The sequence below is a fragment of the Jannaschia sp. 2305UL9-9 genome, assembly GCF_041403465.1.
Classification (GTDB): Bacteria; Pseudomonadota; Alphaproteobacteria; order Rhodobacterales; family Rhodobacteraceae; genus Jannaschia.
In genome coordinates this window covers 616,165-819,135 of sequence record NZ_JBGEHM010000002.1, presented here as the reverse complement: position 1 = coordinate 819,135, position 202,971 = coordinate 616,165, and the positions used below count along the sequence as shown (strand labels likewise).

The following is a 202,971-nucleotide window of genomic DNA, read 5'->3' as shown; positions in this document are numbered from 1 at the left end:
CCCCTCTTCCCCCCCCAGGGCCCGGACAGCGATGTCATCCTCGGCGCGGACGCGCAGATCCTGATAGACAGTCCGAAATGCATGAACCTCGTCGGATCGCGCCACGCCTTCGCGCCGATTGCCGCGTTCGAAGACGGCATGTCCGTTACCGCGATCCAACCCCAGGGCGAAGTGACCGTCTACGGCCTCGCCTGCGCTGGACAGGAAGCCGTGACGGTTTCGGGCCTGTCCGTCGAAACCTATCACCCGTCCCGCACCATCACGCGCAGCCTGACGCGGGTCGTCCTGTCCGATATGGCGCGGTTGTTTCCGCATGTGACCGGTGGCGCAGGTTTCGGCCCCCCGCGCATCCCCTACCTCAGCCTGTCGGAGGCGCAGGGCCTGTCGCTGAACGGGGGCTGACGCGCCGGTCGGAAATTGGGCAATGGACCCTGCCGCCCCGTGCTGTAGCTAGGGCCCTGTCCCAGTCCCAGCCAGAAGGCCCGCCTCATGCAGATCATCACGGCGCTGTCCGATGTCTCCGCCTGCTACGACGCCCTGTTCGTCGATTTGTGGGGATGTGTTCACGATGGTGTTCGGGTCTATCCCGGCGCGAACGAGGCCTTGTCGGCCTATCGCGCGCAGGGCGGCAAGGTCATCTTCGTCACCAATTCGCCCCGCCCCCGCGCGGGCGTGGTTCAGCAGCTGGAAATCTTCGGCGTATCGCCCGACGCCTATGACGACATCGCCACCTCGGGCGATTCGGCACGGGTCGCGATGTTCCGCGGCGCCGTCGGAACGAAGGTCTGGCATCTCGGGCCGGAGCATGACGCCGGTTTCTTCGAGACCCCGGCCGTTCTGGACGATCCGGTCGCGATCGAACGCGTCCCGCTGGAAGAAGCAGAGGGCATCGCCTGCACGGGGCCCGTCGACCCGCAAGCGGATCCCTCGGTCCTGCGCCCGCAATTCCTTGCCGCCAAGACGCGGGGGCTGAAACTGCTGTGTGCGAACCCCGACATCGTGGTCGACCGGGGCAACGTGCGCGAATGGTGCGCGGGCGCTTTGGCCGAGCTCTATACCGAGATGGGCGGTGAAAGCCTGTATTTCGGCAAACCGCATGCCCCGATCTACGATCTGGCACGGCGGCGGCTGTCGCAGATTGCCGATATCCCGGACAGCGCGATCCTTGCCATCGGGGACGGTCCCGCGACGGATGCGGCGGGCGCGATGGGCGAAGATCTGGACCTGCTTTTCATCACGGGCGGGCTTGGCGCCGAAGAGACGGGAACCCCTTTGCTGGGCAATCCGGATGCGGCCCTGCTGCAGACCTATCTGGCGCGGCACGGCGTCGTTCCGACCTATGCGATCGGATCCTTGCGGTAATTTTGCCACCTCAGGCGCAATCTGACGGCAATTTTATTACCATGACACTTGCCGCAGCGCCGCATCGGAGTTATGTATCCTCCAGCACCCGCTGGAGGCCCGACCATGCTCGACAACATGCCACGCGGCACGATCTGCATCGAAGATATCGAGATCGGCATGAGCCGATCGCTGCGCAAGGTCGTGACCGATCGCGACATCGAACTGTTTGCCGAGGTGTCGACGGATCATAATCCCGTCCACCTCGACGACGAATACGCGCAGGACACCATCTTCGAAGGTCGGATCGCCCACGGCATGCTGACCGCAGGTCTGATCTCGGCTGTCATCGGCGAACAACTGCCCGGTCATGGCACCGTGTATCTGGGCCAGACGCTGAAGTTCCTCGCCCCTGTGCGCCCCGGCGATCTGGTCGAGGCGGTCGTGACCGTGACGGAGATGGATTTCGCCAAACGGCGTGTCACGATGGACACCCATTGCGCCATCGACGGCAGGAAGGTCCTCAGGGGGGAGGCCGTGGTTCTGGCCCCGTCGCGCAAGTTCGACTGACGCCTTACCCGGCGGGTCAATTCGACACCGCAGGACGGGCCCGTGCTTGCGCCGCTCCGGCCTGCGGGGTAGCCGAGGCGCATGCGGATATTCCGGGATCATAAGGCCATTCCTGACAATGCGCGCGGCGCCTGCTCCGCGATCGGGAATTTCGATGGCGTCCATCTGGGCCACCAGCACGTGCTGGACCTTGCCCGGGGCCCGGCGCGGGAACGGGGCCGACCGCTTGGCATCGTCACGTTCACCCCCCATCCGCGCGAATTCTTTGCCCCGGACGCGCCCGCCTTCAGGTTGATGTCGCCCGAAGCGCGGGCCAACCGGCTGGCGAAATTGGGGGTCGACCTGCTGTTCGACCTGCCCTTCCCGCAGATTGCACCGATGACCGCCGAAACCTTCATGAAGGATGTCCTGGCCGATGGCCTTGGCCTGTCCCACGTGGTGGTCGGCGCCAACTTCCGCTTCGGCAAGGGCCGGGCGGGCACCGTCCGGACGTTGCAGGACGCCGGCGCCGACCTCGGGTTCGATGTCACGGCGGCCGAGCTGATGGGGGCGGATGCGCCCGTGTCCTCGACCGCGATCCGGGCCGCGCTCTCGCGCGGGGAACCCGGCGCGGCGGCGGCCATGCTGGGCCATTGGCACCGGATCGAAGGCCCGGTCGTGCATGGCGAAAAACGTGGCCGGACACTGGGCTATCCCACGGCGAACATGTCGCTCGACGGTCTGCACCTGCCGCGCCTCGGCGTATACGCCGTCCTTGTGGATATCGCCGACGGTGTCCACGCGGGGACGTATCATGGGGTCGCCTCGCTGGGGGTGCGGCCCATGTTCGGGGTAAACACACCGAACCTCGAGACATTCGTCTTCGATTTCAGCGGCGACCTGTACGGCACGCACCTGTCGGTCGCACTGGTCGAATTCCTGCGGCCCGAACTGACGTTCGACGGTCTGGACGCCCTGATCGGCCAGATGGATGGCGACAGCGCGCAGGCGCGCCATATCCTGGCCGCCCTCGATGGCTGAGGATCCCATCGACCGCAGCGGTCTGCGCCACCGGTTCTGGGAACGCCCCTTGGCCAAGCTGACGGCCCCCGAATGGGAGGCGCTGTGCGACGGCTGCGGAAAATGCTGTCTCAACAAGCTGGAGGACGAGGACACGGGCGCCGTCGAACTGACCCGCGTGGCCTGTCGCCTGTTCGACGATTCGACATGTCGTTGCGCCAATTATGCCGACCGGCTGTCTTTCGTGCCCGAATGCGTGGTCCTGTCGCCCAGAACCCTGCCGGACGTCGTCTACTTCTTTCCCGACACCTGCGCCTACCGCCGCCTCTACGAAGGGCGCGCCCTGCCACACTGGCACCCTCTGCTGACCGGGGATCCGATGTCCCCTCATATCGCGGGCGCATCCCTGATGGATGAAACGGTGTCGGAACACGACGTCTCCGAAGAGGACTGGGAAGATTTCATCATCGAGGAGCCGACGGGCGGGGCATGACCCCGCGTGGCCCGACAAGATGACACCGACGAAGGACGCCAAGACATGAACCTGAACTTTGCCTCCGACAACACGGGCCCCGTCGCGGCCCCGGTCATGGCCGCCATTCAGGCCGCCAACACGGGCGCCGCAATGCCCTACGGCGCCGACCCGTGGATGCCACAGGTGCGCGACCGGCTGCGCGACCTGTTCGACTGGCCCGAGGCCGAGGTCTTGCTGGTCACGACCGGCACGGCGGCAAATGCCATCGCGCTTGCGGCCCTCGTCCAGCCCTGGCAGACGATCTTCGCCCACCGCACCGCCCATATCGAAGCCGACGAATGCGGCGCGCCGGAGTTCTTTACGGCTGGCGCCAAGCTGACCCTTCTGGACGGGCCGGATGGGCAGATCACGCCCGCGGCCTTCGAAGCCGCCCTGTCGCGTCTCGGCGGGCAGGACGTCCACAGCGTGCAGCCCGGCGCGCTCAGCCTGACCAATGTCACGGAAACCGGCAGCGTCTATTCCCTCGAAACGCTTGGCACGCTGACGGACATGGCACGGGCCGCCGGCATCCCCACCCACCTCGACGGGGCCCGGTTCGCCAATGCCTGCGCCGCGCTCGACTGTTCGGCCGCGGCGATGGTGCGCGGGTTCGATGCGGTCAGCTTCGGGGGAACCAAGAACGGCTGCATGGGGGTCGAGGCGATCGTCATCCGCAACCCGGCCAAGGCCTGGGAACTTGCGTTGCGACGCAAACGCGCAGGGCACCTGTGGTCCAAGAACCGCTTCCTGTCTGCGCAGATGCTTGCCTATCTGACGGATGACCTGTGGCGCGCAAACGCAAACGCCGCCAATGCGGCTGGCCAGCGCCTGCGCTCCGGTCTGGCCGCGTCGGGGGCAGAGGTCACAGGCGCCCCCGCCGCCAACATGGTATTCGCGCGTCTGTCCAAGGACGTGATCGCGCGGGCGCAGAAGTCGTCGCAGTTCTACACGATGGACACGGCGGACCATCCCCTGTGCCGGTTTGTCTGCGACTTCACCAAGACAGCGGACGAGGTGGACGCCCTGCTGGACCTGATCGCCGGCTGACGCGAGGGGTGGGCGTGCCCTTCCTCTGGTCCGCAATACCTCGGGGAGTGTGAGGGACAGAGCCCCTCACACAATCGACCTGGCGACAATCGACCTGGCGCCGGTGGCGATCACTTAGCGTCCATCGCGTCCAGACGCGCCTTCAGCGCCTCGTTTTCCTCGCGCGCTTTCTGGGCCATCGCGCGCACCGCGTCGAACTCCTCGCGCGTGACGAAATCGCGGTCTGCCATCCAGCGGTCGAGGACCGATTTCATGGCGGTCTCCGCCTCGGTCCGGGCGCCCTGCGCCACGCCCATCGCGTTGGTCATCAATTGGCCAAGGTCATCCATGATGCGATTGCGGGTCTGCATGTTGTCTCTCCTGAAAGGCTTTCCTTCCATATGGGTTGCGCGTCCGGTCGCGGCAAGCCGCGTCGGCCCGCGATCACGATCCGCGCCGGACCCCGCCGCAGGCATGCATCGCGGTTGACCGGCCCGCGGCGCACGGGCAAAGCGGGGCCATGCTGTTTGCGATCCCCTTTCCCGATGTCTCGCCAGACATCTTCAGCCTCGATCTCGGCGTCTTCGTCTTCACGCTGCGGTGGTATGCGCTGGCCTATATCGCCGGCATCGTCGGCGGATGGTGGATGTCCCGTTGGGTCGTCGGCCAGCCTCACCTGTGGCTGCGCAACACGCCACCGATGTCGCGCGCCCAGGTCGAGGATGTGATGACCTGGATCGTTCTGGGCATCATCCTCGGCGGGCGGCTGGGGTATGTCTTGTTCTATCAACCCGGCTATTACCTTGAAAACCCCGGCCAGATCCTTGCCGTGTGGCAGGGGGGCATGTCATTTCATGGCGGGGCGATGGGCACGGCCATCGCCGTTACCGTCTATGCGTGGCGCCAGAATATCCCGATCCTGTCGATCCTCGATATCGCGTCTCTGGTGGCCCCGCTGGGCCTTGGCCTCGGGCGGGTGGCGAACTTCATCAATGCGGAGCTGTGGGGCCGTCCGACCGACATGCCTTGGGGTGTGGTCTTTCCCGGACAGGCCGCGCAGGCCTGTACCAACATCGGACAGTTCTGCGCCCGTCACCCCAGTCAGCTTTACGAAGCCCTGCTGGAAGGCGCGCTGCTGCTTGCCATCCTCTGGGGGGTCGCGCTACGCGGCGGGTTCAAGCGGCGCGGCCTGCTGTTCGGCCTATTCCTGTCCGGCTACGGTGCCGCCCGCACCTTCGTCGAGGCATTCCGACAGGCCGACGCACAATACATCACGCCCGACAATCCGCTCGGGCATGTCGTGCGGATGGGCGATTGGGGCCTGACGATGGGACAGGTCCTGTCCCTGCCGATGCTGGCCGTCGGCCTGCTGGTCGTCGCCTTCGCGATGCGTCCCAAGGTGGGCAAGGCACGGGCATGAGCCTTCGGGACCTGCTGCTTGGCCGGATCGCCACGACCGGGCCGCTGACGGTTGCCGATTACATGGCGGACTGCCTGCTGCACCCGACGCTCGGTTATTACACGACGCGTGACCCGCTGGGGGCCAAGGGCGATTTCGTCACCGCCCCCGAGATCAGCCAAATGTTCGGCGAGATGCTGGGCCTGTGCCTTGCGCAGTCCTGGATGGATCAGGGCCGTCCGGATCCATTCGCCCTTGTCGAACTGGGACCGGGGCGCGGCACCCTGATGGCGGACATGTTGCGCGTGGGGCGGGCCGTTCCCGGCTTTGTCGAGGCCGCGCGCATCCATCTGGTCGAGGCGTCGCCCGCCCTGCGCGCCGTTCAGGGCCGCACCCTGACGGGCCACAGCCCGACATGGCATCAAACGGTCGACGACCTGCCGGACCTGCCGACATTCCTTGTGGCGAACGAGTTTCTGGACGCGCTGCCAATCCGTCAATACGTCCGCGATGGTGCCGCCTGGCGCGAACGGCTCGTGACCGTGCAGGATGGCGCCCTGACCTTCGCGTTGGCCCCGCCGATGCCGGTGCCCGAGCTTGCGCATCATGACGTCCCGGACGGCACCATGGTCGAGAGGTGTCCGGCCCTGCCCGGTGTTGTGCAATCCATCGCAGGCCGCATTGAACAGGGCGGCGTGGCCCTGATCATCGATTACGGGCACTGGAGGTCACAGGGCGATACCCTGCAGGCCCTGCGCGATCACACGCCCGAAGATCCGCTGACCACACCGGGCGGTGCCGACCTGACCGCGCATGTGGATTTCGAGGCCGTGGCCCGGGCATCCGGCCCGGCGCAGGCCTCCGCCATGACGCGGCAAGGCGTCTTTCTGGAACGTCTGGGCATCACCGCGCGGGCACAAGCCTTGGCAAGGGGGCTGACGGGCGATGCGTTGGCGGCACATGTGGCGGCACATCGCCGCTTGACCCATCCGGCCGAGATGGGCGACCTTTTCAAGGTGATCGCACTGGCCCCGCCCGGTGCGCCGCTGCCGCCGGGGGTGGATGCGATGGGTGACCTGACATGACACTTGAAATTCTGCGCGCCGAGCTGCTGGGCGGGGTGACGCACGGGTTCTTTACCCGCAAGGGCGGTGCGTCGTCGGGCATCTTTGCCGGCCTCAATTGCGGTTCCGGGTCCAGCGACCTGTCCGACGTCGTCGCCGTGAATCGCGACCGCGTGGCCGAGGCGATGGGCGGCCCGCTGCGCGGGGTGCACCAGGTCCATTCATCCGACGTTGTCACCGTCGACGGCCCGATGCCCCAACCTCAGCCCCGTGCGGATGCGTTGGTGACGGCGCGTGCGGGTGAGGTGCTGACCATCCTTACCGCCGATTGCCAGCCTGTCCTGTTCCACGACCCCGACAACGGGGTGATCGGTGCGGCACATGCCGGGTGGAAAGGCGCGCTGGGCGGTGTGCTCGAGGCGACGGTGGACGCGATGATCGATCAGGGCGCAGCCCGCGACAGCATCCGCGCCGCCATCGGCCCGTCGATCAGTCAGGCCGCCTATGAAGTCGGGGAAGAGTTTCTGGATACCTTCATGGCCGAGGATCCCGATACGCTGCGCTTTTTCGCCAACGGGCGCGACGGGCGGTATCAGTTCGACCTGATCGGCTATGGCCTGCACCGGCTGCGCAGCGCGGGGGTCACGGCGGAATGGACCGGTCATTGCACCTATTCCGACCCCGAACGTTTCTATTCCTATCGCCGCACGACCCACGCCAAGGAGGCCGACTACGGCCGCCTGATCGCCGCCATCCGCCTGTAAACACGGCCCTTTCAGCCGGTCCAACCCCGCGGCTTGAATGGCGATATGGCACGGGCGCGCATGATGGGCCCCGCGCGATCGACGCCCGATTGCACGCCGCCCTGATTGCGCCACAATTACGCACCACCTTCGCCGCGAACAGACCGCGCAAAGACCGCATGGCCGCCCCGTCTCCGCCCGACGCCTCCGTCAGAACGTGCTTAACGCACACGCAGGAGAGCCCCATGTCGCGCAAGATCTGGTTGGACCGCACCATCGAAGCCGCCCGCACCGAAACGTATCAGATGCCCTGGTCCCGTTCGGTCAAGAACAAGCCCGCGCCCGCCCCGGTCAAGACCGCCGCGCGCGCCTCCTGAGACGTCTGCCGCAGGGCAAGGGCGTTCCGCGCCCTGCCCTAGCCCCGCGCCAGATCGGACAGCGACGCATTCGTCGTCAGCATGTCGGGATCCAGCCGCACCTCGATCACCGAAAAGACGGATGCCGCCCGTGCCGCCGTGAGGGCAGGGGCAAAATCGGCCTGTTCGGTGACCACGACCCCCTGCCCGCCATAGGCCCGTGCCAAAGCCGCGAAATCGGGGTTGGCCAGATCCGTTCCGGAGACCCGGCCAGGATAGTGTTTCTCCTGATGCATTCGAATCGTGCCATATCGCCCGTTGTTCGCGACGATCACGATGGGGCGGGCGCCATGCTGCGCGGCTGTCGACAGCTCGTTGCAGGTCATCTGGAAACAGCCGTCCCCGGCAAGGCAGATGACATCGCGCTCCGGTGACGCGATCGAGGCCGCGATGGCCGCCGGAAAGCCATAGCCCATCGACCCGGAGGTCGGCGCAAGCTGTGTGCCAAAGCGGCGCCAGCGATAATAGCGATGCAGGAACGCCGCGTAGTTGCCCGCGCCGTTCGTCAGAACCGCATCTTCGGGCAGGACCGCGTCGAGATGGGCGATCACCTGTTCCATCTTGACGGCCCCCGGCGTCGTCTTCGGTGTGATCCAGGCCTCAAAGTCCGCCCGCGCCTCGGCCTGCGCGCCATGCCAGCCGGGCAGCGTATCGTTGCGCGCGGCCAGGGCCGTGATGACATCCGCGGCACGCGCGACCACGGGGACGGCCGCGGTCCAGACGCGGTTCACCTCATCCGCGTCGGGGTGGACATGGATCAGCCGCGGGGCGTCCCGTGTCGGGTCCAGCACCTCGTATCCGCCGGTCGCGATGTCGCCCAGCCGCGTGCCAAGCGCGAAGATGACATCGGCGTCCTTCAACCGCTGCATCAGGCGCGGATTCGGACCGACGTTCAGGTCACCCACGTAGGCAGGCGACCGGTTGTCGATGTGATCCTGCCGCCGGAACGCAGCCGCCACCGGCAAGCCGTGCCGTTCGGCCCAAGTGCGCAGGGCATCGGCTGCACCCTGCGACCAGCCGCCGCCCCCGGCGACGACCAGTGGACGTTGCGCCTGTCGCAGGGTGTCGATGATCCCGGACAGGTCGGCGGGCACGGCGGGCACGGGAACGGTGACCGCCGGACGATCCGACACATCCGCCTGTGCCGACAGCATGTCCTCGGGCAGGGCCAGAACGACCGGGCCCGGGCGGCCCGATTGCGCGACCGAAAAGGCACGCGCGATATATTCCGGCAGGCGATCCGTCTGATCGACCTCGGCCACCCATTTCACGAGGCCCCCGAACAACCCGCGATAGTCGACCTCCTGAAAGGCTTCGCGGTCGCGGTGGCCGCGCGCGATCTGGCCGACGAAACACACCAGAGGCGTCGAATCCTGCATCGCGATGTGCAGGCCCGCGCTGGCATTCGTGGCGCCGGGTCCGCGTGTCACGAAGACGACGCCGGGGGTGCCGGACAGCTTGGCGCTGGCCTCGGCCATCATCGCGGCGCCCCCTTCCTGCCGGCAGACGACGTTCTGAATGTCGTGATCATGCAGCCCATCGAGCGCGGCGAGGAAGCTCTCCCCCGGCACCGAAAAGACGCGGGTCACGCCCTGGATCGCAAGCTGATCCGCCAAAATGCGTCCACCGTGCCTGTCCATCCCGTTTTCTCCCACTAGGTCCTTGCGCGACCTCAACCGGAAAGGCTGTCCCATGTCCACACTCCTCGGTCTCTGCGGCTCTCTCCGGGCCGGATCGTTCAACCGCAAGCTGATGCACGAAGCCGCGCGCCTTTATGGTACCCCCCTGACGGAGGCTGATCTGCGCCTGCCGCTCTATGACGGCGATCTGGAACAGCGGGAGGGCATTCCCGCAGCCGTCACGCGACTGGCCGAACAGATCGCGGCGGCGGATGCGGTGCTCGTGGCGACACCGGAATACAACAAGGCCCTGTCAGGCGTGATGAAGAACGCGCTCGACTGGATCAGCCGGACGCCGGGGACGCCGTGGTTGGGCAAGCCTGTCGCCGTGATGTCGGCCACGGGCGGCCGCACCGGGGGTGAACGCGCCCAGAGCAGCCTGCGCGCCTGCATGTTGCCCTTTCGCGCCGATATCGTGCCCGGCCCCGAAATCCTCGTCGCCGCCGCCGCAAAGCAGTTCGACGAAGAAGGCCGCCTGATGAACGAGATGAACCTCAAGGCCCTGACCGAAGTGATGGATCAGCTTCGGTCGCGCGCCGGGGCCGCCGGTTAGGCCGGGTTCGACACCTCGATCAGGTTTCCGTCCGGGTCACGCAGATAGATCGACAGGATCGGCCCTGTCGCCCCCGTGCGGGGCACCGGCCCTTCCTCGATCGTGACGCCCTCGTCGGCCAAGTGCGCGATCCAGTCGGACAGGGGATCGTCGGACAGGAAACACAGGTCGGCCGTCCCGCTGCCGGGCTGGCGCGCGTGGGGCCGAAACTCTGCCCCGGCCTGGTGAAGGTTGATCTTCTGCCGACCGAAGGTCACCGCCAGACGGGTGCTTCCGTCGGCGGGATGAAAGGTTTCGGCCACGCACCCGAGGATGCGGGCGTACCACGCGGCGGTGGCCTGCGGGTCGGCCACGGTCAGGACCAGATGGTCGAGAGCTGTTATATGCATCTTGCGCCCCCCGCACCGCCGGTCGAAACTGCTGTCATGTCACAACCCCACGCGCAGACCGTCAAGGATGTCATGGATCCGGCCCGTGCCGAGGCCTGTGCCGCCGTTCTGGACCGCCCCGCCCCGACAGATACGTTGCCGCCCTTCTGGCATCACCTGCATTTCTGGGATGTGCAAAGCGGAACGCGCCTCGGACGGGACGGGCACGTGGCGCGCGGGGTGGGGATGATCCCGGACCTTGGCCTGCCACGACGCATGTGGGCCGGCGGACATGTGGAATTCATGTCCCCCCTTTCATTCGGTCAGGTGGCGACGCGGCGCACCACCCTGCGCGACATTCACCGCAAGACCGGGCGCAGCGGACCGCTGGCGCTCGTGACGCTGGTTCATGAGATCGGACAGGGTGACATCCTTCGCCTGCGCGAACGGCAGACGCTGGTCTACCGCGAGGATCCGTCACCGGACGCCCTCGAGCTCATCGTCCCCCCCGCGCCTGAGGCCGATGTAGAGGAAACCCGCATCTTCGACGCGCTGACCCTCATGCGCTATTCCGCACTGACGATGAACGCGCACCGTATCCACTGGGATGAAAGCTACGCCACCGGGGTCGAGGGGCACGCCGGGCTGGTCGTGCACGGCCCGCTGCTGGTCGAGGGGCTGATCGATCTTGCGACGCGGTACGTCGGGCCACTGGCGACGATCGACTATCGCGCCACGAGCCCCGCAATCGCAAACGAGACGTTGACCTTCTGCCTGCGCCACGGCGGTCCGACATCCCTGGCGACGGCGTTCGTGCGGGGTGCGGACGGGGGCCTGCGAATGACGGCAGAGGTGCGCCCCGCCTGACGGCGCGCACAACCGCCGGAAAACCCGCCGACGTCAGACGCCCGCCGCGACGATCGCATCGGCGAGCATCGGGACCGTCCGTTCGTTCAGGCCGGCAATGTTCATGCGGCTGTCGCCGACCATGTAGACACCGTGATCCCGCCGCATCGCCTCGACCTGTTCCGGGCTGGCCCCGAGGCGCGAGAACATGCCCCGATGCGCGGCCAGAAACCCGAACCGATCCGATCCGACCCGGTCGCGCAGGGCTGCGGCCAAGGCCTCGCGCAGGGTCAGCATGCCAAGGCGCACGTCCTCGAGCTCGGCCAGCCAATCGGCGCGCAGGGCATCGTCGGTCAGGATCATCGTGACGACGCGCGCCCCGTGATCTGGCGGAAAACTGAAGTTCAGGCGGTTCAGCGTCGCCATTGCCCCTTGCGTGACGGCCAATCGCTCTGCCGATGGTGCGGCCGCCATCAACAGGCCGGTGCGTTCGCGGTAGATGCCGAAGTTCTTGGAACAGGACGCGGCGATGATCGCCTCCGGCACGGCGGCAATCATTGCCCGTGTGCCCGCCGCATCCGCCTCGACCCCGTCACCGAAGCCCTGGTAGGCGATATCGATGAAGGGCACGGCGCCCCGCCGTTCCAGCAGGGCCGCGACCTCGCCCCATTGGTCCAGCGTCAGGTTCGCGCCGGTCGGGTTGTGACAGCAGCCATGCAGGATCACCGCATCACCGGGCGCCACCCCTTCGAGGTCGGACATCATGCCGTCGAAATCCACACCGCCCGTCGCCGTGTCGAAGTAGCGATAGCTGCTGGAAGGCATCCCGAGGTAGTCGATGATCGCGGGATGGTTCGGCCAGGTCGGGTTCGACAGCCAGACCGTCGCCTCCGGCGCGGCCATGCGGATCAATTCCAACCCCTGCCGGATCGCGCCGGTGCCGCCGGGCGTGGCGACGGCGGCCAGACGGTCCCTTGGCCGGTCCTCGCCCAGAACGAGGGTCGAGAGGGCATCGGCAAAGGCCGGATCACCCGCAAGGCCGGTATAAACCTTGGTGTCCTGCGTCTCCACCAGCTGCCGCTCCGCCGCCTTGACGGCGCGCATCACGGGCGTCAGCCCCGTCGCATCCTTGTAGACGCCGACGCCGAGGTCGATCTTGTCCGCGCGTGTATCCTGCTTGAACGCTGCCATCAGGGCGAGGATCTTGTCGGGGGCTTGCGGGGTCAGGGCGGTCAGCATCAGGCGTCTCCGGTGGCGACCTTGAGGTCGGGATACATGCCCCATTCAGCCCAGGAGCCGTCATAGAGCGCATGATCGCCCTGCCCCATGCGGGTCAGGGCGAGGTTCAGGATCGCGGCCGTCACGCCCGATCCGCAGGTGGTGATGACAGGGCGATCGGGGTCGACACCGGCGGCGGCAAAGGCGGCGCGCAGGCCATCGGCATCCTTCATCGTGCCATCCGGGTTCAGAACCTCGCCGAACGGCAGGTTGCGCGACCCCGGGATGTGCCCGGCGCGCAGGCCGGGGCGCGGTTCCGCCACCTCGCCGCGAAACCGCGGCGCGGCGCGGGCATCGACGATCTGCGTCCGGCCCAGCTTGGACGTCTGCGCGACCTGCGTGACATCCCGCATCAGCTGCGGCTGTGGCGACACGGTCATGTGGCGGTCCTTGATCTGCGGCGGGGCATCGGTGACCGGGTGCCCCTCGGCCTGCCACTTGGGCAGACCACCGTCCAGCACCGCCGCCCTTTGTCCGAACAGCCTGAACAACCACCACAGCCGCGCCGCCGAGAACAGGCCCACACTGTCGTAGATGACGACCGTGTGCCCGTCGCCCACGCCGATCCGGCGCATCCGGGACATGAATTTCTCGACCGGGGGCGCCATGTGCGGCAGGGCGGATCTCCCGTCGCTGACATCGTCCAGTGCCACGAAGCGGGCACCGGGGATATGCGCCTTCTGGTATTCCTCGAAAGGATCGCGGCCCGTGTCCGGCATGTGCCAGGATGCGTCGAGGACGCGCAGATCGGGCGAGGTCAGGCGTGCCGCCAACCAGTCGGTCGACACCAGAATCGCGGGATCGTCCTGCACCTTGGGTGGGGTCTTCGGGCTCATGCCTGGGCCTCCTGTCTGGATAGTCTCTCGGCGAAGACGCCACGCCACGTCGGGTCCAGCGCGGACATGCCCGCCAGTGGCGCGATCTTTTCGATCGGGGCGTGGGGGTCGAACAGGGCCGCGGCCACCCGGCGCACCGTCCAATCGGGCAAGGGACGTTCCAGCAGGGTGATCGTACCGCCCGCCGCAACCGCGCCGGCTTCGACGACGCGCAGGTACCATCCCGTGCGCAGTGTCCTGCGCACCTGCCATGCAAGCCTGTCATCGCCCGCATGTGCCGACAGCTTCCAGCAGGGTTGCCGCCCCTGACTGACCACGACCCGCGCGCTGCCCATCCGCAGCACGTCCCCGATACAGACGTCCGCCTCCGTCCAGTTCGGCAACGAGATGTTCTCGCCGAAACCGCCGGGTGCAAAGACGGGGTTGTCGCCCAGGTCGCGACGCCACTCGGGGTAATGGGCGGCGGGATAGACATGTATGGCCTTTGCCACACCGCCATGGACCGACAGATCGGCCTGCGCATCGCCCACGAGGCCGGTCGCGCCGACGGCGACCGCGCCATCGCGGCGCGTCTTGGCAATTGCCGACGGCGGTTTGCCGGGCCAACGGTCACGGACCTGTCCGGTGAAAACGGCGGTGATACGATCCGAATCGGTCATGGCATCATCTCGCGGCGGGGCCCCGCGCCTTGGGCGGGGCGGCATCCCAAAGGGCTTAGACCCGCTGTCCGGCTTGTGCAACGGACGCGATAGGCCGTCGGGCGGTATCGGGGCGCAGGAACAGGGTTGCCTCGGCCCCGGTCGCGCCCTAAGACGCGGCCTTCACCGCGGGCGGACACCCTTGGAGGCCGCCCCACAATTCTGATTGGAGATATGACATGGCTAATGAGATTCCGGATCTCGTTGCGCATGCACGGACGGGGACAGGCAAGGGGGCCGCTCGTCAAGCACGCCGTGATGGCATGGTGCCGGGTGTGGTTTACGGTGGCGGTGCAGACCCGCTGGCGATCCAGATCCCGTTCAACGACCTGCTGAAGAAGCTGAAGGCCGGCCGCTTCCGCGCCACGCTCTGGAACCTGAAGGTCGAAGGCCAGGAAGACGTGCGCGTCATCTGCCGCGACGTTCAGCGTGACGTCGTCAAGGACCTGCCGACCCACCTGGACCTGATGCGCCTGCGCCGCACGTCCAAGGTCAACCTGTTCATCCCCGTGGTGTTCGAAGGTGTCGACGGTTCGCCCGGCGACAAGAAGGGCGGCGTCCTGACGACGGTCCGCACCGAGGTCGAACTGCGCGTGACCGCCGGCGACATTCCCGAGAGCATCACGGTCGATTGCTCGAAGATGGAAATCGGCGACACCGTCACCATTTCCGACGTCACCCTGCCCGAGGGCGCCAAGGCGGTGATCGAGCGTGACTTCGTTCTGGCCAACATGCAGGCCCCTTCGGGCCTCGCCTCGCAGGCGGACGATGACGAGGTCGAAGAGACCGTCGTGACCGAACAGAAGGCCGATACGGCCGAAGGCTGATCGCAATCGGCCGACAGGCCAACAGGAAAGGGCGCCGGACCATTGGTCCGGCGCCCTTTTTCGTTCGGGATGGGTCAAGGCACCCTGGCGGTCAGTTCACCGCCGCTCCGACGCCCCGCACAACCAGCTTTCCCGCCCCGACGCCCGTTTTCACAACGGTCTTCGTCGCGAAAAGGCCGGTGTCGACCGTGTTGTCGACGATCCGTTCAGCCGAACAGGCGGACAGCGTGATCATGGCCGCCGTCAACAGCAGCGCGGTTTTCTTCAAGGTCATGGCAGCATTCCTCAAACTTGGAACAGGACGTCCCGGCGGGGCGTGGGCGCAGCGGAAAGCCGCGCTTCGCCCGCTTTTTACCACTCCCTCATAAACAAGAAAAACGAATAGGAATTGTGTCTGAAACAACTATTCCTCATATTCGGCGGATGGACATCACCCTGATCCGCACCTTCGTGGCCGTCTCGGATACCGGCAGCTTTGTCGCCGCCTCTGCCCGGCTGTTCGTGACGCAATCGGCCGTCAGCCTGCGCATCCAGCGGTTGGAGGACACGCTGGGCCGGCCTTTGTTCACCCGCTCGAAGGCCGGGGTCGCATTGACGCCGGCTGGCCAATCCTTCGAGCGCTATGCCCTGAGCCTTCTGAAACTGTGGGAGGAGGCGCGTCAGCACGTCGCACTGCCCGACGGGTTCACCCGCGCGCTGAGCATCGGGGCGCAGTATTCGCTGTGGCCAAGGCTCGGCTATCGCTGGCTGGACAGGTTGCGCGCGGCGGATCCGGGTCTTGCCCTGCGCGCGGAGGTCGGGATGCCCGATCGCCTGACACGGTTCCTGATCGAGAGCGTCGTGCAGGCGGCCCTGACCTACATGCCGCAATCCCGGCCGGGCCTGACCGTCACGCCGGTGATGGAGGACGAGCTGATCCTCGTCGCCTCGTTCCCCGCGCAGGACCCCGAGGAGATCACCGACAGCTACGTCTACATGGACTGGGGGCCGGAGTTCAGCCAGGCCCACGCCACGGGCCTGCCGCATCTTTCGGGGCGGGGCCTGACCCTCGGCCTCGGCGCATTGGGGGCCGACTACGTGGCCAACCGCCGGGCCGCGGCCTATCTGCCCGCACGCGCGGCGCAAACGCATCTGGATGCGGGGCGTCTGCACCTCGTGCCGGACGCGCCGCGGTTCGCCTATCCGATCTGGTTGGTGATGCGCGACGACGTCGAGCCGGACCTGGCCGGACTGGCACGGGACAGCCTGTCGTTCGTGGCCGACCGCGCGGAAGCGGCGCAGGACGACGTGATCGCGGAACTCGCGCGGTTGAGCCACCAGGACGCGGTCGCCGTTCTGGGCGACCTGCCAGCCGTCGGCCCGAAGGACGACGACCGGGGCGCCCGCTGAGGGGGATGCGAGGGGACCAGTCCCCTCGCGCTCCCCAGCGCAAGGGGGCCGTGAGCCCCCTTGCGGAACCCCGGCGCCCCCCTCCCCGTCACCGCTCAGGTCTTCGGGCGGCCACCGGCAGCGGCGTAGGCCATGTCGATCACACGTTGCGTCCCCGCCGCATCCTCGAGCGTCCATGGGAACGCCGCCTCGCCGCGGATGGCCGCGCCGAACGCCTCCACCTGCGTGACGTATTGATTGAGGCCCGGCCAGCTGCGCCTGTGGGTGATCCCGTCACGTCCGCGCCATTCCACGACGGCTTCACCGAACTTGGCGGCGTTGAAGGGGGTCAGCAGCCGGATCAGGCCGGCATCCCCGTGGAACAGCATGAACTGTTCCGGCAGCAGCCGCATGGAGTTGACCCAATGCGCCGTGAAGCCGGGGAAGCGCGCCGATACGCGGGCAAGCACGTCGCAGCCTTCCTCCCACTCGATATCCGCGTGGGTGATCGCCTCCGGCTCCGCTCCGGTGGCCCAGCGGGTGCAGCCGTAGGTATAGACCCCGATGTCCGGCAACGCCCCGCCCCCCGTCGCCGCGGCGTTCCGGATGTTGCCCGGATCGCCGGAATTGTCGTAGGTGAACACCCCCTCGACATGACGAAGGGTTCCGACCGCTCCCTCGGCGAGAAGCTGCCGCACGAAGGCCCATTGGGGATGGTGGACGATCATGTAGGCCTCGGCGGCCTGCAATCCGGTCGCATCGCGGGCGGCGATCAGGGGCGCGATATCCGCTTCGGTCATGGCAAGCGGTTTTTCCACCAGAACGTGCTTGCCAGCCTCCAGCGCCTTGACGCCCCAAGGGACATGCATCGTATGCGGCAAGGGCACGTAGACGGCGTCGATCTCGGGATCGGCAAGCAGCGCCTCATAGCTGTCGTGCACGGTCAGGCCCGGCGCGAAGGCGGCAAAGGGCGCCGCCTTTTCCGGCGACCGCGTGGCCAGCGCCGCCAGACTGTGACCCGAGGCCGCGTGGATCGCGGGGGCCATCGAGTTGCGTGCAAAGTTGGAGGCGCCGAGCACGCCCCACCGGATTGCCTTGGTCATGCCGTCTCTCCTCCTGGTGGTCGATTTCGCCGCACCTTCCGGTGAGGGGGGCAAGGCGTCAAGCCGGAACCCCGCGCGGGATCGCCCTTGCCCCACACGCAAGGTCGGCTAGGCTCCTGCGCATGTCCGATCCACGCCCGACGCGCATCCTGTTCAGACGACTGGCAATTCTTGCCGGGTTCGTCGCTGTGCTCTGGCTTGTGCAGACGGTCAACTGGGCCACGGGCTACAGCCTGAACCCGGCGTTCGGCCTGATCCCGCGCCATGCGGCAGGTCTCGATGGAATTGCGGGGATGCCGCTGTTGCACGGGGGCTTCGCGCATCTTGCGTCGAACACACCGCCACTACTTATAATGGGCGCGCTGCTTGCCCTGACGGCGACCCGAGCCCTGTTCACCGTCAATGCAATCATCATCCTGCTGGGCGGGGCGTTGGTCTGGCTTTTCGGCAGCTCCGCGATCCACGTCGGCGCCTCGGGCCTCGTGTTCGGATGGTTCGGGTTCCTTGTCACGCGCGGATTGGTGGACCGGTCGCCCGTGACGCTGGCCGCGGCGCTGGTGGTGGGGGTGCTTTACGGCGCGATGATCTGGGGCGTGTTGCCGGGGCAACCGGGCGTCTCGTGGGAGGCGCATCTGTTCGGCGCGGTGGCCGGAGCGGCAGCGGCGATCGCGATCCGCACCCATGTCCATGCCCCGCGCACGCGCGCGGTGGACCGGCGGTAGACGGCCACAGACCACCGTCTCCGCCCCTGCCTGCCCGCAGGCTGCCTGACAGCGCGATGGCGCCCGCGACGCCTGCCGGATCGACGACCACAACCACCTTTACGACCGAGCCGGAGGGCATCCTGCCCGTGTCACCCGTGGCCGCGGCGATCAGGTATCGTCCTCGTCCTGTCGCGTCCGGGCATGGCGCCTGAGCTGGATATGGAAGGCGAGCCAGACCGCGACCGACAGGACAGCGATGCCGCCCCATATCCACGGGGCAAGCGCGGTCTCGAACCCGCGTCCGGTGGTCGCGCCGTCGAACACGACGCGGCCCTCAGATCCCGTCGATGCAAACGTATTTCGTCTCGAGGTAGTCCTCCAGGCCCTGCGACCCGCCTTCCTTGCCCAGACCGCTTTCCTTGACGCCCCCGAAAGGCGCCTCGACCGTGGTGATCAGGCCCGAATTGATGCCGATCATCCCGTATTGCAGCCCCTCGTTCAGGCGGAAGGCCCGGCCGAGGTCGCGCGTATAGGCATAGCAGGCGAGGCCATAGACGGTATCGTTGGCCATCTCGATCGCCTCTTCCTCGGTGTCGAACCTGAAGACCGGGGCAAGGGGGCCGAAGATTTCCTCGGTCGCGAACTTCATGTCCTGCGTGGCGCCCGTGATGACGGTCGGCTGGAAGAACGTGCCGCCGTTGCCGTGCCGCGCGCCGCCCGTCGCGATCTGACCGCCCTTGTCGGTCGCGTCGGCGACGAACTCCTCGACCTTCTCGACGGCGGCCATCTCGATCATCGGGCCCTGTTCCACGCCGTCCGCGCGCCCGTCCCCGACCTTCAGGGCCTCGGTCTTCTCGACCAGCTTGGCGACGAAGGCGTCGTGGATGCCCGACTGGACATAGATCCGGTTGGCGCAGACGCAGGTCTGCCCGGCGTTGCGGAACTTGGACACCATCGCCCCCTCGACCGCCGCGTCCAGATCGGCGTCGTCGAACACCACGAAGGGCGCGTTGCCGCCCAGCTCCATCGAGACTTTCTTGACCGTGTCGGCCGCCCCGCGCATCAGCTCCTTCCCGACTTCGGTAGAGCCGGTGAAGGTGATCTTGCGCACCTCGAAGGCGTCCATCATCGCGCCCGCGATCTCGCTTGCGGAACCGGTCACGACGTTCATGACGCCCTTGGGATAGCCGACCTCCTCGCACAGCGCGCCCCAGGCGAGGCCCGAATAGGGCGTCATCGTCGCGGGCTTGGCCACCACGGTGCAACCGACGGCCAGTGCGGGCGCGACCTTGCGCGCCAGCATGGACGACGGGAAGTTCCATGGCGTGATCATGCCCACCACGCCGATGGCGTGCTTGGTTACAAGGATGCGGCGGCCGTTCACCCCGGCGGGCACGATCTCGCCCTTGGCGCGGCGCGCCTCCTCGGCGAACCAGCGGACGTATTGCGCGCCGATGGCGATCTCGCCCATGGACTCGGCCATCGGCTTGCCCATCTCGACGGTCAGCAGTTCGGCAAGGTCGCGCTGATTGTCCATCAGGGCATCGTGCAGCTTCCACAGCAGATTGCACCGCTCCATCAGGGGCATGTCGCGAAAGCCGGGGAAGGCCGCGCTGGCGGCGGCGATCGCGCGCTCCGTCTCGGCCCGTCCGCCCTTGGGGACGGTGCCGATGACCGACCCGTCCACCGGGTTCGTCACGTCGATGGTGGCGCCGCCGTCGGCGCCGACCCAATCACCGCCAATCAGGTTCGCCTGCTTCATCCAGTCCTGGAACGCCATGGTCTATCCTTTCGAAAATCGGAACGTGCTGACCTGCTCATAGGTCTGGCCGGGGCGCAGCACGGTGTCGGGGAAGTCATCGTGGTTCGGCCCGTCGGGCCAGGCCTGCGGCTCCAGCGCGACGCCGGAATGGGCGCCATAGCGCCGCCCGTCGAGGCCGGGCACCTCGGTCGCGAGCTTGGAGGCATCGTAGACCTGCAACCCGGCTTCGGTGGTTGCGATCGTCATCGTCACCCCGGAGGTGCGCGAGGTCAACGTCGCCACGTCGCGCAGGGGCACCTGTCCGTCGGACAGGCACAGGTTGTGGTCCAGCAGACCGGGCTGTGCCAGCGCGCGGCCGCGACGGAAATCGAAGGCGGTGCCGTCGACGGGCACGACGCCCGTGGGGATCATCCCGTCGTCGACGGGCGTGTAGCGGTCGGCGCCCGGCACCGTCAGGACGTGATCCGCAACGGTCCCGCTGTCGTCGAGGATCCAGTAGGAGTGATGCGCGATGTTGCAGATCGTCGGGGCATCCGTCGTGGCCACATACCGCACCTGCAACGTCGCTTCGGGCGCGCAGGTAAAGATCGCCGTCAGGCGCATCCTGCCGGGATAGCCCATCTCCCCGTCTGGCAACGTGATCTCGAACCGGATCGTGTCGGGGGTGACGTCGACGACATCCCAGACCCGTTTGCCCGTCCCCCCCGACCCGCCGTGCAGGTGATGACGGGCCTGAAAGTTGCGGTCGAGTTGATGCCTTTGCCCATCCAGCGTGAACTGCCCCTCGCCAATGCGGTTGGCATAGCGCCCGGCGGTGGCACCCATGTAATTCGAATGCTGCGGGTAGTGATCCAGATCCGCAAGGCCAAGAACCAGCGGCGCGTCGTGCCCGTCGAGGCGCAGGTCGTGCAGGATCGCCCCCATGTCGGTGAAGGTCGCGGTCAGGCCGTGGCCCTGAATGGTGTATGTCGGTCGCATGATCTTGTCCTACTCCAGCCCCAGATGCGCCGCCACCCGGCGGGCGGTCATCTCGGAGACGCGGGTATTGGCCTCGGCGGTCACGCCACCGATATGCGGCGTCAGGATCAGGTTCGGCACATCGGCGAAAGGGTGATCCGGGGTCAGCGGCTCCTGCGCGAACGTATCCAGCGCCGCGCCCCCCAGATGACCGGTTCGCAGGGCATCGCAGACCGCGCCCTCGTCGACGACCCCGCCCCGCGCGGCGTTGACGAGGATGGCACCGGGCCCCATGGCGGAAAGGGCCGCGGCATCGATCAGGTTCCGGGTCTCGTCCGTCAGGGGAACATGCAGGGACAGGACATCGGCCGCCGCCAGCACCTCGGGGATGGTGGCGGACCGCGCGCCGTCGAAATCGCGCGCATAGGGATCGGCGGCCACGACCTCCATCCCGAGGGCACGTCCAAGCCGACCGGTCGCGCGCGCGATCTCTCCGTAGCCGATGAGGCCAAGGGTCTTGCCCGCGATTTCCCGCCCCTGCCCGGCCCTGGCGCGCGGCCAGTTGCCCGCCTCCATCTCAGGGCGCAGCATGTAGGCCCCGCGCAGCAGGACGGCCGCCGTGGTGATCACGTATTCGGCCACCGACAGGGTGTTCGCGCCGGTCGCTGGATAGACCTCGATCCCGCGCGTGGCACATCCCTCCATGTCGATGTTGTCGAGGCCGACGCCCAGCCGCCCCACGCAGGTAAACCCCGCATCCAGAAGGTCACCACGCACCTGCGTGCGGTTGCGCACGATCAAGGCGCGCGCCCCCCGCACCGCCGCCATCAAATCGTCGGGCCGGTCCGGCAGGTCGGGGGCATAGGTCACATCAGCACGTGCGCGCAGCCAATCGACCCACGCCTCGTCCATGAATTCAGTAATCACGATCATAGCGATATTCCATGTGTTGCGAGGTGCCGGACCGATGCCCGGGACGTATCAGGATCGACATGCAGATCGGTCACGGACCCCGCCCCACCAGCGATATGGCCTGACCGGATCGCGCGGATTCCTCGGCCGCTTCGCCCACGAGGACGGACCAGTAGCCGTCGGCAAGCGAAACCTCGGGCGTGCCCTTGCCCCGGCGAACAAGGTCGAGGAAGCGTTCGTGTTGGTAGAAGGTGGAGCCGTGGTGGTCGCCGGCGATCAGCAGCTCGGCAGGCGTATGCACGACCTCCCGCACCTCCTGCTTGAGGGCACGGACGGAGGTGACGAATTCCGCCTCTCGCGGGGCGCCGTCGGGGGCGAAGCGCGCCGGTCCGGGGATCAGCGCATCGCAGCGGGCGCGCGGTCCGGTAACGGCCACGAACTCCTGCCAATGCGATCCTTCGGCGAACATGCACAGGTCCAGCATACCGCGCGTGCCATTCTCGAAATCGACGATGACATAGGCGTTGTCCACGATGTCGGGAATGCCGCCCGCATAGCGTTCGTCGCGGTGGTTCACGTCGACGCCCGCACTGGCGTAGACGCGCACGGGATCGGATTTCAGCACAAGGCGCATCAGATCCCAGAAATGACAGCACTTCTCGACCAGCGTGCCGCCTGTGCGTGCGTTGAAACGGTTCCAGTCATCGACCTTGGGCAGAAACGGAAAGCGGTGCTCGCGGATCGAGACCATGCGCGGGTCGCCCACCGCCCCCTGATCGATTGCCTGCAACAACCGCTGGATCGGCGGCATGTAGCGGTATTCCATCGCGACCCAGATCGGCGCCGCCCGCCCCCGGGCGATCGACAGAAGATCCCGGCAGGCCGCCGTCGTGGTCGCCAGCGGCTTTTCCACGAGGATCGGCTTGTCCGTGGCCATCAACCGCTGGAGGAGTTCGGCATGCAAGTCGTTCGGCGCGGCGATCAGGTAGACGTCGCAGAGGTCGTCGCCGATCATCTCATCAGGGTCTGCATAGCCCTTCGCTTCAGTGGCGGTCGCCAGCGACAGCTGCCGCATCGTGTCATCGGGGTCGGCTACCGCGCTGACGGTCGCGCCCTGCAACAGATTGATGTTGCGGATATGCTCCTGCCCCATCATCCCCGCACCGATCAGGCCATAACGGATCATGCCGCCACCTCCGACGGGGACCCCAATTCCAGCACCGGAATGCCAAGGGTGGTGGCGACGCCGCGCAGCGCTTCGGCATGGTTGCCGTAGGCCAGCGCCATGTGATGCTCCAACCCGGTGGCCATGACGTCGGCGCAGACGGCCCCCGCTCCATGGTCGAAGCGCACGACGCCCGAGGTGCCGGTAAACGCCATCGGACGGTCCAGCACCTCGCCCGTGGCGATGACGATCTGCGGCCTGCCATAGGCTTGGCTGAGGCGGAACAGGGTGATGCGACCGGGTTTGAGCGGGAATTCCAGCAACAGCGCCTGTTTGCGGTTGGTGTGGACGGTGGCGTCAGGGGCTTTGGCCGCCATCGACGCGGGCGCCTGCCCGCAGTGCCAGACGACGCCGGTGTCGTCGTCCATATCCACGAGGTCGGCCAGGAACACGGGCGCATCCGCGACGTCCTGCAGGATGGCCTGCGTGACGGCGCCGTAGACATCCGCCTCGCAGGCGCAGGGCGTCCGCGCCTCGCCCAGCATCGACACGGGCCCGCAGACCGCGCCACCGTATTCCGTGAAGGTTTCGGGCCAGCAGCGGATTGCCATCGCGTCGAACCGGTGTTCGGCCCGCAACTGGTCTAGCGCGCCGGCCAGGCGGAGGGAGCGATCGAGCTCCCCCTCATCCAACGTATCGATCCCGCCCAATTGCGCGGCCTTTGCGGCGTAGGGGATGACATCCGCCGATGGCAGGTCGCGGGCCCGGTCGAACAGGTCCGGCAACTCCAGCTCGGTCACCTTTGCGCCGATCAGATCCTTCAGGGCGGCGCGGTCATAATCGCAGGTATCGAACCCGTCAGGCCGCGCACCGATGCGGGCGATGGACAGGTCCCGGCGGATGGGCGTGGCCGCAGCCGTCGACGGTGCGCCACGGCGGGGCGCGACAGGATCGCCCGACAGCAGGGCCTCCAGATCGATGGCGTCCCCATAGGCCCAGGTAAAGGGGCGGTCGTTCAGCCCAAGCGCATGGGACAGCAGGTTCAATCCGCAGAATGCGTTGAGGCGCAGGCGTCCACCGGTTCGCGGCTCTGGCACGGCCCAGACGGCGACGGGGCCGCCGAAACCCACGGCGGCGCGGGTCGCGAAGGCGGCATCGGTGAAGGTGACTTGAAGGATCAGCAGGACATCGGCCGGGGCGACCGCGGCCAGCGCCTCCTCGTCGGCCTGCATCAACAGGGCGCGCGGCCCGATCACCTCGTGACCGCTGGCATCCAGTTGGGCCAGCATCGCGGCCAGCTTCTCCTCGGCGAACGCCACGTCGAAGGTGGGCCGGGCGAGGGGCAGGATCCCGACGCGCATCACATGTCCCCGTAGGTGTGCCGGAAATCGGCGGTCGGATCGAGGAAGGCAAGGCCATCGCCACCATAGACCTCATGGGCGTGCCACGGCGTCGCGCGCGCGTCGGTCAGGGCGTTCAACTCCTGCATGTAGGGGACCGAATCCTCGACCAGCCCTGCGCGCATCGCGTCCATGTCGGGCCACCGCCCGAAAGCATCCAGCCAGATCGCCCGCCCGGCCAGATACCCGGACGCCCCGGCCCCGTAGGCATATTCCAGAACCGATCTGAAATCGGCCTTGCCGGCCCCGGCAGACAGCATCACCCAAGGCCGCCCGGCGAGGCGCCCCATCTCGTCGAACAGGGCCTGGATGTCGCCGTCGCCCGCCGTGATCCCCTTGGCGGGCACCGGGCTTTCGAGCTTGAAGACATCGACGCCGTAGTCGGCGCCCGCGAAGGCCTCGACCGAGGCCAGGACGTGGTCGGCGTGCTTGGTCGCCATCTCGGTATATTCGGAGGTCTGCTCGGTGTCGGATTCGATCGGATGCACCAGAAGTTCGAACAGGAACGGAATGTCGTGGCGGGCGCAAAGGTCGCCCGTGCGCTTGACGAAATCCTCCTGCGCGCGGCGCACCTCCTCCGAGATGTCGGGCCGATACCATGCCAGCACCTTGACCGCATCGCCGCCCATCCGCTTGATCTTGCCGACACTCCAATCGTCGATCTCGGATGAAAACCGACCCTGCCCCGTCTCGCGGAACAGGCTGTCCTCCAGCGTCACGATAAGGCCCTTGCGCACGTCGAACCCGCGCCAGCCGTGGGGGATGGCGTAATGCGGGTCCAGCAGCATCGCGGTGGAGGTCGGTTGCAACGCCTCCATCAGCGCCGTCTTGACCTCGGCCACCTTGTCCCACGGGGCCTCGCCGCCATGGGCCTCCGCGATCGGCCCCTTGATCGGCGGGCGCTGGTCCACGGCCGTCATCTTGAACAGGCCCGCGTCGTCGGACATGCGCCGGAAGCCAAGCTGCTTGCCGGGGGTGAGGGGCCCCGATGTGGGTGTAGCGGTCATGTCGTCTCCAGTTCGGATATCTCGGGATAGGCGGACCACCCGCCCGCGCGCGTGCATTTCAATGCGGCGGCCCGGTTGGCGAAGGTCGATGCGGTGATCAGATCGGCGCCCCGTCCCAGCGCCAGCGTGAAGGCCCCGTGCCACAGGTCACCGGCGCCCAGCGTGTCGACGGGCGTGACGGCGGGTGCCTCGATATGCGGGCCGTCGGCCCAGAACACACCGTGCGGGCCGTCGGTATAGGCGACCTGCCCCGGCAGGCGCGCGGCGGCATCGGCAAGGGCCGCGGGCAAGGCGTCGATCCCGGTGAAATCGCGCAGGCCGGGGGCGCTGAACACGACGTGGCTGGCCAGCGCGGCCAGCGGTTCGGGCGTATATTTCTCACCATCCAGCACACCGGGTCGCCCGGCATCGCGCGCGGCACTCAAGACGGCGCACGTCGCCTCGGGCCAGCGGCAATCGGCCAGCGTGGCGTCAGCCTCCGGCACGGGCGGCGGATCGGTGGGCAGGTCGGCACCGGGGAAATTGACGATCATCCGCTCTCCGGTCCGGTCGACCATGATCGACGACAGGGGCGTGCGCCCGCCGCGCGCGAAGGCCGGGCGGATCGCCTGCGCGGTCAGCATCGCGGTCAGCTCATCACCCGCCGCATCCGCCCCGATCCGCGTCATCAGGGTGACATCGGCACCCAGTCGCGCGGCACCGACGGCGGCATTGGCCGCACATCCGCCGCCGATCCGTTCGAACGCGGTCGACCGATGCTTGCCCTCGCCGACGGGGATCGCCTCGACCCGGTGGACGTAATCCATCACCGCGATGCCACAGACCAGAAGACGCGTCATCGCTCCACCTCCAGCCCGCTGGGCACCGCGTCGGGCACGCCGAGGCGGCCATAGCGGCTCTCTCCCCCCTCCAGCGCCTGCAGGAAGGCTACGAGATCCGCGACATCCCCGTCGGACAGGGCAACCGGCCGAATATCGACCGCCTGTCGCACCCGCGCCATCTCGCGCGTGTCGCTCTGGATGACGAAATCGATGGAGCCGAGCCAATCGGCGGCTGGCAGGCGCGCAAGGTCCGGCGTCCAACTGTCCAGCGCGGCGACAGGGTCCGCATGATGACGGATGATCCCCGACAGCGTCGGATAGGCCCCGTTATGCCCCCACGGTCCCGTCAACGTGACATTGCGCAGGGACGGGGTGCGAAAGCGGTAGGCATCCTCCAGATCGTCCGTCTCGGCCATGCGGCCCACGTCGCGGGGGATCGGGTCGAACCGCCGCGTGCGACCGGGGCCGAATGGCGGCAGGGCCAGCGCATGAAACCCGTGATCCGTGAACAGGGGCCCGCCGTGACAGCTGGCACAATTGCCGCGTCCGAAGAACAGGGCGCGCCCCCGGTCCTGCGCAGGTGTCAGCGTGCCCTGCCCCGCCTGCCACAGGTCATACGGGCTGTCGAAGGAGCGCCATTCGCTGTTCATGAAATCGGCCAGCGCGATGGCTATATGGCCGATCTCCACATCCTCGGGCGAGCGCAGATCGAAGGCTTCGGCCAAGGCCGTGCCATAGGCCGGGATCGTGCGCACCCGCTTGGCAAGGATCGGCCAGCCGAGGTCGATGCGGTCCTGCACGGCGCCGATCACCTCGTTCTCGCCGGTGTTGCCCGCCATCTCGAACTGCGCGGTCAGGGGGAACAGCGCCTGCACCGCCAGAAGGTTCGGCAATCCCCGCGGCAGCCATTCCTCGGCGGGCGTGACATAGCCGGTGCCATAGTCGCCCCCGACGCTGACGCGCCCGTCGTGAAAGAAGGTCTCGAACTCCACCGCGCCGATGTTCCACAGCCCCGGCGCATTGCGCGGCACCCGCTTGCGGATGGCGTCCGCCCCCGCGCCCGCCGTGCGCCGCGTGCCGATCCCGCGCCCGCCCTCCCCGATCCCGAGGCTCAGGCCATCGGCCGAGAACGTGTCGTGGTGGTGGCAGGTGGCGCAGCTGATGTTGCGGTTGCCCGACAGGATCGGATCGTAGAACAGCAGTTGCCCGATCGCGGCCCGCGCCTCGTCGAACGGATGAAAGTCGGGCTGTTCCGCCTTGGCAGCCACGGGCGCAACCGCCATGCTCACGGCCAGGAGGAGATGATGAAATACCTTGCGATCCTGGCACTTGCCGCCACCCCCGCGCTGGCCGACATCGAAGACGGCCGCGACCTGATGGAAGCGGGGCGCTTCGCGGAAGCCCTGGAGGCGTTCTGGCCCGCCGCCCGTTCCGGCAACGCGGACGCGGAGGAGTTGATCGGCGTGATGTATGCCCTGGGCCTCGGCGTCGAGCGTGACCCCATCCGCGCCTTCGACTGGTATCTGCGGTCCGCGATGAAGGGGCATCCGGGCGCGCAATCCGGCGTCGGCTGGTATTACGAGGTCGGTATCGGGATGCCCGCCCCCGACCTGATCCGCGCCTACATGTGGTATGCCCTGTCCGCCATCGGCGGCGACCCCGACGCGGCGATCAGTCAGGAGGAGGTCATCAAGAAGATGACGGAGGAGGAGATCGCCAAGGCGCACGAGATGATCGCGGACTACCGCGTGTGGATGTACCCATTCCGGTGATGCGGGCATTAACATGCCCTTCAGACGTTGGCGGTAGGTCGGACGTGTCCTGATGTCGCCCGAGGCACGAACATGCCGCCGAACCACCCGTTCAAGAAGTCCAAGCAGCCCGAAACGCTTGCCGAGGTTTATCGAATCTGCCTGTTCGACCTCGAAGGACATGTGGTGACCGTCCTGTCGGAGGCTTTGGGTGTCGAACGTGCCGACGTCCCCGCCAATCTGATCGAGATGAGCCTTTCGCGGATCGAGGAATGCTTCCGCGACCCCGAATCCGACGCCTGCCTTGCGGCGCGGCGCCAAGTTGCGCACGACATGTCGGCGCGCGGCCTGACGTTCGATGTCTTCGCGCAGGATCATCAACGGCTCCAGACGCTCATGCTGGGATCGCTGCTGCAACGGACATCGTGGTTTCTGGGGCTGGGGGCCACGGGCGCGCATTCGTTCCTGCGAGCGATGAACGCGGATCTGATGGGCGTTCTGCGCGCCTTCGACGAGTTGGAGGCCGAAGCGGCGGCGCGCAAGCGGTCAGCCCTCGAATCGCAACTGAGCGGATCGTTGAACGCGGTTCTGCGCGGCGCACGCGAAGGCGACCTGTCCCACAGGGTCGAAACCGATTTCGACGACCCGGCCCTTGCCGCCATCGGGGCCGAACTCAACAGCCTCATGGAAACCCTCGGCACGGGCCTGAAGTCCGCGATGGTGGCGCTCGACGATCTGGCGCAGGGACGTCTCGGGGCACGGATGCATGGGACATTTGCGGGCGACTTCGCGGCCCTGCAGACGAACATCGCCATTTCCGTGGATGCCATGGCCGACCTGCTGACCCGCATCAGCAAGGCGGCGCAGGACATCTCGACGATGGCCGAAGCCGTGGACGGCGAGGCAACGCACCTGGCCGAGCGTGCCACGGTATCACGCGAGAACATTGCCGTCCTGACGGATCGTGCCGGTGGGATGCGGGATGCGCTGGATGGCAATCGCGCCGCCGCCGGCGAGGCGCAGACCGCCCTCGACGGCATCAGCGCCGAGGTCCGGGAGGCCGTCGAGGGCATTGCACGTATCGCCGCCACCATGTCCGAGATCGAAGAGGGAAGCACGGCCGTCCAGCGGATCGCGGAACTGATCGATACGATAGCGCACCAGACCCATCTTCTGTCGCTGAACGCCGCCGTCGAAGCCGCGCGCGCAGGCGAGGCGGGGCGCGGCTTTGCCGTCGTCGCGACCGAGGTGCGGGCCCTTGCGACCAAGGTCACGGCAGGCGCGGCCGATATCCGCCAACTGGCCGCCGACAATGCCAGCCGCGTCGCCGCGGGCCAAAGCAGCACCGCCACGACCCATGACATCCTGACCCGGCTGACCACGGGCATGGACGGCATGCGACGGGTATTCGACACGATCATCGACGCCAACGAAACACAGGCCCGCAGGTTCGATCTGGTCGAGACGACGGTCGCCGCGTTGTCAGGAATGGTGGAGCGCAATGTCGAGGCTTCCAAAACGGGGGTCAGGGTTTCACGCGATCTGGCCGGGGCAACACTCAGCCTGACAGACCTTGTCGCGAGTTTCGAAATCCCGGCGGCGGACGAAGACGCGGCATCCGCGCCGTCGACGGGGACGCAGGGCGTGCGGGTCGCGTGACCCCGCCGGGAAAGGCGCGCAAAAGATCTGCGCGCCCGGTTCGGTTCAGTTCAGCTCGGCATCCCGACGCGCGTTGACTGCCTCTTCGGCGGTGGCAATCGCGGCACGGAAGTTTTCCAGCATCTCCTCGCCACCATCCACGTTCGCCGCGAACCAGTCATAGACGGGCGCCGCCGCATCCTGGAACGCCTGCTTCTGCTCGGGGGTCGGCACATAGAGGTTGCCGCCACCGGCCACGAACTCCTCGTAGGCGCTGATCGACTTGCGCTTGGGGCTGGCGAAGGTCGCCTGTTGCAACGCACTGAACCCGTCGACGATGACGCGCTTCATGTCGTCGTCCATCTCCTGGAACTTCTGGTTGTTCATGACCCAGACGGCCGCCATGTAGGCATGCCCGTCCAGCGTGACATATTGCAGGCCCGCATCCGGGAACTTCATGCCCATGATGTCGGTGATGCCGTTCTTCGACCCTTCGACCACGCCCGTCTGGAACGAGGTGAACAGCTCCGGCCACGGGATCGGCGTCGGCGAGGCGCCGAGCGCACGCACCAGTTCCTGAGGCAGGTCGGCCACCACGGTGCGGATCTTCAGACCCTCCATGTCGGACGGCTCCTTGATCGGGCGGACGGTGTTGGCGAAGTTGCGCCAGCCGCCGGTGTTGCCGATGGTCATGATGCGGATCGTGTCGCCCGAATCCTCCAGCGCGGCTGCGCGCAGCTGCGACACCAGCGGCGTGGCGGTCAGCACCTCTTCCGCGATGCGGTCGTCGGCCATCAGGTAGGGCAGGTCGAAGATCTGCACATAGGGGAAGATGCCTGCGGCCCCGCCCGACGTGGTCACGAAGACGTCGATCGACCCGTCGGCCACGCCCTGCAGACATTCGGCGCCGTTGCCGCACAACTGCGTGCCGATGAACAGCTCGACCGTGATCGCCCCGTTCGACGCGTTCTCGACGTAGTTCTTGAAGACCACGAGGCCGTCATAATCCTCGTCATTCTCGTTGGAATTGGCGGTTGCGCGGATGTTGATCGCATGCCCGTCGGCGGCTGCGACGCTGGGCAGCGCGACAGCCGCGGCCAGCGCGGCGGAGGTCAGCAGTGACTTGAGTTTCATTTGGTCTCTCTCCCTATTGGACCGGTGTTTCAAAGGAACCCGAAGAACCGCGGCAGGGCCAGCGATATCGCGGGCACGTAGGTGATCAGGAAGATCACCGCGATCTCGACCGCTAGGAACGGCAGGATCGCACGGGCGATGGTCTCGACCCGTTCCCCCGACACGCTGGAGGCGACGAACAGCACCAGCCCCATGGGCGGCGTGGCCAGGCCCACGGTCAGGTTCACGGACATGATGATGGCGAAATGCACCGGGTCCACGCCCAGCGAAGTGAAGATCGGCCCGAGGATCGGCCCGAGGATGATGATCGCCGGCCCCGCGTCGAGGAACATGCCCACGATGAACAGCAAGAGGTTGATCAACAGCAGCAGGACCAGCGGATTGGACGACAGCGACAGGATCAGCTCGGCCAAAGCCTCCGGCGCATGGGACAGGGCCACCACCGTCTTGAACGCCAGCGCCGCCCCCACCAGCAACAGCACGACGGCCGAGATCAGCGCCGCCTTGCCCAGCACGTCCGGCAGGTCGCGCCACGACATCTCCCGCAGGATGAACAGCGACACGACCGCCGCGTAGGCCACGGCCACCGCCGAGGCTTCGGTCGGGGTGAAGATACCGCCGAGGATGCCGCCCAGAATGATCACCGGCGTCAGCAGCGGAAAGAACGCCTTGAGCGACGCGCGCCCCTTCTCGGGCCATGTCGCGCGGCGCTTCAGCTCCGGAAAGCCACCGGGGTTGCGGCGGGCCATCACGTTGGTCACCGTCATCAGGCCCGCGCCCACCAGCACGCCGGGCAGGATCCCCGCAAGGAACAGCGCGGCGACCGACTGCTCCATCACGTAGGCGTAGATGATCATGATCCCCGAAGGCGGAATGATCGGCCCGATGACCGAGGACGCGGCCGTCACGGCGGCGGCGAAGCGGCGGGTATAGCCCTCCTTCTCCATCGCCGGGATCAACATGGAGCCGAGCGCCGAGGTGTCGGCCACCGCAGACCCCGAAAGCCCCGCGAACAGCATCGACGACAGGATGTTCACCTGCGCCAGCCCGGCGCGGAAATGCCCGACCAGCGCCTGGCTGAACTCGACCAGCCGCATGGTGATGCCGCCCCGGTTCATCATCTCTCCGGCCAGCATGAAGAACGGGATCGCCATCAGCGGAAAGCTGTCCATCCCGTTGTAGGTATTGCGATACAGCAGCACGAAATCAGAGGCATCGCCATTCAGCCACAGGATGACCCCCGGCGCCGCCAACAGCGCGAAGAACACCGGCAGGCCGACCATCAGCAACAACAGGAACAGGGGCAGGAACCAGACCAGCATCCTATTCGGCCCCGACGGTCGCGGTATACGGGATCACCGGCAGGTCATCGCCCCGCCCGGCCAGCACCGCCAACTGGCGCAGGATCAGCTCGACCATGACCGAGGTCATCATGATCACCCCCACCAGAAGGGACGCCATCATCCAGCTGCGCGGCATCTTCACCCAGCCGTCGCCCGTCGGATAATAGAGCGAGGACGACTTGAACCGGCCCGAAAAGCCGGTGACCTCGGACCAGCCGATCTGCACCGCGACGACGAGGACGGACAAGGACAGCACCATCAGGATCAGGGTCAGCACCCCGCCGATCTGCCGCGGCAGGGCCAGCTGGATCATGTCGATCGCCACGAACCCCCCGCGCCGCAACGCGGTCGGCGCCACCACCATCAGCCACAGCATCAGGAACCGCGCCGCCTCCTCGGGCCAGGGCAACGGGTTCGACAGGACATAGCGCCAGAACACCTGCACGAGGATGAAGACGACCATCAACGCCATGCACAGGATGCCAATGCCGCGCCCAAGGGTCAGCACGGGTGCATTGATCCGTCCGAGCAGCGTCGCTGCCGTCACAAGCCAGGCCATGGTCCCCTCCCTCGCGCGCGCAATGTCAGGTCAAAAGCATGACTTTCGGAATGCGAGCGCGCTGGTTTCGATCTGGTCGCAACCAAAATGACCTGTCAAGGCTGATTTACCCCTTGTTCATGACGGTGCGATGACCAATTCAACCCCGCAGGAGGAGCAGAGCGGCGCGACCCAAGCGGGCGCAGAGGCGTCTGTCACAAGGGTATGAACATCCGAAAGGGTGCCGAAACACACGGGGGCGTTGCGGCTGAACTTGCTGCCGTCCACCGCCAGGATGACGTGGCGCGCATGGGCGATCATTGCGCGGCACACCTGCACCTCGGCCATGTCGTAGTCCAGAAGGACCCCGTCCTCCGACACGGCGGCGGCCCCGATCACCGCATGATCGGGACGGAACTGCCGGATGTAGTCGACGGCCTCGCCCCCGAGGATCGCGCCATCGCCGGGGCGCACGGGCCCGCCAGGGACGATCACCTCAAGACCCTGAAAAGACCGTAATTCAGCAGCGACATCGACGTTGTCCACGATCACCCGCAGGTTATGTGCGGCCGCAAGCATGCGCGCCGCGCGCAATGTCGTCGTGCCCGCGTTCAGGAACATGGCCCCACGCTGCGGCAGGCGGGCGGCGACGGCCGCCCCGATCGCGCGCTTGGCCGCCACGGCCTCCGTCTCCCGCTCGGCCGGGGTGGAATAGGCGCTGTCCCCGACAAGGGTCGCGCCGCCGTGAAACCGCACGACATGGTGCAGGGCGGACAGGACCTGCAGATCCTTGCGGATGGTCTGGGGCGACGTGGCGAACCGATCCGCCAGGTCGTCGACGCGCACGCGCGACGTCGCCTCGATCAGCGTCAGTATCTTTTGCTGGCGCTGCGTCAGCATGCCGGCCCTCCCCCTCCGGGGGCAGGCTGTCAGCATTTCGAAAGAAACGAAAGTGTTTCGTTCGCCGTGGTTCGTTTCAGGCGTCACGCAATCGGGGGGTGCGGCCCCCTCCTTTGGCCTGAAATGCCTCGGCGGGGTCAGCTGCGTGCCGGAAACGCGACGGGCGGGGGCAGTGCCCCGTCCGTCGTCAGCGCAGGCGCGCTTCGGTCCGGGGATCGAACAACATCACGCGCCTGTCCTCGATCGTCAGGCCAACGCGATCGCCTTCCGAGGACCGCAAATCGCCACGCTCCTCGACGATCAGCTTTTCACCCGTCGCCGACGACAGGTAGGCATAGGACACACCGCCCAGCGCTTCGGTCAGATCCACGGTCAGCGCATCGCCCGCCCCGACGACAAGATGCTCGGGGCGCAAGCCCACGATGACGTCGGAACCTTCGGAGGGCAACGTGACAGCGGGTGCCACCGTCAACCCCAGCGCGGGCACCTCGACCGCCCCGCCGCGGACGACCCCGGTCAGGAAGTTCATGGACGGCGATCCGATGAAACCCGCGACGAACCGGTTGTCCGGATCACGATACAGATCGAGCGGCGCGCCGACCTGTTCGATACGCCCGTCGCGCAGGACGACGATCTTGTCGGCCATGGTCATCGCCTCGACCTGATCGTGGGTGACGTAGATCATGGTCGCGCCGATTTCCTTGTGCAGGCGCGCGATCTCCACCCGCATCTCGACGCGCAGTTCCGCGTCGAGGTTCGACAACGGCTCATCGAACAGGAAGACCTCCGGCCCGCGCACGATGGCCCGCCCGATGGCGACCCGCTGCCGCTGACCGCCCGACAGGGCGGCTGGCTTGCGTTTGAGATAGGTGTCGAGCTTGAGGATGCGCGACGCCTCGGCGACCTTTTCCGTGATTTCCGCCTTGGGGTGGCCGTTCATCTTCAGGCCGAACCCCATGTTTTCCGCCACCGTCATGTGCGGGTAGAGCGCGTAGGTCTGAAACACCATTGCCACGCCGCGCTGTGACGGGTCCTCGCGCGTCACGTCCCGGTCGCCGATTGTGATCTGCCCGCCGGTCGTCTCCTCCAGCCCTGCGATCATGCGCAACAGGGTGGACTTGCCGCAGCCCGAGGGGCCGACGAAGACACAGAATTCGCCCTCTTCGATCCCAAGGTCGATGCCATGGATCACCTGCACGTCGCCATACCGCTTGATGACGTTCGAAAGCTCTACGCCTGCCATGTTCTGTCCTTCTACCCCGGGGTGTGCTGTTTATCCGGAAAGCGCCAGTCGCGCAGATCTCCGGCGATCTTGGTGACCGCATCCTGCAGATGCGGCAGATGTCGCATCATCTCGTCCAGCGACCCGCGTGCGGTGGAGGACGTGACCGAAACGGCGCCTTGAACGCGGCCGCCCTGCGACAGGATCGGCATGGCGATGCAATGGATGCCGGGTTCATGTTCCTGCCGGTCGAGGGCATGGCCGGTGCGACGGATGTCCTCCAGCTCCGCGCGCATCGCCTCGGGCGAGGTCAGCGTCGTGTCGGTGAACCGGTGCCAGCTTTGCTGGGCAAGGATGGGGTCGAGGTCCGCTTCCGGCAGCCATGCCAGCATCGCCTTGCCGACGCCGGTGCAATAGGCCGGGCCGACCTTTCCGGCATCCGAATACATCGGCAACGGCGCCTCGGCATTGCGCTTGTCGACATACAGCACCTGCGCGCCGTCGAGCTGAGCCAGGTGGACCGTCTCGCCCACCGCCCGGCTGAGCGCATCGAGGTGATCACGCGCGATTGGCGCAAGGCTGGATTGCGCCCATGCCGCATGGGCCATCCGGACGAGGCGCATGCCGGGCGCATAGGTTCCGCGGTCCGGCTCGAAGATCAGCATGCCCTGATTGGTCAGCGTCTGCAGCAGGCGATACAGGGTCGCCTTGGGAAAGGGCGCGGCCTCCAGCAGTTCCGCAAAGCGGACCGGCCGACCATGGGCGGCGACCCTGTCGAGCACGTCCAACGCCTTGCCGACGGTCCCGTCGCTTCCTTCCCGCTGCATGTTCAAATGAGCCTCCCCGTCTCAAATGCCTTGTTGACAGGATAGGCGGAAAAAGAGACAGTTTTCAATATAAGAAACTCGGTTTCATTATTTGGAACTTTAGGGCCACAGAGTCCGAGTTTCCCTGGACGCAACTGGGAGGTAATCATGCGATCCATTCTGACGGCTCTTGCCGCCACCACCATCATGACGGGCGCGGCGTTCGCCGACGGTCACGCCCTGTCCGGCGATCTGAAGATCGTGTCCGACATGTCCAATCCTGCCCCCCGCGCGGTGATGGAGGGTCTTGTCGCCGATTTCGGCGCGATGCACCCGGACCTGTCGATCGAACTTGAGGTCGTGGACCGTGAGGCCTGGAAGACCCAGATCCGCAACTCCCTGACGGCGAACCCGCCCGACGTCATCAACTGGTACGCGGCCAACCGCATGGGGCCCTATGTCAACGCGGGCCTGCTGGAAGACGTGTCCGACGTCTGGGCCGAGATCGAGGGCCTCGACGCCGTCAAGGGCGCGCTGACCATCGACGACAAGCAGTGGGGCGTGCCCTATACCTACTACCAGTGGGGCATCTACTACCGCGAGGACATCTTCGCCGAATACGGTCTGACCGAGCCGACGACCTGGGAAGAGGAAAAGGCCAACTGCCAGGTCCTGCTCGACAACGGCGTCAAGTGCTACACCATCGGCACCAAGTTCCTTTGGACCGCGGGCGGCTGGTTCGACTACATGAACATGCGCACCAACGGCTTCGACTTCCACATGGCATTGGCCCAGGGCGAAGTGGAATGGACGGACGAGCGTGTGCGTCAGACCTTCGCCAACTGGCGCGAGCTGATCGACATGGGCGCCTTCATCGACGACCATCAGAACTATAGCTGGCAGGAGGCGCTGCCCTTCATGCTCAACGGCGAAGCGGCGGCCTACCTGATGGGCAACTTCGCCGTGGCCCCGCTGCGCGAAGGTGGCCTGTCCGACGATCAGCTGGACTTCTACCAGTTCCCCGTCATCAACCCGGACGTCGAAATGGGCGAAGACGCCCCGACCGACACCTTCCACATCCCGGCGGGTGCCACCAACAAGGACGCCGCACGCGAGTTCCTCAAGTTCGTCGTCTCGGCGGACGTGCAGACCAAGATCAACGCGGGCGACGCCCTCGGCCAGCTTCCGGTCAACGCCAACTCCTCGGTGGATGACGACGAGTTCCTGAACCAGGGCTTCGAGATGCTGTCCGAGAATGCGACCGGCGGCATCGCGCAGTTCTTCGACCGGGATTTCCCGGCCGAGATGGCCGCCGCCGGCATGGAAGGCCTGCAGGAATTCATGGTCTTCCCCGACAACCTCGAGGACATCCTGCAGCGTCTGGAACAGACCCGGCAGCGCGTCTACGCCAACTGATCGGGACGGCGGGGTTAACCCCGCCCTACCATCTACCGACCCCCGCCCTTCCGTCGGGCGGGGGTCACCCCGCCGCCGCCCTCACCCCGACCCATCCGCATGGCCCCGCCATCCGCATGTGCCGGATCAGGAGACCCCGACATGACCCGCCTTTTCGCCGCCCTCTGCGCCCTTTTGCTGGCCACGCCCCTCCTGGCACAGGACGTGCGCGGCACCTGCGTCGACGGCTCCCTTTGGTGGGGCAGCGGCACAGAGGCCGCGCTCGGCCCCTGCGACGCACCGCAGGAGGGGTTCTTCCGCCTCATCTGCACGGCGGCCGGTCCCGAACTGCGCGTCATCAGCGCCTATCCCATCGCCGCCGATCAACGCGGCACAGTCGATCTGTCCGTCGACGGCCGCACCTGGCGGCTGGAGGGGCGGGGCGCCCCCGACGCCCGCACCGGGGTGATGGCCCTGCACGGCGTCACCGTCCCGGCGGAGGTCATCTCCGCACTGGCCGGGGGCAACACCGCGCGCTTCGACATGCCGACCGAGACACGCCCCATTCATCTGACCGGGTCGGGCGCAGCGCTCGCCGCCCTGACCTGCTAACCGAAAAACAGACGAATCCATTTTTTATGCCGCGGAAACGCTTGGGGAGAACGCAAATGATTGAGGCAGGTCCGCCCACAAACATCCGAAACATGCGTTTGATATGTGAGACGGAGATTGCCCCCATGACCGGCTCCGAAATGTCTGATTCAGCCCGCGAAAGTTTTCTTGAAAGCGTTCAAATGGGGATTGCCATAGCTGAAAAGGCATTGAACCTTTTTGAGCGCTACACAGATCTACCCGCCGAAAATGATGGCGCCGATGATCTACTCCACGAGGCTCATTTGCATCGCGATTACTTTGAAAGCCTTCAACAACATTTGAAGTTTGGCCTACCAATGCCGGAGGCATCCGCATGACCGCATCCCCCGCCCTGCCGCAAAGCAGCATCCGGCCCGACACCCGCAGCTGGTATCGCCGCAACGAGATCCGGGTCACGCCGTGGCTGTTCCTTGCACCGGGCCTGCTGTTCTTTGCGGTCTATGTCATCATCCCGATCTTCCAGTCGTTCAACATCTCGCTCTACCGCTGGGACGGGCTGGGCGAGGCGACCTATATCGGCCTTGGCAACTACCGCGAGCTGGCCACGGACCGCGCGTTCGAGATCAGCTTCTGGAACAACGCCAAATGGCTGCTGCTGTATCTGCTGGCCATTCCCCTCGGGCTGGCCATCGCGCTGTTCCTCAACCAGACGGTCACGGGCATCCGCCTGTATAAATCGCTGTTCTTCTTTCCCTTCGTCATCAGCCAAGTCGTCGTCGGCCTCGTGTTCTCGTGGTTCTACCTGCCGCGCGAGGGCCTGCTGAACGCCTTTCTGGCCCTTTTCGGCGCGGGTCCGATCAATATCCTCGGCGACCCGGACATGGCGACCTATGGCATCATCGCCGCGGGCCTCTGGCCGCAGACGGCCTATTGCATGATCCTCTACCTCACCGGCCTGAACGCGGTGGATCCCGAACAGGTAGAGGCCGCGCGCCTCGATGGCGCCAAGGGCCACAAGATGCTGTGGTACGTCATCATCCCGCAGCTGAAACCGGCCACCTTCATCGCCTTCGTGGTCACCATCATCGGCGCCCTGCGCTCCTTCGACCTGATCTCGATCATGACGAACGGCGGGCCCTTCGGCTCCACCCGCGTGCTGTCTTTCTACATGTTCGAGAAGGCGTTGGCCGAATTCGGCTTCCGCATGGGGTATGGTGCTGCCATCGCGGTGGTCCTGTTCCTGATCATGCTGTGCTTCATCGCCTACTTCCTGTGGTCGATGTACCGCGAAGAACGGGTGGGCCGATGACCCGCGCCGAGTTCGACAGCCTTTGCGCACCCCACCCCGGCGCCGTCCTGTCCGGCCCGGGCGAGCTGGATGCGTGGAAGATTGGCGGCAAGATGTTCGCCTGTTTCGGGCACGTCGACACCCGCGCCGACAACACCGACCACGTCGTCGTGCGGGTCACCGACACGGAAACCGCCCGGATGCTGATCGAGACAGCCGCCGCCGGCAAACCCGCCTATTTCCGCGGCGCCTGGGTCCGGCTTGACCTGGCCAACCTTGACACGGACGAGGCGGCCCACCGCATCGCCGTCAGCTATGACACCATCCGCAAGGGCCTGACGAAGAAGGTCCAGGCCACCCTTCCCCGGACCACGCGAGAGGCGCTCTGAGATGTTCCCGACCCCGATCGCCAAGACCTCCCGCCAGTGGCAGCTGACCTATCAGGCCATCCTGCCCATCGCGCTGATCCTGTGGCTGCTGCCGCTGATCGCCGTGATGGTGTTCTCGATCAGGCCCGACAGCGATTTCACCAACGGCAACTACTGGGGCATGCCATCGTCGTTCAACCTGCTGGAAAACTACGGCAAGGTGTTTTTCGAAAGCGACATGCCACGCTATCTGCTGAACTCGCTGTTCATCACCATCCCGACGGTGATCGGCACGGTGGCCCTGTCCTGCATGACCGGCTTTGCCCTCGGCATCTACAAGTTCAAGGGCAACCTTCTGATCTTCTTCATGTTCATCGCGGGCAACTTCGTGCCCTTCCAGATCCTGATGGTGCCGGTGCGCGACCTGACGATCTCCATGAACCTCTATGACACGAAGACCGGCCTGATCCTGTTCCACATCGCGTTCCAGACGGGGTTCTGCACCCTGTTCATGCGCAACTTCATCCGCGCCCTGCCCTATCCCCTGATCGAGGCGGCGCGGGTCGAGGGCGTTGCCGAATGGCGCATCTTCTGGTTCGTGGTCCTGCCCCTGATGAAGCCCGCCATCGCCGCATTGGCCGTGCTGATCTTCACCTTCATCTGGAACGATTACTTCTGGGCCATCGTCCTGACCCAGGGCCCCGACAGCCAGCCGGTCACGGCAGGCATCACGGCCTTCAACTCGCAATACCGTGCTGCTTATCACCTGATGAGCGCGGGCAGCATCGTCGCCGCCCTGCCGCCCGTCGCCATGTTCTTCCTGATGCAGAAACACTTCATCGCGGGCCTGACCCTCGGCGCCGTGAAGTAACCCGAACCGCAAGACCCGGAACGCCCGCCATGCCCCACGACCGAATTTCCGACACGCCCGCCGCGTCGGCCCTGCCCCTTGGCAAAACCACCGCCCCCGTCGCCGCCGCGTCGCGCACCTGGCGGCTGGACGACGCCCACCCCGACACCGGCGCGCGTCAGACGATGGTGCTGGCCGCGACCGGCGACCGGCTGCCGCAGGTCGTCTATTGGGGCGCGCCCCTGCCGATGGGCGCCGACCTCGACACACTGCACGCGGCCCATGCCATCGACGTGACGGGCGGGATGCTCGACGCCAACCCGGACCTCAGCCTCTGCCCCGAGGCGGTCCGCTCCTTCCCCGGCCAGCCGGGCCTGATCCTGCGCGACGGGGATGGCACGCCGCTGCTGCCCAAATTCTGCTATGCGGGTGAAGACACCTCCGACGGCCTGTCGCTGACCTATGCGGATGACGCGGCGGGCCTGACGCTGACGTTCCTGCTGCGGCCCGATCCCTCGACGCGCATCATCACCGCCAAGACGGTGCTGACCGCGACGCGCCCCGTGCACCTGCACTGGCTGGCCGCCCCGGTCCTGCCCGCACCGCAGCAATCGGCCGAGATGATCGACGTCTCGGGCCGCTGGTGCGGCGAATTCCAGCTCAACCGCACCGCATGGTCCCCCGGAATCCGCACGCGCGAAAACCGCACGGGCCGCACGGGCCACGAACATTTTCCCGGCCTGCTGATCCCCTGCTTCGGCGCTACCAATACCCAAGGCGAGGCCTATGGCTTCCACTACGGCTGGTCCGGCGGTCACCGCATGGTCGCCGAGGAATTGCCCGACGGACGGCGACAGGTGCAATGGGGCCACGTCGGCCGGTCTGAACAATCGCCGGGCACCCGCTTCGAATCCGCCACGCTTTATGCGACCTATTCCCAGACGGGCCTGAACGGCTGCGCGACGTCGTTCCAACGCCACGTCCGCGACCGCATCGTCACATGGCCGAAACCGGACACGCCGCGCCCCGTCCACTACAATTGTTGGGAGGCGGTCTATTTCGACCACAAGTTGCCTGTCCTGACCGACATTGCCACCCGCGCCGCCGAACTGGGCGCCGAACGCTTCGTCCTCGACGACGGCTGGTTCGGTATGCGCGACGACGACACGCGCTCCCTGTCGGACTGGACGGTGGATGCGCGCAAGTATCCAGACGGCCTCGGCCCCCTGATCGACCATGTCCATGCACAGGGCATGACCTTCGGCATCTGGTTCGAGCCGGAGATGATCAACCCCGACAGCGATATCCACCGCGCCCACCCCGACTGGGCCCTCGGGTCCGAAGATCAGACATTGGGCCGACAGCAGAAGGCCCTGAACATGGCCCTGCCCGAGGTGCGCGATTTCATCTACGACCGCATGGCCGCGATCCTGTCGGCCCATGACGTCGATTACATCAAGTGGGATCACAACCGCGTCCTGCCGATGCCCGACGCGGATCAGACCCGCGGCTCCTACGCGCTGATCGACCGGCTGCGCGCCGACTTTCCGGGGGTGGAAATCGAAAGCTGCGCCTCCGGCGGGGGGCGCATCGATTTCGGCATCCTGGGGCGCACACAACGCGTCTGGCTGTCCGACAGCAACGACGCGCTGGAACGGCTGCGCATCCAGCACGACGCCGCGCTGTTCCTGCCCCTCGCCGTCACCGGCAGCCACGTCGGCCCCCGCCGCTGCCACACGTCGGGGCGCACCATCGACATCTCCATGCGCGCCTGGGTCGCCGCCCAGCGCCACATGGGGTTCGAGATGGACCCCCGCGAACTGACGGATCATGAGGCGGCGGTCCTGACCGAAGTGACCGCCTGGTGGAAGCGGAACCGCGACTGGATGCACCACGCCGACATTCACCTGCTGGACAGCCCGGACCCCGCCGTCCTCGCCGAGCAGCAACAGGCGCGCGACGGCTCCCGCTTCGTGGTCTTCGCCGGCAAAGCGGCGACCTCCGCCCAGATCAGCCCCCGCACCTTGCGCTTCACCTCGCTGGAGCCGGACGCAACCTACCGCGTGGAGTTGATCAACCGCGACACCGCACCGGGTCTGAGCCGTGGCACCCCGATCCTCAAGACCGGGCCGATCGAGGTTTCGGGCGCATGGCTGATGCATCAGGGCGTCACGCTGCCGTGGCACTTCCCGGAAACGATGTGGGTGCTGGAAGGGACGCGCCTGTGATCCCGCCCGCGCACATATCGACAGGCGCGGTCGCCCCTTCCTCTGGCCGAAAATACATCGGGGGGCGCCGTCAGGCGCGGGGGCAGCGCCCCCTCCCCGCCCCCACACGGGCGCACCGATCATCGGCATTTCGCCCCCGACCATGCATGGATCGCGTATGACGCAGATCACCCCCCCGTCACCCCTCGATCACCCCTCAAATATGCAGGGCCTGCCCATGACCTCTCCCACCTATCCCGACCTTGAAAACGCATCCGTCTTCATCACCGGCGGCGGCTCCGGCATCGGCGCCGCGCTGACCGAAGGGTTTCTGCGTCAGGGCGCCAAAGTCGCCTTCATCGGCCGCTCCGACGCCACCGCCTTCGTCGACCGGATGGAGGCCGAAACCGGCAACCGCCCCCTGTTCATCCAGGGCGACATCACCGACATCTCCGCCCTGCGCGCCGCCATGGACCGCGCCGAACAGGCGCACGGCCCGATCACCCGCCTCGTCAACAACGCGGCCAACGATCAGCGGCACAAGACATTGGACGTAGACGAAAAATTCTGGGACTGGTCCCAGTCGATCAACCTCAAGGCCTACTTCTTCGCCTGCCAGCACGCGATCCGTCAGATGCAACAGGCGGGCGAGGGCCACATCGTCAACTTCTCCTCGATCAGCTACATGATGGGGAACGCAGGCTACCCGGCCTACACTGCCGCGAACGGCGCGATCACCGCCATGACGCGCAGCCTTGCGCGCGAATTCGGCCCCGACCGCATCCGCGTCAACGCGCTGGCCCCCGGCTGGGTGCTGACGGCCAAGCAACTGGAGCAATGGGCCGATCCCGACAGCCTGGCCGCGCATCTGGATCGTGCCTGCCTCAAGGATCACCTCGCCCCACAAGACATTGTCAATCCTACGCTTTTCCTGTCCTCGACCGCGTCGAAAATGATGACCGGACAGGCCATGGTGGTGGATGGCGGTGTCGTGGTAACAGGCTGACATGAGCACTTGGATCGCCGTCGATTGGGGCACCACAGCCCTGCGGGTCACCCTCATGGATGGGGCGCACCCGCTTGATACCCGCAGCAGCGGTGATGGCATGAACACCCTTGCCCGCGACGGGTTCGAACCGGCCCTGCTTGCCCTCGTCGAGGATTGGCTGGATGGGCCCATGCCTGTCGTCGCCTGCGGAATGGTCGGTGCGCGCCAGGGCTGGGCCGAAGCGCCCTATGCCACCACGCCCTGCCCGCCTGTCACCGGGCGGATGATCCCCGTGCTGACGCATGATCGCCGTCTGGAGGTGCGCATCGTGCCGGGTGTTCGCCAGTTGTCGCCCCATGCGGATGTCATGCGCGGGGAGGAGACTCAGATCGCGGGAATCCTGCTGACCGAAAAGGACTTCGACGGTGTGGCCTGCCTGCCGGGCACGCATACGAAATGGGCGCATATCAGCGCCGGGGAAATCGTCAGCTTTCGCACCGTCATGACAGGAGAGCTTTTCGCCACCATCGCAGGCCAGACCGTCCTGCGGCATTCCCTGTCCGGTGACGGCTGGGACGAGGGACCGTTTCTGGAGGCCGTGTCGGATGCCCTGTCGCGTCCGGAAACCCTGACCGCCCGGCTGTTCGAACTGCGCGCCGCCGACCTGTTGCACGGGCAATCCGCGACGCAGGCACGATCGGTGCTGTCCGGCCTGTTGATCGGCGCCGAACTCGCGGCAACGCGGCCCTGGTGGCTGGGCCGGGATGTGGTGATCACGGGGGCCGACAAGACGACGCGGGCCTATGCCTCTGCACTTCGCGCGCAAGGCGTGCGCCCACGCATCCATCCGGCCGCCGACATGACGCTGGCCGGGCTCCGTTCCGCAAAGGACAAGATATGACCGCACGTCCCCTGATCGCCATCCTGCGCGGGATCACCCCCGCAGAGGCCGTTCCCGCCTGTGCCGCACTGATCGAAGCCGGCATCACCACGATCGAGGTGCCGCTGAACTCGCCGGAGCCATTGCGGTCCATCGCGGCGATGGTCGATGCCCACGGCGACGAGGCCTTGATCGGGGCGGGCACCGTCCTGACCGTGTCCGAGGTCACCGCCGTGGCCGAGGCCGGAGGCCGCATCGTCGTCTCGCCCAATGCGGACGCTAAGGTGATCGCCGCCACCCGCGACCTTGGCCTTGAAAGCTGGCCGGGGGTTTTCACCCCGACCGAGGCTTTCGCGGCGCTGAAGGCCGGGGCCACGGGCCTAAAGCTTTTCCCCGGATCGATGGCCGGCCCGTCCGGCCTCAAGGCGATGCGGGCGATCCTTCCCCCGACGGCGCAGGTCTATGCGGTCGGCGGCGCGGGTCCGGACAATTTCGCGGACTGGCTGGCCGCGGGGGCCAGCGGTTTTGGCCTTGGCACCGCCTGCTACACCCCCGGCCTGTCGGTCGACGACATCGGTGGACGCGCCCGCGCCATCGTCGCCGCATATGATGCCGCAACGGGTGCGGCGCCGGGCGCATGATCGCGCAGATCCACGACACGCGCGCCTGCGCCCTGGGCGAAGGCGCGTTGTGGCACCCGACACGCAAGCAGTTGTTCTGGTTCGACATCACCGGTCGTCAGCTGCACAGCCGCCAGGGCGCGGAACAGATGTCTTGGGCCTGGGACGAAGCCGTCAGCGCGGCAGGCTGGGTCGACGATGATACGCTGTTGGTCGCGGGCGAGACGGGATTCTGGAAGTTCGACATTCCAACTGGCACACGCATCCGCATTTGCCCGCTCGAAGCGGACACGCCGGGCACCCGGTCCAACGACGGCCGAGCGGACCCGGTCGGCGGCTTCTGGATCGGCACGATGGGGTGGCAGGCCGAACCGGGGGCGGGCGCGATCTATCGCTATTTCCGGGGTGAAGTCCGCAAGCTTTTCCAGGACATCACCATCCCCAACGCGATCTGTTTTTCCCCCGACGGGATGTGGGCCTATTTCGCCGACACGCCCACCGGCATCATCTGGAAACAGCACATCGACCGCGCCGGCTGGCCCTCGGGCAAGCCCGAGGTTCTGATCGATTATTCCGGCGTCGGCATAAACCCGGATGGGGCGGTTTGCGACGCTGAAGGCAACCTCTGGATCGCGCAATGGGGCGTGTGGCGCGTCGCCTGTCATGCGCCCGATGGTCAATTCCTCGGCGCGGTGACCTGCGGGGCGTCACAGGTGACCTGTCCCGCGTTCGGCGGCGACGACCTGAGACAGATGTTCATCACCTCGGCCATCGGCGATCTTGGTCCCGACGCGTTGCGGCATCAGCCCGGCGCAGGCCAGACATGGATCGCCGATGCCGGGATTGCCGGTCAGGCGGAAAGAAAGGTCGTGCTGTGAAGCGAACGCTGGGAACCTGTTACTATCCCGAACACTGGCCCGAGGATATCTGGGCCGAAGACGCACGCCGCATGGTCGATCTGGGCCTGACGTGGGTGCGGATCGGCGAGTTCGCCTGGTCACGTCTGGAACCGACGCCCGGACACTACGACTGGGGCTGGCTGGACCGGGCGGTCGATGTGTTGACCGGTGCGGGTCTGCGCATCGTGATGGGCACGCCGTCGGCCACGCCCCCGCGCTGGATGCTGGACCGTCATCCCGACATGCTTGCGGTGGATGCCGAAGGACGCGAACGCGGTTTCGGATCGCGGCGGCACTATTGCTTCAGCCATGCGGGATACCGCGCCGACGCCGCGCATATGGCGGGGCTGATGGCCGCTAGGTATGGCGACAGGGTCGCCGCGTGGCAGACCGACAACGAATACGGCTGCCATGACACCATCGTCAGCTATTCCGACAATGCGCGCCGCGCTTTCCGTGACTGGCTGCGCCACAGGTATCAGACACCCGAAGCCCTGAATGCCGCCTGGTCCAACGTGTTCTGGTCCATGGAATACGACGCCTTCGATCAGGTCGATCTGCCCAACCTCACGGTGACGGAGCCGAACCCGGCCCATGTCCTCGCCTTCCGCCGCTTCGCCAGCGAGGAAGTGCAGCGGTGGAACCGCGACCAGATCGCCGCGATCCGCGCCCATTCGGATGCGCCGATTTCTCACAACTACATGGGCCGCGTGCTGGAGTTCGATCATTTCGCCCTTGGGGCGGACATGGAGATCGCGACATGGGACAGCTATCCCATGGGGTTTCTGCTGGACCGCGTGCCGGACGGGGACAAGACCGCCTATCTGCGTCAGGGGGACCCCGATTTTCAGGCCTTCCACCATGATCTGTACCGCGCGGTTGCCGCCTGTGGTGCAGGTGGGGGCGACGCCCGCTGGTGGGTGATGGAGCAGCAGCCGGGCCCCGTGAACTGGGCCCCGTGGAACCCGGCCCCCCTGCCCGGCATGGTTCGCCTGTGGTCATGGGAGGCCTTCGCACATGGTGCGGAGACGGTTGCCTGGTTCCGCTGGCGACAGGCGCCCTTTGCGCAGGAACAGCAACACGCCGGCCTGTTACGACCCGATTCCCAGCCTGCGCGCGGCTTTGTCGAAGCCGCCGAAGTTGCCGCAGAACTGGCAGACGCACCCGATGTCGCCCCGGTGCAGGCCCCCGTGGCCCTTGTGTTCGACTATGTCTCGCAATGGGCGTGGGAGGTTCAACCCCAAGGCGCCGATTTCGACTATTTCGCGCTGTGCTTCGATCTGTATCGCGCCCTGCGGTCGCTTGGCCTGTCAGTTGATATCCTGCCGCCGGATACCGCCACGCTGAGCGGCTACAGGATGACGCTCGTCCCGGGGTTGCTGACGCTGACCGATCCGCTGCGCGGCGGAATCGCGGCGGCCGACGGGATGGTCGTGACGGGCCCCCGCACCGACCTCAAGACCGATCAGATCGCGTTCAAATCGCCTATGGGCCCGGATATTCCGGGCCTGGACCTGACTTCGGTGATGGAGGAGAGCCTGCCGCCGCAGGGGGCCCGCCCCCTTGCCAAGGGCGGCGCGATCGGCAAATGGCTGGAACACATCGACAGCCCCGAGGACAGCGGTGAGATGACCACCGACGGAACCCCGACGCTGTTTCGCCGGGGCAACCGCGTCCATCTGGCCGGTTGGCCGGACACCACCGCCGCACGCCGGATCCTGCGCGATCTGGCAATCGAGGCGGGCATCGCCATCACGGATCTGCCCGATGGCCTGCGCATTCGGGATACGGGGGCTGAACGGTTCGTGTTCAACTATGCCGCCGAGCCACGGACCTATGAGGGCCAAACCGTGCCCGCAGCCGGTGTTCTGCGCCTCAGCCTGCCATCCTGAGGCCAAGATCGATCATCCGGTTGGCAAACCCCCATTCGTTGTCATACCAGCCGAAAACCCGGATCAGCCCCCCTGTCGCCGCGCGGGTTTCCGCGGGCATCTGGATAAGGCTTTCGCTGCGCCCGCGCAGGTCGGACGACACGACAGGCGCCATCTCGACACCGATCACCCCGCCGGCGGCGGCCAGGACGGCGTTGACCTCCTCCGGTGTGGTGGGTCGGCCGGGCTGAAAGACAAGATCCACCGCCGAAACGCTGGCCACCGGCACGCGCACCGACTGACACGGGATGCGACCCGCAAGGTGCGGCAGGACCTGATCCACAAGGCGTCCGGCGCTGGTCGTGGTGGGCACCATCGACAGGGCGGCGGCGCGGCTGCGCTGTGGCGCGCCGCCCATCGGCATGTCGACCGTCGGTTGGCTGCCGGTGTAGCAATGGATGGTCGTCATGCTGCCCGACGCCACCCCGAACGCGCGGTCCAGCACCGCGAGGAGTGGCGCAACCGCGTTCGTCGTGCAGGACGCGTTGGAAACGACCCGATGGCGCGCGTCCAGCATCGCGTCGTTGGCGCCCAGTACGATCGTTGCATCCGCCACGCCTGACGGGCCGGACATCAGAACCTTGCCTGCGCCGGCCAACAGGCCACGCTCTGCCTCGGGGCGGTTTTCCGTTCTGCCCGTGCATTCCATGACCAGATCGATGCCGCCGAGCGACAGGCTGCGCAGGTCCGGGGTCCGATGGATCGGAATGTGCCGTGATCCGATGGACAGCGTGCCGTCGCTTGCCGAAACGGGATCGGGCCAAGGTCCGAAGACGCTGTCATACTTGAACAGGTAGGCGCAGGTTTCCGGGGGGGCTATGTCGTTGATCCCCACCACCTCCATCTGTGGCCCCGCCCCCGCGAGATGCGCCCGCAGGATGGACCGTCCGATGCGCCCGAACCCGTTGATCAGAACCTTCATGGCAATGCCCCCTCGCGCGGCATAAGCCGGGGGTGCGGGCCAAATGTCAAAGCGGAAGACGTATCAATACAAGTCCCACTGGTCCTCGCTGGCGACCTCACCGATGGCGGTCCAGTCGGCCCTTATACGGGCAATCCGGCTGTCCCCCCAGGTTCGGAACACCAATTCGAACCCACCTCCCGAGACATGCGCATGGCTCAGATCCCCGCGCTGATTGGAACTGGCGTCGATGTCGAACATGGCAAGCCCGGTGATGACCGTCGGGATCGAGTGGAAGGCTTCGGGAAAATCGATCCAGAGACGCACCTCGCGTGGGCCCTGTCCGGTCCACATCTCGCCGCCGTTCTCGAAGTCGGAGAACATGACATGCGACCCCTGCTGAATACCGATCAGATGATTTCGCAGCGTCCGCATGGTCGGTCCGTTCCTTCGCCGGTGTGATCCCGGTGCCTTCCAACTCACCCTCTCTGACCAAGGAAATCAAGGCTCAACGCGAAACGGCCCCCGGTTTCCCGGGGGCCGCTCGATTCCAGAATGGCGCTGGATCAGAGGTTCGGCTGATTCGGGTTCAACCCGATGTGACCACCGATGGCGACCATGTCGGCCAGCAACTTGGCCGCGGCGTCGGCCGCGTCTTCCGGGGCTTCCGTCTTGGCCTTGTGCGCTTCGGCAACCCAGTCGTCGATGATTGCCTGGGTCATGTCACCGACATGCAGGGCGCGTTCGGCCAGAACCGTCACGCCCGCGCCGATCTCGGCGAAACCGCCCGTCACGGCATAGCTTTCCTCGCCGGACGCCGTTTCGACCGTCAGGATGCCAGGGCGCAGCGACGTGATCGTCGGAGCGTGGTCGGCCATGGCGGTCAAGTCCCCGTCCGCGCCGGGGATGCGGACGGCACGGGCATCGTCAAGCGATGCCAGCCGCCGCTCTGGTGAGACGAGTTCAAACTGCATCAGGCTGCCTCGGCTGCCATGCGCTCGGCCTTGGCCTTCACCTCGTCGATGCCGCCGACCATGTAGAAGGCGCCCTCGGGCAGGTGATCGTATTCACCGGCAACGACGGCCTTGAACGACGCGATCGTGTCTTCCAGCGGAACCTGCTTGCCGTCGGCGCCGGTGAAGACCTTTGCCACGTCGAAGGGCTGTGACAGGAAACGCTCGATCTTGCGGGCGCGGGCCACGGCCAGTTTGTCGTCCTCGGACAGTTCGTCCATGCCGAGAATGGCAATGATGTCCTGAAGCGACTTGTAGCGCTGAAGCACGCCCTGCACGTCGCGGGCGACGTTGTAATGCTCCTCGCCAACGATGGCCGGGTCCATCAGGCGCGAAGTGGAGCCGAGCGGATCCACGGCCGGGTAGATACCCTTTTCCGAGATCGCACGGTCCAGAACGGTCGTCGCGTCGAGGTGGGCGAAGGACGTGGCCGGCGCGGGGTCGGTCAAGTCATCCGCAGGCACGTAGACGGCCTGCACGGAGGTGATCGAACCGGCCTTGGTCGAGGCGATCCGCTCCTGCATGGCGCCCATGTCGGTGGCCAGCGTCGGCTGATAGCCCACGGCGGAGGGGATACGACCCAGAAGGGCCGACACCTCGGAGCCCGCCTGCGTGAAGCGGAAGATGTTGTCGACGAAGAACAGAACGTCCGAACCGGATTCGTCGCGGAACTGCTCGGCCAGCGTCAGGCCGGTCAGGGCCACACGCATACGGGCACCGGGAGGCTCGTTCATCTGACCGTAGACGAGGGCGATCTTGGACTTCTCGAGGTCATCGGGAACGATGACGCCGGATTCGATCATCTCGTGATACAGGTCGTTGCCCTCACGCGTCCGCTCACCCACGCCGGCGAACACGGACAGACCCGAGTGCACCTTTGCGATGTTGTTGATCAGTTCCATGATCAGAACGGTCTTGCCGACGCCGGCACCGCCGAACAGGCCGATCTTGCCGCCCTTGGTATAGGGCGCCATCAGGTCGATGACCTTGATGCCGGTCACGAGGATCTCGGTCGCTGTCGACTGCTGTGCGAATGTGGGGGCCTCGCCGTGGATGGCGCGGGTTTCGGTGGCCTTCACATCGCCCTTTTCGTCAACGGGGTCGCCGGTGACGTTCATGATGCGGCCCAGGGTGGCGTTGCCGACGGGCACGCTGATCTGTGCGCCGGTGTCGGTGACTTCCTGACCACGGACCAGACCTTCGGTCGCGTCCATGGCGATGGTGCGGACCGTGTTCTCGCCGAGGTGCTGCGCCACTTCGAGGACAAGGCGGCTGCCGTTGTTGTCCACCGTCAGCGCGTTGAGGATCTGCGGCAGGTCATCGGGGAACTGAACGTCCACGACGGCGCCGATGACCTGGGTGATTTTTCCGACTGCGTTTGCCATGTCGATTTCTCCGGGGTTTCTCAGAGCGCCTCGGCGCCCGAAATGATTTCAATCAGCTCGCTGGTGATGACGGCCTGGCGGGAGCGGTTGTACTCGATCGTCAGCTTGTCGATCATCTCGCCCGCGTTGCGCGTCGCGTTGTCCATGGCGGACATGCGCGCGCCTTGCTCGGACGCCGCGTTCTCCAGCAGGGCCGCGAAGATCTGCGTTGCGACGCCGCGCGGCAGCAGGTCGGCCAGAATGGCCTCTTCGCTGGGCTCGTAGTCGTAAAGCTGCGTCTCGGGTTCCCCCTCGAAGCTGGCGGGAATGATCTGCTGCGCCGTGGGTGTCTGGCTGATCACCGACTGGAACTTGGCATAGAAGATCGTCGCCACATCGAAGTCGCCATCGTCGAACTGCTTGAGCACCTTGGCCGCGATATCGGCCGCGTCGCCGTAGCCCAGCCGCTTGACCGCGGACAAGTCCACGTGACCCACGTGATACTGACCGTACTCGCGCTTCAGGGACTCGCGCCCCTTCTTGCCGACGGTCAGGATTTTCACGGTCTTGCCCGCCGCGATCAGCTTGTCGGCATGGCTTTTTGCCAGCTTCGCGATGTTGGCGTTGAAACCACCGCACAGGCCACGCTCGCTGGTCATGACGACCAGAAGCTGCACCTGATCGGAACCGGTCCCCGACAGAAGCCGGGGTGCCGTTTCGCTGTCGCCTGCCGAAGCGGCCAGCCCACCCAGAACGGACAGGAACCGTTCCGTGTAGGGGCGCGACGCCTCGGCCGCATCCTGTGCCCGCCGCAGTTTCGCGGCGGCCACCATCTGCATGGCCTTCGTGATCTTGCGCGTCGACTTGACGCTCGCGATCCGGTTTTTGAGGTCCTTGAGATTGGGCATGGGCCGACCTTACGCGAACGTCTTGGCGTAGGTGTCGATCTCGGCCTTCAGCTTGTCCTCGGCGTCCCCTTTGATCTTCGGGTCCTCGTTGGTGATCATGTCGAGCACTGCCTTGCCCGCACCGCGCATGTGCGCCAGCAGACCGGCTTCCCAGCGACCGACGTCGCTGACGGCGACCTTGTCGAGGTAACCCTTGGTGCCCGCGTAGATGACCGTCACGATTTCCGCGTTGGTCAGCGGCGAATACTGCGGCTGCTTCATCAGTTCGGTCAGGCGCGCACCCCGGTTCAGCAGCTGCTGGGTGGAGGCGTCGAGGTCGGAGCCGAACTGAGCGAAGGCCGCCATCTCGCGGTACTGCGCAAGCGACAGCTTGACCGGACCGGCGACCGACTTCATCGCGTTCGTCTGGGCCGAGGAGCCAACGCGCGACACCGACAGACCGGTGTTCACGGCGGGACGGATGCCCTGGTAGAACAGCTCGGTCTCGAGGAAGATCTGACCATCGGTGATCGAGATCACGTTGGTCGGAATGAACGCCGACACGTCGCCACCCTGGGTTTCGATGATCGGCAGCGCGGTCAGAGAGCCGTTGCCAGCCTCGTCGCCCAGCTTGCACGACCGCTCCAGCAGGCGCGAGTGGAGGTAGAAGACGTCACCCGGATAGGCTTCGCGGCCGGGCGGACGGCGCAGCAGCAGCGACATCTGGCGGTAGGAGACGGCCTGCTTGGAGAGGTCATCGTACACGATCAGGGCGTGACGGCCGTTGTCGCGGAAGAACTCGGCCATGGCGGTCGCGGCATAGGGTGCCAGGAACTGCATGGGGGCCGGGTCGGACGCGGTGGCCGCAACGACGATGGAGTAGTCGATGGCGCCCGTCTCTTCGAGACGCTTCACCAGCTGCGCCACGGTCGACCGCTTCTGACCGACGGCGACGTAGATGCAGTAAAGCTTCTTCGACTCGTCGTCACCGGCGGCGTCGTTGTAGGACTGCTGGTTCAGGATCGCGTCGAGGGCCACGGCGGTCTTGCCGGTCTGACGGTCGCCGATGATCAGCTCGCGCTGGCCACGGCCGATCGGGATCATGGCGTCGACCGACTTCAGGCCGGTCGCCATCGGCTCGTGCACCGATTTGCGCGGAATGATGCCCGGCGCCTTGACGTCGGCGACCCGACGCTCGGAGGCGTTGATCGGGCCCTTGCCGTCCAGCGGGTTGCCCAGACCGTCGACGACGCGCCCCAGCAGCTCGTTACCGGCGGGCACGTCGACGATGGAATTGGTGCGCTTGACGGTGTCACCTTCGGTGATGTCGCGGTCGGAGCCGAAGATCACGACGCCGACGTTGTCGGATTCGAGGTTCAGCGCCATGCCCTGAATGCCACCGGGGAATTCGACCATCTCACCGGCCTGGACGTTGTCCAGCCCGTAGACGCGGGCGATGCCGTCACCGACGGACAGCACGCGGCCGACCTCGGCCACTTCGGCATCCTGGCCGAAGTTCTTGATCTGGTCCTTGAGGATCGCGGAAATTTCCGCTGCCTGGATCGCCATTACCGAACCTCTTTCATCGTATTCTGGAGTGCGTTGAGCTTCGCGCGGATCGACGTGTCGATCATCTGCGAGCCTATCTTGACCACGAGGCCGCCGATCAGGGCGTCATCGACGGTGACATCTAGCTTCACGTCCTTGCCGGTGGACGCCTTGAGCGCCTTCGACAGGGCCGCCGATTGTGCGTCGGACAGGGCCTTGGCGGCGCGGACATCGGCCGTGACCTCGCCACGTTCCTCGGACAGCATGCCCTTGAGCGCCGCGACCATTTGCGGGACGACGAACAGGCGGCGCTTGGACGCCATCAACGACAGCGTATTCGCCAGAACCGTCGACAGGCCCATCTTTTCGGCCACGGCAGAAATGGCGCGACCCTGATCTTCGCGGCTGATCACCGGCGAAGTCAGGACATCGCGCAGCTCGGGCGAGGCTTTCAACGCCTCGTCCAGCGCGGTCACGTCGCTTTCAAGTTTACCAAGATCACCGCTCTCGCGGCTCAGATCGAAGACGGCCTGCGCATATCGCGCGGCAATCCCCATCGAAATCGAAGCTGGTTCGGACACGTCCACCCTTTCGACAGTCTCGCAAGCGGCAGGGTCACCCCTGCACCCGCCTAAATAGACCACGCCCGATCGGACCTGATCACGAAATCGCGCTCCCCCTACCAGAGCGTTTCCCACCCTGCAATATGCGCGGCGGGGGGCATTTGCCGCACCGCCGGTCGCGTTGCTGCAATGCAGCATGCGATTGGTGCGGCGACGCGCGAACCCCGTCACGGATTTGCATACGTGTTCAAAATCGCATCACGGACCGACTTGCCGGAAACCCTGTTGCCGCTCAGATTAATCATGATTCCGCGCATCCGGAAAGATCGCAGTGCGCATCGGCCTTACTTCTCGCCGTCGCGAACGGCTCAGCGCCGCGCCGCGTGCATGAATGTCCGACCGCTCAAGCGTTTGCGTTCTGCAAAGCTTGCCGCCCGGATCGGTTCAGTGGTGCATCCGGCCTGCCGCCGTCGGCTCGGGCACGCCTTCCAGCACGCGCAACGGGCGACGGACCCGTTCCGCCAACCCCGTGCGCGGGCGCGCGGGAACCTGTTTCGAGACCTCCAGCAACATGACCCCGCCCCCGCCGGAACGTGACAAACGTTGGCCCAACCGTTCGATCAACCCACCGAAGCGTAGCCAGAACTTGCTGTCACTGGGCGGGGCGAAAAGCGCGGCAGCATGGCGTTCCGGGATCAGTCCGGCACTCTTGACCTGCGATTCCAGCTGGCTGAGCGAATAGGGCCGGCCGAACCCGAACGGCGTGCCGTCCCGCCGCGCCCACAGGCCCGACCGGTTCGGCACGATGAAGACCGCACGCCCCCCCGGCCCCAGCACCCGCGCACATTCATCAAGCAGCGCGGTGGGATTCTCCGATGTTTCCAATCCGTGCAGCAGGACAAGCTTGTCGACCGACCCCGTTTCCAGCGGCCAGAGCGTCTCCTCGACCAGCAGGGACACGTTCGCCATGCCTGCCGGCCAGTGCATCACCCCCTGCGGCGCAGGCATCAGTGCGACAACCCGACGCGCATCCCGCAGGAAGGGACGCAGCAGGGGCGCGGCAAACCCGAACCCTGCGACGGTCTGTCCCTGCGCCTCCGGCCACATCTCGACCAGCTTGTCCCGCACGGCCTTCTGCGCCGCACGCCCCAACCGGGTGCGATAGTAGAACTGCCTCAGGTCCAGCACGTCGAGATGCATTATTCGCGATTGCCCCCGGTTCGGATCGTGCCATGGTTATCGTCAGACGAAAGGAACACCATGACCCGGATTGACGCAATGCCCGCCACCTCGCCCGTCGACAACCTGATTGTCATTCCGATGCTGCGCGACGCGTTCCCGGACCTGCTGGACAATTACGGCTATGTCTTTCGCGCGGGCGACAGGGTCGTCTGCGTCGATTGCGCGCGGGCCAAGCCGCATCTGGACGCGGCCGAGGCGCGGGGCTGGACGATCACCGACATCCTGCTGACCCACCACCACGACGACCACATCGCCGGCGTCGCCGATCTTGTCGCCGCCACGGGCGCGCAGGTCTGGGGCAACGCTGCAGATGCCGCGCGCCTCCCGCCACTGGACCATGCCATCTCGCCCGGCGACACGATCGGAATCGGCGGGTTGCAGGCCGAGGTCTGGGACGTGCCGGGACATACGATCGGGCATGTCGCCTTCATCTTCGACGGGATCGCGTTCACCGGCGACAGCCTGATGGTCGGCGGATGCGGGCGCCTGTTCGAGGGCAGCCCGGAAACCATGCACGCCTCGCTGAAGCAGTTCGACGCCCTGCCCGACGACATCCTGATCGCGTCGGGCCATGAATACACCGTCACCAACCTCGCCTTTGCCGCGTCTCTTGAACCGGACAACCCCGCGCTTAAGTCTCGTAGGACGGAGGTGGACAGGATGCGTGCGGCGGGGGAACCCACCGTGCCTGCCCCCCTCGGCCTTGAACGCAACACCAACCCGTTTCTGCGTAGCCACGTCGCCGCACTCAAGGATGCGACAGGAACTACCGGATGCGACGATGCCGCGACTTTTGCCGCGGCACGCCGTGCAAAAGACGCCTTCTGAACACGCAAAGGGAGTCAATTCGGCATCACTTCCCGGTGACACGACCGAGACCTGAACCAGAAAAGGCTTGAAGCCTGAGCGGCGACAACCAAAACTTAACGAGAGGCGACGCATACTTCCGTGCAACGCCGACGGCTGTAAGGAGAACACCATGCCCTCGTTCTCGAATACTCTTGAACAAGCCATCCACGCCGCTCTGGCGCAGGCAAACGCCCGCCGTCACGAACTGGCGACCCTTGAACACCTGTTGCTGGTCCTGATCGAGGAACCGGACGCCGCCCGCGTGATGCAGGCCTGTGGCGTCAACCTCGACGAATTGCGCCAGACGGTCGAGGAGTTCATCGAAGACGACCTGTCCACGCTCGTGACCGATGTGGAAGGGTCGGAGGCCGTGCCCACGGCCGCCTTCCAGCGCGTGATACAGCGTGCCGCCATTCACGTTCAGTCGTCCGGCCGAACCGAAGTGACCGGCGCCAATGTGCTGGTCGCCATCTTCGCCGAACGCGAATCCAACGCGGCCTATTTCCTGCAGGAGCAGGACATGACGCGCTATGACGCGGTCAATTTCATCGCCCACGGTGTCGCCAAGGACCCGGAATTCGGCGAAGCGCGCCCTGTTCAGGGATCGGACGAAGAAGAGGGGCCCGTGTCCGGTGCGCAGGATGGGCCCAATCCGTCCGAGAACCGCGAAAGTGCGCTGTCGAAGTATTGCGTGGATCTCAACAAGAAATCCGCGGAAGGCGACGTCGACCCCCTGATCGGCCGCGATCACGAGGTGGAGCGTTCGATTCAGGTTCTGTGCCGTCGCCGCAAGAACAACCCCCTGCTGGTGGGCGATCCCGGCGTCGGCAAGACCGCCATCGCCGAGGGCCTTGCGTGGAAGATCACCCAAGGCGAGGTCCCCGAGATCCTCGCAGGTGCGACGATCTATTCGCTCGACATGGGCGCACTGCTGGCAGGCACGCGGTATCGCGGTGATTTCGAGGAACGCCTGAAGGCCGTCGTGACCGAGCTTGAGGAGCATCCCGATGCCGTGCTGTTCATCGACGAGATCCACACCGTCATCGGTGCGGGTGCGACTTCGGGCGGTGCGATGGATGCGTCCAACCTGCTGAAACCGGCCCTGGCCGGCGGCAAGCTGCGCACCATGGGGTCCACCACCTACAAGGAGTTCCGCCAGCACTTCGAAAAGGACCGCGCCCTGTCGCGCCGGTTCCAGAAGATCGACGTGAACGAGCCGAATGTCGAAGACACGATCAAGATCCTCAAGGGTCTGAAGTCGCGCTTCGAGGAGCACCACTCGATCAAGTACACGGCCGATGCGATCCGCTCGGCGGTGGAACTGTCGGCGCGCTACGTCAACGACCGCAAGCTGCCGGACAAGGCCATCGACGTCATCGACGAGGCGGGTGCCGCGCAGGCACTGGTCACGGAATCCAAGCGCCGCAAGACCATCGGCGTGAAGGAGATCGAGGCCGTCGTCGCTAAGATCGCCCGCATTCCGCCGAAGTCCGTCTCCAAGGACGATCAGGAGGTGCTGCGCGATCTGGAAGGCTCGCTCAAGCGCGTGGTCTTCGGTCAGGATGCGGCGATCGAGGCGCTGTCCTCTGCCATCAAGCTGGCGCGTGCCGGCCTGCGGGAACCGGAAAAGCCCATCGGCAACTACCTGTTCGCGGGCCCGACCGGCGTCGGCAAGACCGAGGTGGCCAACCAGTTGGCGGATACCCTCGGGGTCGAGATGCTGCGCTTCGACATGTCGGAATACATGGAGAAACACGCGGTTTCGCGGCTGATCGGGGCGCCTCCGGGCTATGTCGGTTTCGATCAGGGTGGCCTGTTGACCGACGGCATCGATCAGCATCCGCATTGCGTTCTGCTGCTCGACGAGATCGAGAAGGCGCACCCGGACGTGTTCAACATCCTGTTGCAGGTGATGGATCACGGCAAGCTGACCGACCACAACGGTCGGGCGGTGGATTTCCGGAACGTGATCCTGATCATGACGTCCAACGCCGGTGCCTCGGATGCCGCGCGCGCGCCCTTGGGCTTTGGCCGGGATCGCCGCGAGGGCGAGGATACCGCCGCAATCGAGCGGACCTTCACACCGGAGTTCCGCAATCGTCTGGACGCCGTGATCAGCTTCGGCCCATTGCCGAAGGAGACGATCCTGCAGGTGGTCGAGAAGTTCGTCCTCCAGCTGGAGGCGCAGCTTCTGGACCGTGGCGTGACCATCGAACTGACCAAGGCCGCGGCCGAATGGGTCGCCGACAAGGGATACGACGACAAGATGGGCGCCCGTCCCCTTGCCCGCGTGATCCAGGAATACGTCAAGAAGCCGCTGGCCGAGGAACTTCTGTTCGGCAAGCTGGCCAAGGGCGGTGTCGTCAAGGTCGGCGTCAAGAACGGTGCGCTCGATCTTCGGATCGAGGAGCCGGGCGCGCCGAAGATCGGCAACAAGAAGCCACCTCTTCTGACGGCGGAATGATCGTCAGCTCATGACCGAAGGGCCCCGGTGCAGAAATGCGCCGGGGCCTTTTCCTTCGCAGGATGGCCGACCAACCCGGCGGTCGAACGGATTTGCCTTGCCGCACCGGATTGCCTTGACTGTTGCCAATCTGGCGCCGCCTTTCACCTGACGGCTTGCAACCGCCGCCGAGGGACGTGGCCTTGCGGGTGCAGGCAGGCGATCGCGCGGTGCCGGGCAAAACCTTGTGCCGACAAAAGCCCCCTGTTGACCCGTGATCGTCTTTCGGAGTTTCGATAGACAATGGCAGCAGCCTGCAAGGATCTCCGATGCCCCACCGCGCCCAACTTCGATCACGCGCCTGTCCCATGCGCCATACCACCACCGCAACGACGCGCTCCGTGACGGGTCTCGCGACCGCGATCTTCCTGGCCACTGCTTCGCCGACTTTGGCCGCGCCGCCTACCCTTCGCCTGCCGTTGGACTGCGACTTGGGTGAAACCTGTTTTCTGCAACAATATGTCGATGCGGACCCGGGTCCCGGTGCCGCCGACTATACCGGCGGGCCGCTTGCCTATGACGGGCACCGGGGCACCGACCTGCGCGTCGCCGATCAGGAGGCGATGGCCGCCGGGGTTCCGGTTCTCGCGCCCGCGGCGGGAATCGTCCGCGGCGTGCGCGACGGAATGCAGGACCGGATCATGACCGACCGCGCCGAGGTTGCCGGGCGGGAATGCGGAAACGGGGTGGCCATCGATCACGGCGACGGTTGGGAGACGCAGCTTTGTCATCTCGCCCGTGGTTCGGTCAGCGTTGCTGCGGGGGATCGCGTCGCGGCGGGTGATCCCGTGGGCCTCGTGGGTCTGTCCGGGGCCACGCAATTCCCGCATGTGCACCTGTCGGTCCGCCACAGGGGTCAGGTCATCGATCCATTCATCGACGACCTCTGGCAGGTCACGCCGCCATACGAACCGGGCGGTTTCCTGTCTGTCGGCCTGTCCTCTGCCGTGCCGCCGTTCGCGGACATAAAGGCAGGCACCGCCGATGCCGACAGCCTGCCGCCGGATGCGCCTGCTCTGGTGGTTTGGGCCGCGATGTTCGGTGGCCAGGCCGGCGACAGGATCGCCTTGCGAATCCTCGGGCCGAACGGCGCGGAGGTGTTCGCACATGACGCGACACTGGAGCGGACGCAGGCGGAGTTGTTTCGCGCCGCAGGCCGCCGTCTGAACGCGACGCGGTGGCGGGGCGGCACCTATACCGGAACGGCAACCCTCATGCGCGATGGCGAAATCCTTGACCGGATCGAGACGGCGATTCCCATCCGTTGACGACCCGCCCCGCGCCCGTCATGCAGGCGGCAGATACCCCAAACGGACCCGAGGGAGAGCCGCATGTCAGACCGTATCGCAGTCATCACAGGCGCCGCGCAAGGCATTGGCCTTGCCTGCGCCGAAGCCCTGGCCGAGGACGGCTGCCGCGTCGTTCTCGTGGACATCAAAGACAGCGTGCATGACGCCGCCGCGCAACTGGGCGGCACGGGGTACATCTGCGACATGGGCGACCCCGTGCAGGTCGCGGCCCTGTTCGACAAGATCGAGGCAGAGGTCGGCCCCGCATCGGTCCTTGTGAACAACGCCGGAATTGCCATCGGCGCGGATTTCCTCGAGATGACGGAAGCCGATTTCCGCCGCGTCATCGACATCAACCTCGTCGGCGTGTTCCTCGCGACGCAGCGCGTGGCCAAGACGATGGTCGCCCGAGGGATCGAAGGCGCGGTGGTCAACATGTCGTCGATCAACGCTCAGGTCGCGATCCCGAGCATTGCCGGGTACTGCGCATCGAAAGGCGGTGTGATGCAGCTGACCAAGGTGGCCGCGCTGGCCCTTGCGCCGCACAACATCCGCGTGAACGCCGTCGGACCGGGCAGCATCGACACCGACATGATGGCCGCCGTCAACGCCGACCCCGCCGCGATGGCCCGCGCGATGTCGCGCACCCCGTTGCAGCGCCCCGGCACCGCGCGCGAAGTGGCCGATATCGTGGCCTTCCTTGCCTCGTCCAAGTCCAGCTACGTGACCGGCGAAACCATCTATGTCGACGGCGGACGCCTCGGCCTCAACTATACGGTATGACCATGATCGAACGCAGCCACACCAATGCCCGGATGAGCCAGCTCGTCCGCCACGGGGATACGCTCTACCTCGCCGGACAGGTCGGACACGGCGCCACTGTGACCGAACAGACGCGCGACATGCTGACCAAGGTGGATGCCCTGCTGAAAGAGGGGGGCAGCAGTCGGGAACACATGCTGCAGGCCGTGATCTGGCTGGCCGACATGACCGATTTTGCCGAGATGAACGCCGTCTGGGATGCCTGGGTCCCCGAGGGTCATGCCCCCGCCCGCGCCTGCGGCGAGGCCAAGTTGGCCACGCCGGAGTTCTTGGTCGAGGTGATCATCACCGCCGCCGTCGCCTGACGCGGCATCAGCGCCCGTGCGGATGCGCGCGGGCGTAGCTTTCCATCAGGTGCACGGTATCGACAGCCGTATAGGCCTGTGTCGTCGACAGGGACGCATGGCCCAGAAGCTCCTGAATGGCCCGCAGATCCCCGCCCGCCTCCAGCAGGTGGGTCGCGAAACTGTGGCGCAGGGCATGAGGCGTGGCCGAGGACGGCAGGCCAAGCTGCATTCGCGCCGTTGCCACGACCTTTGCCACCGCGGCGGGCCCAAGCCCACCACCACGCGCACCGCGAAACAGGGGCGCATCGTCCGACAGGTCATAGGGACAGGCCGCGACATACCGATCGACGGCCGCGCGGGCGACAGGCAGGACGGGCACGAGCCGTTCCTTGCCGCCCTTCCCCTTTATCCGCAGGACGTCGGCCAGCGGCGCATCGCGCCCGCACAGGCCCAACCCCTCGGATATGCGCAATCCGCACCCGTACAGGACGGTCACAACAGCAACGTCCCGCGCCGCGATCCACGGGGTCGCATGTTGCAGGGCGATGGTCTCGATCAGTTCCTTCGCGGCATCCTGCGCCAAGGGGCGGGGCAAGGGTTTGCGGAACTTCGGCGCGCGGGCTGACAGAACGGCGGTCGGGTCGAACCCTTCCCGTTCGGACAGCCACCGGATGAAGGACTTGACGGACGACAGACGTCGGGCCACGGACCGGGCGCCGTTCCCGCGCAGCCTTTCCGCCGCCATCCAGGACCGCATGTCAGGGGTCGCGATCCGACCGATCTCGGCCAGACCCATCGGCCCCCCGCGGTGGTCGGCAAGAAACGCGAGAAAGGCCGTCACATCGCGGGCATAGGCCGTGCAGGTGGCCTCCGCCGCCCCGTCGAGGGCCCGCAGATGGTCCCCCCAGGCGGCAAGGGCATCGCGTGCGCCCGGACTGATGTCGAGCGTCACCGCCCTAGCCCAAGTGGCGCCGCGCCACCCGTTCGAAACAGCCCGTGAAAAATGTCAGAAGCTCCGTGCCCTGGTTGACGCGGAACTGATGCGGGTCTTCGGACCCGAAAGCCAGCATGCCGACCTGCCGCCCGGCGCCAAGGTCGAGACGCAGCAGGGCCTCGGACCGGATCCACCCGGCATCCTCGCCGAATATCTTGTCGGATGCGGGCGCACATTGGCGCAGCGTGACCTGTCGGACGGGGACGTCGCGATCCTGTGTCACGTAGGTCGTCACGAATCCCTCGCGCACCACGGCGATGACGGGATGGGGCGACGGCGTGTCCTCGGCGCTTTCCAGCACCAGCCTGATGCGATCCACGCGCAGGATGTCGGGCAGATCGGTCGCCAGAACCTCGAGCAGGTCGCCAAAGCCATCGCAATCGAGCAGGCGCAGGACGCAGCGATTGATCTGATTGGTGCCGGCAAGGTTTTCATAGGCCGCGGCGATGACACTGCGATGCGTATCCTCCAGCCGGTCCAGACGCGTTTCCAGCCGCTCCATCGCAATCCCGCGCAGGTCGACGATGTTCTGCCCCATCTGCCGCTCGTTCGCGGTGATCAGCGCCCGCATCAGGTCGCGATCCTCGAGGATCATGTCGGGGTCGGTAAGGATGCGGTCGCGCCAATCCTGCGCGGCCGCCATTGCGGTCTGGTCTGCCATGCTCTGCTCCGGTCTTTGCCGATTTCGGGGCAGGCTTACATGGCCGGACATCCGATGGGACCAAAACATGCGCGGCCTGCCGCAAATCTTTGGCAGGTGTGGCATGGCGGCCCCCCGGAAATGGCGAGGGGCGCGGCCGCCCCCCGGCCATTCAGGTGTCAGACGATCTTGATCTTCGCCTCGTCCGCGTCCTTGACGAATTGCGCCAGACCGCTGGCGGTCAGCGGGTGATCGATCATCTTGTGGATGACGGCCGGCGGCGCCGTTGCCACGTCCGCGCCGATCAGGGCCGCGTCCTTCATGTGGTTGGGCGAGCGGATGGAGGCGGCGAGGATCTCCGTCTGCATGTCGTAGTTGTCATAGATGGTGCGGATGTCCTGAATCAGGTCCATGCCGTCGATGTTGATGTCGTCCAGCCGTCCGATGAACGGCGAGATGAAGGACGCGCCCGCCTTGGCGGCCAGCAACGCCTGGTTGGCCGAGAAGCACAGGGTGACATTCACCAGCGTGCCGCCCTTGCGCAGGATCTTGCAGACCTTCAGCCCGGCCCACGTCAGCGGAACCTTGACGCAGACGTTGGGCGCGATGGTGGCGAGATGCTGCCCTTCCTTGAGCATCTGGTCGAAATCGGTGGCGACCACCTCCGCGCTGACCGGGCCGTCGACAAGGTCGCAAATCTCCTTGGTGGCTTCGAGGATATCCCGCCCCGACTTGAGGATCAGCGAGGGGTTGGTGGTCACACCGTCGACCATGCCGAGGTCGTTCAATTCCCGGATGGCTTCGATGTCGGCGGTGTCTACGAAGAATTTCATGGCGTCCTCTGGATGTTTGGGGCTTTGTTGCGGTCTACCGCCATCCGCCTCGCAGGACCATCCATGGATTTCACGCTCTGGCTGGCTTTCGCCGCCGCTTCGACTGCCCTTCTGATGATACCGGGACCGACGATCCTGCTGGTGATGTCCTATGCGCTGTCGCAGGGACGGCGTGTCGCCGTGGCCTCGGCCGGTGGCGTGGCCTTGGGCGATGCCATCGCGATGACGGCATCGCTTGCGGGTCTGGGCGCGCTGGTGCTGGCCTCGGCCACGCTGTTCACCGTGCTAAAGTGGATCGGGGCAGCTTACCTCATGTGGATGGGGATCAAGCTCTGGCGGTCCGCCGGGTCGATGACGCTGGGCGCGGTGTCGACGCAGTCGAAGGTCTCGCCCCGCGCCGTGTTCGGCCACGCCGCCGTGGTCACGGCCTTCAACCCCAAGTCCATCGTGTTCTTCATCGCCTTCGTGCCGCAGTTCATCGATGCGGGCGCGCCGCTGGCGCCGCAGTTCGCCATCCTGATCGCCACCTTCGTGGGGCTGGCGGCGCTGAACGCGCTGGCCTTCGCCCTGCTGGCCGCGCGGCTGCGCGACGGGTTGCGGCGGCCAGCGGTATTGCGCGGTCTGGGGCGCCTCGGCGGGGCGGCATTGATGACGATGGGCGTCATCACGGCCCTGACCCGGCGCACGGCCTGATGCGTTACCGGATCGTCAGGCGCAGGGTGAAATCCTCGTAGCCCGGCCCCACGAACAGCTGGTTGACGTCGATGACGTAGGTCTGTTGCCGTGTGCGAAAGGTGAAATCGTCACGGCAATCGGCGACCCCGCGGACGTTGAAGCAGGCATTGCGCGATCCGAACAGCTGAACGCGCGCCTGCTGTCCCGCGCCCGACCCGAAGGTGAAGCAGACCGGCTGTCGCTGCGCCACGCGCCCCGAGACCTCACCGTAGAAGGCCCCGCGCTGGAACCGGATTTCGGAGCATCCCTGCGCCGATGCACTCCCGGCGAGCGAAACGAACAAGAGGATGGCAAGCAATTTGAACATGTGGAAACCTCCGGGGTGGGTAATCCCGGAAAGGCTAGCGGGCGGCGACGTTCCTGTCATCAACCAGCGCTCCGCCTCTGGCAATGCGCGCACCGAGGCGCGATATGAGGCGCATGGCCCGACATTTCCCACATGGCACCCCGGTCGCCGTCCTGACGACCCAGCCGCTGGACCGCGCGCTGGACTATCGCGCGCCCGAAGGCGGCGTGACCGAGGGGGATTTCGTGCAGGTGCCGCTGGGCCCTCGCCTCGTGCTGGGCGTGGTCTGGGGGCAGGCGGCGGGGGATTGGCCCGTCGAGAAATTGCGCGGCATCGCGCGGGTGCTCGACGTGCCGCCGATGGCGCAGGCGATGCGCGATTTCCTCGAACGGGCGGGGGCCTACACCCTGACGCCGATGGTGGCGATGCTGCGCCTCGCGATGCGGGCACCGGGCCTGGGCGAAACGCCGGGCAAGCGCAAGGTCTATGCCCTCGGCACCGGGCAACCGGGCCGGGCGACGGCGGCGCGTGACAAGGTTCTGGCCGTGCTGGCCGACCGGCCCACGGACGTCTTCGCCCTGTCGGAACTGGCGGACCTCGCGGGCGTGTCCACCGGGGTGGTCAAGGGATTGATCGCGGGCGGTGCGGTTCTGGAACAGAACGTGCCACGCGACGCGGATTACCCGCCACTGGACCCCGCGCGCCCCGGCAAGCCCCTGGCCCCCGATCAGGCAGAGGCGGCGGCAACCCTGCGCGCCGCCATCGCGGGCGGCGGCTACGGCACGACGCTGCTGAAAGGGGTGACCGGCTCCGGCAAAACGGAAGTCTACCTGGAAGCCGTCGCCGAATGTCTCGCGCGGGGGCGACAGGCGCTGGTCCTGCTGCCGGAGATCGCGCTGACCTCCGAGTTCCTGACACGGGTAGAGGCGCGGTTCGGCGCGCGGCCCGCCGAATGGCACTCGGGCGTGACCCAGGCCGAGCGGCGGCGCGCATGGGCCCGCACCGCCGCAGGGCAGGCGCGGCTAATCGTGGGCGCGCGGTCGTCGCTGTTCCTGCCGTTCCAGGACCTGGGCCTGATCATCGTGGATGAGGAACACGACACATCCTACAAGCAGGAGGACGGCGTCCTCTACTCCGCCCGCGACATGGCTGTGCTGCGGGCCAGCTGCGAAGGCGCGCAGGTCGTCCTGGCCTCGGCCACGCCGTCGCTGGAGACGTGGGCCAATGCCGAGGCCGGGAAATACGCGCGCGTCGACCTGACGTCGCGGTTCGGCACCGCCGTCATGCCCAAGCTGTCGACCGTCGACATGCGATCGGAAAAGGTCGATGCGGGCCGCTGGATTTCGCCGACCCTGAAGCGCGCGATCGAACAGCGGATCATCGATGGCGAGCAATCGCTGATCTTTCTGAACCGCCGGGGCTATGCGCCCGTCACCCTGTGCCGCGCCTGCGGTCAGCAGGTTGCCTGTCATCAATGCGATGCGCGCATGGTCGAGCACCGGTTCCAGAAGCGCCTGATGTGCCACCAATGCGGTGAGACGACGCCGATTCCACCCGCCTGCCCCTCCTGCGGGGTGGAAGGCAAGCTGGCCCCCGTGGGCCCGGGGGTGGAGCGGATGGCCGAGGAGGTCAGCGCCCTCTTCCCCGAGGCGCGGATGGCGATCCTGTCGTCGGACCTGTTCGGATCGGCGCGGGCGTTGAAAGCACAGGTCGAGGATATCGCGGCCGGCGGCGCCGACATCATCGTCGGCACGCAGCTCGTGGCCAAAGGGCACAACTTCCCCAAGCTGACCCTTGTCGGCGTGATCGACGCGGACCTCGGTCTGCAGGGCAGCGACCTGCGCGCCGCCGAACGCACCTTTCAGCTGATGCGACAGGTTTCAGGCCGTGCAGGCCGGGCCGAGGCGCCGGGCGTGGCCCTGTTGCAGACCTACCAGCCGGAGCATCCGGTGATCCGGGCCATCCTGAGCGGTGACGAGGAGGGTTTTCTGGCCGAGGAGGCTGCGCAACGCCGTGCCGCGGGTGTGCCCCCCTATGGCCGCATGGCCGGTATCGTGATCTCCGACCCCGATGCACAGGTCGCCTTCGACCTTGGCAATGCCCTGGCCCGCGCGGCGGCCGTGATGGAGGATGCGGGTGCCGAGGTCTATGGCCCCGCCCCCGCACCGATCAGCCGCATCAGGGGGCGCCACCGCGTGCGCCTGTTGGTCAAGGCGCCACGACAATCCCCGATCCAATCGGCCCTCGCACGATGGGTCGCGCAGGTGCAGATCCCGAAATCCACCCGGCTGAGCATCGATATCGACCCGCAGAGCTTTCTGTAGGTCCAACCCCGGTCGCAATCTGTCGCAGCCATCATGCGCGGTTCGGCACGCTGCGGCCCATGGGGCGGGATTGCACCTTGTCGCCCACGGGGGATAGATAGCCGCGACCGAGAAGGGACGCACATCATGCAGGCCGCACCGACACCCCAGCCGGGAATTCTGGACATCGCGCTCTATCAGGGTGGTGCATCCACCGTCGCGGGACAGACCGATATCCTCAAACTGTCGTCGAACGAGAATCCGACCGGCGCGCCCCGGTCCGCCCAGGACGCGGCACGGGATGCGGCGGGGGAGATGCACCTGTATCCCAACACCGATCACGCGGGCCTGCGCGACGCCATCGCCGAGGTGCATGGGCTGGACCCCGACCGCATCATCTGCGGCGTCGGCTCGGACGAGATCATCCACTGGCTGTGCCAGGCCTATATCGGCCCGGAAACCGAGGTGCTGTATCCGGAATACGGGTTCCTGATGTATGCCATCAGCACCCGCGCCGCCGGCGGCACCCCCATTGCCGTCCCCGAGCGGGAGCGGACGGTGGATGTCGATGCCCTGCTGGCCGCCACGACGGAGCGGACGCGCCTCGTGTTCCTTGCCAATCCGGCCAATCCGACCGCGACCTTCCTGCGCGGACAGGACGTGGTGCGTCTGGCGGATGGTCTGCCCGATGGCTGCCTGCTGGTTCTGGACGGCGCCTATGCCGAATACGTCGAGGATTTCGACGGTGGCCTCGGCCTCGCCGCCGGGCGCGAGAATGTCTTCGTCACGCGCACCTTTTCCAAGATGTATGGTCTGGGCGGCATGCGCGTCGGCTGGGGCTATGGGGCGCAGGCGGTGATCGACGTGCTCAACCGCCTGCGGGGGCCGTTCAACCTGTCGAATGTCGCCCTCGCGGCGGCCGAGGCCGCGATGCGCGACCGCGGATTCGCCGCCGACTGCCTTGCCCTGAACACCGCGCAGCGCAGCAGGCTCAGCGCCGCCCTGGCCGATCTGGGGATCGCCAGCGACCCGTCCCACGCGAACTTCGTCCTCGCGCGGTTCACGGATGAGGAGGAGGCGCGCGCCTGCGACGCCTTCCTGAAATCGAAGGGCGTGATCGTCCGGCACGTGGCGGCCTATGGCCTGCCCCACTGTCTGCGCATGACCGTCGGGGACGAGGCCGGGACAACCCGCCTGATCGAGGCTCTGACGGCTTGGCGGGCGGCATGATCTATGACCGCATTGCCCTGATCGGCCTTGGCCTGATCGCAGGTTCGATCGGGCTGCGTGTGCGGGCCGATGGCCTTGCCGGTGAAGTCGTGGGCACGGCCCGATCCGCCGCCACGCGCGATACGGCCCTGTCCCGTGGCTTGTGCGACCGTGTCACCGCCACGGCGGCCGAGGCCGTGCAGGACGCCGACCTCGTGATCCTGTGCGTGCCGGTCGGCGCCATGTCCGCCGTCGCCGCGGAAATCGGCCCGCATCTGAAACCCGGCGCGACGGTGACGGACGTCGGGTCCGTCAAACGGGCGGTGATCGACGCGGTCGGCCCGCATCTGGGCGACGACGTCCACTTCATCCCCGCGCACCCCCTTGCAGGGACGGAGCACAGCGGACCCGAGGCGGGCTTTCCCGAACTGTTCGAAAACCGCTGGTTCCTGCTGACCCCGCAAAGCGAGGACACCGCCGCCATCGACCGCCTTACCCGCCTGTGGCAGGCCCTCGGCGCGAACGTCGACGCGATGGAAGCCGATCACCATGATCTGGTCGTGGCCGTCACCAGCCATGCGCCGCACCTGATCGCCTATACGATGGTCGGCGTTGCCGACGACTTGCGCCGTGTGACCGACAGCGAGGTCATCAAGTATTCGGCGGGCGGTTTCCGCGACTTCACCCGCATCGCCGCCAGCGACCCGGTGATGTGGCGGGACGTGTTCCTGAACAACAAGGATGCTACGTTGGAGATCCTGGGCCGCTTCACCGAGGAATTGTTTGCCCTGCAACGAGCGATCCGAACGGGGGACGGCGACATGCTGCACGAATACTTCACCCGCACCCGCGCGATCCGGCGCGGCATCATCGAAGCAGGGCAGGACACCGCGGCGGCGGACTTCGGCCGCGGGGCGCCCAAGTGACCGCGCGCGTCCTTGTCGCGGCCCTCGCGCTGACTGCGGCCAGCCTTGGCGCCGCATCGGCAGAGATCCGCCCGTCCCAACGCCCGACCCCCGAGGCCGAGATCATGGCCCCCGGCGGGTCGGTGCAGATCGCAACCGCAACCGCCGTGCCCGCATCCACCCGACCGGTCGCGCGGATCACGGAGGAACGGCGCGCGCTGCTGACCATGATGTCGACGATGCAGGCCGCGCGCCCGGTCATCGACCCGCAGGGCCTCGTGCGCCGGTCCGACCGCCCCCTGATCCGCGACGGACAGGCCATCCCCGTCGCCGCACGACGCCCGCGTCAGGATACGGGCGCCGGCGGAATCTGTGGGCGCGGGTCCATCAAGGGTGAGGTCATCGCCCCCGTGTCCGGCGATGGTGCCTGCGGCATTCCGAATGCGGTGCGGGTCACCGCCGTTTCCGGCGTCACCCTGACCCGGCCCGCACGGATGGATTGCGGCACGGCGCAGGCGTTGGACACCTGGGTGCGGGACGGTGTCGTGCCCGTCGTGGGGCGTCGGGGCGGCGGGGCCGTCGCCCTGCAGGTCGCCGCCGGCTATGCCTGCCGCACACGCAACAATCAGCCCGGCGCCCGAGTCAGCGAACATGGCAAGGGCCGGGCCATCGACATCAGCGGCATTCGTCTGGCCAACGGCACGACGATTTCCGTCCTGCGCGATTGGGGTCGCGGGGCAGAGGGGCGGATCCTGCGCGATCTGCACGCAAGGGCCTGTGGCCCCTTCGGCACGGTGCTTGGCCCCGAAAGCGACGTCCACCACCGCGATCATTTCCACTTCGATACGGCCAGCTATCGCAGCGGCAGCTACTGCCGCTAGCGTTCCGTCAGTTTCATCTCGATCCGCCGGTTACGCTGTCGCGCGGCAGGCGTATCGGCGGGGTCCACGGGCTGATATTGTCCGAACCCCGTCGCCGCGAGGCGCGAAGGCGGCACGCCTAGCTCGTCGATCATGTATTGCACGACCGACAAGGCACGACCCTGGCTCAATTCCCAGTTGTCGACGTATTTGCCGAACCCCGACAGGGGCACATCGTCGGTATGCCCGTCGACCCGCAGGATCCAGTCGATCCCGGCCGGGATCTGATCGGCCACGTCGAGGATGACGGCCGCAACCTGTGCGATCTGCTGTTGTCCCTCGGCCTGCAGGACGACATCGCCGACGTCGAACAGCACCTCGGAGGAGAAGACGAAGCGGTCGCCCACGATTTCGACCCCTTCCCGGTCGGCCAGAACGTCGCGCAGCTGGCCGAAGAACTCCGATCGGAACCGCTCCAACTGCTGGGCCTCTTCCTCCAGCCGGGCACGTTCGGCCGCTTCGAGATCCGCACGCGCCCTCTGCTCCGAGGCGACGCGCGCCAGCGCGGCATTCAGGTCGGACGTCAGGGTCTGGATCTGGACGTCCTGCGCCCGGTCGGAATCCGCCGAGGCATCCAGAATGTCCTGCAGACTGCCCAACTGCGTCCGCAGCTCCGTTACCTGCTGATTGAGCAGGGCAACCTGCCGTTGCGATGCAAGACGCGCCTCCTCGACCTGCGCCAATTCACCGCGCGCCTGACGCAACAGAAGGTCCGCACGCTCCGCTTCGTCCAAGGCGTCCTCCGCCTCCGTCTCGGCCGCAATCCGGCCTGCCAAGGCCGCGGCAAGGGTCTCGCGCAGGTCTTCGGTACTCCCGGCTTCCTCGGCGCGGGCGGCGAGGACATCGTTCAGACGCGACTGAAGCTCCTGGCGGACGGCATCCGCATCGGCCACATCCGCGGTGCGTGCGGCAACCGTTGCCTCCAGCGCGGCGATCCGCGCGCGCAGATCGGCCTCGGTCGTCGCGGATTCCGCGCGCAGCACCTCCAGTGCGGCCAATGTCTCGGCCAATTGACCGTCGAGGTCCGCAGCCTGATCACGGGCGCCGCCCAGATCCGCCAACGCAGCGGACAGGCGGGCCTGCAGTTGGCTGCGCGTGGCCTCTGCCTCTGCGATATCGCTGCCCCGTGCCTCCAGCGCGGCCTCAAGGGTGACGATCCGCGCCTGCAACTCTGACTGCGTGCTGTCAGCGCTGTCCTGCCCGGCTTCGAGGGCGGCAATCGTCGCGGCCAGTTCGGCGTCGAGATCACGCACCTCGTCTTCGGTTTCGGCCAAGGTGGCCAGTGTCGCGTTCAGGCGCGATTGCAGTTCGGCGCGCACCTCCTCGGCCGTGGCGATGTCCGCACCGCGCGCGGCAAGCGCGGCCTCCAACTCGGCCACGCGGTTGCGCAGATCGGCCTCGACCTCGGCCGCATCGCTCCGGCTGGTCGCCAGGGCCGCGAGGGTCTGCGACAATTGCGTATCGAGATCATCGGCCTGTCCGCGCGTGCTGACGAGATCGGCCAGAGCCGCCGTCAGGCGGTCGTTCAGATCATCGCCCGCCGCCTGACTGGCCGCCAGAAGGGTCAGCGTCTCCTCTGCCTCCCGGCGCTGTTCTTCCAGTGCAAGGGTCATGGCGGTCAGTTCCGCATCGGCGTTCGACAGCCGGTCGCGCAATGCTTCGGCGGCAGCCGCCTCGGCAAGGCGCGTGGCCTCCTCCTCGGTCAGTGCCGCTTCCGACGCGGACAGCCGTTCCCGGAGCGCCTCTGCCGCCGCGAGTTCCGCAAGCCGCGCGGCCTCGGCCTCGTCCAGCGCAGCGGCAAGGTCGGTGACCTGCGCAGACAGGTCGGCGGCCGCGTCCTGTTGATCGGTCAGGGCGGCGAGGGTGCTGGCCAGGGTTGCCGATTGCTCGGCCGCCTCGGCGCGCAGGTCCGCGACCAAAGCCTCGACCGCGTCTGCACGCGCGGCCTCCAGCCGGGCCTGTTCGGCCGTGGCGTCGATTTCGTTGCGCGCACTGGCAAGCGCCAGTTGCAATGCCTCTCGCTCGTCGATGATGCGGGTCAGCTCGCCCTCGGTCGTCTCCAGCCGTGCGGCAAGGGCGGACCGCGCGCCCTCCGTTTCCTCCAGCGATCCGGCAAGACGGTCGCGATCCGCGATCAGGCTGGCAACCTGTTCCTCGAAGCTGGCGACCCGCTGGGACAGGTCCGCCCGCTGCGAGGTCAGGGTGGCGATCAGCGCGGTCTGCCTGTCGCGTTCGGCCCCGAGGGAGGCGACGTCTTCCTCCAGATCGGCGGCGCGCTGCCGCTCCAGCCCCAGAACACGGGCCAGATCGTCGAGTTGCAGCCCAAGATCGTTCAATTCCGCATCCTGAACCGTGATGCGTTCGGACAGGATGAACTGCACGATCATGAAGATCGACAGGACGAACATCAGCACCAGCAGCAGGGCCGTCATCGCATCGACGAACCCCGGCCAGACGTTCGCCGTGAACCGTTGTCCCGACCTGCGGGTGAACGCCATCTAGGCGTCCCCTTCGGGGGTGTTGGCCGCGACGTGTCGGTTCAGCTGTCGGATTGCGCGGGTCAGGGCGCCCAGATCGCCGCGAAGATCGTCGGCGGCGGCCTGTCGTCCCTGCTGCATCTCCTCGAACACCTTCAGAAGCTGCACGTCGATCGAGCGCAGACGCATCCGGCTTTCGGCGTCCAGGCCGTCGCCGCCCCCGCCACCGTTCGAGCCGCGCAGCACCTCGACGATGTGTTCCTGTCCCTCGGCCACGCGGTTCAGCGCCTCGTTCACGCCGCCGGCCTCCATCCGGTGGGCCATGGCGGTCACGGCCTCGGACAGGGTCGCCAGCTTGCTGTCCGCGGCAAGGCGACCGGCCTCGGCCTTCTGGAACATGTCCTGAAGGCTCTCCATCTGGTAGTTCATGTGATCAAGCACCGCGGCCAGCGAATACTGATCGATGGTTTCCTCACCGGAATCCCCCACAAGGCCGACACGGGTGATCGAGGACAGCCAATCCTCCATCTCGCGGTAGAAGCGGTTCTGGCCGTGACCTGCGAACAGCTCCAGCAAGCCCACCACCAGCGACCCGGCCAGACCGAGCAGCGAGGAGGCGAAGGCCGTCCCCATGCCCGCAAGCTGGCTTTCGAGCCCGCCGATCAGACGGCCGAACACCGCAACGCCGCCTTCGCCGTTTTCGGGGTTCAGGCTGCGGATCGTGTCGACGACCGCCGGAACCGTCGTGGCAAGACCCCAGAACGTGCCGAGCAGTCCAAGGAAGATCAGCGTGTTGACGATATAGCGCGTGATGTCGCGGGCTTCCTCCATCCGCGCACCGACGGAATCGAGGATGGAGCGGGAGGACGAGGCGCTGATCTGGGAGCGCGCCGACCGCGAGCGCAGCAGGGCGGCCAATGGTGCCAGCAATCCCGGTGCGCGAGCGATGTCATGGCCCGACCGCTGTTCGGCGAAGCCCTCGATCCAGCTGACCGACGAGAAGAGCTGAAACACCTGCGCGAAACAGGCGAGGACACCAAGAAAGAAGAACCCGATGATCGTGCCGTTCAACCAAGGGTTCGCCGCGAAGATCGGCGCGACGCTGGGATAGGCCACCCAGACCCCTGCCCCGACGGCGACAAGGACCAGCAACATCTGGACGATCTGACGGATCGGCTGCGAAAAATGCGTGCCGTGTTCAAGAGGTTCGCGTGCCATGGGCCCCCGGCCCTCGGGCGGGGCCATCATGTGTTACGAAACCCTAGCTTGCGCCCCTTCGTCCCACAAGCACGCCTCAGGCTTCGGCCCTGATCTGTTGCACCCGCGCGACCAACCAGTCCATGTCTGCATCCGCGATGTTCAGTTCGGTCAATTTCGCAGCCGTTCGTGTCAGGTATTCGTGGTTCGGCCCGCGCCCGCCAATCGCGGCGGCAATGATGCGCGCCTGCGCCTCGAGGCTCATGTCCGGGACATACTGCACGTGGCCCGTGTCGATGACATAGGCCAGCGCCGGGATCTCGGCGCCGTCATCCGCGGTCAACGTCACCTGCTCCTCCACATAGGCGGAGGATATCAGTTCCCGCGCGCGCAACTCCTCCAGCGCGGCTTCGGGATCGGCGGCGCGGATGGCAAGCCCGGTGCAACTGCCTGCGGGGAAGGGTTCGAGCGCCAGCACGAGGCCCGGATCCTCCTCGGAGCCGCGATGGTGGATCGACAACATGCAGAACCGGCGCCGAAAGCCGGACAGGCTGGCGAGGCGCATCTCGGCAACCTCGATCCCCGGATTCCACACCAGAGAGCCATAGCCGAACACCCAAAGATCACCGTCCTGTGTCATCGCCGTTCCTTTCGCAATCAGCCCCGCGCAGTTAGACGGGCGGAACGATATCCGAAAGACCATGCGTGAAAGGGTCCGAAACATGATGCGCAACCTGACGGTGCTGGTCATTTTGGCGGCGGTGGCCTGGGGCGGCTGGTGGGTCGTCGGGTCGCGCCTGTTGCGCACGGCCATGACAGATGCGATTTCGACCGCCCGCGGCGGCGACTGGATCGTGGATATCGACGACCTGGCCGTCAGCGGGTTCCCCAACCGCTTCGACACGCGGGCAACAGGGGTCGACATTGCCTCGCCCGAAGGCCTCTGGGGACTGACGATCGAGAGGGTGGAGTCCTTCGCCCTCAGCTATCGCCCCGATCGCCTGATCATCGTGCCCGCCCCCGAGGCCGTGATCACGACGCCTGCCGGTCCCGTCGACGTGACGGCCGGGGATCTGCGCGCCTCCGGCGTGGTGCGTTTGGCGGACGGTGGGGGGCTGGCATCGGCGACCGTCGCGGGACAGGACCTGTCGATCGAGGCGGGCACCTGGACCGTGACCCTTGCCGCGGGCCAGATCGCCACGCGCGAGGTTGGCGGCCCGCTGACCCATGATATGGCCCTGTCGCTTGACGGTCTGAACATGGCGGGGCTGATGACGGACCCGCGGCTGCCGGATCAGGTGACCCAAGTCCGCGCCGACATGACCCTGACGCTCGATCGGCCATTGCAGCAGGGGGGGCAGTTGCAGGCGATTGCCCTGCGCGACCTGCATGTCGATCTGGGCGGGGGCACGCTCGACCTGTCGGGCGACATCACCATAGGCGCCGACGGCCTGCCGCGCGGGGCCCTGACGCTTGGCCTGACCGAATGGCGCGATCTGCTAACCCTGGCCCCGGCGTTCGACATTCCCCCCGGTCAGGTCGCGTTGCTGGCAGGCGGGCTGTCGGGGATGGAGGACACGGACGGAACGGCGGTCCTGCCGCTGACACTGGCCGGGGGGCAGCTGATGTTCGGATCGATCCCGCTGGCCCCGCTTCCCCGCCTGCCCGCGCCCTACAGCCCGTAGGGCAGCGTCACGCGCCAGCGGTGCGATGGCAGGCAGGCGGGCGGATCGGGCGGAAACAGGCGACCCGCCTCGCGCCGGACAGCCTCGGCAACGCAGATCGCAATGTCGTCGGGCAGGCCGTCGCCCCGGTCCAATGCGTCGATCCCGTCCCATGCCGACAGGTCCACGACCAGAATCTTGCGCCCGCCGCCCAGTCCGACCTCGTAGAGGGACGTCAGCGCCGCCGTGCAACGCCCGCGACACAGCCGCCCCACCTCCGGCACATGGCGCAGGTTTTCCCGCCGGCGCAACAGGACGACATCGATGTCCCGTGCGCGTTCCATCGGCCCATGGACCTGCAGGGCGGCCCGCACATCCGGCGCACCGTCGCCCAGAACACGCAGGTCGCCCCCGCCCGACGGCACGAGGAACAGCCAGACGGGCACGACCAACGGAAGTGCCCAGATCGCGCGGCGAAAGGCCCTAGCCATCCACGCGAATGCGGGCGTTCGTCGGGTCGTAGGGGCTGTCTTCGGTGATCACGGCGTCCCACAACCCGCGCTGCATCCGCACCTTCAGCTTCGTGCCCGGAGCAGACAGGTCGGGCCGCACGTATCCCATGCCGATACTCTGGCCGAAGGCGACCGAATACCCGCCCGATGTCAGGCGACCGATCCGGGCATCGCCATCATACAGCGCCTCGCGCCCCCAGGGGTCGGCATCCTGCGGCCCGTCGATCAACAGCGTCACGCATTTCGACCGGATGCCCAGCGCCTGCATCGCGGCCTTGCCGCAGAACTCCTTCGACAGGTCCACGAAGCGGTCCAGCCCGGCCTCCAGCGGGGTCGCGTCACGGCCCAGTTCGGTTCCGAAGGCGCGATAGGATTTCTCCTGCCGCAGCCAGTTCTGCGCCCGCGCACCGACCAGTTTCAGACCATGCGCCTCGCCTGCTTCCATCAGTCGGTCGAACAGGTAGGTCTGCATCTCCATCGGGTGGTGCAATTCCCAGCCCAGCTCTCCCGTATAGGCGACGCGGATGGCATTCGTCGGACACATCAGCAGTTCGATGTCCCGCTGGCTGAGCCAGGGAAATCGCTTGTTCGACAGCACGGTATCCGGGTCGGCGTCGCGCACCAAATGTTGCAGGATGGCGCGGGCGTTCGGTCCGGCGAGGGCAAAGACGCCGTGCCGTGCGGTCACGTTCTGCCTGTCGATACGACCGAAGCGGCCTTCCTGCGCCGCGATGGCCTTGTAGAGGTAATCCTCGTCGTAAGCCTCCCATCCGCCTGCGGAGACGAGGTAGAAATCGTCTTCGGCCAGGCGCACGATGGTGTATTCCGTTCGCGTCGTCCCCGCCTCGGTCAAGGCATAGGTCAGGTTGATACGCCCCACCTTCGGCAGCCTGTTGGTCGTGAACCAATCCAGAAACGCCGCCGCGCCGGGGCCCGAAATGCGGTGCTTGGCAAAGGCGGTCGCGTCGATCAGGCCCGCCGTCTCGCGGATGGCGCGGGCCTCGTCGACGGCATGCTGCCACCACGCGCCCCGCCGGAACGACCGGCTGTCGTGGTCAAAACTGTCGGGCGCATCGACGGGGCCGTAGTAATTTGGCCGCTCCCACCCGTTCACGCAGCCGAACTGCGCGCCCCGCGCCTTTTGACGGTCATAGGCGGGCGCGGTCTTCAGGGGCCGCCCGGCGGGCCGTTCCTCATCCGGGTGGTGCAGGACGTAGACGTGGTCGTATGCCTCCTCGTTCTTGCGGCAGGCATATTCGGTCGTCACCCATTGCCCGAAGCGGCGCGGGTCCAGGGACGCCATGTCGATCTCGGCCTCGCCCTCGACCATCATCTGCGCCAGGTAGTGGCCCGTGCCGCCAGCGGCTGTGATGCCGAAGCTGAACCCCTCGGCCAGCCACATGTTGCGCAGGCCCGGCGCGGGGCCGACCAGGGGGTTGCCGTCGGGCGTGTAGCAGATCGGCCCGTTGTAGTCGTCCTTCAGCCCCGCCGTCTCGGAGGTGGGGATGCGATGGATCATCGACATGTACTCCTCCTCGATCCGGTCGAGATCGAGGGGGAAGAGGTCGGCGCGGAAACTGTCGGGCACCCCGTAGGGGAAGCGCGCGGGCGCCCCCCTCTCGTAGGGGCCCAGGATCCAGCCGCCGCGCTCCTCGCGCACGTACCACTTGGCGTCGGCGTCGCGCAGCACGGGATGCTGGGGGTTGTCCTTGCGGTATGCGACCAGTGCGGGATCCGGTTCGGTCACGATGTACTGATGTTCGACCACCACGGCGGGGGTCTTGATGCCCAGCAGGCGCGCGGTGCGCGGGGCGTGGTTGCCGGTGGCCGTCACGACGTGTTCGGCATGGACCACGACCCGCTCGTCCGACGGCACCAGGTTGCCGCCCGTCTCGACCATCTTGGTGCAGGTCACGTCCCAATGATCGCCGGTCCAGTGGAACCCGTCGACCTGCCAGCGCCGCTCGATCACGACACCCCGCTGCCGCGCGCCCTTGGCCATGGCCATCGTGACATCCGCCGGGTTGATGTACCCGTCGGTGGGATGAAAGATCGCCCCCTCGAGGTCATCGGTCCGCACCAATGGCCACCGCTCCGCGATCTGGGCCGGGGTCATCCATTCATAGGGGATGCCCACCGTTTCGGCGGTCGAGGCGTAGAGTTCGTATTCGTCCATCCGCGCGCGGCTCTGCGCCATGCGCAGGTTGCCCACCACGCTGAAACCGGGGTTCAGGCCGGTCTCCTCCTCCAGCCCCTTGTAGAACTTGACCGAGTAGTCGTGGATGTGGCTGGTCGCGTACCCCATGTTGAACAGAGGCAGCAGACCTGCCGCATGCCACGTCGATCCGGACGTCAGCTCGTCACGCTCCAGCAACACCACATCCGACCACCCGGCTTTTGCCAGATGATAGGCGATGCCGGTTCCGACGGCGCCACCGCCAACCACGAGGGCTTTGACATGGGTCTTCATGGGGACGCTCCGCCGCAAGGTATCGCGGCCAATCTGACGCAAACGGCCCGCGGCGGTCCATCCCCGCCGACCGGACGGAGGCATTTTGCGACAAGCCCCCCGGCCTGATCATGGTTAATCAGGCATCAAGGTTAACTGGGCATCAAGGTTAACCCGCCCCTTCTTTGTTCCCGAAAATATCCATGACCCGGCCCGCCGCAGCCGATGGACCAACGGGTCACAGCACCCCGATCTCCGCCAACGCCACCGACAATTCCGCGGGCAACGGCGCCTCGGACGCGGCGCGCGGGTCCATGTCGCGCGGCGCATCCTCGGGCAGAAGATAGCGCCAGCCCTGGAACGGGCGCCGGAGCGTCGGCACGACAGGAATGGGACCGGGCTTGAGGACGATGGCGCAGCGGCGGATGCCGTCGTCGAATTCGACTTCATCCAGACGCAGAATGGGTTGCCGCGCCTGTATCGCTCCCTTGATGACCCAATAGATCGAACCGCCGGCCAGAACCTCGGCCTCGCGCTTGGGCCACATCCGGGTGACATGCCGGGGCAGGCCGTCCGGCCCCTTGGCGCGCGGGCTCGCCTGCCATGCGGCCATGGATTCGATCGTCTCGGACCCGACGCTCAACTTGATGAGATTGATCATGTGACTCCCCCGGAAGCTGCGATATATCTAGAGGTCCGCGCCAGCGGTGCAACCAGCCCTTGGGCCATCTCGAAAGGATCGAGACCAAATGTCCGCTTTCTCCGCCCCCATCGCAGAACAGATCTGGGACATGAAGTATCGCCTCAAGGAGGCGGACGGCACGGCCATGGACACGGACATGAATGCGACGTGGGACCGGATCGCCACCGCCCTTGCCGCGCCGGAGGAGGATCCCGACATCTGGGCCCCGCGGTTTCGCGAGGCCTTGCAGGATTTCCGCTTCCTGCCCGCCGGTCGCATCATCGCCGGGGCCGGCACCGGGCGGGCCGTGACCCTGTTCAACTGCTTCGTGATGGGCACGGTCGAGGACAACATGGGCGGGATCTTCACCGCCCTGCGCGAAGCGGCCCTGACCCTGCAACAGGGGGGCGGCATCGGATACGACTTTTCGACCATCCGCCCCCAGGGGGCCAGCGTTCGGGGCGTGCAGGCCGATGCCTCGGGCCCCTTGTCGTTCATGGATGTCTGGGACGCGATGTGCCGCACCATCATGTCGGCCGGGTCGCGGCGCGGCGCGATGATGGCGACCCTGCGCTGCGACCACCCCGACGTGGAGGATTTCATCGCCGCCAAGCGTGATCCGGCCCGCTTGCGGATGTTCAACCTGTCCGTCCTGATCACCGACCCCTTCATGGAAGCGGTGGCCGCCGATGCCGACTGGGACCTGATGTTCGACGGCACGATCTACCGCACGGTCAATGCCCGCGAACTGTGGGACGCGATCATGCAGGCGACCTACGATTATGCCGAACCGGGCGTCATCTTCATCGACCGGATCAACGCCGCCAACAACCTGTCCTATGCCGAAACGATCGCCGCGACGAACCCTTGCGGCGAACAGCCGCTGCCCCCCTATGGCGCCTGCCTTCTGGGGTCCGTGAACCTTGCGCGGCTGGTCGTCGATCCCTTCGGCACCGGGGCCGATATCGACGAGGAGGCGCTGGAGGAGATCACCGGCACCGCCATCCGGATGATGGACAACGTGGTCGATGCCTCGCGCTTCCCGCTGCCTGCGCAAGCCGAGGAGGCGCGCGCCAAACGCCGGATCGGCCTGGGTGTCACCGGTCTGGCCGATGCGCTGGCCATGTGCGGCCTGCGCTATGGCAGCCCGGATGCGGTCGCGGCCACGTCGCGGTGGCTCAGCGTGATTGCCAACGCGGCCTATTTCACCTCGGCCCGGCTGGCGGACGAAAAGGGGCCATTCCCGCTTTATGACCGCGACGCGATCCTTGCGGCACCCATGGTGCGGCGGTTGGCCCCGGATGTTCAGGCCGCCATCGCCGAATCCGGCCTGCGCAACGCCCTGCTGACCTCCATCGCGCCCACCGGCACCATCAGCCTGCTGGCGGGCAACGTCAGCAGCGGGATCGAACCGATCTTCAGCCCCGAATACACCCGCAAGGTCCTGCAGCCCGATGGATCGCGGACCGAAGAAGTGGTTCAGGACTACGCCGTTGCCGAATGGCGTCGCCTGAACGGCGATGCCCCCCTGCCCGAGGCGTTCGTTTCCGTCGCGGACCTGACCCCGGCCGAACATGTCGCCATGCAGGCCGCCGCGCAGGAATGGGTGGATTCCTCGATCTCAAAGACGATCAACGTCCCCGAGAATATCGGCTTCGACGCCTTCAAGGACGTCTACATGCGGGCGTGGAAGACGGGGTGCAAAGGCTGCACGACCTATCGGCCGAACGCGATCACCGGAAGCGTGTTGAGTGCCGCGGATACCGCAAAGCCCCTTGCTTCGGACGCATTGCCGACCCTTTCATCGATAGCAGATCGCCTGAAATGGGCAATGGCGCGCAAAGGATGGAGCAACGAGACCGAGCTTGCCGATGCGAGCGGTGTGGATCCTTCGAGCATCGGAAACTACCTGACGGCGGAGGGCGATCCCTGTTCCCGAGACCCTTCGAAAGCAGATGCATCGGCGTTCGCGTCCGTTCTTGGGGTTCCGGCCGGATGGCTCCTGTTCGGCGATGAGGGCGAAAGCCGCCCGGGGGGCCTGCCGCCTGCCCCCCTCCATTCCACCCCGCTCGACCGCCCTGCCCAACTGACCGGCGAGACCTACAAGATCAAATGGCCCATGTCGGAGCATGCGCTCTACATCACCATCAACGACATCCTGCTCGACGATCAGCGCCGCCCCTTCGAGATCTTCGTGAACTCCAAGAACATGGAGCATTTCGCCTGGACCGTTGCCCTGACCCGCATGATCAGCGCGGTGTTCCGGCGCGGCGGCGACGTGTCCTTCGTGGTGGAGGAATTGAAGGCCGTCTTCGACCCGCGCGGGGGTGCTTGGGTGCAGGGCAAATACGTGCCCTCGATCCTCGCCGCGATCGGGGGCGTGATCGAACGGCACATGGTCGCGACGGAATTTCTGTCTGGCGAAGGCCTCGGCCTGAAGGTCGACCCGGTGGACCCGACGAAAGCACCGGAAGCCCCGGCCGTAATCGCGAAGGTCAGCCCCCCCGGCCCGACCTGCCCCAACTGCGGCTCGTTCGAGGTTCACATGGCCGAAGGCTGCGCCACCTGCGCGTCCTGCGGCTTTTCGAAGTGTCAGTAACCGGAACATGGCCCCGCTGAATGTTTTTACGGGCGTAGTTATGCCAAAACCCGTGAATTCGCCTGCCAAGGGGCGGGACTTGTTTTTCTAAGAGTCCGCTAAGGATTGAAATCACTGGGTTTCTTGAGAACGCGTATCCAAGCCTGTTTTGGTGGGAAGATGCTGCCGTGACAGTCCTGCTGGCAGGTCCCCCTTGAGTTCTCCGACATGAGTAAAAGTTCGGCCGCTTCCCTTCCGGGAGGCGGGCCGATTTTCCTTGTCAGATTCTGCTTTATGGGGCCCATAGCCTCGCTGCCCGCGTGACAACGCGGGTCTTTTTCCTACAGTATTTCCGATCCACGGTGTCGGTAGTCGAAGCTCCGGGCCATCTATTACCCAAGGCGGCGCATGTTGGGTGATTTTGACGCGCTACATGAGAGCGTTTCGCGCCTGAGGCAAATGGAGACAGGACACGGTTTCCAGAAAACTGATCGGAAGGCGTAAGTTGGCTGTGTTCCGAACCCGACAGGAGGAAAGAGGGGCGGCTTTCGCCGCCCTTATCCGAAGTGCCTGCGAATTTCCTATGGGGATCGCCAGCGTCGCAACGCACCCTCAATGCGCGCGTGGGCCTGGATGACCTCGTGCCTCGAGTGATGGCCGTCGCAAAACTGATGGCCGTAGGTGTCTGCGCCCGTGTCACCGATCGTGTAGCCGAGCGCAAGAAACGCCTGGTGCGCCGCCTCGGTCAGTCGCGCGGGATGGCGCGGCGAAGTGATGACGGTCACGCCGGCGATCTGCCGACCGATCTGGGTGTAGTGCCGGTCCACCCAGACGTGACACGAGATAGGCTGTGCATCTCGATGGGCCACAGCGTCACGTCGCAGATGTCCTGCTCCATCCCGAACTGATCGGGATGGACGCTCAGGCGGCGCCGGCGCGCCAGCTGAAGGATACAGCGCGCTCCGGTCTCAGTCGGCCTGACGGAATCGCCCGAGAAGCTCGCTGACACGCGCGCCATGCCACCGGGTCATGTCGGAAGCTGGCAGGCCCCTCTCAAGCCCGATACTGTCGAGCGACGTCGGCGCCTGGTCGGCCAGGATGCGCCGAATGTCCCGCAGCGCGGCCTCGACGGAATCTGTCTCCGGGATCGGCTGCCCGAAGGCACCATGCAGGTCACAGAGCGCGGCGAAGCCGCTCGGATCATCGAGTGCGTCGAGCAGGTCGCAGAGGCTCGCGCCGTGGCCTCGGAGGTGCTGCTCCACCGCGTAGGCCGCGCCGAGGCGAGCCTCAGCGGTGTCGAGGGTGGCGGTGTTGAGCATGATGTTCTCCCTTTCATGCGATGCGGAAACGGTGCTGGTGTGCCTGATTCATCGGCGTCATGTTCCGTCGCGTAGGAGAAATCGGGCGTTGGCGGGGTCCTGTCGGTTGGGTGCAAAGGCTGGTCTTCGGTGCTGGTGATGAGAAAATTGGTCTTTGCTTTGGACAACGAAGAAGAAATCTGCCGGGCGAGTGATTTTTTCTGGTTCTTGCGCAGCATCTTCGATGAAGTTCCGAGACGGTGTAAGGCTGAGACTTCGCCCTTCCATTTACTCGAAGGCAGACGCCGACCGTGCAAACCGCGCACAGTCGGCGTTGTATTTCAGGCCGCGTGCTGCGCTTGCAGGGCGAGCGCCATCGCGTCCTGCTCGTCATCCAGTTCTCCGACCGCTACCAGCAGTTCATAAAGCCGGTCGGTGAGCAGGCAGAGCTCTTCCACTTCCGGGCTCGCGGGATCGAGAAGGGGCCAGGACGACACCTCTGGGTCGAAACTTTTGCCAACCGGATCGAGGGACAGGAGCCGATGCAGGTCGACGAGCCTGTGCCGCGTTGCTCGATCGAGGCGCGAGGATTCGCGCAGGCCGGACATGAGACGCAGGACGCGGGTCCTTCCGGCCTCATCGTCGATCAGCCCGACGGCGTTGCAAAGTGCGGCTCCGTGCTCATCGAAAAAGGCGCGCACGGCGGCGAGTTGCGGGTCTGCGGACAGGGTCTTCGTGAATAGCTTGCGCAGCATTGTAATCCTCCTGTTGGTTGTTAGATGAGCGTCTGCCGTTCGTGGCAGCATCAAGCCTGTCCGCTTGTCGTTTGCTGGGGGCTTCCTCCTTGTTCCTGCCGTGATTGAAAGGCAGTGTTTCCGTCGCTCAATATGGATATTGGCCGGCTGCTCGAGCCACGAAGAAATAACTTCGGCTTTGTTCGACGCTGCTAAGGAATTTCACCGCCAAGATCGTCGATCGGCCCCATGAAGCCGAATGACGATCCGCGAGCTGATGGACGACCGCCATGGTGAGTATCCCCTCCTCTCGGGCGCGGTCGAGGCGGACGAAGGTTATCTGGGCGGGGCTCCGACGACGCTCGTCGGCGCCGCCAAGCCGGGCAGCGGGAGCACCGTTCGGCCTATGGTGCTCGTCGCGGCCGATCGCGATGGGTATGCGCGGGCCGCCGTTGTGCCGAACAAGGCGGGCGCGACGCTCGCCGCCAAGGTGGCGGATTGGATCGACCCGGACACCGCCTGGCCCATGACCGAGCGCAGCCAATCCTACAACGCGGCGGGCCAGCAGATGCAGGTCCACTCGAAGGTCATCCACAGCCAGGGCCAGTATGCGAACCCGATCATCGGTGCGCGTGTGAACATCGCCGAGGCCGTGATCTCGATGCTTCGGCGGGCGTTGATCAGGGTATTCCACAAGCTGCCGGCGGACCATCTCCAGCGCACATCGACGAGGTCTTATGGCGGTGGAACTACCGCAAGCCGGCGAGCGAGAAGACCGTGCAGCGGGTCGGCCGGTCTGGCCGCGTACGCACCAGGACCACCACGATCTGGAAGCCCCTCCCCGTAGTCGAGCAGATGCGCGCGCTGCTCCAGCGCGCGGTGGAGCGGCAGGTCCGGCCGTCGGCTTGCTACGGGCTCAGGTGGCCGTGATCGAGGCGCGCAGCCGATGTCGAGGCGCAAGGGTCGTGCTGGTGGGGCATAAGCTGCAGAACGTTTCCTCCTGACCCTCAACCCTCCTTCATCTGAATGAGCTGAACGAAATTGCCGCAAGTGTCGTCGAGGATTGGCATGCGAACCGGACCGGCGTCCAGCGGCTCCTGCGCGAAGCGGACGTCGAGGGCCTTGAGCTTCCCAACCTCCGCGTCGAGGTCGTCGACCTTGAAGGACACGGCTGGGATGCCGTCCGCGACGAGGGCCTGCCGGAACGGATCCACGGCGGGATGCACGTTCGGCTCCAAGAGGAGTTCGGTGCCGCCCGGCTCATCGGGCGAGACGACCGTCAGCCATCGGTGCTCGCCGAGCGGCGCGTCGGCCTTCACCTCGAACCCGAGGACGCGGGTGTAAAAGTCGAGCGCCTTCGCCTGGTCGTCCACGAAGACGTTCATGATGTAGATGTTCATCGGCATTTCCTTTCACTGGGAACGACGCTCCGCGGCGCGACGACCGGACCAGGGCGTCGTCCAGGGCACCAGACCTCGTCCGGTCCGTCGACCCCGCGCGTGCATCACGGTCCCGGCCCGATCGACCATCTAGGACTATGCTCCGACTTCCGACGCGACGTCGCGATTGACCTGTCACCCGCGCTCTTACGTACCGACCGTCGGTTGGTATATAAGCAACGCATGATCGAACCCTTAGCATCCGTGGGACCATCCCGCCGCCGCCTCGCCCCCGAGACACGGCGGGAGGCGATTCTCGACGCCGCGCAGGCACTCTTCGACCAAAAGGGCTGGGACGCGGTGACGGTGGCGGACATCCTCGACGCGTCCGGCCTCTCCAAGGGCGGGTTCTACCACCACTTCGCCGCCAAGGAGGACGTGCTGGAGGCGCTGGTCGGACGGATGACGCGGGCTGTGGTCGCCGCCGCAAAGGCCACGCGCGACGCTGCCGAGGGGAACGCGCTGGCACGGCTCAACGCCTTCGTGGCGGGGTCCGGCCGCTGGAAGGCTCAGAACGCCGGACAGATGCGCGTTGCGGCCGAGGTGATGGCCCGGCCGGGCAATGACCTCTTGTTCGCACGGCTGCGGGTGGAGGCGGAGCGGGCCGTCCGCCCCGTGCTGCGCGAGATGATCGAGGCGGGCATCGCGGAGGGCACGTTCGACGTGCCGGACGCGGACATGGCGGCCGAGCTGATCCTCGCCCTGGGCGAGGGGCGACGGGTGGCTCTGGCGAAGGCCATGGCCGCCGCCCGGGACGACATCGCCACGGCGACCGAGACGATGATGGGCCGGATGCGGGCCGAGGCCCGAGCCTGCGACCGGCTGTTGGGCCTGCCCAAGTGCAGCGTCGTGATGGCCGAGCAACGAGCGATCGAGGCGATGCTGGTCGGGATGACCGGCACCGCCGTCGAACGAGAAGGAGACGACGGATGACGAGGATCGAGGAGATCGCGCCGCGGGTACACGAGATCACCCTGGCAGGCGTGGTGGAGAAGGCCGACGTCGAGGCGATGGAGCGGGAGCTGACGCCGCTCTTGGAGGGCGATGGCAAGATCAGCCTCGTGATCCGGGCTGAGGAGTGGTCGGACATCACCGCGGATGCACTCGCCGAGGACCTGCGCTTCGAGCTGAAGATGCTGCCCAAGCTGACCAAGGTCGCGCGCGTGGCGCTCGTGACGTCGAAGCAGGGGCTCGCCGCCCTCGTGCGGTGGATCGACCCGGTGGTGCCGATGGTCGAGATGCGCGCCTTCGCGGCGGGCGACGTGCAGGCCGCGCGCGACTGGGCAGCGGACGCGCCCGCGCTTAACGCCGCGCCGTCCGGTCCCGGCCTCACGATCCTGGAGGACGGCACGGGGGGCGTGCTCGCCTACGAGGTCGATGGGCGGGTCACGAAAGCTGACGCCGACACCGTGTTCGACGCGCTGGAGCGGGCGACGGCGGGCGACAGAAAGATCGACCTGATGGTGGTGGTGAAGGACTGGGACGGCTTCCAATTGTCGGTCCTGAACCGCGAGTTCATGGGCGGCAAGTTCGCTGCCGTGGGCAAGGTCCGCCGCTACGCGGTGGTCGGCGCGCCGTCCTGGATGGCCATGGCCGCGCAGGCGATGGACCCCGCGCTGCCCATCGACATCCGCACCTTCGACCTCGCCGCGCGGGACGAGGCGCGCGAATGGCTGGCGAGTTGAGGAGGCATGTGGTTCGAGATCACCGTGTTGGCGCTTCTGCTGTCGATCTCCATCTATCTGCACCGGGTCGTCCGGCTGATTGAGACCAGTAAAGGCGGTCCCTTATGAACGGATCAGGGCGCAGAGATACCCGCATGAGCCTTCCCATCAACGGCCCATTGCACATACCAACACTGTCACGCTCGCCTCCCCGCATGAGCACTGGGCTATGACGCACGTGGATCAAAGACTGCGGCTGCGGGACATCCGCGCCCTGATCCGCACGCGGCTGTGGGCGCAGATCCTCGTCGCGATGATCCTCGGGGTGGCAACCGGCCTCGCACTGTCGCCGTCCGGCGGCACATCGGTCGCGCTCAGCCCGGCCGGAGCGGAAGCCGTCGGCACGTGGTTGCGGCTGCCGGGGGTCCTGTTCCTCAATCTTATCCAGATGGTCGTGATCCCGCTCATCACCACCTCGATCATCCTCGGCATCACCTCTGCGGGTGATCCGGACTTCCTGCGCCGGGCCGGACTGCGGATCGTGCCCTATTTCATTGCGACCACCACAGTGGCCGTGCTGATCGGCATCGTGATCGCGACGCTGGTGCAACCGGGGACGTTCGTGGACACGGCGAGCCTGCGCATGGAGAGCGCGGCCGCAGCGCCGGGCCTTGCCATGCCGGAGCCGGCCGCGACGACAAGCGTGGCCGACCGGATCGCGAACCTGATCCCGGCAAACCTGTCTGCGGCGGAACTGTCGCGGAACATGATGCAGATCGTTGTCGCCGCTATCATCGCGGGGGCGGCGATGATAGCCTTGGGACAAACACGCACCGAACCGCTCCTGCGGCTCTTGCAGATCGTCCAGGAGATTTCGATGAAGATCGTCGGCTGGGCAATGCTGCTTGCGCCGCTCGCGGTCTTTGGCCTGATCGCTGATTTCGTCTTGCGAACCGGTATCAGCGCGCTCGTCGGAATGACTGCCTACATCGGCTCGGTCATCCTTGGGCTGGTGGCGCTTCTGCTCGTCTATCTTCTCATCGTCGCCGTCCTCGCTCGACGTGATCCTCTTGCGTTCCTGCGGCACATCGTGGATGCGCAGCTTCCGGCGTTCTCGACGTCGAGTTCGGCTGCGACGATGCCGCTGTCGCTCCGGGTCGCGGAAGAACGATTGCAAGTGAGCCCCGCAGTTGCGCGCTTCATCGTTCCGCTGGGGGCGACGGTGAACATGGATGGCACCGCGCTTTATCAGGTCATGGCCGCGCTGTTCGTTGCACAGCTTTACGGGATCAGCCTCGAGCCCGCGACACTCGTCATCCTGATCGTCACGGTGGGCGGGGCGTCGATCGGCAGCCCTAGCACCCCCGGAGTGGGCATCGTGATCCTGGCGACCATCCTGCAATCGCTGGGCATCCCCGCCTCGGGCGTGGCCGTGCTGCTCGGGGTCGATCGGATCCTCGACATGTGCCGGACGGCGATCAATGTCACCGGAGACCTCACGGCCTGCGTGGTGATGGACCGCTGGCTCGCTGTTCCGGCCGAAACGGCGGGCGCGGGCGCGGGCGCGGATCATCCGCATGTTGGCGGAAAGGTCAGTGCCGCATCCGAGGTGATCCGATGAACACCAAAACCCCTGATACCATGCTTCCAGCCTATACCACGCGCGGCCTGACCAAGGTCTACGGCGAGGGCCGCTCGGCGGTCCACGCGCTCAGGGGCGTCAATTTGGAGATCCCGACGGGCGAGATCGTCGTGCTGCTGGGCCCGTCGGGCTCCGGCAAGTCGACGCTTCTCAATATCATCGGCGGGCTGGATCGCCACACCGAGGGCACCGTGATGTTCCGAGACCAGCGGCTCGACGGAATGAGCTACGCCGACCTGACGCGCTACCGGCGCAACCATGTCGGCTTCGTGTTCCAGTTCTACAACCTCATGCCCAGCCTGACCGCGCGCGAGAACGTCGAACTGGTGACCGAGATCGCCGACGATCCGATGGACCCCGACGAGGCGCTTGCGCTGGTCGGCCTGAAGGCGCGAACCGACCATTTCCCGGCCCAGCTCTCGGGCGGCGAGCAGCAGCGCGTCGCCATCGCGCGGGCCATCGCAAAGCAGCCGGACGTGCTGTTCTGCGACGAGCCGACCGGCGCGCTCGACAGTGCAACCGGTCGGTCGGTGCTGCGAGTGCTGGCGGACGTGGACAAACGTCTGGGGTCGACTGTGCTGATGGTTACCCATGCCGCCAGTCAGGCGAAGATGGCCGACCGGGTGATCCATTTCGCCGACGGCGACATCCGGGAAATCGTGGAGAACCGCGAGAAACGCACGCCAGAGGAGATCGCCTGGTGAGTCCGCTCGACCACAAGCTCCTGCGCGACCTGTGGCGCATAAAGGGACAGGCCGGGGCCATCGGCGCGGTCATTGCGGTGGGCGTGATGATGCTGGTGATGATGACCGGGCTCACCGCGTCGCTGAGCGAGACGCGGGACGCCTATTACGAGCGCTACCGGCTCGCGGGTGTCTTCGCCCCCGTCGCGCGCGCGCCGGAGCAGCTTGCCGAACGTCTGACCGAGATACAAGGGGTGTCCTCCGTAGAGACCCGGGTGCAGGGCCGCGCGCTGATCGACCTGCCGGGGCAGGTCCTGCCAGTGCAGGCGCAGGCAGTCTCGCTGCCTGACCGGGGCCGACCGGCCTTGAACGACGTCTACCTGACAGACGGACGCATGCCCGCCACGGGGCGACCTGACGAGATCCTCCTGCTGCAAAGTTTTGCCGCGGCCCATGACCTCCGCCCCGGCGACACCTTGCGCGCGACAATGGACGGCGCGCGCCGGAGCTTCGACATCGTGGGCCTCGCGCAAAGCCCCGAGTTCCTCTACACGACCGCGCCGGGCGAGCTGGTGCCGGACGACGCGCGCTTCGGCGTCATCTGGATGGTACGCTCCGGCCTAGCCGCCGCCTACGACATGGACGCCGCCTTCAACGAGGCGCTTCTGGGCCTCACGCGCGGGGCGTCGGAGGCTTCGGTGCTCGATGCCGTGGATCGTCTTCTGGAGGCCTATGGCGGCTCCGGCACCTACGGCCTCGCCGACCAGTTCTCCAATCGCTTCGTGTCGGAGGAGATTTTGGGACTCGAGGCGGCAGCCGTCGGTGTGCCGCCCATCTTCCTCGCGGTTGCGGCCTTCCTGCTCTACATCGTGGTCGGTCGAATGGTGCAGTCCGAACGTGAGGAAATCGGGCTGATGAAGGCCTTCGGCTACACCAATGCCGAGGTCGGCACGCATTATTTCAAGCTGATCCTCGCGATCGCAGCGGGCGGAGCACTGGCCGGATGCCTCGGCGGGATCGCGGCGGGACGGGCGCTGATCGGCGTCTACACGGCATACTTCAAGTTCCCCTTCCTCGTCTTCCAACTTGATCCGGCGTCCTTTGCGACCGGCGTGACGGTCAGCATCCTGTCGGCCTCGGCGGGTGGGCTCTTCGTGCTGCGCCGCGTCTTCGCGTTGACGCCCGCGGTCGCCATGCGCGCGCCGGCGCCACCCAATTTCAGCCGCACGAGCCGGATCGGGCAGAGCCTCAACCGCTTCCTCGACCAGCCGTCGCGCATGGTCCTGCGCCGCCTCACGCGCCAGCCCGGGCGCATGGCCGGATCGGTCATAGGCATCGCCTGCGGCATGGCCCTGTCGGTGGCGATGCTCACGATCTATGCGGGATTCGACCGCACGATCGACCTGACTTTTTCGGTGGTCGACCGCAGCGACGTGACGGTCAGCCTCACCCACCCCGTCGCCGACAAGACCCTTTTCGAGCTGATGCGCATGCCCGGCGTAGAGCGGGTCGAGCCGGTGCGCAACGTCAGCGTCGTGTTCCGCAATGGTCTCAAAGGCCATCGCGGCGCGCTGATCGGCCTGCCGCAGGGCCGGGAGCTGAACCGCGCGCTGGACGCCTCGATGACGCCCATCGACCTGCCCGAGCGCGGGGTCGTCCTTTCGGACGTCCTGGCGGGCATGCTCGGGGTCTCCCCCGGCGATACGCTGACCGTCGACGTGCGCGAGGGACGCCAGCCGCTCTTGCAGGTCCCGGTCGCGGCGACGGCTCAGACGCTTCTCGGCTCGCCCGCCTACATGGACCTCGACGCCCTGAACCACATCCTGCGGGAGCCCGGACGCATCTCCGGCGCCTACCTGATGATCGACGACGCGGAGGCCGAGGCGATCTACACCGCATTGCAGGACATGCCGACCGTCGCGGGCGTGAGCCTCAAGTCCCAGGCCCGCGAAGCCTTTGTCACGTTGATGAACCAGGGCGCCGGCGCGATCCGCTACGTGATGGGGGCCATCGCCTTCGTCATCACCTTCGGCATCGTCTACAATGCCGCCCGTATCGCACTGGCCGAACGGGCGCGGGACCTCGCCAGCCTGCGCGTCATCGGTTTCAGCAAGGGCGAAGCCGCTTTCCTGCTGCTCGGCGAGCTGGCCGTTGTGACGGCGGTGGCGCTGCCCGTCGGCGCGCTTCTCGGCTACTACCTGTCCTTTGGCATCGCCGCGGGCTTTTCCACCGACCTCTACCAGATTCCGGCCACCTTCGACCCGGTGAGCTACGGGCAGGCGACGCTCGTCGTGCTGGTCGCCGCGCTCATGTCCGGCTCGCTGGTCAAACGCGATCTCGACCGCACCGACCTGATCGAAGGGCTCAAAACACGAGGCTGACACATGGCAAAAGCAAAGAAACGATCCCGCCTTATCTTCACCACCATCGTCGTGCTTCTGATTGGCGGTGCGCTCACAGCGGCGTTCTGGCCGCGGCCCGCGATGGTGGATCTGGGCAACGTCACGCGCGGTCCGCTGATGGTAACGATCGACGAGGAGGGCCGCACCCGGGTGGCAGAGGCCTATTTGGTCTCGACCCCCGTCGCCGGCCGGCTGCAACGCGTGCAGGTCGATCCGGGCGACCCGGTGGTGCGGGGCGAGACGATTGTGGCGCACATGCTGTCCGCCAATCCGGCGGCGCTGGACGTGCGCACGCGCGAGCAGGCGATGGCGGCCGTCCAGGCGGCGGAGGCCGCCCTTCGCGTCGCCCGCGCCGATCTGAATGCCGCCATCGCCAACCGCGACCTGGCCGCGACAGAACTCGACCGCGCCGAGCAGCTCGCCGAGCGACAGATCGCGAGCCAGGCGGCGTTTGATCGCGCCCGGCAGAACCTGCGCGTCTCCGACGCCGCTTTGGAAACCGCCGAGGCAGCCATCGCGATGCGCGAAGCCGACCTGACGAATTCACGTGCGCAGCTGATCGGCATGGACGATCAGGGACTCGCCGCGGCGATCGGCAACACCCGCAGCGACGATATCCCGCTCTTTGCCCCCGCCGACGGGCGCATCTTGCGGATCATTCAGCAGAGCGAGACGACGCTGCCCGCCGGTGCGCCGATCATGGAGATCGGCGCTGTCGAGAACGCGGTGCAGGTTGAGGTCGGCAATCCGGTCCTGATCGAGGATTGGGGCGGCACAGCTACGCTGGGCGGCGAGGTTCGTCGCATCGACCCCTTCGGCATCACCCGGTTCTCGGCGCTTGGCGTCGAGGAGCAGCGCGTGCCCGTCACCGTCGCGCTGACCGGGCCGCCCGAGGAACGCGCCGCCCTTGGCCACGGCTACCGTGTCGAGGCACGGATCGTTGTCTGGCAGAATGAAGATGCCCTGCGCGTCCCCGCAAGTGCGCTCTTCCGGGCCGGGGACGCGTGGTCGGTCTTCGTGGCAGCGGACGGCACAGCTAAGCTGCAGACTGTCCAGATCGGCCGCAATAATGGCATCGTGGCGGAGGTGCAGGGCGGTCTCGCGGAGGGCGACCGCGTGATCCTCTATCCCTCGACCGCGATCACGGATGGTGTCGCAGTCGCCGAGCGGAGGGTCGAGTAGCAGATGAAGAGAGACGTATTGCTCCCTCGGCGCGCCTTCATCCTCGGCGGAGCCGCGGCCTTGAGCGGGTGCGGTGGGCGCGGCAGGTTCGCGGTCGCCGAGACACGCGCCTCCGGTGCGGGAACCCAGACGCTGTTCGTGGCCACATCCCGCGCCGCCGATCCTGCACCGATCGCCTACGGACCGGGCCGCGGCAACGGTCTGGATTTCGCCCGCCTCACCGTCTCGATCCCGTCGAGCCACCGGATCGGCAACATCGAATGGCCCCGCGGCGCCGAAATCGACCCGGCAACGGACTTCGCGCTTGTCGGCGCCGAGATGCTGAATGGACCGGACGGGCTGGTCCAGGCGGTTCGCGCATCGCGCGGCGATGGAGACGAAGAGACCGTCTTGTTCGTTCATGGATACAACACGAACTTCGCCGAAGGCGTCTACCGCCATGCACAGATCGCATGGGACTACGGGCTGTCGGGACCGCAGATCCACTTCGCCTGGGCCTCGGCGGCGGAGCCATTCGGATACACCTACGACCGCGACAGCGCACTCATCGCCCGCGATGACCTTGCCGATCTGATCGCGGGGCTGGTTCGGGAATCAGGCTTGCGCCTCTCCATCGTCGGACATTCCATGGGCGCGTTTCTCGTGATGGAAGCACTCCGCCAGATCGCTTTATCGCGCGATGATACGCGGCTGGACAGGCTGGCGGGTGTGGCGCTGATCTCGCCGGATATCGACATCGATCTGTTCCGCGCCCAGGCCGAGATGCTTGATTCATTGCCTCAGCCTTTCATCGTGGCGGTGGCACGCAACGACCGCCTGCTGAGGCTTTCGTCGCGCCTTGCCAGAGGTCAGACACGGCTCGGCACCGTCGATGATCTGGCGCTCTTGGAAGGGCTCGGCATCGTCGTCATCGACATGACGGAACTCGGCAACGGCGGAGCTAACCACTTCCTCCCCGGCACATCGGCTTCGGCGATTGCGTTGATCAGAGGATTGCGAGAGGTCGGCGCGGCAGAGATTCCGAACGTCACCATCGGGCCAGTAAGGATTGATTTGGGTTCCGTGCAGGCGGCGACAATAGCAAGTCGATAGTCTTCCACGTGCTGCTGACCTCGAACAACCGCTGCCTGAGACATGACACTTATCAGAACCTTTGCACCAAGAAGGGTAAATCTGGGCCTGGTTCTGGGATGATAACAAACGAAACGGCCCGGAGCGCCACGCAAGGTGCGCCCATGCAGGACCGGCCGGCGATACGGTTTCAACGTCTCGAATGGGTTGAACTGCTAATGTGGAACATCGGCGAGCAGGGGGGCTAAGCTCAAACAGGACATCGGCGATTTGCATCCACGAGCACGTTCATGTCCCGCTTTGTTGCGTGGATAGGTGGGAAACCTTTGGTCCTCTGAAAACTCCGCGCCACTCACCACCCCGGCGGAAAAAAGCAGGATCATTCGTCGCCTGCCGTGATCGTGCTGGTTTAGAACTGGTTGCAGCATGCGTATTCCCTCCTTTTGTGACAATAGAATGCGAAAGGCGTCTGCCGTTCAATTGGCTGGACAGCAAATCTTCCAGCCTAAGGAACTTGCGGTGCCGTTCGAACCAAACCTGCTTCAGGGCTGCCGACATTTTTTGTTAACTCTGTAGCGTGGCACAGCCGACGACGCGCCGCGAGAAGAGGTCGAGAACGAAGGCGAGGTAGAGCCAACCCTCTGCCTGCCAGATATAGGAGACGTCCGCCCCCACTTCCTGTCCGCGCCATCCGCCATGAAGTCCTGCGCCACCAGATTGAGCGCGACAGGCCAAGCAACTTCGCTTTCCGTCGTACGCTTGAAGCGCCGTTTCTGACGCGCGATCAACTGGTTCCCGCGCATGAGACGCGCTGTGCGGTGCCGCCCGAACTCTTGGTGCCCATCGTCGACGAAGTCGCGGTGCATCCGGGGGCCGCCGCAGGTGCCATTCGACAGCGCGAAGGCCGTTCGGATATGGGTCAGGTTGACCGTATGCTGCTTACAATGACAGGCGGGACGCTCCTGTCAGGCGGAGGACCGGCCCTGGCCAACGCAAAGGACACCGCACATCCGGTTGATCGGGGGCGGGCCTTCTGCGCTTTGAGAGAGTCGAAGGTCTTCGACCTCCCTCTTTCGCAAAAAAGGTCGGCTGAGATTGCCGCAAGCGCCGTTGCGCGCCACTATTTCCGCAACTTCGCGATGGTTGATGCCTTCGCGGAGGGGCGTCGCATGGGCCTGATAAACGCATCCGCGCTGCTGGCCGCGAGCGTGCAACAGATATCCTAGGGCGCCGTCAGCCTCACACCGGAGCGCAGCAGGATCACACCGACGGTGCGCAATAAACCCGCGAAGGCGAAGGCAGGGGCGAGGTGATCACGGTCTTTCCCGCGCCAGCGATTTATTGTTGACAAATATTGTCAGGTATTAGACGGCTCTTTGGGAACCGCTTCCGGAGATACCGATGACCCCCTCCCACCATCCTGTCCGAGTATCTGCGCGGCAAGGGGATGGTGAACTCCGCGCCGGGGCGGTCGGCGAGGCGGTCTGCGTGATCCGTTTCTTGGTTGCCCAGACCCGCATCTATCAGATCGCCTGCACCTGCGGCGCCACGCCTTAGGTGGTGCGCTCCCCGCTTGCAAAGGTGTGGCGGGGGACATGTCCACAGCCCTCAATCAGTCCGAACGGAGGCCACCATGCCCGAGCTTCTTACCGTCACTCACCGCCGCCACGTGACGCCGAACATGATCCGCGTGACCCTGTCGGGGATTGATCTGCCCCCGGCCACGGCGGGCGCCCACTGCAAGGTAATGCTGCCGGAACCGGGCGAGTCCCGCGGGGCCTTCGCCACGCGTCTGGGCGGCGAAGGCCCCGCGCCCGTCCGCCGCACCTACACCGTGCGCCATGCCCGGCCGGAAACCGGTGAGATCGACATCGATTTCGTCGATCACGGCGATACAGGACCGGCCTCCGCCTTCGCCCGGCGTGCCGCACCCGGCGACCCGATGGGCTTCGCCGGGCCGGGCGCGCCAAAGCTGGTTGATTTCGACGCCGCCTTCTACCTGATCGCCGCCGACATGAGCGCGCTGCCCGTCGCGGCCGCCGCGCTGGAGGCCCTGCCCCGCGACGCTTGCGGCCTTGCCTTTCTGGAGGTCACGACCGAGGGCGACCGCCAGGAGATCGACGCACCCGACGGCGTCGAAATCCGTTGGCTGATCCATCCCGACCCGCATGTGCCAAGCCCCGCGCAGGAGAATGCGATCCGCGCCATGGTGCCCCCCGCCCGGCCAATCCGGACGATGATCGCGGGTGAGACGGGAACCGTTCGCGCGCTGCGCCTGCTGACCCGCGGCGAGATGGGCGTGGACCGCAGAATGTCCTACGCTTCGGGCTATTGGCGGATCGGCATGGCCGAGGATGCGCACCAGCAGGTCAAGCGCGCCGAGAGCGAAGCCGACGAAGCCAAGCTGGCCGGGGCGGTTTAGAACGTCGGACGACATCCTCGGGTCAAGTTGTTCTGCAAACGTCCCGAGGGGGCGAAGCGCGACAGGGTCTTCGCGGGTCGGATTCGTCGTCCGGCGCATGATCCGGTACGAGAGACGTCGACATAGGCCCCGCCACCGCCTTCGACCTGCGCGCGTTCTGGCCGCCCGACAGGGCCAGCGCGCCCATATGGGCCGCGAACGAAGCCGCGAGTGCGAGCGTTCCGATCCGGGCGGTGCGGGATCATTTCAGGTCCCTTGGCGCCACTGTCGCGCGGTCAGGTCGCGCCCGACGTCCAGCTCATCGTCTCGAAGGCTTCCCTGAATGCAAAGCGCTTGAGGTGGTCGTCGACGATGTGCCGCGCGCGTGCGAGACCGTCCGCGTCGTCCGCCGTGACCGTCACGATCAGCGCGCCCGGCTCCGCCCGCAACGTCGCGGGACCGGTCGGCAGAGCAGCCTCGCCCGAAGTCTCGTCATGGCGGACCTCGACCTTGTGCGCGAAGTGCTTGCAGAGCTGCTGAAGGTAGCGAGAGGCGTTCGCGGTCTCGAACCGGCCAAGATCGGACAGGGGGGGTTGCATCTGCGGTGTCTCCGGTATTTGCATCACCCGAGTAACTGACCGAATCAGTCGGATTTGTCGAGGATACAAGAATGCGCTCCGCTTACTTCATCGCCGCAGCTCTGTTCGCGCTGCCCGCCGCCGCTCAGACCGTCGAGGTCGAGACCGCCACGGGGCCGGTCGCGGTCCCTGCAATGCCCGAGACCGTCGTCGCGCTCGACCTCGCGGCGATCGACACGCTCAACGCGCTCGGGATTGAGATCGACGGCGCGCCCGCGATCACGCCGCCCGCCTATCTGGCCCCGGCGCTCGACGGCGTGCCGACCGTCGGCAGCCTGTTCGAGCCCGACTTCGAGGCTATCGCGGCGATGCAGCCGGACCTCATCGTCGCGGGTGGCCGCTCGCAGAGCCAGGTCGAGCCCCTGTCGGAGATCGCGCCGACGATCGACATGACGATCTGGGGGGACGTCGTGGGCCAGGGACGGTCGCGGACAGGGGCTTACGGAGCGATTTTCGATCGCGCGGCCGAGGCCGAAACCCTCGTGGAAGAGCTTGACGAGGCCATCGCCGACACGCGCGCCGCAGCGGCAGAAGCGGGCGATGCCCTGATCCTTCTGACCAACGGCGGCAAGATCTCCGCCTATGGCGACGACAGCCGGTTCGGCTGGCTCCATACCACGCTGGGCCTGACGGAGGCTTATCCCGACTTGACCGCAGAGACCCATGGCGAGGCTGTCAGCTTCGAGTTCGTGGCCGAGGTCGACCCCGATTGGATCCTTGTCATCGACCGCGGCGCTGCCATCGGGCAGGAGGGCGAGGCCGCAGAGGCCACGCTCGACAACCCGCTGATCGCAGGGACAAAGGCGGGCCAGTCCGGACAGATCGTCTATCTCGACAGCGCCGCGCTCTACTTGTCCGGCGGTGGCATCCAGGCTCTCACCAAGGTGACCGACGACGTCGGCAGGGCGCTGGCCGGGGGCGACAGCTGAAGCGCCTTCTCGCCGCGTCTGTCCTGCTCGTGCTGGTCCTGACCAGCCTCGGGATCGGCGCGGCGCGCCTCGGCGGTGATCTCGATACGGGAATGTTGATCGCTGTCAGCCGCCTGCCCCGCACGCTCGCCGCCCTTCTCGCGGGGGCGGGGCTCGCGCTGGCGGGGGTGGTCGTGCAGCTCTCGGTGCAGAACCGTCTGGTCGAGCCGGGCCTTGTCGGAACGCCCGAGGCGGCGATGCTGGGGTTGCTCGGCGTGACGCTCGTGGCGCCCGGCGCGGCGCTATTGGTCAAGATGAGCGCGGCCTCGCTCGCGGCCTTGGTGGGAACGCTGCTGTTTCTTGCCCTTGCCTCGCGCGTGCCGCGCCGCGATCCGGTCCTGCTGCCACTGGTGGGCCTGATCTACGCGGGCATCCTCGGCGCCGTCGCGCTCTGGCTGGCTTGGCAGGCGGACCTGATGCAGTATCTCGGCGCCTGGACCGCGGGGGAGTTTTCGGGCGTGCTACGCGGCCGCTACGAACTGCTCTGGATCGTCGCGCCGGTCGCGCTCCTCCTCTACTTCGTCGCCGACCGCATCACGATGCTGGGGCTGGGCGAGGACGCGGCGCGCAGTCTGGGGCTCGACTACCGGCAGGTGCTGCTCGGCGGGCTGGTCCTGGTTGCCGTGATCACCGCCGCCGTCGTGACCACCGTGGGCGCAGTGCCTTTCGTGGGCCTCGTGGTGCCGAACATCGTCGCGCGCTGGCGCGGTGACGACCTGCGCCGGAACCTTCCGCTGATCGCATGGACCGGCGCCGCCACCGTGCTCGCCTGCGACATCCTGGGGCGCGTCGTCCGCTACCCTTACGAGATTCCGGCGGGCACGATCTTCGCCGTGCTCGGCTCCGGGCTGTTCCTCTGGCTACTGCATGCAGCACCCCGGACCGCCCGTGGCTGAGCGTCGGCTTGTCCTGATCGGGCTCGGCCTCGCCGGATTATCGGCGCTGTACCTCGCCTGGGGACTGCGTGCGCCCTACGGGTTCATTCTAGGCCTTCGCGCCGAGAAGCTCGCCGCGCTGATCGTGGTCGGCGCCGCGGCGGGGGCCGCGACGGTCCTGTTCCAGGCGGCTTCCGCCAACCGATTGCTGACCCCCGGCATCGTCGGCTTCGACGCGCTCTTCGCCTTCGTGCAGACCGCGCTGGTCCTGATCATGGGCGGCGCGGGTTACGCCACCCTGCCCGCGCTCGCTCAGTTCGGGGCCGAGGCGGCGATCCTCGCGGGCGCGGGCACCCTGCTGTTCGGGCTGCTTTTGCGGCGGGGCGCCGAGGACGTGCTGCGCATGATCCTGACCGGCGTGATCCTGGGCGTGCTTCTGCGCGGCCTCGCGGGCTTCGCCGCCCGCCTGCTGGAGCCATCTGAATACGCCGTCGTCCAACAGCTGAGTTTTGCGAGCTTCACCGGCATCGACGGCACCCAGCTCGCCATCGCCGCCACCTTGCTTGTCCTCGCGCTTATCGGCGCCCAGCGCCTTGCCCCGGCGCTCGACGTGGCGGGGCTGGGCCGGACCACCGCCCGCGCCGTCGGGCTGGAGCACACGCGCATCGTTCTGGCCGCTCTCCTGCTCGTGGCGCTGATGGTTGCCATCTCGACGGCGCTGGTCGGGCCGATCACCTTCCTCGGCCTGCTTGCGGCGAGCCTTGCCCATGCCTTGTTGGGCACCGGGCGCCACCGGTTGCTGCTCCCGGCCGCGTCCCTGCTGGGGGCGGGCGTGCTGGTCGCGGGGCAAACCCTGTTCGAGCGCGCATTCGGCCTGCAATCGACGCTCGCGGTCGTGGTCGAGTTGCTGGGCGGGCTGCTGTTCCTCGCCCTCGTATTGCGGAGAGAACGATGATCGAGATCCAGACGCTCGATATCCGCCGCGACGGCGCGGCGATCCTGGACGGCCTCGACCTGTCCCTGCCGCACGGCGGACTGACGGCGGTGATCGGCCCGAACGGGGCGGGGAAATCGACGCTGCTGCACGCGATGGCGGGGCTGCTCGTGCCGAATGCGGGGTCCGTGCGGATCGGGGGGCTGGAGATGGCACGCGCACCGGCACGCGAACGGGCCCGCACCGTCGCACTCCTGGCGCAGACAGAGGCCGTTACCGCCCGCCTCACCGTGGCCGAACTGGTCGCCTTCGGACGGTGGCCCCACCACGGCGGGCGCCCGCGCGCCGCCGACCGCGCGGCCGTGGCCGAAGCCTTGTCGCTGTTCGAGCTGGAACAGCTGTCGAACCGCCTCATCTCCACCCTGTCCGGCGGGCAGCGGAGCCGCGCCTTCACCGCGATGGTGCATGTCCAGGCAACGCCCTGGATGCTGCTCGACGAGCCGCTTGCCGCGCTCGACCCCCGCCACGCCCGCGACCTGATGGAGCGTCTCGCGGCCCTCTCGCGCCCGCCGGGCGACCGGAGCATCGTCGTGGTCCTTCACGATCTCGCGCAGGCCGCGCGCCACGCGGACCGTATTGTCGCGCTCAAGGACGGTCGCCTCGTCGCCGCCGGTCCTGCCGACGAGGTGCTGACGGACGCGACGCTCAGCGACCTGTTCGACACGCAACTGCGCGTCGTGACGGTGCTGGGCCGAAGGACGGTGATCGAGGCGTAGCCGCGGGACCCGTCGACGCGCCGGATGCTGTGGCACTTTCGACAATATCCGACTTTTTTAGTCAGATTCCGTTTTACCCTGGTCGACGCAGCGCGATAAGCGCTCACGATCCGCCAGGCAGCCATCAGCGACCCCAGCCATTCGACCACTCAACAAAGGCTGGCAAGACCATGCGCAAACTCTCTAGTTTCACCACCGCCACCGCGATCAGCGCGCTCATGACCGGCGCGGCCTTCGGGCAGGCGGCCGAGCCATTCGTGCTGGACACGATCTACCTGAATTCCGGCGGTCTGAACGACGTCGACCTCGGCAGCGAGGAGTTGGAGCGGACCAACGCCACCGACCTGCAGGACGTGTTCGCGACCGAGCCCACGATCTCGGTCGGAAGCTCGCTCCCGGTGTCGCAGAAGGTCTATGTGAACGGCGTCGAGGAAAACAACCTGAACGTCACCATCGACGGCGCGCGGCAGAACAACCGGATCTTCCACCACAGCGCCACCACCTATATCGATCCCGAACTGTTGAAGGCCGTGCGTATCGACCCGGGCGTGGCCCCGGCCGATGCGGGGCCCGGTGCCGTCGCGGGGGCCATCGCCTTCGAGACCAAGGACGTGGACGACCTGCTCGACCCCGGCCTGTCCTTCGGCGGCCTCGTCTCGACCGAGTATCAGACCGGGGGCGACGCCCTCGCCGCCAGCCTTGCGCTCTTCGGACGAAAGGACGGGTTCGAATACCTCATCTATACCAAGCGCGCAGATGGCGGCATCCGCCAGGATGGTGATGGCGTCGACATCACCGGCTCCTCGACCGACCTGCAGAGCGGGCTTGCCAAGATCGCCTACAATACCGAGCGGGGCGACCGGCTAGAACTGTCGTACGAGCGTGTCGAGGACGAAGCAGAGCGCCCCCTGCGCGCGGATTTCGCCGGATTGCGCGGCGGGACCGAGACGCGGACTTATGCGCTGGAGCGGGAGAACGTCGTGCTGACCTTTACCGGCGCCGGCGACGGTGCGATGTTCAACCCGACGGCCCAGATTGCCTTCAACTCCACCGATCTCTTCACCGCGCCGATGCCCGGGGCGACGGATGCCTATTCCGGCACGAGCAAAAGCCTGACCGGCAAGCTGGAGAACGACTTTCTGCTCGATGGCGGCACGATCACCGCGGGCATCGACTTCTATCGCGACACGACCGACATCACCGGCGAGACGACCGTGGCCTTCGCGGCCGAGGAGAAGGCCCGCAATGTCGGCGTCTACGCCCAAGGGCTGTTCGACCTGTCCGACAGGGCGCGGATCTCGGCGGGCGCCCGCTACGATTTCCAGGAATTCGAGGGCGTCGACGGCACGACCTACGACAATTCCGGCCTTTCGGTGAACCTCTCCGGCGATCTCGACGTCACCGAGGCCCTGACCCTGAGCGCAGGCGCCTCGCGCGTCTGGGGCGGCATCGCCCTGGCCGAGAGTTTCCTCTTCGACACCGCCTGGGTCTATCCTGACGAGATCGAGCCCGTGACCTCGCGCAATGTCTACGTCTCGGCGACGGCGACCTTGGGGAGCTTCGACTTCGGCGCCAAACTGTTCCGCACCGATATCGACAATGCGCGCACGCTCTACGACAGCACGACCGGGCTGTTCGGCGCCACGCCGGGCCAGACGACGGACCTCGAGACGAAAGGGTTCGAGATCAGCGGCGGCTACAGCTGGAACACGGGCTTCGCGCGGGTCGCTTATGCGAAGATCGACTCGGAGATCGATGGCTTGGAGGCGGACAGCTATGCCGGTCGCTACCTGACGACGCCGCTTGGCGACAACCTCGTCTTCGAGATCGTGAACACGTTCGAGCCGCTGAACCTGACGGTCGGCGCGAATGCCCAGGTGACCTTCGACAACGACCTCTTCTCCGGCGGGGCTCCCTCGGGCACGCAGGAAGGGTATCAGGTTCTGGATGTCTTCGCCGAATACCAGCCCGCAGGCATCGAGGGGCTGACGATCCGGGCACAGATCGACAACCTGTTCGATGAGACCTACACCCAGAGCGCCAGCTACGGACAGGAGTTCGGGGTCGTCACGCCGCTGAATGAGCCGGGTCGAAACTTCGGGCTGTTCGCGACCTATCGGTTCTGAGAGGAGCCATCGGGTCGAGCCGCAGAGCCTGCGGCTCGACCCTGCCCATTCGCGCGGCCAATGTCGGCACGACGGTTCCCGAATGCCGCCGAAGGCATCCCGGACCGGTCGGGCCATGACGCGCTCGACCTTTTCTGGTGTGATCGGATGCCCGACGCAACGAAGCGCGGGCCTGTGTTCAGCACCTGTCCAAGCATTTCGCGCCCAAGACGCCCTCGACCGCATCGAACACGTCTTCGACAGCCATCTGTCGACGTTCGCATTCCGCAAGAAGCTCCAGAAGCTCGAATGGCGGGAAGCCTGAGCGGTTTTTTCCTTGTCCGCACGCGCTTGACAAATCCGACTGATTCAGTCGACTAAACACACGGACCCGCCAAGCCAGATCGCCAGGCCGCCATCAACCTGACTTTCTTGCCGGAATCCGTTCATGCGTGACTACGTTCTTCTTTTATCCACGACAATCGCGGCGGCGGCCCCGCTGCATGCCCAGGAAGCCCCTGTCGAACTCGACGGGATCGTGCTCCGGATCGAGGAGGAAGCCGCCCAGAACCTGCTTGGCAACGCCCAGATCGACGAGGCCGAGCTGGAAGCGCGCAACCCTGCAACCATGGCCGACGTCTTCGCCGGTGAGGCGTCGGTGACGGCCTCGGGTGGTGCCGCGATCGCGCAACGCACCTTCGTCAACGGGATCGAGGAAAGCTTGTTGTCCGTCACGATCGACGGAGCGCGTCAGAACAAATCAGCCTTCCACCATACCGGCAACATCCTGCTCGACCCGGCGCTGCTGAAGCGGGTCGACATCGGCGAAGGCATCGCGCCGGCCGACGCGGGGCCAGGGGGGCTTGGCGGTTCGATCAGCTACACCACCAAGGATGCGCGCGACCTGTTGGCACAAGGTGACACCTTCGGTGGCCGCACCCAGATACGCGGCGGCGACAACGGCTCCGGTCTGCGTTTCTCACAAACGCTCTTCGGGCGTCAGGACAAGTTCGAATGGCTGCTGAGCGGCACCCGGCATTCCGGCAGCGACTACGATGGCGGAGACGGCGCGGCGGTTCCCGGCACCGAGCCGGAGCTGACCGACTACATCGCCAAGATGGCGTTCACCACCGACACGGGGCATCGCTTGTCCTTCTCGGCCTCCCGGACGGAGGATGACGGCCTGCGGGTTGCGAACCCCGGTCCAGCCGGCCTGTACTTTATCCGGCCAGGCTTCGAGAACACATTCGGGCGCGGGACGATCGTACCCGGTCCATTCCAACTGGAACGCGGGCTTTCGCGGCGGACGTCATACGCACTGACATACACCGATGAGCGCGGCGGCGTCTTCGCCCCGGAAGCGCAGTTGAGCTACAACGTCCAGGAGATCGACGTTCTGGGTGCCTTTGGCGAGAACACCAGCCTGTCGGGCTTCCTGAAGAACGACTTCCAGACCCAGGGCGGCACCGTGACGGCCGGTATCGACTTCTTCGACGACACGGCCGAAGGGGCGGGCCGCGGGCCGGGACCGTTCGGATCCTCGGGCAGCGAGTCGCTCTCCAATGTCGGGATCTTCGCGCAGGCCCGCCAGGATATCGGAGACCGTTTCTCGGTCTCCTACGGCGCTCGCTATGATTGGCAGGATTTCGAAGGGTCCGGCGGACATGAATTCAAAGATAGCGGCTTGAGCGTGAACGCAGCCATCGACGTGCGCTTGTCGGATACGCTCAGCCTCAATGCAGGACTGGCATCGACTTGGGGTGGCTACGAACTGGGCGAGGCGGCCATTATCGATTTCGGCACGGCATGGACCTATCCCGGCTTCAAGGCGTCCCGCGCGAATACCGGGCGCCTGGGTCTGCGATACGAAAGCGGGCCCTGGACGGCGGGCGGCGCGGTCTTCCGGACCGACATCGACGATCTTGCAGAGCGGACAGGCGTTCGCGAGCCATTGTACGACATAGAGGTGCGCGGCTACGAGCTGACGCTTGGCTACGATGCGGCATGGGGCTTCGCGCGCGCGAACTTCACGCGCGCGGACCTCGAAGAGAATGGCTCCACGATCGGGACGACTGCCTTCTATCGAGGACGTCCGACCGGCTCGATCCTCGCCTTGGAAGCGGCCTACGACGTCAATTCCGAGTGGACGCTCGGCGGCACGGCCGAGATCGCATTGGAGAACGACAGTGGCGGCCTCGAATTGCCAGCCTATGAGGTCTTCAACGTCTATGGAAGCTACAGACCAAAGATGCTGCCGGGCGTGGATGTGCGACTGGATGTGCAGAACCTCTTTGATGAGACCTACGTGGCCCGCAATTCGGATGCGGCCGACGGGGGGCTTGCGGTGCCGCTGAACAATCCCGGTCGTACCATCTCCCTGACCGCTTCGATCGACTTCTGACGGGTACTGCTTTGATGACCAGGTCCATTGCGATGCATCGCGTCAAGGCAGATGGGGCCCCGTTCCATTCCAGGGTGCAGCATCGCAATGCGTCCGCTCAAACAAATATATCAAAAGGATAGTCGACATGCATCTCGGACAGATCGTCTCGTTTCTGGTGCTTACGGCGTTGCCATTCACCGCCAGCGCGCAAGATGGGTCGGACGGTGGGACCGACCCGTCTCTCTCGATCAGCCTCGACAGCCTCACGCAGATCGAGGGCACCTGCCGCCTGACCTTCGTGGCGGAAAACGGGACGGGGTCGGATATCGGGCAGCTGGTGCTGGAAGCGGTGGCGTTTGGTTCTGACGGGGGCGTCGCGCGGCTGTCGCTGTTCGATTTCCGGGAGCTGCCGGCGGGCGTTCCACGGGTACGCCAGTTCGATCTGCCCCAGATGGCATGCGGGGATGTGGGCTCCATGCTCGTGAATGGGGTGCAGACCTGTGAAGGAACGGCGGATTGCGCTGACGCGCTGACGGTGTCGTCCCGCGCCGATATCGAGCTTTTGGGATAGGCCGATGGATGAGTTGATCGAACATCTGCAGCAGGGCCTTGCCACGATCCTCGACCTCGGCGGGCCGGTGGTCATGATCCTGCTGGGCCTGTCGGTGATCGTGCTGGCCGTGACGCTCTACAAACTCTGGCAACATGCCAGCGCGCGGGTGGGGCGGCACACCCGGGTCCGCGCGGCACTGGACGCTTGGGACCGGGGCGACCGGGCGGCGGCGCGGCGAGAGGTGGAGGCCAGCCGATCGCACCTCGCCCCCCTCGTGGCGGCGGCGATGCGCGACGGCACCGATCCCGAGCTGCGCCAGCGGCTGGAGACGGAGGCGGAGGCGAATCTCGCCAAGCTGGAGAGCGGGTTTCGCATCCTCGACTCGATCGCGCAGATCGCGCCCCTGCTGGGTCTGTTCGGCACGGTGCTGGGCATGATTTCCGCGTTCCAGGCACTGCAGCAAGCGGGCGCGGCGGTGGACCCGTCGATCCTGGCGGGCGGTATCTGGGTCGCACTGCTGACGACGGCTGCGGGCCTCGCGGTGGCAATGCCGACCTCGCTGATCCTTGCCTGGCTGGAGAGCCGCACTGTGCGGGAGCGGGACTTCGCCGCGCTGGCACTGGCGCGGGCGGCCGCGCCGGGCGGGCTGAACCGGGACGAGGGGACCGCCTCCGCGGCAGCGCTTCGCCCGGCGCATGCGTAGGCGGGGCTTCGTCCGCCGGGCGCTGACGCTGACGCCCTTGGTGGACGTGATTTTCCTCCTCCTGCTGTTCTTTATGCTGACGTCGACCTTCACGCGTTTCGGCGAGATCGAAGTCGCGGCCGCCGCCTCGGGTGCGGGTGGCGCGGCGGCAACCACGGACGTGGGCTTCCTGACGGTGGCGCAGGACGAACTGCGATTGGGGCCACAAGCCTTGACGCTGACGGATCTTCCGGTGGCGGTGGGCGAAGGTCGCTTGCTGGTCTCCTTGCGCGACGACGTCACCGCGCAGCGTCTCATCGACGTGCTGGCTGTGTTGCGGGCCGTGCCGGGCCTGAGCCTGACGGTGCTGCGGTGAGTGGCGCACGCGCCCCCCGGCGCAAGCCAGAGCCGGTGATTGCCCTGATCAACGTCGTCTTCCTGATGCTGATCTTCTTCCTCGTCGCGGGCACCGTCGCGCCGCCGATGGATCCCGACCTGACCTTGCCCACGGCCGCCGACCTGGAGGGCCGGGCACCGCCCGACGCGCTGGTGCTGCGCGCGGACGGGACGCTTCTCTTCCGGGGCGAGCCAGCGGAGCCCGTGTCCTGGATGGCAGCACAGCTGACGGACGACGTCGCGGATGCGCGGATCGTGCCCGACCGCGATGTCCCGGCCGCGCGCCTGATGGAGATCGCGCAGGACCTGCGCGCGGCGGGCGCGGAGCGCGTGCTGGTGGTGGCCGAACGGGGGCTGGAATGAGCGCACATCTTGTCCCGCGCTCGCTGCTGATCGGGGTTGTCGCGCTGGTGGTGTCGGGTGTCGTGCACCTGGGCGGCGTGGTGCTGGGCACGGAGCGCGAAACGGTCCAGATCAAGGGCGGATCGGGGAGTGGCATGCCGATGAACGGCACGGCCTTTGCCGACATGGTTGTAGGCATCGACGGGCCCGTCGAGGGCGACGCCGCCGATCCGGTTCCGGTCATCGAGACGAGCGAGACACCCGAGGTCGAGCCAGAGGTGCCGGTACAGCCGGATGCGTCACCCGCGGTGACGACCCCTACCGCGGATACGCCCGATACGGGCCGCGCCGAGGCGCCGGGCGCCGCGCTTGCGGAAACGGCCCCGACCGATGCGGCACCGCGACCTGAGGTGGCACGGGCGGAGGACGCGTCGACGGCGGACGCCGCCCCTTCCGTCGCGGACGTATCTGTCGCACCCACGCCCGAGGCCACCGCGCAGGCCTCCGCCTTGGCAGCCGATCCAGCGCCGACCGCGACTGCGCCCGAGATCGCGGCAGCAGTGCAGGCCTCTGCCGTATCGTCGGTCGCCGTGGCCACGGCACAATCCGCCGCCGCGGATACGCTTCAGCCCGTGGCCCGAGGGGCCACACCGCCGACGGTCGAACTGACATCACCCGTCACGCCACAGCCCGAGATCGTCGAACCGGTCTCGCCGCCATCCACCGTCGCCACGGCCCCTGTCACCGCAGACATCGTCGAACCGCTGCCGGAGGCGATGCAGGATGGCATCGTCGTCCGCTCCGCCCGGCCAACGACCCGGCCCCAATCGGTCGAGCGTCGCGCGGCGGAGGTGGAACGTACGCGCGAGGCCGAACGCGAACGCCAGACCCGCCAGGCCGCGCCCGCGCCCGAACGGGGCAACGCACAGACCAACCAGCGCGCAGGCAGCCAGCAACGCGGCACCGGCCAGACCCGTCAATCCGGCCAGGGCCGCGCCCAGCAGGCAGGCAACGCCGCCGTATCCAACTATCCGGGCGTGATCGCGTCCTGCGTCTCCCGCGCCGCTACCCGCGCCCGCGGCGGCCGGGGCAGTGTCAGAATCTCGTTCTCCGTGAACGGAAGCGGCCGCGTCGGCGGCGTCAGCGCCAGTGGCGATCCCGGCCTCGCACGTGCCGTGACCCGCGCCATCCAGGGCGCGCGATGCCCCCCACCGCCGCCAGGCGCCCGGACGAGCTTCACTCTGCCCGTGCGGCGCTAGCGAAGGATGACGAGACGTTTCGGAGAGTACGCCCGCGTGACGGCAGGGATCCGTTTTGACAGGGTCGATTCAGCCCACGTCATGCGACGACACCCGGTCAAAACGGGACTGTTGCTTCAACGGCGGCTCCCCAGGCCGCTTGTGGCTTTGCAGGTTCGGCATGCCGCGCAAATCGTCTTTCAAGGCCATCGCTTCTCTCTAGACATCACCCTTTGCGCGGTTCGCTGGTATCTGCGCTACGCCCTGTCCTCCCGAGGTGTCGTCAACATTCTAGCAGAGCGCGCTATCATGGTTGACCGATCGACCGTCCATCTCCGTAGCCGAAATGCGGTGCTGAATGGAACTGTCGCTCCGAAATCCGGGCACTGGCACCGGCGACCGTCATCACATAGCCAGCGGCGCGCCATGATCCTCTTGGGACATATCCGCAAACAGCATCGGTGCAGCTTGTCGCCAGCGGGAAGCATCCGGCAGCGTCCGAGTTCCCGTCGCATAGGGCCGAGGGCTGACGCGCATGGCGGTTCGGGATCTGAAGTCTGCGACGAAGGCAGCCGGAGTGAAGCCCTCTCCCAGGGAACCCGACATCGGAAACCGGATATTCCGTCGTCGCGATCTAGCGGATCACTTTCGCACGTAGACTTCCCTGGCAATATACAACATGGTCGATCGCCCGCCCCTCGGGGGCGGCCGTTTTTTTTGGGGGCGGCAAGGTTTGAGATGCACGGAATCCGATAGCCGAAGTCAGCTTGTCAAATAGCCGCTTTTGCAGGCAAAGACGATCTTGACGCGCAGAAATTCAATGATTTACGGCTTCGGGGCAGCCAAGATCAGGTTGTCAACATGCCGGCCCTGCGGGCCCGCCTGCCCCGGATAGGAGTTTTCATGGTTGCGGAATTCGAGATCACGACGCTGATCGGGCTGACGCTCGGGCTGCTTGTGACGGGGGGGATTGCCGGGGTTCTTGCCGGTCTGCTGGGCGTCGGCGGTGGTATCGTCATCGTGCCGGTCCTGATCGTCGTGGCCGAGGGCTTTGCCGTTCCAGATGACGTTGCCATGCTGCTGGTGGTGGGCACGTCCCTTGCCACGATCATCCCGACATCGATCAGTTCGGCACGCGCCCACAACCGCAAGGGGGCCATCGACCGCGAGATACTGCGCGGCTGGACGCCCGCGATCTTCGTCGGCGCAGCCTTGGGCGGCATCGCGTCCAAGTTCCTCGGGTCGGCGGGCCTGACCCTCGTGTTCGGGATCGTCGCCCTGATCGTTTCGATCAACCTCGCACTCCCGAAGACCCTGAACCTTGCGCCCGCCCCGCCTGCGGGTGCCGTGTCACGGGCCGCGATTGCCGGTCCCATCGGGTTCACATCGGCCCTGATGGGGATCGGCGGCGGCACCTTGTCCGTGCCGGTGATGACGATGCTGTCGGTGCCGGTGCATCGTGCCGTGGCAACGGCCTCCGTCTTCGGGCTGGCCATCGCCCTGCCCGCCGTTCTGGGCTTTGTCTGGGCCGGGTGGGACGTCGCCGGCCGCCCGCCGGGGTCGCTAGGCTATGTCAATGTCCCGGCGGCGGTCGTCCTGTTCTCGATCAGCGTATTCACCGCGCCGTTCGGCGCATCGCTTGCCCACCGTCTGCCCGCACGCAAGCTCAAACTGGCCTTCGCCCTGTTCCTTTTCATCAGCGCCTGCCGCATGCTCTGGAAAGTGCTCGCCTGACGCGCGTCGGGACGATGCCATCACCACGCCACCACGAACCAGACCCACACCTCGGAGATTTGCCCATGACACCTTCCCCTATCGCCGTCATCGGCCTCGGCTCCATGGGCTATGGCATCGCCGCCTCGGCGTTGAACGCAGGGCATGTCGTCCACGGCTTCGACGTGAACCCCGATCAGGTCGCCAGGTTCACGCAGGCAGGCGGCGCGCCGGGGGCCTTGGCGGATGTCGCGCCAAGCCTGTCGGCGGCCATCGTCGTCGTTCTGAATGCGGCCCAGACCGAAGCGGTCCTGTTCGGGGATGACGGCCTTGTCGCGAACATGCCCGAAGGCAGCGTCGTGATCGCCTGCGCCACCGTGCCCCCCGCCTTTGCCCGCGACATGGAGGCACGCTGTGCCGCCTCCGGGGTGCTCTACCTCGACGCGCCGATCTCGGGCGGCGCGAAGAAGGCCGCGACCGGGGCACTGACGATCATGGCCTCCGGCACGCCTGCCGCCTTCGATGCCGCGCGCCCGGCGCTGGACGCGATTTCCGAAAAGGTGTTCGCCCTGGGCGACGAGGCCGGCCCCGGCAGCGCGATGAAGGCGGTCAACCAACTGCTGGCCGGGGTGCATATCGCCACCATGGCCGAAGCGATGACGTTCGGCATGACCCAGGGTGTCACGCCCGAGGCCTTCATGCAGGTCATTCCCGAATGCGCCGGCACCTCGTGGATGCTGGAAAACCGCGGCCCTCATGTGCGCGACGGCGATTACACGCCGCATTCATCGGTGAACATCTGGCCGAAGGACCTCGGGATCGTCCTCGACATCGCGAAATCGGCCAGTTTCGGCGCCCCGATTGCCGCGGCCGCGCTGCAGCAATTCCTCGCGGCTGCTGGCTCCGGCCTCGGGGCCGAAGACGATGCGGCGGTCGCAAAGGTCTATGCGCGGAACGCGGGACTTGCCTTGCCCGGCGACGACTGACACCCACGCCCCGGCGGGCGGCGCGCCGTCATTCCCGCAGCAACAGCAGCAGGGCCAGCACGGTCAGCGCCACCCCGACCAAGATATTCAGGGGCGGCGCGGGCGATCCGAGGGCCAGGCCCCAGACGGTCACCCAGGCGGGGACCAGATAGGTATAGGCCATCACCTTCGACGCAGGCAGGCGCAGCGTTGCGAACTGCAACAGCACGAAGGTCGCCGCACTGGCCGCGACAGCGGTATAGAGGATCGCGACCCAGACCCGGACGGGCAGGTCGTCCCATGCCACGGCAAGCAGGGCCGGGGCCCCCACGACCCCCATGACGACCGCACCCGCGATCAGCGTGCCAAAGGTGAAGACAAGCGCGGATTCGCCCCGGTTCAACCTGCGGACAAGGGGCGTGTAGACGGCATGGGCCAGACATCCGAGGAAATAGACCCCCTCGCCACGCCCCACCTCGAAGGCCAGAAGCGCGCCGAGGTCCGCGCGAAAGATCACCCACAGCGCGCCAAGCGCCCCGAGACCAAGCGCCGCCCAGATCCTTGCGGTCGTGCGCTGCCGCAGCAGCAACCATCCGAACCCCGCGGCCAAGACCGGTGTCAGGGTAAAGACCGCCGCCGCCGACACCGGCGCGGCGGTTTTCAGGCCCTCGAACATCAGGACGAAATACACCGCAAAGATCGCGCCCAGCACCCCGTACCGCCATGGCGCGGCAAGGGCGGCGCGCGGCACGCCACCCCGTGCCGCCACGATCGCGCCGATGATCGCGGCCGCGACGATGAACCGTACCGTGTTCAGCGCGAGGGGCGAGATATCGTTCGCGGCCGCCGCACCCAGCGGAAACGACCCGGCAACCAGCGCCGAAAAGACCAGCATCGCAAGATGCCCGCGTGCGGCATCGGTCATGCCGTCATGTCTGCGCTTCCGGCCACTGCTGCGACCAGGCCTTCAGGAAGGTGACGAAGGTCTGCACCTTGGCCGTGCGGTGCAGGTCGACATGTGTCACCAGCCACAGCTGGCTGCTCCATTCGGGGCGGGGCGGGAACACCAGTTCGACGTCGTCCTGATCGGCTTCGGCCCATGTTGTCGAAAAGCCGATCCCCAGCCCTGCGATCATTGCGGGGCGCGCCGCCGTGATCTGATTGATCTGATAGCCGATGTTGCGGGCCGGGATGTTCTTTTTCAGCCACGCATAGAATGGGGCCCGCGGGGCATCGTCAGCTGACCCGATGAAGACGTGGTCGCCCACATCCTCCAACGAGGTCGGCCGCCCGTGCTTGGCGATGTATTCGCGCGACGCATAAAGGCCGAATTCCTGTTGGTAGAACTTCTGAACCACGTTGTCGGGCTGATCCGGCGGATTGCCGGCGCGAATGGCGACATGCGCCTCGCCGTATTCGAGGCGGAACAGGCGTTCGTCCGTCAGGAACTTGATCGTCAGTTCCGGGTGTTCTTCGCGAAAGGCCGCAAGTGCGGGCGACAGCAGCGGCGCGAGGACGGCGATCGACGTCACGATCAGGTCGCCCGTCACCTCGTTCCCGCGTCCCTTGATCCGGTTCGCCAGCTGGCCCAGCTGATCGTCCGTGGATTGGGCCACCACCAGCAGGTCCTGCCCCGCCTCGGTCGGGGTGTAACCGCGCGCATGCCGCTGAAACAGCTTGGTGCCCAGCTTGCCTTCGAGGCTGTCGATATGCCGGATGACGGTTGCGTGGTGAACGCCCAACGCCTGTGCCGCGCCGGAAACGGTGCCCAGCCGTGCAACCTGAAACGCCGTGCGCACCTCATCCCAATCGTTGAAAGCCATCGCGCACCCCTCCATTTGACGAGACTATTACGTGCGCCTGCGCACAAAGCAAGTCTTTGCATCAACGCACAGCAGATATCAAACAAACGCGAATTGCGTTCGATGCTGCAGGGGTCATCTAGATCGGGAACCCGCATGACATTGCGCCCCGTAAATGAAGGCCCCCCCCATGACCAAGATACTCCGCATCGACAGCTCCGCCCGGACCAAAGGCTCCGTCACCCGTGACCTGACGGACCGCATCGTCACCCACCTTGGGGGCGATGTGACGATCCGTGACCTCGCGCAGGACCCCCTCCCGCAGCTGACCGAGGACTGGGTCGCCGCCAATTTCACCCCCGCGGGTGATCGCACGGCGGAACAGGTTCAGACGCTGGCCCTGTCGGATGCCCTGATCGCCGAGGTCGAGGCCGCCGACACCCTCGTGATCGGCTTGCCGATCTACAATTTCGGCGCCCCTGCCGCGTTGAAGGCCTGGGTCGATCTGATCGCCCGTGCAGGCGTGACGTTCAAGTACACCCCCGATGGGCCCGTCGGCTTGCTGACCGGCAAGCGGGCGATCGTGGCCATGGCCTCCGGCGGCGTCCCGATGGGCGCGCCCGTGGATTTCGCCACCGGCTTCATCAAGCAGGTTCTGGCCTTCGTCGGCATCACGGATGTCACCTTCGTGGCGGCGGATCAGCATGTCGCGCGCGGCGATGACGCGCTGAAGGCCGCGAACGCACAGATCGCCACGCTGGCGGCCTGACCCCGGCGGTGGCCTCTTCTTGACTCGGCCGGGTTTGCGTCATATCGCATGCGCGAACCCGGAAGCAGATGCTTTCGGTCCCCGGCCCGGTCGGGGATCGCCCTCCGTCAGCGCGTTGCGCCCACGGGGGCGTTTGTGCATTTCGGCGGGTGTCCCCATCTGGGGATGAACGCAAGAGGAGAGACGCGGATGTTCGAGAGCCTGTCAGACCGCCTTGGCGGTGTTTTTGACCGCCTGACCAAGCAGGGCGCCTTGTCCGAGGACGATGTCCGTACCGCCATGCGCGAGGTGCGCGTCGCCCTGCTGGAGGCGGACGTCTCCCTCCCCGTGGCGCGCGACTTCGTCAAGCGCGTCACCGCCAAGGCCACCGGTGCCGCCGTCACCAAATCGATCACGCCGGGCCAGCAGGTCATCAAGATCGTCCACGACGAGTTGAAGATGGTACTGGCGGGCGAGGACGGCATCGCCCCCCTCAAGATCGACAATCCCCCCGCGCCGATCCTGATGGTCGGCCTGCAGGGCTCGGGCAAGACGACGACGACAGGCAAGCTTGCCAAGCGGTTGAAGGACCGGGACGGCAAGCGCGTTCTGATGGCCTCGCTTGACGTGAACCGCCCGGCCGCCATGGAACAGCTGGCCATCCTTGGTGGTCAGATCGGCGTCGACACCCTGCCCATCGTCATGGGGCAGAAGCCGGTCGACATCGCCAAGCGCGCCAAGCAGCAGGCCGCCTTGGGCGGCTATGACGTCTACATGCTCGACACCGCGGGCCGGTTGCAGATCGACCAGGTCCTGATGGACGAGGTGGCGCAGGTTCACGCCGCCGTCCAGCCGCGCGAGACCCTGTTGGTCGTCGACGGCCTGACCGGTCAGGTCGCCGTCGAGGTGGCGCAGGAGTTCGACGCCAAGGTCGGCGTCACCGGTGTCGTCCTGACCCGGATGGACGGCGACGGTCGCGGCGGTGCCGCCCTGTCCATGCGCGCCGTCACCGGCAAGCCCATCCGCTACGTCGGCCTTGGCGAAAAGATGGACGCGCTGGAGACGTTCGAGCCCGACCGCATCGCGGGCCGCATCCTCGGCATGGGCGACATCGTGGCCCTGGTCGAGAAGGCCCAGGAAGTCATGGAGGTCGAGGCCCAGGAGCGCATGATGAAGCGCTTCCAGAAGGGTCTGTTCAACATGAACGACCTGCGCGGCCAGCTGGAGCAGATGCAGAAGATGGGCGGCATGGAAGGTGTCATGGGCATGATGCCCGGCATGGGCAAGATGAAGAAGGCCATGGAAGGCTCCGGCATGGACGACAAGGTGCTGGACCGCCAGATCGCCCTGATCAACTCCATGACCAAGAAGGAACGCGCCAATCCCGCCCTGCTGCAGGCCAGCCGCAAGAAGCGGATCGCCAAGGGTGCCGGGCTGGAGGTCAGCGAGTTGAACCAGCTTCTCAAGATGCACCGCCAGATGGCGGACATGATGAAGAAGATGGGCAAGGGCGGCATGCTCAAGAAGGCCATGAGCATGATGACCGGCAAGGGCGGCGGCATGCCCGATCCGTCGCAGATGGACCCCGCCGCGCTGGAGGCCGCGTCCAAGCAACTCGGCCAGATGAAAGGCATGCCCGGACTGGGCGGCATGCCCGGCGGCCTGCCCCCCGGCTTTCCCGGCATGGGCCGCAAGAAGTGACCGGAACGACGGTCCATATTCCGACGCTGACGACAGAGCGTCTGATGCTGCGTGCGCCCCGCGTGCAGGATGCGGATGCCTTTGCCGCCTTCTATGCCTCGCCTCGCGCATCCTTCGTGGGCGGACCGCTTTCGGCGGAACGGGCATGGCGGTCGATGGCGCAGGAGGCGGGGCATTGGGTGCTGCGCGGTTACGGCCGTTGGGTGCTGGAGGAACACGCGACCGGCAAGGCCGTGGGCTGTGTCGGTTTGTGGTTCCCCGAAGGTTTCCCCGAACGGGAGCTCGGCTGGGATCTGTTCGAAGGGGCGACGGGCAAGGGCTATGCCACCGAAGCGGGCCGCGCGGCGCGCGACTATGCCTATGACGTCCTCGGCTGGACCACCGTGATCAGCCTGATCGCGGATGGCAACGACGGGTCCGTCGGCGTGGCCAAGCGGCTTGGCGCGACGCTCGACGGCACTTTCCCGCACGACCATTTTGGCCCGACGCAGATCTGGCGGCATCCCGCGCCGAAGGTCCGCGCATGATCACCTGCACCGTCCGATACGAGATCGACCCCGATCAGTTGCCCGCATTCGAGACCTATGCGCAATTCTGGCTGTCGAAGATCCCCGCGATGGGGGGTGTCCATCACGGCTATCACATGCCGCACGAAGGGCCGAACGACATCGCCTATTGCCACTTCTCGTTTCCGTCGCTCGCGGCCTACGAGGCGTACCGCGACAGGATGTGGGACGACCCCGAATGCCTGCGCGCCTATGCCCATGCGCAGCGGACCAAGTGCATCCGTCGCTACGACCGCAGCTTCACCAGGCCGCTGTTCGATGGTGCCAGCGCGGATGATCTGGGCCTGTGATCCTGCCTGCCGTCATAACCTCCCGGCGTCTGACGCTGCGCCCCTTCGAGATGCAGGATCTCGAGGGTTACGTCGCCTATTACACCGGGCCGCGCACCGGTGGCGTCGGCGGGCCGAGGCCGCGCCATCAGGTTGTCGAACGCTTCATGGCGATGGCCGGTCAATGGTCGCTGCGCGGCTATGGCCGCCATGCGATCACGGAAGGCGGGCCGGCGTTTGGCCATGTCGGCATCATGCACCTCGACGACGTCGATACGCCCGAAATGACATGGACCCTCTGGGATGCGGACCGCGAAGGCGCGGGCTATGCGACCGAGGCCGCCGCGGCGGTCCTGACCGCGTGGCAGGGTGCGCCCCTCGTCGCCCGGATCGCCCCGGGCAATACGGCATCGCTGCGCATGGCCGCCCGCCTCGGGTTCTCTGCGGACCCCGAGGCGACATCGCCGGCCTACGCCCCCGGCATGCTCACGTTTCGGCAGGGGGCAGCATGACCTGTGTTCCGACCCTCGAAACGGCGCGCCTGATCCTGCGCGCCCCGCGCCGCGAAGACTTCGCCGCCTTTGCGCAGACGTTCAGCAGCCCGCGCAACGCCCTGTCCGTGGACCGGCCCACGCCGGAACATACCAGCCTCGTCTACAACTCCGACACGGCGGACTGGGTGTTTCGTGGCTTTGGCCCATGGTCGGTCACCCTGCGGGACGGCACCTTGATCGGCCATGTCGGCCTGCAACAGCCTGCGCATTTCCCCGAACCGGAAATCGGCTGGATGCTGCATGACGGATACGAGGGACAGGGCTATGCGACCGAGGCCGCCACGGCCGCGCGCGATTGGGCACGGGGGCACCGAGTGACCTCGCTCGTCAGCTATATCACACCGGGCAACACGGCCTCTGTCGCCGTGGCGCAGCGTCTGGGCGCGGTCCTCGACCCGGCGGCGCCCCTGCCCGATGGCGAGACGTCCGCAGAGACCCATGTCTACCGGCACTGGGGGGCCTTGTGATGATCACCCCCCGCGTCATTCCCGTAACGCCCCCGGCCCACGATCAGGCGGCGGCCCTGACCACGGTCGTGCCGGTTCTGCGGACCGCCCGCACCATCCTGCGTGCGCCGCGCCTGTCGGATTTCGACGCGCTGCACGGCATCACCGGAAGCGATCGGAACGTCTTCGAAGGCGGCCCCTCGGACCCCGTCGACACGTGGACCGGCTTTTGCATGATGACGGCGACATGGCTGTTGCGGGGGCATGGCATGTGGACCGTCGACACCCACGCCGGTGACGTTGCGGGGTTCGTCCTGATCGGGGCCGAACCGGGGGATGAGGAACATGAGCTGGGCTGGCTGATGTGCGCCCCCTTCGAAGGCCGGGGCCTCGCGCAGGAGGCAGCGACCGCCGCACGCGCCCATGCGCTCGACGTGCTGCGCCTGCCTGCCCTCGTCAGCTATATCGCCCCCGGAAATACCCGGTCCGAACGTCTGGCACGGCGGCTTGGCGCGACACCGGACGGCACGCTGTTCGATGGCCGGATCACCGTCTGGCGCCACTGGGGGCCGACGCAATGAAGAACATTCCGATCCTGACCACCGAACGCCTGAGCCTGCGCGCCCCCGAGCCGCAGGATTATCCCGACTTCAAGGCCACCTTCGCCAGCTATCGCAGCAGGTTCATGGGCGGCCCCCTGAACGCCTACGAGGCGTGGATGCTCTATGCCGCCGAGATCGGCCACTGGGAGATCCGGGGCTTCGGCATGTGGATGATCCATGCGCGCGACGACGACCGCACGCTGGGCATGGCCGGTGGCTGGCAGCCGGCCGGCTGGCCCGAACGGGAACTGGCGTGGATCATCTGGCCCGGTGCAGCCGGTCAGGGCTATGCGCTGGAGGCGACGCATGCGGTCCGCCGTCACCTGTATGGCCAGGGCTGGGACGGGGCGGTCACCTATGTCGACCCCAAGCACCTCGACAGCATTCGCCTGTGCGAACGGTTGGGCGCAAAGCGCGACAGCAGCGCGCAGACCATCGACGGCAACGAGGTGGCCTATCGCCATCCCGCGCCCGAAGCCTTGCAGGACACCCGGCTTGCCTGGGCCATCGACCGCGAGATCGCGCATTATGCCGATCCCGCCCTGACGCCCGAGGGGATGCCCGTTGACTGATCGCCCCCGCCTCTCCACCTGCGGTGACAGTTCGGGATCCGTCCGATGCCGTCGCCCCATCTGTCCAACCCCTGATCGGAGGATCGCATGACCGACGTCGAACTTTCGGCTGCTGCGAAGCGTGCCGCCAGCATTCTGGCGGACCATCGCGACAGCATCGACCGCCTTGACGCGGTCCTCGTCTACACGCTGGCCGAACGCTTTGCGCACACCCAGGCGGTGGGCAAGCTCAAGGCCGAACATGACCTTCCCGCCTCGGACCCCGAGCGGGAGGCCCGCCAGATCGCCCGGCTGGAAGCCATGGCGACAGAAGCCGGGTTGGACCCCGACTTCGCCAAGAAATTCCTCGCCTTCATCATCGAGGAAGTCATCCGTCACCATCGGAAGCATCAGTCATAAACGACTGTCATCACAGACAAACCAAAGGAAGATACCACCATGTCCATGAAAATTCGTCTCGCCCGCGGCGGCTCCAAGAAGCGCCCCCACTACGCCATCGTCGCCGCCGACAGCCGCATGGCCCGCGATGGCCGCTTCATCGAGAAGCTGGGCACCTACAACCCGCTGCTGCCGAAGGACTCGGAAGAGCGCGTGAAGATGGATCTGGAGCGTGTGCAGTACTGGCTTGGCCAAGGCGCCCAGCCGACCGACCGCGTCTCCCGCTTCCTCGAGGCCGCCGACGTCCTGCCCAAGAAAGAGCGCGCCAACCTGAAGAAGGGTGAGCCGGGCAAGGCCGCGCAGGAGCGCGCCAAGGAAAAGGCCGAGAAGGCCGCTGCCGCAGCCGAGGCCGCCGCAGCCCCCGCCGAAGAATCGGCCGAATAAGATCTGATGCGGGGCGGTTCCAGCCGCCCCGCCACCCGGCACCATGGCGCACCTGCTCGTTCTTTCGGTCGCACTGGCGACGCTGCTGTCGGTGATCGCCGTGGTCCTTTTGCTGATCCCGGACCGTCCCGATCTGCGCAGGCGCGGCCTGCTGCTGCTGTCGATCGTCGCGGCCGGCGTTCTTGGCGTGGTCCTGTGGCCTTGACCGGCCTGCGCGCGCCCTTCAGACCTGTTGTCCGTGGTCGGTGCGACCGGTCAGCTGTCCTTTTTCCAACACGGAATTCACTATGAAAGACCACGTCTGCCTTGGGGCCATCATGGGCAGCTACGGCGTCCGCGGCGAGGTCCGCGTCAAGAGTTTCTGCGCCGATCCCAGTGCCATCGGCGATTATGGCCCGCTGACCGGGGACACCGGTGCGACCTACAAGGTGACCGTGATCCGCCCCGTCAAGGGCGGCTATGCCGTGCGCCTGTCCGGTGTTCCCCACAAGGAAGCCGCCGATGCCCTCAAGGGGCAGCGTCTGTGGGCGCCCCGTACCGCCCTGCCCGACCTGCCCGACGACGAATTCTATCATTCCGACCTGATCGGCCTCGATGCGGTCGACACAGGCGGCGTGCCGTTCGGCAAGGTGCACGCCGTCCTTGATCACGGGGCCGGCGATCTTCTGGAACTGCGCCCGAAGCGCGGGCCGTCCATCCTGTTGCCGTTCACGCGCGCCTGTGTCCCGACCGTCGATCTGGCGTCCCGGCGCATCGTGGTCGACCCACCCGAAGGCCTGCGCCCCGGCGAAGGCGAGGAAGACGCCCCGGTCTGATCCGCCCTCCGATCCGACAACCGTATGTATTCCGACAATCTTCGTATCGCACCGGAACAGAACCCCGCCTGCGACGTTCTGTCAGCAATGCAACAAACGCCGGAGCACAACCATGCTTGAATGGATTCTCATACTTATCGTCGTCGCGGCAATCGCGGCATTCCTCGGAATGGGCCGCGTGACCGGCGCCGCCCTGTCGGGTGCGAAGATCCTGGTCGTCCTGGCCTTGATCATCGGCGTCCTGTCGCTCCTCGGCGTGCTCGCCGCCTGATCGCGGGCCTTTCCCCCGTCATGCCCCCGCGATAAGCGGGGGCATGACCGAACTGACCAGATCCCACGGCAAGAAATCCATCCGCGCCTCGCTTCAACCGCGCGACCTGATGGCCGAGACGACGCCCGCCCATGCGTGGCTGGCCAGTGTGATCACCCTCTTTCCGGATGCCTTTCCCGGCGTCCTCGGCCATTCCCTGACAGGCACCGCCCTGAAGGAAGGCCTTTGGTCCCTCGAGACGACCGACCTGCGGCGCTTCGGATTGACCAAGCATCGCAACGTCGACGCACCGCCCGCCGGCGGCGGGGCCGGATTGGTCTTGCGCCCCGATGTCGTGGGTGCCGCGATCGATGCGGCCCGCGTGCCCGGCCCCCTTGTCTATCTGTCCCCCCGTGGCGCCCCGTTCACGCAGGATACCGCCCGCCGCTGGGCCGCCGGGCCCGGCGTCACGCTGCTGTGCGGTCGCTTCGAAGGTGTCGATCAACGGGTCATCGATCATTATGACATCACCGAGGTCAGTCTTGGTGATTTCGTCCTGACCGGCGGCGAAATTGCCGCGCAGGCCATGCTGGACGCGACGGTGCGCCTGTTGCCGGGCGTGCTCGGCAATGCGGCCAGCGTGGAGGAGGAGAGCTTCTCCAATGGTCTGCTGGAACATCCGCAGTTCACCAAGCCCGCCGAATGGCAGGGCCGCACCGTTCCACCGGTTCTGACATCGGGCGATCATGCAAAGGTCGCCGCGTGGCGTCGGGCCGAGTCAGAGGCCCTGACCCGTGACCGCCGCCCGGATCTCTGGGCGCGCTACCGTCCCGATTGAATCCACCGTCAGGCGCACCGGGCCTTGCATGGCACCGCGAATCCGTCGTAACAGCGCCGCACGAATACCGCCCCGCTCTGCCGGGGCGCTCTGTCGTGCGACATCCCAACGTGGATGCCGAGCAAACAACAGCCGTCCGGACCCAACCGGACAGGACATCATCCGCGGGCAAACCGCGTCGTAACCATAGGAGGGTCCCATGGACCTGCTCGCACAGATCGAGGCGGAACAAGTCGCCGCACTCGGAAAAGACATTCCCGATTTCAAGGCCGGTGACACCATCCGTGTCGGCTTCAAGGTGACCGAGGGCACGCGCACCCGTGTCCAGAACTACGAAGGCGTCTGCATCAGCCGCAAGAACGGCGCGGGCATTGCCGGTTCGTTCACCGTCCGCAAGATTTCCTTCGGTGAGGGCGTGGAGCGTGTGTTCCCCCTGCATTCGACCAACATCGACAACATCGAAGTCGTCCGCCGCGGTCGTGTGCGTCGTTCGAAGCTGTACTACCTGCGCAGCCGTCGTGGCAAATCCGCCCGCATCGCGGAGCAGACCAACTACCGCGCACCCAAGGCCTGAGGAGAGACGAGATGAAATCCGAACTGCATCCCGAGTACCACTCCATCGACGTCAAGCTGGTCGATGGCACCGTGGTCCAGATGAAATCCACCTGGGGCAAGGAAGGTGACCAGATGGCGCTCGACATCGATCCTTCGGTGCACCCTGCCTGGACCGGCGGCACCTCGCGCCTGATGGATACCGGCGGCCGCGTATCCAAGTTCAAGAACAAGTATGCCGGTCTCGGCTTCTGATCTCGACCGACAACTGACGATGCAAACGCCGCCCCCCCGGGGCGGCGTTTCGCGTATTGGCCGTCGTCCCGTCGCTGTCAGGGTGACCGGGCCAGCGCAACTTTCGACGCTTCCAGACCGCGCAATACCCCCGAAAACCGCGCCGACGGCCGTGTTCGTGTCCCTGCGGGCCTTTGCACCGTCGAAACCGACACCTATAGTCTGCCCCGACATCTGGGGGTTGCACGCACCATGGCGCATATCATCGTCTTCGGAAACGAAAAGGGCGGCTCGGGCAAGTCGACGACCTGCATGCATACGGCGACGGCGCTGGCGCGGTCGGGGGCCCGTGTCGGGGCGCTCGATCTGGATCTGCGGCAACGGACCTTCACGCGATACCTCGAAAACCGGGCTTCCTACGGGGCCAAGCATGGCGTGACGCTCCCGACACCGATCGTGACCGGGCTGCCCAAGGTCGAACGCGACGATCTGGCCGCGACCGAAAACCCATTCGACAAGTCGCTGTCCCTCGCAGTGGCCGAGTTGGAGAAATCCTGCGACTTCATCGTCATCGACTGCCCCGGCTCCCACACCCGTCTCAGCCAGGTCGCGCATTCGCTGGCCGACACGCTGGTCACGCCTCTCAACGACAGCTTCGTCGACTTCGACCTGCTGGCCAAGATCGACCCCGACAGCTCCAAGATCCTCGGACCTTCCGTCTATTCGGAAATGGTCTGGCACGCGCGTCAGCTGCGCGCCAAGGCGGGCCTGAAGCCGATCGACTGGATCGTCCTGCGCAACCGTCTCGGCGCGCAGGAGATGCACAACAAGCGCAAGATGGGTCAGGCCCTCGAAGACCTGTCCAAGCGCATCGGCTTCCGCGTGGCCCCGGGGTTCACGGAGCGTGTCATCTTCCGCGAACTCTTCCCGCGCGGCATGACCCTTCTGGATCTCAAGGACATCGGCGTCGCCAACCTGAACCTGTCGAACGTGGCCGCACGTCAGGAAGTGCGGGAGCTCATCAAGTCGCTGAACCTGCCCTCGGTCGAACTGGCTTTTTGATCAATCAGCCGTCCCCTTCTTTGTTTCTATAAATATCCTGGGGGTCCGGGGGCAAAGCCCCCGGCTGGTCGACCCGCCCCCGGCGGGTCGATCCTAGTCGTAGCGCAGGGCCCGCGTCTTGCCCCGGAATACCCAATAGGCCAGCGCCGTGTATCCCAGGATCGTCGGCACGACGAAACAGGCGCCGATCAGGATGATGAACAGGCTCTCGGGCGCGCTCGCCGCTTCGTAGATGGTCAGCTGCTCGGGCACCACGTAGGGATAGAAGCTGTAGGCCAGCCCCAGAAACGCAAGGGTGAACAGACCAAGCGCCGAGACGAAGGGCTTCCACGCGCCGCGGTCGTTTTCCTTGGGCATGCGCGACAGGGTCGACCACAGGAACCATAGCAGGATCAGCGACAGTACCGGCAGGGGGGACAGGTACAGGATCGACGTGCCCGAGAACCACTTTTCCCAGATCCGCTCGGACACGAGGGGCGAGGCCAGCGAGATCGCACCGATCCCCACGACCAGTCCCCCGATGCACTTCCGGGCCCATGCCACGGCCCGCCGCTGCAACGCATCCGCCCCCTTCAGGATCAGCCATGTCGCCCCGATGAAGGCATAGCCCACCGTCAGGGCCAGCGCGCAGAGGATCGAGAACAGGATCGTCCCGGTCGTGAACTGCAACCCCATGATGTAGAGGCCCAGCATGAAGCCCTGCGCCAGCGTCGCCATCAGCGACCCGGCAAAGAACAGGCCGTTCCAGAGGCCCTTGTACTTCGCCCGCGCCTTGACGCGGAACTCGAACGACACGCCACGCAGGATCAGGCCGACAAGCAGGACGAACACCGGCAGGTACAGGGTCGACAGGATCAACCCGTGCGCCGCGGGAAAGGCCACCAGCAACAGGCCGACCGCAAGGACCAGCCACGTCTCGTTCGCATCCCAGAAGGGCCCGATGGACGCGACCATCATGTCCTTCTGCTCGTCACCGTCCGCCAGCGGCGTCAGGATGCCGACACCCAGGTCATAGCCATCGAGAATGACATAGAGCAGGATCGACAATCCCATCAGCCCGGCAAAGACGAACGGCAACCAGGTATCGGCTGGGTATCCAAACAGGTCCATCATGGTCATTCCGCCGGGGTCAGGCCGCGGTCTTCGCGGGCGATGGCATCCACCACCGCCTCTGAAGATGCGGGCGTCATTTCGGTCAAAGGCTCACCGTGGCGGGCCTTGGTGGCAAGGTAGATGATCACCCCGAGATAAGCGAACAGCAGCGCCGCATAGATCACGAGGTAGCCGATCAGGGTCGACAGGACCATGCCGGCGGGCACATCCGCCACGGCTCCGGCCGTCGACATCACACCGTTCACCAGCCACGGCTGCCGTCCGATTTCGGTAGTATACCACCCGGCCAGCGTCGCGACCCATCCCGACAGCGCCATCGGCACCAGCCCCCAGAGCAGCGGCCTTGGCAGTTTGCGGATCGCGAACCGGCGTCCATCCTCGGCCCGGCGCCACAGGAACGCCAGCGAACCCCAGCTGAGCAGCAGCATGGCAAAGCCCGTGCCCACCATCACCCGGAAGGACCAGAAGACCTTGTCAACAGGCGGGTGCAGGACGGTCCCGTCCTCGGCCACGAAGTCGTCCAGCGCGGGGATCGCGCCCTCGGCATGGTGGGTCAGGATGATCGACGCCATGTTCGGGATCGCGATCTCGAAGTCGTTCTCGCGCGTCTCCTCGTTGGGCAGGGCGAACAGGATCAGGGGCGTATTGCCGTCCCGGTCGGACCAGTTGCCTTCCATGGCCGCGACCTTGGCGGGCTGATGCTCCAGCGTGTTCAACCCGTGCATGTCGCCGGCGAAGATCTGGATCGGGATCAGCAGGGCGGCAAAGGTCAGGCCGACGCGGATCTGGCTGCGCACGGTTTCCTTGCGATCACCGAGGATGTAGCGGAACGCCGCGATACCAGCCACGAGGAAGCTGACCGTCAGGCCCGAGGCCAGCAGCATGTGGGCAAGGCGATAGGGCATCGACGGGTTGAAGATGATCGCCCACCAGTCGGTCGCATGGGCCACGCCATCGATCATCTCGAACCCTTGCGGGGTGTGCATCCACGAATTCAGGACGATGATCCAGAAGGTCGACATGGTCGTGCCGAAGGCCACGAGGAACGTCGCGGTGGTGTGCAGCCACGACGGCACGCGGCTGTAGCCGAACAGCATGATGCCGATGAACACCGCCTCGAGGAAGAAGGCGGTCATCACCTCATAGGCCAGAAGGGGCCCGGCGATGTTGCCGACCTTTTCCATGAAACCCGGCCAGTTGGTGCCGAACTGGAACGACATGGTGATGCCGCTGACGACGCCCATGGCAAAGGACAGGGCAAAGACCTTCACCCAGAAACGATAGGCTTCCATCCATTTCAGGTCGCCGGTCCATTGGAAGCGCAGCTTGAAGAACAGCAAAAACCAGCCCAGCGCGATCGTGATCGTCGGGAACAGGATGTGGAACGATATGTTGGCCGCGAACTGAATGCGGCTGAGGATGAGGGTGTCCAACGCTTCCATTACGTCGCCTTTCGGAACGGGTTGAGGCGGGGGGTCTTATCCAGAAGTCCGCCAAGTTTGCGACCCAGTGTCATCAGCTGAACCAACCTTTCGGTTTCCATGCGGCTCATCTCATCGTGAAACTGGGTCATCATCTCGATCATCTCGCGCAGTTCGGCGATGCGGGCCTCGGCGTAGGGATCGCCGGTTTCGCCCTGCATCTCCAACTCGCGCAGCTTGGTCAGGGTGGGGTCGATCTCGCGCTTGCGGCGTTCGGCCACCAGGGTGCGCGTGATCTCCCACAGGTCGTCAGGGGTCGTGAAATAGTCGCGCCGATCGCCTTCGATGTGGCGCAGGCGCACAAGGGACCAGCTCTGCAACTCCTTGAGGCCCATGGATGTGTTCGACCTGCTCACGCCCAGCGCATCGGTGATCTGCTCGGCGTTCAGGGGGCCTTCCGACAGGAACAACAGCGCATATATCTGTCCGACCGTGCGGTTGATCCCCCAGCGGCTGCCCATCTCTCCGAAGTGGAGGATGAACTCTCTGTGCAGTGATGTAAGTTTCATGTCTGTCATTTCAGAAATTTCTGAAATTCATGTAGAGGGATTTGAGGCAGATCAAAAGGGGGTGCGACGCCCTGTCCCTAGCCGTGCTTCTGTGCCAGCGCCCGCTCCAGTCGCCGCAACCCCAGAGACAGCAGGACCGTCATCGTAAGATACAGCAGCGCCACGACATTATACGTCTCGAAGTAGCGAAAATTTCCCGCCGCCGTCAGCTTGCCCAGTTGCGCGATGTCCAGCACGCCGACCACCGACACGAGTGATGAATCCTTGACCATCGCGACGAAGTCGTTGCCCAGCGGCGGCAGGATGGTCCGGATCGCCTGTGGCATGACGATGTGGCGGAAGCGGTGCCAGCGCTTCAACCCCAAGGCCTTGGCCGCCTCGATCTGGCCGGGGTCGACCGATTGCAGCCCCGCGCGGAACACCTCGGCGATGAAGGCGGAATAGGCGATGACCAAGGCAAGGATCGCGCGCCACAGCAGGCTGAAATCGCGCGTGCGCATCTCGGGCAGGCCCAACCAGTTCCAGAGAGCAACGAGGGCCGGGGCAAAGACGAAGGCCACGTAGAGAAGCAGCACGAGGATCGGAATGCCGCGCACGATTTCCACGTAGAAGCGCGCCAGCTGCCGCAGCACGATCCACCGTGACAGCGACATCAGCGCAAGCCCCAGTCCGATCAGGGAAGCCGCGGCAAACCCGACCAGTGTGACGAACACGGTGATCCCGATGCCCCGGCGCAGGGTCGTCAGAACCTGCCGCGCCCCATCGTCCAACAGAACCACGACATAGGCCGTGCCAAGCAACAGGCCGACGGCCAGCAGCCACCAGGGAAAATCCCGGTCCGGTTGCGCACGACGGCTCACCCCGATCAGTGATGATTGACCATGCGCACCGACCCGCCCTGCTCAGCCGCCCAGCTTGTAGTCCAGAAACCACTTCTGGTTCAGCGCATCCAGGGTGCCGTCCTCGCGCATGGACTGGATCGCGGCATTGATCGGCGCGACCAGTTCGGAACCCTTGGGAAAGATGAAGCCGAAATCCTCGGTTCCAAGCGGCTCTCCGACGATCTTCAGGCCACCGTTCGATGCGGCGACATAACCCTGCGCCGCCGTCGAATCCGACAGGGCGAGGTCGACATCCCCCGTGCGCAGGGCCTGCACCCCGGCGCCGAATGTCTCGAACAGCTTGACGCGCGCATTCGCCTCGTCCCCGTCCAGAACGTCATAGACGGTCACGTAGAACGGCGTGGTGCCCGGTTGCGCGGCCGCCAGCAGGTCCTCGTCGGCCGCGAAGGTGGCCGCGTCATCGAACCGGTCCTCGTCCCCGCGCACGATCATCAACATCTGGCTGGTGATATAGCTGTCCGAGAAATCGACCATCTCGGCGCGGTCCTCGCGGATGGTGATCCCGGTCATGCCAAGGTCCATCTGTCCTTCGGACACGGCCGGGATCATCGCATCCCAGCTGATCTTCTCGTATTCGACGGAGATGTTGATCCGCTCCGCGATCTCGGCCATCGCGTCGTATTCCCATCCGATCGCCTCGCCCGAGCCCGGATCCTTGAATTGCAGCGGCGGATAGGCGTCTTCGGTCGCGATCGTCACCGTTTGCCCACCCAGATCCGGAAGATGTCCATCGGCAAGGGCAGGACCGGCCAGCAGGGTGGCGGCCAACAGGGCAAGGCGTTTCATGGGCGTATCCTCCGGGGGAAATGATCACGGTGATAGTGCATCGCGCGGGGCGCGGCGCAAGGGGGCTTGCCTGTCAGATGTCGCCACAGACGGGACAGTCGGCGCGCCGTCGCACCGTCATGCGGCGGGCGTCGGCGTCCAGCCCGTCCCACAACAGCATTGCGCCGCGCAGGGGCGTGCCGGCGCCCGTGATCTCCTTGATCGCCTCCAGCGCCATGGCCGACCCGATGATGCCGGGCAGCGCGCCGATCACGCCGGCTTCGGCGCAGGACGGGGCCAGCCCATCCGCGGGGGCCTCGGGAAACAGGCAGGACAGACAGGGCGCGCCTCCCGCCGGATCATAGATCGTCAGCTGCCCCTCCCACTGCGTGATCGCCCCGGCGACAAGCGGCTTGCCGGTGGCGACGGCGGCGGCATTCACCATCTGGCGCGTCTCGAAACTGTCCGAGCCATCAAGGATCAGGCCGTAGTCTGCGAACAGGTCCTCGGCGATCGCAGCGGTCAGGCGGCGATCATAGGGGCGCACGGTCACATGGGGATTGACCGCCGCGATGGCGGCCTGCGCGCTGAACACCTTGGACGTCCCGGTGCCTGCATCGGTATGGATGATCTGCCGCTGAAGGTTCGACAGGCTGACCTTGTCATCGTCGATGACGCCGATGGTGCCCACGCCCGCCGCCCCGAGATACAGCAGCGCCGGAGAGCCGAGCCCACCGGCACCGACGACGAGGACGCGCGCGTCCTTCAGACGTTTCTGCCCCGGGCCGCCCACCTCCCGCAGGACGATGTGCCGCGCATACCGCTCCAGCTCCACGGGGGAAAACGGGCCCGTCTGGACCGGCGCCGGGTCGTGCACCGCCTGCGCCGCCTCGGCCCTTTGGCGCACCCGCCCGAGGATCGACCGATAGACGAGGATCGCGGCGACAAGCCCGCCAAGGACCAGCCATTGTCCCGGACTGCCCCCGAGGCTTTCGCGCAGGGGGTGCCCGTCCGGCAGGGCGAACTGGACAAACAGGACCGCGACATAGAGCAGTCCCAGCATGTAGAATCGCGCCTGAACGGGGGTCTTGAGCGCAATGCCCAAGCCCCAGATCGCGGCCCCGAGGATCATCACGAGCATCATCGCGGCTGTGCCTTCGACGTCGGGCCGGTTCCGGTCGACCCGAAGCCGCCACTGCCGCGCTCCGTCTGGTCCAGCGACACGCGCAATTCGAAACGCGCGGCCGTGACCGGCGCGACGACCGCCTGTGCGATGCGCATTCCGTGGGTCACCTCGAAGGGCGCCTGCCCGTGATTGACGAGTAGCACGCCGACCGGGCCGCGATAATCCGCGTCGATGGTGCCCGGCGCATTCAGCAGGGTCACCCCGTGTCTGAGCGCAAGTCCGGAGCGGGGGCGAAGCTGAACCTCGTACCCGGCAGGGATCGCCATGCGCAGCCCCGTGGGGATCAGGGCGCGCGCCCCCGGTGCGAGGATGATCGCATCGTCGCCGATATCCGCATGGATATCCGCCCCGGCGGCCTGCGCCGTCGCATAGGTCGGCAACGGCAGGGCGTCATCCCCGCCCGCGTCGCGCATGATACCGATCGTCACCGTCATGTCAGACCTTTCGCAATCCGTTCGGCAAGGCGGCGCGCCGTTTCCTGCTTGGTCAGGCGGGGCCATTCCTCCGCGCCATCGGCGGTGATGAGGGTCACGGCGTTCTCGGACCCGCCCATGATGCCGGTCGCCGGGGACACATCGTTCGCCACGATCCAGTCGCATCCCTTGCGCAGACGTTTGGCGGTCGCATGGGCGACCACGTCGTCGGTTTCGGCGGCAAAGCCCACGACCAGACCGGGGCGGTTCGGGCCATCGCTGACCTCGCGCAGGATGTCGGGATTCTCGGCGAAGGTCAGGGCCGGGGCGGCGCCGCTGCCGTCCTTCTTCATCTTGCTGTCGCTTGCGTTCTCGACCCGCCAATCGGCGACGGCGGCGGCCATCACGGCGGCATCCGCAGGCAGGGCCGCCTGAACGGCAGCCTGCATCTGCCGCGCCGTCTGGACCGCGACCACCGTGACGCCGGGTGGCGGGGCCACGTCGGCGGGGCCGGTCACGAAGGTCACCCGTGCCCCGAGATCGCGCAGCGCCCCGGCGATCGCCGTGCCCTGTGCGCCGGACGACCGGTTCGCGATATAGCGCACCGGATCGATCGGTTCGTGGGTCGGGCCCGACGTCACGAGGACATGCCGCCCGGAAAGCGGACCGCCAGAGAAATGCGCATCGACCGCCGCGACGATGTCCGCAACCTCGGCCATCCGGCCCGGCCCGAACTCGCCACAGGCCATGGCCCCGTCGACCGGGCCGACAACCCCGATGCCATCACCGCGCAGCACGGTCAGGTTTCGCTGTGTTGCCGGATGCGTCCACATGCGGACGTTCATCGCGGGCACGATCATGACGGGCGTATCGGTCGCCAACAGCAGGGTCGTGGCCAGATCGTCCGCCAGACCGCCCGCCATGCGCGCCATGATGTTGGCCGTCGCCGGAGCCACGAGGATCAGGTCGGATGCGCGCGAAAGTTCGATATGGCCCATCTCGGCCTCATCGGTCAGGTCGAACAGGTCACGGTAGACCTTCGACGCGGACAAGGCCGCGACCGACAGGGGCGTGACGAAGTGTTCGGCCCCGGATGTCAGCACCGGTGTGACCGTCGCCCCGCGTTCGCGCAATCGACGGATCAGGTCGAGGGACTTGAAGGCCGCGATGCCGCCGCCAATCACGATGAGGATCTTCTTGCCTTCGAGCATGGTCACGCCCCTTTCGGCACGATGTCTAGGCCGAAGCGAATGCTAGCGAAAGGCGTCGCAGGGATCGGGGCGCTGCGGCTCCGGCGCGTCCAACACGATATCGCCGCCGGGCGGGGTGCGACCGCCCTCGCCCTGCACCACCGAAACCACCGTCACGCCGGGACGCACGCGCCCGATGGCCGCCGGCACCCCCCAATCGGACCGCGCATGACCGTTGCCCGCAATCAGGACGACCGGTCCGCCGTAAAGGTCGAACGCGGCAAGCGTCCGGGCGGCGAACTGCGCGTCCATCTCGCGCTGTCGCGCGACGAACCGGGGCAGCAAGTCGGCAGGCAGGACCCCGCAATGGGCATCGGCCTGCAGCGTCTCGCGTGCCGTCTGCTCTGCGCTGTCCAGAGGATCGTCGAGGCCGTAGGACGTCAGATCGCCGGGCGCACCGGCCGCCCCCAGGATCGGTGCAGTGCTTGCCGTGAAGATCGGCATGTAATCGGCAATCGGGGGCCAGCCCATGTCGGCCCAGTCGAACAACGTGTTCAGAACCTGGGGATCGCGCGGGGTGTCGGGGTCCAACCGCTCCGCCTGTTCGTCGGTCAACATCTCCAGAACGATGGCGGTGGGGGCGATGCGGGCGATCAGGGCGCCCTGCATCACATGGTGGTCCGGATTGTCGTGCCGTTCCCCCAGCACATAGATGTCTGCCGGTGGCAGGTCAGGCAGGTCGGCCGCGAAGGCGTCCACACACCAAAGGGCCGCCGTCGCAACGGCAGCCCATCCAATTCCGTATCGTCGCATGCGAATCAGGCCAGAAAGCCCAGAACTTCGCGCGATTCCTTTTCGAGCGATTTGCGCATCTTGGCAAAGGCGGCTGCCTCCAGCTGGCGTACGCGTTCCTTCGACAGGTTCAGCTCGTTGCCGAGGCTTTCCAGCGTCCGCGGCTCCTCGCGCAGCTTGCGCTCCCGCACGATGAAACGCTCGCGTTCGTTCAGCGCCGTCAGCGCCGTCAGAAGCCATTGGCGCAGCGTTTCCGTATCGTGGTTGGCCTCGACCGTCTGCTCGGCCTGATCGCTGTCATCCTCCAGCGTGTCGATCCATTCGCGGCCCTCGTCCTCGGACGACTGGGTGGCGTTCAGGCTGAAGTCGGAGCCGGAGAGCCGCCCCTCCATCATCTCGACATCATGCAGGGGGACGCCGACCTCGGTGGCGATCATCTGGCGCAGCACATGGCGATCCAGCGTCACGCCTTCGGCCATGGCCTCCCGCTCCAACCGGGCCTGAACGCGGCGCAGGTTGAAGAACAGGCTCTTCTGGCTGCTGGTCGACCCGGTGCGCACCATCGACCAGTTGCGCATCACGTGGTCCTGGATCGACGCCTTGATCCACCAGACGGCATAGGTCGAAAACCGCACGCCGCGGTCGGGGTCGAACTTCTCGGCGGCTTTCATGAGGCCGAGACCGGCTTCCTGGATAAGATCGTTCATCGGCGCGCCATAGCGCTTGAACTTGGCGGCCATCGAAATGGCCAGCCGCATGTAGGCCGTGATCAGGCGGTGCAGACTTTCCTCGCAGCGGTCATCGCGCCACGCATAGGCCAGTCGCAACTCCGTCTCCGCATCCAGTAGTTCGGCTTTCATCGCGCGTCTTGACAGTGCGCGGTCGCTGTTGAAGTCCAGAGCCATCTTCTCACCCCCCATGGGAAAATTTGCAGATGTGTCGCAGTTCAATCGGCTTGTATGACATTAATTACGCAACCCAACGCGGGGCGGATCACAAAGGCTCCAATTTATTTTGCAGAAAGTCTTGAAATGATCCGACAGGCGCAGATCACCCTCGTGCTCGGGCATGCGGCCTCCGGCAAATCGGTCTGGGCCGAGGAGCTCGTGCTGTCGCGCGGTGCGGTCGCGACCTACGTGGCGACAGCGGCGCTCTGGGATGACGACATGCGCGCGAAAGCGCGGCGGCATGCGGAACGACGGGGGCCGGAATGGTCCCTGATCGAAGGGCGCGACGATCTCGATGCCATCTGCACGGAGGCCGGTGCGGGCGACATCCTGCTGATCGACTGCGCGACCATGTGGCTGACGGGACTGATGATGCAGGACCGCGACTGGTCCGCCCCGGCCGACGCGTGGATCGCCGCCATGGCCCGGACAAAGGCGCAGGTCGTCGTGGTCAGCAACGATATCGGGGGCGGCATCACGCCCGACAATGCCCTCGCGCGCAGGTTCCAGCGGGCGCAGGGCGCGCTCAACCAGCGCCTTGCCGCAGCGGCGGATGCCGTCGTTCTGGTAACCGCGGGCCTGCCACAGGTATTGAAATGACGCGGCTGTGGCTGATCCGGCATGGTCCGACCCATGCCCGGCGGATGGTCGGCTGGACCGATCTGCCCGCCGACCTGTCCGATACCCCGGCGATCGAACGCCTGTCCGCCGCCCTGCCCCACGCCCCCGTGGTCAGCAGCGACCTGATCCGCGCCACGGCGACCGCCGATGCGATTCAGGGCACGCGCCCGCGCCTGCCCCATTCCCCCGCCCTGCGGGAGTTTCATTACGGCGAATGGGAAAACCAGGCATTCGACGCGATCGACAGTCCGGACCTGCGCGCCTATTTCGACGACCCGGGCGCGCGCCGCGCACCGGGCGGCGAAAGCTGGGACGACGTCGCCGCGCGTGTCCACGGGGCGGTGGGTTCGATGGCGGGGGGGACAGACCTGATCGTCGTGGCCCACATGGGGGTCATCCTGACGCTCTGGGCACGGGCACGCGGCATTCCGCCGTACGATGCTCTGGCCCAGCGCATCGACAACCTGAGCCTGACCCGTATCGACTGGTCCGACGGGCGGCTTTCGGCGGTGGACGCGAACCGGTGTCCATGACCATCAATCCTGTCATGCGGCCCTCGCGGCCTACGAAGGCGTGCGGTCGTTCGTCTTGGGGACAGCCGAACGCCTGCATCCCGCTTTGGCGGCAGAGGTGTTAACCATTCGTTAGGGCCTGCGGCGTTAACCCTTTTGCCAAAGGGTAGGGTCGCAATGCTGGCACGGACAACCACGGTGGCCTTCGAGGGGCTGGAGGCGCGCGCCGTCGATGTCCAATGCGCCGTCTCGCCGGGCCTGCCGGGGTTCTCGATCGTGGGCCTGCCCGACAAGTCCGTGTCCGAGGCCCGCGACCGGATCCGGACGGCCCTGTCCGAACTCTGCATCGCGCTTCCATCCAAGAAGATCACCATCAACCTGTCCCCCGCCGACGTCCCGAAGGAGGGGGCGCATTTCGACCTGCCGATTGCGCTGGCCCTGCTGGCGGCCTTGGAGATCATCCCTGCGGCGAAAGTGGCAGAGGCGGTCTCTCTGGGGGAGATGTCGCTGGACGGGTCGCTTGTCGCCGTGGCGGGCGCCCTGCCCGCCGCCGTGACGGCGGGCACGTTGGGTGCCACGCTGTTCTGTCCTGCGGCCTGCGGACCCGAGGCCGCCTGGGTGGGCGCGACCTCGGTTCACGCGGCCCCCTCCCTCAAGGCGCTGATCGACCACCTGACCGGCAGCGCGCCGTTGGACCCCGCCAGCCCCGGACGCCTGCCGGAAGTGTCCGACACCCCCTGCCTGCGCGACGTGCGGGGGCAGGACCGGGCCAAACGCGCGTTGGAGATCGCGGCCGCAGGTCGCCATCACCTGTTTCTCGTCGGGCCACCCGGTGCGGGCAAAAGCATGCTCGCGGCGCGCATGCCCGGCCTGATGCCCCCCCTTACCGCGGGGGAATCGCTCGAAACCTCGATGATCCATTCGCTGGCCGGCACGCTGGAGGAAGGGGGGATCCTGCACCGCCGTCCGTTTCAGGAACCGCATCACACCGCATCGGTTGCGGCCATCGTGGGCGGCGGCAAGCGCGCGGGGCCGGGGCAGATATCGCTGGCGCACAATGGCGTGCTGTTCATGGACGAGTTTCCGGAGTTCCCCCGCGCCGTCCTGGAAACCCTGCGGCAACCCATCGAGACGGGCGAGGTGGTCATCGCGCGGGCCAATGCACATGTGCGCTATCCCTGCAGGTTCCTGCTGATCGCCGCGGCCAACCCTTGCCGGTGCGGCCTGCTGTTCGATCCGGAGGCCGCATGTTCGCGCGCGCCGACCTGTGGCGAGGAGTACATGAACAAGGTGTCCGGCCCCCTGATGGACCGGTTCGACCTGCGGCTGGAGGTTCCGGCGGTCGAGGTGGCGGACCTGGCCCTGCCGCCCGGCGGCGACACCTCACAAACCGTGGCCGCCCGTGTTGCCACCGCGCGCGAGGTTCAGGCCCGGCGTTATGCCGATCACCCCGAGGTCCGCGTCAACGCCGATATCGCCGGGGATGCCCTGATGGAGATCGCGACGCCCGACGCCGAAGGGCGCGAGATGCTGAGCCGCGCGGCCGACAGGTTCCGCCTGACGGCACGGGGGTATCACCGTGTTCTCAAGGTCGCGCGCACCATTGCCGACCTCGCGGCGGAGGAGACGGTCAGACGCCCCCATGTCGCGGAGGCCCTGTCCTATCGCCTTGTTGCCGCCGGCGACATCTAGCCGCCGCCCGACCTCAGGCGCGCCGGCGTTCGATCGCCTCCCAGATCAGCGCCGAGGCATTTGTTCCATCGAACCGCTCCAACTCCTGCAGGCCGGTGGGCGAGGTGACGTTGATCTCCGTCAGCCAATCGCCGATCACGTCGATGCCGACGAAGATCTGTCCCCGTTCGCGCAGGCGTGCCCCGATCCTGTCACAGATTTCGCGGTCCCGCGCCGACAGGGCGACCGGCTCGGGCCGACCGCCGACATGCATGTTCGACCGCGTCTCCCCTTCGGCAGGCACGCGGTTGATGGCCCCGACCGGTTCGCCGTCTACCAGAATGACGCGCTTGTCACCTTTCGAGACGTCCGGCAGGAACTTCTGCATGATCAAAGGCTCCCGGTTGATGCCGGAGAACAGCTCGTGCAGGGAATTGAGGTTGCGGTCTTCCGGGGTCAGGCGAAACACGCCTGCGCCGCCGTTGCCATAGAGCGGTTTCAGGATCACGTCCCCGTGGCGCGCCTTGAACGCCTTGAGCATGTCGAGGTCGCGGGCAATGGCGGTCGGTGGCGTCAGGTCGGGGAAGTCCAGAACCATCAGCTTTTCGGGCCAGTTGCGAACCCATGTCGGATCGTTCACGACCAGTGTTCCCGGCGCCAACCGGTCGAGGATATGGGTCGTCGTGATATAGGCCATGTCGAAGGGCGGATCCTGACGCAGCCAGATGACATCGAAGTCGGCCAGGTCGACCTCCCGCACGGGGCCCAGGGTTGCATGGTTTCCCTGTTCGCGCCGCACTTCCATGTCCTGGCCCCGGGCGATGACCCGCCCCTCGACATAGGCGATCTTGTCGGGCGTGTAGTAGAACAGGCTGTGCCCGCGGTCCTGCGCCTCCAGTGCAAGGCGGAAGGAACTGTCTGCGTTGATGTCGATGGCCGCGACCGGATCCATCTGGAAAGCAACCTTGAGTGTCATCATGTATCCTCGGGCGATGTGTTGCCCGATGTGATGGCCCATGCCGCCCGCGGGGGCAATGTGCGCCGACGCAGGGCACGGCCGTCAGGCGCCGAGCGCGTTCTCGATCACGTCGATCCGCCCGCTGCCGTCGACCAGCGCCACATCGAACCGCACGCTGGCATTCATACCGTTCGGCAGGGTGCCCATGAATTCGCCTGCGCAATCGAACAGGCGCCTGATCTGCTTCGGTCGCAGGCTCTCGGCGGCGGCGGCGTGCGTCTTGCTGTGCTTCACCTCGACAAAGATCGTATCCGCCCCGAGCTGTGCGATCAGGTCGATCTCGCCCCCCTTGCCCCGCCATCGGCGGCCGATGATCGCATGACCGCGACGGGCATAGTGCCGCGCCACCTGATCTTCGGCCGAAAGGCCCGCATGATAGGAGGTTGAGCCGCTCACGCACCATCCTTCAGGTTCAGCGCCAGGTCATAGACGGTCTTACGCGCCACGCCGGTCTTTTCCGATACCGATTTTACGGCGGATTTTACCGACATCGTTTCCAGCGCGACCTGCAACTGCCCGCGCAGATCGTCTTCGGACACGGTTCCCGCGCCGGCCCGGTCGATCAGAACGACGATCTCTCCGCGCGCGGGATCGGCGGCGAACCGTTCGGCGAGGTCGGGCAGGGGCGCGCGCACGACCTCCTCGAAGCGCTTGGTCAACTCGCGGCACACCGCGCCATCCCGCGCGCCCAGGGTGGCGGCCGCATCGGCCAGAAAGGCCGCCAGCCGCTTGGGCGATTCGTAGAACACCAGCGTTCCGGGGATGTCGGCAAGCCGCGCCAATGCCGTCCGACGTGCGGCCTGTTTCGGCGGCAGGAACCCGGCAAAGTAGAACCGGTCCGTCGGCAGCCCCGCCACGCACAGCGCCGTGAGAACCGCGCTGGCCCCGGGGGCCGCGCGCACGGCGATATCCTCGGCCCGTGCCGCGAGACCCAGCTGGAATCCGGGGTCCGCGATCAGGGGGGTGCCCGCCTCGGAGCAATAGGCCACCGACCGACCTTCGCGCAGGGCGGACAGGAGACGCGGGCGCGCCGCCGGGCCGTTGTGGTCGTGGTACGGCAGGATGCGCCGTGCCCCGAGGGGAATGCCGTGGATTTCCATGAGATGCCGCAGGGCGCGGGTGTCCTCGGCGGCCAGAACGTCGGCACCGGCCAGAATGTCCAGCGCCCGCAGGGTGATGTCGCGGGCCGAACCGATGGGCACCGCCACGAGGTGCAGGCCCGGCTCGACCGTGCCCGACCGTGCCATGTCCCGGCCCGGCCCGGTCGGGCCCCCCTGCCCTTCGGCTTCGCTGTTGTCCGCCACTGTGGGTATATCCCTCTTCCGTCGTTTACTCGCCCTGCCCGGCACAGTATCCTGACCCCGACACGAGCGCCCCCCGCGGGTGCATCCGATCCCAGGGGAATACCGCAGACATGGCCACCGCTTCCGTCCTACGCTCATGCGTTTCACTCATCGCCCGCGCGCGCAAGGGCGCGACCCTCATTGCGGCGACGGCTGTTCTGGCTGCCTGTCAGGTCACGCCCGGTCCCGTCAGCTCCGGCTCCGACGGCGACGGTGTCCGGGGCAGTGGCCCCACACAGGTTGCCCTTCTGGTGCCCTATGGCTCCGCTCGATCGACCGATGCGTCGGTCGCGCAGAGCCTCGAGAACGCAGCGCGCCTTGCCGCCGCGGACCTGGGTGAAGCCACGGTTCAGGTGACCGTCTACCCGACCCAGGGCACCGCAGCAGGGGCACAGGTGGCCACGCAGCAGGCGATCGCCGCGGGCGCACAGGTCATCCTTGGCCCGCTCTATGCCGACAATGCCGCTGCGGCAGGCGTGGCGGCGGCAAGCTCCGGCGTGCCGATCCTGAGCTTTTCCAACAACACGACCGTTGCGGGCGGCAATGTCTGGGTGCTGGGCAGTACGTTCGAGAACACGGCACAGCGCCTGTTGCAGTTCGCCGCGAGCCAGGGACGCAACCGCGTTCTGGTGACCCACAACAGCCAGGCCTCCGGTCAGCTGGCCGCACAGGCGATCACCCGCGCCGCATCCGGCACCGGGGCGCAGATCACCGGCGCGGTCCCCTACGAGTTGAGCCAGCAGGGCATCGTCGCCGCCGTACCGACCATCGCCCAGCAGGCCCGGTCCACCTCGTCCAACGCGATCTTCCTGACCGGCAACACCGCCGGTGACCTGCCCGTCATCGCGCAGCTTCTGTCCGAGACGGGCATCGGCGGCGAAAGCTTCCGCTACCTTGGCCTGACGCGCTGGGATATCCCCTCTGACGCGCTGCAGTTGCCGGGCCTTCAGGGCGGCTATTTCACCCTGCCCGATCCGGGTCCGATCAACCAGTTCCGCGCCCGCTATCAGGGCGCCTACGGCAGCAACCCGCATCCCCTCGCCGGTCTGGCCTATGACGGCATGGCGGCGATCGGCGCGATTTCGCGCCGGGGTGACACGGTCGGGCGCAGCACGCTGACCTCAGGCTCCGGCTTTGCGGGGACGGGCGGCGTGTTCCGCCTCAAGGCGGACGGAACCAACCAGCGCGGACTGGCCGTGGCACAGGTCGTCGACCGCGCCGTGCGTGTCGTCAGCCCCGCGCCGAGCCGTTTCGGTGCCGGCTCCTGATCTCCGACGTCGCCACATTGGACCCGCTGGCCTACCCGAAGGCCGATGATCACCCGCTGATCACGGCCCCGGAGATGATCTTCGACGACAGCGCGGTGCTTGCCGCGCTGTCCGACATCATGTCGACCCGCGCCGAGGACCCCATGGCCGTCCGCGCGGCGGTCGTCAAAGTCCTGCGCGACGCCCAGACGAGGGGGCGTGCGGCCATCGCCGAGGGTTTCGCCGCCGATCCCACGCGCGCGCGCCGGGTCACGCACAGTTATGCCTTCCTGACGGACAGGCTCGTGCAATCGGTCTGGATGATCGCGACGCGGCACCTGCACCCCTGTCCCAACCCGACGGAGGGCGAGCGTTTTGCCATCGTCGCCGTCGGCGGATACGGGCGCGGGGAAATGGCCCCGGCATCAGACGTCGACCTGCTGTTCCTGACGACATGGAAGGTCACCCCCTGGATCGAGAGCGTCGTGGAATCGATGCTCTATATCCTGTGGGACCTGAAGCTGAAGGTCGGTCATTCGACCCGCACCATCAAGGATTGCATCCGGCTTGGTGGCGAAGACTACACCATCCGCACGGCCCTGCTGGAACAGCGCCTTATCTGCGGCGACGCGGCCCTGGCGCAGGACCTGCACGATACGTTGTGGGACAAGCTGTTCAGTCGCACCGTCCCCGATTTCATCGAGGCGAAGCTGGAAGAGCGGGCCGAACGCCACCGCAAGCAGGGCGGTCAGCGCTACATCCTCGAACCCAACGTCAAGGAAGCCAAGGGCGGTCTTCGCGATCTTCAGACGCTGTACTGGATCGCCAAGTATCGCTACCGCGTCGAGAACACGGCGGACCTTGTCGGTGTCGGTGTCTTCACGGCCGAGGAATTCGCGAACTTCGAAGCCGCCGAGCGGTTCTTGTGGTGCGTGCGGTGTCACCTGCACCTGATCGCCGGGCGGGCCGCCGACGTGCTGTCCTTCGACATGCAGGTCGATGTGGCCGCGCGCATGGGCTATTCCGACCATGCGGGCCGCCGCGCGGTCGAACACTTCATGCAGGCCTACTTCCGCCACGCCACCCGCGTGGGTGAACTGACCCGCCTGCTGCTGACCGCGCTGGAGGCGGACAACATCAAGCAGGAGCCGGGCCTGCTCGGGTTCTTCAAACGCCGCCGCAAGGTCAAGCCGCCTTACGAGGAACGGCAGGGCCGTCTTGATGTGGCCGATGAGGCGACGTTCCTGTCGGACCCGTTGAACCTGTTGCGCATCTTCGAGGAGGCATTGCGCACCGGCCTGCTGCTGCATCCCCACGCGATGCGCCTTCTGGCCGCGAACCGGCACCTGATCGACAGGACGACCCGCAACGCCCCCGAGGCGGGGAAGCTGTTCCTCGGATTGCTGCTGAAACACGGCAACCCCGAACGCGTGCTGCGCCGCATGAACGAGCTGGAGATCCTGTCAGCCTATCTGCCGGAATTCGCCCCGATCGTCGCGATGATGCAGTTCAACATGTATCATTCCTACACGGTGGATGAGCATACTTTGCAGGTCATCTCCAACCTTGCACAGATCGAACGGAAGGAGTTGCAGGAAAGCCTGCCGCTGGCCTCCTCCATCCTCGAAAAGGGTGTGAACCGCCGGGTTCTGTATGTCGCGTTGCTGTTGCATGACATCGGCAAGGGCCGCCCCGAGGACCATTCGATCCTCGGCGCGCGTATCGCGCGCGCGGTCGCACCGCGCCTCGGCCTCAAGACAAAGGAGGTGGAAACCGTCGAATGGCTGGTCCGGCACCATCTTCTGATGTCCGACATGGCCCAGAAGCGCGATATCTCGGACCCGCGGACGATCCGCGATTTCGCCAAGGCCGTGAAGACCCGCGAACGGCTCGACCTTCTGACGGTCGTGACGGTCTGCGACATCAGGGGCGTCGGCCCCGGCGTATGGAACAACTGGAAGGCCCAGATGATCCGGGCGCTGCACCGTGCGACGGCCGCCGCGCTTGAAAACGGGCTGGAGGACGTCAACCGCGACACGCGCGAGGCGATGGCCAAGAAGCTGTTCCGCGAGGCGATGCCCGATTGGAGCGAGAGCAAGCTGCGCACCGAGATCGGCCGCCATTATGGCCCCTATTGGCAGGGCATTCCGACGGCGGCGCAGGTCCGCTTTGCCCATCTGCTCGAAGGTCTCGGGGATGGCGAGGTCCGCATCGATCTGGAGGCGGACGAAGACCGCGACGCCACCCGTGTCCTGATGACCTGTCAGGACCACCCCGGCGTGTTTTCGCGCCTGTCGGGGGCGCTGTCCCTGGTCGGCGCCAATATCGTCGACGCGCGCAGCTTCACCTCCAAGGACGGCTTCGCCCTCTCGGCCTTCTGGCTTCAGGATGCCGACGGCAGCCCCTACGAGCCATCACGCCTGCCCCGCCTGCGCAGCATGATCGACAAGATCCTGCGCGGCGAGGTCGCGACGCGGCGCGCGCTGGAGGGGCGGGAGATCAAGAAGCGGGAGCGCAAGTTCCGGGTCCCGACCAACATCAGCTTCGACAACGAAGGCTCGGACATCTACACGATCATCGAGGTCGACACCCGCGACCGTCCCGGCCTTCTGTATGACCTGACGCAGGCGTTCGCGGCCTCGAACATCTACATCAGTCAGGCGGTCGTCGCGACCTACGGCGCGCAGGTGGTCGACAGTTTCTACGTCAAGGACCTGTTCGGCCTGAAGCTGTTGTCCAAGTCCAAGCAGGAGGCCTTGGAAAAGAAGCTGCGCGCCGCCATCACCCGCGCGGCGGAGCGTGCCGGGGCGTAGGATCGGCTGAAGGCGGGTCTGCCTTGCGGACGCAGCCATGACCCGTCGCAAACACCGCGATCCCGACCTTGGTCGAACCGCTCCCCGGTCGGTCCCTTTCAACATGTTTTCCTGACGGCCCGGGCATATCGAGCGGGTTTGGCGCAATCGGCCGACCTGTTCCACATCTCGGCTGATCGGGGTGGTGCGGCTTACCACCCCGAACTCCGGCAATCATCGCTGAGCACGTCAGAACGCGGCCGGAAATGACCGCTTTCGACGCCATGCGCATGGCCTTTGCAGCCATTCCATTGGAACCGATCCGGCCAAGCGCGTGTTTTCCGGGCAGAAACACCGAAAGACAGAACGTCACGGCCCGCCGGAATCGTCCTCTCGCCTTACCGACACTCCGTGACCGGCCCAATCGTTTTCAACAGGAAAGAGCCCCCATCATGCCAAGCGTCGATGCCCTCGTTACCAAGGCGGATGCGACCCGGAGAAAGATCCTCTCCGACGTCGACCCGGGTGATTTTGCCTGGGCGATACCGATCATGCGGGCGGGCTACGCCGGCAGGGGGCTGGTCTATCTGATCGTCGCATCCGTGTCGTTGTGGTCCATCTGGCAAGGTGGTCAGGCACAGGGAACACAGTCGGCGATGTCGTCGCTCGATGGTGTATGGGGCACGATAGTCGTAGGGTTCGTGGCCGCCGGGATGTTTGCCTATGCGATCTGGCGAGTCGTAGACTGCATCTGGGATCTGGAGGCCTACGGGACGACGGCGAAGGGTCTGATCGCGCGTGGCGGGATGCTGGTCACCGGGGCGGCACATGCCGGTATCGGCGTGCTTGCCATCACCGCGATAGGCCTGCAGTCGTCTGGCTCGGGATCGGACAAGACGACGCTTCTGTCGAAGATCATGCAGATGCCGGGTGGCGTGTGGCTGGTGGCGATTGCCGGGGCGCTGACGTTCGCGGCCGGGGTCTACTATCTCTACAAGGCGGTTGCTCAGACCTACCGCGAACACATGCAGGCCAACCACTTCACGCTCAACTGGAACTGGGCGCTGCGCGCCGGTGTCGCGGCGCAGGGGGTCATCATCTGCATCATCGGCGGACTGATCGTGTTCACCGCCGCGACGACCGATCCGTCGCAGGCAGGTGGCATCGGCACCGTCTTCGATTGGTTGCAGGAACAGCCATATGGCAAATTTCTGGTGGTCGCGCTGTGCATCGGGTTGTTGGGTTTTTCGCTGTTCTGCTTTGTGAACGCAGCATACCGCATCGTGCCCAAGGCGGCCGACGGCGACACGCGTTCCGTGGCGGTCTTCCTCAAAAGGGCGCAGTCCCGATTAGGGACTTGATGCGATCCCGCGGTGTCTGATTCAGTTGCGGGGGGGGACGAACCGCCACGCACTTGTCAGACACCGGACGCCCCCCCTTTCGCCCGCTAAGGCCATATCATGGACCTGTCCGTCAATTTGGAGTTGGGGCCTTTCAGGCGGAATCCTGTTGCCTCGAACCTTGCGCTGACCACGTGATCGCCTCGCCCGCGCATCATTTGCGGGGACCTTCCACATCCCTATTCCGCCCCTCTGCGTCACCCTCTAGAAGGGCGACATGACACGCCCCTCCCCCCGCCTGATATCGGGCTTTCTCACCGTTGGCGGCTGGACCCTGCTGTCCCGCGTTCTCGGCTTCGCACGCGACATCCTGATCGCGCGGTTCCTTGGCACCGGGGCGGCAGCGGAGGCATTCTTCATCGCCTTTTCCCTGCCCAACATGTTCCGCCGCTTCTTTGCCGAAGGGGCGTTCAACATGGCGTTCGTCCCCCTCTATGCCAAGAAGCTGGAGGCCGAGGGCGAGGAGGCGGATGCCTTTGCGCGCGATGCCGTCGCAGGCATGGTGATGATCCTGACGCTGTTCACCGTCCTCGGAATCCTGTTCATGCCCGCCCTGGTCCTTGCGATGGCAAGCGGGTTTGCCGATGACGCGCGGTTCGACTTGACCGTGGCCTACGGGCGCGTGGCCTTTCCGTATATCCTGTTGATCTCGCTGGCTGCGCTGGTGTCCGGGGTCCTCAATTCCAACGGTCGATTCCTTGCCGCCGCGGCGGCACCCGCCCTGTTGAACGTCGTCTTCATTGCCGCCATGGCCCTTGCCGCCGTCTTCCCGGATCTGGTCGCCAACTGGATGCAAAGCCCCACGCGAAGCGGTCTGGTCGGGCAGGCCCTGATCTGGTCGGTGCCCCTGGGTGGGGCGGTGCAACTGGGCCTCGTGTGGTGGGCCGCGGCGCGGGCGGGGCATCGGTTGCTGCCGCGGCGCAGGCCACGGATGACGCCCGATCTGAAACGCCTGCTGATCATCGCCGCGCCTGCCGCCCTTGCAGGGGGCGTGGTGCAGGTGAACCTGCTGGTGGGACGGCAGGTCGCGTCCTACTTCGAGGGGGCGGTTGCATGGCTGAACTATGCGGACCGCCTGTATCAGCTGCCACTCGGCGTGGTCGGCATCGCGATCGGCGTCGTCCTGCTGCCGGACCTCAGCCGCCGGGTGCGTGCCGGGGATACGAAGGGGCAGCGCGATGCCTATTCGCGCGCGACGGAGTTTTCCCTGTTGCTGACCATACCGTCTGCCGTGGCCCTTCTGGTGGTCCCGACGACGCTGATCTCCGTCCTGTTCGAACGCGGAGCCTTCACGGCGGATGATACGGCTGCGACGGCTGTTGCCCTGATGATCTATGCGCTCGGCCTGCCGGCGTTCGTTTTGCAGAAGGTTCTGCAGCCGCTGTATTTCGCGCGCGAAGACACGCGCAGCCCACTGCGGTTTGCGGTGGTGTCGATGGTGGTCAACGCCGCGGTCGCGATCGGCCTTGCCGGCACGTTCCTCGGCTACGCCGCCGCGGCCCTGGGCACCACGCTGGCCGCGTGGGCGATGGCCTTCCTGCTGTGGCGCGGGGCGCGCGGGCTGGGCGAGGTTGCGCGTCTCGATACCCGCGCGCGTCAACGCAGCTGGCGGATTGCCGTGGCCGCGATAGGGATGGGTGTCGTGCTGTGGGCGATGAACGTCCTGTTGGGCCCGATGCTGGTCGGACCGTGGCGCGGGCTTGGCCTGCTGATCCTCGTGCTGTCTGGGATCGTGTCCTACTTCGGGCTTGCCCAGCTGCTGGGGGCCATACGTCTGAGCGAATTGCGCGGCGCGGTCCGCCGTTAACGGCGACGCGCGCGGTTCCGCAGCGCGGCCAGACCGCCGGGAAACAACACGATGGCGGCCCCATACCCCGCCGCGAACCCGGCAAGGTCGGCCGTCCAGTCCGGCAGCCACGACAGGCCCGCGCCGGATGCAAGGCCGAAGATCGGCTGGATCGCCAGCAGAAAGCCGATGAACAGGAACGCCCGGCTCGGGTCCGCCGGCGTCAGGCCGCGCCGCGTCAGGTAGGTGAACACCCCGATGAACCCATAGGCCCCGGGGTAGCCGCCGAACAGCGGCCTGTCAGTCGAGAACAGCACGACATAGGCCAGCGCCCCGGCGATGGAGCAAAGCACGAAGATCGCCGGCAGGCGCCAGGCGGGATAGACCGGGGCCGTGACGTTCCCGAGGGCAAGAACGAACACCGCGACGAAGGCCGCGTGGGTAAAGCCGCCATGCAGCAGCGGATAGGTCACGAGACGTGCAAGCTCCGCGGCGGGGAACTGCCCGTTCGTCAGCATCCAGTGAAAGACCGTATCGATGACCGCCCAATCGCGGATCGCGGTCAGGCGCCAGCCGACGGCATCACGTCCGCCGATCAGCCCGGCCTCACCCAGTTGGAACATCACCTCGATCCCGACGATCAGGACCGTCATGGCGACGATGACCGGCGGCAGGGCGTTGAACGGGCTTTGCTGTCTGGGATCCATGGGCGTGGCCTTTGTTGACGGTGCTGGCCCCGGTGGCTAAGCGATGCCACGGCCCAAGGCCAGACCCCGGAGGCAGACGATGACCCAGACGACATTCACCCCGCGCGTGTTTTCCGGCATTCAGCCGTCGGGCGGCCTGACCCTTGGCAACTACCTCGGTGCCATGAAGAACTTCACGACCATGCAGGACGCCGGCACGCACGAGACCGTCTATTGCATGGTCGACATGCACGCGATCACCGTCTGGCAGGACCCCGCCGCCCTGAAGCGCAACACGCGGGAGCTTTGCGCAGGTTTCCTGGCCAGTGGGATCGACCCCGAAAAATCCATCCTCATCAACCAGAGCCAGGTCCCCGAGCACGCGCAGCTTGCGTGGATCTTCAACTGCGTCGCGCGCATGGGCTGGATGGGTCGGATGACCCAGTGGAAGGACAAGTCGGGCGAGAATGCCGAGGGCGCCAGCCTTGGCCTGTTTGCCTATCCCGCACTGATGGCGGCCGATATCCTGATCTATCACGCGACCCATGTTCCGGTGGGTGACGATCAGAAACAGCACCTTGAACTGACGCGCGACATCGCCACCAAGTTCAACCACGACTACGGCGTCGATTTCTTTCCGATCACCGAGCCGGTCATTCGCGGCGCCGCCACCCGTGTCATGAGCCTGCGGGACGGCACGAAGAAGATGTCCAAGTCCGACCCCGTGGACGCCAGCCGGATCAACCTGACCGATGACGCGGATGCCATCGCCAAAAAGTTCCGCAAGGCCAAGACCGATCCCGATCCCCTGCCCGGAACGCCCGAGGGGTTGGAAGGGCGACCGGATGCGCGCAACCTCGTGAACATCTACGCGGCCTTGTCCGACACCTCGGTCGAGGAGGTTCTGGCTGCGAACGACGGCAAGATGTTCGGCTATTTCAAGCAGGACCTCGCGGATCTGGCCGTGGCGCGCCTGACGCCGGTTTCGTCCGAGATGTCGCGCCTGATGGAAGACCCGGCCGAGATCGACCGCATTCTTGCGCGCGGCGCGGAACGGGCGCGGGAAATCACCGCCCCGATCCTTGCCAGGACATACGAGATTGTCGGGATGGTCCGCTGACCGCCCGGCTCACTTGTACCATTCGGGCGGCAATTCCCGGCGCAAGGCCGGCATCGCCTGTGCACAGAACGCCATGAACGCGCGGATCAGGGGATCCGCGTGGCCTTCGCGCGATGTGACGATCCAAAGCCCCTGAACGAGATCAGGCGTCGAAAAGCAGAACGACAGGCTCTGCTCCAGATCCCCCTCGGCACGCGGCAGGAACCCGATCCCCTCGTCTGCACGCAGAAGGCCGATCAACCCGTGGATCGATTCGATCTGCAGGCTGTGCCCATGGGGCGGCAGACGGCTTTGCGCGGTGTGGATCGGTTCGACCAGGCAATGATCGCCTGACAGGCAGACCAGCTTGTGCTGCGCAAGGTCCGCGAAACTGGTCGGAACCCCGTGGGCGGCAAGGTAGCGATCGGATCCATAGAAGCCCCACGGATGGTCCAGCAGCTTGCGCGCCACCAGTGTATCGCCGGACAGGCGCACGCCGGGACGCAGGGCGACGTCGGCTTCCCCCTCCTCCAGCGAAAGGGTGCGCGCTTCGGTGTCGACGCGGAAATCCGTGCCCGGGTGGGCCGCCTGAAACGCGCGGATCAGCCCCCCGGCATATCGCATGGCCGTGGCATTGGCCGTCAGGCGGATCGTGCCCGTCAGGCGGCGTCCGATCGCCTCGGCATGTCCCAACAGGGCGTCTGCCGCACGGGCCATGTCTTCGGCATCCGGCAAGAGCCGCCGGGCGGCGTCCGTCGGCTGTGCCCCGCGGGGGCCCGGCTCGAACAGTTTCAGGGACAGCGCCCGTTCGAGACGCTCGATCCGGCGGCTGACCGTGGTCTGATTGGTCCCGAGGTGACGCGCGGCGGCCGCTGCGGACCCGTGGCGCATGACGGCAAGGAAGACGGCAATATCCGACCACGTGTTCATCTTCGGTTTATCCACGGTTGCACGCGCGGGGAACAGCTGCCGCGGCTCTGCGAAAATGCAGATCTGTTCGGCAATTTCCTGCATTTTCGCATGCCGTTCTCGGGCCCATCTGGGGGGCATGCCCGGTTTGACCGGCCATCACATGCAAAGGACATCTCTCATGTTTACCCGTCTCACAGCAGCCGCCCTTGTCGCCCTGACCTTCGCCACGGGCGCCAGCGCCATGAGCCTGCCGACCTTCACCGACATAATCCCGCCGATCAAGATGCCGATGCCACAGGGGGCGGATGCCCTGTCGACCCGCGGCCAGTAAGCCTGCGCGGCCGATACCCGCAATCACATGTCCGATATCGGCGCGGCGTCCGGCTGATCCGGGTGCCGCGCCGGGTGGCGCATCAGCCGAGGCGCAGATGCCGCGCCCGCGCGCCGCGTTCGATCGCCGCCGCGTGTAGCGGGTCCAGCGCCAGTTCGTAGCGCAGTTCACGCAGCAGCTGCAGCTCCGTCTGCAGGACGTTGCCGTCGGCAGCCGCTACATCGCAGGCGAGGGCGTAGGCCGTTTCGTGGTGCGTGTCCGGCAACGCCCCCCGCACGAGGCCATAGATGGCGTCGAGGCCGTCTTCCTCCTCCAGCAGGTCGAAAACGGTCTGGGCGACCTGTTCCATCCTGTCCTCGTCGTAGTCGGCGAAGATCGGCAGGTGGTTCACGATTGCCTGGATTGTCAGCAGTTCGGAGGTGCGGATCGTCGCATCCGACGCCGACACCGTGATCATCAGGGCGACAAGAGCATCCTGTGCGGAAAAAGCGGTATCTGTCATGGGAAGCTCCTTTTGCGGTGATTTATTGACGATGCCGCGTTGCCGCAATAGGGGGGGCAAGTTTCCGTAACATCATCCAGAGGACATTCCCATGAGCAGTCTGCGCGACGCCGCCATGACATCGAAGGCCTGGCCATTCGAGGAGGCCCGCCGCCTGCTGAAACGCGTCGAAAAGCAGGACAAGGACCACGTCCTGTTCGAGACGGGTTATGGGCCGAGCGGTTTGCCGCATATCGGCACCTTCGGGGAGGTCGCGCGCACGACGATGATCCGCCGTGCGTTCGAGGTGATCTCGGACATTCCCACGCGGTTGATCTGTTTTTCGGACGATCTGGACGGGATGCGCAAGGTGCCCGAGAACGTGCCGGACCCGGTGGCGTTGCGGGACCATCTGCAAAAGCCGCTGACCTCCGTGCCCGATCCGTTCGGGACCCATGACAGTTTCGGGCATCACAACAACGCGATGCTGCGCCGGTTCCTCGACACCTTCGGGTTCGAATACGAGTTCATCTCGGCCACCGAGTTCTATCGCTCGGGCCGGTTCGACGAGACGCTTCTGCGGGCGGCGGAGCGCTACGACGACGTCATGGCGATCATGTTGAAGAGCCTGCGCGAAGAGCGGCGGCAGACCTATTCCATCTTCCTGCCGATCCATCCGGAGACGGGGCGGGTCCTGTATGTGCCGATGAAGCATGTCGATGCCGCGGCGGGCACGGTCACCTTCGACGACGAGGACGGGCGCGAGTGGACGGTTCCCGTCACCGGCGGCAACGTCAAGTTCCAGTGGAAGCCCGACTTCGGCGCCCGCTGGGCCGCCCTGGGTGTGGATTTCGAGATCTACGGCAAGGACCACGCCGCGAACACGCCGATCTATGGCGGGATCTGCCGTGCGCTGGGCGGTGTCGCGCCGGAGAATTACACCTATGAGCTGTTCCTCGATGCGGAGGGGCACAAGATCTCCAAGACGTCGGGCAATGGTTTGTCGATCGACGAATGGCTGACCTATGCGGCGACGGAGTCGTTGTCGTATTTCATGTATCTGAAGCCGAAGACGGCCAAGCGGATGCATTTCGACGTGATCCCGAAGGCGGTCGACGAATACCATCAGCAACTGCGCGCCTATCCTGATCAGGATGCGGCCAAGCAGGCGGCGAACCCGGTCTATCACATCCATTCCGGTGACGTGCCGGCCTCGGACATGGTCGTGCCCTTCTCGATGCTGCTCAATATCGCGAGCGTTTCGGGGGCCGAGGACAAGGATGTGCTGTGGGGGTTCATCCAGCGCTATGCGCCCGACGCCACGCCCGAGGGCAATCCGCAGATGGATCGCGCCGCCGAGGGGGCCGTTCGGTATTACAATGACTTCGTGAAGCCCGCGAAGGTCTATCGCCTGCCCTCCGATCTGGAGCGGGAGGCGTTGGAGGCCCTGCGCGACGGGCTGCGCGGCTGGGACGGCGATGTCACGGACGAGGCGCTGCAGGGCCTCGTCTATGATGTGGGCCGCGAACGGTTCGACCCCATGCGCGACTGGTTCAAGGCGCTCTACCAAGTGTTGCTTGGGGCCGATCAGGGGCCGCGGTTCGGCGGGTTCATCGCGCTGTATGGTGTGACGGAAACGGCGGACCTGATCGATCGCGCGCTGGCCGGGGACCTGGTCACGGCATCGTAACCGAGGTGCGGCGAAACTTGCTGCCGCATTGATCCGTGCCTGTGGTGTCCTAGGGTTCTGGGATCATCACAGGAGGATCGGCATGAAAGCGTTTGTCGCAGGATTACTCATGATCGCGGGCGCGGCCCACGCAGATGAGACCGCCATTCAGGGTGTCATAGACGGCCAGATGACCGCCTTTCTGGCCGAAGACGTGGATACGGCCTTTGGCTATGCCGGACCGGGCATCCGGTCGATGTTCGGCACGCCTGACAACTTCGGGCGCATGGTCGCGCAGGGCTATCCGATGGTGTGGCGCCCTGCGAACGTGGAATTCCTGACGACGCGACAGACCGGCGCGGGTTGGCGGCAGGATGTTCTCGTGACCGATGCCGAGGGGCGCTTGCACAAGCTGGCCTATACGATGATCGAGACGGCGGACGGCTGGAAGATCGCTGGTGTGCAGGTTCTGACGGCGCCGGAAGTCGGGGTCTGATTTTTTCATGCGAGGGGCGCGGGCCGCGCGAATACCTCGGCGTGCATTAACCTTCTGTTAGCTGTTCACCCCGACAAAGTGGATCACGGCGCGGATCATACCGCCCGCACTCACAGACTTGAGACCGCCCCGGCCGCAGGCCGCTGGGGCGGTCTTTTTTCGTTGGCTGGCCGGCAAAGGGGACGGACATGAACAAGGCGATCACCGAGGGGCTGGAATTCAATCCTCCGATGTTCGAGGACGGGCTGACCCAGTGGTCGCGTCAGGATGGCCTGCCCGGATCGGACACCTATGCCGCGTCCGGGAATGCAACGCTTGTCGCGGCGGATGCGGATTTTGCCTCCTGCCTCGAAATGCTCAAGACCGAGAGCACGCAGAAGCTGCGATCCATGCAGAGGACCGAGATCCTTGCGGGATGTTATCTGCGGGTGACGGCGCGGGTGAAGGCGATCTCGGGGAACTTGCCGTCCGTGCGGATCGGGGCCTTTCCGATCGCGTCCAACGGCAATGGCATAGGGGGCCTGACACAGGCGGGGCCCGCCACCCAGTTGGCCGCCTATGGCCGGGTCGAGACGATCACCGCCATCATCGGCACCGGCAGCCGCGGCGGCGTCGACCTTGCGTGGGACAACCAGGTTGCCAATGCCCATGTCGGCCTTGACCTGACCGGACCGAACGGCGGCGTCGTCCGGATCGACGACATCACCATCGAGGATGTGACCGGGGCCTATCTGCGCACGATGATGGATTGGGTCGACGTGCGCGACTACGGCGCCGTAGGCGATGGCGTGGCCGACGATACCGCCGCCTTCCTTGCTGCCGATGCCGCCGCCAACGGGCGCGAGGTTCTGGTCAGCAAGGGGACCTACAAGTTGACCGATCACGTGACCTTCAACGAGAGGGTCAGGTTCGAGGGCACGGTGACGATCCCCGCGTCGCGCCGTCTGAGCCTTGTCCAGAACTTCGACCTGGGCACCTATATCGACGCCTTCGGCGACGAGGAGGAAGGCTTCAGGAATGCGATTCAGGCGCTCTTCAACTTCACCGACCACGACACGCTGGATATGCAGGGGCGCCGCGTTCTGTTGACGGAGCCACTGGACGTGCAAGGGGCCGTTTACGACAAGGACACATACGCCAACCAGCGCAAGATCCGAAACGGCCAGATCGACGTGGCCGGCGGCGCCCCGTTCGAGGACACGGTCGTGACCGCCAACGCAGCCTACGACAGCGGCAATCCGACCCGTCTGAGCAGCATCGCCAATGTGGCGAACATTCCTGTCGGCGCGCTGGTGACCGCCAATGCCGGTGTCGGACGCGAGGTGTATGTCACCTCCGTCAACGTGGCCAACAGCTATGTGGAATTGTCGAACCCGCTGCATGGCGCGCCGGCATCGCAGACCTATACGTTCCGTCGTTTCAAATACATGATGGACTTTTCGGGCTTTGCGAACCTTCAGAGATTCACCCTGCAGGACATCGAATTCCTGATGGCGGGACAGTGTTCGGGCGTGCTGCTGCCGCTTAACGGGTTGATCTTTCACATGAAGGATTGCTTCTTCACCGGCCCCAAGGACCGGGCCATCACAAGCCACGGGACCGGGTGTCAGGGTATGCTGATCGACCGGTGCCAGTTCCTGTCGAACGAGAATGTCCTGCGGGTACAGGATCGCACCACCATCGCCTTCAACGTCAACAAGAACGACACCAAGATCCGCAACAACCGTGCCAACAAGTTCCGGCATTTCGCGGTGATGGGCGGATCGGGTCATATCGTGACCGGCAACCACTTCTTCCAGGGCGACAACGAAACGCTGGGGCAACGCACGGCGGGCATCGTCTTTGCAGAGGCACAGGCCAAGACGATTTTCGGATCGAACTACGTCGACAATTGCTACATCGAATGGACGAACGAATACGACCCCAACCCCGATTTCGCCAGCGAGCTGTCGTTCGGCGGCCTCCAGATCCTCGGGAACATCATCTTTTCGTCCGGCGTGCCGAGCAGCTATGCACCGATCCACGTAAAGCCCTATGGCTCGGGGCACTACATCAACGGCGTCACGATCACCGGCAATACGTTCAAGACAATCAAGGGGCAGGCCTTGGCACGCGTCGACATGGTGGACACGACCTTCGCGGATCTCGATCACTCGCGCTACAACGACATCTCGGTGCATTCGAACACCTTCTACGCCGTGTCGAACCAGTTTCAGAACCCGATCACCGTTCCGGCGGTCAAGGGCACGGCCGCCGCAAACTGGGACATCGACCTGACAAGCTACCTGCCCTTCGGGGGCGAAGCACGCGTGGTGCAGTCGGTCATGCCCGAAGGGCGGATCACGAACGCCAGCAACGTGACGGTCTGGGACCTGCCCTATGCGACCCCGGGGATAAACGGTGACCGGCAATCCATCCGCCTGTCGTGGCCGCAGGCCTCGAAGGGCAAGGTGTTCGTCACGGCGCGCTGCGACGCGCCCACCTGACGCACAGGGCACGCAGGATGGTGGGCGGCACGGCAGCCACCTCGCGCAGGATCGCGCGCAGGGCCCGCGCCCGTGTCGTCCGGCCCGCGACACCCGATCCCGTGGCCGAAAGCCCCATGAGGCGTGCCGCCAGCATCGCCCGCGGCAGATGCCAGCGATTTGTCACGATGATCACCGGGCGCCCCCTGATCAGGGGCGCCGCCATCTTCAGGTTCTCGATGGTGTTTCGCGACCGGGTTTCCGCGATGAGGGCGCGCGCGGGGACACCCATGGCGCGCGCCAGATCGGCGCCCACCTCGCCCTCGGATAGGCCGAACGCCCCCTTGCCGCCGCTGACGCAGATCGCGTCGACTGCACCCGCGCGATAGAGGCCGACGGCATGGACCACGCGCAGACGCAGCGTCGGCGATGGCGTGCCATCGGCGCGGACCTTCGCACCAAGGACCAGAGCAACCTTCACAGCGCCGCGATCTCCTCCGCCGAGAAACGATAGGCCTTGCCGAATCCGCCGTTCAGAAGCCCCTCGGACGGCAGGATGCGCAGCAATCGGAAATCCGTGAAATCGAAATAGAGCCGCGCCTTGGGGCGTGCCGTCAGGTAATCGTCCCGCAGCGCCGCCTTGTCGCAGACCTCGGCCCGGCCCAACAGGGTCAGACGCGGTTGGGTCAGCGGATCGCCCCGCGCCACGACATCCCCGAGGAGGATCGAACAGTCCGGCATGGCGGCAAGGGCGCGTGCATGGTCGGACAGGTCCGAGATCAGCATCACCACCCCCTGCCCCCGGATCCAGACGCACCCCACCCTCGTCACCATGGGCACACGGCCGCGCAGGGTGCCCAGCGCGCCGGCCATCGCCTGGGACATGAGCGTGCGCGCAAGATCGCGCGCGTCATCGTCGAGGGGGCGGTAGGCATCCATGGCGCGAACACTGACCCCTGCCCGTCGGGGTCGCAAGGGCCGTCGTGCACCTGCGGGTCGATGGCGGCTGGACCTGCCGCAACGGCCTGTTAGGGTTCGCGCGAAAAAGGGGGCTCCGTATGGCATTCGGAACGACGATCAGAACCTGGTTCGATGGCGCTTGGCACGACGGGGACGTCCCCGTCATGCGCGCCGCCGATCACGGCATGTGGCAAGGCAGCAGCGTCTTCGACGGGGCGCGGCGGTTCGAAGGCGTGACGCCCGACCTCGACCGGCACTGCGCACGGGTCAACCGCTCGGCCGAGGCCTTGATGCTGACACCGACCGTGGATCCGGAAACCATGATCGACATCGTTCACGAAGGCCTGAAGGGATTCGCCCCGGATGCCGCGATCTACATTCGTCCGATGTACTGGGGCATCCACGGCAGCGAACTCGGGCTTGTCCCGTCGGGCGAAGAGACCGGTTTCGCGATCTGTCTGGAGGAGGTGGCGATGTTCGCCCCTGACAAGACCACGACGCTGACCACGACGCGGTTCCGCCGGCCGGTGCTGGACGACAACGTCTGCGATGCCAAGGCGGGGTGCCTCTACCCCAACAATGCCCGGATGCTGGCCGAAGCCCAGCGCAAGGGATTCGGAAATGCGCTCGTGGCGGATGCGATGGGCAACGTTGCCGAAAGCGCCACGGCCAACGTGTTCATGGTGAAGGACGGAGAGGTCTTTACCCCGGTCGCAAACGGCACCTTCCTGTCGGGCATCACCCGCGCGCGCCACATCGCGAACCTCGCCCGCGAGGGGCAGACCGTGCATGAGACGGTGCTGACCTTCGACGATTTCCGCAACGCGGACGAAGTCTTCCTGTCGGGGAACCTGACCAAGGTGACACCCGTTACCGCCTTCGATGATCGTCAGTATCAGGTCGGCCCCGTGACCCGCCGCGTCCGGGACATGTACTGGGATTGGGCCCTGTCCGCGGCGTAGGACAGCCATTGCCGGAGGGTCGGGGGCATATGTCGGCGCTCCGACCGATTGGAGACGAACGCCATGCCCCGCCGCGCGGTCCTGTCGCTGTTGTTCCGCGTGGTGCGTGCTGCCCCCCTTGTCGCCACATCGATCGCCCTGATCTGGGCCCTGTCGATGCATCCCTTCGCCATGCCCTTCGTGGAGCGTCAGGCGGCCGACCTTGCCCGCACGCTGGAGGCGCGGGTCGCGCGCAGGGCGACGACGGATTGGATCGACACCTCGTTGCGCGACGCCGTCGCGGCCCAAGACGGGGAGCGCGCAGCCATGCTTCTGGAATTGGCCGAAGACCTGGACCGCCCCGTCGACCGGGCGGCCGCCGAAGCCCTGATCGACCGGCAGGCCAGCGGTCTGGCGGGGGCCGCCGCGTGCGGCAGGTGCATGCTGGACATCCGGATGTGCCGGAGCGTCAACCAGATCGCGGCCTGCGCCCTGCCGTTCGAGATGTCACCCCTCGGCGACCTGAATGCCCTGCGCCGTGCCGGGCAGGCATGGGCTGGGGAAACGCCGGTCGACACGCTCGACGCATCCCTCGCGCTGATCGGGTTGGGCGCCACGGGGGCCGTCCTCGTATCTGGGGGCAGTTCCGCAACCGTGAAGGCAGGCACCGGGTTGTTGCGCATGGCCCGCCGGATGGGGTCGTTGACCCCGTCGATGGCACGGCTGCTGCGTCTGCCTGTCCGGCCTGCGGCCCTGCCGGCCTATCTGGCGGGACGCGCACCACTTGACACGGTGACGGATACCGCGCGGCTGGCGCGGCTCGGCGGGGTGGCACGTGACATGGGGCGCGTCCGTGCCGCCACCTCCACCCCCGAAGCGCTGCGCCTGATGCGGCTGGTCGACACCCCCGAGGATGCCGCGCGACTGGCCCGTGTGGCAGAGGCGGCAGGACCACGCACCAGCAGGACGGCCGCCGTCCTGGGAAAATCGCGGCTTTTCCGCGCGACGGTCAGACTAAGCAGTCTGGCGGCCAGCACACTGATCCTTCTGTGGGTGACCGTCCTGCAGGTTTGCGTTGGCGTCGCCTCGTGGTTGGGCGGCCGGCTGTTGCGCGCATTTCTGCCCCGGTGACGTCGGGCCAAACTTATGGACACAGACGGGCCGGCGCGGCATTCTGACAGCCGCAGATCGGAGGAGTCCTCATGCGCAAGTTTCTGGTCGTGCTGGATGACAGCCGCGAATGTCTGAACGCGATGCGCTTTGCCGCATTGCGCGCGGAACATACCAAGGCCGGAGTCGAAGTCCTGTCCGTCATTCCCCCCGACGAGTTCAATCACTGGATCGGCGTCGGTGACATCATGCGCGAAGAGGCGCGGGAAAGGATCATCGCGCATTTCGAGGTCTTCGCCAAATGGATGCGCGACAAGCACGGGCTGGAACCGCACCTCGTCATCCGCGAGGGGGAGCCGGTCGAGGAGATCCTGGCCCAGGTCCGCGAAGATCCGGAGATCGGTGTCCTCGTCCTCGGCGCGGCCGCCGACAAGAAGGGGCCCGGGCCCCTCGTGACACAGCTGACCAGATCGGCGGGAACCCTGCCCATGCCCATCACGCTGGTGCCGGGGGACTTGTCCAAGGAACAGCTGGAGGCGATCGCCTGAGGTCACATGTAAGATATTCCGGCCTTGCACAGATGGCACATGCTGCGACGGCCTGCACCATTTGGGCGTCCCTACGCGTGATATTGGTCATTGTCATTGTGTGGCCGAATTTTGCGATTGCTGAACCGGAGTTTAGTGACAGCTACCTTTCCACATCCGACGCGCGGTTTCTGCAGGCAGCACTGTCCTATTCAGGACATTATCTGGGCCGGGTGGATGGCGTCTGGGGGGCAGGCAGCCGCGCCGCGTTGAATGCTGCGACGCGTGAGGACTTGTCCGAGGCAGCTGTTTTGAAAACCTTGTTGCCGCTTCTAGAAGATTTAAAAAGCGCGGGTTGGCGGGTGTTCAACCCGGAGCGGGGCACATCGATGCTGATACCCGACAGGCTTGTCGATTCGGTCACCGGGCCCGACTATATCGAGATGAGCACCGCGTCCCGAGACCTGATCGTCCGTTACATCTTTCGCGCGAGTGGTGGCGCGGCCGCGATGCACGATTGGTTGGAGTCCGAACATATGGGCCGGGAGCCGTTCTATCGGGCCAATACGTCCGAAGCATTCATCAGCAGCGGACATATTGCCTCGGGTCAGGTCTATTTGCGCAGCGTTTGGCGCAATAGCATCTGGGAGACGGTACTGGTGCAATTTCGCCCTACTCAAGCGGCACGCGGTCGCCTTCTGATCGCGAGCCTCGCGAACGGGTACCTGCCTCCTTTGAAGATAGAGGACGGAGGATACATCGACGAGATGCTGGCGCGCCTTACGGTGCCGCCCCCTGACTCTGCCGCCACGCCATCCGGGAAATCAGGTGATTACCCCGCCGGTAGCGGCACCGGATTCTATGTCAATGCAACGAACATCGTGACTGCAGATCATGTGATCGCCGGATGTAGCCGCCTGACTTTAGTCGACGGTTCGGAGGTGACACGCATCGCGCACGATCCAGCTACAGATCTCGCCGTCCTACGCGCCACGCGTCGGTCGGGCGACTGGCTTGCCATCAGCAATAGTCAACAGGTTCGGCTGGGCGCACCCGTTCTCGCAATCGGCTTTCCCTATGCAGGTCTTTTCGAACAGGGGATCAGCGTCACGCGCGGAAACATCAGTGCACTGCGAGGATTGGATGGAGCCGATGACGTCGTGATGCTGACCGCACCGATCCAACCGGGAAACAGCGGCGGCCCGATCGTAGACGGGAACGGATATGTCGTCGGTGTCGTCAGTTACCGCGCATCTGATCTGTACACAATCGAACGGTCAGGCACGGTGCCTCAGAACATGAATGCCGCAACTCGTTTGGAGCCACTGCGGCGCTTTCTTGCCAAGGCAAACGTCCTTGTGCCCGCCCCAGTAACACAAGAGATTGACATGACCTTAGGCGTGCCGGACGCGATGACCCGCGCTGTTGTTCAGGTGATCTGCCGAAGCCCGCTTTAGAATCGTTCCAAGTTCTTGACGTTTCACGGCCCCGGGCGCACATAGAGGCTCAACCCCCGGAGGCCCCCGTCATGTTCATCCAGACCGAAACCACGCCGAACCCCGCCACCTTGAAATTTCTGCCCGGTCAGGCCGTCCTCGAAGCGGGAACCGCCGATTTTCCGACGGCCGACTCCGGGCAGAAATCGCCCCTCGCACGTCGTCTGTTCGCCATTTCCGGCGTGTCGGGCGTGTTCTTTGGGCATGACTTCGTCACGGTGACGAAGGATGACGCAACCGACTGGGATCATATCAAACCTGCGATCCTCGGCGGCATCATGGAGCATTTCCAGTCCGGCGAGCCCGTGATGGAAGGCGATGCACAGACCGCGCATGCCGCGAACCACGACGAAGCCGACAGCGCCATCGTCGGCCAGATCACGGAACTGCTGGACACGCGCGTGCGCCCCGCCGTCGCGCAGGACGGTGGCGACATCACGTTCCATGGCTTCGAGCGTGGCGTTGTCTATCTGCAGATGAAGGGGGCCTGCGCGGGCTGCCCGTCCTCGACCATGACCCTGAAGATGGGGATCGAGAACCTCCTGCGGCACTATATCCCCGAAGTTCTGGAGGTTCGGCCCGTCGGGCTGTGACACTCGGACCTGAATGACGCAAAGCGGAGCGGGCCATCCCGGTGGCCCGTCCGATACCTTGGCCAGAGGACCCCGAGATGACGACCATTCTGGCCTTCGACACCTCCGGCCCCTACTGCGACGTGGCTGTTCTGCGGAACGGGGATGTCCTTTGCCATGCCCACGAGGCGATGACCAAGGGACAGGCGGAACGGCTGATGCCCTTGATACAGGAAATGATGGACACGGCGGGCGTCGCCATGACGGACCTGTCCGCCATCGGTGTCGGGATTGGGCCCGGCAATTTCACGGGTACGCGCATTGCCGTGGCTGCCGCGCGGGGATTGGCCCTCGGGCTGGGGATTCCGGCCGAAGGGGTCGGCTGCGTCGAGGCCTATGCAGATGGGCGCGATGTCACGATCTGCCTGCCCGCGCCACGGGGTCAGGTGCATCTGGGTCACCACGGACATATCGCAACGCGCGACGTCGACGCCGATCTGGCGCGTGACATCGAAGGCCCGGTCGCCGGTCCGGCCGCCGAGACCGTCGCGGCGGCAACGGGCCTGCAACGGGTTGCGACGCCAAGCCTGTCCGTGGCGATCGCACGGATCGCGCAGACGCGGGCCGCGCCCGATCGCCCCCGCCCGGCGCCCATCTATCTGCGCGCCGCCGACGCGGCCCCTGCGGCAGATGCGCCCCCCACGATCCTGTAGGTATTGGCGGACCGCCGGGTCACCCTAGGTTGCGCGGGGTCCGCAATGAAACCAATCCGCCCATGTCCCTGTCTGCCGATCTTGCCGCCCTTCACGCGACGGCCTTCGACGGTGCCTCCCGCTGGTCGGAGGGCGCGTTCGAAGCTGCGTTGACGGATCCGCGCTGTTTCTTTTCGCTGCATGAGACACAAGGCCGGCTGACCGGCTTTGCCCTAGGGCGTGTCATCGCGGATGAAGCGGAGTTGCTGACCCTTGTCGTCGCGATCGGCGATCGTCGCACAGGCACGGGGCGGCATCTTGTCCAAGCCTTCGAGATGGCCGCCGCAGAACGTGGGGCCCAGACCGTCTTTCTGGAAGTTTCCGCCGAGAATGCGCCGGCGCGCCGCCTGTACGAGCGGGCAGGATGGCGCACGGTCGGTCAACGCAGCGGCTATTACGAGGGCGTCGACGCCCTGACGATGCGCAAGGACCTCTGACGCATCGTCAAATCTGGACGAATCCGGTTGATCTTCGGCGGGGGCTGCGGCCTTATCGCGTGCATCAATGCATGGCCGGGGGGCTGCGCCGTTCCAGATGGACTGCCTTAACCCGTGTCAGCCCAACGGGAGAGACCGATGAAGATCACCACCAAACTGATGGGCGCCGCAGCTGCGCTGGCCCTTACGTCCGGCATGTCCTTCGCTGACGGCCATGCCAGCCCCGGCTTGATCATCGACCTGGGCGGCAAGTTCGACAAGTCGTTCAACGAAAGCGCCTACAACGGTGCCCAGCGCTGGGTCGAGGAAACGGGCGGCGAATATGCCGAGACCGAGCTGGCCAACGAGGCGCAGCGCGAGCAGACCATGCGCCGCATGGCCGAGCGTGGCGCAAACCCGGTCGTCGTTCTGGGCTTTGCCAACGCATCCACGCTGGACGTGGTCGCGCCCGATTACCCGGACACCGACTTCGTGATCGTCGACATGGTGGTCGATCAGCCGAACGTCAAATCCATCGTGTTCTCGGAGCATGAGGGTTCGTATCTCGTCGGCATGATGGCCGCGATGGCCTCCGAGACGGGCACCGTGTCCTTCGTCGGCGGCATGGACGTGCCCCTGATTTCCAAGTTCGCCTGCGGCTATGCCCAGGGCGCCAAGGCCGCCAACCCGGACGCGACCGTGATCGTGAACATGACCGGCACCACGCCGACCGCATGGAACGACCCGGTCAAGGGCGCCGAGCTGACGCGCAGCCAGATCAGCCAGGGCTCCGACGTGGTGTTCGCCGCCGCCGGTGGCACCGGGATCGGCGTGTTGCAGGCCGCTGCCGACGCCGACATCCTGTCGATCGGCGTGGACAGCAACCAGAACTACCTGCACCCCGGCGAGGTCCTGACCTCCATGGTCAAGCGCGTCGACAATGCCGTCTACGACAGCTTCACGCAGGCCATGGCCGGTGAACTGGAATCCGGCATCTCCGTCATGGGCCTCGGAAACGAGGGCGTGGGCTTTGCAATGGACGAGAACAACGCCGACCTCGTGACCGAGGACATGGTTGCCGCCGTCGAAGAGGCCAAGGCAAAGATCATCTCCGGTGAGATCGTCGTCCACGACTATCTGTCCGACAACAGCTGCCCCGCATTCTGATGTCTGACGCGACCCCCGGTGATCTGCTCCTGACGTTGCTTTCGGCCTGGAACGAGGCCGACGCCGGGGAGCGCGATACAATCCTGAAGGGGGCCGTTTCGGCCTCCTTCATCTACGAGGATCCCCATGCCCCGGCGCCCTTCAAGGGGGCGGAAGGGATTGCCCAATACCTGACGATCTTCCGCCGGAACCTTCCGGATGCGGAACTCAACCCGATGGCCGCGCCACAGGTGACGCACGGCACCGCGATGGTGACCGCCCGGCTTGACCGCAACGGTCACAAGTTCGCGCGCCTGATCTTCGTCGGTCATGCCGAAGACGGTGCCCTGACGCGTGTTACCGGGTTCGTGGAAAGCTGATGACGGCGGCCGGAAACCCAGACCTTGCCATCGAGCTGCGCGGAATCTCCAAGGCGTTCGGCCCCGTGCAGGCGAACAAGGACATCTCGATCCAGGTCCGGCGCGGGACGATCCACGGGATCATCGGCGAGAACGGCGCCGGGAAGTCGACGCTGATGAGCATCCTCTACGGCTTCTACAAGGCGGACGCCGGCGAGGTCCTGATCGGCGGCAAACCCACCCCCATTCCGGACAGCCAGGCGGCCATCGACGCCGGCATCGGCATGGTGTTCCAGCACTTCAAGCTGGTCGAGAATTTCACCGTTCTGGAGAACGTGATCCTGGGTGCCGAGGATGGTGCCCTGCTGAAGCCCTCGCTGGCGAAAGCCCGCAAACTCTTGAAGAAGCTGGCAGACGACTACGAAATGGACGTGGATCCGGATGCGATCATCGAAGACCTCGGCGTGGGGCAGCAACAGCGCGTCGAAATCCTCAAGGCCCTGTACCGCGAGGCCGACATCCTGATCCTGGATGAGCCGACGGGCGTCCTGACCCCCGCCGAAGCGGACCACCTGTTCCGTATCCTCGAAGGCCTCCGGGCCGAAGGCAAGACGATCATCCTGATCACCCACAAGCTGCGCGAGATCATGGACATCACCGACACCGTCAGCGTCATGCGGCGCGGCGAGATGACGGCAACGGTCAAGACGGCCGACACTTCGCCCGAGGAACTTGCCGAACTCATGGTCGGGCGCAAGGTCCTGTTGCGCGTCGACAAGGTGCCCGCGACCCCCGGCAAGGTCATTCTGGAGGTGGAGAACCTGCGCGTGGTCGATGATCAGAAGGTCGAACGCCTGCGTGGCATCGACCTGACCATCCGCGCGGGCGAAGTTCTGGGCATTGCGGGCGTGTCTGGCAACGGCCAGTCCGAATTGCTTGAGGTTCTGGGCGGCTATGCGCGGGGCACCGGCACGATCCGAATGAACGGTCAGGAAATCGACCTGACCGGCACCGCATCCGACGCGCGCACACGCCGCGACCGCGGGATCGCCCATGTCCCCGAGGACCGGCAGCGCGAAGGCCTGATCATGGACTATCGCGCATGGGAAAACGTGGGCTTCGGCTATCATCACGATGACCGCTTCAACTCCGGCATGTTCATGGACAACGCCGCCATGCGCCGCGACTGCGTGGAAAAGATGGAACGCTTCGACGTGCGCCCGCCCGATCCGACGCTTGCGGCCAAGAACTTCTCGGGCGGCAATCAGCAAAAGGTCGTGCTTGCCCGCGAGATCGAGCGCAACCCCGACCTTCTTCTGATCGGGCAACCGACGCGCGGTGTCGACATCGGCGCGATCGAGTTCATCCACGAGCAGATCATCGCCCTGCGCGACCAGGGCAAGGCGATCCTTCTGGTGTCGGTCGAACTGGACGAGATCATGGCCCTGTCCGACCGCATCGCGGTGATGTTCGACGGCTGCATCATGGGCGAACGCCTGCCGTCCGAGACGGACGCCAACGAACTGGGCCTGATGATGGCCGGCATGACCGGCAAGGGAGCCGCCGCATGAACGACGCCCTGCCCAAATGGGCCGATATCCTGCTGATCCCCTTCATCAACCTCGTGCTCGCCCTCGTGGTGTCGGGCTTTGTCGTCGCCCTGATCGGCAAGGACCCGTTCGAGGCGCTGTATATCCTCGTCAACGGGTCGGTCGGGTCGGCCTATGGCTGGGGTTATACGCTGTTCTATGCCACGAACTTCATCTTCACCGGCCTTGGCGTGGCGGTCGCCTTCCACGCCCGGATGTTCAACATCGGGGGCGAGGGGCAGGCCGCGCTGGGTGGTCTGGGTGTCGCGCTGGTCCTGCTGTGGGTGCCGTGGCCGCACTGGACGGTGGCCCTCGTGGCGGCCAGCCTCGGCGCTGCGGTCTTCGGGGCCGCATGGGCCGCCATCCCGGCCTATCTGCAAGCGCGCCGGGGCAGCCACATCGTCATCACGACGATCATGTTCAACTTCATCGCCAGCGCTCTGATGGTCTATCTTCTAAGCCGCGTCCTGCTGGTCCCCGGTGCCGGTGGCAGCCCCGAGACCGCGCGCTTTGCAGAGGCCGTCCGCCTGCCCAACGCCTATGACGTCTTGCCGTGGATGGGCTTTTCGCGCTCCACCCCGCTCAACATCTCGTTCTTCCTCGCGCTTGCTTCTTGCGTCTTCGTCTGGGCGCTGATCTGGCGGACACGCCTTGGTTACGAGATCCGCGCGTTCGGGCATTCGGAACCTGCCGCGCTTTATGCCGGCATCTCCCCTTTCAGGATCACGATGACCGCGATGCTGATCTCGGGGGCATTGATCGGCCTGATGGCGACCAACTCCGTCATGGGCGAGGCCGAGCGCCTCGTGATCGATCCGGTGCAGGGTGCGGGTTTCGTCGGGATTGCCGTGGCCTTGATGGGCCGCTCGCATCCCGTCGGCGTCTTCCTCGCGGCGCTTCTGTTCGGGGCCCTCTACCAGGGGGGTGGCGAGCTGACCTTCGAGATGAATGGCATGACGCGCGAGATCATCCTCGTGATCCAGGCCCTCGTGATCCTGTTCACAGGTGCCCTCGACAACATGGTGCGCGCGCCGATCGAGCGCATCTTCCTGACAGCCGGGCGCCGTCCGCAACCGACGTTGCCGACATCCCCCCTGCCGTCCGACGGGGACCCCAAGGACAGCAAGGTGGAGCCATGACCGACATGCCCCAAAGCCTTGCGCAAGCTGCCGGACAGCCGGTTACGGAGCGGACATGAGCTTTCTCGAAATTCTTCAGATCCTCGATTCCTCGCTTCGCCTCGCGACACCGCTTCTGCTCGCCTGCCTTGCGGGGCTGTTCAGCGAACGTGCCGGCATCTTCGACATCGGGCTGGAGGGAAAGATCCTCGCTTCGGCGTTCCTGTCCGCGGCCTTCGCGTCCTACACCGGGAACGTCTGGCTGGGCCTCATGGCGGGTATCCTCGCCTCTCTTCTGCTGTCCGCGATCCACGGGGTCGCATCGATCACCTTTCGGGGAAATCAGCTGATCTCCGGCGTGGCGATCAACTTCCTTGCCAGCGGCCTGACCGTCGTCATCGGCGAAGCATGGTTCGGACTTGGCGGTCGCACGCCGCAGCTGGAAGGCGCGGGCCGGTTTCAGGAAATCACCCTGCCCTTCGCCGATGCCGTGCGGAACGTGCCGATCTTCGGTCCGCTCTATTCCGACCTTCTGTCGGGGCATTCCATCCTGGTCTACGTCGCCTTGGCCCTTGTCCCCCTGACCTGGTGGGTCCTGTTCCGCACCCGCTTTGGCCTGCGGCTGCGCGCCGTCGGTGAAAACCCCGCCGCCGTCGACACCGCAGGCGTCAGCGTCGTGGGCCTGCGCTATGCGGCCGTGATGATCTGCGGCGTCCTTTGCGGCATTGCCGGTGCCTATCTTGCGACCGCGCTGTCGGCCGGGTTCGTCAAGGAGATGTCGGCCGGGCGCGGGTTCATCGCGCTCGCCGCGCTGATCTTTGCCAAATGGCGGCCGTGGTATGCCCTTGGCGCGACCTTGCTGTTCGGCCTGCTGGAAGCATTAGGCAACAGGTTCCAAAGCATCGAGTTCCTCGGGGTCACCGTCCCGACGCAGTTCATGCAGGCGCTTCCCTATATCCTGACCGTCGTGATCCTTGCCGGGTTCGTCGGTCGCGCCATTCCGCCCCGCGCCGGAGGAGAGCCCTATGTCAAGGAACGCTGACCTTCTGCGACTGATCCGGGATCGCGCCGGGTCGGAGGCGCCGGCCTACGGCCTGATCCTCGGATCCGGGCTTGGCCATCTGGCGGAGCGGGTGGATGGCGTGGCGATCGACTATGCCGACCTTCCCGGCTTTCCCCACGCGGGCGTCAGCGGACATAACCCCAAGCTGGTCATCGGCCAGCTTGGCGGCAGCCGTGTTGCCGTCTTCGGCGGTCGGGCACATTACTACGAGAACGGACGGTCGGACGCGATGCGCCTGCCGCTGGAAGTGTTGGCCGATCTGGGGGCCGAGGCCATGATCGCAACGAACGCGGCGGGCAGCCTGCGCCCCGACATGCCGACCGGGTCCCTGATGGTCCTGTCCGACCATATCAATTTCTCGGGCCTCAACCCCCTGATCGGAGAGGCGACGGATCGCCGGTTCGTCCCGATGGGCGACGCCCATGACCCTGCCATTCGCGCCGCCCTTCATGACGCGGCCAAGGCCGAAGACGTCGTGATGCACGAAGGCGTCTATGCGTGGTATTCCGGGCCATCGTTCGAAACCCCGGCCGAAATCCGCGCCATTCGCACGCTCGGGGCCGATGCGGTTGGCATGTCCACGGTGCCCGAAGTCATTCTGGCGCGGTTCCTCGGCCTGAAAGCCGCCGCCATCTCGACGATCACGAACATGGCTGCGGGCCTGTCGGACGAGGCGATCAGCCACGACCACACCAAGGCCATGGCGCCGCTGGGCGCCGCCAAGCTTGAGAAGGTGCTGACACGGTTCCTCGCCTGATCGGTTCAGATCAGGCGAAAGCCGCCAGATGTACCTGATCCGCGCCCGCCGACAGGACAGGATGGAGCCAGTTTTCCCCGTTGGATCGGTCCACGGTCCCGGACATCTGACATATTGCGCATCCGCGGTCAGACTGGGTTTGATATTGTAGGGCCCTTGGTCCTATTGCAGGATGACCGCAAGGGGACCCGACGTGCAGATATACCTTCCCATTGCCGAAGTATCCGTGAACGCCTTTCTTCTGGTCGGTCTCGGCGGCATGGTGGGGATCCTGTCGGGCATGTTCGGCGTGGGGGGCGGTTTCCTGATGACCCCCCTTCTGTTCATGGTCGGCATTCCCCCGGCCGTCGCCGTCGCGACGGAGGCGAACATCATCGTCGCCTCCAGTTTCTCGGGCGTCCTTGCGCATCTGCGACGAAAGACCGTCGATCTGAAGATGGGGGGTGTTCTGCTCGCCGGCGGATTGCTCGGCGCGGCCTTCGGCGTGCAGGTCTTCGCCATCCTCAAGCAGTCCGGTCAGGTCGATCTGCTGGTCAAGCTCTGCTATGTCGTGTTCCTCGGGATCATCGGCAGCCTGATGTTCGTCGAAAGCCTGAACGCGATCCGCCGCAGCCGCGCCAAGGGACCCGCGCAGAAGATCGTGCGCAGGCAACGGGGCTGGATCCATGCCCTGCCGTTCAAGATGAAATTCCGGACCAGCGGGCTTTATATCTCGGTGATCCCACCGCTGCTGGTGGGGCTGTTCGTCGGTATCCTTGCCGCGATCATGGGTGTGGGCGGTGGCTTCATCATGGTCCCGGCCATGATCTACCTTCTGGGCATGCCGACCAAGGTGGTGGTCGGCACCTCGCTGTTCCAGATCATCTTCGTCACCGGATTCACCACGCTGCTGCATGCGACGACGAACTACACCGTGGACATGGTGCTGGCGGTGCTGCTGCTTGTCGGTGGTGTCGTGGGCGCTCAGGTCGGCACGCGGATCGGGACAAGGATGAAGGCCGAACAGCTGCGCATCCTGCTGGCCCTCATGGTGCTGCTGGTGTGCGGCAAGCTGGCGCTGGACCTGCTGCTTCAGCCGGCCGAGCTGTTCTCCCTCGGCGTGGATGGAGAGCATTGATGCTGCGGTTTCTCGCCCTGCTGGTCGCCCTTGCCCTGCCCCTTGGCGCGGCCGTTGCGGCAGAGGTCGTCGTCGCGGACCTGAGCCAGGACCGCGTCTCCATATCCACGTCCTTCGACGGCTCGGAGATCCTCGTCTTCGGGGCCATCAAGCGCAACGCGCCCGAACCATCGGAGGGACCGCTGGCGGTCATCGTCACGGTCTCGGGCCCGGATGAGATGGTGACCGTGCGGCGCAAGGACCGGCGCTTCGGCATCTGGGTCAATGTCGAGGGGATCGAGGTCGATCGGGCACCCAGCTTCTATGCCGTGGCATCGTCCCTACCGCTGGACCGCGCCCTGTCGGAAACCGAGGATCTGCGCTGGAAGATCACGACGGAGCGCAAGCTGCGGGCCGTCGGCGCAACCTCCATGGCGGCCGACGCCTCCGCGTTTCTGGATGCACTGATCCGGGTCCGCGAGGCGGTCGATGTCTATACCACGGACGAAGAGACCGTCCGCCTGCAGGATGCGACGCTCTTCTCGACCGAGATCGCGTTGCCATCGGCCCTGACCGAGGGGAACTACGACACCCGCATCTTCCTGACGCGCGGCGGACAGGTCGTCGACAGTTTCGCAACCTCAATCTACGTGCAGAAGGTCGGGCTGGAACGGTTCATCTACAACCTCGCCCATGACCGCCCCCTGATCTACGGCCTCCTGTCGCTGGCCATCGCCATCGCTGCCGGATGGACGGCCTCGGCCGTGTTCAGGTATCTTCTGCCCTAGCCGCGACCGACGTAGGGCATGCCGTTCGCCATGATCGTCATGGTCAGGACATTCGCCTCGGGCGGCAGGCTGGCCATATGCAGGACCGCGCGGGCCGCGTCTTCGACGTTCATCATTGCCACGCCATCGCCCCCCGCGTCACGCTGAGCGGCATCGAGGGCCTCCAGCATCGGGGTGCGGGCGTTGCCGATGTCGATCTGGCCACAGGCGATGCCGAGGGCGCGCCCATCGAGGGCAAGCTGTTTCGTCAGGCCGGTGATGGCGTGTTTCGTGACGGTGTAGGTCACGGCCCCCTCGCGCGGGACATGGGCACTGATGGAGCCGTTGTTGATGATACGCCCACCGCCCTGCGTGCGCATGCGTGCAAAGGCCGCGCGGGCCATCAGGAACATGCCGGTCAGATTGACCGACACCGCCGTGTTCCAATCCTCGATGCGGGTTTCGTCGATGGGGGCCGCGGGCACGAAGATACCCGCGTTGTTGAACAGGACATTGATACCCCCGGCAAGATCGGCAAAGTCCGCGACAACTTGTGCGGCATCATCCGGACGGGTCACGTCGCCCGGCAGCACGTGGGAATTGGGATGGTCGGCGGCGACATCCGCCAAGGCTTCGGCCCGCCGTGCCATCAGGCCGACAGTCCATCCCTGTTCGAGGAACAGCCTGGCGGTCGCAGCCCCGATGCCCGATGATGCGCCGGTGATGAGGATCGTCTTCATTCAGGTGTCTCCGATTCCAGGGTCAGGGGCGCAGGCGCGACCTTGAGGTCACCCGTTTCCAGCGCCGTCTTGGGCATGGCCAGGGCATAGCGTTTTACCCAGATCAGACGGGTGACCGCACGCGTGATCGCAACATAGGCGAGCCGTTTCCAGAGAGCCTGCCCCGCCTCCATCCGCCCCGCCCGCGAAGCCGCATAAAGATCGGGGGCAAAGACTTGCACGCTGTCCCATTGGCTGCCCTGGGCCTTGTGGGTCGTCACCGCCGCGCCATGCAGGAAGGCCGCGCCCATGCGGGCGGCGAAAGGCAGGAAGGGTTCCTCCTCGTCCGGATGCTCGATCTTGACGATGGAGCTGACGGAAATCTCGGGCTCCGGCGCGCCGACGACGTGGAGTTTGCTGAACCCCGGCTTGCGACCGGGGCCGAGGTAGACGACCTGCGCGCCCTTGATCAGGCCGCGTGCCTCAAGATCGATGCGGCGCTTGCGATGCTTCAGCGGCAATTCGAGGCCGTCGCAGATCAGAGGCTCACCGGGTAGCAGGTGCGTGTCGTCGGCGCCATGCGCCTGCCGGAAGGCGCGGATCAGGCGGATGCGGGTGGCGTTGCGCCAGACCAGAACGGGGGAGCGGGCCATCAGGTCGCTGTCGACGCGACCGGCCACCACGACGCGATCATCCTTGGCGGCGGCCTCCTCGATCATCTGCTCGAAGGTATGAAAATCGAGGTTCGGATCGCCAAGCGCGTGGGCCAGGTCCAGGATCGGGCTGTCCGCCTGCTGCCGGTGAACACGGTCGAGATGCAGGTGGTCGGCACCGCCGAATCGGTCGAACACCATGCGGCCCGACTGGTTCACGGGGGCCAGCTGTGCCGGGTCGCCGAACAGGACGAGGGTCGGAAAAATCTCCTTCAGGTCCTCGAACTGCTTGTCGTCGAGCATGGAGGATTCGTCCACGAAGCCCACGTCAAGCGGGCTTTCCCGCCGTTTCCAGCCCGTGATGAAGTCGGACCCGCGCAGGCCCGCCGCCGCCAGCGCACCGGGCACGGAATCGGTTTCGTCATAGACGCGCTTGGCCCGGTCCATCGCCTCTTCGGTCAGGCCCTCGATCGTGGGCTTGTCCGCATCGCCCGCCAGCCATTCCGCGAGCTTCTCATACTCCGGATCATACATCGGCGTATAAAGGATGCGGTGGATGGTGGTCGCAGGCACGCCGCGGGTGCGCAGGACGCTGGCAGCCTTGTTCGTCGGTGCCAGCACCGCCAATGTCCGGCGGCCCTCGCGCTTGCGTTCATAGTCGCCCGAAACAAGATCCAGTCCCGCGGCACGCAGCGATTTGACCAGTTCCGCCAACAGCAATGTCTTGCCCGATCCGGCCTTGCCCGTCACGGCCAGAACGCGGCTGTCATCGTCTTCGCGCGGGCCGGCGAAGCCGTCCATCAGGTCGATTCCGCTGTCCGACATCACTTCGGAAATACGGTCCCAGGCTTCGGCCTGATCGGGGGAAAGTTGGGGGGCCATGGCATCCATCGCCCCCTTGTAGCGGGTCAGGCCCCGACGGGAAGGGGCAGGTGACCCAATGCCTGATCAAACCAGTGGCGGGATTGGCCGGGATGCACATCGACGGCCGCGCAAAGGCGATCATGCGTGGCATCCGCGAAGGTCCACATGCCTGCCGAGATGCCATCTTGGGTGCCAAGGATCCTAGGTTCCCAGCCGAGGCGCCGATAGACGCGGATCATGGGGGCATCAAACACACCGATCGCATGGCTGAGACCGAAACCGAGGCCCAGTTCGGACGCGGCCAGAAGCAGCCGCCGTGCGATCATGGTTCCCGCGCCCGGGGACAGACAGAAACGCGTCGTTTCCCAGATGGCCGGGGATCGGATCGCCCCTGTGCCGGTCAGGTGGGCAAAGACGTCGTTCACCATGACCGGCCCGGTGGTCGGCAGAAAGCGCATGGAGCCCGCGTGGCCGCCGATACCGTCCTCGGCGATGATATAGAGGGGGTCGGTGCCATCATAGATGTCCGTCTCCCAGCCCATGGAATCGACGGTGACGTCCCACCCCATACGGTCGCGAAACTGTGCGGCCCGGTCCCGAAACATGTCGGCGGCCAGATCGGGAAAAGCCATGAGGTCGGAGGCATAGAGGTAACGGATCACTGTGCGGCCTTTCTGTCGAATGGGACAGCAGGCCTGATCGAGAGCTGGTTAACGAATTATCACCGTGCGCAGGCATAGATCCTGCGCAACGCGGTGCTGATCTGCCTTATGGCGTCACAAACAGATCAGTCCCCGCGACAGGGCATTTGCAACGGCGTGCGTGGTGTTGAGGGCCCCGAGCTTGAACCGCGCGCTTTCGATATAGACGCGCAGCGTATGCTCGCTGATCTTCAAACGCTCTGCCGCTTGTGCGCGGCTCTTGCCCGCGGCCAGGAGGGTCAGCGCATCCGTTTCGCGTGGCGAGAGGGACCGGTGGGGGGTGGGCCCGTCGCCGTCCAGTGCCAAGGCGCGTTCATTGATGTAATGCGCCGCCAGCAGCAGGTCATTGAGGTGGCAGCGCGTGAAACGCGCCCAACTTTCATCGCTTGCACGGTGGTTGACGGTAAACAGGGCGAACTGGCCCGCCGGGCCACGGATCGGCAGGCTGACGCCCTGATTTCCTAGGCCGCTCGCGATGCCTTCGCCAAGCAACCTGCGGGCCGGTCGGGCCGTCCAGTCCAGCCCCTTCCAATCGACCGGCGTGAAACCCCGGAAACATGACAGGACCACCGGGTCGATCGTCTGGAAATTGTTCGCGACGTAGGCCTCGACCCATTCCGCCCGATAGGTCAGGGCCGCCCACTGATCGCCGCTGGATCTGACCGAGTGATAAACGAGATGCTCGACATCATAGGAGTCGCGCAGATCGAAGACCGCTGCCTCAAGCTCGTGCAGGGTCCTGGCGCCCCGCAGCCGTTCCAGCAAATCGTCCAGCTTGCGCGCCATATGTGTCCGCCTGTGCCGGCACCGGACCGTCCGGCCCGATCTCTGCCACGGCGACGACGAGCGCGTCCTCCAGCTGTGCGGCCAAAGTCGGCAAGTCGTTGACGGACGCAAAGCCGCGCAGGTCGGTCAGCACCTCGATGATCCAGTTCTTCGACATGAGCTTCCCTTCCCAAGAGTTAACGAACGATTAATTCGACGCTAGCTCACCGCGATCGAGGCCGGAATTCGCGGATTCTTCCTCCCCCGAAATGGGGGGAGAGGTGCCTCCAACGGCCTGACGCGCAAAGGATTGCGGAACACAAAGAGAACGGCCCCGCGGTCAGCAGGGCCGTTCATGGTCGTCTGGGGGCATAAGGGTTATCTGTCGGCGCCTGCCTCGAGCACATCCTCGAGGGTCCGCAGGCCGGTCCTGGGGGCCTGAACCAGCACGGACATGTTGCCCGGCTTGTGCTGGTTGCGCATCATCTTCATGTGCGCCTCGGGCAGGTCGGCCCAGTCGAAACACTCGGACATGCACGGGTCCAACCGCCGCTCGACCATGAGCTTGTTGGCCGCGCTGGCCTGTTTGAGGTGGGCAAAGTGCGACCCCTGCAGGCGCTTCTGGTGCATCCACATGTAGCGCACGTCAAACGTCAGGTTGAAGCCGGTGGTGCCCGCGCAGATCACGACCATGCCGCCCTTCTTGCACACGAAGGTGGACACCGGGAACGTCGCCTCGCCGGGGTGTTCGAACACCATGTCGACGTTCACGCCCTTGCCGGTGATATCCCAGATGGCCTTGCCGAACTTGCGCGCCTCGGTGAACCAGGCCTTGTATTCGGGCGTGTTCACCGTCGGCATCTGTCCCCAGCAATTGAAATCGTTGCGGTTGATGACACCCTTGGCGCCCAGCCCCATGACGAAGTCGCGCTTGCTTTCGTCGGATATCACGCCAATGGCGTTTGCCCCGGCCGTGTTGATCAGCTGGATCGCATAGGACCCGAGCCCCCCCGATGCGCCCCAGACCAGCACGTTCTGACCCGGTTTCAGGTCATGCGGCTCATGCCCGAACAGCATCCGGTAGGCCGTGGCCAGCGTCAGCGTGTAGCACGCCGCTTCTTCCCACGTCAGATGCTTGGGGCGGGGCATCAATTGCTGCGCCTGCACGTTGGTGAACTGGGCGAAGCTGCCATCGGGTGTCTCGTAGCCCCAGATCCGCTGTGTCGGGGAATACATCGGATCGCCGCCGTTGCACTCCTCGTCGTCGCCATCATCCTGATTGCAATGGATGACGACCTCGTCCCCGACCTTCCAGCGCTTCACCTTGTCGCCCACGGCCCAGACGATCCCCGAAGCATCGGAGCCGGCGATATGGTAGGGCTGCTTGTGGCCGTCGAAGGGGCTGATCGGCTGGCCAAGCGCGGCCCAGACGCCGTTGTAGTTCACGCCTGCGGCCATCACGAGGACCAGCACGTCATAGCTGTCGAGGGTGGGGACATCCACGATTTCCTGCTGCATCGCGGTATCGGGTTCTCCGTGACGTTCGCGCCGGATCGCCCATGTGTACATTTGCTTGGGCACATGACCCATCGGAGGCATTTCCCCCATTTCATACAGGTCCTTGACCACGGCGTCGTAGGTCGCGGGGGGGGTGTGCGTATCGAGGGCCATCGTATCCTCCTGTTGAGTGTCGCGCTGCACCGCGTCATGAATGCTGCCCTCTCAGGTAGCAGGTGCGGCGTAACTTTCCAACCGAGAATTTACGTATCTTGTAATTTTATAACTTCACCGATTTGTATCTCGGCAGCGTTCTGGCATAGAACCGCAGGATCGGACGCGCCTCGTCCGGTATATGCACCTTCATTTCGCTGACCCGCAGGAGTTTGCGGCCCTGCAACATGCTGAGCGCACCGACGACCGCGTGGCGCAGGCCGGCTTTGGGCGCATGGACCGGATGATCGGTCGACCTCAGCGTTTCGGCCCGCATCTCAACGTGCTGCACGACCGCGTCGATCGTGGTCGCCCCCTTGCACAAGGCGTCGCAGATCAGGGCCATAGGCAGAACCGGAAGAACTTCGGCGATTCGCAACATGAGTTCCTCGCCCAACGCGGCGGTCGGATCGGCCTCTGCGCTGAACGCCATGTCGGCAAGGGACAGAGGGCGCCCGAAGGCCACCGCGGCAATGCCGAAGCGGGTGAACCTGCGCGTCAGCCGCAACTGCAGATGCAGGACCAGATACCGCACTACCGTATACCAGCGCAGGCGGAACGCGCGCGGACCGGAGGTTTCCGCCGCAATCAACACGCGATCCTCCAGCACCCGATCATAGTTCATGGCGACCGGCACGAAGACCACGTTTCGATCACGATCCGGGTCGAAATCCTCGAGGATATAGCTGAGGATTCCAAGCTTCGGTGAATGCAGCGCCCCATCACGGGACAGTCGGCCTTCGGGAAAAACGGCCTGTGTCACGCCGTTGTCAGTGGCCAGCTGAACATAGCGCGCAAGTATCTTGCGATACAGCGGGTTGAGATCACGGCGCCGCACGAAATACCCACCCAACGCCCGGATCAGGGGCGCCAATGGCCACCGTCGCGCCCATTCGCCGACCGCATAGGCCAATGCCGTCTGGCGCGCGGCAAGCCAAGTCACCAGGACATAATCCATGTTCGAGCGGTGGTTGAGGACGAAAATCACCGTCGCATCCGGATCCACGCCTTCGAACGCCCGCTCCTCTCCGGTGACACGCACACGGTAGAGGCTCTGGGACAGCCAACGCGCCAATCGCATCGCGACCGAGAAATACAGCGTCGCCGAAAAGCCCGGCACGATCTCCCCCGCATAGCGGCGCGCCGTCTCGAAGGCGACATTCTCGGGGATACCCTCGGTTCTTGCATGGTCGAGGATTGCCTGTGCGACCTGCGGATCGTGGGTCAGCCGGTTTATCGTATTCATGCGCCGCGCCAGCTTGAACGGCTCGATCGGGCGTTTCAGCCGGGTGTTCAGCCGCGCGACAAGGCGATCCGCCCGCTTGCGAAAGAACCATCGGACAGACGGAAACAGGAAATGCGACGCGAATGTCACCGCTGCGAACAGGCACAACAGGATCAGGACCCAGAGGGGAAGTTCGACGGTGTGTGTCAGAGTTCAGGGTCCGGGTATCGTGTCATGCATGTCAATCTACATAGCACGGGCCGGGCGTTGGCATACCCACGATCAGATCAGGTTGCGCCGCAGTGCGGCATGTTGACATATATCATTCATGTCCCATAGTGCCACCTGATCGCAATTATATTTCGCAAGGACCCATCGTGATGCAGAAAGATCGCCCCTGGCTCTTCCGAACCTACGCCGGCCATTCGACTGCCGCGAAGTCCAACGCCTTGTACCGCGCAAACCTTGCAAAGGGACAGACGGGCCTGTCCGTTGCCTTCGACCTGCCGACCCAGACCGGGTATGACAGCGACCATGTCCTTGCGCGGGGCGAAGTCGGCAAGGTCGGCGTGCCGGTCAGCCACCTTGGCGACATGCGTGCGCTGTTTGCGGATATTCCGCTCGATCAAATGAACACCTCGATGACCATCAACGCCACGGCCCCTTGGCTGCTGTCGCTCTATGTTGCCGTGGCCGAGGAACAGGGTGCCGATGTGACGGCGCTGCAGGGGACGGTGCAGAACGATATCGTCAAGGAATACCTGTCTCGCGGCACCTACGTCCTGCCGCCGGCCCCTTCGATGAAGCTGATCTCGGACGTTGCGGAATATTGCTACACCGCGATCCCGAAATGGAATCCGATGAATGTCTGTTCCTACCACCTGCAGGAGGCCGGAGCGACGCCTGAACAGGAATTGGCCTTTGCCCTCGCGACGGCCACGGCCGTGTTGGATGAATTGCAGGGCAAGGTTCCGCCCGAAGACTTCCCCCGCCTTGTTGGTCGCATCTCATTCTTCGTGAACGCGGGCATCCGCTTCGTCACCGAGATGTGCAAGATGCGCGCCTTCGTCGATCTTTGGGACGAAATTTGCCGCGACCGATACGGCGTCGAGGACCCGAAATATCGGCGGTTCAGATATGGCGTTCAGGTGAATTCGCTCGGCCTGACGGAGCAGCAGCCGGAAAACAATGTCTATCGGATATTGATCGAAATGCTGGCCGTCACGCTCAGCAAATCGGCACGTGCGCGGGCCGTGCAATTGCCCGCCTGGAACGAGGCATTGGGATTGCCTCGCCCATGGGATCAGCAGTGGTCCCTGCGGATGCAACAGGTTCTGGCCTATGAAACGGACCTGCTGGAATATGGCGATCTATTCGACGGGTCCCCTGTCGTCGCCGCAAAGGTCGAAACCCTGAAGGATGGCGCGCGTGCGGAACTCGCCATTCTCGACGGAATGGGCGGGGCGGTTGCGGCAATCGAATACATGAAATCCCGGCTCGTCGAATCGAATGCCGACCGCCTTGGCGGTATTGAACGAGGGGATACCACCGTCGTCGGCGTCAATGCCTGGACGGAGGGAGAGCCGTCCCCTTTGGTCGGCGAGGATGGGGGCATCATGACCGTGGACCCGGCGGTCGAGGCCGATCAGATTGCGCGCCTCGACGCATGGCGGGCAGGTCGCGATGCCGGCGCGGTGCAAAGCGCGCTCGACGCTTTGGCAAAGGCGGCACGCGATGGCACGAACATCATGCCACCCTCCATTGAAGCAGCCCGCGCCGGGGTGACGACGGGCGAATGGGCCGGCGTCATGCGGGATGTTCACGGCGAATACCGCGGACCCACGGGTGTTTCCTCCTCCCGGTCCAATCGTACAGAAGGGTTGGACGATCTGCGGTTGGCGGTGGACGCCGTTTCCGACAGGCTTGGCCGGCGATTGACCTTTCTGATGGGAAAGCCGGGACTTGACGGCCATTCCAATGGGGCCGAGCAGATTGCGGTCCGTGCACGCGATTGCGGAATGGCCATTCGATACGAGGGCATACGACTGACACCCGAGGCTATTGTCGCCTCCGCACTTGAAAGCGATGCCCATATCATCGGCCTGTCAATCCTGTCCGGTTCCCACTTGCCTCTGGTCGAGGATCTAATGGCGCGCCTGCAAACGGCGGGTCTGTCCCATGTTCCCGTCATCGTCGGCGGCATCATTCCGGACGAAGACGCGACTTTCCTGACATCAATTGGGGTCGCGCGGGTCTATACGCCAAAGGACTTTGAATTGAACAGGATAATGGCGGATATTGTCGAATTGGCAGACCCCGCAAAGATTGCAGCAGAATGATTGAACTTGCCAAACAACCTAAGGGCGACTAGTCCCGAATCATGCAAGAATGACGGGGATACTCATGAACCTTGACGAAATGAGCCGCGAAGACCTTTTGAAACTGCAGAAGGACGTGAACACCGCGTTGAAATCCTTCGACGATCGCAGAAAGAAGGAAGCACAGGCCAAGCTCGAGGCTTTGGCGCGCGACATGGGCTTCAGCCTTGCCGAACTGACTGGCGGCAAGAAGGCCAAGGCGTCGAGTGGCGTTCCGAAGTATGCGCATCCCGAGAACCCCTCCAAGACATGGTCCGGACGTGGCCGGCAGCCGAAATGGTTCAAGGATGCCCTCGCCAGCGGAAAAACGGAATCGGACATGGCGATCTAGCCATTCCTTGTGCGTTGATGACAAAAGGGATGCATCTCGCATCCCTTTTTTGTTGGAAAGACGACGAACATGACGCCACACATCCGTGCCGAAGCCGGAACCATTGCCGAAACCGTTCTGATGCCGGGCGATCCCCTGCGCGCCAAATGGGCGGCGGAGACATTCCTGGAGGCGCCGGAACTGGTCAACGACGTGCGCGGGATGTTGGGTTTTACCGGCACGTGGCGTGGACATCGCGTGACGATCCATGGATCGGGCATGGGCATGCCTTCGCTGTCGATCTATGCCAACGAGCTGATTTCCACGTATGGCGCGAAGACCCTGATCCGCATCGGATCCACCGGCGCGATGCAGCCGCATATTGGTCTGCGGGATGTGATTCTGGCCCAGACGGCCTCGTCGATCTCGACCCCGTCGGCCGGCATCTTCCGGCAGCTCAATTTCGCCCCCTGCGCCGATTTCGGCCTGCTGAAAGCGGCGTTCGACGCGGCACAAGGGCGCAGTGCACCCGTTCACGTGGGGGGCATCTACTCTTCGGACGTGTTCTACGACGAACGCCCCGATCTGACCGAGATGATGACGCGCCACGGGATACTGGCCGTCGAGATGGAAGCCGCGGAACTGTACAATATCGCGGCGCGCCATGGATGCCGCGCGCTTGCCGTGCTGACGGTCAGCGATCATCTTCTGACGCATGAGGCATTGCCCGCGTCCGAACGGCAGACATCCTTCGGCGACATGGTGGAAATCGCGCTGGAAGCAGCCTTCGCCTGACCGGAAACGACGGGCGGCGGGGTATTCGATTACCCCGCCGCACCTATCGATCCTTCACCCGGTTCCGCCTTTTCCCAACGGCGGTTCGGCGCGGTCAGATGACGACGCAATCCAGCGGCGGGAACCCGTTGAAGCAGACGGACGAATAGGTCGTCGTATAGGCCCCGCAGTTGCGGATGATGATCTTGTCGCCGGCCTTCAGCGACAGGGGCAACTGGATAGGACGCTTTTCATACAGCACATCGGCGGAGTCGCACGACGGCCCGGCCAGCACGCAGGGTCCGGTATCGTCGCCGTCGCGCGGGGTGGCGAACTGATAGCGGATCGCCTCGCCCTCGGTTTCGGCCAGACCCGAGAAACGGCCGATGTCGAGGTAGACCCAGCGATGCAGATCGTCCTCGGACTTCTTCGACACCAGAACCACCTCTGCTGCGATGCAACCTGCTTCGGCGACCATGCCGCGACCGGGTTCCGCCATGATGTGGGGGACATCGCCGAACCTTTCCTCGATCAGGCGGATGACAGCGGACGCATAGGCGGTCGGGCGCTGGATCTCCTCGCCGTAGAACGCCGGAAAGCCGCCGCCGATGTTCAGCAACTGCAAGTCGAAACCGGCATCCTGCGCGCGGTGCCAGATCGCCGCGACCTGATCCAAGGTGCCGGTCCACATGCGTGCCTCGCGGGTCTGCGATCCGACGTGGAACGACAGGCCATGCGGCACGAGGCCGAGATCCCGGGCCATGCCAAGCAGGTTCAACGCCTTGTCGGACGCGCAACCGAACTTGCGCGAAAGCGGCCAGTCCGCTTCGGGGTTGTCGACGATGACACGGACATAGACGCGGGCGCCCGGTGCGTTCTCGGCGATCTTGACCATCTCCTCTTCGGCATCGACGGCGAACAGGGTGATGCCGACGCCATGCGCCCACCGGATGTCGGACGCTTTCTTGATGGTGTTCCCGAAAGAGACGTGATCCACGTCCGCGCCCTGCCCCAGCACGATCTCGATCTCCCCACGGGAGGCCACATCGAAACCGGAGCCGAGGGCGACCAGACGCTCGATGATCGCGGAATGGGGGTTCGCCTTGACCGCGTAATGGATATGCGCCTGCTTGCCGTTGGCGGTGACCAGACCTGCGGACAGGGCGCGGTACTGGCGTTCCACAGCATCGACATCCATCACAAGGGTGGGATGGGCGAAATCATGGGCTGCGATATGGGCTTCCACGCGGGAAACGGGCGCAAAGGTGACAGGACGGCCGAAGCCATCTCGCAGGGCGAGATCTACATTCATGGGTCATCTCCAATAGACCCGGCCATTCCGATAAATCGGCAAAGACCGCTCACTTCCAAGGGAGACGTTACCGTCGCTACGTAACCGTGCGGGTGACCCATGAGGGGTCGCCTGAGCCGTGCCAGAGGCGCGTGCGTTGGCGTCTATGGGGCGCATTTGAGGGCAAACGCATTTTCGGTCAAGATGGAAAATCAGCCGATTGCGAATGCCCGCCGATCACCTGTTCGGTCGATGCCGGAATGCCCCATGGAACCTATCCGCCTGTCGTCGGGTTAACATGGCGAGAACACCACAACCGGAGATAACATCATGACCAATTTTGCAAAAATCGCCGCTGTTCTGCCGCTGACCATCCTGCTGGGCGCATGCGTCGGCGCGAACGATCCCGTCGATACGAATTCCGAGCTGGAAGCGACCCTTGATCAGGACATCGATCAAGACGGCACGATCCCCCAAGGTGGCGTCGAAGTCGGCGCACCGAACTAAGCCTTACCCCCCTGCCCATCCATGAGATGGGCAGGGGGGGTCTTCATGCAGACCCGCGTGGCGGACGGTTGTTCGTTCGCACGAAATCGATTCCGGACAGGATGTCCGGGAACGGCGGCCGCGCAAAGGGGACCGATTGCTGCCAATGGGCAAGCACGGTCTTGTCCGACCCGACCCAAGTCATCGCCGCTTCCGAGAAGATGGGCGGTTCCTTGTCGACAACCCTCTCCGAGATCCACAATCCCCAGTCACGGGCCGTCGCCTCTGACATGGCATATCCGATGTCGATCCCGGCGATGTCCCATTCCTCCCGGGCGCCACTGGCACGGTCTTTCGTATCCATCGAAACCGCGATCACGTCGATGCCCCGGTCTTCGAAGTCCGCAAGATACGGCACCAGCGCTTCCAGTTGTCTGCGACAGGCGGGGCAGTGAAGGCCGCGGTAGAAGACGATGAACGTCTCGCGATCCGTCTTCGTCAGATCGAACTCCGTTCCAGACAGTCGCGGAACAACGAGTGCGGGTGCGGTAGTGGATGGTTTGAGCATCGCCCCTCCAGTGCTTTTCGGTTTGGGCCCGTACGCCCGACGAAAAGCCTGCTGGAAATACGCCAGGGCTTCAATGGGACCCGTGCAGATCGGCCTGCCGTGACGGCGGGACCGAAACCGGCGACCCTGCAGGACGCGCGAAAAATGCGCCGCTGACGGCGCATTCCGTGGTTGCTGCAGTTGCGACCCGGTCCTGACGAAGATGTCCCGTCAGGAGACGGGCACCCCCTTAGACTTGGCGTTCGACCATCATCTTCTTGATGGATGCGATTGCCTTGGCCGGGTTCAACCCCTTCGGACATGTCTTGGCGCAGTTCATGATCGTGTGGCATCGATACAGCTTGAACGGATCCTCCAGATCGTCGAGCCGCTCTCCGGTTGCCTCATCGCGGGAATCGATGATCCAGCGATACGCATGCAGCAGTGCCGCCGGCCCGAGGTAGCGATCGCCGTTCCACCAGTAGGACGGGCAGGCGGTCGAACAGGACGCGCACATGATGCACTCGTAAAGGCCATCCAGCTTCTCACGATCTTCGATGGACTGGCGCCATTCCTTGGCCGGGGTATTCGACTTCGTTTCCAGCCACGGCATGACCGATGCGTGCTGGGCGTAGAAATGCGTCAGGTCCGGGATCAGGTCCTTGATGACCGGCATGTGCGGCAGGGGATAGATCTTGATGTCACCCTTCACCTCGTCGATGCCCCATGTGCAGGCGAGGGTATTCACACCGTCGATGTTCATCGCGCAGCTGCCGCAGATGCCTTCCCGGCAGGACCGGCGGAAGGTCAGCGTGGGATCGATCTCGTTCTTGATCTTGATCAGCGCGTCCAGAATCATCGGGCCACAGGTGTCGAGGTCGACCCAATAGGTATCGACGTGCGGATTTTTCCCGTCCTCGGGGTTCCAGCGATAGATCTGGAACTTGCGCAGGTTGTTCGCACCCTCGGGCTTGGGCCATGTCTTGCCCGTCGTGATCTTGGAGTTCTTGGGCAGCGTAAATTGAACCATGGGTCGTTCCTCCTAGAGGGTGGTCAGAATGCCGGGCAACGCGTCCTCGGCAAAACATCGGATTGTTTCAGGGCGGCCGGCAACATCGATCACCACTTGCGTGGCCGCGGTTTGGTCATTGGTCGCGGCTGCTGTGGCCAAGGTGACTATCTCGGCGCTGTTGGCGTTGTCGATGACGCAGTCCGTCGCGGGTTCCAGCGGGATACCCGGGAACCGTTCGGCCACGATCGGATTGACGATCGACTTCGCGGCCGCGCGCGTCAGGTCGGTGCCCACGCCACTGTTGCAGGCGGCAATCCCCAGCGGAAGAATCAGCCATTCAAGCCGCATGGCGCACCTCCTCCACCCAATTGGTGGGATGCGTCTCATATCCCAGCCGAACGAGATCGGCGCCATGCGCCTCGGCGTAGGCTTCGGCAATGGCGCGGGGCATCCGGTCTCTCCACTGTCGTGCGGCCCCGGAGGCTACGTGCCGGGCCACCCGTTCGACGCGATCCTCGGGTCGGGCAAGACCACCGAACAGGGCATTGCCCCAGAAGATTTCCACACCCTTGCCGACCTCGGCTTCCGTGAGGCCGAGGTTGCGCAGATGTTCCCGAAACGCCACGCAGGACGTATCGGCGATCAGATCCTCGTAGCGCACTTCGATCCCGTTCGGCCGGTCGTAGTTCCAGCCAAGCATTTCGCCCAATGTCTGCGCGTGCTTTTCGCGCATCTCGAACAGCATCTTTTCGGCCTCGGTCGGCAAGGCGTTCAGATGCTGCTGATAGGTCAACCCGTCCAGATCCTCGCGTGGCTCATGCAGGAAATCCTCTCCCTTGCGGGGGGCATGCTGGTGATAGCGATAGCCGGACAGCAGCACATCCCGCGGATCGCGGATCACGTGCAGAATGCGCACCTCCGGCAGATCGAGGATGGCAGGACGGAACGTCGACGACCAGGAAAACAGAAAGATCCGATCGTCATCGGGTATGACCTTGCCCGTCACGGACGGATAGACCACGCGTTCCGGCACCTGCATCCATGCGGCAAGCTTGCGGAACACCGCCCGCATCCAGAGGGTGCCCGTCTTGTGGTGCGTCCCGATGCAGAACACGCGTGGGGCAACAAGGGATGTCATTGCGATGCCCGTTCGGCCGTACAGGCCAATAGGGCCTCGATCTCGTCGTTGGACATGTCGCCGGACGGATCACGCGCGAGGTCGGGCCGCCCGATGGCCGTCACGCAGGAGGCAAGGCCGGGCGTGACCTCCACCTCCGTGCCGACGAAATCAGCAGCAGATGGCGTGTTGCCCCCCACACCACCGCCGACGCAGGCCGAAAGGACAAAGGGCAGAGCGATCAGGCCGCGCGTCATGTGCGCCCGCCCAGTGTGATGCCCACGGTTGTCGGGGTGCGCCCCCCGGTCGTGCGTCGTTGGATACAATTGGCCAGCGCCTCATCCCGCGTGCGCGGGTTGAAGATCGCATCGGTGATCGTGATTCCGGCACGCGCGGATGGGCCGCCGGTGCCGATCCCGACACCGACGCGGCCCGATATACCGTCCGATTGCTCTGCCTCGTTCTGGCAAAGCCGGGCGGCCCGTTCGGCAGAGACCGGCGGTGGCGCACAAGCGGCGGTTGCCAGAAGCGGAAGGAACGCGACGAACATGCGGATCATCGCGGGATCGCCTGACAGGCATCGAGCCGGGCAAGATCGGCCTGCGATGTCGTGCGGATGGTGCCATCGACCACCGTCAACCCCTGATCGCGGGCACATTCGAGGTAGGACGCGCGCCGGGCCTCGGGCCCCGTAGGCATACAGGCCGAAAGCAGGGCCGCCGCGACGACGGCCCCGCATGGTGTAAGGCTATGGCGCATGTCCCGCGTCACGCAGCCTCAGTAGACGCGCGCCTTGGGCGCGATCTTCTTGAGGTCGATGCCGCCCTCGTTGTGGGACGTCAGCGGGTTCATGTGCACTCCGCGATACCCGAGGGACGCCTTCTGCTCCTCGCCCTTGAACCACGTCAGCGAATGCTTGCGCCAGTTGACGTCATCGCGATCGGGGAAGTCCTCGTGCGCGTGGGCGCCGCGGCTTTCCTTGCGCGCCTCGGCAGCGACGACGGTGGCCACGGCGTTGGGCATCAGGTTGGCCAGTTCCAGCGTCTCCATCAGGTCGGAGTTCCAGATCAGGGTGTTGTCGGTGACGGCGACATCGGACAGCTTGCCGGCGATGTTCTCCATCTTGTCCTTGCCTTGGGCCAGCGTCTCGCTGGTGCGGAAGACGGCTGCATCGTCCTGCATCGTCTTCTGCATCTCGAGGCGCAGTTCGGCGGTGGCGACCTGACCGCGTGCGTGGCGCAGACCGTCGAAGCGCGCGAGTGCCATTTCGACCGACCGCATGTTCGGTGCAGGCACCGGCGTCGTGGGGTCGACGATCTCACCGGCGCGGATGGCGGCGGCGCGACCGAACACCACGAGGTCGATGAGCGAGTTGGAGCCGAGACGGTTCGCCCCGTGAACCGAGGCACAGCCCGCCTCGCCCACCGCCATCAGGCCCGGGGCCACGCGGTCCTCATGCCCTTCCGACGGGGCCAGCACCTCACCCCAGTAGTTCGTCGGGATACCGCCCATGTTGTAGTGGACGGTGGGCAGAACCGGGATCGGCTCCTTGGTCAGGTCGGCACCGGCGAAGATGCGGGCCGATTCGCTGATACCCGGCAGGCGCAGGGCCAGCGTCTCGGCCGGCAGGTGCGACAGGTTCAGGTGGATGTGATCACCGTTCTTGCCGACGCCGCGACCTTCACGGATCTCCATCGTCATGCAGCGGCTGACCACGTCGCGCGACGCCAGGTCCTTGTAGGTGGGCGCATAGCGCTCCATGAACCGCTCGCCTTCGGAGTTGGTGAGGTATCCGCCTTCGCCCCGCGCGCCTTCGGTGATGAGGCAACCGGCACCGTAGATGCCGGTGGGGTGGAACTGCACGAACTCCATATCCTGAAGCGGCAGGCCCGCGCGGGCCACCATGCCGCCGCCATCGCCGGTGCAGGTGTGGGCGGAGGTGGCGCTAAAGTAGGCGCGGCCATAGCCACCCGTCGCCAGAACCGTCATCTTGGCCGAGAACAGGTGCAGCGTGCCGTCGTCCAGCTTCCAGCAGAGCACACCCTGGCACTGGCCGTCCTCGGACATGATCAGGTCGATGGCGAAATACTCGATGAAGAACTCGGCCTTCTGCTTCAGGCTCTGACCATAGAGCGTATGCAGGATGGCGTGGCCCGTCCGGTCGGCGGCGGCGCAGGTGCGCTGCACCGGGGGGCCTTCACCGTATTCGGTGGTGTGGCCGCCGAAGGGCCGCTGATAGATCTTGCCTTCTTCCGTGCGGGAAAAGGGAACGCCGTAATGCTCCAGCTCGTAGACGGCCTTGGGCGCCTCGCGCGCGAGGTACTCCATGGCGTCGGTGTCGCCCAGCCAGTCGGACCCCTTGACGGTGTCATACATGTGCCACTGCCAGCTGTCGGGCCCCATGTTGCCGAGGCTGGCCGCGATGCCACCCTGAGCGGCCACGGTGTGGGAGCGGGTCGGGAACACCTTGGTCACGCAAGCGGTGCGCAGACCCTGTTCAGCCATGCCGAGCGTCGCGCGCAGACCGGCGCCACCGGCACCCACCACCACGACGTCGTATTCATGGGTCTCGTATTCGTAAGCTGCCATTGGTCGAAACTCCTTACAGCGCCAGGCGGGCCAGGGCGTAAACGCCTGCCAGCGCCGCGGCGTAGCTGAGACATGTGGTCGCGATGATGGCGACCTTGCGTGCGGTGCCGTGCACATAGTCCTCGATCAGGACCTGCACACCCTTGGCGAAATGGACCCAGCCCACCACCAGCGTCAGGATTGCGATCAGCGCAGGCCAGGGACGGGAATAGTAGGCGACGATCTCTTCGTATGGCGCGCCGAGGACGGCACCGAACGTGAACAGGAACAGCGGGACGAGGATCAGCAGCGCCGTGCTGAGCAACGTCTGATGCCAGTGGTGCGTCGTGCCGGATCCGGCGGCCCCGAGGCCAGCAACGCGTTTGCGGTCGGTCAGATATGCCATTGTCGCGCCCCTTACAGAATGATGACGGTGAGGATGGTCAGGACGACCGACCCGGCAATCATGCCCTGGCCCAGCTTTTCGGATGTCGCGACATCCAGAAAATACCCCTGATCCCAGACAAGATGCCGCAGCCCGCCAAGCAGATGATACCAGATTGCCCAGATGGACCCCAGGAACACCAGCTTGCCGAACCAGGAGGTCAGGACCGCGTTGGCCGTCGCAAAGGCATCCGGCCCGGCGGCAGCGGCGACGAACCACCATGTGATCATGAGGCCCGCGACCACGAGGGCATTGCCCGAGATGCGAACCAGAATGGACGTCATGGACGTCAGCTGGGGACGATAGACCTGCAGGTGCGGGCTCAGGGGGCGGTTGCCCCGGTTCACGTCGGCCATTCGACGCTCCTCCTTTGTGGTCGCTGTACCGCCCGGTCTGGCGGCCTTGCTGATGCGTACACCTACGCATTTCGCACCGCATGTCACGAGGGCGGAGGGTCGCAGCACGTTAAATCGCCCAAGGAGCGATATTTGTGATCACTGCAGCCAGATGTGTGATCACATGGAACGCCATCTTGCCTGTGGCGTTACAGGTTCATCATCAATGGAAGGACAGACGATGTCGAGCAAGTCGAGAGACGAGATCTGGGACGAATGGCGCGACCTGGTGAACATGGCGCCAAAGAAGCTGGAAGACTGGCTGGAGACCGACGAGAGCAAATCCGTCGGAGCAGACAGCGGCGACGGAGAATCCAAAGGCCACAAATCCGGTGTCCGCATCGTCGAGATCAAGCGAACGAACAAGGATGACCTTTCCGATGACGACTGGGACCACATGGCCCGCGTCGTGGGATATATCAAACGGCACCTGTCACAGGGCGGACCGGATGAGGATATGGAGCATTCCGCATGGCGGTATTCGCTGATGAACTGGGGCCATGACCCGATGGCGGAGTGATCGCCATGTGGCCCATGAAAGACGCGGCATGTCTTGAGATTACCGACACGGACATGCTGTGGCGCCGGTTGGCGCAGCACCATACGAAGGCGGGGTTGCCGGATACTTCAAAGGCGGAACCCCCGCACAGGTTTTTCGACCGGGAGGGCGTTCTCGATGGCTGAACGCCCATCCCGGATCGATTGGCGCGCCGTTCAAGTTGGATGCGGGCTTGATGATCCAATCAATCAGGCCGCGCCGCACGACGTTTCGGGCCGACCGCTACGGTGCGTCGTTCGCTTCGCTCGTGCGCGGCCGGGAAAGCCCCGACTATCGACCGCGCACCTGAGACAGCAGGGCATCGACCATTTCCGTGCAGAACACGATCCGCTCATCCCAGTGAAAGTAGAAGGCGTTCTCCTCACCACAGGACTCGGATGACACCGGGATCGGGCGTGGCAGGAAGATGTGTGCGTTGACGCGATCTATGTCCCGACCCAGCAGGCGCAGTGCCTTTCCGACGGTGGCGGGCTTGAGGCTGGACTGTGGAGCAACCGGCGCGATGGAATTGAGCAGCGGCGACCATGCGGCCCGCACGCTGGCCCCACGGTCGGTACAAGACCGCAAACTTGCCAGCGGCATCCCCAGCGCAAGCGCCGTCGAGCGACGCATTTCAGGGTTCAGGCCGTAATATATACAGATTGCATAGGCGATCCGCTGATCCGCCGGCATGTATTCGGACCATGCGTCGAAGAAACTGCTGCGGGCGTCGGACCGCGCCATCTTGGTCGCATCGGTGATCAGGGCCCGCATGTCCGCTTCCGTGTGCAACCGATCCGCGAGGACGAGGGCAAAGGTATCGGCTGCCGTCTCCTCGGGACCGAACTGAGCGACATCATGCTGATCGATCACCGCATGCGCGACCTCATGATAGAGGGTCATCCGCAGATTGTTGTGTACATATTCCGCGCTGGCCGGACCGGCAGAAAGGATCAAGAGGGCAATCAATCGCAGCATGCCGCGATGTTGCAGCCCCCTGCCCGCAACGCAAGACACGCCTTGCCCTAGGCCGGCATCAAGGCCCAGTAGTCCAGATCGAGCAGGACATCCGAAAGGTATTTCCCGTCATCGCCCCGCAAGGCCCCGGCGGCCCCGCGCGTGGCCACGAGGCGCAACCGCAGCGCGCAGATGCCATCGGCCACCGGCGTGCTGTCGAGGACTTCGGACCAGGCCCGGACCGTATCGCCGGCAAAGCAGGGATTGGCGTGTACCCCGCCATTGATGCCTGCGATGATCTGCGCATTGGCCAGACCGTTGAACGACAGCGCACGCGCCAGGCTGATGATGTGCCCGCCATAGATCAGCCGCCTGCCGTCGGGGCGGTGCGTTGCGTCGAAATGTACCTTCGCGGTGTTCTGCCACAGCCGCGTGGCAAGCATGTGTTCGGCCTCCTCGATGGTCGTCCCATCGATGTGGTCGATCACCTCGCCGATCGCATAGTCGGAGGCGCGATGCCGTTCTCCCGACAGGGTGAAATCGTAATGCGCGAACGTCAGATCGGCCGGGACCGACAAGGCCTCCGGTTCCAGAACCTCTTCCAAATCGGGAATGACCGTATCGGGCGCCGGCGCATCGACATCGCCTTTGCGCACCATGACCCAGCGGACGTAGGACAACACGGCGTCTTCGTTCTGGTCAAAGCCCGTCGTGCGCACCCAGACCACACCGCTTCTGCCGTTCGAATTCTGCTTGAGGCCGATGACCTCGGATTCGGCGCGCAACGTGTCGCCCGGATAGACCGGCTTCAGGAACCGGCCTTCCGCGTAGCCCAGATTCGCGATGGCATTCAGGGAAATGTCCGGCACCGTCTTGCCGAATACCGTGTGGAACACGATCAGATCGTCGAGGGGCGCCCCGTCCAACCCGCAATCGATCGCGAAAGCATCTGAGGAATGCAGGGCGAACCGCTGTGGGTAGAGCGCATGATACAGCGCGCGCTCGCCCTCGGCGACGGTGCGCGGAACGGCGTGACGGATGGTTTCCCCGACACGGTAATCTTCGAAGAAGCGGCCCGGATTGGTCTTGGTCATTGTTGTCCCAACCTCATGTCCGGGTCGTACGGGGCATCCGTCTGCTTTGTAACGGCCTGAGCGCAGCGCATGACACCGGCCACCGGATCATGTGCATAGCTGGGATCACCATAGAGAACCCATCCCTGATCCAGTGCAGCCGTCACCTTGTGACAGAAGGCTGATGTATCCTCGGCAGTCAGCAAGCGGTACAATGTCGTCATCCTGTTCCTCATCCAAACGGGTTCACGCCGAGCCACGCATGGACCCCGGCCACGAGCGCCATCAACACGACGCCTATCACGCCGGCCTTCAAGTCACCGCGCAGCGATACTTCGGACGGTCGGTCCCATGGCTGGCTGCGGTTGATGATCGCGATCTGCATCACGGCCCACGCAAGCATTCCACCGAACAGCAGGATGGCTGCCAGATCGCCATTCACAAGCAGGTGCGCCACGGCCCACAGGATCACCGCGGTCAACTGGGGATGCCGCAACCGCGCGGACAACGCACCCTTGGCCGCCCCGACGCCGAACAGGTAGAATACCGCCAGCATCAGAAGGTTGTTGATCCCGGTAAAGGCGGCGGGCGGGTGCCAGACCGGAATGAACGCGCTGGCGCGATATCCGAGTACCATCAGAACGATTCCCAGCACGGATACGACCGCGACGAGGCCCCGCCCCTTGTCGCCCAGACCGGCCCGCCGCGCGGGCGCCAGCCGTTTGAAGAAATGCGCCCCGCTCCAGAGGGCGAGGCCTGCAATGATTCCAAGCATGTCAGCCCTCCAACGTGGCGATCGCCTCCAGCTTTGCCAGCGTTTTGCGGGCCGTGTCCACATGCAGGTTTTCGACGATGCGCCCGTCCAGAACGGCGACGCCTTGCCCGTTGGCCTTTGCCGCGTCGAACGCCTCGATCTGTCGACGGGCAAGATCGGCGTCCTCCTCGGTCGGGGCAAAGACGGTATTGGCGATGGCGACCTGTGCGGGATGGATCAGTGTCTTGCCGTCCATGCCAAGGTCGCGGCCCTGCTCACACTCCGCGGTCAGCCCCGCCTCGTCCTTGAAAGCGTTGTAGACACCGTCGATACACGGAATCCCATGGGCCCGCGCGGCAAGCAGGCATGCCTGCAGCGCAAACATCATCGGCAAGCGGTCCGCACGGTTGCGGCACCCCAGATCCTTGGCAAGATCGTTGGTCCCCATCACGAATCCCCCCATACGGGGTGCCTGTGCAATGGCGGCTGCGTTCAGGATGCCTTCGGGCGTTTCCATCATCGCCCAGATCGCGGCCCTGCTGCCCGCGACATCCAGCATATCCGCAACCTCCGCGACGTCGGCCGGGCTGTTGACCTTGGGGAGCAGAATCGCATCCGCATCGGTGGTCGAGATTGCGGCGAGGTCATCAGCCCCCCAAGGGGTATCGGCGCCGTTTACCCGCACGATCCGCGCCCGCGCGCCATAGCCACCATGTGCCAGCGCATCGGACAGGGTCTTGCGAGCGTTGGCTTTTTCATCGGGTGCGACCGCATCCTCGAGGTCGAAGATGATCGCATCGACAGGCAGGCCGCGCGCTTTTTCCAAGGCACGCTCGCGTGAGCCGGGAATATAGAGGACGGATCGATAGGGTCGGTCGGCGGCGGTCATGAGGCTCTCCGGTCGTTTGCATCGTTGGAACAGGTCGCGCAACGAACCGCAAGACTGTTACCGCAATCGGGTTTTAATGTTGCGGGCAGGCATTCTGCCTTGCGGCATGACGGACGTCCGATCGCGTTAACCGTTTCTTGGGATTCCTTCGGCATTCTAGTCGCATTCAATTCGATCCCGGCACAGTCCGGACCCCACCCCGAGGATTTGGCCCGACGCCACATCCACGCGTTCCGGGTCGTCCTGACCACCCTGAAAGGAACGTGCCATGACAAAGACCCAGAAACTGAATTGCTCCCTCTTTGCACTCGTGTCCTTCGCCCTGCTTCTGGCCTCGCTGCCGGCGGCGGCACGCGGACAGAACTGCGGTGCGCGTGGTGCCGTCATCGAACGCCTGTCTTCTCATTTCGGGGAAACGCGCCGCGGAATCGGGTTGGCACGGCAGACCGGCGTGATGGAGGTTTTCGCGTCCGACACGACCGGCACATGGACAATCACGGTCACCTTGCCGGACGGGCGCACATGCCTCGTCGCATCCGGACAGGCATGGGAGGATCGCATGGACGACCTGAGCCATCTGGCAGACGCCGACACCTGACATCGACGTCCTCTCCGGCAATGTGATGACACACGGGGGCGGCCTGCCCCGCCGGTTTTGCGGGGGACAGGTGGCTGTCCCCCGCCATCGCTGTCCCCTTGCGCGCCCCATACCGTTGGGAGTAGCCCATGCCCGTACGTACGAATGGACATACCGGAGACACGACATGGCCAGACCCAAGATCGCCCTCATCGGCGCAGGACAGATCGGCGGCACGCTCGCCCACCTCGCTGCGATCAAGGAACTGGGGGACATCGTCCTCTTTGACATCAGTGAGGGCACGCCACAGGGCAAGGCCTTGGACCTGGCCGAAAGCGGACCGGTTGCCCCCTTCGATGTCGCGCTGAAAGGCACGAACGATTATGCCGACATCGCCGGCGCCGACGTCTGCATCGTCACCGCCGGCGTCCCCCGCAAGCCGGGCATGTCCCGCGACGACCTTCTGGGCATCAACCTGAAGGTCATGAAGTCCGTCGGCGAGGGGATCCGCGACAATGCCCCCGATGCCTTCGTCATATGCATCACCAACCCGCTCGACGCGATGGTCTGGGCCCTGCGCGAATTCAGTGGCCTGCCGCATGAAAAGGTCGTGGGCATGGCCGGTGTGCTCGACTCCGGCCGCTTCCGCCACTTCCTTGCCGAGGAATTCAACGTTTCGATGCGGGACGTGACGGCTTTCGTGCTGGGCGGCCATGGCGACACGATGGTGCCGCTGGTGCGTTACTCCACGGTGGGCGGCATTCCCCTGCCCGACCTCGTGGACATGGGCTGGACCAGCCAGGAGAACCTCGACGCGATCGTGCAGCGGACCCGCGACGGCGGTGCCGAGATCGTCGGCCTGCTCAAGACCGGCTCGGCATTCTACGCGCCCGCCGCATCCGCGATCGAAATGGCCGAAGCCTATCTGAAAGATCAGAAGCGCATGCTGCCGGCGGCTGCATGGGTTGACGGGGCACTCGGCCTGAACGGGATGTATGTCGGCGTTCCGACGATCATCGGTGCCGGCGGGATCGAGCGCGTGGTCGACATCAAGCTGAACCGCGACGAACAGGCGATGTTCGACAAGTCGGTTGATGCCGTCAAAGGTCTCGTGGAGGCCTGCAAGGGAATCGACAGCTCGCTTTCCTGAGCGGACGGATCGCTGGACAGAATGGGGCTCTGCCGTTTGGCAGGGCCCTTTTTCATTGGCGGTCGGCACGGCCGCGAATATGTGATCACACTCAGCAAGCCTGTGATCACGGTTAGGCGATTTCCCGCCTGAATGGGTCGAATCCCGTTGTTTTCTGTTCCCATGAGACCGCCCGGCATGTCAGTGCCAAGGGCGACCCATCATGTGACCAGCGGGGACGCGACCTATGAACATCCACGAGTATCAGGCCAAAGCCCTTCTGCGCGACTACGGTGCGCCGGTCAGCGACGGCGTGCCCGTCACCAAGGCCGCGGACGCCAAGAACGCCGCCGGACAGCTCGATGGCCCCCTTTGGGTCGTCAAGGCCCAGATCCATGCGGGTGGCCGCGGCAAGGGCTCCTTCAAGGAGGAAGAGGCCGGCGAAAAGGGCGGTGTGCGCCTGACCAAATCGGTCGAGGAAGCCGCCGAGGAAGCCAAGAAGATGCTGGGCAACACGCTCGTGACGCATCAGACCGGCCCGGCAGGCAAGCAGGTCAATCGCGTCTACATCGAAGACGGTTCGGGTATTGCGCGCGAACTCTATCTCGCGCTTCTGGTGGACCGCCAGACCAGCCGCATCGGCTTCGTCGTCTCCACCGAAGGTGGCATGGACATCGAGGAGGTCGCCGCCTCCACCCCCGAGAAGATCGTCAACTTCTCGGTCGATCCGGCCACGGGATATCAAGCATACCACGGCCGCCGCGTGGCATTCACGCTGGGCCTGGAAGGCGCGCAGGTCAAGCAGTGCGTCAAGCTGATGGGACAGCTCTACAAGGCCTTCGAGGAGAAGGACATGGAGATGCTGGAGATCAATCCGCTGATCGTCACGGACGCCGGTGATCTCAAAGTCCTCGACGCGAAGGTCAGCTTCGACGGCAACGCCGTCTACCGCCACAAGGATGTGGCCGAACTGCGCGACGAGACGGAGGAAGACCCCAAGGAACTCGCCGCGTCCAAGTACGACCTGAACTACATCGCGCTGGACGGCGAGATCGGCTGCATGGTCAACGGCGCGGGCCTTGCCATGGCGACGATGGACATCATCAAGCTTTATGGGGCCGAGCCTGCCAACTTCCTCGACGTGGGCGGCGGTGCGACCAAGGAAAAGGTGACGGAAGCGTTCAAGATCATCACCTCGGACCCGCAGGTCAAAGGTATCCTCGTGAACATCTTCGGCGGCATCATGCGTTGTGACGTCATTGCCGAGGGCGTGGTCGCCGCAGTCAAGGAAGTCGGCCTTCAGGTCCCGCTGGTCGTGCGCCTCGAGGGTACGAACGTGCAGCAGGGCAAGGACATCATCAACAATTCGGGCCTCGACGTCATTGCCGCCGACGACCTGAAGGATGGTGCACAGAAGATCGTGCAAGCGGTCAAGGGCTGATGCCCCGCGCCCGTATCCTGACCGTGACGGCGGGCCTGCTTGCCGTCACGACCCTGTCTGCGTGCAACATGCACAATGCCGGAACCGCGCCGCGCAACATCTCGGACGGTCAGTGGACGGCACAATATGCGCCGAGCGGTGCGCCCTATGGGGCGGACCGTGAAACGCTGGATGAACGGAACTAGGTATGGGCCTTCGGGTGACAGTTCGCTCAGACGCCAAGGCCGCCGCGCAACGCTGTGCGGCCGCTTTGGTGGGCGGCCTATTGGTCGTCCTGCCGGGCCACGCAGATGCGACGCCCCAGCGGACGGCCATGCTGTCGGCTTTTGCCCAGACCTGTTTCAGCCCCCTGCTCACCGCGGAAACGGCAAAGGCCCGGCTGTCACCCAGCGGTGCGCGCCATGATTTCTACGACCTTATGCCTTTCTCGGACGTTCCCCGATCCCCGGCAAGGACCGTGGTGACACCGGGCACGGATCGCCGGTGCGAGGTATCCTTCGACGGGGATGCCGGGGATGAGGCCGCCGAGGTCGCGGCAGCGGGCCTGACCGCCGAGGGGATCCGCACCGATGCGCCCTTGCCTGCAACCCATACCGATGCGCGCATTCCAGGCACGAGCCTGCTTGCCGCGCGTTACCTGAACCCGAACCGGATTGCCGTGGTTCATACCGGGACACGCCCCGGCCCCAATGGCATCGAGACTTTCCTTTCGGTCGAACGCCTGACACCGGATGCCAGCGCCGAGGCCGCGCAGTGATCCGCCTCGCCACCCTCCTGGCCTCGGCCATGGCCCTGACCGCCTGCGTCAGCGATGCGCCGCTGCAGACCTCGGCCGGGTTCGAGGATATCGCGGTTCAGCGGATGGGCTTCACCGCCGAGGCGGTCTGCCTCAACAACACGACGCGCGGGGCGCAGGATCGCGCCGCCCGCGCACTGAACTTCCCCGTGCGCGAACGCGATGGCGCCAGCACGGTCTACGTCAATCCGGGCACGCTGACCTTCCTGCGGATCGGTCCCGCGCCGGATCAATCGGTCGATACGCCGTCGGGTGCGCGCGTCACCTATCGGGGCATCGGCTGCTCCGTCGGCTCTCCTGCCGTGGGGCTGCGCACCGCGAACCGGCTGGTGGGTGAGATCCTCGCCCCCCGCCTCGTGGACGGCAGCGAGCTGACGCGCGCGCCGGTCGGCGCAGGCACCAATGCGTCGGGCGGTGTCGGCCTGTTCTTCGATGATGTGGCCGTGACCCTGCCCATTGCCGAAACCACTATCACGAACCCCAACACGGGTGAGGGCGAAACCTTCGTCCACCCTGTCATCCTCATCCTTCACAGATAAACGACGAACCGGAGACGACATGGCCATTCTCATCGACAAAGACACCAAGGTCATCTGCCAGGGCTTCACCGGCTCGCAAGGCACCTTCCACTCGGAGCAGGCGATCGCCTACGGCACGCAGATGGTTGGCGGCGTGACGCCGGGCAAGGGCGGCATGTCGCACCTCGACCTGCCGGTCTTCGACAGCTGCCACGAAGCCGTGGAGAAGACCGGCGCGAATGCCTCCGTCATCTACGTCCCGCCCCCCTTCGCGGCCGATTCCATCCTCGAGGCGATCGACGCCGAGATCGAATTGGTGATCTGCATCACCGAGGGCATTCCGGTGCTGGACATGATGAAGGTCAAGCGCGCCCTCGACGGGTCCAAGACGCGCCTGATCGGCCCGAACTGCCCCGGTGTCATCACGCCCGACGCCTGCAAGATCGGCATCATGCCCGGTCACATCCACAAGCGCGGCTCCGTCGGGGTCGTGTCGCGGTCGGGCACCCTGACCTACGAGGCCGTCAAGCAGACGACCGACATGGGCCTCGGGCAGTCCACCGCCGTCGGCATCGGGGGCGACCCGATCAAGGGCACCGAGCATATCGACGTGCTGGAGCTGTTCCTCGCCGATCCGGAAACGCAGTCGATCATCATGATCGGTGAGATCGGCGGTTCCGCCGAGGAAGAGGCCGCGCAGTTCCTCGCCGACGAAAAGCGCGCTGGCCGCTGGAAGCCGACCGCTGGTTTCATCGCCGGACGCACCGCCCCTCCGGGCCGTCGCATGGGGCACGCCGGTGCGATCGTCGCCGGTGGCAAGGGCGACGCGGAAAGCAAGATCGAAGCGATGAAGTCCGCTGGTATCGTCGTGGCCGACAGCCCTGCAACGCTGGGCGAAGCCGTGAAAGAAGCCATCGGCTGATGTGGCGTGCGGCATCTCTGGCCGCGGTGTTTGGCCTCGCCCTGACGGGCGGGGCCTTTGCCGTGGGCGACGTGCCGCCTGCTTGTCTGACCCCTGCAACCGACCTCGACATGACCTTGTCGGGATTGGAAAGGGACGGGTGGATTGCCGTTCCCGATGGAACGCTGACGCCGGAGGTACGGGACTTGTTGGTCTGGTCCTATGTCTCCGACTACCTCATCGGCGATACGGGCGGCGAAGACGTGCAGCGGTTGCTGTCGTTGCAGCTTGGCACGGTCGACGCCCTTGCACGCAAACGCGATATCCCCGGCAGCAAGGCGCGTCTGTTGCAACAGGACGGCGGTGCGCTTGCCGTGTTCTGGCGCGTCGCGACTCCGGAGACGCTGGAAATACAATGCCGCGCCGTGCGCCTTTCACCCGAATACCCCGCGTCGGCGGACCTGATGGATGCTGGTGCCGTGCAGGCAGTGCCCGATGGCACGGTGCAGACCATCGTTCTGAACCTTGACGGCATCGACGCCTCTATCGACGACGCCCCGGTCGGGGGCCCGCTGCTGGTCGGGCATAGCCTGATCCGTTTCGCGGGGGTGCCTGCGCTATGATCCGCGTCGCTGCCATCCTGATCGCCTTGGCGGGATCCGTGTCCGCCCAAGGCCTGCCGCAGCCGATGGCCCCCTGCCTTGCGACGCATTTCGATGCCGACCGCTACCGCGCAGACCTCGAGGCGTTGGGCTGGGCTTTCATCCCTGCGCTCAGCCGCGCGACACAGATCGATCGATTGGCCGATGCCTTCGGCGCGCTGTCAGTCCCGGAGGGGACGGCCCCGGAGGATATCGACGCCCGGTCGCGCGCCATCTGGCGGGATCGGGGCGAGGAAGCGATGATCTTCGAGGGCGGCGGCCAGACCCTGATGATGGCCGGGGTCGTCGCCGATGACGATTCCGCCCGCGTCACGATCCGATGCTATCTGACCGTGCCCGACCCTGCCACGCTGACCGCCGGGTTCGACGCGGCGAGCGCGCAAGGAAAGCTGACGGAAGGGACGACCCAGTCCTTCAGCGTGACACAAAGGAACACCGATCTGGGTCAGACGTTTGAAATCACCTTCGTCCGACCCGATCCTACAACGGCCAGCACCGCACCTGCCGGCCTCGCCACCCGCTTCGATTTCCCGGCAACTGCCGACTGACCCGCCGCCTGCCGCCCGCCACGCCCACCCGGAGGAACTCCATGACCGACCAATCCGACAACGACGTCTTTCACTCCACGTCCTTCCTGCAGGGGCACAACGCCGAATACCTCGAGCAGATGTATGCGCGTTATGCGACCGATCCCGGCGCCGTGGACGAAAGCTGGCAGCACTTCTTCAAGGCACTGGCGGATGATGGCGCGACGGCACAGGCCGAGGCGGCGGGCCCCTCCTGGTCGCGCGGCGACTGGCCCCCGATGCCGAGCGACGACCTGACGGCGGCGCTGACCGGGGAATGGGCCCCCGATCCCAAGGAGGCCAAGGCGGCGGGCCAGAAGATCAAGGACAAGGCCGCTGCGGTCGGTGCGCCGGCCCCGAACGACGATCAGATCAAGCGCGCCGTCCTCGACAGCATCCGCGCCCTGATGCTGATCCGCGCCTACCGGATCCGCGGCCACCTCGCCGCCGATCTCGACCCGCTCGGCATGCGCGCCGAGACCCCCCATCCGGAGCTCGACCCCGCCTCCTACGGGTTCAAGCCCGCCGACATGGATCGTCCGATCTTCATCGACAACGTTCTGGGTCTCGAAATCGCGTCGATGCGGCAGATCCTCGATATCGTGAAGCGGACCTACTGCGGCACCTTCGCGCTTCAGTACATGCACATCTCGGACCCGGAGCAATCCTCCTGGCTGAAGGAGCGGATCGAGGGCCTTGGCAAGGAGATCGAGTTCACGCAGAACGGCCGCCGGGCCATCCTCAACAAGCTGGTCGAGGCCGAGGGCTTCGAGAAATACTTGCACGTCAAGTACATGGGCACCAAGCGCTTCGGCCTCGACGGCGGCGAGGCGCTGATCCCCGCGATGGAGCAGATCATCAAGCGCGGCGGACAGCTGGGCCTGGAGGAAATCGTGATCGGCATGCCCCACCGCGGCCGGCTGAGCGTGCTGGCGAACGTGATGGGCAAGCCCTACAAGGCGATCTTCAACGAATTCCAGGGCGGCAGCTTCAAGCCCGAAGACGTCGATGGCTCGGGCGACGTGAAATACCACCTCGGCGCCTCGTCGGATCGGGAATTCGACGGCAATTCGGTCCACCTGTCGCTGACGGCCAACCCCTCGCACCTGGAGGCGGTGAACCCGGTCGTGCTGGGCAAGGTGCGCGCCAAGCAGGACCAGAAGAACGACACCAACCGCACCAAGGTCGCGGGCCTGCTGCTGCATGGCGATGCGGCTTTCGCGGGTCAGGGTGTCGTGGCCGAATGTTTCGCCCTGTCGGGCGTGCGCGGGCACCGCACCGGCGGCACGATCCATATCGTCGTCAACAACCAGATCGGTTTCACGACGGCGCCGCACTTCTCCCGCTCCTCGCCCTATCCGACTGACAACGCCCTCGTGGTCGAGGCGCCGATCTTCCACGTCAACGGTGACGATCCGGAGGCGGTGGTCCATGCCGCCCGCGTTGCCATCGAATTCCGCCAGAAGTTCGGGCGCGACGTGGTTCTGGACATCTTCTGCTACCGCCGGTTCGGCCATAACGAAGGCGATGAGCCCATGTTCACCAACCCGGTGATGTACAAGCGGATCAAGGGGCACAAGACGACGCTCAGCCTGTACACCGAGCGGCTGGTCAAGGATGGCCTGATCCCCGAAGGCGAGATCGAGGACATGAAGGCCTCGTTCCAGGATCGCATGGCGCAGGAGTTCGAGGCCGGGAAGGACTACAAGCCCAATAAGGCCGACTGGCTCGATGGCCGCTGGTCCCACCTCGACCGTCGCGACGCCGAAGACTACGCCCGTGGTGAGACGGCCATCGCCAAGGATACCTTCGACGAGGTCGGCCGCGCGCTGACCTCCGCGCCCGAGGGCTTTCCGCTGCACAAGACCATCGGACGCCTGCTGGATGCAAAGGCCCAGATGTTCGACGGCAAGGCCGGGTTCGACTGGGCCACGGCAGAGGCATTGGCCTTCGGCTCCCTGCTGACCGAGGGCTACAAGGTCCGGCTTGCCGGACAGGACAGCACGCGCGGCACCTTCAGCCAGCGGCATTCCGGCTTCGTCAATCAGGAGACGGAGGAGCGGTATTACCCCCTCAACCACATCCGCGAGGGGCAGGCCCCCTACGAGGTGATCGACAGTGCGCTGTCGGAATACGCGGTCCTCGGGTTCGAATACGGCTATTCGCTGGCCGAACCGAACGCCCTGACCATGTGGGAGGCGCAGTTCGGCGATTTCGCCAACGGTGCACAGATCATGTTCGATCAGTTCATCTCGTCCGGTGAATCCAAGTGGCTGCGCATGTCGGGCCTCGTCTGCCTGCTGCCGCACGGCTTCGAGGGTCAGGGGCCGGAGCATTCGTCGGCCCGACTGGAACGCTTCCTGCAGCAGTGCGGGTCGGACAACTGGATCGTCGCGAACTGCACCACGCCCGCGAACTACTTCCACATCCTGCGCCGACAGCTGCACCGCGATTTCCGCAAGCCGCTGATCCTGATGACGCCCAAATCGTTGCTGCGCCACAAGCTGGCCGTCAGCACGGCCGCCGAATTCACCACCGGCAGCAGCTTTCACCGCGTGCTGTGGGACGATGCGCAACAGGGCAATTCGGACACGACGCTGGTCGCGGATGACAAGATCAAGCGCGTCGTCATCTGTTCGGGCAAGGTCTACTACGACCTGCTGGAGGAGCGCGACGCCCGCGGCCTGACGGATGTCTACATCCTGCGGCTGGAGCAGTTCTATCCGTTCCCGGCCAAGTCGATGGTGGACGAGTTGGGTCGTTTCAAGCAGGCCGAATTCGTCTGGTGTCAGGAAGAGCCGAAGAACCAGGGGGCCTGGACCTTCGTGGAACCGAACATCGAATGGGTCCTGACCCGGATCGGCGCTGCGAACACGCGCCCCCGTTACGTCGGCCGCACCGCCTCCGCCTCGCCCGCGACGGGCCTGGCCAGCCAACACAAAGCACAACAAGCCGCGCTCGTGAACGAAGCGCTGAGCATGGAGGGTTGATCCCATGAGCATCGAAATCAAAGTTCCCACCTTGGGTGAATCCGTGACCGAGGCGACCGTCGCCACCTGGTTCAAGAAGCCGGGCGACAGCGTCGAGGTCGACGAGATGCTCTGCGAGCTGGAGACCGACAAGGTCACCGTCGAGGTGCCCTCGCCCGCCGCAGGCACCCTGTCCGAGATCGTCGCCGACGAGGGCGACACGGTCGGCGTCGATGCCCTGCTGGCCACCCTGTCCGAAGGCGAAGGCGCCGCACCGGCGACCGAAGACCCCAAGAAGGCCGAGCAATCCGCCGACAATGCCCCCGGCCAGGCGGATGCGGAGATGACCGAAGGATCGGGCGAGGCCGTGGACGTGATGGTCCCTGCCTTGGGTGAATCGGTGACCGAGGCGACCGTTGCCACGTGGTTCAAGAAGGCCGGTGACACCGTCGCCGCCGACGAGATGCTGTGCGAGCTGGAGACCGACAAGGTCTCCGTCGAGGTGCCGGCACCCACGGCGGGCGTGCTGTCGGAAATCCTCGCCGATGAAGGCGTCACCGTCGAGGCGGGCGGCAAGCTGGCCGTGATTTCCGGCGGGTCGGGCGGTGCCGTGCAGGCCCGCGCCGCCAACCCCGAGCCCGCCGCAGATGCCGGCAAGGCCGAGATCGAGGAGGCCAAGGCCAATGTCGCCGCCAAGGGTCGGTCGGACGTGGAAAACGCCCCCTCCGCCAACAAGCTGATGGCCGAAAAGGGCCTGTCCGCGGATCAGGTCAGCGGCTCGGGCCGTGACGGTCGCGTGATGAAGGAAGACGTGCTCAAGGCCGCGGCCGCCGCACCGGCACCCGCCCCTGCGGCCGCCCCGCGTGCCCCGGTCGCCGCCAGCGACGAAAGCCGCGAGGAGCGGGTCAAGATGACCCGTCTGCGCCAGACCATCGCCAAGCGCCTCAAGGACAGCCAGAACACCGCCGCGATGCTGACCACCTACAACGAGGTGGACATGAAGGCGGTCATGGACCTGCGCAACGAATACAAGGACCTGTTCCTCAAGAAGCACGGCGTGAAGCTGGGCTTCATGTCCTTCTTCACCAAGGCCTGCGTCCATGCCCTGAAAGAGGTCCCCGAGGTCAACGCCGAGATCGACGGCACCGACATCGTCTACAAGAACTTCGTCCACATGGGCATTGCCGCGGGCACGCCTACGGGCCTTGTCGTGCCCGTCATCCGCGACGCGGACGCAATGTCCTTTGCAGAGATCGAGAAAGCCATTGCCGAAAAAGGGGCCAAGGCCCGCGACGGCAAGCTGTCGATGGCGGAGATGCAGGGCGGCACCTTCACCATCTCCAACGGTGGCGTCTATGGCTCGCTCATGTCGTCCCCTATCCTGAACCCGCCGCAGTCGGGCATCCTCGGCATGCACAAGATCCAGGACCGTCCGATGGTCGTCGGCGGCGAGATCGTGATCCGTCCAATGATGTATCTGGCGCTCAGCTACGATCACCGCATCGTCGACGGCAAGGGCGCGGTGACCTTCCTCGTGCGCGTCAAGGAAGCGCTGGAGGATCCGCGCCGCCTGCTGATGGACCTGTAAAGACGACGGTGGCATCGGGCCCTGTCGCTGTCCGATGCCACCGCGTTCCCGAAGGCAGAACATGTATCCCGCGAAAACGGCGGCCCTTCATGAAACCCTGCCGTTCCTCCCGGGGTTGACCCTACTCAACCCGGATTGGAGCCTGCCATGAACCTTCTCATTCACCTTGTCCCCGCCGATTACGATGCCTGGAAACAGGATCTCGATGCCACCGCCGAACAGCGGATGCAGGCGGGGATGACGCTTCTGCAACTGTGGCGACAGGCGGACGGCCCCGGCGTCACCGCCCTGTTCGAGGTGAACGACCGCAAGAAGGCCCAGGCCTGGCTGGACCGCGAAAGCGCGACGGGCCCCGACCTCGACGCCCGCTTCCTGAGGACCGCCTGACATGACCCCCACCCGCCGCGCCATCGCCTTCTGGCTGATCCGGGTCGCCATCGCGATCCTGCTCGTAATCGGTATTCAGGCATGGCGCGGGCCGGATCCATTGTTGTGGTGGTTGGCGGCCGGCTATGTCGCGATTTCCGCCATCACCACGCTGATCCTGATCCGCAGGGGGGGCAGATGACACCGGAACTGACCGCCCTCGCATTGGCGATCCTGCTGCAGGCCGTGCAGTTCGTATTGATGGCGGTGCCGGCGAACCTCGAACTCGGCACCGGCAAGACGACCTCGCCACGGGATCGCAACCGCATGGGCGGTGACCTCGAAGACCTCGTCTCCGTACGGACGGCGCGGTTGTGGCGAGCCATGAACAATCATTTCGAGGCCCTGATCCTGTTCGCCCCGGCTGTGACGATCGTTGTCCTGTCGGACCAATCGACCACCCTCACCGCGACCTGCGCCTGGGTCTATCTGGCCGCGCGGGTCCTCTACGTCCCGGCCTATGCCTTCGGGTGGCAACCGTGGCGCTCCTACATCTGGATGGTGGGCTTCACCGCCACCATCGTTATGGTTATCTCAACACTCATCTGACCTTCCTCTGGCCGGAAATACCTCGGGGGTCCGGGGGCTGGCCCCCGGCGCGCGCAAAAGGATACGCCCATGGCACAATATGACGTCATCATCATCGGCAGCGGCCCTGGCGGCTATGTCTGCGCCATCCGCTGCGCCCAGCTCGGCCTGAAAACCGCTGTCGTCGAAGGCCGCGATACGTTGGGCGGCACCTGCCTGAATGTCGGGTGCATCCCCTCCAAGGCCCTGCTGCATGCAACCCACATGCTGCACGAGGCAGAGCATAATTTCGCGGCCATGGGGCTGAAGGGCAAATCCCCTTCGGTCGATTGGTCCCAGATGCTGTCCTACAAGTCCGACACGATCGCCACGAACACCAAGGGTGTCGAATTCCTGTTCAAGAAGAACAAGATCGACTGGCTCAAGGGGTGGGGCAGCATTCCCGCCAAGGGTCAGGTCAAGGTCGGGGACGAGGTGCATGAAGCCAAGCACATCATCATTGCCTCCGGCAGCGATTCCTCGGCTGTCCCGGGCGCGGATGTGACGGTCGATGAAAAGGTCGTGGTCACGTCGACCGGCGCGCTGGAACTGGCCAGCATTCCGAAGACCATGGTCGTCGTCGGCGGCGGCGTCATCGGGTTGGAGCTTGGGTCCGTCTATGCCCGTCTCGGCACCGAGGTGACGGTCATCGAATACCTCGACGCCATCACGCCCGGCCAGGATGCCGAAGTTGCGCGCACCTTCCAGCGGATCCTGAAGAAGCAGGGCCTGAACTTCGTCATGGGCGCCGCCGTCAGCAAGGTTTCGGTCAAGTCGGGCAAGGCCCAGATCGAATACAGCCTGCGCAAGGATGACAGCGCCCATGAGATGAAGGCCGACGTCGTCCTGGTGGCCACCGGGCGCAAACCGCATACGGAGGGGCTGAACCTCGATGGGCTGGGCGTGTCCCTGACCAAGCGTGGCCAGATCGCCGTGGACAACCACTACAGGACCGATGTCGAGGGCATCTATGCCATCGGCGACGTCATCGAAGGGCCGATGCTGGCACACAAGGCCGAGGACGAGGGCATGGCGTTGGCCGAAATCCTTGCCGGTCAGGCGGGCCACGTGAACTACGACGTGATCCCCGGCGTGATCTATACCCATCCGGAAGTCGGCTCCGTCGGCAAGACCGAGGAGCAGCTCAAGTCCGAAGGTCGCGCCTACAAGGTCGGCAAGTTCAGTTTCATGGGGAATGGCCGTGCCAAGGCCAACTTTGCCGCCGATGGTTTCGTCAAGATCCTCGCCGACAAGGAAACCGACCGCATTCTCGGCTGTCACGTGATCGGTCCGATGGCCGGCGACCTGATCCACGAGGTCTGCGTGGCGATGGAATTCGGCGCCGCCGCCGAAGACCTGGCCCGCACCTGCCATGCGCATCCGACGTATTCCGAGGCGATGCGCGAAGCGGCACTGGCCTGCGGGGATGGCGCGATCCACGCCTGACACTTGATGGCAGGTCCGGCCGCATCTGTGGCCGGACCGTGGCGCCTGTCCGAAATCTCCGCCGATTTGCCGCTATGCGGTATCACGTGCTGCGCAATGCTGCCTCAGTTTCGTGGTGAATATCTAGGCAATCCTAGTTTGTTTTGCCGGTGAATCTGTCATGTCCCTGCCGCTGCCCCTGTCCATCACGACCCGTCTTCTGACCGTATGCCTTCTGGTTGCAGGGCCGGTTGCCGCGCAAAGCGCGCCCGGGGCCGCAACGGGCAGCTTCCTGCCCCAGCCGCTGATCGACTGGTTCGCGGGCATCGATCTGCTGCCCTATGCCGCCGGGTGCAGCGCCATCGCGGCAATCGTCCTGCTGGTGGCGCACCGCCTGCGTCAGCGTCGGCGCGACATGCGGCTGGCAATCCTGGGGTTGCAGAACGGGCCGCGGTTTCGCGT

The 202,971-nt window shown here is 65.7% G+C and carries 220 protein-coding genes and 1 pseudogene (1 of these 221 only partly in view); 132 read left to right on the top strand and 89 right to left on the bottom strand.

The genetic code is table 11. The annotated features are described in order from the left end of the window. The 6 genes from V6N07_RS11965 to V6N07_RS11940 form a co-directional block, all read left to right on the top strand. Positions 1-402, top strand: a 402-nt coding sequence (locus tag V6N07_RS11965; protein ID WP_371156534.1) for a Hint domain-containing protein, incomplete at its 5' end; no start/stop codon positions are given. A gap of 87 nt (positions 403-489) precedes the next feature. Further along, positions 490-1,362, top strand: coding sequence for a TIGR01459 family HAD-type hydrolase (locus V6N07_RS11960; RefSeq protein ID WP_371156533.1), 873 nt, complete (start codon positions 490-492; stop codon positions 1,360-1,362). Positions 1,363-1,467: 105 nt separating this feature from the next. Beyond that, entirely contained in the window at positions 1,468-1,911 is a 444-nt protein-coding gene (locus tag V6N07_RS11955; RefSeq protein ID WP_371156532.1) for a MaoC family dehydratase, read from the top strand. Between the two features lie 81 nt (positions 1,912-1,992). After that, positions 1,993-2,931 carry a bifunctional riboflavin kinase/FAD synthetase gene (locus V6N07_RS11950; RefSeq protein WP_371156531.1) on the top strand — a complete coding sequence of 313 codons (939 nt, stop codon included), beginning with the start codon at positions 1,993-1,995 and terminating at the stop codon, positions 2,929-2,931. Further along, on the top strand, positions 2,924-3,403 hold the full coding sequence (locus V6N07_RS11945) for a YcgN family cysteine cluster protein (protein WP_371156530.1): 480 nt from the start codon (positions 2,924-2,926) through the stop codon (positions 3,401-3,403). The genes V6N07_RS11950 and V6N07_RS11945 overlap by 8 nt, the downstream gene beginning before the upstream one ends. Before the next feature lie 45 nt (positions 3,404-3,448). Further along, the gene (locus V6N07_RS11940) at positions 3,449-4,471 is read left to right on the top strand and encodes a low specificity L-threonine aldolase (protein WP_371156529.1); all 1,023 of its coding nucleotides are present in this window, start codon (positions 3,449-3,451) and stop codon (positions 4,469-4,471) included. Positions 4,472-4,581: 110 nt separating this feature from the next. Here the strand turns inward: V6N07_RS11940 and V6N07_RS11935 are convergent, their stop codons facing one another. Then, the gene (locus tag V6N07_RS11935) at positions 4,582-4,821 is read right to left on the bottom strand and encodes an accessory factor UbiK family protein (protein ID WP_371156528.1); all 240 of its coding nucleotides are present in this window, start codon (positions 4,819-4,821) and stop codon (positions 4,582-4,584) included. Positions 4,822-4,970: 149 nt separating this feature from the next. On the opposite strand from V6N07_RS11935, the gene lgt reads away from it, so the two are divergent. The 4 genes from lgt (at position 4,971) to V6N07_RS11915 (ending at position 8,033) form a co-directional block, all read left to right on the top strand. Next, complete coding sequence (gene lgt, locus V6N07_RS11930; protein WP_371156527.1) at positions 4,971-5,870, top strand: prolipoprotein diacylglyceryl transferase; 900 nt, start codon at positions 4,971-4,973, stop codon at positions 5,868-5,870. Continuing rightward, positions 5,867-6,934: a class I SAM-dependent methyltransferase gene (locus V6N07_RS11925; protein WP_371156526.1), complete on the top strand. Its 1,068-nt coding sequence runs from the start codon at positions 5,867-5,869 to the stop codon at positions 6,932-6,934. Before lgt ends, V6N07_RS11925 begins: the two co-directional genes overlap by 4 nt. Continuing rightward, positions 6,931-7,677: a peptidoglycan editing factor PgeF gene (pgeF, locus tag V6N07_RS11920; protein WP_371156525.1), complete on the top strand. Its 747-nt coding sequence runs from the start codon at positions 6,931-6,933 to the stop codon at positions 7,675-7,677. Before V6N07_RS11925 ends, pgeF begins: the two co-directional genes overlap by 4 nt. A gap of 224 nt (positions 7,678-7,901) precedes the next feature. After that, positions 7,902-8,033: a hypothetical protein gene (locus V6N07_RS11915; RefSeq protein WP_371156524.1), complete on the top strand. Its 132-nt coding sequence runs from the start codon at positions 7,902-7,904 to the stop codon at positions 8,031-8,033. Between the two features lie 38 nt (positions 8,034-8,071). Here the strand turns inward: V6N07_RS11915 and V6N07_RS11910 are convergent, their stop codons facing one another. Next, positions 8,072-9,712, bottom strand: coding sequence for a thiamine pyrophosphate-binding protein (locus V6N07_RS11910; protein ID WP_371156523.1), 1,641 nt, complete (start codon positions 9,710-9,712; stop codon positions 8,072-8,074). A gap of 52 nt (positions 9,713-9,764) precedes the next feature. Between V6N07_RS11910 and V6N07_RS11905 the strand changes: the two genes are divergently transcribed. Continuing rightward, positions 9,765-10,304 carry an NADPH-dependent FMN reductase gene (locus V6N07_RS11905; RefSeq protein ID WP_371156522.1) on the top strand — a complete coding sequence of 180 codons (540 nt, stop codon included), beginning with the start codon at positions 9,765-9,767 and terminating at the stop codon, positions 10,302-10,304. Here V6N07_RS11905 and V6N07_RS11900 read toward each other — a convergent pair. Next, the gene (locus V6N07_RS11900) at positions 10,301-10,693 is read right to left on the bottom strand and encodes a VOC family protein (RefSeq protein WP_371156521.1); all 393 of its coding nucleotides are present in this window, start codon (positions 10,691-10,693) and stop codon (positions 10,301-10,303) included. The two genes, V6N07_RS11905 and V6N07_RS11900, sit on opposite strands and share 4 nt — an antisense overlap. Before the next feature lie 36 nt (positions 10,694-10,729). Between V6N07_RS11900 and V6N07_RS11895 the strand changes: the two genes are divergently transcribed. After that, positions 10,730-11,539 (top strand): acyl dehydratase, encoded by an 810-nt coding sequence (locus V6N07_RS11895; protein WP_371156520.1) that lies wholly within the window; start codon positions 10,730-10,732, stop codon positions 11,537-11,539. A 33-nt stretch (positions 11,540-11,572) separates the two neighbouring features. On the opposite strand, the gene V6N07_RS11890 is transcribed toward V6N07_RS11895, so the two are convergent. From V6N07_RS11890 to V6N07_RS11880, 3 genes are read right to left on the bottom strand one after another with little or no spacing between them, the layout of a single operon-like run. Then, positions 11,573-12,757: an aromatic amino acid transaminase gene (locus tag V6N07_RS11890; protein WP_371156519.1), complete on the bottom strand. Its 1,185-nt coding sequence runs from the start codon at positions 12,755-12,757 to the stop codon at positions 11,573-11,575. Further along, positions 12,757-13,632, bottom strand: coding sequence for a 3-mercaptopyruvate sulfurtransferase (gene sseA, locus V6N07_RS11885; protein WP_371156518.1), 876 nt, complete (start codon positions 13,630-13,632; stop codon positions 12,757-12,759). The genes V6N07_RS11890 and sseA overlap by 1 nt, the downstream gene beginning before the upstream one ends. Beyond that, positions 13,629-14,291, bottom strand: a complete 663-nt coding sequence (locus V6N07_RS11880) for an MOSC domain-containing protein (protein WP_371156517.1) — start codon at positions 14,289-14,291, stop codon at positions 13,629-13,631. The genes sseA and V6N07_RS11880 overlap by 4 nt, the downstream gene beginning before the upstream one ends. 218 nt (positions 14,292-14,509) lie before the next feature. On the opposite strand from V6N07_RS11880, the gene V6N07_RS11875 reads away from it, so the two are divergent. After that, positions 14,510-15,157 (top strand): 50S ribosomal protein L25/general stress protein Ctc, encoded by a 648-nt coding sequence (locus V6N07_RS11875; protein ID WP_371156516.1) that lies wholly within the window; start codon positions 14,510-14,512, stop codon positions 15,155-15,157. Positions 15,158-15,248: 91 nt separating this feature from the next. Here the strand turns inward: V6N07_RS11875 and V6N07_RS11870 are convergent, their stop codons facing one another. After that, a complete protein-coding gene (locus V6N07_RS11870; RefSeq protein WP_371156515.1) occupies positions 15,249-15,431 on the bottom strand; it encodes a hypothetical protein in 183 nt (60 codons plus the stop codon). Between the two features lie 149 nt (positions 15,432-15,580). Here V6N07_RS11870 and V6N07_RS11865 point away from each other — a divergent pair, with 149 nt between their 5' ends. Beyond that, entirely contained in the window at positions 15,581-16,546 is a 966-nt protein-coding gene (locus V6N07_RS11865; protein ID WP_371156514.1) for a LysR family transcriptional regulator, read from the top strand. Between the two features lie 95 nt (positions 16,547-16,641). On the opposite strand, the gene V6N07_RS11860 is transcribed toward V6N07_RS11865, so the two are convergent. After that, the gene (locus V6N07_RS11860) at positions 16,642-17,628 is read right to left on the bottom strand and encodes a Gfo/Idh/MocA family protein (RefSeq protein ID WP_371156513.1); all 987 of its coding nucleotides are present in this window, start codon (positions 17,626-17,628) and stop codon (positions 16,642-16,644) included. 122 nt (positions 17,629-17,750) lie between these two features. Between V6N07_RS11860 and V6N07_RS11855 the strand changes: the two genes are divergently transcribed. Continuing rightward, entirely contained in the window at positions 17,751-18,350 is a 600-nt protein-coding gene (locus V6N07_RS11855) for a rhomboid family intramembrane serine protease (RefSeq protein WP_371156512.1), read from the top strand. A 150-nt stretch (positions 18,351-18,500) separates the two neighbouring features. On the opposite strand, the gene V6N07_RS11850 is transcribed toward V6N07_RS11855, so the two are convergent. From V6N07_RS11850 to V6N07_RS11810, 9 genes are all read right to left on the bottom strand, one after another. Further along, positions 18,501-18,656, bottom strand: coding sequence for a hypothetical protein (locus V6N07_RS11850; protein ID WP_371156511.1), 156 nt, complete (start codon positions 18,654-18,656; stop codon positions 18,501-18,503). 10 nt (positions 18,657-18,666) lie between these two features. Further along, complete coding sequence (locus V6N07_RS11845; RefSeq protein WP_371156510.1) at positions 18,667-20,112, bottom strand: NAD-dependent succinate-semialdehyde dehydrogenase; 1,446 nt, start codon at positions 20,110-20,112, stop codon at positions 18,667-18,669. A 3-nt stretch (positions 20,113-20,115) separates the two neighbouring features. Further along, positions 20,116-21,072, bottom strand: a complete 957-nt coding sequence (locus tag V6N07_RS11840; protein WP_371156509.1) for an aldose epimerase family protein — start codon at positions 21,070-21,072, stop codon at positions 20,116-20,118. Positions 21,073-21,081: 9 nt separating this feature from the next. After that, positions 21,082-21,984 (bottom strand): hydroxyacid dehydrogenase, encoded by a 903-nt coding sequence (locus tag V6N07_RS11835; RefSeq protein ID WP_371156508.1) that lies wholly within the window; start codon positions 21,982-21,984, stop codon positions 21,082-21,084. A gap of 70 nt (positions 21,985-22,054) precedes the next feature. Beyond that, positions 22,055-23,149 carry a Gfo/Idh/MocA family protein gene (locus tag V6N07_RS11830; RefSeq protein ID WP_371156507.1) on the bottom strand — a complete coding sequence of 365 codons (1,095 nt, stop codon included), beginning with the start codon at positions 23,147-23,149 and terminating at the stop codon, positions 22,055-22,057. Next, entirely contained in the window at positions 23,146-24,489 is a 1,344-nt protein-coding gene (locus V6N07_RS11825) for an L-fucose/L-arabinose isomerase family protein (RefSeq protein WP_371156506.1), read from the bottom strand. Before V6N07_RS11825 ends, V6N07_RS11830 begins: the two co-directional genes overlap by 4 nt. Beyond that, positions 24,489-25,535, bottom strand: coding sequence for a tagatose 1,6-diphosphate aldolase (locus V6N07_RS11820; protein ID WP_371156505.1), 1,047 nt, complete (start codon positions 25,533-25,535; stop codon positions 24,489-24,491). Before V6N07_RS11820 ends, V6N07_RS11825 begins: the two co-directional genes overlap by 1 nt. Continuing rightward, a complete protein-coding gene (locus tag V6N07_RS11815; RefSeq protein ID WP_371156504.1) occupies positions 25,532-26,374 on the bottom strand; it encodes a PfkB family carbohydrate kinase in 843 nt (280 codons plus the stop codon). Before V6N07_RS11815 ends, V6N07_RS11820 begins: the two co-directional genes overlap by 4 nt. Then, positions 26,371-27,639, bottom strand: a complete 1,269-nt coding sequence (locus V6N07_RS11810; RefSeq protein ID WP_371156816.1) for a cytochrome-c peroxidase — start codon at positions 27,637-27,639, stop codon at positions 26,371-26,373. Before V6N07_RS11810 ends, V6N07_RS11815 begins: the two co-directional genes overlap by 4 nt. 18 nt (positions 27,640-27,657) lie before the next feature. Here V6N07_RS11810 and V6N07_RS11805 point away from each other — a divergent pair, with 18 nt between their 5' ends. Beyond that, complete coding sequence (locus V6N07_RS11805; protein ID WP_371156503.1) at positions 27,658-28,128, top strand: tetratricopeptide repeat protein; 471 nt, start codon at positions 27,658-27,660, stop codon at positions 28,126-28,128. Positions 28,129-28,200: 72 nt separating this feature from the next. Next, positions 28,201-29,766, top strand: coding sequence for a methyl-accepting chemotaxis protein (locus V6N07_RS11800; RefSeq protein ID WP_371156502.1), 1,566 nt, complete (start codon positions 28,201-28,203; stop codon positions 29,764-29,766). A gap of 45 nt (positions 29,767-29,811) precedes the next feature. On the opposite strand, the gene dctP is transcribed toward V6N07_RS11800, so the two are convergent. The 6 genes from dctP to V6N07_RS11770 form a co-directional block, all read right to left on the bottom strand. Beyond that, positions 29,812-30,879 (bottom strand): TRAP transporter substrate-binding protein DctP, encoded by a 1,068-nt coding sequence (gene dctP, locus V6N07_RS11795; RefSeq protein WP_371156501.1) that lies wholly within the window; start codon positions 30,877-30,879, stop codon positions 29,812-29,814. A 29-nt stretch (positions 30,880-30,908) separates the two neighbouring features. Further along, positions 30,909-32,201, bottom strand: coding sequence for a TRAP transporter large permease (locus tag V6N07_RS11790; RefSeq protein WP_371156500.1), 1,293 nt, complete (start codon positions 32,199-32,201; stop codon positions 30,909-30,911). Position 32,202: 1 nt separating this feature from the next. Then, positions 32,203-32,781, bottom strand: coding sequence for a TRAP transporter small permease (locus V6N07_RS11785; protein ID WP_371156499.1), 579 nt, complete (start codon positions 32,779-32,781; stop codon positions 32,203-32,205). A 117-nt stretch (positions 32,782-32,898) separates the two neighbouring features. Continuing rightward, entirely contained in the window at positions 32,899-33,660 is a 762-nt protein-coding gene (locus V6N07_RS11780) for a DeoR/GlpR family DNA-binding transcription regulator (RefSeq protein ID WP_371156498.1), read from the bottom strand. 187 nt (positions 33,661-33,847) lie between these two features. After that, positions 33,848-34,903 carry an ABC transporter ATP-binding protein gene (locus V6N07_RS11775; protein ID WP_371156497.1) on the bottom strand — a complete coding sequence of 352 codons (1,056 nt, stop codon included), beginning with the start codon at positions 34,901-34,903 and terminating at the stop codon, positions 33,848-33,850. A gap of 11 nt (positions 34,904-34,914) precedes the next feature. Then, positions 34,915-35,709: an IclR family transcriptional regulator gene (locus V6N07_RS11770; protein WP_371156496.1), complete on the bottom strand. Its 795-nt coding sequence runs from the start codon at positions 35,707-35,709 to the stop codon at positions 34,915-34,917. 147 nt (positions 35,710-35,856) lie between these two features. On the opposite strand from V6N07_RS11770, the gene V6N07_RS11765 reads away from it, so the two are divergent. The 12 genes from V6N07_RS11765 (at position 35,857) to V6N07_RS11710 (ending at position 47,669) form a co-directional block, all read left to right on the top strand. Further along, entirely contained in the window at positions 35,857-37,104 is a 1,248-nt protein-coding gene (locus V6N07_RS11765; RefSeq protein WP_371156495.1) for an ABC transporter substrate-binding protein, read from the top strand. A 141-nt stretch (positions 37,105-37,245) separates the two neighbouring features. Then, a complete protein-coding gene (locus tag V6N07_RS11760) occupies positions 37,246-37,695 on the top strand; it encodes a hypothetical protein (protein WP_371156494.1) in 450 nt (149 codons plus the stop codon). A gap of 125 nt (positions 37,696-37,820) precedes the next feature. Then, positions 37,821-38,054 (top strand): hypothetical protein, encoded by a 234-nt coding sequence (locus V6N07_RS11755; protein WP_371156493.1) that lies wholly within the window; start codon positions 37,821-37,823, stop codon positions 38,052-38,054. Then, positions 38,051-38,986, top strand: coding sequence for a carbohydrate ABC transporter permease (locus V6N07_RS11750; RefSeq protein WP_371156492.1), 936 nt, complete (start codon positions 38,051-38,053; stop codon positions 38,984-38,986). Before V6N07_RS11755 ends, V6N07_RS11750 begins: the two co-directional genes overlap by 4 nt. After that, the gene (locus tag V6N07_RS11745; protein ID WP_371156491.1) at positions 38,983-39,354 is read left to right on the top strand and encodes an MmcQ/YjbR family DNA-binding protein; all 372 of its coding nucleotides are present in this window, start codon (positions 38,983-38,985) and stop codon (positions 39,352-39,354) included. The genes V6N07_RS11750 and V6N07_RS11745 overlap by 4 nt, the downstream gene beginning before the upstream one ends. A 1-nt stretch (position 39,355) precedes the next feature. Continuing rightward, entirely contained in the window at positions 39,356-40,204 is an 849-nt protein-coding gene (locus V6N07_RS11740; protein ID WP_371156490.1) for a carbohydrate ABC transporter permease, read from the top strand. A gap of 164 nt (positions 40,205-40,368) precedes the next feature. Continuing rightward, positions 40,369-42,411: an alpha-galactosidase gene (locus tag V6N07_RS11735; protein WP_371156815.1), complete on the top strand. Its 2,043-nt coding sequence runs from the start codon at positions 40,369-40,371 to the stop codon at positions 42,409-42,411. Positions 42,412-42,613: 202 nt separating this feature from the next. Beyond that, positions 42,614-43,396 carry an SDR family NAD(P)-dependent oxidoreductase gene (locus V6N07_RS11730; RefSeq protein ID WP_371156489.1) on the top strand — a complete coding sequence of 261 codons (783 nt, stop codon included), beginning with the start codon at positions 42,614-42,616 and terminating at the stop codon, positions 43,394-43,396. A 1-nt stretch (position 43,397) separates the two neighbouring features. Next, complete coding sequence (locus V6N07_RS11725; protein ID WP_371156488.1) at positions 43,398-44,279, top strand: 2-dehydro-3-deoxygalactonokinase; 882 nt, start codon at positions 43,398-43,400, stop codon at positions 44,277-44,279. Further along, the gene (locus V6N07_RS11720; RefSeq protein ID WP_371156487.1) at positions 44,276-44,899 is read left to right on the top strand and encodes a 2-dehydro-3-deoxy-6-phosphogalactonate aldolase; all 624 of its coding nucleotides are present in this window, start codon (positions 44,276-44,278) and stop codon (positions 44,897-44,899) included. The genes V6N07_RS11725 and V6N07_RS11720 overlap by 4 nt, the downstream gene beginning before the upstream one ends. Then, positions 44,896-45,756: an SMP-30/gluconolactonase/LRE family protein gene (locus V6N07_RS11715; RefSeq protein ID WP_371156486.1), complete on the top strand. Its 861-nt coding sequence runs from the start codon at positions 44,896-44,898 to the stop codon at positions 45,754-45,756. The genes V6N07_RS11720 and V6N07_RS11715 overlap by 4 nt, the downstream gene beginning before the upstream one ends. Beyond that, a complete protein-coding gene (locus V6N07_RS11710) occupies positions 45,753-47,669 on the top strand; it encodes a beta-galactosidase (protein ID WP_371156485.1) in 1,917 nt (638 codons plus the stop codon). The genes V6N07_RS11715 and V6N07_RS11710 overlap by 4 nt, the downstream gene beginning before the upstream one ends. Here the strand turns inward: V6N07_RS11710 and V6N07_RS11705 are convergent. The 8 genes from V6N07_RS11705 to V6N07_RS11670 all read right to left on the bottom strand — a co-directional run bounded on the left by V6N07_RS11705 (position 47,653) and on the right by V6N07_RS11670 (position 55,184). Beyond that, a complete protein-coding gene (locus tag V6N07_RS11705; RefSeq protein ID WP_371156484.1) occupies positions 47,653-48,630 on the bottom strand; it encodes a type I glyceraldehyde-3-phosphate dehydrogenase in 978 nt (325 codons plus the stop codon). The genes V6N07_RS11710 and V6N07_RS11705 overlap by 17 nt on opposite strands. A gap of 63 nt (positions 48,631-48,693) precedes the next feature. Further along, positions 48,694-49,044, bottom strand: a complete 351-nt coding sequence (locus V6N07_RS11700) for an H-type lectin domain-containing protein (RefSeq protein WP_371156483.1) — start codon at positions 49,042-49,044, stop codon at positions 48,694-48,696. A 131-nt stretch (positions 49,045-49,175) separates the two neighbouring features. Continuing rightward, on the bottom strand, positions 49,176-49,583 hold the full coding sequence (locus V6N07_RS11695) for a F0F1 ATP synthase subunit epsilon (RefSeq protein WP_371156482.1): 408 nt from the start codon (positions 49,581-49,583) through the stop codon (positions 49,176-49,178). After that, positions 49,583-51,007, bottom strand: a complete 1,425-nt coding sequence (gene atpD, locus V6N07_RS11690; protein WP_371156481.1) for a F0F1 ATP synthase subunit beta — start codon at positions 51,005-51,007, stop codon at positions 49,583-49,585. Before atpD ends, V6N07_RS11695 begins: the two co-directional genes overlap by 1 nt. 20 nt (positions 51,008-51,027) lie before the next feature. Beyond that, the gene (locus V6N07_RS11685; protein WP_371156480.1) at positions 51,028-51,894 is read right to left on the bottom strand and encodes a F0F1 ATP synthase subunit gamma; all 867 of its coding nucleotides are present in this window, start codon (positions 51,892-51,894) and stop codon (positions 51,028-51,030) included. 9 nt (positions 51,895-51,903) lie between these two features. After that, entirely contained in the window at positions 51,904-53,442 is a 1,539-nt protein-coding gene (gene atpA / locus V6N07_RS11680) for a F0F1 ATP synthase subunit alpha (protein ID WP_371156479.1), read from the bottom strand. Further along, entirely contained in the window at positions 53,442-54,008 is a 567-nt protein-coding gene (locus V6N07_RS11675) for a F0F1 ATP synthase subunit delta (protein WP_371156478.1), read from the bottom strand. The genes atpA and V6N07_RS11675 overlap by 1 nt, the downstream gene beginning before the upstream one ends. 420 nt (positions 54,009-54,428) lie before the next feature. Continuing rightward, the gene (locus V6N07_RS11670) at positions 54,429-55,184 is read right to left on the bottom strand and encodes a class I SAM-dependent methyltransferase (RefSeq protein ID WP_371156477.1); all 756 of its coding nucleotides are present in this window, start codon (positions 55,182-55,184) and stop codon (positions 54,429-54,431) included. A gap of 114 nt (positions 55,185-55,298) precedes the next feature. Here V6N07_RS11670 and gloB point away from each other — a divergent pair, with 114 nt between their 5' ends. The 5 genes from gloB (at position 55,299) to V6N07_RS11645 (ending at position 60,994) form a co-directional block, all read left to right on the top strand. Beyond that, positions 55,299-56,054: a hydroxyacylglutathione hydrolase gene (gene gloB / locus V6N07_RS11665; protein WP_371156814.1), complete on the top strand. Its 756-nt coding sequence runs from the start codon at positions 55,299-55,301 to the stop codon at positions 56,052-56,054. Between the two features lie 151 nt (positions 56,055-56,205). Then, entirely contained in the window at positions 56,206-58,539 is a 2,334-nt protein-coding gene (clpA, locus tag V6N07_RS11660; protein WP_371156476.1) for an ATP-dependent Clp protease ATP-binding subunit ClpA, read from the top strand. Positions 58,540-58,886: 347 nt separating this feature from the next. Next, positions 58,887-59,846 carry a M23 family metallopeptidase gene (locus tag V6N07_RS11655; RefSeq protein ID WP_371156475.1) on the top strand — a complete coding sequence of 320 codons (960 nt, stop codon included), beginning with the start codon at positions 58,887-58,889 and terminating at the stop codon, positions 59,844-59,846. Between the two features lie 63 nt (positions 59,847-59,909). Next, positions 59,910-60,650 (top strand): SDR family NAD(P)-dependent oxidoreductase, encoded by a 741-nt coding sequence (locus V6N07_RS11650; protein ID WP_371156474.1) that lies wholly within the window; start codon positions 59,910-59,912, stop codon positions 60,648-60,650. Beyond that, positions 60,647-60,994 (top strand): RidA family protein, encoded by a 348-nt coding sequence (locus V6N07_RS11645; RefSeq protein ID WP_371156473.1) that lies wholly within the window; start codon positions 60,647-60,649, stop codon positions 60,992-60,994. The genes V6N07_RS11650 and V6N07_RS11645 overlap by 4 nt, the downstream gene beginning before the upstream one ends. Before the next feature lie 7 nt (positions 60,995-61,001). On the opposite strand, the gene V6N07_RS11640 is transcribed toward V6N07_RS11645, so the two are convergent. The 3 genes from V6N07_RS11640 to fsa form a co-directional block, all read right to left on the bottom strand. Continuing rightward, positions 61,002-61,928: a tyrosine recombinase XerC gene (locus V6N07_RS11640; RefSeq protein ID WP_371156472.1), complete on the bottom strand. Its 927-nt coding sequence runs from the start codon at positions 61,926-61,928 to the stop codon at positions 61,002-61,004. Positions 61,929-61,932: 4 nt separating this feature from the next. Next, a complete protein-coding gene (locus tag V6N07_RS11635) occupies positions 61,933-62,631 on the bottom strand; it encodes a DUF484 family protein (protein WP_371156471.1) in 699 nt (232 codons plus the stop codon). A 158-nt stretch (positions 62,632-62,789) separates the two neighbouring features. Continuing rightward, a complete protein-coding gene (fsa, locus tag V6N07_RS11630) occupies positions 62,790-63,443 on the bottom strand; it encodes a fructose-6-phosphate aldolase (protein WP_371156470.1) in 654 nt (217 codons plus the stop codon). Positions 63,444-63,506: 63 nt separating this feature from the next. On the opposite strand from fsa, the gene V6N07_RS11625 reads away from it, so the two are divergent. Further along, positions 63,507-64,136 (top strand): LysE family translocator, encoded by a 630-nt coding sequence (locus V6N07_RS11625; RefSeq protein ID WP_371156469.1) that lies wholly within the window; start codon positions 63,507-63,509, stop codon positions 64,134-64,136. 4 nt (positions 64,137-64,140) lie between these two features. Here V6N07_RS11625 and V6N07_RS11620 read toward each other — a convergent pair whose 3' ends face one another. Continuing rightward, a complete protein-coding gene (locus tag V6N07_RS11620) occupies positions 64,141-64,485 on the bottom strand; it encodes a hypothetical protein (RefSeq protein ID WP_371156468.1) in 345 nt (114 codons plus the stop codon). 113 nt (positions 64,486-64,598) lie between these two features. On the opposite strand from V6N07_RS11620, the gene V6N07_RS11615 reads away from it, so the two are divergent. The 4 genes from V6N07_RS11615 to V6N07_RS11600 all read left to right on the top strand — a co-directional run bounded on the left by V6N07_RS11615 (position 64,599) and on the right by V6N07_RS11600 (position 69,762). Then, positions 64,599-66,788, top strand: coding sequence for a primosomal protein N' (locus tag V6N07_RS11615; protein WP_371156467.1), 2,190 nt, complete (start codon positions 64,599-64,601; stop codon positions 66,786-66,788). Positions 66,789-66,914: 126 nt separating this feature from the next. After that, a complete protein-coding gene (gene hisC / locus V6N07_RS11610) occupies positions 66,915-67,997 on the top strand; it encodes a histidinol-phosphate transaminase (RefSeq protein ID WP_371156466.1) in 1,083 nt (360 codons plus the stop codon). Further along, the gene (locus tag V6N07_RS11605) at positions 67,994-68,902 is read left to right on the top strand and encodes a prephenate/arogenate dehydrogenase family protein (RefSeq protein ID WP_371156465.1); all 909 of its coding nucleotides are present in this window, start codon (positions 67,994-67,996) and stop codon (positions 68,900-68,902) included. Before hisC ends, V6N07_RS11605 begins: the two co-directional genes overlap by 4 nt. Then, positions 68,899-69,762, top strand: coding sequence for an extensin family protein (locus V6N07_RS11600; protein ID WP_371156464.1), 864 nt, complete (start codon positions 68,899-68,901; stop codon positions 69,760-69,762). The genes V6N07_RS11605 and V6N07_RS11600 overlap by 4 nt, the downstream gene beginning before the upstream one ends. Here V6N07_RS11600 and V6N07_RS11595 read toward each other — a convergent pair. The 3 genes from V6N07_RS11595 to V6N07_RS11585 form a co-directional block, all read right to left on the bottom strand. Then, a complete protein-coding gene (locus V6N07_RS11595; RefSeq protein ID WP_371156463.1) occupies positions 69,759-72,299 on the bottom strand; it encodes a peptidoglycan -binding protein in 2,541 nt (846 codons plus the stop codon). The two genes, V6N07_RS11600 and V6N07_RS11595, sit on opposite strands and share 4 nt — an antisense overlap. Next, positions 72,300-73,496 carry a biopolymer transporter ExbB gene (locus V6N07_RS11590; RefSeq protein WP_371156462.1) on the bottom strand — a complete coding sequence of 399 codons (1,197 nt, stop codon included), beginning with the start codon at positions 73,494-73,496 and terminating at the stop codon, positions 72,300-72,302. It lies immediately after the preceding gene. Positions 73,497-73,572: 76 nt separating this feature from the next. Next, positions 73,573-74,115: a gamma-glutamylcyclotransferase gene (locus tag V6N07_RS11585; RefSeq protein ID WP_371156461.1), complete on the bottom strand. Its 543-nt coding sequence runs from the start codon at positions 74,113-74,115 to the stop codon at positions 73,573-73,575. A gap of 82 nt (positions 74,116-74,197) precedes the next feature. Between V6N07_RS11585 and V6N07_RS11580 the strand changes: the two genes are divergently transcribed. Then, on the top strand, positions 74,198-75,160 hold the full coding sequence (locus V6N07_RS11580; protein WP_371156460.1) for a DUF2125 domain-containing protein: 963 nt from the start codon (positions 74,198-74,200) through the stop codon (positions 75,158-75,160). Here V6N07_RS11580 and V6N07_RS11575 read toward each other — a convergent pair. From V6N07_RS11575 to V6N07_RS11565, 3 genes are all read right to left on the bottom strand, one after another. Further along, a complete protein-coding gene (locus V6N07_RS11575; protein WP_371156459.1) occupies positions 75,148-75,630 on the bottom strand; it encodes a hypothetical protein in 483 nt (160 codons plus the stop codon). The two genes, V6N07_RS11580 and V6N07_RS11575, sit on opposite strands and share 13 nt — an antisense overlap. Further along, positions 75,623-78,121 carry an FAD-dependent oxidoreductase gene (locus tag V6N07_RS11570; RefSeq protein WP_371156458.1) on the bottom strand — a complete coding sequence of 833 codons (2,499 nt, stop codon included), beginning with the start codon at positions 78,119-78,121 and terminating at the stop codon, positions 75,623-75,625. The genes V6N07_RS11575 and V6N07_RS11570 overlap by 8 nt, the downstream gene beginning before the upstream one ends. A gap of 217 nt (positions 78,122-78,338) precedes the next feature. After that, a complete protein-coding gene (locus V6N07_RS11565) occupies positions 78,339-78,761 on the bottom strand; it encodes a DUF1489 family protein (RefSeq protein WP_371156457.1) in 423 nt (140 codons plus the stop codon). Between the two features lie 88 nt (positions 78,762-78,849). Here V6N07_RS11565 and V6N07_RS11560 point away from each other — a divergent pair, with 88 nt between their 5' ends. Beyond that, positions 78,850-81,381: an adenosylcobalamin-dependent ribonucleoside-diphosphate reductase gene (locus V6N07_RS11560; RefSeq protein ID WP_371156456.1), complete on the top strand. Its 2,532-nt coding sequence runs from the start codon at positions 78,850-78,852 to the stop codon at positions 81,379-81,381. Positions 81,382-82,013: 632 nt separating this feature from the next. Continuing rightward, complete coding sequence (locus V6N07_RS11555) at positions 82,014-82,268, top strand: hypothetical protein (protein WP_371156455.1); 255 nt, start codon at positions 82,014-82,016, stop codon at positions 82,266-82,268. Positions 82,269-82,328: 60 nt separating this feature from the next. On the opposite strand, the gene V6N07_RS11550 is transcribed toward V6N07_RS11555, so the two are convergent. Together V6N07_RS11550 and V6N07_RS11545 are read right to left on the bottom strand one after the other, a co-directional pair. Then, positions 82,329-82,679, bottom strand: a complete 351-nt coding sequence (locus V6N07_RS11550; protein WP_371156454.1) for a hypothetical protein — start codon at positions 82,677-82,679, stop codon at positions 82,329-82,331. A gap of 320 nt (positions 82,680-82,999) precedes the next feature. Then, on the bottom strand, positions 83,000-83,413 hold the full coding sequence (locus V6N07_RS11545) for a hypothetical protein (RefSeq protein WP_371156453.1): 414 nt from the start codon (positions 83,411-83,413) through the stop codon (positions 83,000-83,002). Between the two features lie 238 nt (positions 83,414-83,651). Here V6N07_RS11545 and V6N07_RS11540 point away from each other — a divergent pair, with 238 nt between their 5' ends. Continuing rightward, positions 83,652-84,239 (top strand): transposase, encoded by a 588-nt coding sequence (locus tag V6N07_RS11540; protein ID WP_371156452.1) that lies wholly within the window; start codon positions 83,652-83,654, stop codon positions 84,237-84,239. Between the two features lie 160 nt (positions 84,240-84,399). Here the strand turns inward: V6N07_RS11540 and V6N07_RS11535 are convergent, their stop codons facing one another. Next, the gene (locus V6N07_RS11535; protein WP_371156451.1) at positions 84,400-84,792 is read right to left on the bottom strand and encodes a VOC family protein; all 393 of its coding nucleotides are present in this window, start codon (positions 84,790-84,792) and stop codon (positions 84,400-84,402) included. Positions 84,793-85,014: 222 nt separating this feature from the next. On the opposite strand from V6N07_RS11535, the gene V6N07_RS11530 reads away from it, so the two are divergent. The 7 genes from V6N07_RS11530 to V6N07_RS11500 all read left to right on the top strand — a co-directional run bounded on the left by V6N07_RS11530 (position 85,015) and on the right by V6N07_RS11500 (position 93,496). Then, positions 85,015-85,764 (top strand): TetR/AcrR family transcriptional regulator, encoded by a 750-nt coding sequence (locus tag V6N07_RS11530; protein WP_371156450.1) that lies wholly within the window; start codon positions 85,015-85,017, stop codon positions 85,762-85,764. Then, positions 85,761-86,516 (top strand): STAS/SEC14 domain-containing protein, encoded by a 756-nt coding sequence (locus V6N07_RS11525; protein WP_371156449.1) that lies wholly within the window; start codon positions 85,761-85,763, stop codon positions 86,514-86,516. Before V6N07_RS11530 ends, V6N07_RS11525 begins: the two co-directional genes overlap by 4 nt. A gap of 208 nt (positions 86,517-86,724) precedes the next feature. Further along, on the top strand, positions 86,725-88,116 hold the full coding sequence (locus V6N07_RS11520) for a dicarboxylate/amino acid:cation symporter (protein ID WP_371156448.1): 1,392 nt from the start codon (positions 86,725-86,727) through the stop codon (positions 88,114-88,116). Next, complete coding sequence (locus tag V6N07_RS11515; RefSeq protein WP_371156447.1) at positions 88,113-88,841, top strand: ABC transporter ATP-binding protein; 729 nt, start codon at positions 88,113-88,115, stop codon at positions 88,839-88,841. Before V6N07_RS11520 ends, V6N07_RS11515 begins: the two co-directional genes overlap by 4 nt. Continuing rightward, on the top strand, positions 88,838-91,201 hold the full coding sequence (locus V6N07_RS11510; RefSeq protein ID WP_371156446.1) for an ABC transporter permease: 2,364 nt from the start codon (positions 88,838-88,840) through the stop codon (positions 91,199-91,201). The genes V6N07_RS11515 and V6N07_RS11510 overlap by 4 nt, the downstream gene beginning before the upstream one ends. A gap of 51 nt (positions 91,202-91,252) precedes the next feature. Continuing rightward, complete coding sequence (locus V6N07_RS11505) at positions 91,253-92,404, top strand: efflux RND transporter periplasmic adaptor subunit (RefSeq protein WP_371156445.1); 1,152 nt, start codon at positions 91,253-91,255, stop codon at positions 92,402-92,404. 3 nt (positions 92,405-92,407) lie between these two features. Then, positions 92,408-93,496, top strand: a complete 1,089-nt coding sequence (locus tag V6N07_RS11500; RefSeq protein WP_371156444.1) for an alpha/beta hydrolase — start codon at positions 92,408-92,410, stop codon at positions 93,494-93,496. Between the two features lie 564 nt (positions 93,497-94,060). Here V6N07_RS11500 and V6N07_RS11495 read toward each other — a convergent pair. Next, a pseudogene (locus tag V6N07_RS11495) lies at positions 94,061-94,398 on the bottom strand (IS3 family transposase); the annotation flags it as partial. Between V6N07_RS11495 and V6N07_RS11490 the strand changes: the two are divergent. After that, positions 94,312-94,701 (top strand): hypothetical protein, encoded by a 390-nt coding sequence (locus V6N07_RS11490; RefSeq protein ID WP_371156443.1) that lies wholly within the window; start codon positions 94,312-94,314, stop codon positions 94,699-94,701. The pseudogene V6N07_RS11495 and the gene V6N07_RS11490 overlap by 87 nt on opposite strands. A 407-nt stretch (positions 94,702-95,108) precedes the next feature. Then, complete coding sequence (locus tag V6N07_RS11485) at positions 95,109-95,897, top strand: siderophore-interacting protein (RefSeq protein ID WP_371156442.1); 789 nt, start codon at positions 95,109-95,111, stop codon at positions 95,895-95,897. 275 nt (positions 95,898-96,172) lie between these two features. Here the strand turns inward: V6N07_RS11485 and V6N07_RS11480 are convergent, their stop codons facing one another. Continuing rightward, a complete protein-coding gene (locus tag V6N07_RS11480; protein WP_371156441.1) occupies positions 96,173-96,475 on the bottom strand; it encodes a DUF2218 domain-containing protein in 303 nt (100 codons plus the stop codon). A gap of 71 nt (positions 96,476-96,546) precedes the next feature. Between V6N07_RS11480 and V6N07_RS11475 the strand changes: the two genes are divergently transcribed. From V6N07_RS11475 to ltnD, 14 genes are all read left to right on the top strand, one after another. Beyond that, entirely contained in the window at positions 96,547-97,443 is an 897-nt protein-coding gene (locus V6N07_RS11475; protein ID WP_371156440.1) for a siderophore ABC transporter substrate-binding protein, read from the top strand. Positions 97,444-97,466: 23 nt separating this feature from the next. Continuing rightward, positions 97,467-98,378 (top strand): ABC transporter permease, encoded by a 912-nt coding sequence (locus V6N07_RS11470; protein WP_371156813.1) that lies wholly within the window; start codon positions 97,467-97,469, stop codon positions 98,376-98,378. Next, entirely contained in the window at positions 98,371-99,312 is a 942-nt protein-coding gene (locus V6N07_RS11465) for an iron chelate uptake ABC transporter family permease subunit (protein WP_371156439.1), read from the top strand. Before V6N07_RS11470 ends, V6N07_RS11465 begins: the two co-directional genes overlap by 8 nt. Then, positions 99,309-100,067 (top strand): ATP-binding cassette domain-containing protein, encoded by a 759-nt coding sequence (locus V6N07_RS11460; RefSeq protein ID WP_371156438.1) that lies wholly within the window; start codon positions 99,309-99,311, stop codon positions 100,065-100,067. Before V6N07_RS11465 ends, V6N07_RS11460 begins: the two co-directional genes overlap by 4 nt. A 170-nt stretch (positions 100,068-100,237) precedes the next feature. Continuing rightward, positions 100,238-102,193 (top strand): TonB-dependent receptor domain-containing protein, encoded by a 1,956-nt coding sequence (locus V6N07_RS11455; RefSeq protein WP_371156437.1) that lies wholly within the window; start codon positions 100,238-100,240, stop codon positions 102,191-102,193. Positions 102,194-102,308: 115 nt separating this feature from the next. After that, a complete protein-coding gene (locus V6N07_RS11450; RefSeq protein ID WP_371156436.1) occupies positions 102,309-102,497 on the top strand; it encodes a hypothetical protein in 189 nt (62 codons plus the stop codon). Positions 102,498-102,620: 123 nt separating this feature from the next. Beyond that, on the top strand, positions 102,621-104,573 hold the full coding sequence (locus tag V6N07_RS11445; RefSeq protein WP_371156435.1) for a TonB-dependent receptor domain-containing protein: 1,953 nt from the start codon (positions 102,621-102,623) through the stop codon (positions 104,571-104,573). Between the two features lie 127 nt (positions 104,574-104,700). Further along, entirely contained in the window at positions 104,701-105,126 is a 426-nt protein-coding gene (locus V6N07_RS11440; protein ID WP_371156434.1) for a hypothetical protein, read from the top strand. A gap of 4 nt (positions 105,127-105,130) precedes the next feature. Continuing rightward, positions 105,131-105,811: a MotA/TolQ/ExbB proton channel family protein gene (locus V6N07_RS11435; protein WP_371156433.1), complete on the top strand. Its 681-nt coding sequence runs from the start codon at positions 105,131-105,133 to the stop codon at positions 105,809-105,811. After that, positions 105,804-106,166 (top strand): biopolymer transporter ExbD, encoded by a 363-nt coding sequence (locus tag V6N07_RS11430; protein WP_371156432.1) that lies wholly within the window; start codon positions 105,804-105,806, stop codon positions 106,164-106,166. Before V6N07_RS11435 ends, V6N07_RS11430 begins: the two co-directional genes overlap by 8 nt. Positions 106,167-106,231: 65 nt before the next feature. After that, a complete protein-coding gene (locus V6N07_RS11425) occupies positions 106,232-106,549 on the top strand; it encodes an ExbD/TolR family protein (RefSeq protein WP_371156812.1) in 318 nt (105 codons plus the stop codon). Next, the gene (locus V6N07_RS11420) at positions 106,546-107,787 is read left to right on the top strand and encodes a TonB family protein (RefSeq protein ID WP_371156431.1); all 1,242 of its coding nucleotides are present in this window, start codon (positions 106,546-106,548) and stop codon (positions 107,785-107,787) included. The genes V6N07_RS11425 and V6N07_RS11420 overlap by 4 nt, the downstream gene beginning before the upstream one ends. Positions 107,788-108,669: 882 nt before the next feature. Further along, positions 108,670-109,500, top strand: a complete 831-nt coding sequence (locus V6N07_RS11415; protein ID WP_371156430.1) for a sulfite exporter TauE/SafE family protein — start codon at positions 108,670-108,672, stop codon at positions 109,498-109,500. Positions 109,501-109,565: 65 nt separating this feature from the next. After that, positions 109,566-110,465, top strand: coding sequence for an L-threonate dehydrogenase (gene ltnD / locus V6N07_RS11410; RefSeq protein WP_371156429.1), 900 nt, complete (start codon positions 109,566-109,568; stop codon positions 110,463-110,465). A gap of 28 nt (positions 110,466-110,493) precedes the next feature. On the opposite strand, the gene V6N07_RS11405 is transcribed toward ltnD, so the two are convergent. Together V6N07_RS11405 and V6N07_RS11400 are read right to left on the bottom strand one after the other, a co-directional pair. Then, entirely contained in the window at positions 110,494-111,369 is an 876-nt protein-coding gene (locus tag V6N07_RS11405) for a DMT family transporter (RefSeq protein WP_371156428.1), read from the bottom strand. A 4-nt stretch (positions 111,370-111,373) separates the two neighbouring features. After that, the gene (locus V6N07_RS11400) at positions 111,374-112,267 is read right to left on the bottom strand and encodes a LysR family transcriptional regulator (protein WP_371156427.1); all 894 of its coding nucleotides are present in this window, start codon (positions 112,265-112,267) and stop codon (positions 111,374-111,376) included. A 169-nt stretch (positions 112,268-112,436) separates the two neighbouring features. Here V6N07_RS11400 and V6N07_RS11395 point away from each other — a divergent pair, with 169 nt between their 5' ends. From V6N07_RS11395 to V6N07_RS11315, 17 genes are all read left to right on the top strand, one after another. Then, positions 112,437-113,015: an FMN-dependent NADH-azoreductase gene (locus V6N07_RS11395; protein WP_371156426.1), complete on the top strand. Its 579-nt coding sequence runs from the start codon at positions 112,437-112,439 to the stop codon at positions 113,013-113,015. A gap of 189 nt (positions 113,016-113,204) precedes the next feature. Continuing rightward, the gene (gene ffh / locus V6N07_RS11390; RefSeq protein ID WP_371156425.1) at positions 113,205-114,695 is read left to right on the top strand and encodes a signal recognition particle protein; all 1,491 of its coding nucleotides are present in this window, start codon (positions 113,205-113,207) and stop codon (positions 114,693-114,695) included. Further along, positions 114,692-115,222 carry a GNAT family N-acetyltransferase gene (locus V6N07_RS11385; protein ID WP_371156424.1) on the top strand — a complete coding sequence of 177 codons (531 nt, stop codon included), beginning with the start codon at positions 114,692-114,694 and terminating at the stop codon, positions 115,220-115,222. Before ffh ends, V6N07_RS11385 begins: the two co-directional genes overlap by 4 nt. Beyond that, complete coding sequence (locus V6N07_RS11380) at positions 115,219-115,551, top strand: NIPSNAP family protein (protein WP_371156423.1); 333 nt, start codon at positions 115,219-115,221, stop codon at positions 115,549-115,551. The genes V6N07_RS11385 and V6N07_RS11380 overlap by 4 nt, the downstream gene beginning before the upstream one ends. Further along, the gene (locus tag V6N07_RS11375) at positions 115,548-116,042 is read left to right on the top strand and encodes a GNAT family N-acetyltransferase (RefSeq protein WP_371156422.1); all 495 of its coding nucleotides are present in this window, start codon (positions 115,548-115,550) and stop codon (positions 116,040-116,042) included. Before V6N07_RS11380 ends, V6N07_RS11375 begins: the two co-directional genes overlap by 4 nt. Beyond that, positions 116,039-116,551: a GNAT family N-acetyltransferase gene (locus V6N07_RS11370; RefSeq protein ID WP_371156421.1), complete on the top strand. Its 513-nt coding sequence runs from the start codon at positions 116,039-116,041 to the stop codon at positions 116,549-116,551. The genes V6N07_RS11375 and V6N07_RS11370 overlap by 4 nt, the downstream gene beginning before the upstream one ends. Further along, positions 116,551-117,111, top strand: coding sequence for a GNAT family N-acetyltransferase (locus V6N07_RS11365; RefSeq protein ID WP_371156420.1), 561 nt, complete (start codon positions 116,551-116,553; stop codon positions 117,109-117,111). Before V6N07_RS11370 ends, V6N07_RS11365 begins: the two co-directional genes overlap by 1 nt. Continuing rightward, positions 117,108-117,704 carry a GNAT family N-acetyltransferase gene (locus tag V6N07_RS11360; RefSeq protein WP_371156419.1) on the top strand — a complete coding sequence of 199 codons (597 nt, stop codon included), beginning with the start codon at positions 117,108-117,110 and terminating at the stop codon, positions 117,702-117,704. The genes V6N07_RS11365 and V6N07_RS11360 overlap by 4 nt, the downstream gene beginning before the upstream one ends. A gap of 87 nt (positions 117,705-117,791) precedes the next feature. After that, positions 117,792-118,103 (top strand): chorismate mutase, encoded by a 312-nt coding sequence (locus V6N07_RS11355; protein ID WP_371156418.1) that lies wholly within the window; start codon positions 117,792-117,794, stop codon positions 118,101-118,103. A gap of 39 nt (positions 118,104-118,142) precedes the next feature. Further along, entirely contained in the window at positions 118,143-118,526 is a 384-nt protein-coding gene (rpsP, locus tag V6N07_RS11350) for a 30S ribosomal protein S16 (RefSeq protein WP_371156417.1), read from the top strand. Positions 118,527-118,569: 43 nt separating this feature from the next. Continuing rightward, on the top strand, positions 118,570-118,731 hold the full coding sequence (locus tag V6N07_RS11345; protein WP_371156416.1) for a hypothetical protein: 162 nt from the start codon (positions 118,570-118,572) through the stop codon (positions 118,729-118,731). A gap of 82 nt (positions 118,732-118,813) precedes the next feature. Beyond that, entirely contained in the window at positions 118,814-119,341 is a 528-nt protein-coding gene (rimM, locus tag V6N07_RS11340; RefSeq protein WP_371156415.1) for a ribosome maturation factor RimM, read from the top strand. Between the two features lie 112 nt (positions 119,342-119,453). After that, the gene (locus V6N07_RS11335; RefSeq protein ID WP_371156414.1) at positions 119,454-119,612 is read left to right on the top strand and encodes a DUF1328 domain-containing protein; all 159 of its coding nucleotides are present in this window, start codon (positions 119,454-119,456) and stop codon (positions 119,610-119,612) included. Between the two features lie 43 nt (positions 119,613-119,655). Beyond that, positions 119,656-120,429, top strand: a complete 774-nt coding sequence (trmD, locus tag V6N07_RS11330) for a tRNA (guanosine(37)-N1)-methyltransferase TrmD (RefSeq protein WP_371156413.1) — start codon at positions 119,656-119,658, stop codon at positions 120,427-120,429. A 199-nt stretch (positions 120,430-120,628) separates the two neighbouring features. Further along, positions 120,629-121,003 (top strand): 50S ribosomal protein L19, encoded by a 375-nt coding sequence (gene rplS / locus V6N07_RS11325; RefSeq protein ID WP_371156412.1) that lies wholly within the window; start codon positions 120,629-120,631, stop codon positions 121,001-121,003. A gap of 11 nt (positions 121,004-121,014) precedes the next feature. After that, the gene (rpmE, locus tag V6N07_RS11320; protein ID WP_371156411.1) at positions 121,015-121,236 is read left to right on the top strand and encodes a 50S ribosomal protein L31; all 222 of its coding nucleotides are present in this window, start codon (positions 121,015-121,017) and stop codon (positions 121,234-121,236) included. A gap of 231 nt (positions 121,237-121,467) precedes the next feature. Beyond that, positions 121,468-122,277, top strand: a complete 810-nt coding sequence (locus V6N07_RS11315; RefSeq protein ID WP_371156410.1) for a division plane positioning ATPase MipZ — start codon at positions 121,468-121,470, stop codon at positions 122,275-122,277. Positions 122,278-122,370: 93 nt separating this feature from the next. Here the strand turns inward: V6N07_RS11315 and V6N07_RS11310 are convergent, their stop codons facing one another. From V6N07_RS11310 to V6N07_RS11265, 10 genes are all read right to left on the bottom strand, one after another. After that, positions 122,371-123,390, bottom strand: a complete 1,020-nt coding sequence (locus V6N07_RS11310) for a cytochrome d ubiquinol oxidase subunit II (RefSeq protein ID WP_371156409.1) — start codon at positions 123,388-123,390, stop codon at positions 122,371-122,373. A gap of 2 nt (positions 123,391-123,392) precedes the next feature. Then, positions 123,393-124,832, bottom strand: coding sequence for a cytochrome ubiquinol oxidase subunit I (locus V6N07_RS11305; RefSeq protein ID WP_371156408.1), 1,440 nt, complete (start codon positions 124,830-124,832; stop codon positions 123,393-123,395). Continuing rightward, a complete protein-coding gene (locus tag V6N07_RS11300) occupies positions 124,832-125,380 on the bottom strand; it encodes a GbsR/MarR family transcriptional regulator (RefSeq protein ID WP_371156407.1) in 549 nt (182 codons plus the stop codon). The genes V6N07_RS11305 and V6N07_RS11300 overlap by 1 nt, the downstream gene beginning before the upstream one ends. 77 nt (positions 125,381-125,457) lie before the next feature. Then, entirely contained in the window at positions 125,458-126,240 is a 783-nt protein-coding gene (locus tag V6N07_RS11295) for an amino acid ABC transporter permease (RefSeq protein ID WP_371156406.1), read from the bottom strand. A 42-nt stretch (positions 126,241-126,282) separates the two neighbouring features. Then, a complete protein-coding gene (locus tag V6N07_RS11290) occupies positions 126,283-127,068 on the bottom strand; it encodes a transporter substrate-binding domain-containing protein (RefSeq protein ID WP_371156405.1) in 786 nt (261 codons plus the stop codon). Positions 127,069-127,141: 73 nt separating this feature from the next. After that, on the bottom strand, positions 127,142-128,191 hold the full coding sequence (locus V6N07_RS11285) for a ThiF family adenylyltransferase (protein ID WP_371156404.1): 1,050 nt from the start codon (positions 128,189-128,191) through the stop codon (positions 127,142-127,144). Beyond that, positions 128,188-128,667 carry a dUTP diphosphatase gene (gene dut / locus V6N07_RS11280; protein WP_371156403.1) on the bottom strand — a complete coding sequence of 160 codons (480 nt, stop codon included), beginning with the start codon at positions 128,665-128,667 and terminating at the stop codon, positions 128,188-128,190. Before dut ends, V6N07_RS11285 begins: the two co-directional genes overlap by 4 nt. Further along, positions 128,664-129,857: a bifunctional phosphopantothenoylcysteine decarboxylase/phosphopantothenate--cysteine ligase CoaBC gene (coaBC, locus tag V6N07_RS11275; protein WP_371156811.1), complete on the bottom strand. Its 1,194-nt coding sequence runs from the start codon at positions 129,855-129,857 to the stop codon at positions 128,664-128,666. Before coaBC ends, dut begins: the two co-directional genes overlap by 4 nt. Before the next feature lie 42 nt (positions 129,858-129,899). Then, positions 129,900-130,649: a ChaN family lipoprotein gene (locus V6N07_RS11270; protein ID WP_371156402.1), complete on the bottom strand. Its 750-nt coding sequence runs from the start codon at positions 130,647-130,649 to the stop codon at positions 129,900-129,902. A gap of 5 nt (positions 130,650-130,654) precedes the next feature. Beyond that, positions 130,655-131,533: an RNA polymerase factor sigma-32 gene (locus V6N07_RS11265; RefSeq protein ID WP_371156401.1), complete on the bottom strand. Its 879-nt coding sequence runs from the start codon at positions 131,531-131,533 to the stop codon at positions 130,655-130,657. A gap of 126 nt (positions 131,534-131,659) precedes the next feature. On the opposite strand from V6N07_RS11265, the gene cobU reads away from it, so the two are divergent. The 3 genes from cobU to V6N07_RS11250 all read left to right on the top strand — a co-directional run bounded on the left by cobU (position 131,660) and on the right by V6N07_RS11250 (position 134,400). Beyond that, entirely contained in the window at positions 131,660-132,175 is a 516-nt protein-coding gene (gene cobU / locus V6N07_RS11260; RefSeq protein WP_371156400.1) for a bifunctional adenosylcobinamide kinase/adenosylcobinamide-phosphate guanylyltransferase, read from the top strand. Continuing rightward, positions 132,172-132,729, top strand: a complete 558-nt coding sequence (locus V6N07_RS11255; protein ID WP_371156399.1) for a histidine phosphatase family protein — start codon at positions 132,172-132,174, stop codon at positions 132,727-132,729. Before cobU ends, V6N07_RS11255 begins: the two co-directional genes overlap by 4 nt. 156 nt (positions 132,730-132,885) lie before the next feature. Beyond that, positions 132,886-134,400 (top strand): YifB family Mg chelatase-like AAA ATPase, encoded by a 1,515-nt coding sequence (locus V6N07_RS11250; protein ID WP_371156398.1) that lies wholly within the window; start codon positions 132,886-132,888, stop codon positions 134,398-134,400. A 13-nt stretch (positions 134,401-134,413) separates the two neighbouring features. Here the strand turns inward: V6N07_RS11250 and gshB are convergent, their stop codons facing one another. The 3 genes from gshB to rsmI form a co-directional block, all read right to left on the bottom strand. Continuing rightward, positions 134,414-135,355, bottom strand: coding sequence for a glutathione synthase (gshB, locus tag V6N07_RS11245; protein WP_371156397.1), 942 nt, complete (start codon positions 135,353-135,355; stop codon positions 134,414-134,416). A gap of 84 nt (positions 135,356-135,439) precedes the next feature. Further along, the gene (locus V6N07_RS11240) at positions 135,440-135,793 is read right to left on the bottom strand and encodes a YraN family protein (RefSeq protein ID WP_371156396.1); all 354 of its coding nucleotides are present in this window, start codon (positions 135,791-135,793) and stop codon (positions 135,440-135,442) included. Continuing rightward, entirely contained in the window at positions 135,790-136,644 is an 855-nt protein-coding gene (rsmI, locus tag V6N07_RS11235) for a 16S rRNA (cytidine(1402)-2'-O)-methyltransferase (protein ID WP_371156810.1), read from the bottom strand. The genes V6N07_RS11240 and rsmI overlap by 4 nt, the downstream gene beginning before the upstream one ends. 167 nt (positions 136,645-136,811) lie before the next feature. Here rsmI and V6N07_RS11230 point away from each other — a divergent pair, with 167 nt between their 5' ends. The 4 genes from V6N07_RS11230 (at position 136,812) to murJ (ending at position 143,986) form a co-directional block, all read left to right on the top strand. Beyond that, positions 136,812-138,008, top strand: a complete 1,197-nt coding sequence (locus tag V6N07_RS11230; protein WP_371156395.1) for a penicillin-binding protein activator — start codon at positions 136,812-136,814, stop codon at positions 138,006-138,008. 74 nt (positions 138,009-138,082) lie between these two features. Continuing rightward, positions 138,083-140,800: a [protein-PII] uridylyltransferase gene (locus tag V6N07_RS11225; protein ID WP_371156809.1), complete on the top strand. Its 2,718-nt coding sequence runs from the start codon at positions 138,083-138,085 to the stop codon at positions 140,798-140,800. Between the two features lie 290 nt (positions 140,801-141,090). Then, the gene (locus V6N07_RS11220) at positions 141,091-142,140 is read left to right on the top strand and encodes a DUF1206 domain-containing protein (RefSeq protein WP_371156394.1); all 1,050 of its coding nucleotides are present in this window, start codon (positions 141,091-141,093) and stop codon (positions 142,138-142,140) included. Between the two features lie 256 nt (positions 142,141-142,396). Then, entirely contained in the window at positions 142,397-143,986 is a 1,590-nt protein-coding gene (gene murJ, locus V6N07_RS11215; protein WP_371156393.1) for a murein biosynthesis integral membrane protein MurJ, read from the top strand. Here the strand turns inward: murJ and V6N07_RS11210 are convergent. Then, positions 143,983-144,672, bottom strand: a complete 690-nt coding sequence (locus V6N07_RS11210) for a rhomboid family intramembrane serine protease (RefSeq protein WP_371156392.1) — start codon at positions 144,670-144,672, stop codon at positions 143,983-143,985. The two genes, murJ and V6N07_RS11210, sit on opposite strands and share 4 nt — an antisense overlap. A 79-nt stretch (positions 144,673-144,751) precedes the next feature. On the opposite strand from V6N07_RS11210, the gene trpS reads away from it, so the two are divergent. Continuing rightward, positions 144,752-145,771 (top strand): tryptophan--tRNA ligase, encoded by a 1,020-nt coding sequence (gene trpS, locus V6N07_RS11205; protein WP_371156391.1) that lies wholly within the window; start codon positions 144,752-144,754, stop codon positions 145,769-145,771. Positions 145,772-145,780: 9 nt separating this feature from the next. Here trpS and V6N07_RS11200 read toward each other — a convergent pair whose 3' ends face one another. Then, positions 145,781-146,764 carry a LysR family transcriptional regulator gene (locus V6N07_RS11200; RefSeq protein WP_371156390.1) on the bottom strand — a complete coding sequence of 328 codons (984 nt, stop codon included), beginning with the start codon at positions 146,762-146,764 and terminating at the stop codon, positions 145,781-145,783. A 76-nt stretch (positions 146,765-146,840) separates the two neighbouring features. Here V6N07_RS11200 and V6N07_RS11195 point away from each other — a divergent pair, with 76 nt between their 5' ends. Continuing rightward, complete coding sequence (locus V6N07_RS11195; RefSeq protein WP_371156389.1) at positions 146,841-146,993, top strand: hypothetical protein; 153 nt, start codon at positions 146,841-146,843, stop codon at positions 146,991-146,993. 82 nt (positions 146,994-147,075) lie between these two features. On the opposite strand, the gene V6N07_RS11190 is transcribed toward V6N07_RS11195, so the two are convergent. After that, a complete protein-coding gene (locus V6N07_RS11190; RefSeq protein WP_371156388.1) occupies positions 147,076-147,495 on the bottom strand; it encodes a tellurite resistance TerB family protein in 420 nt (139 codons plus the stop codon). Positions 147,496-147,586: 91 nt separating this feature from the next. On the opposite strand from V6N07_RS11190, the gene V6N07_RS11185 reads away from it, so the two are divergent. From V6N07_RS11185 to V6N07_RS11175, 3 genes are all read left to right on the top strand, one after another. Further along, the gene (locus V6N07_RS11185) at positions 147,587-149,164 is read left to right on the top strand and encodes a lysine--tRNA ligase (RefSeq protein ID WP_371156387.1); all 1,578 of its coding nucleotides are present in this window, start codon (positions 147,587-147,589) and stop codon (positions 149,162-149,164) included. An 82-nt stretch (positions 149,165-149,246) separates the two neighbouring features. Then, positions 149,247-149,639 carry a DUF4864 domain-containing protein gene (locus V6N07_RS11180; RefSeq protein WP_371156386.1) on the top strand — a complete coding sequence of 131 codons (393 nt, stop codon included), beginning with the start codon at positions 149,247-149,249 and terminating at the stop codon, positions 149,637-149,639. 188 nt (positions 149,640-149,827) lie between these two features. Then, a complete protein-coding gene (locus tag V6N07_RS11175) occupies positions 149,828-152,125 on the top strand; it encodes a glycosyl hydrolase family 28-related protein (protein ID WP_371156385.1) in 2,298 nt (765 codons plus the stop codon). Here V6N07_RS11175 and V6N07_RS11170 read toward each other — a convergent pair. Continuing rightward, positions 152,097-152,585 carry a YdcF family protein gene (locus V6N07_RS11170; RefSeq protein WP_371156384.1) on the bottom strand — a complete coding sequence of 163 codons (489 nt, stop codon included), beginning with the start codon at positions 152,583-152,585 and terminating at the stop codon, positions 152,097-152,099. The genes V6N07_RS11175 and V6N07_RS11170 overlap by 29 nt on opposite strands. Continuing rightward, positions 152,582-153,043 (bottom strand): pyridoxamine 5'-phosphate oxidase family protein, encoded by a 462-nt coding sequence (locus V6N07_RS11165; protein ID WP_371156383.1) that lies wholly within the window; start codon positions 153,041-153,043, stop codon positions 152,582-152,584. Before V6N07_RS11165 ends, V6N07_RS11170 begins: the two co-directional genes overlap by 4 nt. A gap of 119 nt (positions 153,044-153,162) precedes the next feature. Here V6N07_RS11165 and V6N07_RS11160 point away from each other — a divergent pair, with 119 nt between their 5' ends. From V6N07_RS11160 to V6N07_RS11090, 15 genes are all read left to right on the top strand, one after another. Further along, positions 153,163-154,026 carry a branched-chain amino acid aminotransferase gene (locus tag V6N07_RS11160; protein WP_371156382.1) on the top strand — a complete coding sequence of 288 codons (864 nt, stop codon included), beginning with the start codon at positions 153,163-153,165 and terminating at the stop codon, positions 154,024-154,026. Between the two features lie 63 nt (positions 154,027-154,089). After that, a complete protein-coding gene (locus V6N07_RS11155; RefSeq protein ID WP_371156381.1) occupies positions 154,090-155,136 on the top strand; it encodes a hypothetical protein in 1,047 nt (348 codons plus the stop codon). A 71-nt stretch (positions 155,137-155,207) separates the two neighbouring features. Beyond that, the gene (locus V6N07_RS11150) at positions 155,208-155,663 is read left to right on the top strand and encodes a universal stress protein (RefSeq protein WP_371156380.1); all 456 of its coding nucleotides are present in this window, start codon (positions 155,208-155,210) and stop codon (positions 155,661-155,663) included. A gap of 32 nt (positions 155,664-155,695) precedes the next feature. Further along, positions 155,696-157,099, top strand: coding sequence for a trypsin-like peptidase domain-containing protein (locus tag V6N07_RS11145; RefSeq protein ID WP_371156379.1), 1,404 nt, complete (start codon positions 155,696-155,698; stop codon positions 157,097-157,099). A 71-nt stretch (positions 157,100-157,170) separates the two neighbouring features. Next, positions 157,171-157,731 carry a NifU family protein gene (locus V6N07_RS11140; protein ID WP_371156378.1) on the top strand — a complete coding sequence of 187 codons (561 nt, stop codon included), beginning with the start codon at positions 157,171-157,173 and terminating at the stop codon, positions 157,729-157,731. Between the two features lie 77 nt (positions 157,732-157,808). After that, the gene (tsaB, locus tag V6N07_RS11135) at positions 157,809-158,423 is read left to right on the top strand and encodes a tRNA (adenosine(37)-N6)-threonylcarbamoyltransferase complex dimerization subunit type 1 TsaB (protein ID WP_371156377.1); all 615 of its coding nucleotides are present in this window, start codon (positions 157,809-157,811) and stop codon (positions 158,421-158,423) included. A 62-nt stretch (positions 158,424-158,485) separates the two neighbouring features. Next, a complete protein-coding gene (locus V6N07_RS11130) occupies positions 158,486-158,899 on the top strand; it encodes a GNAT family N-acetyltransferase (RefSeq protein ID WP_371156376.1) in 414 nt (137 codons plus the stop codon). Between the two features lie 138 nt (positions 158,900-159,037). Continuing rightward, positions 159,038-160,045, top strand: coding sequence for a BMP family protein (locus V6N07_RS11125; RefSeq protein ID WP_371156375.1), 1,008 nt, complete (start codon positions 159,038-159,040; stop codon positions 160,043-160,045). Beyond that, the gene (locus tag V6N07_RS11120; RefSeq protein ID WP_371156374.1) at positions 160,045-160,404 is read left to right on the top strand and encodes a hypothetical protein; all 360 of its coding nucleotides are present in this window, start codon (positions 160,045-160,047) and stop codon (positions 160,402-160,404) included. The genes V6N07_RS11125 and V6N07_RS11120 overlap by 1 nt, the downstream gene beginning before the upstream one ends. Continuing rightward, positions 160,404-161,954, top strand: coding sequence for an ABC transporter ATP-binding protein (locus V6N07_RS11115; RefSeq protein ID WP_371156373.1), 1,551 nt, complete (start codon positions 160,404-160,406; stop codon positions 161,952-161,954). Before V6N07_RS11120 ends, V6N07_RS11115 begins: the two co-directional genes overlap by 1 nt. After that, the gene (locus V6N07_RS11110; protein ID WP_371156372.1) at positions 161,951-163,111 is read left to right on the top strand and encodes an ABC transporter permease; all 1,161 of its coding nucleotides are present in this window, start codon (positions 161,951-161,953) and stop codon (positions 163,109-163,111) included. The genes V6N07_RS11115 and V6N07_RS11110 overlap by 4 nt, the downstream gene beginning before the upstream one ends. Before the next feature lie 55 nt (positions 163,112-163,166). Beyond that, the gene (locus V6N07_RS11105) at positions 163,167-164,132 is read left to right on the top strand and encodes an ABC transporter permease (protein WP_371156371.1); all 966 of its coding nucleotides are present in this window, start codon (positions 163,167-163,169) and stop codon (positions 164,130-164,132) included. After that, positions 164,116-164,910 carry a purine-nucleoside phosphorylase gene (locus V6N07_RS11100; protein WP_371156370.1) on the top strand — a complete coding sequence of 265 codons (795 nt, stop codon included), beginning with the start codon at positions 164,116-164,118 and terminating at the stop codon, positions 164,908-164,910. The genes V6N07_RS11105 and V6N07_RS11100 overlap by 17 nt, the downstream gene beginning before the upstream one ends. 193 nt (positions 164,911-165,103) lie before the next feature. Next, positions 165,104-166,027, top strand: a complete 924-nt coding sequence (locus tag V6N07_RS11095; RefSeq protein ID WP_371156369.1) for a sulfite exporter TauE/SafE family protein — start codon at positions 165,104-165,106, stop codon at positions 166,025-166,027. Then, the gene (locus V6N07_RS11090) at positions 166,027-166,794 is read left to right on the top strand and encodes a TIGR02186 family protein (RefSeq protein ID WP_371156368.1); all 768 of its coding nucleotides are present in this window, start codon (positions 166,027-166,029) and stop codon (positions 166,792-166,794) included. The genes V6N07_RS11095 and V6N07_RS11090 overlap by 1 nt, the downstream gene beginning before the upstream one ends. Here the strand turns inward: V6N07_RS11090 and V6N07_RS11085 are convergent. From V6N07_RS11085 to V6N07_RS11055, 7 genes are all read right to left on the bottom strand, one after another. Further along, complete coding sequence (locus V6N07_RS11085; protein WP_371156367.1) at positions 166,791-167,513, bottom strand: SDR family oxidoreductase; 723 nt, start codon at positions 167,511-167,513, stop codon at positions 166,791-166,793. The two genes, V6N07_RS11090 and V6N07_RS11085, sit on opposite strands and share 4 nt — an antisense overlap. Beyond that, positions 167,510-169,036: an ATP-dependent RecD-like DNA helicase gene (locus tag V6N07_RS11080; RefSeq protein ID WP_371156366.1), complete on the bottom strand. Its 1,527-nt coding sequence runs from the start codon at positions 169,034-169,036 to the stop codon at positions 167,510-167,512. The genes V6N07_RS11085 and V6N07_RS11080 overlap by 4 nt, the downstream gene beginning before the upstream one ends. Positions 169,037-169,053: 17 nt before the next feature. Beyond that, on the bottom strand, positions 169,054-169,671 hold the full coding sequence (locus V6N07_RS11075) for an acyl-homoserine-lactone synthase (protein WP_371156365.1): 618 nt from the start codon (positions 169,669-169,671) through the stop codon (positions 169,054-169,056). A gap of 114 nt (positions 169,672-169,785) precedes the next feature. Continuing rightward, a complete protein-coding gene (locus tag V6N07_RS11070; protein ID WP_371156364.1) occupies positions 169,786-170,496 on the bottom strand; it encodes an autoinducer binding domain-containing protein in 711 nt (236 codons plus the stop codon). Beyond that, positions 170,432-170,653, bottom strand: coding sequence for a hypothetical protein (locus V6N07_RS11065; protein WP_371156363.1), 222 nt, complete (start codon positions 170,651-170,653; stop codon positions 170,432-170,434). Before V6N07_RS11065 ends, V6N07_RS11070 begins: the two co-directional genes overlap by 65 nt. A 200-nt stretch (positions 170,654-170,853) precedes the next feature. After that, positions 170,854-172,146, bottom strand: a complete 1,293-nt coding sequence (gene ccrA / locus V6N07_RS11060; RefSeq protein ID WP_371156362.1) for a crotonyl-CoA carboxylase/reductase — start codon at positions 172,144-172,146, stop codon at positions 170,854-170,856. A 106-nt stretch (positions 172,147-172,252) separates the two neighbouring features. Continuing rightward, positions 172,253-173,578: a 1-acyl-sn-glycerol-3-phosphate acyltransferase gene (locus tag V6N07_RS11055; protein ID WP_371156361.1), complete on the bottom strand. Its 1,326-nt coding sequence runs from the start codon at positions 173,576-173,578 to the stop codon at positions 172,253-172,255. A gap of 212 nt (positions 173,579-173,790) precedes the next feature. Here V6N07_RS11055 and V6N07_RS11050 point away from each other — a divergent pair, with 212 nt between their 5' ends. The 3 genes from V6N07_RS11050 (at position 173,791) to deoD (ending at position 176,893) form a co-directional block, all read left to right on the top strand. Beyond that, on the top strand, positions 173,791-175,749 hold the full coding sequence (locus V6N07_RS11050) for a methylmalonyl-CoA mutase family protein (protein ID WP_371156360.1): 1,959 nt from the start codon (positions 173,791-173,793) through the stop codon (positions 175,747-175,749). A gap of 64 nt (positions 175,750-175,813) precedes the next feature. Continuing rightward, positions 175,814-176,119 (top strand): H-NS family nucleoid-associated regulatory protein, encoded by a 306-nt coding sequence (locus tag V6N07_RS11045; protein ID WP_371156359.1) that lies wholly within the window; start codon positions 175,814-175,816, stop codon positions 176,117-176,119. A gap of 69 nt (positions 176,120-176,188) precedes the next feature. Beyond that, positions 176,189-176,893 (top strand): purine-nucleoside phosphorylase, encoded by a 705-nt coding sequence (gene deoD, locus V6N07_RS11040; protein WP_371156358.1) that lies wholly within the window; start codon positions 176,189-176,191, stop codon positions 176,891-176,893. Positions 176,894-176,987: 94 nt separating this feature from the next. On the opposite strand, the gene V6N07_RS11035 is transcribed toward deoD, so the two are convergent. Continuing rightward, on the bottom strand, positions 176,988-178,184 hold the full coding sequence (locus V6N07_RS11035) for a type III PLP-dependent enzyme (RefSeq protein WP_371156357.1): 1,197 nt from the start codon (positions 178,182-178,184) through the stop codon (positions 176,988-176,990). A 309-nt stretch (positions 178,185-178,493) separates the two neighbouring features. Between V6N07_RS11035 and V6N07_RS11030 the strand changes: the two genes are divergently transcribed. Then, positions 178,494-178,670 (top strand): hypothetical protein, encoded by a 177-nt coding sequence (locus V6N07_RS11030; protein ID WP_371156356.1) that lies wholly within the window; start codon positions 178,494-178,496, stop codon positions 178,668-178,670. Between the two features lie 43 nt (positions 178,671-178,713). Here V6N07_RS11030 and V6N07_RS11025 read toward each other — a convergent pair whose 3' ends face one another. The 10 genes from V6N07_RS11025 to sdhC form a co-directional block, all read right to left on the bottom strand. Next, on the bottom strand, positions 178,714-179,217 hold the full coding sequence (locus V6N07_RS11025; protein WP_371156355.1) for a redoxin domain-containing protein: 504 nt from the start codon (positions 179,215-179,217) through the stop codon (positions 178,714-178,716). A gap of 229 nt (positions 179,218-179,446) precedes the next feature. Further along, positions 179,447-180,226: a succinate dehydrogenase iron-sulfur subunit gene (locus V6N07_RS11020; protein ID WP_371156354.1), complete on the bottom strand. Its 780-nt coding sequence runs from the start codon at positions 180,224-180,226 to the stop codon at positions 179,447-179,449. Positions 180,227-180,238: 12 nt separating this feature from the next. After that, positions 180,239-180,556, bottom strand: a complete 318-nt coding sequence (locus tag V6N07_RS11015) for a hypothetical protein (RefSeq protein WP_371156353.1) — start codon at positions 180,554-180,556, stop codon at positions 180,239-180,241. Further along, positions 180,546-181,346, bottom strand: coding sequence for a sulfotransferase domain-containing protein (locus V6N07_RS11010; protein WP_371156352.1), 801 nt, complete (start codon positions 181,344-181,346; stop codon positions 180,546-180,548). The genes V6N07_RS11015 and V6N07_RS11010 overlap by 11 nt, the downstream gene beginning before the upstream one ends. Further along, entirely contained in the window at positions 181,343-181,582 is a 240-nt protein-coding gene (locus V6N07_RS11005; protein ID WP_371156351.1) for a hypothetical protein, read from the bottom strand. The genes V6N07_RS11010 and V6N07_RS11005 overlap by 4 nt, the downstream gene beginning before the upstream one ends. Then, positions 181,579-181,884, bottom strand: a complete 306-nt coding sequence (locus V6N07_RS11000) for a hypothetical protein (protein WP_371156350.1) — start codon at positions 181,882-181,884, stop codon at positions 181,579-181,581. The genes V6N07_RS11005 and V6N07_RS11000 overlap by 4 nt, the downstream gene beginning before the upstream one ends. After that, the gene (locus V6N07_RS10995) at positions 181,881-182,084 is read right to left on the bottom strand and encodes a hypothetical protein (RefSeq protein ID WP_371156349.1); all 204 of its coding nucleotides are present in this window, start codon (positions 182,082-182,084) and stop codon (positions 181,881-181,883) included. The genes V6N07_RS11000 and V6N07_RS10995 overlap by 4 nt, the downstream gene beginning before the upstream one ends. 18 nt (positions 182,085-182,102) lie before the next feature. Beyond that, positions 182,103-183,914 (bottom strand): succinate dehydrogenase flavoprotein subunit, encoded by a 1,812-nt coding sequence (gene sdhA, locus V6N07_RS10990; protein ID WP_371156348.1) that lies wholly within the window; start codon positions 183,912-183,914, stop codon positions 182,103-182,105. 13 nt (positions 183,915-183,927) lie between these two features. Beyond that, entirely contained in the window at positions 183,928-184,299 is a 372-nt protein-coding gene (gene sdhD / locus V6N07_RS10985; protein ID WP_371156347.1) for a succinate dehydrogenase, hydrophobic membrane anchor protein, read from the bottom strand. 11 nt (positions 184,300-184,310) lie between these two features. Continuing rightward, the gene (sdhC, locus tag V6N07_RS10980; protein WP_371156346.1) at positions 184,311-184,694 is read right to left on the bottom strand and encodes a succinate dehydrogenase, cytochrome b556 subunit; all 384 of its coding nucleotides are present in this window, start codon (positions 184,692-184,694) and stop codon (positions 184,311-184,313) included. Between the two features lie 220 nt (positions 184,695-184,914). Between sdhC and V6N07_RS10975 the strand changes: the two genes are divergently transcribed. After that, positions 184,915-185,253, top strand: coding sequence for a DUF3140 domain-containing protein (locus V6N07_RS10975; RefSeq protein WP_371156345.1), 339 nt, complete (start codon positions 184,915-184,917; stop codon positions 185,251-185,253). A 14-nt stretch (positions 185,254-185,267) separates the two neighbouring features. Continuing rightward, positions 185,268-185,417 carry a hypothetical protein gene (locus V6N07_RS10970; RefSeq protein WP_371156344.1) on the top strand — a complete coding sequence of 50 codons (150 nt, stop codon included), beginning with the start codon at positions 185,268-185,270 and terminating at the stop codon, positions 185,415-185,417. A 145-nt stretch (positions 185,418-185,562) separates the two neighbouring features. Here V6N07_RS10970 and V6N07_RS10965 read toward each other — a convergent pair whose 3' ends face one another. The 5 genes from V6N07_RS10965 to V6N07_RS10945 are packed head-to-tail and all read right to left on the bottom strand — an operon-like array spanning position 185,563 to position 188,944. After that, entirely contained in the window at positions 185,563-186,249 is a 687-nt protein-coding gene (locus tag V6N07_RS10965) for a DUF4344 domain-containing metallopeptidase (RefSeq protein WP_371156343.1), read from the bottom strand. A gap of 47 nt (positions 186,250-186,296) precedes the next feature. Beyond that, on the bottom strand, positions 186,297-187,322 hold the full coding sequence (locus tag V6N07_RS10960; RefSeq protein ID WP_371156342.1) for a MaoC family dehydratase: 1,026 nt from the start codon (positions 187,320-187,322) through the stop codon (positions 186,297-186,299). Continuing rightward, positions 187,319-187,525, bottom strand: coding sequence for a DUF1737 domain-containing protein (locus V6N07_RS10955; RefSeq protein ID WP_371156341.1), 207 nt, complete (start codon positions 187,523-187,525; stop codon positions 187,319-187,321). The genes V6N07_RS10960 and V6N07_RS10955 overlap by 4 nt, the downstream gene beginning before the upstream one ends. Positions 187,526-187,533: 8 nt before the next feature. Beyond that, positions 187,534-188,076: an NnrU family protein gene (locus V6N07_RS10950; RefSeq protein WP_371156340.1), complete on the bottom strand. Its 543-nt coding sequence runs from the start codon at positions 188,074-188,076 to the stop codon at positions 187,534-187,536. Position 188,077: 1 nt separating this feature from the next. Further along, a complete protein-coding gene (locus tag V6N07_RS10945; RefSeq protein WP_371156339.1) occupies positions 188,078-188,944 on the bottom strand; it encodes a CoA ester lyase in 867 nt (288 codons plus the stop codon). A gap of 268 nt (positions 188,945-189,212) precedes the next feature. Between V6N07_RS10945 and V6N07_RS10940 the strand changes: the two genes are divergently transcribed. From V6N07_RS10940 to V6N07_RS10865, 16 genes are all read left to right on the top strand, one after another. Next, positions 189,213-189,542, top strand: a complete 330-nt coding sequence (locus V6N07_RS10940; protein WP_371156338.1) for a hypothetical protein — start codon at positions 189,213-189,215, stop codon at positions 189,540-189,542. A gap of 166 nt (positions 189,543-189,708) precedes the next feature. Next, positions 189,709-190,671: a malate dehydrogenase gene (gene mdh / locus V6N07_RS10935; protein ID WP_371156337.1), complete on the top strand. Its 963-nt coding sequence runs from the start codon at positions 189,709-189,711 to the stop codon at positions 190,669-190,671. A gap of 226 nt (positions 190,672-190,897) precedes the next feature. Beyond that, positions 190,898-192,091: an ADP-forming succinate--CoA ligase subunit beta gene (gene sucC / locus V6N07_RS10930; protein ID WP_371156336.1), complete on the top strand. Its 1,194-nt coding sequence runs from the start codon at positions 190,898-190,900 to the stop codon at positions 192,089-192,091. Further along, positions 192,091-192,276 carry a hypothetical protein gene (locus V6N07_RS10925; protein WP_371156335.1) on the top strand — a complete coding sequence of 62 codons (186 nt, stop codon included), beginning with the start codon at positions 192,091-192,093 and terminating at the stop codon, positions 192,274-192,276. Before sucC ends, V6N07_RS10925 begins: the two co-directional genes overlap by 1 nt. Positions 192,277-192,290: 14 nt before the next feature. Further along, on the top strand, positions 192,291-192,848 hold the full coding sequence (locus V6N07_RS10920; RefSeq protein ID WP_371156334.1) for a succinyl-CoA synthetase subunit beta: 558 nt from the start codon (positions 192,291-192,293) through the stop codon (positions 192,846-192,848). Then, complete coding sequence (locus tag V6N07_RS10915; RefSeq protein WP_371156333.1) at positions 192,845-193,426, top strand: hypothetical protein; 582 nt, start codon at positions 192,845-192,847, stop codon at positions 193,424-193,426. The genes V6N07_RS10920 and V6N07_RS10915 overlap by 4 nt, the downstream gene beginning before the upstream one ends. A 19-nt stretch (positions 193,427-193,445) precedes the next feature. After that, positions 193,446-194,327: a succinate--CoA ligase subunit alpha gene (gene sucD / locus V6N07_RS10910; protein ID WP_371156332.1), complete on the top strand. Its 882-nt coding sequence runs from the start codon at positions 193,446-193,448 to the stop codon at positions 194,325-194,327. Continuing rightward, positions 194,327-194,929, top strand: a complete 603-nt coding sequence (locus V6N07_RS10905) for a hypothetical protein (protein WP_371156331.1) — start codon at positions 194,327-194,329, stop codon at positions 194,927-194,929. The genes sucD and V6N07_RS10905 overlap by 1 nt, the downstream gene beginning before the upstream one ends. Beyond that, the gene (locus tag V6N07_RS10900) at positions 194,926-195,516 is read left to right on the top strand and encodes a hypothetical protein (RefSeq protein ID WP_371156330.1); all 591 of its coding nucleotides are present in this window, start codon (positions 194,926-194,928) and stop codon (positions 195,514-195,516) included. The genes V6N07_RS10905 and V6N07_RS10900 overlap by 4 nt, the downstream gene beginning before the upstream one ends. A gap of 41 nt (positions 195,517-195,557) precedes the next feature. Then, positions 195,558-198,524 (top strand): 2-oxoglutarate dehydrogenase E1 component, encoded by a 2,967-nt coding sequence (locus V6N07_RS10895; RefSeq protein WP_371156329.1) that lies wholly within the window; start codon positions 195,558-195,560, stop codon positions 198,522-198,524. 4 nt (positions 198,525-198,528) lie between these two features. After that, positions 198,529-200,091: a 2-oxoglutarate dehydrogenase complex dihydrolipoyllysine-residue succinyltransferase gene (gene odhB, locus V6N07_RS10890; protein WP_371156327.1), complete on the top strand. Its 1,563-nt coding sequence runs from the start codon at positions 198,529-198,531 to the stop codon at positions 200,089-200,091. A 147-nt stretch (positions 200,092-200,238) separates the two neighbouring features. Further along, a complete protein-coding gene (locus V6N07_RS10885; protein ID WP_371156325.1) occupies positions 200,239-200,478 on the top strand; it encodes a DUF3303 family protein in 240 nt (79 codons plus the stop codon). Between the two features lies 1 nt (position 200,479). Beyond that, positions 200,480-200,659: a hypothetical protein gene (locus V6N07_RS10880; RefSeq protein ID WP_371156323.1), complete on the top strand. Its 180-nt coding sequence runs from the start codon at positions 200,480-200,482 to the stop codon at positions 200,657-200,659. Further along, positions 200,656-201,066 carry an MAPEG family protein gene (locus V6N07_RS10875; RefSeq protein WP_371156322.1) on the top strand — a complete coding sequence of 137 codons (411 nt, stop codon included), beginning with the start codon at positions 200,656-200,658 and terminating at the stop codon, positions 201,064-201,066. The genes V6N07_RS10880 and V6N07_RS10875 overlap by 4 nt, the downstream gene beginning before the upstream one ends. Positions 201,067-201,135: 69 nt before the next feature. Beyond that, on the top strand, positions 201,136-202,530 hold the full coding sequence (gene lpdA / locus V6N07_RS10870; protein WP_371156320.1) for a dihydrolipoyl dehydrogenase: 1,395 nt from the start codon (positions 201,136-201,138) through the stop codon (positions 202,528-202,530). A gap of 160 nt (positions 202,531-202,690) precedes the next feature. Continuing rightward, positions 202,691-202,971: the 5' portion of a hypothetical protein gene (locus V6N07_RS10865; protein ID WP_371156319.1), read on the top strand. It continues 349 nt past the right edge of the window; 281 of the gene's 630 nt are visible here — the first part of the coding sequence; its start codon is at positions 202,691-202,693; its stop codon lies off the right edge, out of view.

Excerpts from the sequence above, each read along its gene's own strand:
- V6N07_RS11960 (WP_371156533.1), top strand. The coding sequence starts at position 490 with ATGCAGATCATCACGGCGCTGTCCGATGTCTCCGCCTGCTACGACGCC.
- V6N07_RS11955 (WP_371156532.1), top strand. The coding sequence starts at position 1,468 with ATGCTCGACAACATGCCACGCGGCACGATCTGCATCGAAGATATCGAG.
- V6N07_RS11950 (WP_371156531.1), top strand. The coding sequence starts at position 1,993 with ATGCGGATATTCCGGGATCATAAGGCCATTCCTGACAATGCGCGCGGC.
- V6N07_RS11945 (WP_371156530.1), top strand. The coding sequence starts at position 2,924 with ATGGCTGAGGATCCCATCGACCGCAGCGGTCTGCGCCACCGGTTCTGG.
- V6N07_RS11940 (WP_371156529.1), top strand. The coding sequence starts at position 3,449 with ATGAACCTGAACTTTGCCTCCGACAACACGGGCCCCGTCGCGGCCCCG.
- V6N07_RS11935 (WP_371156528.1), bottom strand. The coding sequence starts at position 4,821 with ATGCAGACCCGCAATCGCATCATGGATGACCTTGGCCAATTGATGACC.
- lgt (WP_371156527.1), top strand. The coding sequence starts at position 4,971 with ATGCTGTTTGCGATCCCCTTTCCCGATGTCTCGCCAGACATCTTCAGC.
- V6N07_RS11925 (WP_371156526.1), top strand. The coding sequence starts at position 5,867 with ATGAGCCTTCGGGACCTGCTGCTTGGCCGGATCGCCACGACCGGGCCG.
- pgeF (WP_371156525.1), top strand. The coding sequence starts at position 6,931 with ATGACACTTGAAATTCTGCGCGCCGAGCTGCTGGGCGGGGTGACGCAC.
- V6N07_RS11915 (WP_371156524.1), top strand. The coding sequence starts at position 7,902 with ATGTCGCGCAAGATCTGGTTGGACCGCACCATCGAAGCCGCCCGCACC.
- V6N07_RS11910 (WP_371156523.1), bottom strand. The coding sequence starts at position 9,712 with ATGGACAGGCACGGTGGACGCATTTTGGCGGATCAGCTTGCGATCCAG.
- V6N07_RS11905 (WP_371156522.1), top strand. The coding sequence starts at position 9,765 with ATGTCCACACTCCTCGGTCTCTGCGGCTCTCTCCGGGCCGGATCGTTC.
- V6N07_RS11900 (WP_371156521.1), bottom strand. The coding sequence starts at position 10,693 with ATGCATATAACAGCTCTCGACCATCTGGTCCTGACCGTGGCCGACCCG.
- V6N07_RS11895 (WP_371156520.1), top strand. The coding sequence starts at position 10,730 with ATGTCACAACCCCACGCGCAGACCGTCAAGGATGTCATGGATCCGGCC.
- V6N07_RS11890 (WP_371156519.1), bottom strand. The coding sequence starts at position 12,757 with ATGCTGACCGCCCTGACCCCGCAAGCCCCCGACAAGATCCTCGCCCTG.
- sseA (WP_371156518.1), bottom strand. The coding sequence starts at position 13,632 with ATGAGCCCGAAGACCCCACCCAAGGTGCAGGACGATCCCGCGATTCTG.
- V6N07_RS11880 (WP_371156517.1), bottom strand. The coding sequence starts at position 14,291 with ATGACCGATTCGGATCGTATCACCGCCGTTTTCACCGGACAGGTCCGT.
- V6N07_RS11875 (WP_371156516.1), top strand. The coding sequence starts at position 14,510 with ATGGCTAATGAGATTCCGGATCTCGTTGCGCATGCACGGACGGGGACA.
- V6N07_RS11870 (WP_371156515.1), bottom strand. The coding sequence starts at position 15,431 with ATGACCTTGAAGAAAACCGCGCTGCTGTTGACGGCGGCCATGATCACG.
- V6N07_RS11865 (WP_371156514.1), top strand. The coding sequence starts at position 15,581 with ATGGACATCACCCTGATCCGCACCTTCGTGGCCGTCTCGGATACCGGC.
- V6N07_RS11860 (WP_371156513.1), bottom strand. The coding sequence starts at position 17,628 with ATGACCAAGGCAATCCGGTGGGGCGTGCTCGGCGCCTCCAACTTTGCA.
- V6N07_RS11855 (WP_371156512.1), top strand. The coding sequence starts at position 17,751 with ATGTCCGATCCACGCCCGACGCGCATCCTGTTCAGACGACTGGCAATT.
- V6N07_RS11845 (WP_371156510.1), bottom strand. The coding sequence starts at position 20,112 with ATGGCGTTCCAGGACTGGATGAAGCAGGCGAACCTGATTGGCGGTGAT.
- V6N07_RS11840 (WP_371156509.1), bottom strand. The coding sequence starts at position 21,072 with ATGCGACCGACATACACCATTCAGGGCCACGGCCTGACCGCGACCTTC.
- V6N07_RS11835 (WP_371156508.1), bottom strand. The coding sequence starts at position 21,984 with ATGATCGTGATTACTGAATTCATGGACGAGGCGTGGGTCGATTGGCTG.
- V6N07_RS11830 (WP_371156507.1), bottom strand. The coding sequence starts at position 23,149 with ATGATCCGTTATGGCCTGATCGGTGCGGGGATGATGGGGCAGGAGCAT.
- V6N07_RS11825 (WP_371156506.1), bottom strand. The coding sequence starts at position 24,489 with ATGCGCGTCGGGATCCTGCCCCTCGCCCGGCCCACCTTCGACGTGGCG.
- V6N07_RS11820 (WP_371156505.1), bottom strand. The coding sequence starts at position 25,535 with ATGACCGCTACACCCACATCGGGGCCCCTCACCCCCGGCAAGCAGCTT.
- V6N07_RS11815 (WP_371156504.1), bottom strand. The coding sequence starts at position 26,374 with ATGACGCGTCTTCTGGTCTGTGGCATCGCGGTGATGGATTACGTCCAC.
- V6N07_RS11810 (WP_371156816.1), bottom strand. The coding sequence starts at position 27,639 with ATGGCGGTTGCGCCCGTGGCTGCCAAGGCGGAACAGCCCGACTTTCAT.
- V6N07_RS11805 (WP_371156503.1), top strand. The coding sequence starts at position 27,658 with ATGATGAAATACCTTGCGATCCTGGCACTTGCCGCCACCCCCGCGCTG.
- V6N07_RS11800 (WP_371156502.1), top strand. The coding sequence starts at position 28,201 with ATGCCGCCGAACCACCCGTTCAAGAAGTCCAAGCAGCCCGAAACGCTT.
- dctP (WP_371156501.1), bottom strand. The coding sequence starts at position 30,879 with ATGAAACTCAAGTCACTGCTGACCTCCGCCGCGCTGGCCGCGGCTGTC.
- V6N07_RS11790 (WP_371156500.1), bottom strand. The coding sequence starts at position 32,201 with ATGCTGGTCTGGTTCCTGCCCCTGTTCCTGTTGTTGCTGATGGTCGGC.
- V6N07_RS11785 (WP_371156499.1), bottom strand. The coding sequence starts at position 32,781 with ATGGCCTGGCTTGTGACGGCAGCGACGCTGCTCGGACGGATCAATGCA.
- V6N07_RS11780 (WP_371156498.1), bottom strand. The coding sequence starts at position 33,660 with ATGCTGACGCAGCGCCAGCAAAAGATACTGACGCTGATCGAGGCGACG.
- V6N07_RS11775 (WP_371156497.1), bottom strand. The coding sequence starts at position 34,903 with ATGGCAGGCGTAGAGCTTTCGAACGTCATCAAGCGGTATGGCGACGTG.
- V6N07_RS11770 (WP_371156496.1), bottom strand. The coding sequence starts at position 35,709 with ATGCAGCGGGAAGGAAGCGACGGGACCGTCGGCAAGGCGTTGGACGTG.
- V6N07_RS11765 (WP_371156495.1), top strand. The coding sequence starts at position 35,857 with ATGCGATCCATTCTGACGGCTCTTGCCGCCACCACCATCATGACGGGC.
- V6N07_RS11760 (WP_371156494.1), top strand. The coding sequence starts at position 37,246 with ATGACCCGCCTTTTCGCCGCCCTCTGCGCCCTTTTGCTGGCCACGCCC.
- V6N07_RS11755 (WP_371156493.1), top strand. The coding sequence starts at position 37,821 with ATGACCGGCTCCGAAATGTCTGATTCAGCCCGCGAAAGTTTTCTTGAA.
- V6N07_RS11750 (WP_371156492.1), top strand. The coding sequence starts at position 38,051 with ATGACCGCATCCCCCGCCCTGCCGCAAAGCAGCATCCGGCCCGACACC.
- V6N07_RS11745 (WP_371156491.1), top strand. The coding sequence starts at position 38,983 with ATGACCCGCGCCGAGTTCGACAGCCTTTGCGCACCCCACCCCGGCGCC.
- V6N07_RS11740 (WP_371156490.1), top strand. The coding sequence starts at position 39,356 with ATGTTCCCGACCCCGATCGCCAAGACCTCCCGCCAGTGGCAGCTGACC.
- V6N07_RS11735 (WP_371156815.1), top strand. The coding sequence starts at position 40,369 with ATGGTGCTGGCCGCGACCGGCGACCGGCTGCCGCAGGTCGTCTATTGG.
- V6N07_RS11730 (WP_371156489.1), top strand. The coding sequence starts at position 42,614 with ATGCAGGGCCTGCCCATGACCTCTCCCACCTATCCCGACCTTGAAAAC.
- V6N07_RS11725 (WP_371156488.1), top strand. The coding sequence starts at position 43,398 with ATGAGCACTTGGATCGCCGTCGATTGGGGCACCACAGCCCTGCGGGTC.
- V6N07_RS11720 (WP_371156487.1), top strand. The coding sequence starts at position 44,276 with ATGACCGCACGTCCCCTGATCGCCATCCTGCGCGGGATCACCCCCGCA.
- V6N07_RS11715 (WP_371156486.1), top strand. The coding sequence starts at position 44,896 with ATGATCGCGCAGATCCACGACACGCGCGCCTGCGCCCTGGGCGAAGGC.
- V6N07_RS11705 (WP_371156484.1), bottom strand. The coding sequence starts at position 48,630 with ATGAAGGTTCTGATCAACGGGTTCGGGCGCATCGGACGGTCCATCCTG.
- V6N07_RS11700 (WP_371156483.1), bottom strand. The coding sequence starts at position 49,044 with ATGCGGACGCTGCGAAATCATCTGATCGGTATTCAGCAGGGGTCGCAT.
- V6N07_RS11695 (WP_371156482.1), bottom strand. The coding sequence starts at position 49,583 with ATGCAGTTTGAACTCGTCTCACCAGAGCGGCGGCTGGCATCGCTTGAC.
- atpD (WP_371156481.1), bottom strand. The coding sequence starts at position 51,007 with ATGGCAAACGCAGTCGGAAAAATCACCCAGGTCATCGGCGCCGTCGTG.
- V6N07_RS11685 (WP_371156480.1), bottom strand. The coding sequence starts at position 51,894 with ATGCCCAATCTCAAGGACCTCAAAAACCGGATCGCGAGCGTCAAGTCG.
- atpA (WP_371156479.1), bottom strand. The coding sequence starts at position 53,442 with ATGGCGATCCAGGCAGCGGAAATTTCCGCGATCCTCAAGGACCAGATC.
- V6N07_RS11670 (WP_371156477.1), bottom strand. The coding sequence starts at position 55,184 with ATGCATCTCGACGTGCTGGACCTGAGGCAGTTCTACTATCGCACCCGG.
- clpA (WP_371156476.1), top strand. The coding sequence starts at position 56,206 with ATGCCCTCGTTCTCGAATACTCTTGAACAAGCCATCCACGCCGCTCTG.
- V6N07_RS11655 (WP_371156475.1), top strand. The coding sequence starts at position 58,887 with ATGCGCCATACCACCACCGCAACGACGCGCTCCGTGACGGGTCTCGCG.
- V6N07_RS11650 (WP_371156474.1), top strand. The coding sequence starts at position 59,910 with ATGTCAGACCGTATCGCAGTCATCACAGGCGCCGCGCAAGGCATTGGC.
- V6N07_RS11645 (WP_371156473.1), top strand. The coding sequence starts at position 60,647 with ATGACCATGATCGAACGCAGCCACACCAATGCCCGGATGAGCCAGCTC.
- V6N07_RS11635 (WP_371156471.1), bottom strand. The coding sequence starts at position 62,631 with ATGGCAGACCAGACCGCAATGGCGGCCGCGCAGGATTGGCGCGACCGC.
- fsa (WP_371156470.1), bottom strand. The coding sequence starts at position 63,443 with ATGAAATTCTTCGTAGACACCGCCGACATCGAAGCCATCCGGGAATTG.
- V6N07_RS11625 (WP_371156469.1), top strand. The coding sequence starts at position 63,507 with ATGGATTTCACGCTCTGGCTGGCTTTCGCCGCCGCTTCGACTGCCCTT.
- V6N07_RS11620 (WP_371156468.1), bottom strand. The coding sequence starts at position 64,485 with ATGTTCAAATTGCTTGCCATCCTCTTGTTCGTTTCGCTCGCCGGGAGT.
- V6N07_RS11615 (WP_371156467.1), top strand. The coding sequence starts at position 64,599 with ATGGCCCGACATTTCCCACATGGCACCCCGGTCGCCGTCCTGACGACC.
- hisC (WP_371156466.1), top strand. The coding sequence starts at position 66,915 with ATGCAGGCCGCACCGACACCCCAGCCGGGAATTCTGGACATCGCGCTC.
- V6N07_RS11605 (WP_371156465.1), top strand. The coding sequence starts at position 67,994 with ATGATCTATGACCGCATTGCCCTGATCGGCCTTGGCCTGATCGCAGGT.
- V6N07_RS11595 (WP_371156463.1), bottom strand. The coding sequence starts at position 72,299 with ATGGCGTTCACCCGCAGGTCGGGACAACGGTTCACGGCGAACGTCTGG.
- V6N07_RS11590 (WP_371156462.1), bottom strand. The coding sequence starts at position 73,496 with ATGGCACGCGAACCTCTTGAACACGGCACGCATTTTTCGCAGCCGATC.
- V6N07_RS11585 (WP_371156461.1), bottom strand. The coding sequence starts at position 74,115 with ATGACACAGGACGGTGATCTTTGGGTGTTCGGCTATGGCTCTCTGGTG.
- V6N07_RS11580 (WP_371156460.1), top strand. The coding sequence starts at position 74,198 with ATGATGCGCAACCTGACGGTGCTGGTCATTTTGGCGGCGGTGGCCTGG.
- V6N07_RS11575 (WP_371156459.1), bottom strand. The coding sequence starts at position 75,630 with ATGGCTAGGGCCTTTCGCCGCGCGATCTGGGCACTTCCGTTGGTCGTG.
- V6N07_RS11570 (WP_371156458.1), bottom strand. The coding sequence starts at position 78,121 with ATGAAGACCCATGTCAAAGCCCTCGTGGTTGGCGGTGGCGCCGTCGGA.
- V6N07_RS11565 (WP_371156457.1), bottom strand. The coding sequence starts at position 78,761 with ATGATCAATCTCATCAAGTTGAGCGTCGGGTCCGAGACGATCGAATCC.
- V6N07_RS11560 (WP_371156456.1), top strand. The coding sequence starts at position 78,850 with ATGTCCGCTTTCTCCGCCCCCATCGCAGAACAGATCTGGGACATGAAG.
- V6N07_RS11555 (WP_371156455.1), top strand. The coding sequence starts at position 82,014 with ATGGCCGTCGCAAAACTGATGGCCGTAGGTGTCTGCGCCCGTGTCACC.
- V6N07_RS11550 (WP_371156454.1), bottom strand. The coding sequence starts at position 82,679 with ATGCTCAACACCGCCACCCTCGACACCGCTGAGGCTCGCCTCGGCGCG.
- V6N07_RS11545 (WP_371156453.1), bottom strand. The coding sequence starts at position 83,413 with ATGCTGCGCAAGCTATTCACGAAGACCCTGTCCGCAGACCCGCAACTC.
- V6N07_RS11540 (WP_371156452.1), top strand. The coding sequence starts at position 83,652 with ATGACGATCCGCGAGCTGATGGACGACCGCCATGGTGAGTATCCCCTC.
- V6N07_RS11535 (WP_371156451.1), bottom strand. The coding sequence starts at position 84,792 with ATGAACATCTACATCATGAACGTCTTCGTGGACGACCAGGCGAAGGCG.
- V6N07_RS11530 (WP_371156450.1), top strand. The coding sequence starts at position 85,015 with ATGATCGAACCCTTAGCATCCGTGGGACCATCCCGCCGCCGCCTCGCC.
- V6N07_RS11525 (WP_371156449.1), top strand. The coding sequence starts at position 85,761 with ATGACGAGGATCGAGGAGATCGCGCCGCGGGTACACGAGATCACCCTG.
- V6N07_RS11520 (WP_371156448.1), top strand. The coding sequence starts at position 86,725 with ATGACGCACGTGGATCAAAGACTGCGGCTGCGGGACATCCGCGCCCTG.
- V6N07_RS11515 (WP_371156447.1), top strand. The coding sequence starts at position 88,113 with ATGAACACCAAAACCCCTGATACCATGCTTCCAGCCTATACCACGCGC.
- V6N07_RS11500 (WP_371156444.1), top strand. The coding sequence starts at position 92,408 with ATGAAGAGAGACGTATTGCTCCCTCGGCGCGCCTTCATCCTCGGCGGA.
- V6N07_RS11485 (WP_371156442.1), top strand. The coding sequence starts at position 95,109 with ATGCCCGAGCTTCTTACCGTCACTCACCGCCGCCACGTGACGCCGAAC.
- V6N07_RS11480 (WP_371156441.1), bottom strand. The coding sequence starts at position 96,475 with ATGCAACCCCCCCTGTCCGATCTTGGCCGGTTCGAGACCGCGAACGCC.
- V6N07_RS11475 (WP_371156440.1), top strand. The coding sequence starts at position 96,547 with ATGCGCTCCGCTTACTTCATCGCCGCAGCTCTGTTCGCGCTGCCCGCC.
- V6N07_RS11460 (WP_371156438.1), top strand. The coding sequence starts at position 99,309 with ATGATCGAGATCCAGACGCTCGATATCCGCCGCGACGGCGCGGCGATC.
- V6N07_RS11455 (WP_371156437.1), top strand. The coding sequence starts at position 100,238 with ATGCGCAAACTCTCTAGTTTCACCACCGCCACCGCGATCAGCGCGCTC.
- V6N07_RS11450 (WP_371156436.1), top strand. The coding sequence starts at position 102,309 with ATGACGCGCTCGACCTTTTCTGGTGTGATCGGATGCCCGACGCAACGA.
- V6N07_RS11445 (WP_371156435.1), top strand. The coding sequence starts at position 102,621 with ATGCGTGACTACGTTCTTCTTTTATCCACGACAATCGCGGCGGCGGCC.
- V6N07_RS11440 (WP_371156434.1), top strand. The coding sequence starts at position 104,701 with ATGCATCTCGGACAGATCGTCTCGTTTCTGGTGCTTACGGCGTTGCCA.
- V6N07_RS11435 (WP_371156433.1), top strand. The coding sequence starts at position 105,131 with ATGGATGAGTTGATCGAACATCTGCAGCAGGGCCTTGCCACGATCCTC.
- V6N07_RS11430 (WP_371156432.1), top strand. The coding sequence starts at position 105,804 with ATGCGTAGGCGGGGCTTCGTCCGCCGGGCGCTGACGCTGACGCCCTTG.
- V6N07_RS11425 (WP_371156812.1), top strand. The coding sequence starts at position 106,232 with ATGCTGATCTTCTTCCTCGTCGCGGGCACCGTCGCGCCGCCGATGGAT.
- V6N07_RS11420 (WP_371156431.1), top strand. The coding sequence starts at position 106,546 with ATGAGCGCACATCTTGTCCCGCGCTCGCTGCTGATCGGGGTTGTCGCG.
- V6N07_RS11415 (WP_371156430.1), top strand. The coding sequence starts at position 108,670 with ATGGTTGCGGAATTCGAGATCACGACGCTGATCGGGCTGACGCTCGGG.
- ltnD (WP_371156429.1), top strand. The coding sequence starts at position 109,566 with ATGACACCTTCCCCTATCGCCGTCATCGGCCTCGGCTCCATGGGCTAT.
- V6N07_RS11405 (WP_371156428.1), bottom strand. The coding sequence starts at position 111,369 with ATGACCGATGCCGCACGCGGGCATCTTGCGATGCTGGTCTTTTCGGCG.
- V6N07_RS11400 (WP_371156427.1), bottom strand. The coding sequence starts at position 112,267 with ATGGCTTTCAACGATTGGGATGAGGTGCGCACGGCGTTTCAGGTTGCA.
- V6N07_RS11395 (WP_371156426.1), top strand. The coding sequence starts at position 112,437 with ATGACCAAGATACTCCGCATCGACAGCTCCGCCCGGACCAAAGGCTCC.
- ffh (WP_371156425.1), top strand. The coding sequence starts at position 113,205 with ATGTTCGAGAGCCTGTCAGACCGCCTTGGCGGTGTTTTTGACCGCCTG.
- V6N07_RS11380 (WP_371156423.1), top strand. The coding sequence starts at position 115,219 with ATGATCACCTGCACCGTCCGATACGAGATCGACCCCGATCAGTTGCCC.
- V6N07_RS11370 (WP_371156421.1), top strand. The coding sequence starts at position 116,039 with ATGACCTGTGTTCCGACCCTCGAAACGGCGCGCCTGATCCTGCGCGCC.
- V6N07_RS11365 (WP_371156420.1), top strand. The coding sequence starts at position 116,551 with ATGATCACCCCCCGCGTCATTCCCGTAACGCCCCCGGCCCACGATCAG.
- V6N07_RS11360 (WP_371156419.1), top strand. The coding sequence starts at position 117,108 with ATGAAGAACATTCCGATCCTGACCACCGAACGCCTGAGCCTGCGCGCC.
- V6N07_RS11355 (WP_371156418.1), top strand. The coding sequence starts at position 117,792 with ATGACCGACGTCGAACTTTCGGCTGCTGCGAAGCGTGCCGCCAGCATT.
- rpsP (WP_371156417.1), top strand. The coding sequence starts at position 118,143 with ATGTCCATGAAAATTCGTCTCGCCCGCGGCGGCTCCAAGAAGCGCCCC.
- V6N07_RS11345 (WP_371156416.1), top strand. The coding sequence starts at position 118,570 with ATGGCGCACCTGCTCGTTCTTTCGGTCGCACTGGCGACGCTGCTGTCG.
- rimM (WP_371156415.1), top strand. The coding sequence starts at position 118,814 with ATGAAAGACCACGTCTGCCTTGGGGCCATCATGGGCAGCTACGGCGTC.
- V6N07_RS11335 (WP_371156414.1), top strand. The coding sequence starts at position 119,454 with ATGCTTGAATGGATTCTCATACTTATCGTCGTCGCGGCAATCGCGGCA.
- trmD (WP_371156413.1), top strand. The coding sequence starts at position 119,656 with ATGACCGAACTGACCAGATCCCACGGCAAGAAATCCATCCGCGCCTCG.
- rplS (WP_371156412.1), top strand. The coding sequence starts at position 120,629 with ATGGACCTGCTCGCACAGATCGAGGCGGAACAAGTCGCCGCACTCGGA.
- rpmE (WP_371156411.1), top strand. The coding sequence starts at position 121,015 with ATGAAATCCGAACTGCATCCCGAGTACCACTCCATCGACGTCAAGCTG.
- V6N07_RS11315 (WP_371156410.1), top strand. The coding sequence starts at position 121,468 with ATGGCGCATATCATCGTCTTCGGAAACGAAAAGGGCGGCTCGGGCAAG.
- V6N07_RS11310 (WP_371156409.1), bottom strand. The coding sequence starts at position 123,390 with ATGATGGACCTGTTTGGATACCCAGCCGATACCTGGTTGCCGTTCGTC.
- V6N07_RS11305 (WP_371156408.1), bottom strand. The coding sequence starts at position 124,832 with ATGGAAGCGTTGGACACCCTCATCCTCAGCCGCATTCAGTTCGCGGCC.
- V6N07_RS11300 (WP_371156407.1), bottom strand. The coding sequence starts at position 125,380 with ATGAAACTTACATCACTGCACAGAGAGTTCATCCTCCACTTCGGAGAG.
- V6N07_RS11290 (WP_371156405.1), bottom strand. The coding sequence starts at position 127,068 with ATGAAACGCCTTGCCCTGTTGGCCGCCACCCTGCTGGCCGGTCCTGCC.
- V6N07_RS11285 (WP_371156404.1), bottom strand. The coding sequence starts at position 128,191 with ATGATGCTCGTGATGATCCTCGGGGCCGCGATCTGGGGCTTGGGCATT.
- dut (WP_371156403.1), bottom strand. The coding sequence starts at position 128,667 with ATGACGGTGACGATCGGTATCATGCGCGACGCGGGCGGGGATGACGCC.
- coaBC (WP_371156811.1), bottom strand. The coding sequence starts at position 129,857 with ATGCTCGAAGGCAAGAAGATCCTCATCGTGATTGGCGGCGGCATCGCG.
- V6N07_RS11270 (WP_371156402.1), bottom strand. The coding sequence starts at position 130,649 with ATGCGACGATACGGAATTGGATGGGCTGCCGTTGCGACGGCGGCCCTT.
- V6N07_RS11265 (WP_371156401.1), bottom strand. The coding sequence starts at position 131,533 with ATGGCTCTGGACTTCAACAGCGACCGCGCACTGTCAAGACGCGCGATG.
- cobU (WP_371156400.1), top strand. The coding sequence starts at position 131,660 with ATGATCCGACAGGCGCAGATCACCCTCGTGCTCGGGCATGCGGCCTCC.
- V6N07_RS11255 (WP_371156399.1), top strand. The coding sequence starts at position 132,172 with ATGACGCGGCTGTGGCTGATCCGGCATGGTCCGACCCATGCCCGGCGG.
- V6N07_RS11250 (WP_371156398.1), top strand. The coding sequence starts at position 132,886 with ATGCTGGCACGGACAACCACGGTGGCCTTCGAGGGGCTGGAGGCGCGC.
- gshB (WP_371156397.1), bottom strand. The coding sequence starts at position 135,355 with ATGACACTCAAGGTTGCTTTCCAGATGGATCCGGTCGCGGCCATCGAC.
- rsmI (WP_371156810.1), bottom strand. The coding sequence starts at position 136,644 with ATGGCACGGTCGGGCACGGTCGAGCCGGGCCTGCACCTCGTGGCGGTG.
- V6N07_RS11230 (WP_371156395.1), top strand. The coding sequence starts at position 136,812 with ATGGCCACCGCTTCCGTCCTACGCTCATGCGTTTCACTCATCGCCCGC.
- V6N07_RS11225 (WP_371156809.1), top strand. The coding sequence starts at position 138,083 with ATGATCTTCGACGACAGCGCGGTGCTTGCCGCGCTGTCCGACATCATG.
- murJ (WP_371156393.1), top strand. The coding sequence starts at position 142,397 with ATGACACGCCCCTCCCCCCGCCTGATATCGGGCTTTCTCACCGTTGGC.
- V6N07_RS11210 (WP_371156392.1), bottom strand. The coding sequence starts at position 144,672 with ATGGATCCCAGACAGCAAAGCCCGTTCAACGCCCTGCCGCCGGTCATC.
- trpS (WP_371156391.1), top strand. The coding sequence starts at position 144,752 with ATGACCCAGACGACATTCACCCCGCGCGTGTTTTCCGGCATTCAGCCG.
- V6N07_RS11200 (WP_371156390.1), bottom strand. The coding sequence starts at position 146,764 with ATGCAGGAAATTGCCGAACAGATCTGCATTTTCGCAGAGCCGCGGCAG.
- V6N07_RS11195 (WP_371156389.1), top strand. The coding sequence starts at position 146,841 with ATGTTTACCCGTCTCACAGCAGCCGCCCTTGTCGCCCTGACCTTCGCC.
- V6N07_RS11190 (WP_371156388.1), bottom strand. The coding sequence starts at position 147,495 with ATGACAGATACCGCTTTTTCCGCACAGGATGCTCTTGTCGCCCTGATG.
- V6N07_RS11185 (WP_371156387.1), top strand. The coding sequence starts at position 147,587 with ATGAGCAGTCTGCGCGACGCCGCCATGACATCGAAGGCCTGGCCATTC.
- V6N07_RS11180 (WP_371156386.1), top strand. The coding sequence starts at position 149,247 with ATGAAAGCGTTTGTCGCAGGATTACTCATGATCGCGGGCGCGGCCCAC.
- V6N07_RS11175 (WP_371156385.1), top strand. The coding sequence starts at position 149,828 with ATGAACAAGGCGATCACCGAGGGGCTGGAATTCAATCCTCCGATGTTC.
- V6N07_RS11165 (WP_371156383.1), bottom strand. The coding sequence starts at position 153,043 with ATGGATGCCTACCGCCCCCTCGACGATGACGCGCGCGATCTTGCGCGC.
- V6N07_RS11160 (WP_371156382.1), top strand. The coding sequence starts at position 153,163 with ATGGCATTCGGAACGACGATCAGAACCTGGTTCGATGGCGCTTGGCAC.
- V6N07_RS11155 (WP_371156381.1), top strand. The coding sequence starts at position 154,090 with ATGCCCCGCCGCGCGGTCCTGTCGCTGTTGTTCCGCGTGGTGCGTGCT.
- V6N07_RS11150 (WP_371156380.1), top strand. The coding sequence starts at position 155,208 with ATGCGCAAGTTTCTGGTCGTGCTGGATGACAGCCGCGAATGTCTGAAC.
- V6N07_RS11145 (WP_371156379.1), top strand. The coding sequence starts at position 155,696 with ATGGCACATGCTGCGACGGCCTGCACCATTTGGGCGTCCCTACGCGTG.
- V6N07_RS11140 (WP_371156378.1), top strand. The coding sequence starts at position 157,171 with ATGTTCATCCAGACCGAAACCACGCCGAACCCCGCCACCTTGAAATTT.
- tsaB (WP_371156377.1), top strand. The coding sequence starts at position 157,809 with ATGACGACCATTCTGGCCTTCGACACCTCCGGCCCCTACTGCGACGTG.
- V6N07_RS11130 (WP_371156376.1), top strand. The coding sequence starts at position 158,486 with ATGTCCCTGTCTGCCGATCTTGCCGCCCTTCACGCGACGGCCTTCGAC.
- V6N07_RS11125 (WP_371156375.1), top strand. The coding sequence starts at position 159,038 with ATGAAGATCACCACCAAACTGATGGGCGCCGCAGCTGCGCTGGCCCTT.
- V6N07_RS11120 (WP_371156374.1), top strand. The coding sequence starts at position 160,045 with ATGTCTGACGCGACCCCCGGTGATCTGCTCCTGACGTTGCTTTCGGCC.
- V6N07_RS11115 (WP_371156373.1), top strand. The coding sequence starts at position 160,404 with ATGACGGCGGCCGGAAACCCAGACCTTGCCATCGAGCTGCGCGGAATC.
- V6N07_RS11110 (WP_371156372.1), top strand. The coding sequence starts at position 161,951 with ATGAACGACGCCCTGCCCAAATGGGCCGATATCCTGCTGATCCCCTTC.
- V6N07_RS11105 (WP_371156371.1), top strand. The coding sequence starts at position 163,167 with ATGAGCTTTCTCGAAATTCTTCAGATCCTCGATTCCTCGCTTCGCCTC.
- V6N07_RS11100 (WP_371156370.1), top strand. The coding sequence starts at position 164,116 with ATGTCAAGGAACGCTGACCTTCTGCGACTGATCCGGGATCGCGCCGGG.
- V6N07_RS11090 (WP_371156368.1), top strand. The coding sequence starts at position 166,027 with ATGCTGCGGTTTCTCGCCCTGCTGGTCGCCCTTGCCCTGCCCCTTGGC.
- V6N07_RS11085 (WP_371156367.1), bottom strand. The coding sequence starts at position 167,513 with ATGAAGACGATCCTCATCACCGGCGCATCATCGGGCATCGGGGCTGCG.
- V6N07_RS11080 (WP_371156366.1), bottom strand. The coding sequence starts at position 169,036 with ATGGATGCCATGGCCCCCCAACTTTCCCCCGATCAGGCCGAAGCCTGG.
- V6N07_RS11070 (WP_371156364.1), bottom strand. The coding sequence starts at position 170,496 with ATGGCGCGCAAGCTGGACGATTTGCTGGAACGGCTGCGGGGCGCCAGG.
- V6N07_RS11065 (WP_371156363.1), bottom strand. The coding sequence starts at position 170,653 with ATGTCGAAGAACTGGATCATCGAGGTGCTGACCGACCTGCGCGGCTTT.
- ccrA (WP_371156362.1), bottom strand. The coding sequence starts at position 172,146 with ATGGCCCTCGATACGCACACCCCCCCCGCGACCTACGACGCCGTGGTC.
- V6N07_RS11050 (WP_371156360.1), top strand. The coding sequence starts at position 173,791 with ATGCAGAAAGATCGCCCCTGGCTCTTCCGAACCTACGCCGGCCATTCG.
- V6N07_RS11045 (WP_371156359.1), top strand. The coding sequence starts at position 175,814 with ATGAACCTTGACGAAATGAGCCGCGAAGACCTTTTGAAACTGCAGAAG.
- deoD (WP_371156358.1), top strand. The coding sequence starts at position 176,189 with ATGACGCCACACATCCGTGCCGAAGCCGGAACCATTGCCGAAACCGTT.
- V6N07_RS11035 (WP_371156357.1), bottom strand. The coding sequence starts at position 178,184 with ATGAATGTAGATCTCGCCCTGCGAGATGGCTTCGGCCGTCCTGTCACC.
- V6N07_RS11030 (WP_371156356.1), top strand. The coding sequence starts at position 178,494 with ATGACCAATTTTGCAAAAATCGCCGCTGTTCTGCCGCTGACCATCCTG.
- V6N07_RS11025 (WP_371156355.1), bottom strand. The coding sequence starts at position 179,217 with ATGCTCAAACCATCCACTACCGCACCCGCACTCGTTGTTCCGCGACTG.
- V6N07_RS11020 (WP_371156354.1), bottom strand. The coding sequence starts at position 180,226 with ATGGTTCAATTTACGCTGCCCAAGAACTCCAAGATCACGACGGGCAAG.
- V6N07_RS11015 (WP_371156353.1), bottom strand. The coding sequence starts at position 180,556 with ATGCGGCTTGAATGGCTGATTCTTCCGCTGGGGATTGCCGCCTGCAAC.
- V6N07_RS11010 (WP_371156352.1), bottom strand. The coding sequence starts at position 181,346 with ATGACATCCCTTGTTGCCCCACGCGTGTTCTGCATCGGGACGCACCAC.
- V6N07_RS11005 (WP_371156351.1), bottom strand. The coding sequence starts at position 181,582 with ATGACGCGCGGCCTGATCGCTCTGCCCTTTGTCCTTTCGGCCTGCGTC.
- V6N07_RS11000 (WP_371156350.1), bottom strand. The coding sequence starts at position 181,884 with ATGATCCGCATGTTCGTCGCGTTCCTTCCGCTTCTGGCAACCGCCGCT.
- V6N07_RS10995 (WP_371156349.1), bottom strand. The coding sequence starts at position 182,084 with ATGCGCCATAGCCTTACACCATGCGGGGCCGTCGTCGCGGCGGCCCTG.
- sdhA (WP_371156348.1), bottom strand. The coding sequence starts at position 183,914 with ATGGCAGCTTACGAATACGAGACCCATGAATACGACGTCGTGGTGGTG.
- sdhD (WP_371156347.1), bottom strand. The coding sequence starts at position 184,299 with ATGGCATATCTGACCGACCGCAAACGCGTTGCTGGCCTCGGGGCCGCC.
- sdhC (WP_371156346.1), bottom strand. The coding sequence starts at position 184,694 with ATGGCCGACGTGAACCGGGGCAACCGCCCCCTGAGCCCGCACCTGCAG.
- V6N07_RS10975 (WP_371156345.1), top strand. The coding sequence starts at position 184,915 with ATGTCGAGCAAGTCGAGAGACGAGATCTGGGACGAATGGCGCGACCTG.
- V6N07_RS10970 (WP_371156344.1), top strand. The coding sequence starts at position 185,268 with ATGAAAGACGCGGCATGTCTTGAGATTACCGACACGGACATGCTGTGG.
- V6N07_RS10965 (WP_371156343.1), bottom strand. The coding sequence starts at position 186,249 with ATGCTGCGATTGATTGCCCTCTTGATCCTTTCTGCCGGTCCGGCCAGC.
- V6N07_RS10960 (WP_371156342.1), bottom strand. The coding sequence starts at position 187,322 with ATGACCAAGACCAATCCGGGCCGCTTCTTCGAAGATTACCGTGTCGGG.
- V6N07_RS10955 (WP_371156341.1), bottom strand. The coding sequence starts at position 187,525 with ATGACGACATTGTACCGCTTGCTGACTGCCGAGGATACATCAGCCTTC.
- V6N07_RS10950 (WP_371156340.1), bottom strand. The coding sequence starts at position 188,076 with ATGCTTGGAATCATTGCAGGCCTCGCCCTCTGGAGCGGGGCGCATTTC.
- V6N07_RS10945 (WP_371156339.1), bottom strand. The coding sequence starts at position 188,944 with ATGACCGCCGCCGACCGACCCTATCGATCCGTCCTCTATATTCCCGGC.
- V6N07_RS10940 (WP_371156338.1), top strand. The coding sequence starts at position 189,213 with ATGACAAAGACCCAGAAACTGAATTGCTCCCTCTTTGCACTCGTGTCC.
- mdh (WP_371156337.1), top strand. The coding sequence starts at position 189,709 with ATGGCCAGACCCAAGATCGCCCTCATCGGCGCAGGACAGATCGGCGGC.
- sucC (WP_371156336.1), top strand. The coding sequence starts at position 190,898 with ATGAACATCCACGAGTATCAGGCCAAAGCCCTTCTGCGCGACTACGGT.
- V6N07_RS10925 (WP_371156335.1), top strand. The coding sequence starts at position 192,091 with ATGCCCCGCGCCCGTATCCTGACCGTGACGGCGGGCCTGCTTGCCGTC.
- sucD (WP_371156332.1), top strand. The coding sequence starts at position 193,446 with ATGGCCATTCTCATCGACAAAGACACCAAGGTCATCTGCCAGGGCTTC.
- V6N07_RS10905 (WP_371156331.1), top strand. The coding sequence starts at position 194,327 with ATGTGGCGTGCGGCATCTCTGGCCGCGGTGTTTGGCCTCGCCCTGACG.
- V6N07_RS10900 (WP_371156330.1), top strand. The coding sequence starts at position 194,926 with ATGATCCGCGTCGCTGCCATCCTGATCGCCTTGGCGGGATCCGTGTCC.
- V6N07_RS10895 (WP_371156329.1), top strand. The coding sequence starts at position 195,558 with ATGACCGACCAATCCGACAACGACGTCTTTCACTCCACGTCCTTCCTG.
- odhB (WP_371156327.1), top strand. The coding sequence starts at position 198,529 with ATGAGCATCGAAATCAAAGTTCCCACCTTGGGTGAATCCGTGACCGAG.
- V6N07_RS10885 (WP_371156325.1), top strand. The coding sequence starts at position 200,239 with ATGAACCTTCTCATTCACCTTGTCCCCGCCGATTACGATGCCTGGAAA.
- V6N07_RS10880 (WP_371156323.1), top strand. The coding sequence starts at position 200,480 with ATGACCCCCACCCGCCGCGCCATCGCCTTCTGGCTGATCCGGGTCGCC.
- V6N07_RS10875 (WP_371156322.1), top strand. The coding sequence starts at position 200,656 with ATGACACCGGAACTGACCGCCCTCGCATTGGCGATCCTGCTGCAGGCC.
- lpdA (WP_371156320.1), top strand. The coding sequence starts at position 201,136 with ATGGCACAATATGACGTCATCATCATCGGCAGCGGCCCTGGCGGCTAT.